This is a genomic window from Levyella massiliensis, assembly GCF_000308275.2.
Classification (GTDB): domain Bacteria; phylum Bacillota; class Clostridia; order Tissierellales; family Peptoniphilaceae; genus Murdochiella; species Murdochiella massiliensis_A.
The window spans coordinates 1-230,686 of the sequence record NZ_HG529490.1 but is presented as its reverse complement, the minus strand read 5'-3'; the positions used below and the strand labels follow the sequence as shown (position 1 = coordinate 230,686).

Here is a 230,686-nt window from a genome sequence, read left to right as displayed (position 1 = left end):
GTTATAGGTCGCATTCGTGGCAGTTGAGCCTTTAGCTACTTTCCCTGAAGTTTTCGTATACTGCTCTACAGCAAGTGTTGTGCCATCCGCTTTAGCCACCGGCGCAGTGGGCATCATCATCGCGAACAGCATGGCGAACGCAGTAAAGAACGCCAAGCCGCGTTTCCATAGCGGATGATTGGTTAACGCTCTTTTCATAGATTTCCTCCTCATTTTGTTTACCCTTGCCCGGCCGTCGGATGACGGTCGGACGAAGGGTTTTCGGTCATACACAGGCCTTGGGATTACAAAATAAACTTCTTGCTTTTTAAATCTTCTCCATTATAGCACATTTAAATGGGAGCTTGCTTCTATACCTTATCGTTTTTTACGGGACCGCGTCTTCTCGCGGGCCGCATAAAGAAACGTCAACGAAAGGGTCGAAACGCCAAGCAGAGCGCTCCAGAACAGAAGACGATTGGAATCGCCCGTCTTTGGCTGTGGTTTCACCGGCCGCGTCGGTGACGGCTTCGGCTGTGGCTTGGGCGTCGGCGTCGGTTCCACCGGTGTCGGCGGGTTCGGTGTCGGCGGGTTGGGTGTCGGCGGGTTCGGCGTCGACGGGTTGGGTGTCGGCGGGTTGGGTGTCGGCGGGTTGGGCGTCGGCGTCGGTTCTACCGGCGTCGGCGGATTGGGCGTTGGCGGGTTGGGTGTCGGCGGGTTGGGCGTCGGCGTCGGTTCCACCGGTGTCGGCGGATTTGGCGTCGGTGGGGTCGGCTTCGGTCGATGGCTGTTGGTGATCGTCGTGCCATCAATCTTTGTCGTGTAGAACGCTACCTTGTCCTCAGTGATGGTATACGTAATGGGCGTACCCTGGTCATACGTCGGGCAATTCGTAAAGGCAAATTCCCACTTGCCGTCTTGCCCCTTGTCCACGGTAAGCTTCTGCACCTCTTTGCCATCGGCCAGGAGACGTACCGTAATGGTCTTCGGGCGAAGACCGTCCACGTTCCCGCGATCGTTCCAGATTTTCTTGCCACTAATGGTGCGCATGGGATTCACCAGCGTATTGGTGATGGTCTGTTTACCGCCGGCAACCTGCCCATACCGGACAGTATAGTCCTTGTTCAAGATCGTGACTTTGTCTCCGTTGGCAAGGGCTTTTCCATTCGCATCCAGCTCTTTTGCGGTGTATTGGTTCTGCTGTGGCTGCGCGACGTCATCGACGGTCTTTAGATTATTGAACGTTGCCGTGAACTGGTTCGCCTTATTTAATGTAGCTTTCATTCCCGTCGCTTGACCGTTCTTATAAAGCTCGACGGTCACGGAAGCTGCATCATAGTAGTTCCGGGCAACGCCGGACCAGGCTTTGGTGACCGTGAGAGAGGTCTTGACGGGATCAATTGGCGGCCACGGTTTGTGCTTCGTATTCGTCACCGTAAAGCCCTGGGTTTTATCACCGGCTACACTTGCTGTATACCAGTCGTTTCCAATCTGAATCAGACCGTTGGCATTCGTTCCCACTTCTTTGACCGTAAAGGTGTAGGACTTTCCGGTAGAATCATTGGGGGAAACGTTCTGGAATGTACCCTTCCAGCTGTCCTTTTTTTCAAGATCCAGCGTCTTTAACTGCTTTTGATCGCCATACAGCGCGACAGTCACCTTTTCCGGCGTCGTGGTAAGATCTTTCCCGTCGTAGTCCTTCCATATTTTGGTCACAGGAATATCGATATCGACGGTTACCTGGTGGTAGGTGGTTTCGCTGTTAATATTTGTCTTCACCCCATCTACTTCGGTAATAGAAGCCGTATTTTCAAATCGGGTAGTTTGCTTTTGTACATCATCCAGCGTTGTTGGGATGGTGAAGGTCAGGCTCTCACCGGGAGCAAGCTCGGGAATCTGGAACTGAAGATCTTGACCCTTCCCCATAAGGCCAATTTTGGCGTCCGTTAGCGATAGTTTTTTATCTGGTTCTGTGCTTTTCACCACGGTAATCTTGTTCCGGTCTACCATCAAGTGCGCAGGAATGGCATCCTTAAGAAGGACATCCTTCACCGTGGCCCAGGCATCTTTGTTCGTTCGATTATTTTTCACTGTCAGTGTGTACTCAACCAACGTATCCTTCTTATTATCGATCTCTGTTGGCGCTTGAGCCGTACCACTTACTGGCAGCGACGATTTGGTCAAGCTAAGATCCGGTTTATGCAGGGTAATCTTCGCGTTCGCGGTGTACTTTTTAGTTTTTAAATTGGCAGATGCCTTCTCCCCGGCAAAGTTTCGTGCATAGGATACCGTTTCATTGACAGCTGTTTTTCCGTCTAACGCAGCGTCATTTGGAGCGGTCATGTGGACATAAACGCTGACGCTTGCCCCTTGATCTAAAATGAAGTCATTGCCCTTATTCGTCTTTGTGCAATCGACCGCGATCGCCTTAATACTCGATTTATCCTTCGGTTGGGAAGTGGACCATACCTTCTCGCCCGTTGTTGTTTTTTCACCAAGGTCATATCCCTTTGGAATCGTAGTGGCGTAGTAAATCACCGGATTTGCGAATTCTCCTGTAAGTCCATAGGCTGGCTTGCTCGAAATAGAAGAAACGTCCACCCAATCAAAAACGCCCTGCCAATCTGATTTCTCCGGTGTCTTGCCGTGTTGCGATCCCTGATCCAAAATATCGAAAAAAACCAAACGATCTGTCCGCGTATTACTTGCGGTTCCGTAGCCAAGGCGATACTGGTAAGGGACGCCAATGGCGGCGTGTGTTTCCTCCTTTTCCACCGCATCATTTTTTGCTTGGACCTTTTTCACAACACCCGATTGTGTCACGGTAACGGGATTGAAACCAATCGTGGCGTCGACAAAGCGCCAATGAGAAAAGTCCGTTCCAACCAGTGATTCCAATGATTTATGATTTTTCAGGTTATTAAAGTTCTTCTCAACTTGATCGGCCGGCTCGAAAACCAAATTGTTGGTGCCGGATGGATCAATTTTAAGAGCACAGGTATTCACCACACTATTGCCGTGGTCTACGATGTTGCTGTAGGAATTTAACATATGGTAGCGCAGCTTTATTTCAAATCCAGGCGATGGGTATTTCAAAACGTCGGCAAATTTCGGCGGCAGCGTATATTCGATTTTCAACATTGTCCGGCCAGAGCCATTCCAGTTTTGAATCTCCTGTACTTGATAATCCGTAGCATAGTCCATTTTTTTTGTATAACTTCTTGCCCCACCGTAAAGTTCAATACTATCCTTCGGAACCTGGACCCCTATCGGTAATAAATCGTAAAGCGTTCCTTTCGGATAGACATAAGACTTCAGATATTCTCGATCCGGGCGCAATGTATACCAAAGGGAAGAGAGTTGATTAAAAGATACCTCAACCACTCGATCTTGGAGGCCGGAAGACGAATCATCTTTCACCTTGCTCACCGCTTTTTTTTCTTGTTGAAACCAAGGGGTAAGATCCGTAAGGGTTACCGAAGATTGCTTTAGAACCTGACCGTAAGTATTCGCTTGTATTGCTTTTGCCTTGGGAGAAGCTGACTCGGTGAATGTAACCGTTGCATCCGTGGATAATGTACTTTTCTTGCCATTGTTTTTATCTCGTTGCAAGATTGCTTTTACGTTCTTGGTTGGATGCATTGTTAGCGTGGTTCGTGCAAAAAACTCAAAACGAAAATACGAGGAATGCACTTCATAGCGAAGACCAGCTATTCCACTCGGAAGCGGAATTGGCGTTTTTTCTGCATTTTTAATGAGGATGCTTCCCTTTTGGGATTGAAAAACCGCCGACCCATTCGAATCAAAGGTAAGTTTCCCATAGAGAGTGTAATTTGTCTCACCGACCTTCCGAGTATATAAATCAATGGAAGAAAAACGACTTTTTGTTTTATCCGGATTCGTTTGTTCTGTCCAAGCGCCCAGCGAAGACTTTATAGCATCATAGCCGTCTAGGGAGAAGATAACACTTTTATAGGTGATATCCGCATCGTCATACGGCTGCATCTTACCTATATATTTATTGTAATAATCCGGCAAGGACAGATTTGTCGTATCGTAAAACTTACCTTCCGTGATCTCCGCTGTATACGGTTTTACTGTATAGGTTCTTTTATTTTTATCAAAAACAGGCTCAGAAAGTGCTCCACTTTCTACGTGCGTAAAAAAAGTCTGATCCTTGGTGCTATAGCTCAGATCTCGGTCTTCGTCATTCAATAAGAACGTCCGAGTGCCTGGTAATATAGTGCCGCCACCTGTTTCATCAATGCGCGCATCATGTTTCCAAATGTGGTTCACACCTGCATAGGGATAAACATGGATCGTCTGTTCCTCTGTGTCACTCTTGTCAGACTGCATCCCATTGTCGCATTTCGTTACCACTTTCACCGTATTGGTGATATTAAAGCCATCTCGAGCGAGATCCGTTCCTTTCTTCTTCGCGTCTTCCAAAAGCGAAATGGGGTACTTTTTTAACATGCTGAATCGCGCATAAATCCAGCCATCCCCTGCTTGAAAGCCGTTAACGGTAACGGAAGTGTCACAGTTATAGTTATTCATAATAGGAAGCAGGCCAATTTGCGTAAGCGTATCTAAAGACGTAGAATCCCCGATGTCCTTGAACGTTGTGTCTGTTGATGTATTAAGAGAATGCATGCTAGGCGTAAAACCAATCGCAGAACCACTATAAAGTGTTTTTTTGACCCCCACCAGTTCGCCGTCACTTTTCTCCTGTATAACCTGATACGTATAAGGAATCGTATTGCCTAAAGGATGCGTTACATCCGCATACCAAATCACATAAAAATACTGATCCGCATCTGATGGGCGTGTTCCCCAGGCGTCCTGCCATTCGAAATAAACCCCTTGTTTTCCAGTGAGATGTTCCTGCTTGAGATCTACCTCCATTGCTTTCGTCATATTCTTTACCTGAACACTCAGGTTACGTGTTTCGGAATATTTCGGCACACTTTTATTCGAATTAATCGTTAACGCAATGGATAAATCTCGAGTTTGAGCACCAGATTTATCGACTTTGACACGATGTGGTCGAAACGGAAACGCCTGATCAAAGCTAAGTTTAGTGCTTCCGGAAATAGGCCTAACGTTCGATACCGTAAATGTTCCGTCATGGTTGTCAATGTAATTAAAATCGCTAACCGTTGAAGATTCAGGCGCTTTCGGAATCTGCCACTTCACTGTTTCGTCGGCATTGTAAATCCATTCTTGATAATTTATCTCATAAGGCTTATCATCCCATGTCTCAAAAAGATAAGCCGGGACATTAATCTTGATGGCACCTTCCGGTAAAACGGTATTAGCGTCCCCATGGATATCCAAATCATAATGCAAAGTAGCCGTTTGTAAAGATCGATTTTGAGGAGTAAAAATCAGCTTTGTACGATCTGGGTTGCCTTCACCATCTTCTTCATAATGATAATCTTTTACATCCGCTGAAATGCCATTGTTCCATTTGACATCAAAATCATAACTAAAGCTTCCAGCGGTTGCCGTAGCCTTTTCCTTGTCGACATTTTTCTCCGTGTTTGGCGCATCTGCCTCTTCTTTTTTCTCTTTTGTCATCGGCTTCGACGCGGTATCCGTTGTTGTAGATTGCTTTTGTGCATCAGGGGCAACAGTAGATTTTATCTCGTCCGTCGCGGGATCGACTTGTGGATAATCTGGCACCATTTCCTCTTTTGTCTCCGGAGTCAATGTGTGCGCCATCGCTTCCTCGTCCCGTTTGGGACCCACATTTCTCTCATCCGCTTTCTTTTCCCCCGTCTCCTCCACTGGCATAGGCGTATCCGTCGTCTCCACGGTATGCGAAGAAGCCTTGTCCTCTGCGAGAACAGGGCGACTATCCGTAATGACGGCGGTGATGAGCATGACGAGTGCGACAACACCGGCCAATACTCTATTGCGTAAGTGTTTCATGCTTTAGTCCTTTCTTTTTTTCTGCACGATATGGATTCCTGCCATGAAAAAAAGAGACTATCCATTGGCCATGAACAGGCGGCCGATGTGATGCCTCTCCGAAAAAATAAAAGTAAAAGAAAGCGAACGAAAACTAAGGATAGACTGTCTGTCTGTCTGTCTGTCTGTCTGTCTGTCTGTCTGTCTGTCTGTCTGTCTGTCTGTCTGTCTGTCTGTCTGTCTGTCTGTCTGTCTAAGAGAGTGTCCATCTTGTCTTCCCCCTTGTCAAGTACAATAATCACCTTTCTACTATTGTAGCCTATTTCCCTTGTATTTCCCATAGGAGAGACTTCTTCTTTTGTAAAATCGGTCCGCTTCGACCCTGGCTGCGAAAACCAACGTTCGCCAACCAGGGTTGAGACGACTCCCCTAACCCTGGCTGCGAAAAATACCAGCGTCAGTTAGGATCGAAACGCATTGTTCAAAGATCCGTTCTTCGAAGGTACTTTCTCGAGCCTGAATAAAGAGCGCAAATCTCCATCGGCCAAGATCTCGTTCCGCAGGGGAGCCAAGCCAAAACAACGTACAAAAAGGGGCCGGCTTATGCCGGCCCCTCGAATGTACATAGATGGCTATATGTCTCTGCCCTCTATGCGTTTATTGCTCTCTTTCCTTCTTTCTCGTCTGCACGCTTCGCAAGGTGGAAAACACGAGTGCCAATGCACAGCATCCCACAACGACAAATTGCATCACAGAGAAAGAATCTCCCGTTTTTGGTGAATGAACACTCTTATTCGGTACCTCCTGTGTCGTCGAATCCGACGGTGTGGGATGGTTTCCAGGCGTTGGCTTCGGATTTGGTGTGGGATTGGGTGTCGGTTCTACCGGTGTCGGCAGATTCGGCGTCGGCGGATTTGGCGTCGGCGGATTCGGCGTTGGCGGGTTGGGCGTCGGCGTCGGTTCCACCGGTGTCGGCGGATTCGGCGTCGGTGGGGTCGGCTTCGGTCGATGGCTGTTGGTGATCGTCGTGCCATCAATCTTTGTCGTGTAGAACGCTACCTTGTCCTCAGTGATGGTATACGTAATGGGCGTACCCTTGTCATACGTCGGACAATTCATAAAGGCAAATTCCCACTTGCCGTCTTGCCCCTTGTCCACGGTAAGCTTCTGCACTTCCTTGCCATCGGCCAGGAGACGCACCGTAATGGTCTTCGGGCGCAGACCGTCCACATTCCCGCGATCGTTCCAGATTTTCTTGCCACTAATGGTGCGCATGGGATTCACCAGCGTATTGGTGATGGTCTGTTTACCGCCGGCAACTTGCCCATACCGGACAGTATAGTCCTTGTTCAAGATCGTGACTTTGTCTCCGTTGGCAAGTGCTTTTCCATTTGCATCCAGCTCTTTTACGGTGTATTGGTTCTGCTGTGGCTGCGCGACGTCATCGACGGTCTTTAGATTATTGAACGTTGCCGTGAACTGGTTCGCCTTATTTAAAGTAGCTTTCATTCCCGTCGCTTGACCGTTCTTATAAAGCTCGACGGTCACGGAAGCTGCATCATAGTAGTTCCGGGCAATGCCGGACCAGGCTTTGGTGACCGTGAGAGAGGTCTTGACGGGATCAATTGGCGTCCACGGTTTGTTATACGTATTCGTAATGGTTGTTCCTTCAATCTCCGTGGTGTATCCCTTAACCGGCACTTCTTTTACGGTGTATACGATTTTGTTTCCGTTTGCATCGTATAGATCAAGACCCTCAAAGGCGTATTTCCAGCTGTTCGTATTTGTCGCCTTCGTTATTTTTCCTGTATCCTTACCATTAGCAAACAATTGAATGGTGACCTCTTCGGGACGAATCCCCGCTTTGTCGTTTTGGTCATTCCATACTTTTTTCCCACTGATCGTGATCTTAGGCATTTTTAGCGTCACTTCTGCATCGGCCTGCAGTGCCCGAATCGTATTGATTGCGGGGGCTTTTGAGCCGGAGAAGGTTCTGGCCATGATCTTGTTCACATGTTTGGTGTTAGGGGCTTCTGAACCGGAGAAGGTTCTCGTCTTGATCATCCCCTCATTGACTGCCTTTTTGCCCTCGAGCTTAGGATCTGTTGGAGCAACAAGATTGACGAGCACCGACAGACTGCCTCCTTTTTCCAGGACGAAGTTTGTATCTTTGTCTCCATTTTTTGCTTTCCTACAGTCGATCGCGATGGCTTTCACCTGCTTCATGTCCTGAGGCTTCGTCGTTGACCAAATGGAATTCGTCACGTCAAACTGATCTTCCGATGGAATACTCGTAGCGTAATAAACGATCGGTACCAGTGTGCCTTTCTCTTTCCCTGCGCTTGGTTTTTCTTCAATGGCGGATACATCGACGGATTGCAATGTTCCTTTCCATTCGGAAGGCTTGTTCTCTGCGCCATTTTCCAGCACATCATAGAAAACCAGCTGATCCGCATTTGTTTGCTTCTCCGTCTGATAGCGTAGTTTATAGGTATAGACACTCTTTCCTTCTACCGTTGTACTTGCCTGATATAAAGGCTGACCAACCGGCTTTACCTTCTTTGTCAATCCGGACTGATTGACCGTGACCTTATCATAAGGAACCGTATCCTGGTTGAACATTATCTTTCCAGCATTTGATTTTCCCAAATTGGTGAAAAAATTCTTGTCGGCAAGCTTATCCGGCGTTTTAACGGCACCTCCCGGATGGAAGGGAATCTTATCATTCCCGTTCACAAACGCAACCGAATGGAGCACATCTGTTCCGCGGTCAACGATGTTTTCATAGGTATTGTAAAGATCATAGGAAAATACAACCTGTGGATCGCCTTGTCCAAAATCCAGAAGATTGTCAGGAATCGTGTACTCCACGATCATCATCGTTCTTCCGGAATGCTCATAATCATCCACGAAAGAAACGGAGTAATTTTCTTTCGGAATGACATTTCCCTCGCCATCAGAGTAAGACCAATTCAACTTCAACTCTGTCGTCTTCGGATCAACATAGGTGTCTTTCGGCAAAAGATCATAGAATGTCCCCTTGTTAAATGCGAAGCGTTTGACGAGCTCTTTGTCACTTTTTCCACCACCCGTAATACCCCAAAAAATAGAGTATGCCCCGTTATAATTCGAGTCAAATACCCGCCTCTTCTGCTTACTTTCCTCTGGATCGTCGGTTAATTTTCCTTCATAACTAAAAACAGAAGAGGATACGGACAGGTCCCGCAGCGTATACGCAGTAACTGCCAAAGGTTGCCCCTTAGTGTTGTCTGTCATCGTTCCTACGGTTCGTTTTGCTACAGCGGTAACCATGCTGTTATTTCCTGCAGCCTTAGAAGCTTTTAAAAGCGCTTGTACCGCAGTGGTTGGTCGAAGCACCACATTTTCATAGGTGGTCATGTCGGTTTGAAAAGTGGTGTCCCCATTCTCGTGTCGATATTCTATTTCGACTACATCGTCCGGAAGGGCCCAAAAACTTCTAAACACTCCCTTTGACGTGGCTAACGGCTGTTCCTTCCAATCTGTCGCGATATAAGCGCCGTCCTTTCCTCGTTTTACCTTGGCATATGGTTCAAAGGTAGACTTACCATTTTTGCGCACCCATACCTCAACAGGCGAATAGGATGCATAATTTTTAATGGGGTTCCCTGTGTCTTCACCAAGAGATGTTTGCGCCGCATCATATTCTGTCCACTTGACCCTAAAATCACGATAGAAATAGTCCGCATCGCTAAGTTGGGTCATTTTCTTTTGATCAAAGAGTTCGTTAAGAGTGGAATTCGTAAGATCGTTTCCTTTCCCTTCAATGTAATAGGGCGAAGACTGGGTGATCTTCATCTCCCATTTCTGATCTTTGGCCGTATTCGGTCGTCTGGTAACCGATGAAGTGTGCCAGCTGTGATCACGGGCATTCCAGTTGCCCGCCAATCGAATGGTTTCCCCATCTAAAAGGTACGTCCTCGCCATGGGTAAGGATGTCTCTGCACTGAATACATTGTATTTTCCAAAAGACCCTTCCCCTAAATAGAAGTAAACTTTTTCCTTCGCCGTGGCATTTATTTGGTCCTTTTGCCCATTGTCGGCAATTTCGTCCACCTGCACGGCATTGGACAGTTCGATTCCCGTTTTTCTCAGCTCTTCATCAGATTTTCCATCAAGTAGAGAAAGGGGATACCGTTTTAAGATCGCCTGCGAGAGACAGGGCTGCATATCTTGGAGAAGCAGATGGTCGCCTAAACTGCGTGGATAGGTGATTCCGGTTAGTCCTACTAACTCGCTACCCTGATATTGACGATACGTCCGACTATCCTTAATCATCGCAAGAGATGGATACGTCGTATTCAGATCATTTTGGAAGGTATTATCGTGGAAAGTATAATACCCCGTGCCAACGACCTCTCCGTCGCTACCGGTATCGGTAACTTTTGCGGAGAACGGTAGAGATGTGCCGGCGCCACGCTGATAATCAGCGAACCAAATGACATAAAAATATTTCTGGCCCTTATCATCCGCAGGTCTCGGCCCCCAGCTATTCTGCCAAGTCAGGTAGGCCCCCTTTGCGTTATCCTTTCTGGCAACACTAAGTTTAACTTTGCCCGGATTCAGCGTATTCTGTAACTGAAGACTGAGTTTTTTTCGTCATCTACTTCATTCCTACCGTCATTATTCGCGTCGATCTTGAGCTGAATGGAGTAATCCTTTTCTAATTTTCCATCCGAATCTACTTTTACATACGCCGGCTTAAAGAAAAAGCTCTGCTCGAAGTCCAAGGTAAATCCGCCATTAAGATCCTTGTAATTCGTTAAAGTATACGTACCATCGTTATTATCCTTATAATTGAAATCCGCAGAAGTGCTTGGATTCGGCGCTTTTGCGATCTGCCAAGACATGTGAGGCAATACTGCGCCATTGTTACTACTGACATTCACTTTTTTTGTGTCGTCGGTCGTTTCCCAGTTCTCCACAATGAAATTGGGCACCGTAATCTTGACAGAGCCTATGGGAAAAATTGTGCCTTGGGCTTGGGGAACGCCCAGATGAACTGCCCAGGTTACGGTTTTTTGTGAATTATCGGAAGGATGAACAGAAATTTTCGTTGGATCCGTCGTGTCAACCGTATAATCCTTTGTCGTTTTCGTTGACCAGTTTGCGCTAAAGGTGTAGTTTACGCCGGTACCATTCGCCAAGGCCAACGCTTTTTCCGGTTTCGCCTGAGCCGCCGGCGCATCCGCAGTTTCCTTCCCCTCTTCCACGGTTTTCGCTTTTGTAATAGCTTCTGTCGTTTCCTCGGGGTGCTCTTTCCTCTCGTCCAGACTCTTTTCGCCCGGATTCTCCAATGGCATGAGCGTATCCGTCGTCTCGGGATCCTCTTTCCTCTCGCCCGGACTCTTTTCCCCCGTCTTCTCCAATGGCATAGCCGTATCCAACGTCTCCACGGCATGCGAAGAAGCCTTGTCCTCTGCGAGAACAGGGCGGCTATCCGTGATGACGGCGGTGGCGAGCATGACGAGTGCGACAACACCGGCCAATACTCTATTGCGTAAGTGTTTCATGCTTTAGTCCTTTCTTTTCTTCTGCACGATATTGATTCCTGCCATGAAAAAAGAGGCTATCCATTGGCCATGAACAGGCGGCCGATGTGATGCCTCTCCGAAAAAATAAAAGTAAAAGAAAGCGAACGAAAACTACTGACAGATTGTCTGTCTGTCTGTCTATCTGTCTGTCTATCTAAGAGAGTGTTCACGTGGTCTTCCCCCTTGTCAAGTGTAATAATCGCCTTTTCTTTATTTTAGACTATTCTCCTTGGTTTTTCTATAAAAAAAAACTTTTTCTATTATAAAATCGATCCGGTCGACCCTGACTACGAGCCATCGTGCGCTTTCGCACAAAAAAAAGCAAGCCCGAGGCTTTCACCCCGAGCTTGCTTTTTTACGCAGCCAAAACTGCGTTTTTGGATTGTATTCTTCGCTTACTCAATAACCTTGGAAACAACACCGGAAGCAACCGTACGGCCACCCTCACGGACAGCGAAACGGAGACCTTCCTCAATCGCGATCGGCGAGATCAGAGAGATCGTGAAGGTAGCGTTATCTCCCGGCATAACCATCTCGGTGCCTTCCGGCAGCTGGATGTCACCGGTTACGTCGGTTGTACGGAAGAAGAACTGCGGACGATAGCCCGAGAAGAACGGGGTATGACGGCCACCTTCGTCTTTCGTCAGAACGTAAACCTGACCTTCGAATTTGGTGTGCGGATGAATCGAGTTCTTAGCAGCCAAAACCTGTCCACGCTCGATTTCATTACGCTGTACACCACGCAGCAGCGCGCCGATGTTATCGCCGGCTTCTGCCTGATCCAATTGCTTGTGGAACATTTCCACACCGGTGACAACCACTTCACGCGGCTTGTCAACAAGACCGACGATCTCAACCGTGTCGTTCAGTTTCAGAACACCACGCTCAACACGGCCGGTAGCAACCGTACCACGTCCGGTGATGGTCAGAACGTCTTCAACCGGCATCAGGAACGGCTCATCCGTCGCACGAACCGGAGTCGGGACATATTCGTCAACAGCATTCATCAATTCGATGATCGGCTCTTCCCATTCGCCGCCTTCTTCCAGGCACTTCAGAGCGGAGCCAACGATAATCGGGGTGTTGTCGCCATCAAAGTCATATTCATTCAACAGATCGCGAACTTCCATCTCGACCAATTCGATCAATTCGTCATCATCTACTTGGTCTTTCTTGTTCAAGAATACAACGATTCTCGGCACACCAACCTGACGAGCCAGCAGGATGTGTTCACGTGTCTGCGGCATCGGGCCGTCAGCAGCGGAAACAACCAAGATAGCACCGTCCATCTGAGCAGCGCCGGTGATCATGTTCTTAACATAGTCGGCGTGTCCCGGGCAGTCCACGTGTGCGTAGTGACGGTTCGGGGTCTCATATTCAACCACCGAAGTGTTGATGGTTATACCACGAGCGCGCTCTTCCGGCGCCTTATCGATATTGGCGTAATCAACGAATTCACCAGTACCGTATTTCTCGTTCATAACCTTAGTGATAGCAGCGGTCAGGGTCGTCTTACCATGGTCGACGTGGCCGATCGTGCCGATGTTTACATGCGGTTTCGTACGCTCAAATTTTTGCTTCGCCATATTTTCCTCCTCAAACAACTATTGGTCGTTATGGATCATTATAGAACAGATGGCCTTAAAATGCCAACGTTCCGCTAAAATACGCAACCTGTCAGATTACGCATTCCGTTCTTTCGTTACTTCCTCAGCAATGCTGTCAGGTACTTTCTCGTAGTGGTCGAATTGCATCGAATACGTTGCACGGCCCTGCGTCTTAGAACGCAAATCCGTTGCGTAGCCGAACATCTCCGACAGCGGGATGAACGCATCAATGACCTGAACGCCTGCGCGGGTGGACATTTGATCAATGCGTCCGCGACGGGACGAGACATCGCCCATAACATCGCCCAGATACTCTTCCGGCGTCAGAATTTCTACTTTCTGTACCGGTTCCAGCAGCGCCGGATTTGCCTTCTTCATGGCATTTTGCATAGCCATGGAACCGGCAATCTTAAACGCTGTCTCCGACGAGTCGACCTCGTGGAATGAACCGTCGTAAATCTCGACGTCCACATCCAACACCGGGAATCCGGCAACAGGACCGCTCTGGCAAGCTTCCTGCACACCCTGGATGGAAGGATTGATAAATTCCTTCGGAATGGATCCGCCGACGGTAACATTGTGTACTACAATACCCGTTCCCGGTTCACCCGGTTTGATGCGGATACGTACATCACCGTATTGACCATGACCACCGGACTGACGAACAAATTTACCTTGTGCCTCAGCCGGAGCGGTGATGGATTCACGGTACGATACCTGCGGATTACCGATATTGGCTTCCACTTTAAATTCACGTTGCAGACGATCCACGATGATTTCCAAGTGCAATTCGCCCATGCCGGCGATAATCGTCTGACCCGTTTCTGTATTGGTATAGGTCTTGAAGGTCGGATCCTCTTCAGCCAACTTGGCCAATGCTACGCCCATTTTTTCCTGGGAAGCGCGGGTCTTCGGCTCGATAGCAACGGAGATAACCGGCTCCGGGAATGTCATTTGTTCCAGAATAATCGGCGCATCCTGATCGCAGAGGGTATCGCCGGTGCCGGTGTCTTTCAGACCGACGGCGGCGGCAATATCACCAGCCTGTACGACTTCGATTTCTTCACGCTTATTCGCATGCATCTGCAAAATACGGCTCAAGCGTTCGCGTTTGCCCTTTGTGGAGTTGTAGACATAGCTGCCGTTCTCCAATTTACCGGAGTAGACGCGGAAAAAGCAGAGCTTTCCGACGTACGGATCGGTCATGACCTTGAAAGCCAAGGCCGAGAACGGTTCATCTACATCCGCTTCACGATGAAGTTCCTCATCACTGTCCGGATCTGTCGATGTACCGATAACCGGCGGAATATCCAACGGGCTCGGCATATAGTCGACGATGGCATCGATCAGGAACTGGACACCGCGGTTTTTATAAGCGGAACCGCAGAGCACCGGGAAAATCTTTTGTTCCAGTGTTCCCTTGCGGATTGCATTGCGCATCATTTCGTCGCTGATGGGCTCATCCTCGAGATATGCCATGGCCAATTCGTCATCAACCTCAGAGAGGTGTTCCAACAAGTTGGCGCGCATCTCTTCTGCCTGATCCTTCAGATCGGCAGGGATGTCTTCATCCGTGATCTCTTTTCCGAGGTCATCGTGGTACACTTCAGCGCGCATATCGATCAAGTCGATGATGCCCACGAATTTATGCTCGGCACCGATCGGCAATTGTACCGGAACGGCATTTGCTTTGAGCTTGTCGCGAATGGTGTCCACCGACATCAGGAAGTCAGCGCCTGTTGCGTCCATTTTGTTGATGAAGCACATGCGCGGAACATGATACTTGTCCGCCTGACGCCATACGGTTTCGGACTGAGGCTCCACACCGCTTTTTGCGTCGAACAAAGCAACCGCACCGTCCAAAACACGCAGGGAACGCTCTACCTCAACGGTAAAGTCCACGTGTCCCGGGGTATCGATGATGTTGATGCGATGGTTGCGACCGTTGCGCGGCCAGAAGCAGGTGGTTGCTGCAGAAGTAATGGTAATACCACGTTCCTGTTCCTGCTCCATCCAGTCCATTTGTGCCGCACCTTCGTGCGTATCGCCCATTTTATGAATCTTTCCGGTATAGAACAGAATACGCTCAGTAACTGTCGTTTTACCGGCATCGATATGGGCCATGATTCCGATATTACGAATATCTTTTAAAGGTGTATGTTCTGGCAATTAGAACCTCCCCGCGATTAATAACGGAAATGCGCGAAGGCCTTATTCGCGTCAGCCATACGGTGCATTTCTTCTTTACGGCGCACGCTGGCACCGGTGTTGTTGAATGCATCGATCAGTTCATTTCCTAAACGCTCTTGCATGGTCTTTTCTCCGCGTGTGCGAGCAAAGCCTACGATCCAGCGCAGGGCGAGCGTCTGACGACGATCCGGGCGAACTTCCATCGGCACCTGGTAAGTGGCACCGCCGATACGGCGCGCTTTAACTTCCAATACCGGCATGACGTTCGCGAGCGCCTTGCGATAAATCTCGAGAGCTTCCTGGCCAATCTTCTTCTCAGCAAACTCGAAGGCTCCGTATACGATTCGCTGAGCAAGTCCTTTTTTGCCGTCCAACATAACCGCATTAATGAGCTTCGATACGGCTACATCGTTAAATTTGGGATCCGGCATAATCTCCCTTTTTGGAATATGTCCTTTTCTTGACACTTCTCTTCCCTCCTTGTTCATCCATTCAGATGATGGTACTCAACCGTCCGCTGACGGCTGCCGTGCACAAGAAAACCAGAAGGTTCGCGTATGCACATATTAGTCTCGTGTTTACTTGCTGGATTTCTTAGCGCCGTATTTCGAACGAGCTTGCTTACGGCCTTCAACGCCGGACGCATCCAAAGCGCCGCGGATGATGTGATAACGCACACCAGGCAAGTCTTTAACACGACCCCCGCGGATCAGCACTACGCTGTGCTCCTGCAGGTTATGACCGATACCGGGAATGTAAGAAAGGACTTCATAGCCGTTGGTTAAACGTACACGTGCCACTTTACGAAGTGCCGAGTTCGGCTTCTTCGGGGTGACCGTACGCACCGACGTGCAAACGCCGCGCTTCTGCGGAGATTCCGCAACCGTCTGGCGGTTCTTCAACGTATTGAAGTTAAAACCGAGCGCAGGTGTATTGGTCTTCTTTCGTTCCGAAAAACGTCCCTTTCGGATCAATTGATTAATTGTCGGCATACCGTTCCTCCTTCTTTTTGTATTTTCCTTACGGAATGTGGGCTATTTGGCGGAATTATTGCCTTCTATCTACACATCTTTTCGTAACACGGCTTTTCGTAGCACAGCTTTTCGCCGCGCAGCATCGTGTCGTGCACGCTTCTGTGCGTACTTCGGTTCGCACTTCGCGCTGTCGCTTCCGATTTGAAGGCAAAATTCGGAAAATAACCTTAAACAGTATAACAGCCGTGGGAAACCCCGTCAAGATGCGCTTTCATCCCCTTCTGCATGCCACCGGCAATGCGCCCCGACACCCTTCCTTGCGCCGCCGGCAATGACACCCCGGCACCCCTTCCTTGCGCCGCTGGCAATGACACCCCGGCACCCCTTCCTTGCGCCGCTGGCTTCTCCTCGGCGAAATAATCGCGAAAGACGAACTTCCGGTTCGTCGAAGATGCGGCGCGCGGAAGGGTGTCGGGGTGCTTGGGTATGCGACAGGCGGGAAAACTGTCGGGGTACTTGGGGTGCGGCAGGCGGGGAAGACTGTCAGGGTGTTTGGGGTGCGACAGGCGGGGAGTGCCAAGGCATAATAGGGAAAGCGAGCGAAGTGTGATGCGGTGAGTGAGGCGGCCGTGACGCAAACGGGCGAAGTGAGTCGCAGTGCGCCAGTCCGGCACAGGAAGTCGGTGGTGCGCCGCTTGGAAATGCTGTTGGCGGCGTCGTTACAGATGGAGCGCCGCTGGAAATGCTGCTGGCGGCGCGGTTACAGATGGAGCGCCGCTGGAAATGCTGCTGGCGGCGCAGTTACAGGAGGAGCGCCGCTGGAAATGCCGTTAGCGGCGCGGTTACAGGAGGAGCGCCGCTGGAAATGCTGTTGGCGGCGTCGTTATAGATGGAGCGCCACTGGAAATGCTATTGGCGGCGCGGTTTTCAAAATCGCCGGCCGCTGGCCGGCTCCTTATGGACATCCGCGGGCAGATTACGGCTACTTTCCGCAGTTTTGCGTTTTACCGCCGTAAATATTCCGCCCACTTTACGGCGGCTTTTCCCATTTTTGCGTTTTACCGCCGTAATTCTGCCACCCACTTTACGGCGGCTTTTCGCACTTTCCTCTTTTGCCGCCGTAATTATTTAGCCCGCTTTACGGCGGCTTTTCGCACTTTTGCATTTTACCGCCGTAAATATCCCGCCCACTTTACGGCGGCTTTTCGCAGTTTTGCGTTTTACCGCCGTAATTCCGCCTCCCACTTTACGGCGGCTTTCCGCACTTTTGCGTTTTGCCGCCGTAATTATTCTGCCCACTTTACGGTGGCTTTCTGCACTTTTGCGTTTTGCCGCCGTAATTCCGCCTCCCACTTTACGGCGGCTTTTCGCATTTTCTTCTTTTGCCGCCGTAATTCCACCGCCCACTTTACGGTGGCTTTTCGCGCTTTGCACTGTCCCCCAAATGGTAGAGTGTATATTCTGCTGAAAACGTAAAAACCACCCTACAACCTCTCTTGCGTCGATAGGAAGAATCCCTTGCTTCGCATCCGCGTAGTGCCATTGCGGCACGGAACACACAGGAGTATGATAAAAACAGTTCAGCAAGTTGGTGATGTGCTTCCACAGACTATTCTCCAAGGAGACACGCACATGGGCTATCGCATCGACAACGATGGGATTTTTGTGGTTCATTCTTATTATGAATCAGGAGGAAATGACGATGAAAACAACACGCAACAACATTCTGTATTATGCATCCACTGCTCTTATCATTGAAACGGCTATCTCACTGGGTTTTGTCCTCTTGGTCTCCCTCTTCGGCGGCATTCTGGCTTCTTGGATTAACCGCGGAAACGATGTAAGCGGCTACTTTTTAGGAGTATTGGGATTTTCTATATTTTTTCTCGCCCTGCTGGCGATTGTGCTCAGTCTTGCCTATTTCTACGCAGGATTCGCCGGACGAAAAAATGCGGACAATCCGCAAGCGGGCAATCGGTTGTTTATTTTCAGCATCATCATGCTCGTCTTGTCCGCCATTTCCATTCTGCATAAATTCACCTTTTTATCCCTGATTCATTTGGTCATCGTCGCCCTATATGCGGTCGGCGCATATGAATTAAAAACCGGCAAGATGGTGTTGTCACAATACTTCGGACAAGCTCAGAAGGTTGATATGAATAAGAATGATATGGATAAGGTTGATATGGATCAGGTTGTTATGGTCAAAGATGATGTGGACAACGATGATATGGATAAGGTTGATATGGATAAGGTTGAAGTGGACAAGGTTGATATGGATGAAGAGCAGTAACGTCCCAAAGCCATTGTCACGCCATGTAGTGCACAACCAAAAATGGATTGTCTCCAGCCATGAAGACAATCCATTTTTTATTTGCCATTCTATCCACAAGGAAAAGACGTCAGCAACCGTCCGGTCCGCAAATCCCTTGGGATGAACCTCTTCTTCCCGATCCGCCTGTACACGGGAAGCATCCGTTCTTTTAATTCAATATAGGCAACTCTTCTTCCCGATCTGCCTGTACACGGGACGCATCCAGCCCGTTGACATCAAAAAGAATCGTCCCGTCGGAAAAAAAGGAAGCACGGAATGCCGATCTTCCCCTCCTCTTTTTACTTGCTGTTTAAGATGATTTATTTGTCCTGACTGCTGCCATCCTGTTGTGACGAAACCTCTTTTGCACGTACACTCTCTTCAACGAAGCGATTCTCATTTGTCGAATTCAAAAGACTTACCATATACGAGTATGCATCTGGTATCGCTTTGTCTTCTGTCGGAAGAAAATCAAAGGTTAAATCAAATTCATATAATTCAGACATTGGAAAGTCTTTATGTGGATTGACAAAAGTCATCTCAAATGGCTTGCCTAATGCCAAATCCAACTTAAAATCCTCATTCTTCGTGGTCAAAGGATATGCCTGATCCTTATCACGTTTTTTGATTTGTGCACTGACCTTCGTCGCATAGATGTTGTTGATCTTGCCATCGGCCATTAACTTCTTCATGTCGGAAAAAGCGTGTATCTCCAGCTTTGCTACCAAAATATTATTTTTTTGCTATAGCGTACTTCAAGCAAATCTACGCCTTCTAAGACCTTGCGCACCGGTAAAGTCGTTTTTTCACCATCTAATTTTTCTTCGGATGTCGATTTCTCGACAATTTTAGATTCCTCCACGCTTTCGGGCTGGTTCTCCGTCACGTTCGGCGATACCCGTCCTCTAAAGTAATAGCCAGCAATAAAGGCACATGCGACAAAGAGAATGCCAATCAAGAGAATATAGCGTTTGGTCTTGCTCATAACCTCCTCCTTCTTACTAATGCCATTCTACATATTAACCAGTTGTAAATCGAGCATACACGCTACGACATGTTCTGTGGCTATCACTTTCAACGTTCACTATTGAGCCATTCGTTGAGTGGTACCTATAATGTAATGAAAAGGACATCTTTTATTTACTTTTTAACACTATTTTCACTCTATGTCAATCGTTTTCCCCCCCCACCTATAAAATCTATCTTGATAACTGCTATAATCAACATTTCCGATGATATCATACGAAAAGGAATCGTTTCTTTACAAGCCCTCAAATCCTAAAATACCAGGTGTTTCGCTGATTCTGACTTTATTTCGCCCGAACTTTGATCTCGATTCACAGAAAAAAAGAGGAGACGTTGTCGTCTCCCCTTTTCCTTTATTTTTCCACGCTTTCCATAAGAACGCTGTTGATTCTCTTATTCCGTTACCGTGTCGGCATCGGTTTCGACCGTTGAGCCAACAACGCCGCATCGTCTTCACGCGCGGCCGTTGCAACGGTTTCCGGCGCATCCGTGTCCTCAACTTCTACCGTATTCTCGTCTTCCTCGTCCATCGCAACATCTTCCGCATTATGTGGTGCGCGTTTTTCGGCTTTCATGCCTTCAATGCGCTCCAAATCGTCCTTCATGCCGTCATAAGTGATGCCGCTCTGGCGATAAGACTTCATGCCCGTACCGGCCGGAATGAGCTGGCCGATGATGATGTTCTCTTTCAGGCCGCGAAGATCGTCCACCTTGCCCTTGATGGAAGCATCGGTGAGAACACGCGTAGTTTCCTGGAAGGAAGCGGCGCTTAAGAAGGATTCTGAAGCAATGGATGCCTTTGTGATACCCAAGATTACATACTCGAAGGATGCCGGCTCTTTGCCTTCCGCTTCCAGTTGTTCGTTTTCAAGAGCTACCAGACGATGGTTCACCATCTGTCCGGGCAAGAAGCTCGAGTCGCCGGACTCGGTGATACGCACGCGTTGCAGCATCTGCTTGATGATAATCTCAATATGACGGTCATCAATATCGACACCTTGGATACGGTAAACCTTCTGGACTTCACGCGTAATATAGTCTTGTACAGCTTTCACGCCCAAGACATCCAAAATATCATGCGGATTCAGAGAACCTTCCGTCAAGCGATCGCCCTTAGCGATGACATCGCCATCATGCACAGCAATGGTCGTTCCGAAGGGAATCGCGTAAGTTTCTTGATGCCCGTCGTCTGAGGTAACCACCACATCCTGGCGTTTCTTATTATCCTGGATGGACACGGTACCGCCGTTCTTGGTGATCGTGGCAAGTCCCTTCGGCTTACGTGCTTCGAACAACTCCTCCACACGCGGAAGACCTTGGGTAATTCCGGTACCGGCAATACCGCCGGAGTGAAAGGTACGCATGGTCAGCTGTGTACCCGGTTCACCGATGGACTGTGCCGCAATAATACCGACGGCTTCGCCGATATCCACGCCCTTACCGGTAGCCAGGTTGCGTCCGTAGCACTTGGCGCAAACGCCGTGCACCGAATTGCACTCCAATACCGAGCGTACCTTGACCTCTTTAATTTCGGCCGCCATGATGGCCTCGGCCATTTTTTCCGTAATAATTTCGTTGCGACGTGCCAACAGTTCTCCCGTGGACGGATGCAACACATCCTCAAAGCTGGTACGGCCAATAATACGATCCTTTAAGGATTCGATCATCTCGTTTCCTTCGCGAATATCGGAAACGGTAATATAGCGATCCGTACCGCAATCGTCTTCGGTCACGATAACGTCTTGCGACACATCAACCAAACGACGCGTCAGATAACCCGAGTCCGCCGTACGAAGCGCCGTATCGGAAAGGCCCTTTCGAGAACCATGCGTTGAAATAAAGAACTCTTGCACGGACAAACCTTCACGGAAGTTGGCGCGAACCGGAATCTCGATGGTCTTACCGGTTGCCGTCTGCATCAAACCGCGCATACCGGCCAACTGACGAATCTGTTTCATGGAACCGCGGGCACCGGAGTTCGCCATGATGGCGATGGAGTTTGTCGGATCCAGATGTTTCACGATCGCCTGCTCCACATCATCGGTAGCCTTCGTCCATGTGTCAATCACGAAGTCATAACGCTCGTTCTCGGAAATTAAACCGCGACGCGCCATACGCTCATAGCCTTCAACGTCCTTGACCGCCTGTGTCAGAATATCTGCCTTCTCATCCGGAATATGGACATCGTTCATGGAAACCGTCAGGGCGCCAATCGTGGAGTAATAGTAACCGGTCGACTTAATGTAGTCCAGCAAGCGTGACGTACGAATGTTACCATGCACACGATAGCAGCGATCCAGAATGTCGGTGAGTTTCTTTTTGTCCACCAGCATATCCACTTCCAAGCCATATGGATCTTTCTGGCGATCCACATAACCCAAATCCTGCGGAATCCCTTCATTGAAAATGAAACGGCCTACCGTAGAAATGACCAGTTTCCCGTGATCCTCTGCATTGAGGTGGCGACGAATGGCCACCAGTGAATGCAACGTCACGAAGTGATTGGCTAAGGCTTTGCGCATCTCATCCAGATCCTGGAAATAGGCCTCTGGTTTTTCACTCTTCGGCTCTGTGGTCAGATAGTAGGAACCGAGCACCATATCCTGCGTCGGGGTCGTAATGGGTTTGCCATCCTTCGGCGCCAGAATATTATTCGTGGACAGCATCAGCAGACGCGCTTCCGTCTGGGCTTCCGAAGACAGCGGCACGTGAATGGCCATCTGGTCACCGTCGAAGTCGGCGTTGTAAGCAGTACATGCCAGCGGATGCAACTTAATGGCCTTGCCTTCCACCAATACCGGTTCAAAGGCCTGAATACCCAGGCGATGCAAAGTCGGGGCGCGGTTTAAGAGCACCGGATGATCTTTAATGACTTTCTCCAGCGGTCCCCAGACGTTTTCGTCTTTACGCTCCACCATCTTCTTCGCATTCTTAATATTGTGTGCCAACTCCTGCGCAACCAATTCGCGCATGACAAAGGGTTTGAAAAGCTCCAGTGCCATATCTTTTGGCACGCCGCATTGATAGAACTTCAGATTCGGGCCGACGACGATAACGGAACGACCGGAATAGTCAACGCGTTTGCCCAAAAGGTTCTGGCGGAAACGGCCGGATTTGCCCTTCAACAGATCGGACAAGCTCTTCAACGGGCGATTGGATGCGCCGGTCACCGCTTTGCCGCGACGGCCGTTATCAATGAGTGCATCCACAGCTTCCTGCAGCATACGCTTCTCGTTACGCACGATAATGCTAGGCGCACCGATGTCTAGGAGTCGTTTCAAACGATTGTTGCGGTTGATTACGCGGCGATACAGGTCATTCAAATCAGAAGTGGCAAAGCGGCCGCCTTCCAGCTGTACCATCGGACGCAGATCCGGCGGCATCACCGGCAATACGGTTAAGCACATCCACTCCGGCTTGTTGCCGGAACGCAGGAAAGCTTCGACTACTTCCAAGCGACGCAAGGAACGTACGCGCTTCTGTCCCGTTGCTTCTTCAAGCTCCTTGGTCAGCATGCGCTGTTCCTGTTCCAGATCCACTTCGCGCAGCAACTGCTGAATGGCTTCTGCGCCCATTTTAGCCACAAAGCCATCGCCATATTTCTCGTAATACTTGTTGTATTCTTCTTCACTGAGAAGTTGTTTCTTGTAAAGATCCCCTTCGGCCTCGCCCGGATCCAACACCACGAAATTGGCAAAATACAACACCAATTCGAGTGCTTTCGGGCTCATGTCCAAGAGCAGACCCATGCGAGAAGGGATGCCCTTGAAATACCAGATATGGGAGACCGGGGTGGCCAGTTCAATATGGCCCATGCGTTCACGACGTACCTTGGATTTGGTTACCTCGACGCCGCACTTCTCGCAGATTACGCCCTTAAAGCGAATCCGCTTATACTTTCCGCAGTTGCACTCCCAGTCTTTGGTCGGTCCGAAAATCTTTTCGCAGAACAGACCGTCTTTCTCCGGCTTCAGCGTACGATAGTTGATCGTCTCCGGTTTTTTAACTTCGCCGTGCGACCAAGAACGGATTTTTTCAGGGGAGGCAATCTGAATCTTAATGGCATCAAATGCATTGGTTTGTTTCATCCTGATCTCCTATCCTATTCATCCTCTTCATCCGCATCATGGATGGAGAACCCGAGTGCATTGAAATCCGCTTCATCGTCCTCGACATCATCCTCGTCCAGCTCGTACTCATCGCTGACTTCCGTGGCTTCGTCGTCCGCATCATCGGCACGATGCAAGAAGGAATGCGGGGTTTCCTCGCTCTGTCGCTCATCCAAATCTTCTATTTGTGAGAAACGGGTCACATCATTTAAGTCATTGACCAGTTCCACTTCTTCATCGTTTTCATCCAGCAAATTGATATCCAAGGCCAGAGACTGCAATTCCTTAATCAATACCTTGAAGCTTTCCGGAATGCCGGGGGTCGGAATGTTCTCGCCCTTGACGATGGCTTCGTAGGTGCGTACACGTCCCGTGACGTCATCGGACTTCACCGTCAGCATTTCCTGCAGAGTGTGCGAAGCACCATAAGCTTCCAACGCCCAAACTTCCATCTCACCGAAACGCTGACCGCCGAACTGCGCTTTACCGCCAAGCGGCTGTTGCGTAACCAGAGAGTACGGACCGGTGGAACGTGCGTGGATCTTTTCCTCGACCATGTGGTGCAATTTTAGGATGTACATGTAGCCCACCGTAACACGATTGTTAAAGGGCTCGCCCGTACGACCGTCGCGCAGCTGAATCTTGCCGTTGATGGGATAGCCCGCTTTCGTCAGAGCTTCCTCGATATCTTTGTCGGAGGCACCGTCGAAAACCGGTGTGGCTACCTTCCAGCCAAGTTTCTTAGCGGCCAGACCCAAGTGCACTTCCAACACCTGTCCCAAGTTCATACGAGACGGAATGCCCAACGGATTCAAGCAGATCTGAATCGGTGTGCCGTCCGGCAGGAACGGCATATCCTCGACCGGCAAAATACGCGAAACAACACCCTTGTTACCGTGGCGACCGCACATCTTATCGCCGACCATGATCTTGCGCTTTGTCGCGATATAAACGCGAACCACTTCGTTAAGGCCCGGTGCCAGGTCGTCGCCATTGGCACGCGAATATTTCTTTACGTCTACGACGATACCGCTCTCACCATGCGGCACTTTCAAGGAAGCATCGCGCACTTCTCTGGCCTTTTCACCAAAGATGGCACGCAGCAGGCGCTCTTCCGGAGAAAGCTCCGTCTCCCCCTTCGGCGTCACCTTACCAACGAGAATATCGCCGGCAACCACCTCAGCGCCCACACGAATAATGCCGTCTTCATCCAAGTTACGGCGCATGTCTTCGCCGATGTTCGGAATATCACGGGTAATATCTTCCGGTCCGAGCTTGGTTTCACGCGCTTCACAGCTGTGTTCTTCAATATGGACCGATGTCAGCGTATCATTGATCACGAGCTCTTCATTGATGAGCATCGCGTCTTCGTAGTTATAACCTTCCCAGGTCATGAAGGCGATCAGGATGTTTTTGCCCAAGGCAATTTCGCCTTCTTCCGTCGACGGGCCGTCAGCGATGATTTCGCCTTTCTCGACGCGGTCGCCTTCATCCACAATTGGACGCTGGTTGAAGCAGGTCCCCTGGTTGGCGCGACGGAACTTAAAGACTTTATAGCTCTTTTCCTGTCCGCTCTCATCCTCACGAACCACAATGTGATCCGAATCCACCTTCGTCACAATGCCGGATGCCTTTGCGGTAATTACTACGCCGGAGTCCAATGCCGCCTTATGTTCAATACCGGTACCGATCATCGGTGCTTCGGTTTTGATCAAAGGCACTGCCTGACGCTGCATGTTCGTTCCCATCAAAGCACGGGTAGCATCGTCGTTTTCGAGGAACGGAATCATTGCAGCACCAACGGAAACAATCTGCTGCGGCGAAACGTCCATGAAGTCCACGATTTCACGCGGGAAAATATCGTTGACAGCATTGATACCACGGCCGGAAACACGAGCATTCACAAAATAGCCGTTCTCATCAATCGGTTCGTTGGCCTGTGCTTTAATGTAATGGTCTTCCTGATCGGCCGTCAGATAGACAATCTCCTCGGTCACATGGCCTGTGCCCTTCTCCACACGGCGATACGGCGTTTCGATGAAGCCATATTCATTGATACGTCCATACGTCGTTAAAGAAGTAATCAAACCGATATTCGGACCTTCAGGCGTCTCGATCGGACAGATACGGCCATAGTGCGAATCATGCACGTCGCGGACTTCCGCGCCCGCACGGTCACGAGAAAGGCCGCCCGGTCCCAACGCCGACAGACGACGTTTATGGGTCAATTCGGACATCGGGTTGGTCTGGTCCATGAATTGGGACAGCTGCGAAGAGCCGAAGAACTCTTTAATTGCTGCCGTGACCGGACGCACATTGAGCAAGCTCTGCGGAGTGGCCAAATCCGGATCACCGGTGGTCATACGCTCTTTCACCACGCGCTCCATACGAGACAATCCGATACGGAACTGGTTCTGCAACAACTCGCCCACGCAGCGCACGCGACGATTGCCCAGATGGTCAATATCATCCACGTCCCCGATACCACGATAGAGATTCAACTGATAGCTAAAGGTTGCCAGAATATCGGCTGTCGTAATGTGACGCGGGCTGATGTCCTGACGATGTTTTTTAAGGTAAGCCGCTTTTTTCTCTGCATTCGGATATTCATCCGGATGGTCTTCAAATTCCCCCAGAATATCCTGCATTGCCGGCCAGTAGAGTTTTTCCGTAAAGCCCAAGGCCGGGAAATCAATGTCCGGCAGTTGTTCTTCAAAAGCGTGATAGGTCACAAAATGGTTGCCTACGACACGGGTGACTTCTGTCAGTTCCGCATTGGAGTAAACGTCCACAATGTTGATACCGGCGTCCTCGATAGCTTCAGCAAGCTTTTCGTCCATGGTGCTTCCGGCGGAAGCAATGATTTCTCCATCTTCGCTCACGGCATCCGCTGCCAGTACGTGGCCGATAATACGGTTCTTGACCGTCAGTTTTTTATTAAAGGTATAGCGTCCCACTTTTGCCAGGTCATAGCGGCGCGGATCGAAGAACAGATTGTGAATCAACGGTTCTGCCGATTCGACCGAAGCCAGATCACCCGGCTTTAACTTGCGGTAAATTTCAATCAAGGCATCCTCGCGTGTACGAGAAACTTCCTTTTCTAAGGTCAAACGCAGGGCTTCACTGTCCCCCAGCACTTCAATCATTTCCTCGTCCGTCTCAAACAGAAGCGCACGAATCAGGGTAGTGGCAGGCAATTTTCGAGTGCGGTCAATACGAATGTTGACCACGCCATGCGCGTCATTATCATATTCCAACCATGCACCTCGGTTCGGAATGACCGTAGAAGAAATCATGGTGTTACCGGACTTATCAAAATCACGAGCATAATACACACCGGGCGAACGAATGAGCTGCGAAACAATAACACGTTCCGCACCATTAATAATGAAAGTACCGGAATCGGTCATCATCGGAATATCGCCCAAGAACACTTCCTGTTCCTTGACATCCATGATCTCGCCTTCATCAATCTTAATAAGGCGTACTTTGACTTTCAGTTTGCGCGCATAGTTCACGTCGCGCTCTTTCGATTCTTCCACCGAATATTCCGGCTCATCTTCGAAATAATAGTCGACAAAATCCAATACAAGATTTCCGGAATAGTCGCGGATAGGCGAAACGTCCTCCAAGACTTCACGCAAACCATCGTTCATAAACCATTCGAAACTGTTTTTCTGAATCGCTAAAAGATTCGGAAAGTCCAGAACCTGCGGAATGCGCGAAAAGCTCTGACGCACCGTGCGACCATACAATTGAGTATGATTATGCATAAACACCCCTTCCAGTACCGCAAAATGACAAAAATTGGGAACGAATTATTACACTATGAGACAGCTTCACATCTTAGCACACAAAAAGATCCCCTGTCAAGGCACGCCAGGGGTAAAAACTCGAAAAATCGAGCAAAAATAAAATTCATGAGTATGATACAAGATTTTCTTTGTCTTGTCAATAGGAAACGCCCGGATGCGTGGTGCTGCAAATCCGGGCGTTTTGTGCTATTCCATAAAAATTCTTTTTTTGCCGTTGGCGTTATCTGCAGAAGGCTCGTGCTCCTTAGCGACTTTGTTTCTCCAATTGCATAGAAACGTCATGGCCATTCAGATCCACCGCTTCCTCATTCAGCGCATCGACGCGAGTAATGGAGACAGCGAGTGTTTCCTTTTGAATCTGTTCTTCTCCCTCTTCAAGCGCTGCCGCTACAGTATCGTCCGCACAGTAGGTGATCGTGATGCGGTCGGACACTTCGTAGCCGTTTTTCTTTCGCGTCTGCTGTACTTTGGAGATGAACTCACGAACATAGCCTTCGCGGATCAATTCGTCGGTCAACTGCGTTTCCAAAACAACGAATACTCCATGATCTGACGTCACATCAAAGCCTTCCTGCGCATCGAAATGGGCCGATACAAACTCCTCCGCAATTTCCACATCATGCCCGTTAAGCGAAACCGTAACCGATCCCTCCTGTATCTCAGCCAAAAAGGCGGAAGGATCCACCGTATTGAGATAGGCGGCAAAGGCCTTCATATCGCCCCCCAATACCTTACCGGCAACCTTAAAGTTCGGCTTCAAAGAAACTTTCATGAACTTTGACAGTTCATCCGAATAGATGACTTCTTTGATATTCAGCTCTTCCGCAATGAGATCGTCCAAATCGTCCACGATGGGCGCCAGGGTCTTATCCACCAGGATCGCTTGCAGAGGCTGACGCACTTTAATGCCGGCATCCTCACGAGCGGCACGACCGAGGTTCACCAGACGGCGTACAAGATCCATCTTCTTCTCAAGCTCCGCATCAATAACAGACTCGTCTGCCTGTATCTGATATTCCAGGTGTACGGAATCCATTTCTTCTCCCTGCGTCAGGGCTTGGTACAGATCATCTGCCAGGAACGGGGTAATCGGTGCAATCAGTTTGGATAAACCGTAGAGCACCTCCCAAGTGGTGCGGAACACTGCCTTATTCTGCGGTGTTTCTTCCGATGACCAGAAACGCGAACGGTTACGACGAATGTACCAGTTGGAAAGATCCTCCACCACGAAATCCGACAAAGCATGCACAACGCGGTTGTATTCAAATTGATCCATATCCGTATGATAGCGACGCACCAACGAATGGAAGCGCGACAGCAACCAACGGTCAATTTCCGGGCGTTCCGCCACGGGCAGATCAAATTTTCTGGGATCCCACTCATTGGTGTTGGCGTAGAGCGCAAACATCGCGTAGACGTTCTTAATGGTACGGAAGAACTTGGATTGCACTTCCTTTAATCCGGCAATGTCAAAGCGCGTCGGCAGCCACGGCGGCGATACATACAACGAGTAGAAGCGCACCGCATCGGCACCGTACTCATCAAAGAGCGCAAAGGGATCCAAGGTATTGCCCTTGGACTTGGACATTTTCTGCCCGTTTTTATCCAAAATCAGGTCGTTGACCAGTACGTTACGATAGGGCGTTTGACCGGTGTACAGCACGGAAATGGCCATGAGGGAGTAGAACCAGCCGCGCGTCTGGTCAATGCCTTCGCAGATGAAATCCGCCGGGAAATAAAGTTTCTCAAAGTCATCCTTATGCTCAAAGGGATAGTGGCGCTGTGCAAAGGGCATGGCGCCGGAGTCAAACCAGACATCGATAACATCCGGCTCGCGACGCATGATGCCACCGCACTCCGGACAGGTCAGCGTAACATTGTCCACATACGGGCGATGCAATTCAATCGATGCATCAATATCCTCTCTGGCTTCCTCGGCCAATTGTACACGGGAACCGATGGAATGCTGATGACCGCAATCTTCGCACACCCAAATGTTCAGCGGCGTGCCCCAATAACGGCTGCGAGAGAGCGCCCAATCGTTCAAATTTTCAAGCCAATTGCCGAAGCGCTTTTCCCCAACGTAATCCGGATACCAATGCACCTTCTTATTCTCTGTCACCATCTGATCGCGGAACTTCGTCACATTGATGTACCAAGACGGCTTCGAATAATAGATCAGCGGGGTGCCGCAACGCCAGCAATGCGGATAATTATGTTTAATTTTTTGTTTCGCATAGAGTTTGCCGTTTTCGCGCAGATACTGGAGTACCTCCGGATCGGCATCCATCACGAAAGTGCCTTCATACGGGCCTTCTGCAAATTTGCCTTGTTCATTGACCGGATTCACATAGGCTAGGTCATAGCGCACGCCTGTTTTATTATCGTCTTCACCAAAGGCCGGTGCGGTATGCACGATGCCGGTACCGTCCGTAGTCGTGACATAGTCCGCCAAGGTGACAAAGAAGGCCTTGCCTTGTACCTTAATAAAGGGCAGAAGCTGTTCGTATTCAAGATATTCCAGGTCGCGTCCTTTCATCGTCTCAAGGACTTCCACCGGACCATAGTCTTTTTTCAGAACAGCGTCCATCAAATCCTTCGCCAAGTAGTAAATTTCATCGCCTTGGCGCACTTTCACATAGTCGACATCCGGATGCACCGTCAAGGCAACGTTGGAAGGCAAGGTCCACGGTGTCGTCGTCCAAGCAAGAAAATACTCATTGCTCGTGCCTTTCACCGGGAATTTCACATACGCTGTTGTCACTTCATCTTCACGATAGCCCTGTGCCACCTCATGGGAGGCTAGTCCCGTGCCGCAGCGCGGGCAGTAGGGTAAAATTTTTGCGCCCTTGTAGACGAGGCCGCGCTCATGGAAATTATGCAACAGATGCCACACCGTTTCGATGTAATCATTGTCCAGCGTAATATAGGGATCTTCCATATCCGCTAAAAACGCCATGCGATCCGACATGTCCATCCAAAGATTGCGATAACGGAACACCGATTCACGGCATTTTTTATTAAAAGCTTCCACGCCGTAGGCTTCAATTTCACTCTTCTGATGAAAACCGAGCTCTTTTTCCACCTCAATTTCAACAGGCAAACCATGGGTATCCCAGCCAGCTTTGCGGCGAACCTGATAGCCTTCCATGGTTTTATAACGATTGGTCATATCTTTTAAAGTACGCGAAATGACGTGATGAATGCCCGGGCGACCGTTGGCCGTCGGCGGTCCATCAAAAAACACGAATTTTTCATGATTAGCGCGTTCGTCTACGGAGCGCTTCAGCAAGTCCATGTCTTTCCATACCTTGCTGCGTGCTAATTCTCCTTCTCGCACATTTTCCGGTAAGCTTTTAAATGCCATGCTTTCTCCTATCTTGCTTCGCACTGTCTGCCAGGAGGCAGGGGTTTGCTGTTTTCTCTCCATTATACACAACGTGGCAAAAAACGGGGCTTTTTCCTGTGACACGATGCCTTTTCTAAAGCCTGATCGTGCGCTTGCGCCTATTCTGCGAGCAATGCACCGGCCGCCGCATAGGCACTGGCCCATGCCCAGTGCAGATTATACCCGCCGCATTCGCCGACGATATCGATGACTTCACCGATAAGATACAGCCCCGGACACGTTAGAGATTGAAGACTTCTCATATCGATTTCGTCCGTGCTAACGCCGCCGCAAGTCACGTGTCCGTGGTCTTTCTTATGCACACCACGCACGATAAAGTGCCAGGCGCAGGCCCGTGTAAGAATACGCTCCAAGTTCTCTTTATCGGGTGCTTCGTTAGCATCAACCTCACATTCTTTGGCTAATTGTCGCACCACAGCTTCCGGCAGCATGCCGGAAAGCACATCCGCTACGCGCCAAGAAGGAAAGCGAGCGTGCAATTGCCATGCATTCGAAATCCACTCCTTCACCGAGTGCTGTGACAACAAATTGACGCATACTGTTGGCGGCTGCTCGGAGGACGTGTTTAAGACGGCTGTGGCTACGGCATCCAATATACGATTGGAAAGGCGTAAAATGCCAATGCCGGAAAGGCCGTATTCCGTAAAAAGCAAATCATCGGTGACCTGCTGCCCTTGCGCAGATAAGGCCGCTGTCATTTTAATGCCGGCTAACGCACTCGTTCGAGCTTTTTCCTCCACTTCCAAGGGCACCATGCCTGCATGCAGCGATGTCAAGTGGTGTCCCAGTGCCTTAGCCAGCGAATAGCCGTTGGACCATTCTTTTTTACCGATACCGTAACTGCCGCCCGTGGCAATGACCACGCGGTCAAAGGATTGTTCCTTTCCGTTTTCAAAGCGCAATACGAAGCGATCGCCCTCTTTATGTATCGCCTGCACACCGCAGGAACAGACGGTGTGCACACCGGCATCCGTAAGCCAGGCACTCAGGCGATTCACCACGGTTTCCGCCCGCAACGTTGCCGGATAAGTCATGCCGCTTTCAAACGTCACCGCAGGCATTCCCAATAAGGCGAAGAGGCGCAGCGCTGCGGCAAAGGGAAAAATTTCAAGCACATGTGCGCTTTGTCTGCCCGACTGGCCCGTATAATGTGCCGGGGAAACGTGAGAATTCGTAAAGTTGCAGCGCCCGTTACCGGTAGCACGCACCTTGCGCAACAAGCTTTCTCCCTTTTCAAACAAGAATACTTCGGGCACTGACGATTCCACGATGTCGGATACTTGCGCTTTGTCCGATTGTAGTGCTTGCCAAAGATCCGGACGGCGTAAAAAACCCGCACAGGTGACGCCGGCAGCGCCTCCGCCAATTATTGCGATTCGCATGTCGTACCTCCATAAAAACGGCAATGATCACGTACATTGCAATTCTCACATTCCGGGCGGCGCGCTTTACATACATAGCGCCCCTGAAAAATCAATAAATGATGTGCTTGTGACCAGTCGGAACGATCCAAAATCTGCTGCAGATCTTTTTCGCACTGCGCCACATCGCTCGAATGCGACAAGCCAATGCGATTGGAAACACGAAACACATGGGTGTCCACGGCAATCGCCGGTATGCCGAACGCATTAGAAGCCACAACATTGGCCGTCTTTCGTCCCACACCGGGTAATGTCATGAGCGTTTTTATGTCTTTTGGCACGCAGCCATCGTATTGCTCCGCTAAAATGCCCGCGGTGCGGATGACATTACGTGCTTTCGTATGAAAAAATCCAATCGAACGAATGTACGTCTCCACGGTCTCCAATGGCGCCTTAGCTAACGCGGCCGCCGTCGGATAGGCGGCAAATAACGCGGGCGTAACACGATTGACCTGCTTATCGGTCGTCTGCGCCGACAGCATCGTGGCTATGAGCAATTCAAAGGGATTCGCCGCCACCAGCTCGCCCTTAGCATTCGGATGTGCCTCCCGCAACTTATCCAGAATCACTCGAGCTTCTTTTTTGGTCATCTTTTTCAAGGCGGACTCCTCTCCAGTCGGCATTCTATGCCGTCAATTATGACAAATGCTATGAAGTCTATTATAATAAAAGTCATTCCGAAACGAAACCGTCGCCCGATCGGCTTGCCGCTTACGACAGCTGCGCCAGCAGGGCCGTTCTCCTTATAGAAAGGATGTTCATGTTTAATCGTAGTAAAAAGGACATGTCACATTTTGATTGGATTCTATTCCTCGTGACGCTGATCCTTTGTGTATTCGGCTTCATCGTCGTCTTTTCCGCCACCGTATCACGCGGCGGACAATGGCATGCGTTAAAATCGCAATTTGCCGCCACAGCGCTCGGTGTAGCCCTGATTGTATTGTTGCAATACATTGATGTGGATTACATGAAAAAGCTGGCGATGCCCATCTACGGCATTGCCGTTTTGCTTTTGATCGCCACGATGCTTTTCGGTGTGGGTGAAGATGCCTGGGGTGCACGCTCCTGGCTCAAACTCGGCCCCGTCACCTTCCAGCCGGCGGAATTTACAAAGATTGCTGTGATGATTGCCTTTGCCATGCTCTTGGAGCGCTATCAGTATCGGCTCAATAAAATAACGACCTTGTTGATTTTAGCCGTTGCCATGGGGATTCCCGTGGTGCTCATTTTACGGCAGCCGGACTTCGGCACGGCGGCGGTGTTTATCTTCTTCCTTGCCCTGATGATTTTCTATGCCGGCCTGCATTGGGGCTACATCGTTGCTGCTTTGGTCTTAGTAGCGGTGGCTACACCGATCGTGTATCAGCATCTGTCACCGATGCAACAAGATCGCATTCTGAACTTTCTTAACCCGATGCGTGACGTAATGAAGAGCGGCTATCAAACCTATCAAGGGCTAATTGCGATCGGTTCCGGCAAGCTCTTCGGTAAGGGCTTTTTGCATGGAACACAAACGCAATACGGCTTTATTCCGGAACGCGACACGGACTATATTTTTGCCGTGTTGGCGGAGGAGTTTGGGCTTGTCGGTGCAGGGGTGCTCATTCTGCTATACGCGGTCATGCTGCTACGCATCTTGCTCATTGCGAAAAGAGCAAAGGATATGTTCTCGCGCACCCTCTGCGTGGGCGTCGCTGCGATGCAATTCATTCATATCTTTGAAAATATCGGCATGACTATCGGCGTCATGCCGTTAACCGGCATCCCACTGCCCTTCCTTTCCAACGGCGGTACCTTCCAGCTGATCAATCTATTGAGTATCGGCATGATTCTCTGCATATCCACGCAGCGCAAGCCACTGGATTTTAATGCGCCGGAGCCTTCTTTTTCCCGATAGAATGTTGGCTTTTCATGCTATTGCTTTTGACCGCTTTCCATGCCAAAAAGAGCGGCATACACCATACACACTCAAAGAGACACGTCATAAGGCGTGCCTCTTTTTGATTCCAGACCAACAGGCGAGGACCCACAGGCAATGGATTTTCGGCATAAAAAATATGACCTTCGACATCGGTGCGATGCCAAGGCACGCCGAATTTTCGTAGACGCGCCAAGGTTTCCGGCGTCGGATGTCCGTAGCGATTGTCTGCGCCACAGCTGATCAATGCTTGCGCGGGGCGTAATCGGCCAAGCAATGTCGCACTGCTGCCTTTTCGTGAACCGTGATGCGCTACTTTTAACAGGGACAGCGGAGCCGGCATGGTATCGTAAGGAAGGGCGTGGTCCTCTTCCTGATCGCCCATCAGCAATATGCCGCCGCCAAAGTCCAAATACATGACCAGACAGTGATTGTTCTTATCCTCCGCATCCCATTGCCCCGGTGTCACGACAGAAACGGTGATAGGACGGCCGCTCGTACCAGGTTGCGTAAAGAGTGTTCGACGCTCTCCTGCCATAGCAATCTGATGGCGTGCCCCGAGATCCGGCGGCAGCTTTTGGAATGAACCATTTAACGATGGCGCCGTAATGACCCGTTTCACGGTCATTGCTTTTAAGAGCCCCTGCAGATTTCCCATATGATCGTAATCGGCATGGGAGAGAAAGATTCCTTCAATTTCCGTAATGCCCTGCAGCTTCAAATAGGCTGCCAGGGCCGCTGCTTGCGTATTTTCTCCTGTTTGATGATTCATTTTGCCTCCGGTATCCCATAAAAACGCGTGTTGCCCCTGTCTTAACATAAGACAATCGCCCTGGCCGATATCCACCGCCTGAAAGATCGGTGGCAGCAGCGGTTCGAGAAAAAACGGCCGCAGTATTGTAAGGAGGGCCCATATAAAAAAGATTAAACTTTGATGAAGCACTTCGCGATGCAACAGCAGATTCGGCAAGCGATGCTGTTGCAGCCGTGCGCAAAATTTTTGTATCGTACCGAGGCGCCATAAGAGTATCCCCGCCAATAGCAACGCATAGAGCGCCAACGTTCCCGACGAAAAGGTAAAATGAACCCCGGGAACAGCCAATGCGGAGAGGCCTTTAAGTAGCGCACGAAAAACTGCATAGGTCAAGCGATAGAGACCGCTCAAAAAAACATGTATGTATCCTAATCCCGGTATAGCGCCGAAAAGAAAGGTCAGCACGCCAAGAGCAAAGAGCGGCGTAAAAGCGGGAATGGCAAAGAGATTAGCCAATAAGGTGGAGGGCGTCTGCGGGATGCCCATATTGACTAAAACGGGCATGGTAAAGGCACTGATCCAAAAAGATTGGCGCAACGATTGTTGAAACATACCACCCTTACCGTGAACGCGTTCCAATTGTTGCACCGCACGCAACGCTGCAGCACAAAGAAAGCTTAATAAGAGTCCCGCATCAAAAAGGCGCGACGGACGCCATGCCAGCACCAAGCACAGTGCCAACAGGAATCGCTTCATGGGCTCCTCTTTACGCTTCGAGGCAATGGCCATTTCATGAAACGCCAAAAAGAGCCAGGCGCGCAGGATGGATGCCGGAAAATCCAGAAGCGCCGCGTAAAAGAGCAGGAGTGCGAGTAATCCCCCGGCTATCGTGCGGCGTGAAAATGGCAAAAAGGCGGCTATAAAAAGCCCCCATTCAAAAAGCAGGTGCACGTGCAATCCGCTGGCTGCCAGCAGATGGGCCACGCCCAAGTCTTTCATATCTTCTTGGATCGAAAATCCACCACCGGCCTGTGCTCCCAACAAGACGCGTTTTAGAAATTGAAAACTTTCCCCCTCCTGCCGATCGCATTGCGCCGCCAAATTTTGTCGCAGTCGCACTAAAAAAGCACTCGGGCACCATGTGTGTCGTAAAAAGTGTGCCTGTCGTATCCGAAAACGCGCCGACATTCCCCGGCTGCCATAGTAGTCTGCCGCATCAAAGCTTCCCGGCAGCGATGCCTTGGCAAACGCCTTTCCCTCACCGGAAACGGCATAAACCCTACCGAGAAAGGCAAGCGGCGACGATAAGCCCCTTTGTTTTGTGGATTGATGTTCCAATATGGCTATATCTTTTTCCACCGGCTGATCCGAGAGTACCCGCAGTGCAAAAAGAGAATTCTTGGGCGTAATGCTGAATACGAAGCGCGCCTTTTCCCCTGCTCCTTCCAGCCCCGTCACTTGGATTTCGCTCTGTTTTGTTGAGGAAAATAAAGCAGACGTCGCCATGGCATCACGGAGCGGATTGCATAGTGAAAACAACACCATTCCGCTCATCAGCGCTAATCCCGTTTTTCGATAACGTCGAAACAAAAGCGGCATCAAAAGAATTGCAACGACGGACAATTCCTGTGCAGAAAGCCACAACCCTGCCAGAAATGCAGCCATCCATACAGACTCCACTTTCCCTCCTCTCTTCTGTGCTAAAATAGGCGCAAAGGAGCGCACTATGGAAACCGTTTTAAGAAACCCCTATCAGATTGAACTGGACACTATCATCACCACACAAAATCCGGACGGCGCCAATGTTCTCGTACGCTTGGCGGATACCATCTTGCCGGATTATCACGCCCTGAAACTGTTTCCCGAAATGGTCTATTGTAACGATGTTCTTCTGCCGACGGAAGCGGTGCGCGATGGAAAAACATTGCTTCTGCCTGATACACCAGAGCAAAAGGTTTTACGACTGCGCGTTTCCTATGCGATGCGTAAACATCTGTTGCAACAAGTGACGACGCGTCTCATCCTGACTGTTCTCTGTCAAAACTACTTTGCCTGTAAACCGATTTTCTTCGCGCATCCGACTTCCGATCGCATTGTTCGTCTGACACTGCCCGCCATGATTGATGACGAGGCTGCATCGGAAACCGCTCGTTTCCTCGCGCATCGCGTCAATGCCTGGAAGGACGCGGGGCTTAATCTGCACACGCGTGCTGAGCGCATGGAGACGACATTCTACGGCATGGCAACACTTCCTTGGATGGGACCGCATCTGTTTCATACCGCAGAGCTTGATGCCATAACGCCGCACCGCAGCCTCTGCACCTCCGTCGGATTACAATTGGAATTCCTTATGGGCTGTGACCGGCCCGTATTCTAAGTGGATCGTAACAGGAGCGAAACGCGCCTCTCCGCTTTGTCCATATTAAGTATAAAAAAAATCGCCGTCCCATGGTGTCCCAAAGTGACGACGATTCGTTCCTAATTTTTCTGTATGGTTTAGTTTTTCTTTCCTTTAACAGTATTACTGCCTTTTTCCTCGGGCGGCGTCAAACTTTCAACCAGTGTTAAAAGCCAAGCAGCTGCTAAGGCAATACATCCCGCTACAAAGAAATACACACCCGCCCATAGCGCTTGCAGTCCGGCGATATGCGCTTTTCTTGCAAAGCCCAGCACAAAGAAGCCGATACCGAGTACGACGCCTACCAAAGCAGGCAGATATTTCATCCATTTCACAGAATGAAATAACATATAGAGCGCCACGGTTACCGCTGTAAATATGACGATCATCAGCGGCAGCATGATAAGTTTGGATTGATATTGTGCAATGATTCCAAATAGACTTGCCATAACCTTCTCCTATCTTGTGTAATCTTACCATACCCCGACTCCCTGCGCTATAATAGAATCAAATAAACTGTATTCCTGTGGATTCGTTTCCACTATTTGCCGGTCGAGACCGGCTCCTTTCCGGAGGAGGTAACCCGTGAAAAAGCGTTACTGCATTGGCTTGTTCATACTTGTCCTATTGGTTCTTGCTCTTGTCCCGTTCTCCTCTAGGGCTGATGTCGGCGGCGGTGTCGACTGGGGCACCAATAATTGGGGTGGCCATGATTGGGGCGGTCATGATTGGGGCGGCAACGATTGGGGCGGCAACGATTGGGGCGGCAATGATTGGGGTGGCGGCTCGGATTTTGGCAACGTCACCGGCGCCTTTAATCCCTTTTTTCTGTTCTACGCCTTCAATAACCCATGGCTGATTTTGATCATTAATGTCATTTTGATCATTCGCTTTCTGATTTGGAGAAAAATGCGCCGTAATAACCAAAATCGCTCACAATCCTACGCTGATCCGTCGTTTTCTACTGCAAGCGACCAAAATCTGCAAACCCTGCTCGATCGCGATCCGCATTTTTCCAAGCAACAATTTTTGCTGCACGTCTCCGACGTCTTTGTCGCCCTGCAGCAGGCCTGGACGGCGAAGGACTGGCGTACCATCCGCACCTTCGAGTCTAACAACCTCTATGACCAACACGCCCGACAGCTGCAACAATACATCGATAAAAAGCAAACCAATGTCGTTGAAGACATCTCCGTTTTGGAAACGCGCATTGAATCTTATGAAGAGGACGAAGAAAATTCGTATTTGAACGCCATCATTCGAGCACGCTACTGCGACTATGTCATAGAAGATGAAAGCGGGCGTGTCATTAAGGGCAAAAAAGGGCATCGCTATATTATGACGTACCGCATGCAGTTCATGCGCAAACTCGACGCTAAAACGGAGAACCAAACACAAACCAAAGCCACGCAGTGTCCAAATTGCGGTGCACCACTTGCCATCAATCAAAACGGCATCTGCGAATATTGCGGCGCCGAAGTCACCACCGGAGCCAATCAATGGGTATTAAGTGCTCTACAGCCCCTGGAACAACGCAGTGCGTAAGCCCTCATTAAGCGCGAGGATCTTCCTTTCCGACTTTTCCCTGCGTAACTTTTCCATGTACGATAGGCCAAAGCACGCTTTCTTCGTCACATGAACAACATATCCTCGTAGTAGAGTGTAACAAAAAGGAGGAGCTATGAAACATTCGATTCTTAAGACAATTTCGGCCTTGACCTTAGCCGTCCTGTTAACAGCTTGCCAAAGCACCGCACCCGCTTCCGAAGAACTCTCGTCGCAGGTCGATTCCGCTGTTGCAAGCACATCGGAAGTCACTTCCTCGGAAAACAAAAGTTCTTCTGCCTCGCTTTCTTCCTCTGATGAAGATACGCTGTCCGCAGAAACCGTTACATCACTTGAGAAATTGGCACACGATGTAGCCGAATTTCCAACCGGTACGGCAGGTGCAAGCATGAAAGCCGTCCAGATCGCCAATAACTTTCTGCCATTTGGCGATGCATTAAAGGCCCATCCGGATGTGTTGATCCGCGCTTTGAAAAAAGAGAATTTAGCGAATGACTTTAACGAACTGCAGCAGCAATGGGAAGTTATTTCGGAAAATATCCAAGGCTTGGTCAAAAAAGATGCCATTACTATTGCAACAGCGAATGATGCCGGTGTGGATGTGAAGACCTCTCTCCTGAAAGCCGATGAGTGGAAAAGCGTATGCGAGACCATCGCCAAAGGGCTGAAATAGGCTTTCTTATAGAACCATAACAAATTAAAATAAATGAGCTGTCTTGCACAGCTCGGCGGATAACTATAGAAGAAGCAGAGGGCGGCCTATGGCCGCCTTCCTTTTTTGTCGCCGTGTGGCGATCCTGTGCGATTTCTGACTAGGTAAAAACCGTATATCGAAATTTACCTAGTCGCCATTTGGCGATCCTGTGCGATTTCCAGCTAGGTAAAAACCGTATATGGAAATATACCTAGTCGCCATTTGGCGATCCTGCGCGTTTTCCAGCTAGGTAAAAATCGTATATGGAAATATACCTAGTTGCCGCACGCCATCGCCATGTGCTTTCTGGCTAGGTAAAAACCGTATATCGAAAAATACCTAGTCGCCACACGCCATCACCGTGCATTTTCCGGCTAGGTAAAAACCGTATTTCGAAATATACCTAGTCGCCATTTGGCGATCCTGCGCGTTTTCCAGCTAGGTAAAAGCCGTATATGGAAATATACCTAGCTGCCGCACAGCGTTGCCGAGCGTTTGCCAGCTAGGTAAAAACCGTATATCGAAATTTCCTAGTCGCCATGTGGCGATCCTGTGCGATTTCCAGCTAGGTAAAAACCGTATATCGAAATATACCTAGCTGCCGCACGCCATCGCCATACATTTTCCAGCTAGGTAAAAACCGCATTTCGAAAAATGCCTAGTCTCCGCACGGCGTTGCATCGCATGGCACAAGGAGCGCCGCGCGGTGCGCTTTGCAGTGGGCGTCTGCAGCGTCCGAAAACAACCGCATGCCGTCGCCCGGAAGCGGCTATCTGCATCGTCCAAAAGCAGCCCCTGCCGTCGCCCCGCAGCAGCTACCCGCGTCGTTCTATAGCAGCCCCCTACGGCGGCGATTGGATCCGAAAGGGCACCGCTCCTCTCTTATCTGGCAACGCTATTCGGTTTGTTTCTGACTTTCTCCGGCACGCGATCGGCCATGCGCAAGAACACAAAGCCTAACAGGAAAAAGATGGCTAAAGCGGCAACAGCAATGTTGATGGTGCCTCCGGCGTATTTGACCATGGCGATGACAAAGGAGCCCAAGAAAGAAGCGCCTTTGGCAAAAATGTCATAGATGCCGAAGTATTCACCAGCATGTTCAGGCGGGATTATGCGAGAATAGTAGGAACGGGAAAGGGCTTGAATGGCGCCTTGGAACATGCCGACGCCGAAAGCCATGATGCCGAACTGCCAAAGTGCCTGCAGGGTGAGTGCATAGAGTGCCACAGCAAGATAGCCTAAGATACAGACCAGGATCAGGTTTACCGTGCGGAATTTGCGCGACAGCCGTCCGAAAAGCAGAGAAAAAGCAAATGCGACAACCTGTGTAAGTAGCAGCACGATGACCTGCCCGACGGTATCCAATCCCAAATCGGTACCGATATTGATGGCATTGTTGATAATCGTGCCCACTCCATCGATATACATGAAAAAGGCAAGCAGGAAAAGAAATACTTTACGCTCATTTTTCACAATATCCACAAAGGTGCGCCGGACGGCGGTAAAGCTTTCAATAAGCGGCGGGGCCTGTTCGCGCACATAATTTTTCTGTTCATATGTCCCAAGCAGAGGCACGGTGACCAAGAACCACCAGACGGCAGTAACCACACAGCCAATCAGACGAGCAATACCCGGGTCCAAGATGTGCAGCATGGAATCAGCAACGTAGGCGAATAAGGCAATCAAAAAGGGAATGCAAGATCCGATGTAACCCCAAGCGTAGCCGTGGGAAGAAATTTCATCCATGCGTTCCGGTGTTGTCACATCGACCAGCATAGAATCATAAAACGTGAGCGATGCAGAATAGGCAATCTTTACGAAAATGAAGAGAATGAGAAATAATAGCCAGCTGGTTGTGACGCCAAAGAGCAGGCATCCGATCACCCCAATGGCTAAAGAGGTGGTGAAAAATAGTTTCTTGGCGCGACGGTGGTCGGCAATACTGCCAAAAATCGGCCCGAGAAGCGCTACGATCACCGTCACCAGAGAAACGCTCAGCGCCCAGTGCCCCGTGGCTTCATCCGACGTCAGGCCTCCCGGTTCGCCTGTAATGGCAAGCACCTTAAACCAAATCGGAATCAGGGTTGTTGCCAGCATTGTAAAGGCAGAGTTGGCTACATCGTACAGCACCCAGGCGAATTCTCCGGGGGTGAAAGAGTTGCGTATCTTTTCCAGCATAGTAATCCTTTCTGCTACGCGCTACGCGTAGTTTGGATCCGGATCCCCGGCATCCGTACGAACGGCTTCAAAGTGACGATCAAAGAACGGATCCAAATCCGCTTTATCTTCCAGGAAAGCGATGAAATTAGGCCATAGCGCAGAAAAGCGCGCTTCCGCATCTTTCAGGAGCTCGTCCAGGCGCACATTCGAGGCATGACAACGCGGATCTTCTTTGTCTTCCATAAAGAGATCTCCAAAATCGCCCGGCATGGCAATGACCCGTGTCGCGGTGCGAATTAGGGCGCGTTTGATGCCGTGCGGCGAATAAAACATACGCAATCCACGCACCTGGCTTTTTAGTACATCATGCATACTTTCCGGATCCAGGCCGAAGAACGGGCCGATTACTCTCGCTGCCTCTTCCGATGGTTGTACCAGACGCGAGCGATCCACCTTCTCCGGGTTTTTGCCTGCACGTCGCAACAGGCAGGCATCATATTCCGCTTCAATTTTATTGTGCGACACGCCGCCTTTCAGAACGTGCCATTCCACAAACGTATGACATGTAGCGTCCAGCACAAAGTGGGTCAAAAAGCCAATTAGATAGGCTTTTTGTTTTTCTTGTACAGCAGGATCGTCCGTGTGTTGAACAATATATTTTGCTCGGGTGAAAAATTCCCTTGCCGGCTGAAAATGCAGGGTGTTCCCTTGAGTGCGAATCGCATTTTTTTGTAGCGGTTTATAGTAAAACAAGGGGTCGGGACCGTGAACGCCGATATCAAAGAGCGCCCGATGCGAGAGAACCGCTTGTTTCAATGCCTCCGGCAATTGTGGATACACGCGGTCTCCAAATTGATAATGCGTATAGGTGGTCGGCATGATCTCTCCTTTCCCTTCCGGTTTTCTTGCCTTTTCATTTTACCAAAGACGTGATTGCGTGGCATCCATACGATACTTCACCATTTAACGGTAATCGGTTGGCGTTTTACTTTATTCTTGCACCGCCCCACTCGACAACCGTAAAGCCTTGCCGTTTCATTGAGAAAAGCTTTTGTTCTCTGATGTCTATAGGTTTGACAGAAGGATACCAGGTCATAAAAACTCGTATCATCGTATCTTCTTTGGGAACAACGGTAAGTTTGGCATCGTTCGTGTACGCACGATCTTGGAAGGTAATGATGTTGTACGGAATATCTTCCATTTGAGGAAGCCAGTACACAATAAATTCATTTATTTCTCTATGATTCAAACCCAGCGTCTCCAATTTCTCTTCAAGAAATTTTTCTGTATCCGATCCCTTAACGCAAAATCCTTCATCCATCTTATACGTTTTATCTTTCACGCCCTCCCAGAACAGCGCATAGTATTCACGGTTATTGCACCGAATGGTACCGTCGGGTTTGGCCGTAACCTGCCATGTTGTGTTCGCAGAAAAGGAAGGATAGACGTGTGTAAACTTTCCGTTATAGTCCAGAGAGACCGATACACGTTGTTCTTGTTCCGGATAAAGATAGATCATCGGTTTGAGTTCTTTCGTATCGTTGATATCTTGCTGATAGGCCGCGAGAACGCCCAGCAATAATAAGATAAGGATTATCAATAGTATCACTATCTTCGGCTTTTTCATGACTATTCCACTCCTTTCTCTCTTCTTCATTCTAACAGGAATAACGCAAAGATTGACATAAGATCGATGTGTTTTCACGACCGGCAGAAACAGAAAAAAAACGGCATAGCCGGTAATTTCTTACCAAGCTATGCCGCTGCTTTTCGGAGATTTGAAATCTCGAATGAGCAACCACAAATAGGGTTTCTTTTTTTATAACGCGTCGCTCGCAGCGATTAACGTTTCGAGAACTGCGGGCTCTTACGTGCCTTCTTGAAGCCGTATTTATAACGTTCCTTCTTACGTGCATCACGCGTCAGGAAGCCGGCTTTCTTCAAGCTTGCACGGAGGTTGGGGTCAAATTCAAGCAAAGCACGGGCAACGCCCAAACGAATGGCGCCCGCCTGACCGGTAAATCCGCCGCCTTTTACCGTAACGGCAACGTTAAAACCTTCGCGCTGTCCCACTAACTCCAACGGCTGTGTGCAGATGTCGCGCAGGGTTTCATAATCAAAATATTCTTCCAAGCTGTAACCATTGACAAGCACCTGTCCGTTTCCCGGAAGGAGTCGAACTCGTGCTACGGCCGATTTGCGACGGCCGGTGCCGCGATATTGCTGATCCATCGTATCCTCCTACTTAAAACGTTAATTCTTCCGGCATCTGGGCGGCATGTTTGTGCTCCGGTCCCACATATACCTTCAGCTTGCGGTACATCTGATGTCCGAGCGTATTGTGAGGAAGCATGCCACGAACGGCTCTTTCCAAAATGCGCTCCGGATGTTTTTCCATCATATCCGCATAGGAGATATCACGACGGCCACCAACAAAGCCGGTGTGATGCTTGTACATCTTTTTGTGTTCTTTGTCATTGGTCATGCGCACTTTCTCGGCATTGATAACAATGACATAGTCACCCGTGTCTACATTCGGGGTGAAAATCGGTTTGTGTTTTCCGCGAAGCACGGCAGCAATATGTGCAGCAAGACGACCGACCACTTGATCCGTCGCATCGACGACATACCACTTGCGCTCCACCTCCAACGGTTTTGCTAAAGTTGTTTTCATCTTATGCTCCTTTTCTTCCTGCTCTGTCCATTTTGACTCCGCCGATCAGAGAAGCGGGTTTTGTTGATTCGACAATTTTTGTTTCGCACATCGACGCTGCGAATGGAATTACCGAAGATCCGGGGCATAAAGATGCCCAAACAGATACCCGAATATTATAGAGGAAACCTGGAGGAAAGTCAAACTAAAACCATCCCGCAAACAGCGGCAGCACATAGGAAGTACAAACCGCCAGAACCAGGGCCGGCAGCATGTTGGCCACCCTGAGCATTTTCCCCCATACCAGGTTAATACCAATGGAAAAGATTAGGATCGAACCCATCAGCGAAAGATCTGCCAGCGCTGTCTCGGTAAGAATCGGTGCAATCCATGTAGCGAATATCGTTAAAACGCCTTGGAATAAGAACAGCGTGATCGCCGAAAAAATAGCGCCGGGTCCCATCGATGCACTCATGGCAAGCACGAGAAGAAAATCCAAAACGGATTTAACCACCAGCGTGGAAATGTCGTGGCTTGCCCCATCCTGAATCGCACCGATGACGGCCATCGCCCCGATGCAGATGGACAGCGATGTTGTGACAAAGGCTTCCACAAACCGTGCATCTTTTTGATTGCCGGAACGACCTTTTAGCCATTCTCCAAAATTAATCAGTTTTTGTTCCAAATCCAAGCCTTCGCCGATTATCGTTCCCACCGCCAGAGTCAAGATGATAAAGAGCGTCCGCCCGGCAATGAGTTCTCCATGCTGTATACGCAACATGCCTTGCATCGCACTGGCAATGGCCATGAACAGCACGCTCACCCCGCAAGTTTTAATGACCGCTTCCTGCTGATTCTGTTTGAATATATGCCCTGTAAGCAACCCCAGAAAACCACCGATAATCACCGCTACGGTATCGATCAATGTCCCCAGTCCGACCATGACTTCTCCTTTGACGTCCTGTCAGCTTCTCGTTACTTGAGCGCGTCAGACGACTCCTCCTCTTCGATGGCCATAATCATTCCGACACGTTTTTCGTGTCTTCCGCCTTCGAAGGAGGCATCCAAAAACGCATCTACGAGCGTTAACGCCAGCTGGTCTCCAAGGGTGCGTCCGCCCAGGGCCAGCATATTGCAGTTATTATGGCGACGCGACATCGCCGCCGAATACGCTTCGCTCACATTCGCACAGCGAATGCCGCGTACTTTATTAGCCGCCAACGAAATACCGATGCCGGTGCCGCACATCACAATACCAAAGTCATACTCGCCACAGGCAACTTTCTTTGCCACAGCTTCCCCGACTTTCGGATAATCCGTGCGTGCGCCATCCACGCTGCCAAAGGCATCCGCTTCAATGCCGCGCTCTTTCAAATGCTCCATCACCGGCGCCAACAGCACATAGCCGCCACGATCACAACCCACTGCAATTTTCATGGAATCCCCCTTTTGCATTGACGGACAAAGCTTTGTCCGAACTTCATCAAGTATTCACGCCGCTTTTTATTATAGGAGATGTCACAAAAAAAACAAAACAACTGCAAAAACTCGCCGCAGCAGGCAAAAAAAAATCGCGGGACCCGAAGGTCCCGCAGGATTTCATTTCCGAAAAGCAAATCCGTAAGCCGTGTTCTGTTTCTGAACATCATCTGTCTCGACGCTCTGTTACCAGGGCGTTCCAGCGATACTGCGAGTCGCAGCGAGCAACTGCATCATGACTCTGATCTTGCACCGAATGGGGTTTACAGGGCCAACCCGTCTCCGGGTTGCCGGTGAGCTCTTACCTCGCCTTTCCATCCTTACCATTTCTGGCGGTTTATTTCTGTTGCACTATCCTTAGAGTTACCTCCACCGGACGTTATCCGGCATTCTGCTCTGTGGTGCACGGACTTTCCTCGAATGTTCGCGATGTTCCGACTTGCTCCTCATCGGCAACTATCTTACACAAAATATTGATCAATTGCAAGAAAAGCGTTAAATGAACGTTAAAAACAAACGACTTTTAAGCATTGCCGTTATGACGTACCGCTTCCGCATCTGCCTGCAGAAAATGCGCAATGCCAGGTGCCATTACACGAGAACGGCGCAAAGCACTTCCCATTGCCGGAAATTCGCCGACATAGTGGCCGAGATCAATAATGCATAATCCGGCGCGCAAGGCGTCCTGCGCTTCATGGTACTTTACATCCCCCGTCAGCATTACGTCACAATCCGCCTTCAGTGCATTCGGCACAAAATCCATGCCGGCGCCCCCCAGACAGGCGACACGGTGAATTTCGGTTGCCGGATTGCCATAATAGACGATCGATTCGGCATCAAATGCCTTCTGCAACGCTGCCGCATAGTCATCAAGGCGCATACGAGAATGCGTACCGTAAACGCCCTTCCCCTTAGACACCGTCCAAAGCGGATCCGACGGATCACGCGACACCAACGCTCGGGTATCGGATAAGCCGGCTCTTTCGCCCAAGGTGTCATTGACGCCGCCGTCTGCCCAATCCCAGGCGGTATGGGAAGCATAGACTGCGATGTTATTCTCCAGTGCCTCTATGATCCAATCCTGCAATGGAATGCGCTCGTCCAGCCCGTGCACGCCGCTGAAAAGTACCGGATGGTGCGTCACGATGAGATTGGCTTTTTCTTGTAACGCTCGCTCTAAAACGCCTTTCGTAAAATCAAGGGCAAAAACGATACCCGTTAACGGCTGCGCAAAACGACCGAATTGGCGACCGGAATGATCCCATTCCTCTTGAAGCGCTAAGGGTACCTCTTCTTCCCATCGCTCTACCCAATCTAGGATCTGCATCTTTCCCTCCTACTTTTCGCCGCAAGAATGTTTCACTTGCTCTTTCAAAATGGAACGTATCGCAGCGCATTGATTTTCTAACTCTTGGCGACGTTTCTTGGCTGTCGGCGAACCTTGCCCCGCAAGTTTCTGTATTAAGCCGCTTAACGTCTTCTGTTCACGATGCAGCTGCTCCATGAGTACCGGATGATGCTGACGCAGAAGCGTTGGCCCGTATTCTGCTTCCGTGTCGCTTAAAGCCTCAGCATAGTCGCTTTGTGGCGAGCGTTGGCATCCCGGAAACACGCGAAACAGCGGATAAAAAACCCCCGCCTCTTCCAAGAGATCCTCTTCCACAGGCATTGCCAGCTGTTGCAAAAAACGACGAAAATCGGCAAGACCGCTCTGTGGTGAAAGCACCCACGTCTTTGCGCGCTTAGCAAAGGGAAGGGAGTCCCGCAATATCCGTTCGATAAGCGGGCCTCCCATACCGGCAATGACAATCGTATCCGCGCTCGACCAAGGTAATTGCTGCAGTCCGTCGGTCACTGTCATGTGAATTTTCTGTTGTATGCCTGCGGCTTCTTGGGGCAGGGCTTTCGTCAACTTGCTGAGCGAATCACCCGAAATATCGGTAGCCAAAACTGCGCCGATATCCGATCGCTTTGCGAGTCCCAAGGATATCAGACCGTGATCGGCGCCGACATCCACGACACGTGCCGAAGGCGGGACGGCGTCCACTAAGGCTTGGATACGTGTCATGCTTTACTCCAGAAAATCGCGCACTTTCTGACTGCGCGTCGGATGCTTCAGCTTACGAATGGCTTTCGCCTCAATCTGGCGAATGCGCTCACGCGTAACGTTGAATTCCTTGCCGACTTCTTCCAACGTGCGCGGCGTACCATCGTTCAGACCGAAACGCAACTCTAACACCTTGCGTTCACGGTCCGAAAGCGTGCTCAAAATGTTTGCCAGCTCTTCGCGCAGCATGATGAAATTTGCTGCTTCATCCGGCGATACCACCGTATCATCTTCGATAAAATCGCCAAGATGCGAATCTTCTTCTTCGCCGATCGGCGTTTCCAGCGATACCGGTTCCTGTGCAATCTTGCGTACCACGCGCACTTTTTCCACATCGATATTCATCTCAGCTGCAATCTCTTCGTTAGTCGGATCACGATTCAATTCCTGTAGCAACTGTCGTTGGGCACGTGAGAGTTTATTGATGGTCTCTACCATATGTACCGGGATACGAATCGTACGAGCCTGATCTGCAATCGCACGCGTAATGGCCTGACGAATCCACCAGGTCGCATAGGTTGAGAACTTAAAGCCGCGATGGTAATCGAATTTCTCGACCGCCTTCATCAGGCCTAAATTGCCCTCTTGAATCAGGTCCAAAAAGCTCATCCCGCGCCCGACGTAGCGTTTCGCAATCGAAACGACCAGGCGCAAGTTCGTCTCCGCCAGACGCTGCTTAGCGGTGGAGCCCACGCGCATCGCGCGTTTTAACTGCTGTTCATTGTCTTCCGATAACGGTAAGCCCATCAGCATGCGACACGCCGGTTCCGTTTTTCTCATCAGGTCTTCCAGCTTTTCGCGAATGGGCGTGAAATCATTTTTAAAATGCGCCAAGCGCTTGTTCAATGCTTCTTCCGCCTCTGCCAGCACCGCATAGTTTTCGGCTTCCATCTCTGTTAAAGCGTCTTTGGGCTGTCGTTTCCGAATGGTACGGTTGAGTTTGTCCACGATGGTATTGCGCTCAAACAGTTCACGGCGCATGTCGCCTTGAATAGCGGACTCTTCCGTAAGCGGTTTAACATGAAATTCCTCGGCCAAATCCAAGAGCGTGTCCGTCGGTTCATCCTCTTCTTGTGCTTTCTTATAAAACAAGCCGACTGCCTTGATAATGCGCTCCTCGTTTTCCAGCGCAATGTCCACACGGCTTTTCTGTTTTACCGTTAAATCGTCGGGGGTTAAAAAGAACGCCACCAAGGCTTCCTGTAACTCGACACACAATGCCAATTCGCAAGCTTCATCACGATTCAGACTCATACGGCTGAGACGGCGACGAATATAGCGCTCAACGTACGCCGCGATTTTTATGGATCGATATTCTTTCGACTCTTCTTCCAGTATATGTTCCTCAGGATGCAGCGTGCATTGCAGCAGCTTTTGGAAGCCTTCATATTGTCTCGACTGTGCCGCCAGAAAACGCTTCTTAGCATCCTTAGCATCCATTAATTCCAAAAGCAAAGCAGCTTGAGAGTGGTTCAGGGATTCCTTTGCCACTTCGATTTCCTCCCGCAAAGAGGCTTTTTCGCCGCGCAGCAGCTTTGCCGCAGATTCAGCCATCTCCATACGACGTGCCAAAAGCACTTCTTCCTCTGCCGTCAATAAGGAAACACGGCCGATCTCTTTTAAATACATTTTCACCGGATCGTCTACGGCAACATTTTGCAGCATTTCCTGATCCGTCAATTCCGGTGTGTCTTCTTCTTTTTCCTCTTCCAAAGAAGCGTCCAAATCCGAGAGGGCATCCAGATCGCTGAGAGAAGCTTCCTCTTCTTCCTCCTCGATCAAGTCCTCTTCTTCCTCTTCATCCGGATCTTCCGTGCGATCCGCTACTATCATGGAAATGCCGTCGTCTGCAAGAATCTGAAGAATATCACGGCGATCCTCTTCCTTGAGGCTTTCGTAGTCTTCCAAATTTTCCCAATCTTCCTGATGAAGACGGTCGTGATGCGCCACTGCAATTTTGCGCAATTCATCAACAATGTCCTGTTTTAACTCTTCGATGTCTACGGCATCCTCTTTTGGCAGATCTCTATGATCCATCATGTAAGCCCTCCCCCCGACGCGCGCAGGCGTTTTTCAATCTCTTGTAATTGCGTCAATAAAGTAGAACGAGACGTTTGCGGCTCGTTTTGTTCCGGGTGATCCAGCGCATCTAAAATGCGTGCCTTCTGTTCCCGTAAACGGAAGCGACGAATCCGCGCAAGAAGTTCCTGTGCCATATCATGGCTGGCCGGTGCGGACACATGGTCCATCCACTCGGCAATATCCCGAGCTTCCTGCGAACACTCCGATTCCTTGATCCAATCCTTTTGCGGAGAAATTCCCGCATTTCTTAAATGACGAATGATGTGGAGCAGTTGTTGCAGTCCCGGATTTTCAATAAAATCCTGCTCCTCTTTCAGAATGTCATCACATTCTGTGTTTTGGCGTATCAGCCGTACCATTTCGCGTTCCAGGCGAAAGCGTTCCACGGCTAAGCCACTTGTTGCATACATACCCAAACTTGCGTCGGGGCTGTCAGCATTTATGTAAGACGACGCCGGATCAAAATCCTCCGGAACATCTTCCTCTTGTTCTGCTTCGAAATAATACGACGTTGGTGGAACATCCTCGGCCTGCTTGCCAGAAGTGCCACTCTTTCCAAACGATGATACGGACTTTTCTTTTTCACGCGAAAGCAACACTTGACGGCGCTCTTTCGCGTCATGTTTTACGCCTTCCACGCTAACCTTAGCCGCTTCGGCAACCTGTTGCGCCATCACATCTCGCATTGTTTCTTGCTCAATCGCGGCTAGAAAATCCAATGCGCGCGTTAAAAAGTCCATCCTCCCGCCGGAGTCGTCCAGGTCAAAGCCCGCCTCCAGCAATTGCAATTCAAAATCCAGCGGATCCATGGCTAAGGAGCAGTAATGACGAAACGCTTCCGCTCCCTCCGTTTTTGCCACATCATCCGGATCCTTGCCTTCCGGAAGCACCACCAGTTTGGGAGAAATATCCGCTTTACCGAAGACATCAATCGCTCGGCGTGCCGCTCGAATGCCGGCAGAATCACCATCATAACAAAGATACACGCGATCCGCATAGCGCTTCACAAGTTTTGCCTGATTTTCCGTCAACGAAGTGCCCAAAGACGCCACCGCATTGGTCACGCCATGATACGAAAGGGAGGCGACATCCATGTAGCCTTCCACTAAGATGATTTCACGATCATGCGATTCTTTTCGCACCTGAAACAGATGATAAAGATGTTCGCCCTTATGAAAGATTTCCGAATCCGGCGAATTCAAATATTTCGGCTTGCGATCCCCGATGGCTCGTCCGCCAAATCCGATCACCTTTTCTTGCACCGAAAGAATCGGAAACATGAGACGATCACGGAATTTATCATAATAGCCGGTCCCGCGATTGGAACGCGCAATAAGCCCCAAGGTCAAAAGATCCTGTGCTTCATAGCCTTTTTCAGTCAAATAACGATACAAGCTATCCCCTCTGCCATCGGCATAGCCGAGAAAAAAATCATTGATGATTTGCGCTTTAAACCCGCGATGTGCCAAGTACTGCAGCGCGCGTTCATTGGTCAACAAATTTTTATAATAAAAACGTGCGGTTTCCGCATTAATTTTATAATACTTTTCGCGTCTGGCCTGTCGAAAGCTTTCCTTGGGATCGCTCTCCACTAACGGGATATGATAGCGCTCTGCCAAATAGCGCACGGCCTCCATAAAGTCCAAATGCTCCATTTTCATCACAAAAGAAATGCCGTCGCCCGATTCACCACAGCCGAAGCACTTATACGTGCCCCATTCCGGTGTCACAAAAAAGGACGGGGTTTTCTCCTGATGAAATGGGCAACACGCTTTCATCTGCTTGCCGGAGGGTTTGAGATCCACGTAACTGCCGACGAGTTCCGCAATATCAATGGCTTCTCGTACTTGTTGAATTGTTTCATCCGATAGACGCATACCCCCTCCTTTCCCATTCCCGCCGTACAAAAAATCAAAATTACAGTATGGACCAGGCGCGCGGAATGAAGAGTTGGCGATACGTGCGAATCAAAAAATCATCCGTCATGCCGGCAATGTAATCAATCGCTTGTTGCTCCACGGAAGTAGGCTCTTGTTCAAAGCGATACAAACGACGATGATCCTCCGGCATAGCATCCGGATGGGCCACCAAATAGGATAAAAGATCCGTTAATATATGTTTTAATTTGACATTCTCGCCCTTCACCAAATCGTTCGTATACACCTCACGAAACATGAAAGCACGCAGCTTACGAGATGCCTCGTACACCGGTTCTTCCATAGCGATGGTATCCTTGCCGTAGCTGGCGCGAATTATGGCTTGGACCATGGTGGTAATACGCTTTGAATGTGTCTCTCCCAGAACAGCAATGCAGTCTTTCGGTAAATCCTCCATAGTGAGCACCCCGGCGCGCATAGAGTCGTCAATGTCATGATTCACATAGGCTATGCGATCGGCAAATTTCAACAGGCGTCCTTCCAGCGTAGCCGACATAGCTTCTCCGCTGTGGTGTTCGATACCGTCCAGCACTTCCCAGGTCAGATTTAAGCCGGGTACATCGCTGTCGCGACGATTTTCCAACAAACGCAGCACTCGAACGGATTGTTTAGCATGATGAAAACCGGGCGATAATTCCTGCAAAATCTTTTCTCCGGCATGCCCGAAGGGCGTATGCCCCACATCATGCCCCATGGCCATGGCTTCAATTAAATCCTCATTCAAGCGCAGTGCTCGCGCCATGGTACGGGCAATCTGTCCGACTTCCAAGGTATGCGTCAGGCGCGTGCGATAATGGTCTCCCTCCGGGGAAATGAATACCTGCGTTTTGTGTTTGAGGCGACGAAAACACTTGGAATGCAAAATGCGATCGCGATCCCGCTGATAGGCGGTGCGAATCGCATCCTCCGATTCCGGCCGTTCTCTGCCCTTTGAATCCCGCACATGAGCGGCAAAAGGCGAAAGTAACTCCATCTCCAAAGCTTCGGTATGTTCTCGAAGTGCAAGTTCCTGCTGCATCATCCCCTCCTCAACTCTCCCGACGTTGCACATCGGTGCCGAGCTGTTTGCGCACGTGACGCAATATCTGCGCTGCCGTTTCCTCTATCGTTTGTCGGGTCACATCAATGACCGGACAAGCAAAGCGTGCAAATACGGTTTCAGCGTAGGCTAACTCCTTTACAATGCGTGTCGTATCGGCGTACATGGACACATTGAGTCCCAGTGTCTGCAAGCGTTGTGAACGAATGGCATTGAGGCGTTCCGGATCGATCACCAGTCCCACCATCCTGCGCGGATCTACCCGATCCAGTGCCTGCGGAAGTCTAACTTCCGGCACTAAGGGAAGATTGGCCACATGATAGCCCTTAATCGCCAGTAACATGGACAGGGGCGTTTTCGATGTCCGCGAAACACCCATTAAAACAATATCGGCCTGCGGTAAACCCGTCTCCGGTTCTTTCCCATCATCAAAGCGTACGGCAAATTCGATACTCGAAATTTTATGCAGATAATCTTCATTCATCTCCCGCGAAAGTCCGGGAAGATAAACCGCCTTCTCCCCCAATGCTTCCTCCATGATGTGTATCGCCGGACTGTAAAGCGGTACCACTGCCAGATGCTTTTCCCGACAATACTGCCACAAAAAGTCGGCGACCGCAGGCATTAAGACAGAATGAAATACCAGTGCCACCTCTTCGGCATCTGTTGGAATGGTATTCAACACCGCCTGCACATCTTCTTGGCTACGGCATTGCGAAAAAAGCGTCAGCGTTACCGAGCAATGCGGAAATTGCGCCGACAGCGCCTGCGCCATAGCCTCCCCCGTTTCGCCGGTGGAGTCGGAAACGATATAGATATGCATCCGCTTTAACGTCTGGTCCATCCTGCCTCCTGCGGGAGGGCAAGTTTGCCCTCCGCTCTACTCACGCACAATATGATGCGGCACCAAAATACTTTGAATCAGCGCATTCACCTGCGCCAGCATGCCCAGGCGCGCGGCCTGTAATTTCTCATCCTTTACCAGAATCATGGTGTTATCCATGTAGGTATTGATCAACGGCATCCAATTTCTTAACAATTGCAGTGCCTGCGGGAAATGATCCTTTTGCATCGCATCGTTGATTTCTTCCGCACGTTCCAGCGATGCAAACATCTCCTGATCTTCCGGCTGCAACGCGCTCTCGTCCACTTCGTCCGAGGTGGCATTTTTTGCCATACTTTCCACGCGATTTAACGCCGTGATCAAAGTATCCTCCGGATCCTCCGCGGTCAAAGCATTCACTGCTTCCGCTTTACGGGAGAGGCGCAGATAATCGTCGTCCTCCGTAGCCAGAACAGCATCGGCTACGTCATAGCGAATGCCCTGTTCCTGCCACTTGGTACGCAGACGGCCGCGGAAAAAGTCGTTCACGCGGAAAATGACATCGTCATAATCGAAGACGAGACCTTGTTGTTCCACATAAAGAAGCAGTGCATCACGCAGTGCCGTCGTCAGATGGAAGTGCAGGGAATGTTTCTGAATGATGTCCAGCAAACCGATGACGGCGCGGCGCAGCCCAAAGGGATCCTGGGACCCCGTCACATTGATATCAATGGCAAAGAGTCCGGCCAAGGTATCCAACTTGTCGGCCACCGACAACAGCATACCCGCCGTCGTCTTCGGCAGCTCACCACCGGATTGACGCGGCATATACTGTTCTTGAATCGCCGTAGCTACGGCAGAGGGTTCGCCGTCTTCCGCCGCATAAATACGGCCCATGGTCCCCTGAAGCTCCGTAAATTCCACGACCATCTTGGTCACCAGATCGGCTTTAGAGAGATGTGCGGCGCGTTCGATATTCTTCTGAATGGATGGGCCACAGAAGAAGAGTTTGGCTAAAGATACGCCCAAAGATTCCAAGCGCTTCGTTTTGTCCAGCATTGTGCCGAGCGCCTCATGGAAGACCACTTCTTCGAGCTTTGGCACATACTCTTCGAGCTTTTGTGCCTGATCCTGGTGATAGAAGAACTTGGCATCCTCAAGGCGCGGAATCAACACCTTACGGTTGCCCTGGATGACATTTTCCAAGCCCTTTTCGTTGCCGTTACGTACGGAGAGGAAGTAGGGCAGCAGATGATTTTGGTCATCCACCACAGGGAAATACCGTTGATGATCCATCATCGGTGTAATAATCACTTCCGGCGGCAGTGCCAAATACTCTTGGGGCACATCGCCAATAAAGACGGTCGGATACTCCACAATGAATACGACTTCGTTCAGCAGTTCTTCATTGTGCATCGGAACGCCGCCCTTTTCGCGCGCCAGACGATTTAAACCGCGCAAAATGATATCGCGTCGTTTGCCCTCATCGATAATGACGTAATTCTTTTCCAATATCGATTCATAGGCTTCAACGTTTGGGATTTCGATGTTTTTGTCACCCAAAAAGCGATGGCCGTTCGTGCGGTTTCCCACGGGAATGCCTTCTAAATCCAACGGTAATACCTTGTCGTCCAACAGCGATACGATCCAACGAATCGGACGCAGGAAGCGCAAATTCTTGCCGCCCCAGCGCATGGAACGGGGGTTGGAAACTTTACGAATGGCATTTTCTACCACACCGGGTAACATGTCGGCGGGAGAAACGGCTTCTTTATGCAGGCGTGCAAAAACGTAATCATCCTTGCCATTGTTTTCAATATAGATGGCATCCTCGGTCAGTCCCTTGGAACGCAGGAAGCCCTGCAAAGCACGGGTCGGATTGCCATCAGCATCAAAAGCTGCTTTCTTCGAAGGACCGCGCACCACTTCTTCCGTGGCTGCATCGGCTGCCTTAATATCGTTTAACCACAATGCAAAACGGCGCGGCGTGGCTTGTACGCGCGTGCTTTCTGCCTGAAGGCCGGCTTCACGCAAGCCGTCAGACACATTTTGCAACAATTGCTCTTTAGTGGAGGCAATAAAGCGGGAAGGAAATTCCTCCACGCCCAATTCCAATAAATAGGTGCTCATGCACGTCCTCCTTCTGCCGGTTTCTCCTCTTTTGTGCCTGCCTCAGGAGCACCCGACTCTTTCAGCAGCGGGAAGCCCAGTTCCTCACGCTTCTCCAGCTCCAATTGCGCTACGGCACGCGCCAAATCGCGCACACGCGCAATATAGTGGCTGCGTTCCGACACGGCAATCGCACCCCGCGCATCCAAGACATTGAAGGTATGCGAGCATTTCAGCGTATAGTCATAGGCAGGATACACCAGTTTTTCTTCCACCTGGCGCAACGCCTCTTTTTCATAGCTGTCAAAAAGGGCATGCAACATCTCGACATCTGCCGTTTCGAACGAATATTTTGAATTTTCGTATTCCTGCTGATGGAAAATATCGCCATAAGTAAGATGCTCGTTCCATTGCAGATCAAAGACGTTATCCACTCCCTGAATATACATGGCAATGCGTTCCAGTCCCATCGTAATCTCCCCCGCTTCCGGGTTTAACGAGATGCCGCCGACTTGCTGAAAATAGGTGAACTGGGTGATCTCCATACCATCCAGCCATACTTCCCAGCCCACGCCCCAAGCGCCGAGCGTCGGAGATTCCCAGTTATCTTCCACGAAGCGAATATCGTGTTCCAGGGGATCAATGCCGATCGTGCGCAAGCTGTCCAAATACAGATCCTGAATATTGTCCGGTGAAGGTTTCAAAATGATCTGCAGCTGATGATGCTGATACAGACGGTTGGGGTTTTCCCCATAGCGTCCGTCCGCCGGTCGGCGTGAGGGTTCCACGTAGACCACTTTCCACGGTTCCGGACCCAGTGCGCGTAAAAAGGTGTTGGGATTCATCGTCCCTGCACCTTTTTCAATATCGTAAGGTTCCAACACTGTACAGCCCTTATCCGACCAATAGGCTGTCAGTGTAGCAATCATATCCTGTAGATTCATTCCTCCTCCTTCACTTCGTCATGCCATTCCCTGCCCGTTGCAGGTAATTTTACAGCAGACAAAGCTCTTCCATCATGTGGAGCGAGCCCAACGTACGGCGCTCCGTATGCGTCACATAATAACGAAAACAGATCCGTGCCAGTCGACGCCCGTCCACGGCATAAAATTCACGCGCGTTCATTATAGCACGAAGCGGCAAACGGATATAATTCCCAATAGCTTCATATTCCAAGCGGCTCAATTTTTCGGAGCGCACATGCGTTGCGTGCGCACTGCACGCAATTCCGCCCGCCTCATAATCCAAATACATATCCTCGGGATCCACCGACTCACCGCCAAAAATACAACGCGACAGCCGGGGACGAAAGCCCGAAAAACTACACAGCTTCAAAAAATACGCTGCCACGCCGTGTGCCAACAGGTTCTCATCTGCTTCTTCCAGCGCTTTCAAATACGCTTGCACCAAATAATATAAATTGGCGTCTTCCCCTTCCGGTAAGACCGCCATCAGCGCTTCACAGCCGAAACGAGCGCTTGTCAGTCTGCCTAACGAGCGGCGCAGCCCGAAATGAGCATCACGGATCGTCCCTTCTTTCAGATAGTTTGTGGAACGCCCGCGCACCAAATGAAAATCCCCTTCGACATAGGGCGCAGAAAGATTCAAAAAACGGCTTTTATTGCGCTTGGCGCCGCGCACCATTGCCGAAAGACGCCCCTCTTCCAGAGTCAAGATATCCACCATACGCGAGGAATCCCGCACATCATACGCCTGCAGAACAATGCCGGTTAAGTTTTTATTTTCTTCCATGGCTTCCTCTGCTAACGATGGGAACCGGGATCAATCAAACCCCAGCCGTTCCACCTTTTTCTTATTGCGGCGCCAGTCCTTATCCACCTTCACCCACAGTTTCAAATTCACGTGACAGTCCAGCAGCCTCTCAATGTCCTTGCGTGCCTCTCGTCCGATACGTCCCAACTTTGTGCCGCCCTTGCCGATCACCATGCCTTTGTGTGACGGCTTTTCGCAATATATCGTGGCATAAATATCATAGAGGGATCCATCCGGACGCAGTTTCATCGTATCAATCCCCACATGGATACCATGCGGAATTTCATCTTGCATATGATACAGACATTTTTCCCGAATGAGCTCAGTAATCAAAAAACGCTCCGAGCGATCCGTCACCATGTCATCCGGAAAATACTGCGGTCCTTCCGGCAGAGCGCGATAAATCCGATCCAGAAGCGGCGTTAAATCCTCTCCTTTTTTGGCCGAAAATGGCAAAACCACATTGAAAATATCCAATTCCTCATAGCGACGCTTTTCCGCCTCCACCATTTCCGGTGAAGCCAGGTCCGTTTTGTTAAGCAGCATCAACAGCGGAATATCATGAATGGTCTTCAAATGATCCAAAATGCGGCGATCCAAGGGACCGATGCGCGAAGAAATATCGGTTAAAAACAGGCACACATCCACGCCCTCCAGTGCCTCGCGCGACAAACGCAGCATGGTTTCTCCCAATTCATTCTTTGGAATCTGCACCCCCGGCGTATCCACAAAAATCGCCTGCATACGTTGATCGGTGTAAATAAATTGCAGTTTATGACGCGTGGTTTGCGGCTTGTTGGAGATAATCGACAGTTTCTCCCCCAGCAGATGATTGATCAGGGTTGACTTTCCGACATTCGGGCGTCCGATCACCGCAACATAGCCGGAGTGAAACGCCGCCGGCTCTTCCTCTCGCGACACGCCCAGAGCGCGCATAATGCGTTCCTCATGAGCGCGCATAACGCGCTTGTCCGCTTCTTCCTCGTGATCATAGCCAAGTAAATGCAACAATGAATGCACTGCAAGATAGAGCATTTCGCGTTCTTCACTGTGTCCGTATTCTTCCGCCTGCGAGCGCACGCGTTCCCGATTGATGACGATATCGCCTAACACGTCCAGTGTCCCCAGCCGTTTCCGTTCTGGGATTTCTTCCGCCTCATACACCGGAAAGCTCAGCACATCCGTTTCGCGATCCATACCGCGGTACGCCGCATTTAAGGTGCGGATCTCTTCGCCCGTCACAAAGGATACGGAGATTTCCGGATCCCCTTCGACGCCTTCCAGCTTCAGTCCCTTCTCCAGCGTTTCCCGTAAACGTGCCTCTTCCGCCTCCGTCCATTCCATGGACGCGTCACGGCAATCTACCCAGAGTTTCATGCTTTCCTCCGTGTTGTGTCGCGAGCATCGCCATGACTTCCGCGGGCATTGCTGCGATTCGCATGCGATGCGCTGCCGTTTTTATCGCTTTCCTGCGTCTTTTCGTATTTTTCAAACGCTTCGATCACACGCTGCACCAACGGATGACGCACGACATCAGTGCGTTGAAATTCGCAAAATGCCACGCCGTCCACATCGCGAAGAATTTTCTGAATGGTTTTCAGGCCGGACGTTTTTCCATTCGGCAGGTCAATTTGGGTCACATCGCCGGTAATGACGGCTTGGGAACCGTAGCCCATACGCGTTAAAAACATCTTCATCTGGGCGCTCGTCGTGTTCTGCGCTTCATCCAAAATTATGAACGAATTATCCAACGTTCGACCGCGCATATAGGCCAAGGGCGCCACTTCAATCTGTCCGCGTTCCTTCAGCTTTAAATAACTGTCTGCCCCCAAAATTTCATACAGCGAATCATACAGCGGACGCAGATAGGGATCGATTTTTTCCTGCAAATCCCCCGGCAAAAAGCCCAAGCTCTCACCGGCTTCAACGGCGGGGCGGGTTAATATGATGCGATTGACTTCATTATTCTTAAACGACTTCACCGCCATGGCCACCGCCAGATATGTTTTTCCGGTACCTGCCGGCCCGATGCCAAAGGTAAAGCCGTTATTGGCAATGGCATCCACATAGCGGCGTTGGCCTAAGGTTTTTGCCCGAATCGGTTTTCCCTGTGCCGTCGTCGTAATAATATCCGTTAATAACTTTTCCACAGGAACGTCTTCGTGGGCATTTTGCATATCAATCAAGTAATCTACCTCCGCCGGTGAAATATAGCCCTGTCGCGCAATAACCGCAAACATCTGGTCCATCACGCTTTCTGCGGCTTCCATATCGTACTCTTCGCCGGACAGCTCCAGTGCGTTTTCCTTGAGCTTCATCTTGACACCAAATTTGTCACCGATGGCTTTTGCATGCCCGTTCAGTTCTCCGAACAAAGCTGCCCAGTCCCTGGAGGAATGCTCATTGTTCGTCCATAGCATTTTCTTCACGATGCGTTACCCTCTCCTCTCCGTGGGTTGCGGCGTGCCACGCCCATGCCTTTGTCTTCCATTCATGGGTTAGATACCCGAACTTCAGCAAATCAGCACGGCACGAAAAAATGGCACCCCAAAGGATGCCATTTCTCAAGTTCTACTTTTTACGATTTTTACGACGAGCCGCTTCTGACTTCTTTTTGCGCTTGATGGACGGCTTTTCGTAATGTTCACGCTTGCGATATTCGGCTAAGGTGCCAGCGCGAGCGATGGAACGTTTAAACCGCTTCAGAGCACTTTCAATGGATTCATTGTCTCCGACGCGAACCTCCGGCATATTTTCACCCCCCTCGGGTTTAATTTCGTAACTTGCATTATAAACGAAACGTTTCGTGAAAACAAGAGGTAAGATCGCGTTTGAAAATCCCCTTCGATAATCCGCCACGCTTCGGTTTTACTTTGCGTCCGGATCAAAGCCCGGGAAGCGAATCTTCTTCCCACCGAGCACATGGAAATGCAGATGTGGAACACTCTGCCCGCCGTTTGTGCCGCAGTTGGTCACCACGCGATAGCCATCTGCCGCAAAGCCTTGCTCTTTGGCTACCTTAGCAATGGCTTCGAAAATATGGCCAACAATGGCGGCATCCTCGCCCTGGGCAAAAGCGTTAGAAGAAGCAATGTGCTTTTTCGGAACAAACAGAATATGAATGGGAGCCATCGGTTCGATATCGTTAAAGGCCGCAACCCATTCATCCTCATACACTAAATCCGTTGGAATTTCACCGTTAGCGATTTTGCAAAATACACAATCCATCTGATTCTCCTTCCTCAACTTACTTAGACCGAAGCGCTTCTTATCGCCATTATTTTACCCTAATCCGGAAAGGCCGTCGATCGAGCCCCATACTTTACGTTATTCTCGGCATACGCAAGCCATGACGCCTTCATTAAAATCTTACATACTTATAACATATTCATCACCCGCATTTTACACTGGGCGCCTCTCTAACGGCTATTTTTCAACGTTTATTGGCTATAATAAAGGATAATAAGATTTGTTTATCCTGCATTTCATCCCCTGTTTTTTCGTTAAGGGAATATAAACCGAAAGGAATCCAAATGAAAAAGAAATCCCGGACTTCTCTGTTACTGCTTTTCGCCATCGTGTTGATTCCCTGTCTCTTCCTCACCGCCTGCGATGAATTGGATAAAGAAAATACAGAAAACGGCAGCAATACTCACTCCTCCAGCGATTTCACCACACAGGCCGGCTCCGGCGACCCTCTTAAAATCGTAGCCGGTTCGGAGATGAAAGTGCTGGAACCGATTTTTGAAACGTATGCAAAAGAAAGCGGCAAGCGCATTGCCATCGACTATCTGGGATCACTGGATATCATGCGCCTGCTGGATAATAAAGACAATCCCTACGACGCTGTCTGGCCGGCTTCTTTATTGTGGCTCAATATGGGTGACAAAAACCATGTGCTCAAGCATATGGAGACCATCGCGGTAACACCGGTGATTTTCGGGATTCGCGCCTCCCTGGCTAAAGAACTGGGCCTCGCGGATCGCAACGATGTGACGATGGCAGAAATTGAAAAATGCATCAGCGACGGCAAATTAAAATTTGCCATGACGTCGGCAACGCAATCTAACTCTGGTGCCAGTGCGTATCTGGCGTTTCTAACGGCATTGTCGGATACCCCGAAAGACGGGATTTCCAAAGAGGATCTGGAGAATCCGAAATTGCAGGAACGCATTACGAAATTTTTGACGGGCGTTAATCGCTCCTCCGGGTCGTCCAACTGGCTCGTGGATTTGTTCTTAAAGGGCGGATTTGATGCGATGGTGAACTATGAACAGCTCATCATTCAAACCAATCAGCAGCTTGTTGCTAAGGGGCAGGAACCGCTTACTGCCATCTATCCTGTAGATGGCATTTCTCTCTCGGATTCGCCGCTGGCCTATGTGGATAAGGGCAATGAGAAGAAAGAGAAGGACTTTCTGGATTTTCAAAACTATTTATTGAGCAATGAAGGCCAGGCGCAAATCGAACGAACCGGTAAGCGCAATGCGTTCGGAAAAGTGAGCGAGCAAAATCAAGGATTGTATAAAAAGGAATGGGGTATTCAGCCGGATCGCCTCTTGGCGCCCATTCGTTTACCGCAAAACGCTGTGATCACGCAAGCGCTCGATCTCTATCAGACGAGCTTTAAAAAGCCTGCGTACACGATTTACGTTTTGGATTATTCGGGCAGCATGAGAGGTGTTGGCTACAACGCCATGATGTATGCGCTGCAGGAAATTCTATTGCCGGAAAACGCCAAGAAAGATTTGCTCTTAGGGACGTCCAAGGATAAGACAGTCCTGGTGCCCTTTGCGTCAGATGTGCATCGGGAAAAAGAGGCGATCGGCAGCGATCAAACAGAACTGTACAACTATGCGAAGGATTTTCAACCTCGCGGCGGTACATCGCTGTATGAAGCCTTAGACTATGCGATGGACTATTACGCAAAGCATGCCGAGCTGCTCCAAAATTACATTCCTGCGATCGTATTGATGACGGACGGGCAGGCCAATGGCAGCATGACATTCGAGGATTTTAACCGCTCTTATGAAGAGAAAAATCTCGGTATTCCAATTTTTCCGATTCTCTTTGGCAGTGCGGATGAAGACGAGATGAAGCGTTTGGCGGAGCTGACCAAAGCAAGAACATTTGACGGGCGGGAAAATCTTATTCAGGCGTTCCGCGCTGTAAAGGGATATAACTGATGGCCGGAAAATTCTTTGATCGTATTAAACTGATCCTGTCGGCGCAAAAGGAAGCGGATGCACGGGCAGAGCTGGATGCCTCGAATGGTGCCACACCGCGTGAAGGCATCGGAAAATCGGTCTTAGCGGGTATCGTCGGTTCTCTGGTGTTCCTGTTTTTACTGCTGGTGCTGCATTGGGCTTTTCCCATAGCTCTATTAATCGGCGCCGGATTAACCGTTGCTCTGCAATTTATGACGCGCTCGGTGGATCGTATCGGTACGACGCCCGTGTATAAGATCCAAAACGGGCAGGAAGCGCTTCGTGTGTTTCGAGAAACCCGCAAAAATTTAGATGAAATGCGCCAATTGCAATATCGCATCACCGATGGCGCTCTCTTCAAAAAAATCGATAGTTTAGTGCGTGTGGGCATGGATATCTTCTTCTATCTGACCGGACATCCGGATAAGATATTGCCTTCCGAGCATTTTCTGGAATACTACCTGTCCACGGCCAATCGCATCCTCAAAAACTATGTGGAAATGCAGAATGCACACATTTCGGACGATACCTTCAGTGCCATTCGCACCAAAACGTTTACGGCGATCGAATATCTGCAAACGCTCTTCACCAATCAGCGCGATGGGTACCACCTGGATGCGATACAGGATTTGGAAGAAGAGTCCGATCTGCTGGAAGAGACGATCGAAATGGGAGGAGGACGCAAATGAACCGAAACAAATGGATCGGCGTCGGAATATTGGGCATTGTGGCCGTAGTGGCCGCCATTTATATCTTTTTTGTTGCGAATCAGCCGAAGGATGTAGCCATTAACGGTCTGCTTGGCGGCGAAAAAATCGGCCTGTTTCAGAGTCAGGAATTTCTGGACACGATGAAGAAGAAAAATCACCTGAACGTGGATTATCGCAAAGCCGGCTCCATCGCTATGGCGGTGGAAACCGCACAGAATCACAATGCAGAAAACTATGACTACCTCTTCCCAGCCAGTAAGATGGCTGCTGAAATCTACAAGGAACAGGGCGGCACCGCCGTCGCCAGCGATATCATCTTCAATACGCCACTGGTGCTTTACTCCCGTAAACCGGTGGTGGACGCTCTGATGAAGCAAAAGGTGGTGACGCAGCGCGAAGGGATTTATTACGTTAATATGAAAAGTCTGGCGGCACTGATTGCCAAAGGCACGAGTTGGGAAAGTATCGGTCTGCCGCAGCTCTACGGCAATGTGCTGGTGGACACCACAGATCCGAATGCCTCGAACTCTGGCAATATGTTCCTCGGCCTATTGGCCAACAGCATCAATAACGGCAAAGTGGTCACCGAAGATACCCTGCCGCAGGTCGAAGAAACCGTGCGCCGCATCTATCAAGAGATCGGCCATATGCAATCCTCTTCGAGCGATATGTTTAACCAATTTTTAAAGCAAGGCGTCGGCGCCTATCCCATCGTGGCCGGCTATGAAAATCAGATTTTGGAACTCACCCGCATGGAACCCGATCTGTTTCAGCAGGTCAAGAGCGATCTGGTCCTGCTTTATCCTACTCCCACCGTCTGGGCGGATCACGTCTATGTGGCGTTAACGGAAAATGGCAAGAAGGGCATGGATGCGCTTCTGACAAAAGAAGTGCAGGCAATGGCTTGGAAAAATCACGGTTTTCGCACGATTGCTGCGGGCACCGCGGACACCTCTCTCTTTCCGGTAAAAGGCGTTCCCAAGGACATTACGGGCGTCATGCCCATGCCCTCCTATGCCGTGATGCAAAAGCTGATGCAAAGCATTCGATGATGCCATTGGCAAGAGAACTACGCACGGTACAGGTCCCGCGAGGGATCATCTATCATGGACGGCAACGTGCCTTTTCTGCGATGTATCGTTTATAATGGGGTCGGTCAGCAAACCGATCCCTTTTTGCTGTCCCTTAAATATTTCACTGCTCTGAAACATAGAATAGAAAGGATTGCTATGGCTTGTACAACTATTTTGGTCGGTAAAAAGGCCAGTTATGACGGTTCCACATTGGTTGCGCGCAACGAAGATTGCGGCAGCGACGGCTTTACAGCAAAGCGCTTTGAGGTTGTTCTGCCGGAAAATCAGCCGAAAGTCTATCGCTCTGTGCTGTCCCATGTGGAGATTCCCCTTCCGGAAAATCCGATGCGCTACACGGCCATGCCGGATGCCGATTTGAAAATCGGTCAATGGGCCGCCGTGGGCGTAAATACTTGCAACGTCTCCATGTCCGCAACCGAAACGCTCACCACCAATGTGCGCGTTCAGGGCGCCGATCCCATGGTCGAATACATTCCTGCCCAGGGCAAAGAAGGCGAAGAAGGCTATGTACCGGAAGTTGCCGGCGGCATTGGCGAAGAAGATATGGTCACTATCGTGTTGCCCTATATCAAAAGCGCCCGTGAAGGCGTGCTGCGCTTAGGCTCCCTTCTTGAGAAATACGGCACCTATGAAAACAACGGCATTGCCTTTCAGGATGTCAATGAAATCTGGTGGCTTGAGAGCATCGGTGGCCATCATTGGATGGCACGGCGTGTCCCGGACGATTGCTATGTCATCATGCCCAATCAGCTGGGCCTCGACCATTTCGATTTCGAAGACGCCTATGGCGCACAAAAAGACTATCTCTGCTCCGAGGACCTCAAGGAGTTCATGGAGAAGCATCATCTGAATCTCTCGTTTGATCAGGACTTCAACCCGCGTGATGCCTTTGGCAGCCACTCGGATGCCGATCACGTCTACAACACCCCGCGTGCCTGGGTTGCGCAGCGATTCCTCAATCCGACGGAAAATCGCTGGGACGGTTTGGATGCCGATTATCGTCCGACCGCCGACGATATTCCCTGGTGCCGTGTTGCCGAGCGCAAGATTACCGTCGAAGACGTCAAGGAAATTCTCTCCAACCATTATCAGGGCACGCCCTACGATCCCTACGGCAGCAAAGGCGATACCTCCCTGCACGGGCTCTTCCGTCCCATTGGCATCAATCGCAATTCCCAGCTTGCTTGCGTACAGATTCGTCCCTACATGCCCGAATCTTGCCGCACGATCGAATGGGTCACCTTTGCCAGCAATGTGTTTAACGCCTTCTGCCCGCTCTATGTCAATGTGAACCGTGCGCCGCACTATTTCACCTATACGCCGGCGCATGTATCCACCGACAGCTTCTACTGGGCAAGCCGCCTGATGGCCGCTCTGTCCGACCCCCACTTTTCGCAAAACATCGCCCATGTCGAACATTATCAGGAAAATGTCGGCTGGCGCAGCTACAAGCTTTTGGAAGAATGGGATAAGTTGGTGCTCGAGAAAGATATGAGCTATGAAGACAGTGCTTCTCTACTTGAAGAAGCCAACGAAGCCATTGCCAAGATGCTGCGTGAAGAAACCGATACGGCTTTGGATAATGTCCTCGAAGTCACCAGCCGTCTGATGAAAAACGCATTCGCGCGCGCAGACCGTTAAGACGTCGGATCATTCCTCAATCATTTTCTTTCCTGATCTCGCAAAAGTAGCGGTGGCATGTCCGACGAGGCGTTCGCCCACGTAGAGATGTGCTTCCGCTACCAGGATGCGTCGGCCGGGTTTAATGATTCTGGCATGGCAGAGAACGGTGTCGCCGGAGTGAACGGCGCCTAAGAAGTGATAGTTCATATCGATGGTGGCAACTTTATCGTTATAGACGACAAGGGCGGTAGCCATGGCAGCGTCGGCCATGGTCATGAGAACGCCGCCTTGCACCACGCCCTGGGGGTTCTGATGCTGTTCGGCATTGGTGACTAAGCGCGTGGTGGCGGTGCCTTCTCCGGCATCGGTAATTTCAATGCCTGAGGTGACCATAAAGCGATTGCTGGTGCGTCGTATATCGACCAAGCGTTCAAATAAGTCTTGTGAGATTTCCATAAGGCGTCCTTTCCGTTTTGAACGTTTTCTTAACTGCCGAGAGGGCAGATTCATATTCATGCATTCTACTTTAGGATACCCCATTTTACGCCATGATGAGAGAATGCAGTTTTTTCCGGGCTTTGGGATGGTCTGAGAAATCGTTGCCCTCCGTTGGCAAGGACGTTAAAATGCGTTACTCTATAGAGGAAAAGAGATCGAGCGCGATACGCGCAGGAAAACAGGAAAAAGGAAGGGAGTCTGTCCGTGAAAGATGTATTTGAACGCTCACTGGAGCTTCATAAAAAGCTAAAAGGAAAAATGAGCACGGAGCTCAAGGCACCGCTGGAAACACAAGATGATCTGTCTTTGATGTATTCGCCGGGTGTCGCACAGCCGTGCCGTGCCATTGCTGAAAATCCCAAATCCATTTATGACTACACCTGGAAAGGCAATACCGTAGCTGTTGTGACAAACGGCACGGCCATCTTAGGACTGGGCAATCTCGGTGCAGAAGCTGCCTTGCCGGTTATGGAAGGCAAATGCGCACTCTTTAAACGCTTCGGCGGCGTCAATGCCGTACCGGTTTTGATTGATTCGGAAGATCCCAAGGAAATTATTAACATCGTGAAAGCCATTTCTCCCACGTATGGCGGCATCAACCTGGAAGACATCAAAGCGCCGGGCTGCATCGAAATCGAACAGACTTTAATCAAAGAATGCAATATTCCTATTTTCCATGACGATCAGCACGGCACCGCCATCATTACAACGGCTGCGGTTATTAATGCGCTGAAATTAGTGCATAAGAAGCCGGAGGAATGCAATGTGGTCATTTCCGGCGTTGGTGCGGCTGGCTCTTCCATCATTCGCATGCTGCAGAAACTGGGCATTGCGAATTTCTACGGCTTTAACAGCAAGGGCATTTTGAATCGCAAGCATGCGGATACCTATACGAATCCGCTGTATCGTGACTTGGCACAGATCACGAATAACGATGGTGAAGATCTGACCATTGAAGAAGCCATGAAGAAGGCGGATATCTTTATCGGTGTCAGCGTACCGAATAAGATCAACAAGGATATGGTGCGCTCCATGCGCCGTGATCCGATCATCTTTGCCATGGCCAATCCGGATCCGGAGATCACCTATGAAGATGCACGCGAAGCCGGCGCACGTGTCGTGGGCACCGGTCGTAGTGACTATCCGAACCAGGTCAACAACGTTCTGGCATTCCCGGGTCTCTTCAAAGGCGCCCTTTCCGTGCACGCTACGGTGATCAACGAGGAAATGAAGATGGCAGCGGCACACGCGCTAGCAAATTTAGTTCCCGAAGACAAGCTGTCGGAAGAATACGTCATTCCTGGCCCCTTCGAAGAAGGGGTTGCCGATGCGGTCGCAGAGCAGGTCGCAAAGATTGCCGTAGAGATGGGCGTGGTTCGCGAAGATTAAAAGAATCGATGATTGTTATAGAGGGATGCGCTTCCTCCGTTAAAAACAAATGGCGGCACTTCAGCGGTAAAGACGTTGAAGTGCCGCCATTTTATTGAATACTTCCTTAACCATTTGAGCGTCTCAGCCCTTCATGCGCTCATCGCCCGGGTCGTAGAAAACGCGATCGGTTAATGCTGTTTCCACCTCGCCAATAGTGACGGTATCGCCCTTTTTCGCCTTAGCTAAATCGACCAATGCATAGCCGATGCCGCCGCCTACACTATAGCCTTCCGTAAAGACGGTCACTTTACCGATATTTTCTCCCTCTTTTTTCACCGGTGTGCCTGCTTCAATAGCCAAGTCCGCCTTCGCCGTCTTGAAGCCCAGTAAGGCGCGTTTGGCGCCTTCCTTTTTTACCTTTTCAAGCGCTGCTTTACCAATGAAATCTTTCTTCCAATTCACGGTCCAGTCAAAGCCGACTTCAAGCGGATTGGTGCCTTCCAAGTCACTCATGAGCACGTAGCCCTTTTCACGCGGCAGGCTGGTCAAAATGGCATCCGTGGTCATACGCGTCACCGATACGCCCACCTTTTTGCCTGCTTCTTCCAAGGCTTTCATTGTCTCTTCCACCGTATTCGGCTGAATATAAAGCTCATAGCCCAGTTCCCCGGTAAAGCCGCTGCGTGCCACTTTGATCTCTTGGTCACCCAGTCGGTTATCCGCCATATAAAAGTGTTTTACATCATCCACTGGTTCTGCCAGCAAACGATTCAGCACCTTGTGCGCATCCGGTCCTTGCACAGCAATCATGGACGTTTCCGGCGTCCGATTGCGATAGGCAACATCCTCCTCTTTTTTGACCGCATCGAAATGGGCGATCATTTTATCAATGTATAACGTCGAAATCCAGTAGCAGGTATTGCTGAGACGGAAAATGATCACATCGTCCTCTATGATGCCTTCTTCATTGAGCATGGTGGTGTATTTCGCTTGTCCTACTTTGGCATTCGAGAAGCCGTTGACAAAGAGTTTATCCAGAAAGACTCCGGCATCTTTGCCCGTTACTTCCAGCAATTGATGCGTAAAATCGTAAATGCCCACTGCCTGTCGTACCGCTTCATGTTCTTTACGTTTTAAGTCCTGTGCCATACGTCCTTCCTTTCTTATTTACTCTGACATGCTCTTGCACATGCCAGCATCAAATGCAGCGCCAAAATATGTGTCGTAATACTGCCAATGCCACCTGGCGTCGGCGTGACTGCCTTCACAATGGGCGCCACTTCTTCCCAATTCACATCGCCACAAATCTTCCCGTTTTTGCGGCTTGTTCCGACATCAATAACAATTTGCCCTTCATGGACATAGGTGGCGTCCACCAGTCCCGCGACACCGCAGGCTGAAATCAGAATATCCGCCTTTTGGGCCATTTCCGGAACATCTTTGGAGTAAACGTTTGCCATCGTGACTGTCGCAAAGCGATCCGCCAGTAGCAATGCCAACGGACGCCCAACCACCAGGCCGCTGCCGATCAGCACAACATTTGCTCCCTTCAGAGGGATCTCGTAATGGTCCAGCAACGCCATCACCGCACTCGGCGCACAATACGAATAGCCTTCCGTATTCCCCGCCAAGACACGTCCCAGATTATCGAACGTCGCCCCATCCACATCTTTCGAAGGAGGTATGGTAGCCTTCACGCGATCCACATCTATGCCCTGCGGTAAGGGTTGCATCAGCAGAATGCCGTGAATCCCTTCATCTTCCGCTAATTTTTCAATCGTCGCCACCAGTTCTTCTTCGCCGGTCTCCTGCGACAAGCCTACCGAGCAAACCGCCATGGATAACGCATCCATCGTCTTGCGAATGCCCTTTTCATAGCTGATATCGCCAGGATTGTTGCCAATGCGCACCACCGCCAGCGTCGGCAGCACGTCCTTCACCGGACACTGCTCACGAATGCCGCGTATCTTTTGTTTTATCTCCGCATTAACTTCTTTGCCCAATAATTTCTGCGTAACCTCCTCCTTTCTGTTACCCCATCGCCTACTGCAGTTGTACCCAGGAAAAAGATTTCATCACAAAACGGATCGCTTTCTTTTTGAAAAAAATTAGAGAGTAACAGGAAAGCGACCCGTCCAATGCATTATTTAGAAGTTGTTTTTGATTCTGCCAGCTTCCGCAGCGTTGGCAGGAAAGCACCACCTACGATATTGCCGGCGGTAATCACAAGAATGGCGATAAAGCCTTGGAGATTCCAAGCATCAGCCATCCAGAAATAGAACATGTCGGCTACGGAGTGCTCAAAGCCGGCCAGAATGAATACGACAACGCCGAAAAAAAGGGCCAGATAACGGCCGATTTCGTAGCGGCTGTGGTTGTAGCCCTCAACGGCAATATAGATGAGCAAATTGCAGAAGCAACCGAGGAGGAAAAGGCTCAGCAAGGAATCCGCCATTTTCATCGAGACCATCTGCTGTGCACGAGCCGTCATTGCCGGAGCCAGTCGCGTCATGCGAAGCAAAAGCGCTATAAAGCCGGTGCCAAGAAAGTTCCCGATCCAGATAAAAGGCAAACGACAGTTGGTAGCCGCATCCGTTTGCAACAGATAGCAGGCCTTTCCGGTAAAAAGGAAAAGGCCAAACTCCACAATGGTAAAGAGACCGACGGTGAAAAAGAGTGCGCCGATAATAGGATTCTTTTGTGCCAGGAAAACAGCGCCGCCAATGGCAATCATAATGCCTGCGGCAAGACTTTTTAACAAGATTTCTTTCCAGTCTTTCATGTCTTCCCCTATTCTTCTACGGCGCTGACTTCGCCAATGACAACCGGTTCGTCGCCGGGCGTAACATGCAAATGATAGAGAATTGCCGATTCGGTAATTTTTAACAGGCAGCCCTTATCAACGGATACCTGCGTGGTTTCTTCTGACTTCTTTTCTTTAGCTTCTACCGAAAACGCGCTGCGAGAATAGAGCAGCAAAGTACCTGCATGATGCGGTGCGTAGTCGGCCGCCTCGCGCAACACCGTGGTGTGTGACACGAGATCGTCACGCGTGATCAAATTGAAGTCCACACAGTCCTCTGTATTGGTGGATTCTGTTGTCCAGGAGCCGGAAAAGTTCTCGATTTCATAGGGTTTCAATTGACGCGCATAGAGAGGTTTCCCCTGATCCGAATGATCGACACTGAGGCTTCCTACCAAAGGAAAAATCATGCGTTGATAACCGGAAAAGTCGCTGAAAGTCGAACCGGTGCTCGTGAAGGTAGCGGACGAAAGGCGGATCGCAAATTGACGCTTTTTAAAGTCGTCGCCCGCGGGATCGATATAAAGCTGGGTCGTGGAACCTCCCGACCAATCAGAAACTTCAAATTGTTCCGGTGTAATGACTACGTAATCCATAGTTCCTCCTATTCCTCTATGTCTTCAACGGTTAAGTCTGCAAAGGGAGCATCGATGAAAGCGGAAAGTGCCTTGGGTTCGATTTCTACTTGAACGCCGATTTGACCGCCACTGACGGCCATCAAAGGCAAGTCCTCGGCAGAGGCATCAATCCAAGTACTATATGCTTTTTTCATACCGATGGGTGAACATCCGCCATGAATATAGCCTGTCAAGGGCTTGAGCTCTTTTTGCTGAATCATTTCAATCTTTTTCTCTCCCGCAGCGCGGGCCGCTTTCTTTAAATCCAGTTGATGATCTGCCGGAACGACAAATACATGAAGCTCGGTGCCGCGCGTGACGAGGGTCTTATAGGAACGCGCCCGTTCTCTCCCCTCTTTGTCGCACAGGCGGGTTCCCTGTGTAATGCCTTCACTCGTATCGTATTCAAAGTCGGCATACGGAATCTTTGCCTGATCCAACCGACGCATAACATTGGTTTTCATCGCTAACCTCCTCTCCGAAGAACATAGCGAATACACGTCCATTTTTAATCAAAAGGGGACCCGCCCATGCGAATCCCCTTCTCCAGCCTTGTTCTATGAAACGGTCGTATCGATGTTTCGGTACCTCCATCGCGTATTGCCGCTTCATGCTCCAACGGTTTACTTCGAATAATCGTAGAAGCCCTTGCCCGTCTTACGACCTAAACGGCCGGCACGCACCATCTTACGCAGCAGCGGATGCGGACGATATTTCGGATCGCCAAATTCACTGTAAAGGACTTCCATAATGGCAAGGACAATATCCAAGCCGACCAAATCGCCCAATTCCAAGGGACCCATCGGGTGGTTGGCGCCCAATTTCATTGCCGTATCAATGCCTTCTGCACTGGCCAGGCCTTCGGCATAAATGCCGATGCCTTCATTAATCATCGGGATCAAGATGCGGTTAACAACAAAGCCCGGGCCTTCCTTTACCGTTACCGGCGTTTTGCCCAATTGCTCGGAAATTTCCACAAATTTTTCCGTCATTTCGTCCGGTGTTTCCAGTCCGGGAATCACTTCAATCAGTTTCATAACCGGTGCGGGATTAAAGAAATGCATACCGATGATGGGACGAGAAAGTCCCTTGCCCACTTCCGTAATGGAAAGAGAAGAGGTGTTGGAAGCAAAGAGCGTCTCCGGCTTGCAAATTTCATCCAAATGCTTGAAGGTTTCCTGCTTAATCTTCATGTTTTCGATTGCAGCTTCTTCAATCAGATCGCAATCCTTCAGGTCATCATTGAGGCAGGGCGTAATGCGGGAGAGCATTTCGTCCGCTTTGGCCTGCTCCATTCTGCCCTTGGCAACTTGGTGATCCAAATTCTTCTGAATTTTCTTTTTTCCACCTTCAGAAAATTCAATCTTAATATCCGACAGCATGACCTCATGGCCGGCCTGTGCAAAAGCTTGAGCAATGCCGCTTCCCATCGTGCCGGCACCGATAACACCAACCTTCATCCGTATCCTCCTTCGTGTTTCGCCTTATTCTCCTGGCGTCATACCGATGTTCGCCATGGCGAGCGTTCGTCAGCAAGACGACTCGACTCTTACGAGAGTTTTATACCCGATTCCGATGGCGATCGTTCTTCGTTGCGAAAAAAAAGCGCATGCCGCAGCATGCGCCTTCTCAGAAAACTATTACTTATTGACCGCTTCTTTAAGATTTTTACCTGCCTTGAAAACAGGAGCAACCGATGCGGGAATATCGATGGTTTCTTCCGGGTTGCGAGGATTGCGACCGGAACGAGCCTTGCGCTGACGTGTCTCAAAAGTACCGAAACCAACCAGCTGAATCTTTTCACCGTCTACTAAAGCTTCTACCACTGTCGATGTGAAGGCATCCAAAGCACGGGTAGCTTCTGCTTTGGTCAATTTACTTTTTTCTGCGATTTGAGCGATCAATTCAGATTTGTTCATAATATCCTCCCTAAAATCATGTCCAGTTCAACACTGTAGTTAGATTATACCAAAACTCCCCGGTGAATCAACCATAAAGCGCTATTTTTTGCCATTTTCGGCAATGCTGCAAGCAAAATCATCGTTTTGTTTGCTGTGGAACGGAATTAACATCACAGCGCAAATCATATTTCTTGGCCAATGCGTTCAAATACTCCAGGTATTGCTGTTCCTGCACCTTATTTTGCACCGCTTGTTTCACATCTTTGTATGCATCTTTACGGCCCTCCAGATACACCACCGCATAAATTTCCCGCGAAGCATCGTAATAAAAGGCCACGCTGCCCAACGGCTGCGTGAAAATATCGGTGTCAACCACGTCAGGATCGTCATAGCCGATATCCGTATAGCGATGAAACGTGGTTTGTTCAAAGAGGTCGTTGTTCACCACACTCTCATATTCAGCAATTTCCTTCGGGCTATTCTTGAGTTTTTGCACTATTTCCTTGGCTTCCGAACGTGTGGGCACAGTGACCTGGCTATAGGTCAAAAGGGCGCTCTCCTTTTTATGTTTCTCAAAGTATGCTTTTACAGCATCTTCTGTCACCGGATGAGCCGTATGAAATGCCGTGCGATGGGCTTTTTGACGAGCGACACTGCGCAACGAATCCGAAAAATACTCTTTGGAGATGTGATAGTTCTGCAATTGCGCGAGCAGCCCCTTTTCACCGCCGAAACGCTGTACTGCTTCACTCCACGCATCTGCAAAAAGTTTATCGCTATTCGTTACAAGCGCCTCATCCTTAGCAATGAGCGCATCCGTCATCATTTGACGCGCGACGTCTTTATAAAAGCGATTCTTGTCTTGATCCGTCTGATCGGCAAGGGTTGCCTTGCCTTCATGTAAGCACAGATCCATGGCTTTCGCCTGTTCGATCAAGCCCTCCGTGGTCAAGATGGTTTTACCGTCAAGACTGGCGACAACGTCAGGGGCACTGCAGGCACTTAGAAATAAAAGCCCCAGCCCGAGGCACATTCCTAATGTTGCTCCACGAAGTCTGCGGTTTACGTACGCCGCTACCATGTTTCACCTGGCTTTTTCAGCGCATCGCCACTGAACTGATAGGTTTTACGGCAGAAGTCGCACACCACTTCGGCGCCGTGATTCTCTTCGGCCAACGTGCGCCGTGAACCGACATCCAGAGAAAGCAAGGCGCGATGCATTTTTTCGCGACTGCAGTGGCAGGCGTAGTGTGGGGTATGCTGTTCGGTCACTGTCGGATGGAAATCAGCAAAATACCGTTGCAACAGCTCTTCCGGTGACAATCCCTCGTCCAGAATTTTTGTGATGGAGGGCATTTGGCCAACGGCCGTTTCCAATCGACCCACCTCTTCATCGGTACAATCCGGCATGAGCTGCAGGAAAATGCCACCTGCTTGCTGTACGGTGGCATCCGGTGCTACCAATACCCCCAACGATACAACGCTTGCGGTTTGCTCCGATTGATAAAAGTATTGGGCAAAATCTTCCGCGATTTCACCGCTGACGAGCGGTGTGATGCCCGAGAAGGGCTCCTTGAGCGCATAGCTGCGGACAAAAGACAGCGTGCCGTCCCTGCCCACCCAACGCCCCACATCAAGTTTACCGTCTGTCGTGCGCGAAGGCAAATCCGCTTCAGGGTTTTGCGCGGTAACGCGAGCTTCCCCGGGTACATCGCTAAGGCCGACCAAATAGCCACCGGGGCCGTCGCTCTTAATATTCACGGTCAGGGCATCGCCATCATTATCCAGGCTTAAAGAAAGCAACGTCATCATGGTTAACAGCCGTCCCATCGCCGCTGTTGCCGTGAAGGAAGCATGATGAATTTTTCGCATCTCTTCCACCATATTGCGGGTGTCGGCCACGAAGAAACGAACATGGCCCGCTTCATCCATGGCACGTAACAGCACATCCAATCTTGTTTTACCCTCTTGATTTCTCATAGGTCCCTTCCGATTTCTGAGACAAAAAAAAGTCGGTGTCTTACGACACCGGCTTTTGTAGCATTTCATCCATCTATAAGAATCGTTGCCGATTATAATTTCTGAACGTTTGCTGCTTGCGGTCCTTTTTCGCCGTCGACGATGTCGAATTGGACGCTCTGACCTTCATCTAATGTGCGGAATTCACCAGTATCCGGGAGGGCGGAGAAGTGAACAAACACATCATTACCATCTTCCGTAGAGATAAATCCATAGCCCTTCGTTGCGCTAAACCATTTAACAGTACCTTTAACCATGTTACAATTTCCTCCAAAGTTTTTTACTTAGATCAATATGACCTAACGAAAATACTAACATGAAAACCATTGTCTGTCAATGATTCTTGTCAGCCATGGCTAGCGTATCCGATAAAGCTTGCTTTAATTCAGGCAGCATGCCTTCATATCCCGCCAATTTTTCGCGTTCTTTTTCGACCACAGCCGCAGGCGCTTTGTCAACAAAGCCCTGATTGGAGAGCTTCTTCTGCAGACGGGCTATCTCCCCTTCCACACGTTCTTTCTCCTTCGTCAGTTTAGCAATCTCTTCATCGTAATCGATGAGACCGGCCAGCGGCACATAAATCTTCATCTGCTCCTGCACCACGGTGGCCGCATCCTCAAGCTGCGGATCCGTATCCAGAATCTGTACCTCGTTTGCCGAAGCCAACGTCATGATACGACTCTTCATCTCCTCCAGCATAGCTCGGGTTTTGGCATCCGCAGCATAAAAGAGTACTTTTCCCTTCTTGGAGGGGGCAATATTGCGCGATTGACGTTCGTTTCGAATGGCCGTAATCGCGCGCAAGACGCGATCGATCGCTGCTTCTTCTTCCGGGAAGCGATACGTGTCGTCTGCGGTCGGATAGGCGGCGTGAATGATCTTGCCTTCCGTGCCCGGCAACGCAGCCCAGATTTCTTCGGTAATAAAGGGCATGATGGGATGCAACAGACGCACCACCGCACGGATGACATGCAACAGCACGCTCATCGCCTGCTTTTTGGCGGCCCGGTCATCGCCATAAAGACGTTCCTTCACCATTTCGATATACCAATCGCAGAAGGAGAACCAGGTGAAGTCGTAAATGGCCTGTGTTGCCATGCCGATTTCAAACTGTGTCAGATTATTATTGACCGTTTCTTCCAACGTATTTAAGGAAGAAAGAATCCAGCGATCTTCCAACGTCAGGTTTGTCGGATCCGGTTCTTCCGTTCCTTCGTCGTCCACATTCATCAGAATGAAACGCGTCGCATTCCAGATCTTATTGGCAAAGTTTCGGCTGGCCTCCACTCGCTTTTCGGAGAAACGCGTATCATTGCCCGGCGTATTACCCGTTACCAGCGTATAGCGCAGGGCGTCTGCGCCGTATTGATCAATCACTTCCAACGGATCAACGCCGTTACCTAGCGATTTGGACATTTTGCGTCCCAATTCATCACGAACCAGGCCGTTGAAATACACGTGTGAGAATGGGGATTTACCCATGAAGTGCTTGGCGCTGAACACCATACGAATCACCCAGAAAAAGATAATATCGTAGCCGGTCACCAAGGTATCCGTCGGGAAGAATTTTTCCAAATCGGCTGTTTTTTCCGGCCAGCCGAGTGTTGAAAACGGCCACAGCGCCGATGAGAACCAGGTGTCCAACGTATCCGGATCCTGCGTAAAGTGTTTGTGTCCGCACTGCGGGCATGCTTCCGGCTCGTGCTCTGCAACGACAATTTCGCCGCACTCGTCGCAGTAATACACCGGAATGCGATGCCCCCACCAAAGCTGCCGGGAAATCGTCCAATCGTGGATATTGTCCACCCAGTTGTTATAGATGCCGCTGAAACGGGGCGGAACCAATTTCAGTTCTCCGTTATCCAGGGCATCTCTAGCCCCTTGAATATATTCTTTCATCGCGACAAACCATTGCTTGGACAGCAACGGTTCAATCACGGTACCGCAACGTTCGCAGTGGCCGACGGCATGCGTCAGATCCTCCACATGATCCAAGAGTCCCTGTTCTTCCAAATCCTCCACCATGCGCTTACGCGCCGTGAAGCGATCCAGTCCTGAGTACGGGGCGTAGCCTTCTGCAATCGTGGCGTCCGTATTGATCACAACGCACTGTCCCAATTGATGCCGATCGCCCACGGCAAAGTCGTTCGGATCATGGCTCGGCGTGATTTTTACGCAGCCTGTGCCGTATTCCATGTCCACGTAATCATCGGCAATGATAGGAATTTCTCGGCCCACCAGCGGTAAAATCACTTTTTTGCCCACGAGATCGCGATAGCGCTCATCCTCCGGATTCACGGCCACCGCAAGGTCGCCCAGCATGGTCTCAGGGCGCGTTGTGGCTACGGTTAAATAGCCGTCGCCATCCTTATAGGGATAGCGAATATGCCATAAGTGTCCGGCATCGTCTACATGATCCACTTCTGCGTCGGAAATGGCCGTGCCACACTTCGGACACCAGTTCACGATGCGATCGCCGCGATAAATATAGCCTTCTTTATAGAGAGCCGCAAAAACTTCATACACCGCATGGGACAAACCCTCGTCCAACGTGAAACGTTCGCGAGACCAGTCGCAGGAAACGCCCAACTTTTTCAATTGTTCCCGAATGCGATTGCCATATTTGTGCGACCAGTCCCAGGCTTCTTCCAAGAACTTCTCGCGACCGATATCTTGCTTTTTCTTGCCCTCATTCTCCAGCTTCTGGACAACCTTGCTCTCAGTTGAAATTGACGCGTGATCCATACCCGGTACCCACAAGGCCTCGTAGCCGGACATACGCTTCCAGCGAATCAGAATGTCCTGCAACGTGTTATTCATGGCATGGCCCATATGCAGTTGTCCCGTCACGTTGGGAGGCGGCATCACGATCGAATAGGACGGCTTTTTACTATGTACGTCGGCGTTAAAATCGCCATCCTCCACCCACGACTTATAAATACGATCTTCAAACGATTTCGGATCGTAGGTTTTCTCTAAATTTTTCATCTTGCCTCCTTGGATGCCAAAGATCTGTTAAAAACCGAACGAGCCCACGCCAACGACTAAAATGCCCAATACCATGGACACGGCCAGAATCAAGGCAAGAACACGGATCCACAGGGCGCGACCCTGGTGTCTGCCTTGCGCATTGTTGTTTTTCTTTTCTCCGGATGCTTTTGATGGTTTCATTTCGTCCTCCTTCGTTCATTTTCTCATTTTACCATACTCAACACGTGGCGTGGAAACCTCTGCGTCGCGCCATAGGAATTCTCACTATCTTTTTCTTGGTCTCCTATCAATGGTTTCTGTCCGTTTGTCTTGGCGTCTCCTTTGCGTATTGTTTATTTTTTGTCGATTTTGTGGTAGGATTTTAGGTGAGCGTAACTTAGATTTTCCTGTTTTCCCGAGTGACTGAAAAGTCGCTCTGTCGTTATTAAAAAGCCATGTACAAAGGTTTTCTTCACGCGGAAAATAGAAAAGTACCGGTCGCGCAGAATATTTGTGGAATGCTGATGACGGAAAGGATCCGCAGGGTATAGATGGAAGGGTGTGTGGCAGAGAGCGTTGTGCACTGCCTCTTCCAATCGGTAAGCCGATTGGCACCGCCCCAATACCGTAGCATCCTGCAACACGGGCTTGACCCGAAGAAAGGAGAACATCTAACGATGGGAAAGAAATTTGTTTATGACTTTAAGGAAGGCAATCGCGACCAGCGCCTTCTTCTCGGTGGAAAAGGTGCGAACCTTGCCGAGATGACCAATTTGGGCATTCGTGTGCCGCAAGGTTTTATCGTCACGACGGAAGCCTGCACTGAATTCCAAAAAGAGCAAAAACTCTGGCCGGAATTGCAGGAAGAGATCCGTGAGCACATGAAGCATCTCGAAGAGACCACCGGAAAGAAATTTGGCGACGAGTCCGATCCCCTGCTCGTTTCTGTCCGCTCCGGTGCCCCTATTTCTATGCCGGGCATGATGGATACCATTCTAAACCTCGGTTTGAATGATGTTTCCGTCAAAGCCGTTGCCGAAAAATCCGGCAATCCGCACTGGGCGTATGACTCCTATCGCCGCTTTATTACCATGTTCTCCGATGTTGCCATCGGTCTGGATCGAAACAAGTTTGAAGCGATTTTGGAAAAAGAAAAAGAAAAAGCAAACGTAGAACAGGACTATCAACTCAGTGCGGAACAGTTAAAGGAAATCGCCGAAGAGTACAAGGTTCTGTATAAGGAACTGACCGGCGAAGAATTCCCGCAGGATCCGCGTAAACAGCTTGAAAAAGCCATTACAGCCGTTTTCGAAAGCTGGAACAATGAACGCGCCATTCTGTACCGCAAGATGAATGAAATTTCCGACGATCTGGGCACCGCCGTTAACGTGCAGCAGATGGTCTTCGGTAATATGTCCGATACCTCCGGTACGGGTGTTGCCTTTACGCGTAACCCGGCTACCGGCGAAAATGCAATCTTCGGCGAATACCTCATCAACGCGCAGGGTGAAGACGTCGTGGCCGGTATCCGTACTCCGTCCACCATCGCTCATCTGGAAGAAGAAATGCCGCAAGTCTATGAAGAATTCGTGAAGACGGCACACCTTCTGGAAGATCACTATGCTGATATGCAGGATATGGAATTCACCATCCAGGATGAACAGCTCTTCCTGCTGCAGACCCGTAACGGCAAGCGCACCGCACAGGCTGCCTTGAAAGTTGCGGTTGACCTGGTTCATGAAGGAAAAATCGACAAGGAAACTGCGATTACGCGCGTCGATCCCAAGTCTCTGGATCAACTGCTGCATCCCACCTTCACAGCAGAGTCTCTGAAAAATGCGACCATGCTGACCAAGGGCCTTGCAGCTTCTCCGGGCGCTGCTTCCGGCAAAATTTCCTTTAATGCGGAGGACGCGGAAAAGCGCACGCAAAACGGTGAATCCGTCCTTCTTGTCCGTAACGAAACTTCACCGGAAGATCTCCGCGGTATGGTTTCGGCACAGGGTATTGTCACCGCTCGTGGCGGCATGACCTCCCATGCAGCCGTTGTTGCTCGCGGTATGGGTAAGTGCTGCGTTTCCGGTGCTCATGATCTTCGCATCGACTATGATGCCCAGACACTCACCATCAACGGCAAGGTCTTCACGACAAAAGATACGTTGTCGCTCGATGGCTCCACCGGTGCCGTTTATGAAGGCGAACTGCCGACTGAAGCGCCGGCACTTACCGGCGATTTCGGTGAATTCATGGGTTGGGTCAACGAGATCAAACGTCTCAAGGTGCGCACCAACGCCGATACGCCGCGCGATGCCAAACAAGCGATTGAGTTCGGTGCGGAAGGCATCGGTCTCTGCCGTACTGAGCATATGTTCTTTGAAGGCGACCGTATCAATGTTGTGCGTGAAATGATCCTCTCCAATGACGACGAAACCCGCCAGAAGGCGCTGGATGAAATTCGTCCGATGCTGGAAGAAGATTTCTATCAGATGTACAAGATCGTCGGCGATCGTCCGATGACGGTGCGTCTGCTCGATCCGCCGCTGCATGAATTCGTGCCGCACACGGATGCCGAACAGCAAGTTGTTGCAGACATGATGAACATCTCTCTGGACGAAGTCAAAGCGCGTGTGAATGCCTTGGCAGAAGCCAACCCGATGCTCGGTCACCGCGGTCTGCGCTTAGCCATCACTTGGCCGTCCATCTACGCCTCTCTCGCTCGCGCCATCATGCAGGCGGCGCTGCGCGCTACGGATGACGGCGTGAAGGGCATCGTTCCCGAAATCATGATTCCGCTTACCGTAGACGATAAAGAGTACCGTTATGTCGAAAAAGTCGTACGCGACGAAGTGGAGAAGGTCTTTGAAGAGCAGGGACGCAAGCTTGACTACCTCGTCGGCACCATGATTGAAACCCCGCGTGCCGCTCTCTTGGCTGGTGAAATTGCCGAAACCGCACAGTTCTTCTCCTTCGGTACCAACGATTTAACGCAGATGAGCTTCGGCTTCTCCCGTGATGACGCTGGTTCCTTCCTGCCGGAATACAGCGAAAAGAAGATCTTCGAGCGTGATCCGTTCGTCTCCTTGGATCAGAAGGGCGTCGGTCAACTCGTCAAGATGGCGGTGAAGAACGGCCGCGCAGCAAACCCGGATCTGCACTTGGGTATCTGCGGCGAACACGGCGGCGATCCGGCAACGGTGAAGTTCTTGGATGGTGTCGGTCTGGATTATGTATCCTGCTCACCGTACCGCGTGCCCATCGCTCGCTTAGCGGCGGCACAGGCGGTTGTGGAAGCAAAGAAAAACTAACGCTACAACACGATAGGAAAGAAAAAAGGAGGTGCCGATAACGGCACCTCCTTTTTATAACTGCGAGAGTTTTATTTCGACAATCTCATTTTTATACCTTCCGATAACGCACGACATGACACGTTATACCGGACAGCCTATGTCTTATCTCGCCTTATCTCTTTTATGTTTCAATGTTCTATTTGGTTTAGCAACATCTGAATATCCGAAATCCATTCCTTAATCTCTTGGCTATACGCGAAAAATTTTTGTTCATCTTTTTCAAACCCCCGCAATAGCTGTAATTGATGTTGCCAATAAGCAAGCAACTTCTCTAAGCGTTGTGGAGAAATATTTTGAAATCCTTCTCCAGTCTCTAGGTCCTTCTGTATTCGATCAAACTCATTCTTGACGGTTTCTGCCGGAACCCCCACATGCTTTTTGAAATCGCGTAACACCCATTGACGCTCAAAAATATTGCGTTCTTTCCAACCATTGTATTGCGTGTCAAATGTGTTCTTTATTTTTTTGAACAATTCGGCGGAGGATACCTCCCTATCTTCTTCTACGCAAGTGGAAGATGGTAACGTTGGGGAAGATTGGAATTCATTTACTGCCTGAATCGACGAAATTTCTTGTCCATGGTATTCACTTGCTTTTAAGACAGATATGGCAAAGCCAACTCCGGCGTCATGCGCCTTTAAAATGTGTTCTTCGTTTTGCCGGTAAAATTCCTCTGTGGTTAACCCCATGGCTTTTGCCACCGTTTCAATGCTGCTTGCGGCGGTTTCCGTTTTGACCAGTCCCGGTGCAATGGTATATGTGTAAACGTGTGTACCTTCCAATTCCATCGATAACGCATTACAAAATTCAACCTGTGCGGTTTTATAGATCTCATAAGCGCCTAAATAAGGCGCTGCACCCGACGAAGAAACAAACACGATACAGCCGCTGTTTCGTTCTTTCATCTTTTTCAAAAACAAGGTCGTGAGGAGAATGGGCGCGCGTAAATTTACCAAATAACTTCGATCCCACTCTTCAACAGGAACCTCTCCGATTTCGCCGGTGATCACTAAAGCGGCATTGTTGAAGAGTATATCCGGACAGCCGTATTTCGAAAAAATGTCTTCACATGCTTTCTTAGTATCGATTTCATTTGCTAGATTGACTGGATAAAAATCCGCTACATGATCGTATTGCCTATTGATCTCCTCCGTCACCTTATTTCCTTTTTCTTGATCCACATCGGCCAGTAGAACTTTTGCCCCCATTTGAGCAAATGCTTTTGCGGTCTCCGCGCCAATGCCACCACCTGCGCCGGTTAATAATACAGTCTTTCCCGCCAACATCGACTGATCTAAGACAATCATGCATTTCCTCCTAACAAGGAAAGAAGATCCTTTTACGCAACTACACTCTGACTGGATGGCTTTCTCTTTCTTTGTGGCCAACGCTAGTTAACGCTATTGCAGCAATCCCACTTTTCGATAGACCTTGGAAAGCGTTCGGCGTGCCGCTCGTTGCGCAGCAAGGGCGCCATCACTACTAATCGCCTCAATCTCTTTCTTATCCGCCATCAGCTTTAAGAAACGCTGGCGAATGGGTTCCATCTTTTCCACGATCAGATCGCCCAGCGCACGCTTAAAGGTGGCATAGTCACTGTCGTGGAAGCGTTCCACCACATTCTTCGGCGCACATTCCGCATAGGCCGCATAGAGGTTGATGAGATTCATCAGTCCCGCCTGCTCCGGTCGATAGCAAAAATGTGCTTCGGAATCGGTAACGGCACGAGCAATTTTTCGCCGAATGGCAGCGGGTTCGTCTTTAATCAAAATATAGGCATTTTCATCCGGATCGGACTTACTCATCTTAGAGGAAGGATCTTTTAAGCTCATAATGCGCGTGGCATTTTCATCGGTGAGCGGCTCCGGCACAGTAAACGTGGGAGAATAACGGGAATTAAATCGTTCCGCCAGATCACGCGTAAACTCCAAATGCTGCTTCTGATCCGCACCGACGGGCACGACATGGCTCTGGTACAGCAAAATATCCGCCGCCATCAATACCGGGTAGGTCAATAGTGCGGCATTCAAATTGTCCGCGTGTTTTTGGGCTTTATCCTTAAATTGCGTCATGCGCTGCAATTGACCGATGGAACTGATGGAATTAAGCACCCAGGCCAGCTCCGCGTGCTCCGGCACCTGCGATTGAATGAAAAGTGTGGCCTTTTCCGGTTTAACGCCGGCAGCCACGATGTAAGCAATGACTTCCAGGGAGCGACGGCGCAAATCAGCAGCTACCTGTGTCACGGTGATAGCGTGCAAATTGGCCACACCAAAAAAGCAGTCGTATTGATCCTGCATTTTCACAAAGCTTTTGATGGCACCCAGATAATTGCCAATGGTCAGGTCCCCGGAGGGCTGAATTAAGCTGAACGCCACTTTCCTTTTCGGCGCTTCTTCCGCGCCTTGCGTTTGCGGCGTTTGGGCCTTTGTTTGATCCATAATATCCTCCTTGCGTGAAAACTATACCCTGTTCAACGTTTCTTGAACACCACCGAATAAAAAGAACGCCCCGCTAACGATGAACCTGAAGCGAGACGTTCTTCTATCGATGAGACTCTCTTTATCAGCCCGTTCGAATCGAGCCTGCAGTCAGTCTCTTAAAAGCGTATGCACAACCGGTATCATCAGTTGATCAGGCGACGCGCGCCAATGAAACGACTCTGATACCAGTTCTGATAAATGTTGGTCATAATAACACCGACGGATGGTGAAGATGCATGGACCATCATGCCATCGCCAATATAAACGCCGACGTGGCTGATGTTGCCGGTGCCGTTGGTGGTAAAGAACAGCAGATCGCCCGGCTGGAGGTTGTTCATGGAAACGGCGTAGCCGTAACCGTATTGGGCAACCGAATAATGCGGCAGACTGATGCCAATGCGTTTGTAAGCGGCCATTACCAAACTGGAGCAGTCGTAAGCGTTCGGACCAACTGAGCCAAAAACATATGCTTTACCAACCTGCGAGCGTACGAATTCGACAACACTGGCGGCACTGCCCTGCGGTGCACTTTCCTGCGTATCTTTCGGAGCGGGCGTTTCGACTTCCTGCTTCTGGTTGGCCAAAAGAGCGGCCGAAATATAAGCCGTCTGGCCATTGTAGTCGAATTTTACCCAACCGTTGGACTCTTGGCCTTCGACGTATTTATTCACGCCAAAGGTCGTCAGAATACCGTAATTGGTGCCCGGTCCCTTACGAACATTCGCCGGTGTCTTCACATAACCCACACGAGCCTTCGGCTTTTTGGCTTCCTCTTCCTGACGCTTTTTCTCTGCGGTCTTCGGTGTATTGGTGTCCGAAATCTCAATTTTGGTATTGCCCACGAGACCTGCGTGCACATAAGCGGTTTTGCCATGGAAATTGAAGCGAACCCAATCTCCTTCGCGTGTTCCCTTAATTTCGTCATTGGCATTCATCGTGCCTACGACAGGGGCGTTCATATTCGGGTTCTGGCGTACATTGATGGAATCGTAATTTATATAGCCGGAAACAGCATTATTCTTTTTCGCTTCAGCGGCTTTTTGCTGCTCTTTCTTTTCGGCAGCCAGTCTTGCCGCTTCTGCTTTCTTCTCCGCTTCTACGCGTTCTGCTGTGGCCTTTTTTTCTGCCGCAACGCGCGCTTCTTCGGCTTTCTTATCCGCTGCTGCTTTTTCTTCGGCTTTCTTCTTGGCCGCCTGCTCTTCCGCTGCTTTCTTTTCTGCCGCTGCCTTTTCTTCTGCAGCTTTCTTTTCCGCCGCGGCTTTCTTCTCAGCCGCTACGCGGTTTGCCTGTTCCTGTGCCTTCGCCTGTTCTTCCGTTACTGCCTGCACAAAATGGCGATTTACATAGCCGACCAGATTTCCGGAATCTTCAACAGCCACCCAGTCCCCATCTGCCGTGCCACGGACAACTTCCGCACGCAACATCACGGTGACCACATCGGCATCCAAAGTCGGATTTTGCCGTACATTTAATACATCCGTAACGACAACACCAACATAAGGTTGGCTAGTTTCGCTTGAAAACTTCGGATCCTGTTTATTTTCTTCTTCCGGAATCGTCGCTGCAATTTCCTTCTCTGTCGGGATGTGCGCTTCTTCAGAGTCTTCCTTTTTAGCGCTTTCCTGCGGGAAAACAGCCTGATCCGTAGCGGCCGGCGTAACCGTTAAAAAGGACAAACGATCGGAGGCTTCTTTCGTAGAAGATTCTTCCTCTGCTACATCTTGCTTATCCGCCTCGGGCAAAGATTGCTGTGCCGACGTTTCACTGTCTTCTGCCTTTTTCTCTGCTGTTTTCTGCGGCGCTGAAATGCGATATTCCACTTTCTGCACCGGATCAAACACTTTGTCGGAGGAAGGCGTCTTCCCCGTTTCGGTTTGGCTCGCCGTCGAAGCATTCGTCTGATCCATTCCCTTCAGCGATTCCTTATACTGCGCTTCAAGGTTCTTGGTCACATAGTCTGCATTCGACGCGTCGATTTGCATAAACTGTGTTGCTGCGATAACACCGGCGACCCCTACGACACCAACTATCGCACCTACTCGTTTCTTGTCCACGACGTTCCTCCTTTATCTATAAACTCTAACCGAGTTTTTATCTATGTAGCTAGTGATATCGTAACTGGATTGCAACCTTTTGTCAATAGATGTTACAAAATTATTACAGATTGTTACGAATGGTTCACGGCGGGTTGCGTGGACCTTTTCTTGTACAGTAATTCGTGTCTTCTGGATGTGTGTGGAGACCAGGCCTTACCATTTACGGGGGTAAACCACGAAAGAGCGAAAAGCCGCCGTAACCGCGCCGTAGGTTTCTCCATGAGGCACAAGATGTCGTCCGTCATCGCCAGTCCTTGAAATAAGAATGGGTAACGCCCCTAAAAAAGTAGATATCCTTGCTTGATTTTTCTTAATTGCCCTAAATTCAAAGCGAATTTCAAATGCGTTGATTTCATTCGTAGGAAAGCTGCTTTCCTCGTTGAGTGAGCGTTTCCATACCCGGAAAGGCTGTCTCACCCAGCCCTATTGATACGCAATCTTCTCCAGCACGAGCCCCTTAGCATCTGCGCAAAAAGCGATGGGCTTCGCATTCGGATCTTCCAATGCGGCGGAAAGAGTGCAAAGGTCAAGCGCCCCGCGTCCGGCTAACAGAATGGCGCCCGTCATAAAACGCACCTGGCGATGTAAAAAGCCGTCGGCCGTAAAGCGAAGGATGAGGCGTGTGGCCTGTCGTTCTATGGTAACGGTATCCACGGTGCGCTGCGAATTACGATAGGGATCCGGTACGGAAAAAGCGGCATACTGATGTGTGCCCTCTAACCGACGGGCTGCTTCGAGAATCAAGGCATCATTCAAAGGAAAGGTATACGAAAAAACGGTGTGACGCTCTGTGGGAAGAACATAGGAGCCATTTTCCACGACATAACGATACGTGGTTTTATGTGGCGCAAAACGAGCGTGAAAGGAAGGGATTGCTACCTGAGCGCTTCGCAAAAGGAGATCGTCCGGAAGGAGGCGACGCAATTGATACAGAAAGGCATCGGCTGGCCAATCCAAATGGGTGAGAAAATTCACCACCTGATCCTCGGCGTGAACCCCGGCATCAGTGCGACCGGCAGCGATGAGGCGGGTGGAGCGACCGGTGAGCGTTTCGACGGCGCCACGCAAAACACCGGCTACCGTGCGGCAGTTCTCCTGCTCTTGGTAGCCGGCAAAGGCGGTCCCATCATAGGCAATGCGAAGCATAATATTTTGCATAGGCCCTCCCGTGACGCATTTAGAAAAAGATACTGATGAGTATAAATATCACCACACAAACGCAAAAAACGATGCCATCGCGACGCGTGAGCTTCAGGGGATTTAAACGCGTCCGCTTATTGCTCCCGGTATAGCAGCGCGCTTCCATTGCTACGCCCAACTCGTCCGCCCGATTGATGGCATTTAGGAATAGCGGCACAAAGAGCGGAATCATCGCTTTCGCGCGTTCCAAAATATTGCCGGATTCAAAATCCGCCCCACGGGCCTTCTGCGCTTTCATGATCTTCGTCGTCTCGTCAAAGAGTGTCGGAATGAAGCGTAGCGCAATCGAGATCATCATAGCAATGACATGGGACGGAAAGCCCGTGAAGTCCAGGGGTTTCAAGAGCCAGGCAATGCCATCCGTGAGTTCGAGCGGGCTCGTGGTTAGGGTCAAAAGGCTGGTGCCCAGCACCAAAAGAATCAGGCGTATGGCAATAAATGCTGCTCGAATGAGGCCTTCATCGCTGACAGAAAAGATCCACCAAGACCAAATGATTTTGCCCGGCGTGAAAGCCACATTGATCAAGAAGGTGAAAACCAAGATGAAAAAGATGGGTTTCAAACCTTTCCAGAGGCGGTCCAAAGGCACTTGCGCCTGCCAGGTCACAAAGAGGAGCAAAAGCATATAAAGTCCATAGCCCTGGAACGTATCTACCAAAAAAGCAGTGAACATAAAGATCAGGACTAGAAGCAGCTTGACACGCGGATCCAGGCGATGGATGGGCGAATCGCCCGGCAGGTATTGTCCGATGGTAATTTGATTGCCCATGTTACGCCTCCTTTCCGTTAAGGTAGGCCGAAAGAGCGGTAACGGCTTCTTCGACGGTGATCGCCGAATCGTCAAGCGCAAGTCCCGCTTCACGCAGGCGCTGCATGAGCTGTGTCACCTGTGGTACGGTAAGGCCGATGGCTTCCAATTCTTTACGTCGTGCAAATATGGCATGCGGCGTACCGTCCATGACCAGACGTCCTTTGTCCACTACGATAATGCGATTCGCCTGTTCAGCGATGTCTTCCATAGAATGCGTCACCAGAATAATGGTCATATCCGGGTTGTCGTCATAGAGCTTGCGCACCGTCTTTAAGATCTCATCGCGACCATGGGGATCCAGCCCCGCCGTGGGCTCGTCCAGAATGAGATACGAAGGACGCAGCGCCAAAACCCCGGCAATGGCCACGCGTCGCTTCTGGCCGCCGGAAATCTCAAACGGTGACTCATCGCGCATCGTGTCATAGTTGAGGCCGACGGCCTCCATCGCCCAACGCACACGCTCGGTAATCTCACTTTCCGGAAGCTTCAGGTTTTTTGGACCAAAAGCGATGTCTTTAAAGATCGTTTCTTCAAAGAGCTGATCCTCCGGATATTGAAAAACAAGGCCGACGCGTTGCCGCAACGTACGCAGGGATGCCTTTGGATCCGATGTCGTGATACCGTCTACGGTAAGCGTGCCTTCCTGCGGAATATTTAAACCGTTCATGTGTTGTACCAGCGTAGATTTTCCGGAACCCGTATGACCGATTAAGCCGACATATTCGTGCTTTTCAATGGTCATCGTAATGGAATCTAACGCCTGTACTTCATCTTTCTGTCCTTTGTTGTAGTAAAAGGACATGTGATCAAAGACCATGCTCATCGTTGCACCTCCTCATGGGCACCTGAAGAGGCAGCGTCTGCGGGCAACAGAGCAGCGGTCAATTCTTCAATCGTAAGGCAGTCTTTCGGTACATCAAAGCCCTGCTGATGGAGCAAATAGCCAACTTCTGTGACTTGCGGCACATCCAATTCCAAGCTGCGCATGGTCTCCACATCTGAAAACACTTCGCGCGGTGTGCCTTCGAGGGAAATGGTTCCATCCGAAAGCACTACAATGCGATCCGCTTCCACGGCTTCTTCCATGTTGTGTGTAATGAGAATGATTGTTTTATGTTGTTCGTGATTGAGTTTTCGTATCGTATGGATGATTTCGCGACGACCGATCGGATCGAGCATGGCCGTCGGCTCATCCAAGATGATGCACTCCGGAAGCATGGCTAAGACACCGGCAATGGCCACGCGTTGTTTTTGACCACCGGAGAGTTTATAGGGCTCGCGGCGTTTAAACGCCGTCATACCGGTGGCTTCCAGCGCACGATCCACGCGCTGTCGAAGTTCAGGATTGGGAATACCCAAATTTTCCGGGCCAAAGGCTACGTCCTCTTCAACGATGGATGCCACCATTTGGTTATCCGGATTTTGAAACACCATGCCGCAATGCGAGCGAATGTCCCAAATTTTTTCATCATCACGCGTGTCCATGCCCAGGATATGAATGCTGCCCTCTTGCGGCAATACCTGCGCATTCAAAAGCCGGGCAAGCGTGGACTTGCCCGACCCGTTATGGCCTAACAAAGCTAAAAATTCACCTTTTTTTATATGAAGCGTCACGTCCTTTAGGGTCGGTTCCGATGCTTCATCTTCGTATTGCGGATAGCGAAAAGTGACATGATCTACAGCAATGATCACATCCTCTTTCGGCTCCCCTTCTACGGCTTTCGCTACGGTCGTCTCTTCGGCATTCGCCTCATCAAGCAACCTTTTCGCTGTCGTCATGGGTTTCACCTGTCCTCGTTCCTAAAATGTTTTATCTGCCGGCGAATCATTGGTCGTGCTCTCATAAATGACCACCGGCGTGCCATTGGCAAAGTTCTCGAAAATTGTCTTGGCAGTCTCTAAATTCAGATTAATGCAGCCGTTCGATCCCGCATAGCGATAGTGTTGCCCCCCAAAAGCGGTAACCCAGGACGCATCATGCAGACCGACACCACCGTAATTGATCGGCATCCAGTATTTGACCGGCGAATCATAAGGCGTACCATCCTTAAACTGTCCTTTCAGATGGCGATCCTTTTCATGGCTCCAGATCATATGCACACCGCGAGGCGTTTCGTTGTAGTGATTGACACGCCCGGTACGCACATAGCTTTTCACGATGAGATCCCCGTCCTTATAGCCCCAAATTTGTTGACGGGAAATGTCTATCTCAATATACGTGTTACCGATATCGTTCTTCTCCCCCCGCGCAATGCCCTTATGGCGATAGACGGGTTCCAAGTTTTCTTGCACACCGCCTTTTTTGAGCAGCTCTTGCACTTGTTCCGTCGTTTTCTTCACATTGATCTGCCAGCCATAGATGCCTGGCGGCACCGTTTGTTCACCGGCGCCAGTGGATTGAAAGGAACGGGACGTGCCGTAGGTATCGGTCTCCTTGGCCATTTTCCGCACAAAACTTTGAATTCCCTCCACCGGCAGACTGTAGGTGCCGTTATCGTCCTTCTTGAGCAAGGGGAAAATTTCCTGCGCACCAAAACGATAGTTTTCGTTCCCTATAGAATATACCAGCGTGGAAGCCAACAATTTTTCAACATTCTTTTTATCTTCCTGCAACGACGGGTCATCTTTGAATACCTTCGGCTTCTCGTAGACATCCTCCAACGAGATTTCTTTCGCCGTGGATTCGATCGTGTGCAGAATCTTTGCTTTCAACCGATCGGCATTCACGCGCTTACCTGGCACCTCCGGTTTGATCCGTACGCCATCCGCTGTGGCTTCGAGCATCGCATCTTGCGGTGCTTCCCCCTCCGAGTCAAACCCCGCTTCGCGCAGCAAATAAGCTAAGCGTTCTTCATCATACGTGATTTCATAGGCCGAAGAATAGTCGTGGGTGCGGAAATATTCAATGGGCCATAACCATGGCGATGGTTGCTTCGGCAAGTCGCCTTTTAAGAGATAACGTAACCCAATATCATTCGCATTTAACTTAATCTGTGCATCACGCCCCGTATATACATGGGTGGTCGAACTCGGATGAATTTCACGAAAGGCCTCTTGCGGTTGCCCTCCCATCGGATGCCCATTCACGAAGGATTTCGGATAGGCATTAAAGGTGAAATGAAATGCGCCGAAGAGATAACCGCCACCGAATACGATAAGAAGAATGACAATGAGCCAAAATTGGCCCCGTCTTTTTTTGGAGACCGAAGGATCCTCTCCCAGAGACTCCGGGGTATGCTTATTTTCCGTTGCTAACGGAATTTCCTGCTTTTCAGTCATGGCGTATCCTTTCTTGCGAGGGTTTCGCTTCTTCCATTAAGCGCATTGTCCGATCGGGATCAATCGTAATATTCACTGTATCACCGGGATACAGTTTTTTCACTTCCTCTTCCAGCTCCTCTTGCAATGCAACCGCATCAATTTGTTTGTCCCATGGAATCAGGACATCAAAAAGAATCCGTCGCTCTTTCGCATTCGTAATCAGCCGAAAATCGTGGACAAGAAAGCGGGCGTCCTTACTGCGCACTAAAAGCGTCACCTGCTCCAACGCTGCCACCACTTCCGCCGTACGCGGTTGCTGCGGATCCATATGAATGGTAATCTGAACGCCATATTCATCGCCAATGGTGCGTTCAATATGATCCACCAAAGCATGACTTTCCATCGCGCTCTTTTTTCCGTCCACTTCGACATGCACCGTCACAAAGCAATTACCGGGGCCGTAGTCATGAACTATCATATCATGAATACCCAATACACCTTGAAAAGAACGCAAGCGATGCGCCAGCGATTGTACCAGCTTCTGATCCGGCGCTTTACCAAGCAGGGCATCGTAATTATCTTTCAGAATAGTAAATCCGTTTTGGCCAATTAGAATGGCGACCGCCACCGTAAACGGGCCGTCCAAGGAAAAGCCGACGAAAGGCGAAAGGACAAGTGCCAGGAGTATGGATCCCGTGGCTAGGATATCCGACTTCGCATCGGCAGCCGTGGCTGCAAAAACATTGGAATGCCATTGGCGACTCATCCGGGTAAAGTAAACAACCATCGCCAGCTTGACACCGATAGAAAGCAGTAACAACAGGAGCTGCAAGCCGTTTAACGTCACTGTCTGCGGTGTCACGATGCGCTTAACACCTTCTATAAGCAAGGTGACCGCCACGTATAAAATCGCAATAGCAATGAAGAAAGAGCCCATATATTCGGCGCGTGCATGACCAAAGGGGTGTTCCCGATCTTCCGGTTTTTCCGCCAAATGAAAAGAAGCGAGAGACACAAGAGAAGCCAACGCATCAAAGAGATTGTTAAAGCCATCGCCCAGAATCGAGAGGGCACCGCTCAACAGACCGATCGTAATCTTGGTTAGGGCAAGCAGGGAATTCGCCAAAATGCCTACCACACTACCCTTGCGACCTGCCGCACTGCGACGTTTCCGCTGCTCCACAGCATCAGCTCCGTGCGAAGAAGGTCTGTGTGCATCGGAAGAAAGATGCGTAAACAAATGTTTGGGCATGGTTTCTCCTTTCTCCGGATTGTTTTCTCAGGATTGTGCGGTTCCTATCGCATCAATATCCAAACGCACTTGCCAAGTGAGCTCACCGCCCGGGGCGATACGCCCCACCTTACCGTTTTGAATCGCACGCTCTAAGCTGTCATAAAAACCGTTTGTCGGTTCCAGGGCAATGCAACGCGATCCCGCGCTGCCGCCGGTATTAATCCAACCGCCCAGATACGGAAAGAGCGATGCATCCCAATGCAAGGAGAGGCGCACGCCCTGCGTAGGATAGGTAATCGAGGCTTCTCCCTTTGGCACGGGATCCTGCAGATAAAATTTGTAGGCCTGATCCTTCGGAACCTGCTTTAATTGCTGCATATCAAAGGCAAAATCTTCATCGCCATGAGCATTAAAAAGGGTGTACGGCTCCGGCCAGGACAGTACGGCGTCCGGCTCGTAATGGCAAAGTCCGTGCAGTGCCCAAAGCCAAGGATGTTCATCAATGGATTCATTGAGCAAGCGGTAATCCAATCGCAGACTGTTGCCTTCCAAGCGCACATGCCGTTCGAAATAGAGCGGAATCGTGGACAGGCGAAAAAACGCTTTAACGGATCGTTCGGAGAGATTTTCTTCAAACACGTTCCAAGGACGGCTCCAGGCATCGCCATGATCGGAAAGGCGCCCCAGTTTTTCCACATGACAAGGGTCAATGGTGGGAATACAATCATCGATACCCGACAGATCATATTGATCAAAAGGCGCACCGGGATACGCACGAGCATAGAGTTTGGCCGGATCATCGGCCTTCTTCATGCCAAGCGGACGTGCCAACACTTCAAAGTCATTTTCATTGTATACAATGGACGCAATCTTACAGCCAATCTCCGGTAGTATAGCCACGCGCAATTTCTCCGATTCCAAATGTACCACATGAAGATTGCCGCGGCTGCGCTGCAGGGTTGGTTTAATCATAGACTCCTCTTCTCTACGAGATGCTGTTACGACACAAATAAACACTTTAATCATAGAAAAGGGCAAGGTAAGTGTCAAGAAGCCCCTTCCGCCGCAGTAGCGGCAAGAAGGGGCTTCTTTAAAACATTTAATCGGTCAATATACGCTCTCAGGCATCAATAGAAGCGGGCAAAATTCGGTTTGGGTTCATAATGCCAAGTCTTGTAAATCACTTCATCAATCGAATCCAACACGGTGCCATGCGCAAGGGTAGCATGAATGACGGAAGGAACATTCTTATACAGTCCGACATAGACCGCAGCGTGATTCACCATGGACTGCGGAGCACGGTGATCACGGAAGAACAGCACATCGCCGGCAGCCATACGACTGAAATCAAACGGAATGGCTTGTCCGCCAAAGTCTTGAATCGTCTTATATTGCAGATTCACCTGATCATAGATATCGTTCGTGCGGGGATTATTGGAGGCGCCATATATCGCAATGCCCAAATTCTTATGCGCGCGATAGGCCAACCCGCTGCAATACGTGCCCTTCTTCAGGTCATCGGCAAAACTGACATATGCCGTTCCATTGGCCTTTAACGCTTCATTGGCAATTTCCTGTCCCTTGAAGAAGCGGGCATCACGGTTTAAGCCAGTGTTGGATAACTCTTCGGCCGTTACACTTGGAAAGTCATAGACGAAATTGTATTTCGTGCCTGTGGTTTGAATTTTGCCGGAGCGCAGGTATCCGTGATCGGGATCAAAGTAATGCACACGGTCCCCCGTGGTTTTGATGCCGCGATACATCGCAAAGTTGTAGGGGGAGAAATAATAATATTTACCGTTAATTCCCTGCCAACCGCGTGTCGTTTTTCCATCGTTCTCGGGAGAATAATAGGTGTAGGAATAAATATTATGCCAGCCCTGTCCCTGGCGACTGCCGTCCTCCCCCATGACGTAGCCGTAGGTGCCAAATGAAAGCAATTGATTGCGATAGGGCATCCCATCAGCGCGGGCGTAATAGGTTTTTCCATCGTATTCGTACCAGCCGGGATGCTTGATCAGCATACCCGTACTGTCATCCAAACGATAGAGGGTTCCGTTTCCGTAGGTGTATCCGTGCTGTTTGCTGCCATCGCTGCCCATGAAATAGGAATACTTTGGCCCGAAGTGGATAAAACGGTTGCGATAGAGTTGGCCTTGCGCATTCGGAAAATACTCTCTTCCGCCATTCGACACCCAGCGATTGTCTTTCCGCAACAGCCCCGTTTCTTCGTCAAGCAAATAGAGAGCATCTCCCACTTGCTGCACGCCATGCATTCTGGTTCCCTCGGATCCCATATAATAGGCAACCTTAGGGCCAAACGTGATGAAACGATTATGATACACTTCACCTTGGGCATTCGGGAAATAATACTTTCCTTCGTACTCCACCCAGCGATTCGCTTTGTTCAATATGCCGGTCTCAGAATCCAAGAGATACAGCTTATCTCCCACCTTCACTAAGCCATGCATGACGCTGCCGTCATCGCCCATATAATAGGCAACCTTCGGTCCGAAGGTAATGAAGCGATTGCAATACAGCTTTCCTTGTGCGTTCGGAAAATAATATTTGCCGCGAAGCGCAACAAATGCGTTATCTTTACGGATTTCGCCGGTATTTGTATCACGCAAAACGAGATTTTTTCCTTGTTTAACCACTTCAAGAGGCAAAGACGTCTGCGTTAAAACCGCTTCGGCCTTATTCTCCGACGTTTCTTTTTCTTCCGTTTTATTCGATTCTTCTTGATCCGATGCTTCCTCTGTATTCTCGGTTGTCGATACAGTGGATGACTCTTCTTCCTCCGGTGGCGTCGTCACCAGTTTCGTATCGTCCTCCCAAAGAACATCTTTCGTGTCGTTTCCAGTGCTTTGCGCGGCGTCATTTTGACTGGCGATGCTGTTGTCTTTCCATCCTTCGTCCGCGTAAACCGGACTCGTACATACAAGAAGACTGGCAGTGAACAGTGTTGCTGCTAAAATCCACGCTTTATGATTGTTATCAGTTCTTCCTAAGGGCTGCATTCTACACTCTCCTTCTATTATAGAAAATGTTATATCATCGAAATAATAGTAGGCCTTAAACTCTTTTATTTCAATAGCGCAAGAGAGGGCTGATACATTGGTAGGGGCCAAGGCAATCATGACATAGTCAAATTCTCTTAAGGTGTTGATTTTCAAGGAATAAACACAAAAAAAGTTCTGTACAAGCATCAGCTTGTACAGAACTTTTAACTCTGAAAGTGAAAATCGCTTAGGCTTCTTCCGTCGAAGCATCTTCTTTCTCAGCTTCTTTGGTATCTGCCTCTTGGCTCTCTTCAACGTCTTCTTCAGCGTTTTCTTTTGTTTCTGCCTCTGCTTTTTCGGATGCAGCAGGAGCCTTCGACTCCTCTTTTTCTTCCTTAGCAGGAGCAGCGGGTTTTTCCGCCTTCTTTTCGGCTACCGCACCGGTAACCAATTCCAGAACGGCCATGTCAGCGCCGTCTCCGCGACGCGGGCCTTTCTTCAGCACGCGGGTATAGCCGCCGTTGCGTCCTTCAAACGAAGGGGCAATCTCTTCGACCAACTTGCGCGCTACTTCCTTCTGATACAGATATGCGGAAATAGCACGATTGCCGGCCAGTGTGCCTTTCTTGGCTTCAGTAATCAGTTTCTCAGCTACTTTCTGAGCTTCTTTGGCGCGGGTAACGGTAGTTGTAATCCGACCGTTGAGGAAGAGCGATGAGACCAAGTTGCGCAGCATGGCTGTGCGATGGTCGGTTCTTCTTCCCAGTTTTCTTAAAGTCGCCAATGTCTCCTCCTTACTCGTTATCTTGTGAATGATTGAGTTGCAAGCCGAAGGATTGAACTTTTTCTTCTACCTCGGCATAGGATTTTTTTCCAAAATTGCGGATTTTGGCCAATACATCGGCAGGAATGCTTACGATATCGCCGAGCGTATGGATATCTGAACGCTTCAGGCAGTTATAGCTGCGCAGGGTCAGATCCAAATCTTCGATCGGCTTCTGCAGCAGAGCATTTTCCTGGGATTGCGGCTCTTGTTCATCCGCTTTCTCTTCCACAACAAAGTCCGGAAGCTCCGTAATGAGGCGCAGGTGATCCATAAGGATCTTTGCTCCCTGCGACGTAGCTTCCTGCGGGGTCACCGTACCATCGGTCCAAACTTCAAGGATCAATTTATCGTAGTCGGTGATCTGTTGGACACGGGTGTTTTGTACCTCGAAATTCACTTTCTTCACCGGAGTAAAAGAAGAATCAATGGCAATCGTGCCGATGGGATCTTCCACATCCTTATTTTGATCGGCCAGAGCATAGCCTGCTCCATCGATCACGGTTAACTCCATGTGAATGGCACCATCCGCATTCAAGGTGCACAGATAGTGATTGCTATTGACAATCTCTACTTCCGTACTTTCCTGAATATCGCGTGCCGTGACAATCTTCGGTCCTTCCACATCCAGACGGAGCGTCACTTCTTCTCCCTGTCCCTGTAAGCGACGTACCGCGAGTCCCTTAATGTTCAGGACAATCTCCGGTACATCCTCCAGGACGCCCGGAATGGTCGTGAACTCATGCGGTACACCCTCGTCAAATTTGATGTTGGACACTGCCGTACCCGGCAGCGAAGACAGTAAAACACGGCGCAGCGAATTGCCGATTGTCGTCCCGTAGCCGCGCTCTAACGGAGACATACTAAAGCGTCCATAGTTCTTGTGTTCATCCAAATCAAGGATTTCAACTTTTGTATTGAGTCGATCTACCACGGATCAGCCTCCCCTTCTGTTCTGTCGAACTCGATTCCAACGTCGCGCTGCGGGGTGGGATTACTTCGAGTACAACTCGACAATCTGTGTCTCTTCAATCGGATAGTCGATGTTATCACGCATCGGCTCGGAGAGGATGCGTCCTTGAAGTTTTTCTTCATCGACAGAAACCCAAGGCATCTGGTTCCAGATGTTCTCTTCGGTGCTCTTGAAGAACGCATTTTTACGGGACTTCTCACGAACGCTGATGACATCGCCCACTTCCAAGGTCATGGAAGGTACAGTCGCCTTGTGACCGTTCAGGTCGAAATGGCCATGAACAATCAGCTGACGAGCCTGCGCACGCGTAGAGGCAAATCCCATACGATACACAACATTATCAAAACGCAGTTCCAGTAATTTCAGCAAATTCCAACCAGCCTGACCGCCCATGCGATTAGCACGTCCATACAGGTTGCGGAATGCTTTTTCAGTAACGCCGTAGATGAATTTTGCTTTTTGCTTTTCACGAAGCTGCATACCGTAATCACTCAGTTTACGGGTGTTGCGCTTCGGATTACGGCGACTCTTCTTATCGATGCCGACCACTTGGGGCTCAATGCCCAAAGCACGGCAACGCTTTAAAATCGGTCCGGTATATCTAGCCATGATTCCCTCCGTTACACTCTTCTTCTCTTAGGCGGTCTGCAACCGTTATGCGGGATCGGGGTGACATCCTTAATCAGGGTGACACTCAAGCCCGAGGTCTCCAACGCGCGAATGGCGGATTCACGACCCGAACCGGGACCTTTAACATAGACCTCGACGGTCTTCAAACCCTGTTCCATCGCTTTCGTAGCCGCTTCTTCTGCACACTGCTGTGCTGCATACGGTGTCGATTTACGCGAACCGCGGAAACCGAGCTGTCCCGATGATGCCCATGAGAGTACGTTGCCGTTTAAATCCGACAGCGTAACAATCGTGTTATTGAAGGTCGAGATGATATGAGCCTGACCGTTCGTAACATTCTTTTTTACACGGCGCTTACCGCCGCGTCTGGTGACTTTCTTTTGAGCTACCATAACATCCCCCCTTATTTCTTATGTCCCTTACGTGTACGAGCATTGTTTTTCGTGTTCTGCCCGCGTACCGGAAGGTTGCGACGATGACGGTTGCCACGATAACTGTTAATTTCACGGAGACGTTTGATATTCATGGAAACGTCACGACGAAGATCGCCTTCGACATGATACTCCGCAATTTGTTCACGGATACGCTGTACCTCAGACTCAGAGAGGTCACGTACGCGTGTGTCCGGATTTACATCCGCATTCTTTAAGATTTCGTTGGAACGAGCACGACCGATACCGTAAATATACGTTAAACCGATCTCTACACGCTTCTCTTTGGGTAAATCAATCCCAGAAATTCGAGCCAAAGTCGCACCTCCTTAGCCTTGACGCTGTTTGTGCTTCGGGTTTTCGCAGATCACCATCACACGACCTTTGCGCTTGATGATCTTGCATTTATCACACATCTTTCTTACCGATGGTCTGACTTTCATTGCTTCCTCCTATTTCTTTCTCCACGTGATGCGCCCCTTGGTGAGATCATAGGGAGATAACTCCACGGTCACACGATCTCCCTCTAAGATACGAATGTAATTCATCCGCAGCTTTCCGGAGATGTGTGCCATCACATCATGGCCGTTTTCCAGCTCGACGATGAAAATCGCGTTAGGGAGTCGCTCTTTGACGACGCCCTCGACTTCAATTACGTCTTTTGATGACATCAGCTTTCCTCCTTAGTGTGGGCCTCTTCGAAAGGGGCCAAACATTTTCGGATCACGGCATCATCAAACGCCGCATCCTCCTTCATCGTCTTAAAATCGGGCATCACCGCCCGGTACGGCTGTAAATGAACCACGCGCTTCTTCTTCGGACGCACCAATGTTCGAGTGCGTCCATCTACCACGAGGACATGTTTTGCATCACAAATTTCGAGCACGAGAAAGATCCTGCCCTTATCGTGTCCCGCCTTGGAACGTACCACTTGGCCGGGTACGAAAGGACACGGTTGATCCATATTCGCTTCAAAGGTCATAGATTTAAAGCCGCTTGAATGGCGTCAAATACGGCATCCACCGATTGATCCCCGTTGATGTGGAAAAGAATGCCTTCCTTTTCATAATACGCAACAAGAGGTTCGGTTTGACGACGATAGACGTCGATTCGATTCTGTACGGTTTCTCTCGTATCGTCCGGGCGTTGCACCAGCTCGCTTCCACAGGTATCGCAGATACCTTCGTGTTTTGGCGGGGCATCCTGAACATGATACGAAGCGCCACATTGAGGACAAGTTCTGCGACCCGCCAGGCGTTCAACCAATACGGCCTCATCCACTTCAATGGAGAGCACCGCATCCAACGGGCAATTGCGTTGCGCTAAGCCTTCCTTTAAGGCGTCAGCCTGTGCAATCGTGCGGGGAAACCCGTCCAGCAAAAAGTTCTTTTCTTTCTCCTGATCCAGGCGATCCCATAACATAGCGATGGTGAGCGCATCGGGAACCAGCTTACCGGCAGAAGTGTACTTCTCGACCTCCTGCCCGAGCTCGGTTTTGTTCTTGATGTTGGCACGGAAAATATCGCCTGTTGAAATATGCGTCAGATTAAATTTCTGTTGCAGTTTTTTCGCCTGTGTTCCTTTTCCGGCTCCCGGAGGGCCGAGTAATACGAGCCTCATTCTTACCTCACTTCCTTATCGTTTTAAGAATCCACGATAATGGCGCATCTGAAGTTGTGCTTCCAAGGTGCGTACCATTTCGAGAACCACGCCCACCACGATAATGATGGAGGTGCCGCCAAAACCGAGACGCACACTAAAGATCTGATTGACCAGACCCGGAATCACGGAAAGAACGGCCAGAACGATTGCGCCGACAAGTGTAATGCGGCCCACAATGCGTTGCAGGTAATCCGTGGTCGGTTTGCCCGGACGAATGCCCGGAATAAAGCCGCCGGATTGCTGCAGGTTACGAGAATACTCATACGCATTGAACTGAATGGAGTTGTAGAAGTACGCGAACAAGATGATTAAAAGCACCTGGAAGGCGTGCTGTACGAAGAAGCCGACCCATCCCTGCGGTGTGAGATACTGCGCTACAAACCGCTGCACACCGCCACCAAAGAGCAATGCCAAGGTTTGCGGAATGGCCAACAACGCTGAAGCGAAGATGATCGGCATAACGCCAGCCATGTTGACCTTGATAGGAATGTGGGTGGCCTGACCTCCATACATTTTACGGCCTACCACACGCTTCGCATACTGTACCGAAACTTTGCGTTCGCCCTCGTTCAACAGTACCACCACGACGGTAATCGCTATGGTAATGAGAATGATGAGCAAAAGCACGAGAACGTTCATCTTTCCCGCCAGTACGGCTTGAATCATGCCGTACAGTCTGCCCGGCATCTGTACTACAATTCCGAGGAAAATGATGAAAGACACACCGTTGCCCACACCATGTTCCGTAATTAAATCACCGATCCATACCACGAAGGAAGCGCCGGCAACCATAACCAAAATAGCAATGACCTTTTCAACAAGGCCGCCATTTCCGAAAGCACCGGAGAAGATTCCCTGTACCAAGGCAAATGCCTGAACAACCGCCAGCGCCACGCCCAGGTACTTAGTGTATTGTTGAATCTTCTTGCGTCCTTCTTCTCCCTCTTTAGAAATTTCTTCCAATTGAGGAATAGCAAACGTCAACAATTGGATGACGATGGACGAAGTGATATAGGGGCCGACACCCAACGCAAAAACACTCAAGTTCGCCAATCCGCCACCGCTGATCATGTTCATGATGCCGAGAAGGCTTCCCTGCACCGAATTATAAATCTGGTTGATAAGCTGCAAGTTTGCAAACGGAATCGGCAAAGCATTGCCAAGACGCAGCACAAACAGCATCAGAATTGTAAAGATGATGCGTTTGCGCGTCTGTTCCGTTGTCCATGCATTCTTGAGTGTGGAAAGCATCAGATCACCTCAGCCTTTCCACCGGCTGCTTCAATTTTTTCTTCGGCAGACTTTGAGAATTTCGTCGCTTGTACTGTAACTTTCTTTTCCAGTTCGCCGTTTCCTAATACCTTTAAACCATCCACCAGTTCACTACGATGAATGATTCCCGCCTCTACGAGCGAGTCAGCATTAATAACAGCGCCGTCTTCAAAGACGTTCAGGTCTGCAAGATTCACAACGGCGTACTGTTTTGAAAACAGGTTGTGGAATCCGCGCTTCGGCAGCGTACGGAACAAAGGCATCTGCCCGCCTTCAAATCCCGGACGTACACCGCCGCCGGAACGGGAATTCTGACCGTCGCGACCGCGTCCGGCGAATTTACCCCATCCGGAGGAATGACCACGGCCGACGCGTTTACGGTCTTTGGTCTCGCCGCCACGTGCAGGCTTTAATTCATGTAATTTCATGATCGACCTCCTATTGTACTTCCTCGACATCCAGCATGAAATCAATCTTATGAATGGCACCGCGCAACGACGGGCTATCCTCATGCTCAACCGTTTGACCGACCTTCGTCAGGCCCAACGCTTTCGCCGTTTTGATCTGTTTGTCCTGGCGGCCGATGAAGCTCTTCGATAAAGTAATTTTCAGTTTGCTCATGCTCGGCCTCCTAGTTCAGAATTTCTTCCACGTTCTTGCCACGCATACGAGCTACCTGCTCTGCCGTTCTCATGCTGAGCAGACCGTTCATGGTTGCGTTGACAATGCTGCGGGCATTCGAAGATCCCAGAGACTTCGCACGGATATCCGTAATGCCGGCCATTTCACAGACCGCACGCACCGGACCGCCGGCGATGATACCGGTACCTTCTTTTGCCGGCATCAGCAGCACGCTGCCTGCTCCGGCACGCCCGACAATGGTGTGGGGAATGGTGGTGCCCACGAGAGGAACATTCACCATGGAACGCTTGGCTTCTTCCGAACCCTTGCGAATCGCATCCGGAACTTCCAGCGATTTGCCGGTACCGATGCCCACGCGTCCCTGTTTGTCACCTACCACAACGATCGCAGCAAATCGACCCGTACGACCACCCTTGGCCGTCTTGGAGACGCGGTTGATGGAGACGACTTTTTCTTCAAGCTCTTGCTTGTTGTCTTCTTTATACATGATTCCTCCTCCCCAATTACAGCTTAAGGCCCGCTTCACGAGCGCCTTCGGCGATCGCTTTTACCTTGCCGTGATAGATGTAGCCGGAGCGGTCAAAGACGACCGTTTCGATGCCCTTGGCCAAGGCTTTTTTCGCTACCGCTTCGCCCACTGCTTTAGCGGATTCCACGGAGGAGCCCTTGGTCTCTACATCTTTATCGAGTGTCGATGCGGAAACCAACGTTACGCCGGCTTCATCATCGATAATCTGCGCATACATGTTCATATTGCTTTTGTAGACGTTCAGGCGCGGACGATCCGCAGTGCCCGAAATCTTTTTGCGAACACGGGCATGACGCGCCATACGATTTGCATTTTTAGTAGATTGTGCCATCTAAGCGCCTCCTTACTTGCCTGTTTTACCTTCTTTACGACGTACCTGTTCGCCGTCGTAAATGATGCCCTTGCCCTTATAAGGCTCCGGCAAACGCCATTTTCGGATGTTAGCGGCATAGTTGCCAACCTGCTGTTTATCCGCACCCTTTACAATAATGGTACGGTCATCCGGCACTTCGGTCGTGATGCCATCCGGATCCGACATTTCGACCGGATGCGAGAAGCCCAAATTCATGACCAGCTTGTTGCCTTGCTTCTGTGCACGATAGCCGCTGCCTTCGATGTGCATCTGCTTTTTGTAACCAGTGGTTACGCCTTCGAGCATGTTAGCAATCAAGGTGCGATATAACCCGTGCAGAGAACGTGTCTTCTTTTCATCATCCGGACGGACGACGTGAAGGACTTTGTCCTCTTGTTCAATTTTAAAGGTAGCCGGAATCTTCTGGCTCAATTCGCCATTCGGTCCTTTTACCTTAACCGTATTGGTGTTGTCGACTGAAACTTCCACTTTTTCGGGGATGTCAATCGGCTTAAATCCAATTCTCGACATAATAACCTCCCCTTACCAAATATAGCAGAGTACTTCGCCGCCGACACCTTCTTCACGTGCCTGCTTATCCGTCAGAACGCCGTGCGAGGTGGAGAGCACTGCGATGCCCAAGCCATCCAAAACGCGAGGCACTTCATTTGCGCGCACATAGACGCGACGGCCCGGTTTCGAAATGCGCTTTAAGCCCGAAATGACACGCTGATCATCCACATATTTCAGATCAATCGTGATCATTCCCTGCTTATTGTCTTCCACGACGTTAAATCCCTTAATGTATCCCTCGTCCAGAAGAATCTGCGCAAGGCTCTTCTTCATGTTAGACGCCGGTACTTCGACGGATTCGTGCTTTTTCATATTGCCATTGCGGATGCGCGTGAGCATATCCGCGATCGGATCTGTCATCATAGTTGTACCTCCTCCTCAAATTACCAGCTGGCTTTTTTCACGCCGGGGATTTCCCCACGATAAGCCAGTTCGCGGAAGCAGACACGGCAAATGCCGTACTTTTTGAGGACTGCGTGCGGACGGCCGCAAATGCTGCAGCGGGTGTAGGCGCGCGTCGAGAACTTCGGCTTTCTCAGCTGTTTAGCAATTAATGATTTCTTTGCCATTTCTCCTCCTCTTACTTAGCGAACGGCATGCCCATGCGAGTCAGGAAGGACTTTGCTTCCTCATCCGTGCGGGCCGAGGTGACAATGATAATGTCCATGCCGTGGATCGTGTCAACATCGTCATAGTTGATCTCCGGGAAAATGAGCTGTTCCTTCACGCCCATCGCGTAGTTACCACGACCGTCAAACGACGTAGCGGATACGCCGCGGAAGTCGCGAACGCGCGGCAGAGCGATGGAAATCAGCTTTTCCAGGAAGTCATACATCTTTTTACGACGCAGGGTTACCTTCGTCGCAATCGGCTGACCTTCACGAAGCTTAAAGTTAGCAACGGAACGTTTTGCCTTGACGATGACCGGTTTCTGACCGGAAATAATCTCCAGTTCGTGCGCTGCCGACTCCAAAACCTTCGGATTCTCTTTGGCTTCGCCCATCGAGCAGTTGATGACGATTTTCTCCAGCTTCGGCACTTGCATAATATTGTCGTAGGAGAATTCTTCCATCAGAGCAGGCACGACCTCATTTTTGTAGTGCTCATATAATGTGTTGGTCATGTTCCTCCCCCTTATTGATCAAAACGGGTATCGCTCTTCGTCGAAACGCGAACTTTCTTCCCGTCCTTGATTTCCGTGTGTGTACGAACACCGCGTTTTGCTGCTTCATCATAAAGCAGAACATTGGATGCATGAATGGCGCCTTCACGATGGATGATTCCACCCGGCTCCTGCATGCTACGCGGTTTCTGATGCTTCACCTGCATGTTAACGTCCTTAACGATGACCCGGTTCTCTTTCGGAAAAACCTGTAATACCTCACCGACTTTTCCTTTATATTTGCCGGAGATCACCTGGACCTTATCACCTTTTTTAATGTGCATAGTCCACTCCTTACAGTACTTCCGGTGCGAGAGAAATGATCTTCATATAGCCATTCTGGCGAAGCTCACGCGTAACCGGTCCGAAGATACGAGTTCCGACGGGGTTCTTGTCATCTTTAACGATGACGGCTGCATTGTCATCAAAGCGGATGACGCTGCCGTCCGGACGGGATACGCCGTCTTTGGAACGAACAACAACCGCCGTAACAACATCGCCCTTTTTGACCGTGCCGCCCGGGGTAGCGTTCTTTACCGCGCAACGTACTTGATCGCCTACGCGAGCGTACTTACGACCCGTGCTGCCGATGACGCGAATGACTAAAAGCTCTTTAGCGCCGGAGTTGTCGGCGACTTTTAAACGACTTTCGGTTTGTAACATTGAAGCCCCCTCTCTTACTTCGCTTCTTCGAGGATTTCAACGAGGCGATATCTCTTTGTCTTAGAAAGCGGACGGGTCTGCATGACCAGTACGCGATCGCCGATATTCGCCTGATTATTCTCGTCATGTGCTTTGATGCGGATCGTACGCTTGATCATCTTGTGATAATCCGGATGCTTGACCAAGGTGGCAATCTCTACAACTATCGTCTTATCCATGCTGTTAGAAACAACAACGCCGACTTTCGACGGACGTTTCGAAGTACGATTCTCCATAGGTTAAGCCTCCTTTCTTGCCGCAATGGCACGCTCTTGCTGAATCGTGCGTACACGCGCGATATCTTTTTTTACCGTTCCGATAGCATTGGGATTCTCCAGCTGGCCGCTGGCGATCTGGAAGCGAAGATTGAACAGCTCCTGCTTCAGATCCTGCAGCTTCTGGCTGAGATCCTGATCGGAGAGATTACGAATTTCCTTTGCTTTCATTATTCTTCACCTTCCTGTCCCGCCTGTTCACGCACGACAAATTTGGTCTTCATCGGCAACTTTGCCGCGGCAAGCCGCATTGCTTCTTTCGCAACATCGTGGGACACGCCGGCCATCTCGAACAGTACGCGACCCGGTTTAATTACCGCAACCCAGTACTCCGGCGCACCTTTACCAGAACCCATACGGACTTCAGCAGGCTTCTTGGAAACCGGCTTGTCCGGGAATACCTTAATCCATACGTTACCGCCACGCTTAATGTAGCGGGTCATCGCGCGTCGAGCCGCTTCAATCTGGTTGGCTGTCATCCAAGCCGGCTCAAGCGCCTGCAAACCGAATTCACCGTAAGTGACGGTGTTGCCGCGCATGGCTTTGCCCTTCATACGACCGCGGTGTACACGACGGCGTTTTACTCTTTTTGGCATTAACATAGTACTACCTCCTCACCCGGTCTTACTGTTCGCGCTGCTGGCGCGTACCGCGGCCTTGGCCTTCACGGCGATTTCCACGACGCTCACGGCGATCTCCGCGATTGTCATCACGATGATCACGGCGTCCACGGCGCGGTTCACGACGCTGCGGCTTCGGCATTTCAGCTTCTTTCATGCCCGGGAGCACTTCGCCGATATAGATCCAAACCTTGATTCCGACCGCGCCGGCAGTGGTACGAGCCACAGCCTGGCCGTAACGGATGTCCGCACGTAGCGTCTGCAGAGGAATGGTGCCTTCCGAGTAATGCTCAGCGCGAGCGATATCGGCGCCGCCCAAACGTCCGGACGCAGAGGTCTTAATACCCTTGGCGCCGGCACGCATGGTGCGCTGAATGGCTTGTTTCATCGCGCGACGGAACGTTACACGGTTTTCCAAATCAGCGGCAATTTTCTCTGCCTGCAACTGTGCGTCTAAATCCGGAATGCGGATTTCTTCAACATTGATCAACACGGTTTTACCGGTGATCTTTTCGAGGCGTTTTTTCAGCTCTTCGACGGCTGTGCCGCCCTTGCCGATAACAACGCCCGGCTTAGCAGTATTGATGGTAACGCGAACACGTCCCATCGTACGCTCGATTTTGATATCCGAAATGCCGGCTTCGAAAAGCTCTTTTTTGACCAATGTACGAATGTCATGATCTTCTTTAATCAATTTCGGAAATTGTGCGCTATTAGCGAACCAATTGGAATCCCAATCTTTGATTACGCCGACGCGCATTCCCTTTGGATGTACCTTCTGACCCATTAGAGCTCTTCCTCCTCTTTTTCACTCACCACAACGCCAATGTGCGACGTTCTCTTGAGAATCGGATATGCGGCGCCTTTCGCCTTCGGATGCCAGCGCTTCATGGTCGGACCGTCATTGGCCCACGCCTGACTGACAACCAGTGTGTCGCGATCCAGGCTCAGATTGTTTTCCGCGTTAGCAATCGCCGAACGGAGAACCTGTTCCAGCACCTCTGCGCCCTTTTTCGGGGTGAAGTGCAGAATGGTCAAAGCTTCATCCACTTGTTTGCCGCGAATCTCTTTGCAGATGTAGTTCACCTTGCGGGGAGAGACGCGAACATATTTTGCTTCTGCTCTTGCTTCCATGTTCTACCTCCTAGCGTACACCGCTCTGCTTATCCGATTTTGCGGCATGTCCTTTAAAAGTACGGGTCGGAACAAACTCACCAAGTTTGTGACCGACCATGTCTTCCGTGACATAGATGGGTACGTGTTTTCTTCCGTCATGGACGGCGATCGTGTGACCGACAAATTGCGGGAAGATCGTCGAGCGGCGGGACCACGTCTTGATCACCATTTTCTTATTCGATTCATTAAGAGCCTCCACCTTTTTCATCAGGTGGTCATCCACAAAAGGCCCTTTCTTCAAAGATCTGCTCATGCCATCCTCCTGTTACTTCGTACGACGACGAACAATCATCTTGTCGGATTGTTTCGCCTTACGGGTCTTCACGCCCCGTGACTTCTTGCCCCACGGTGTCATTGGTGCCGGGCGTCCTACCGGAGCGCGTCCTTCACCACCGCCGTGGGGATGGTCTACCGGGTTCATCGCCGAACCGCGTACATGCGGCTTGCGTCCCAAATAGCGTTTCTTACCGGCTTTGCCCAAGCGAACCAGGCCATGATCCGCATTGCCTACAGCGCCGATCGTGGCTTTGCAGTCCAGCGAGATCAAGCGATATTCGCCGGAGGGCAAACGCAACTGTGCATATTTGCCTTCTTTAGCCATCAGCTGTGCTTCTGCACCGGCGGTGCGAACCAGCTGTGCGCCTTTGCCCGGTTTCATTTCTACGTTATGAACCGTTTGACCGACAGGGATAAAACGTAGCGGCAGAGCATTTCCTACCGTAATATCCACGTTCTCGCCAGATTCGACATGTTGACCGACTTTCAGTCCACGCGGTGCCAAGATGTAGCGTTTTTCGCCATCCGCATACACCAGTAAAGCGATGTTCGCGGAGCGGTTCGGATCGTATTCGATCGATGCTACCTTAGCAGGGATATTGTCCTTATTGCGTTTAAAGTCGATGATGCGGTAACGTCTCTTAGCGCCGCCGCCACGGAAACGGAGCGTGGTGCGACCGTTATTCGTACGGCCGCCGGAGCGCTTAAGGTTTACCGTCAACGACTTCTCCGGTGTAGATTTTGTGATCTCCTCGAAGGTCGATACGCGCATCACGCGGCGACCAGCGGAGGTTGGTTTATATCTTCTGATTCCCATTGCGTCCCTCCTCGATTACATTCCTTCGAAGAACTCGATTTCTTTCGAGTCTTCCGTGAGGGTGACGATGGCCTTCTTCCAATCTGAGCTCTTCGTCTTGCGGTTCCCCACGCGCTTAGTTTTGCCTTTCATGGTGATCGTGTTGACACGCTTTACCTTAACGCCATCAAACGCTTCTTCTACAGCGTGGCGAATCTCCGCCTTGTTGCATTTCGCGTCGACGCGGAAGGTATATTTGTTCTCCGCCATGTCCGCCATGGATTTTTCCGTGACGACCGGAGAAATGATGATATCAAATGGAGATTTCATTATTGAAATACCTCCTCTGCCTTCTTCACGGCATCCTGCGTCATGATCAGAGAATCGTAACGCATCAGGTCATAAACATTGATGCTGTTCACATCCACGGTTTCTACCGTCGGGATATTGCGGAACGAACGAATCACCTGCTCATTTGCTTCACTCAGAACCACATATGCTTTCTTGTTGGCTTTTACTGCCTTCAAGATTTCCGAAGCTTTCTTCGTGCTAAATGCATCGATCGACAGTGCGTCAAGCACAATCAATTCCTGTTCACGCACCTTGGAAGTCAATACCGACTTCAGTGCCAGACGACGAATCTTCTTCGGGGTAGTGTAACGATAGCTGCGGGGCTTTACGGCAAATACCATGCCGCCGCCTCTCCAGTTCGGCTGTGTTCTCGAACCGGCACGAGCACGTCCGGTTCCCTTTTGACGATACGGCTTACGGCCGCCTCCGCGCACCTCAGCGCGCGTTTTTGCCGACTGTGTTCCCTGGCGCTTGTTTGCCAGCAGATTCTTTACCACGGTATAGACGGCATGCTCGTTAACATCAACATCAAACAGTTCCGGAGCCAGCTCCAGATCGCCGACAACTTCACCGGTCTGATTTAATACATTCACTTTTGGCATTTCCGTCCTCCTTACTTCGTACGGGCTTTCTTGGCTTCACGAATCGTGACCAATCCACCCTTCGGGCCCGGCAGTGCGCCCTTGATGAGGATCATGTTGTTTTCCTCATCCACGCGTACGACGGTCAGATTCTGTACCGTTACGCGATCATGTCCCATTTTTCCGGATCCCTTGGTGCCCGGGAAAACACGAGCAGGATACGAACCTGCTGCACGTGCGCCGCCGACGCGATGCGATTTAGAACCGTGTCCCATCGGTCCGCGTCCATAGTTCCAACGACGAATCGCGCCCTGTGTTCCTTTTCCCTTGGAGGTGCCGATCACGTCGATCACATCTCCGGCAGCAAAAAGGGAAACATTGATTTCCTGACCCGGCTCAAACGTCTCACCTTCATCAATGCGAATTTCACGCAAATTCTTCTTGTATGCCACATTCGCTTTGTTGAAATGTCCTTTCAGTGGCTTTGTGAGATGCTTTTCTTTTAACTCACCATAGCCTACCTGAATGGCGTTGTAGCCGTCGGTGTCTTTGGTTTTGACCTGTGTCACAACCATCGGACCCGCCTGGACGACCGTCACCGGAGTGACAATGCCGTTTTCATCGAAGATCTGGGTCATGCCGATCTTCTTGCCTAAAATACTCTTCACGAGTTCCTCCTTTACAGCGGATCGCTTTCGCGATCATTCTAATGGGGTTACAGTTTGATCTCGATATCAACACCGGCCGGCAAATTCAGCTTTTTCAGCGCTTCCAACGTTTTGACATTCGGGTTCATGATGTCAATGAGGCGCTTATGCGTTCTCTGCTCGAATTGCTCACGCGAGTCTTTGTACTTATGCACTGCACGTAATATGGTGATGATTTCCTTGTCCGTAGGCAGCGGAATCGGTCCGGAGACCTCCGCGCCGGAGCGCTTGCACGCCTCGACAATTTTCGCCGCTGATGCGTCGATGACTTCATGATCATAGGCACGAAGTCTGATTCTGATCTTCTGATTCGCCATTTTTCCTCCTTGGTTCTGCGCGCTTTCCCATCCTGCCGCAGCCGTTGTTGCATGTTGCCGAATGTTCCCTATTACTAAGGAAGCTAACAGCCAACCCGCAATCTGCATTGCTATCTCTTGCGTTATCGATTCGACGTTATCGGTTCGATAGACACTGGAGATTCACGCAGAAAAACAGGGGCCGTTGCCCGAAAGCTTGTGCGCCGGTTTGCCGATACACTGAGCCGGGCGTGTCCTAGTCCCGTCTTAAAAAAAGAAATACCGGTAATCCGTCGTTCGAATGCTATCGAACTGCTCCACGAAAATTCCCTCGGCCTACGTCTTTTCCTCTGGTACGCTGATTGCAGCGCCCTTAGAGGTCCTTGGACGTCCGAGCAACCTCTCGCTTCATCGCCCGTATTTCTGGACACTCGATTATTTTATACGCTTTGCCATACAATTGCAAGTTTTTTTCCAAACTTTTTACGCTCATCACGCAAAATCTTTATTTGAGAATGCAAAGAAAAACGTAGCCTACGTCCGGTCGACGTTGATAAATACAGAAGCCGGCCCCGCGGGGCCGGCTTAGTTGTAAATCATTTTTTCATGACCAATGTTGTAGCACTGCCACAACGGTAATGATGAGGATGAGAACAAGAACCGTACTAGTTTTTCGCATTCGAATGAAGGACATAGGCACGCTCCCTCCATAATACAGTCAGATGCCAGTGAAAAGGCAGATATTGGCGATAGCATTGCCATGACATGAGCCACAACGAACTCTATGTCTGCTTAATCCGCTTCTTCGCCAATCCAAACGCTTGTAAGCATCCGCTAACACAACTATATCCGATATGGATTATTTGTCAATGGGATTCGACTATCGTCTTCCGGATATTGCTTGAAGGGGGTGGCATTGCCACCGCTTCTCAAGAATCGTAGCTTCAGCTCATCAGAAGTGGCATGAATAGCTGCGCAAGGCCGAGTAAAAGAAAGAATCCCAGCGTATCCGTTGCTGTGGTGAGGAAAATAGAACTGGCGATCGCGGGGTCAAAGCCAATTTTCTTTAATGCAATCGGAATCGTCAGGCCAAAGATACCGCCGATAATCATGTTTCCAACCATCGCTAAGATGACAATGCCGCCCAAGAAAAGATTGTGGTACACCACGACCACAACGATGGCGGTAAGAAGACCGTTAATGAGTCCGTTAATCACACCGTTTAAGATTTCTTTCACGAGCTGACGACGTGAATCCTCGCGATCAATGCCGTCCTTAGCCAGATAGCGAATGATGATGGACATAGTTTGAGAGCCGGCGTTGCCGCCCATGCCGCTGATGATGGTCATAATGGCCGAGAGGGCAACTACCTGTTCGATCGTGCTCTGGAAAATATTGACAATGGAGGAAGCCAGAAAAGCTGTGAGCAAATTGATCAGAAGCCAAGGCAAGCGCAATTTGACCGATGTGGCAAGCGGTGTGCTTAAATCCTCTTCCACGCTGGCACCGGCCATCTGTGCCATATCCTCTTCATGTTCCTGTTGAATAACATCGATAATATCATCGACGGTAATGATGCCGAGGATGATGCCGTTACTGACGACAGGAATGGAGTTCAAATCGTATTTGGAAACGAGACGAGCGGCTACTTCCTGATCCGCTTCGGGGGCGACGGAAATCACATTGGTCTCAACATACTGGGCAATCAAATCTCCAGCCGAAGCGGACAAAAGATCGCGTAAATCCACGTAACCCATGAGCTTCTTCTTATCATCGACGATGTAGATCGTTTCAATCTGTTCCGTGCGCGGACCGATTTTACGAATGGTGTTAAAGCCTTCTTCCACCGTCATGGTGTTACGCAACGCCAGGTACTGGGTGGTCATAATACCGCCCGCAGACTCCGGCGGATAGTGCAAGAGGTCCGTAATAATGCGGCGATCCTCCGTCTTCATCAGATTCATCAATGATTTTTGGCGTCCGATTTCCATCTCGCCTAAGATATCAACGATATCATCCTTCTCCATGAAGGGAAAAATAAACAGCAAGCGATGATTGCCGAGCAGCTCCACCAGGCGATTGCGTTCCTTAGGTTCGGCATCCTCCAGAATATTGGCTAAATGTTCATCCGACACCAATGAAAGAAAATGCGTAGTTTCATCATCCGTGGCGTCTTCCAGAGCATGCGCAATATCAATCGGTTCCTGTTTTTCAAACAGTTTCTCCATTTCTCGCGCATTGCCATGGGCAATGATTTCTTCAATCGGCATCCTCTCCCCCTTCTTGGTCACTTCCTCCGCTTCTCTTAGTGTATCAGTTTTTTTGCCGTCACGCCTTAAAAAAAGGCGGAAGCAACGCCTCCGCCTTTTTTATTGCCCAAAACCATCTTTTAGTAATCGACCTGCCGGACAAATTCCTTTAAAGCTTCTGTGGAAGGATGCTCAAAGATTTCTTCCGGCGTACCGATGGCCTCCAAATAGCCGTTACGCAAAAACGCCACTCGTGTAGCGATGTCGCGGGCAAAGGCAATGTCGTGCGAAACGACAACCATGGTCATGCCACTTTTCGCCAGCTCTTCCATAATATTCAGGACTTCACCCACATTTTGCGGATCCAGTGCCGAAGTCGGCTCATCAAAGAGCAGCACCTCCGGGTCCATGGACAATGCCCTGGCGATGCCCACACGCTGCTGCTGTCCGCCGGAAAGCTGCTGCGGTCGTGCCTTGGCGTAATCTGCCATGCCGACGCGCTCCAAATTCTTCATCGCCACGGCATTCGCTTCCTTTTTGGTGCGCTTCAGGACTTTTACCTGCCCCAACGTGCAATTTTCCAGCACATTGAGATTGGAAAACAGATTGAATTGCTGAAAGACCATGCCCACTTTGGCGTGATAGCGGCGCCGATCCCAATCCTTTGCCAAAATGGAATGCTCATGAAAACGGATATCGCCGCCGGTGGGCTCCTCTAAAAGGTTCAAGCAGCGCAAGAATGTGGACTTTCCGGCACCGGACGGGCCGATCATTGACACTACCTCGCCATGATGCAATTCCAACGAAATATCTTTGAGCACAACGTGCTTCCCATATGCTTTTTGCACATGTTCCGCCACTAAAATGGTTTCTTGTGTCATATCAGGCCTCCGATGAACTTTTGAGTTGGAAGGGAACATCCGGACTAAACTTTTTACTCAACAGGCGGATCAAAATCGTCGCGATACGAGTCAGAATGAAGTAGATTATCGCAACGATGAAATATGCCTGGAAAATCTGGAACGTAGATCCTGCAACACTCTTCGTGACGAAGAATAACTCCGTCACAGAAATGACGTTTAATACTGACGTGTCCTTAATATTTACGATGAGCTCATTGCCGATGGAAGGCAGAATCGCGCGCATCGCCTGCGGCAAAATCACATGCACCATCATCTGGCCATGCTTTAAGCCGATGGCATTGGCCGCTTCCCACTGCCCGCGATCCACGGAATCAATGCCGCCGCGAATGGTTTCGGCCAGATAGGCGCCCGTATTAATGGAAACAATGAGGCAGGCCGCCAGCAATGGCTGCATATCGACGCCTAAAAATTGTTTACTGCCGTAGAAAATCAGCATGGCTTGGACAATCATCGGCGTTGAGCGAAACACTTCCACATAGGCCGTGCACAGGCCTTGCGCCAAACGAATGCCCCATTGGGAAGGACCGTGGCGTCGCTCTGTCGGGATCGTACGCACCACCTGTACGAAAAAGCCGATGATAAGGCCACATGCCGTACCAACCAGAGAAATCAGCAGCGTCACTCCCGTGCCGCGTAGGAAGAGGCCGGCATAATCTCCCCAGATGGCGGCCACTTGGCCGAAGAAGGAGGTTTGTGTTTCGCCACGATTCTGCAAAGCGACCATCTTGTCCATCGCTTTCTGGCGATCCGTCTCGGGAATATTCGCGAGCGCTTTATTAATCTGTGCTTTCAGTGCATCGCCCTTGCGCACGCCCACCGCCACTGTTGTATTCTCGGGATCTGCTTGGAATCCCTTCCCTTTATCCAACTGAACCATGGTCAGATTCGGATTGGACAGCATCGCCGCCATGGCGCCCGGCCGCTCCGAAACATAACCGTCAATGGAGCCGGCATTGAGCGCCGTAATCATCGTAGAAAAATTGTCCAGCGGCGCCTGCTTTTGGACGCCGGGAATCTGATCAACCATCTTGTAATGGAAGGTGTTGAGCTGTCCGGTGATTTTTGCGCCCCTAAAATCTTCGAGGGATTTGGCACCGGCATACTTGCCGTCTTTTTGCACCACGATAACCAAATCGGACGCATAATATGCATCTGTAAAATCCAATATTTCCTTGCGTTCCGGCGTGGGGCTCATGCCGGCAATAATGGCATCAATTTTTCCTGATGTCAGCGCCGGCGGCAAGCCATCCCACTCCATCTTTTTAATCACCAGTCGGCGGCCCAGCTTTTCTGCCAACTGTCGTGCCATCCAGACATCGTAGCCATTCGCATACTCGCCGGGGCTATTTTCGACCGGCACGGCACCATCCGCTGCGGACGTCTGGGACCAGTTAAAGGGAGCGTAATTCACTTCCATGCCTACCACAAAAGTTTCCTTATCGGTTTCGCCGTCACGTGCCAAAACCGGCTGCGCCGAAATGCTTAAGATACTCAACAGTACAAAGAGCGCTGATAGCAGTACGCGGAGTTGTCTAAGCCGTTTCATATTCTCCTCCATTCTAATCGCTGTCTTGCAGCTTTCCACTTTCGCGCTTTCCGGGGTTTTCCCCTTTTCTTCCCTTACCCATAACGAAACAAAAGGTTCAAAAAAAGAGAAGGGTACGCCTTCTCTCGACTAAACGATTGGATAGCGCAACACCGAATGCGGTGACAGTCCGTCACCTCTTCGATGACGGCCCAACAAGACAGCGTGCCCGCTGCTCATTTCGGCAAGATTGCCTTTTCCTTCCTTCCTCGGCTGCCGCCTCCGGAAAGTACTCATCGCTCTTGCGCCTCTACCTCTTCCTGATTAGGAATTCAATTTGTTACAGTATAGGCAGCCCAGGTCGTTCTGTCAAACGCCTGCCGACGTATTGCCTTTTATCAGAAGCCTCTTACGGCGAAACTACCGTTTTTTATTGCCTGGCATCGTTTCCTGACCATTTCTTCATAACTTTGGTATACTTTCATCAAAGAGACGAAAGATAGCAAGAAAGGAGACTTCTTGTGAAACAGGATATGCTGATGAAAATGTTAGCCAAGCAATTTCCCAATCGCCGTGCGGCAATGGGCGAAATTGTAAGGCTTAAAACCGAAATGCTGTTGCCGAAAGGAACCGAATATTTTTTTAGCGATGTGCACGGTGAGGATCGCGCCTTCATCCATCTGTTACGTTCCGCCTCCGGCAATATTCGTCGTAAAATCCGAGACGTGTACCGAACACGCCTTTCTGAGAGCGATCAGAATGAAATTGCTGAGATTATCTACTATCCCGAGCTCAACCTCCAAAAAAAATCGAGCGACTGGATGATGAGCGATGGGTGCGCAAAATCATTTTGGAACTCATTGAAGTGGCTCGCTTCATCGCTTCCAAGTATCCGCGTGAGCAAATCCGTGCCAAAATGCCGGAAGAATACAAAACGCTCATCGGCGAAATGTTTGAAATTAATGACGGCGAAATTGATCGTCGCAGCTACTATTATTCCCTGATTAATGCCATCATTGAAGAAGAGGATGCCTTTGATTTTATCTGTGCCCTCTCTTATACGATTCAACGCATCTGCGTAAATCACATTCATATCGTTGGTGATATTTTTGATCGCGGACCAGGTCCCGATAAAATCATCGAAGAAATCATTGCTTTTAAAAATGTTGATATCCAATGGGGCAACCATGATGTCGAATGGATGGGCGCCCAGCTCGGCAACGAAACCTGCATGATGGCCGTTCTGCGTAACGCCATCAAATACAACACCTTTGATCTTTTGGAAGATGGCTATGGCATCCACTTGCGTGCCCTGAACGATTTTGCCATGAATGTCTATGGCAATGATCCCTGCACCTACTTCCAGCCCAAAATTTTTGATGAAAATGTCTATAATATCTGGTCCATTGAACGCGCTTCGCAGATGCACAAAGCCGTCGCCATTCTGGAAAATAAGCTCGAAGGGCAACTCCTCGAACGCCACCCGGAATACGGTATGAATGAGCGCATCGTTCTCAAGAAGGTGGATTGGAACACCATGGAATACGTGGATACCGACGGTACGCGCTACCCCATGCGCGACACCAATTTCCCGACGGTGGATCCCGCTGATCCGCTCAAGCTCACGAAGGAGGAAGCGGACCTCGTCTTCAATTTACGAGCCTCTTTCATGCACAGTGAACGTCTCGCCCGCCATATCGCCTTCCTGTTCAATCGCGGTTCCAGCTATCGTTGCTACAACGGCAATCTCCTCTATCACGGCTGCCTGCCGCTGAAAGAGGATGGCACCTTCGACTCCCTGGTCGTCGACGAACATCCCTACGCCGGTAAAGAGCTCATGGACTATGTCGATTACATGATGACTACCGCCTATTACGGTGAACGGGACAATGAGAAGACCAAAAACGCCATTGACTTCATCTGGTACCTCTGGTGCGGTCCGAAGAGCCCGATGTTCGGCAAAAGTAAAATGGCCACCTTTGAAAATTATTTCGTCGGTGACAAAGCACTGAGCAAAGAAGAGATGAATCCCTACTACTCCCTGGTCGAAAAGGAAGATGTTGTGGACTACATTCTGGACGCTTTTGATCTCAAACATCCCCATGCCCACATTATCAATGGTCACGTCCCTGTCAAAAGCAAGGACGGTCAGAGCCCAAAGAAAGCCAACAACAAGCTCTTTGTCATCGATGGCGGCATTGCCAAGTCCTATCATTCTAAGACCGGCATCGCGGGCTACACCCTGATCTTCAACTCCCACCATATCGCCTTGGCCGAGCATCAAGACTTCGATTGGCTTACAAACGGGCTGGAAACCTACTCGCCCCACGTCGAAACCGTCGATCGCTACGAACGCCGTTTCCTCATCGGCGATACCGATACCGGTAAAATGTATCAAAAAACCATTGATTATCTGCACGACCTGATTCGCGCCTATAAGCGCGGCGAAATGAAAGAAAATATTTTAAGACCATAAGAGCGGAAGCAGGTGTAAGCCTGCTTTCGTTCTTTGTTTTTATCCCAATGCAACGTCTAACGCCATCATTACGGCAAAGCCAATGGCAAACGTCACAGGGCCGATATTGGAATGTTCCCCCTCGCTCATTTCCGGAATCAATTCCTCCACAACCACGTACATCATGGCACCGGCCGCAAAGCTCAACAAATAGGGCAAAATCGGAACAATGAGTCCCGTGGCAAAAATGGTCAGCAATGCCCCCACCGGCTCAACAGCGCCGGAAAAGGTGCCGTACCAAAAGGCTTTATTGCGCGTCATACCCATCGCATGAAGGGGCATGGAGATGATGGCGCCTTCCGGGAAGTTCTGTATGGCTATGCCCAGAGATAAAGCCAGCGCGGCTCGAAGATTGATGCCTTCGACACCGGCCAATACGCCGGCAAAGATAACGCCTACAGCCATGCCCTCCGGAATATTGTGCAGGGTCACGGCCAGAAACATCTTATTGGTTTTTGCTAACGCTACATGCGGTCCCTCGGGTTCATCGCTATTTAAATGCTGATGCGGAATCACATGATCCAAAAAGAGCAAGAAAAATACACCGATCAGGAAGCCGACGACGCCAGGAATAAAAGCCAGCCGCCCGAGCGATTCGGATTGTTCCATGGCCGGAATCAAAAGGCTCCAGACGGAAGCGGCGGTCATGATTCCCGCTGCAAAGCCCTGTAAACCGCGCTCCACCTTACGGTTCATTTGTCCATTCATAAAAAATACACATGCGGCACCCAGCGTCGTGCCAATAAAAGGGATTAAGAGTCCCCAAGCTATATTCATTTCCATATTTAAATTACCTTCTTTCAGTGATCGACCTGAGAGAATCAAGCCTTAACGTAGAACTCGTTTCAGAGCTCTGCGACGGAAGTCGGTTCGGGTTTGCGATAGAGAATAAAGAACACAATGCTCAATAATACGGCGCATAAGAGCACAGCATAACGTCCGATAAGCGACAGCAAAAGACTTTCTAAAATGGCTCCGATCACAAAGGAAATGATCAGGCTGCTATAGATGACCATGTGTTCTATGGATTCCGCTGAACGCGTGCGTACGTAGGAATCCATCGCTGCGGTGAAACTGCGCAGATTGCCGATCAGCATCGTCGTGGCTGCGGCGCGTTTTTGCACCTTGCGAAAGCTTTCAACCTGAATACCGCAAGCCAGCGAAAGCATCGCATTGGCAATGGGATCCAACGCATTGCTCATTAGGCTGACCAATATCAATAAAGCCACTTCAACAGCCAAAGAAACCTGACGCCAATGTAGCTTGGACATATGCCCGCTATAGCGAATGCGGTCCGCTACGAGAATACCGGCAATAAACGCCAAAATCGGCCATAAATGACGTAACGCCGACGGAATATCACCCGTAGCAATGTGCACACCAAACAATAAAACATTGCCGGTTTGCGCGTTGGAAAACACCTCGCCGCGAAATAAATACGAGTGCGCATCCATAGCACCACCGGCTATCGCTAATAGAATCCCCGTTAAAATGGATTCCGACATCTGTTTTTCTTCTGTGGTTTGCAACGGCACCCTCCCCCACTAATCTGCTCCCATGATACCCGAATGGAAGAAAATTTTCGCCTTTTTTTCGAATTTTTAAATCCCATTGTAAAAAGCCGACGGTACCGTCGGCTTTCACTAAATCTGATTTTTTCGTCGGCTCTGTTCAAGCCGTTGCGTCATCCATCTTCTGATCTTTATAACCCTCGCGAATGACGTGATATTCTCCCGTCTCCACGTTCAAATCATAAATATCAAAATTGTGGCGCATATCCAAGTTCTCATCACGTGTGGCTAAGTTAATGGAACGTGATCCCTCCGGGCCTGAAACGACACGGTGGAAAACACCAGTCGGCCAAATTAAAATACCGCCGCCTTCCACAACGCGCTTGCCATTGTGTTCGATATAGTCGGGGGTGACTACAAATTTCTCGACTTTGCCATGTTCCGGCGTATAGAGCTCAACATGGCGCACACCGTAGAGCACAAAGAGATTATCCCATTGCGCGGTATGCATGTACCACGGCCGCTCTACCTCTCCCACCGGGCCGGGGCTCACCGCCGGTCCGTTATGAATCACGCGATCCAACCCGTCCACACGGGGAATCAACTTTGTCGGCATCACATCAAATGTTACATTGGGGGTATGGCGAAAATCCTTCAGCGCAATAATCGTATAGAGATTCGGTACTTGTTCGATAATATAATCTTCTGCCTTCATCTTTACTCCTTTCTCTTCTTTGCGACAACACCGCGCAAAGAATGGTACCGAGACGATTCCACAGAGAGGACAAGGTCGTCGCAATGGGAAACGTCCGAAGAGCTTTGTTGTCCTCGGTCTATTACTACCCACATCGCGCGATACGAAGATTATTCTTCCTTTGCCCAGCCCATGGCGCATCGCACCGCGCGGTGCCAGCCGCGCTGTAAGGTATCCCGTTTTTCGACCGACATCAAGGGAGTAAAGCACGCATCATCGGCTTGGAGTGCATACAATGCCTCATAATCCGGCCAGAATCCCACAGCAAGCCCCGCCAAAAAGGCTGCGCCGCGCGCCGTGGTTTCAATGGATGCCGGGCGATACACCGGGCGTTGCATCATGTCGGCTTGGAATTGCATCAGAAAGTTATTGCGAGCAGCTCCGCCATCCACACGCAAAGCGGTAAAGTCCAGTCCCGCATCTTCCTGCATAGCATTCAGTACATCCAACGATTGATAGGCCATGGATTCCAGCGTAGCGCGTACCAGATGATTGCGATTCACGCCGCGTGTCAGCCCAACAATAGTGCCACGGGCATACGGATCCCAAAACGGTGCGCCGAGGCCCGTAAACGCCGGCACCACATAACAGCCGTTGGTATCCGGAACCGCTGTCGCCAGTTCTTCGGACTGTGGGGCTGTATCCAACACCCGCAGTTCATCGCGCAGCCACTGCACCGCCGCGCCTGCCACGAAAATCGAACCTTCCAGCGCATAGGAAATCTTGTCTCCAATTTTCCAAGCCACAGTTGTGACCAGACCATGCTGCGACAGAACCGGCGTATCGCCCGTATTCATCAGCATGAAACAGCCTGTTCCATAGGTGTTTTTGACATCGCCGGCTGAAAAACACGTTTGGCCGAAAAGAGCCGCCTGCTGGTCGCCCGCCACGCCGGCAATGGGAATGGGTACGCCGAAAAAGGCCAGTTCCGTTTCACCGTAGACGCTGCTTGAGGGACATACGGTGGGAAGCATCGCTTTGGGAATATCAAAAAGCTTCAATAAATCGTCGTCCCAAGTCATCGTATGAATATTAAAGAGCATCGTTCGCGAAGCATTGGAGACGTCCGTCACATGGCAATTTCCCTGCGTAAGCTTCCAAATCAGCCAGCAGTCCACCGTGCCAAAGAGAAGATTGCCACGCTCCGCCTTTTCTCGAGCCCCCGGCACGTTTTCCAAGATCCAGTGAATCTTCGAGGCGGAAAAATAGGCATCTAATTCCAGTCCCGTTTTTTTACGAATCATTTCGGTAACGCCCTGCGCCTTCAGGCCATCGCAATATTCAGCCGTACGGCGACATTGCCACACAATGGCGTGCATCACGGGTTCCCCCGTATTTTTGTCCCACACGATGGTTGTTTCACGCTGGTTCGTAATCCCAATGGCCGCAATTTCTTCCGCAGAGACATTGATGCGCTGCATGGCCTCAATGGCCACGCCGATCTGCGTCGCCCAAATTTCTGAGGCATCATGCTCTACCCAACCCGGATGCGGGTAGTACTGTGTGATCTCTCGCTGGGCGACGCTTACGATCTTGCCCATTTTGTCAAAAAGCAGGCATCGCTGGCTTGTCGTACCCGCGTCAAACGCCAAAATATAGTTTTTCATTCGTTCCCCCTTTGCGGCGATTTCTTGCGATTCTCTCCCGCCATCCCACTTTGCCGCAGCAGCAACACTCTGATTTCAAAAAAGGACCCGGCAGAGCCGGATCCTTTTTCGCATTCTTATGCCATAAGGCCGATTACTTCAGGAAACCGGCAATGGCCTTTTCACTTTCTTCGCTGATGGAAGCTTTGCCACCCACAAGAATGGCTTTTTTCAGCGATTTGGTATTCTTCAGGTAGCTCTCCACTTTCGCATCAAAGCCCTTCTTTGCGACCAATAAGATCGGGAATTCTTTCTGCTGAGAAACCGGACCCGAAGTCAGAGCATCCGTAGGTACCAAGCCGTTCGCAATCATAGCCGTCTTCGGCTCTTTGAAGAGTTTGGCCACTTCAGCACTCAACGCAAAGCGATCCGAAGCGCTGATGCGCTTCACTTCTGCTTTGATGACCGTATGCAGATCTTTTTCAACCGTTTTAGCAATGGTATTGGCTCCACCGATGATAGTCACCGTTTTTGCCTTGGTCATGGCTTTGAGGGCTTGCTGTGTAGCTTCCGGAACCTGTGTTTTCTGAACCAGCAACACTGGCGCATTTACCGTTTTTGCATACGGCACAGCCATTAAGGCATCCGCATAAGCAACACCAGAAGTGAGCACCACATTTTCACTGTCTTTCAAGGCTGCTACCGTTTTCGCATTCACCGCATAGCGATCAGCGCCGGCAATGCGTTGTACAGCATCCTTGCCCACTAATTTCTCCACTTCTTTTTCTACGCTGGCATTGACCGACGCAACGCCACCTAAGATGACAACTTTCTCAGGTTTTGCCTTAGCCAGGTAATCGGCTGTCACCTTGGTCAGCTGGTTCGCTTGCGTGTAGAGCACCGGCATCGTTCCCTGTGACAGGTTCGAAGCGCTCAAGGCATCGCCGGAAGCCATGCCGTTGACCAAGATTACTGTCTTTGCCTTGGCAAAGTTTCTCTTAGCCGCTTCCACGGCTACCGCATAGCGATCTGTTCCGCTGTAACGTACCACGGAGTTATCCGCAACGCTTACGTCAAAGACGTAAAGTTGATCGTTCTTCAAAACCGCATGAATCTTCTGTCCGTAGAAAGTCGGTTTCAGCGTCTCAAAGGCTTTCTTCTTAACGGAAACCTGCAGTTTCACGCCGGCCGGTACTTTAACCGGATTGCCATAGGCATCCGTAATGGTCATATCGTGGGTCTTGCCATTAATCGCAATCTTCCAAACCGTATCCGTCACATTTGCAGGAACGGTGAGGTATGCAGCACTTCCCGGTAATACGCGACGCACTCTCTCCGAAGCGGAGGTATAACCGTTCTTTAACAGATCGGCCTTCAGTTCTTTTTGTACGCCAAGGAGCATTTCATGGGCTTTAGTTCCATAAGTTGCACTGATTTCCGTATTGGCTTTCGCACCCTGATCCTTCAGCGAAACTGCCTTCAGAATTTCCTTCTGTAGCGGATTCAACTTTGCGTCTACGATGGGCTGATATTTTGCACGGTTGGTTTCTACCATGTGCAGCACATCCATTGCCGTCCAATAGAGCGATTCATTGGTATACTCGTTGGACGAATTCATGGCTGCTTTCGCACCGCCATTTTGATTCGGATAGTACGGAACAAAGGGCGATACCAGCGTGGAGCCCAGCGCCATGTACTGTACGGCCGGGAATTCATTCGTGGCATTCTTCGGAATCTGGAATACGTGCGCTTCCATGACGTTGCGGTTGCCAATCGGATAGTATCCCTTTTCACCCGTGTCGTTTGTCGGGAGTTTTCCGTCAAAACGATTGCGGGTAAAGCTCAATACCTGTTCCAACGAAATGCTCTTAGCCGCCGCTTCCTGCAGGAACGGGAAAGCCTTATCGTTGATCGAAGCCGAAGCGCTCGGATTTAACACCTTAGTACCGGAAGCGGCACGCGATGCATCACGAATGTCTACTTCACTCTCTGCATAGGACTCACGAGCTTGAATCGTGCCATCGATGGCAAAATTCTGATCATTCGTCTGGCCGCGTGTTCCTTTGAAGGTATCTGCTTTTTCAGCCGTTTCGAAGAGTCCCTTGGAATAGATGTAGTTCTTATCCTTGGAAACATAATAATCCTCTTTTTCCTCACCCTTCTCCAGTTTTACCTGGTTAATCCAGAAGGTGTTCGGGAATACGGAGAACTTATCTTTGGGATAACGCATAGCCAAGAACTGATGGCCCGTATAGATTTCCATGTACCACAGCTCGCTCTTGTTCGCAACAACAAAGCAGTTGCCCTCGGCAGCGCCTTTTTTGGCCACTTCGGAGGCAAGCAGGCGAATGGCTTCTTCCGGCGTTTCACATTGCGACAGCACCACTGTCGGCATGATGGCTTCACTGATGCCGGCGGGTTTGTCCCCTTCACCGTCCAACAGCGGATCCACTTTCAACACTGCTTCATTGGCGTTAGCCGAAACGGTCATATCTACGATGAGCCCCTTTTCGTTGAAGCCGGCTTCATCAAAGATCCCATATTCCGGTGTGGTATCATTCACAGCCGTATAGCGATACGAATCTTTTGTGCAAGTATAGGTGTATCCGTTCTTTTCGCTGTACGAAACGTCACGAATCACATCACCCTTCTTGTATTTTCCTGCTTCATGAATTACATAAGCCTTGTTGTGATTGGTCTCCAAATCCTCGGTACGGCCGAAAATCGTACTTCCGTCCTTCGTCAGATCCGAACCGACGATGACTCCGGTGCAAGCCAATGCCGTTTGCGGCACGGTCAACAGGAGTGCAAAGGCCAAAGCACAAGCCGTAAAAGCCTTTTTCATTCGCATAGTTCCTCCTTATTCGCGGCAATTCTTGTTTTCTACGCCGTTTCGATACGAATCGCCCCCTTGCCGCTCCTGAGAGCGTATCGAACGGACGTAATGAGAAAACGTTATTCACCCATCGCCAAAAACAGCAAAAAAGGTCGTTTTCCCTTTTACTCGCCTCTTAAAGAATAACGAAGAAAAAATGCACTGTCAACCGAGGGAACTGGGGTATATAAGGACAGAAACTGCAAGATAAATTGTACAAAAGGAGAAAGTTTTATGAATCGTATAAATCTTCCCAACGGGCTGGAAAACGTGTCCCGGCTCATCCTGGGCTGCATGCGCATGCCCGATCTTTCCATAGATAAAGCTGCAGAAATGGTTAAGACCTCCATGGATCTTGGCATCAATTTTTTTGACAATGCCACCTGTTATACCGATGGCGTAGCCGAGGAGCGTTTCGGTGAGGCTTGGACGAAGGCCGGCATTGCCCGTGATCGTTTTATTCTGCAGACCAAGTGCGGCCTTTGTTTTGATCGCAATGAATTTGACTGGCGTCGCGAAACCATTCTTTCCAGTGTGGATGACAGCCTGCGTCGCATGAAAACCGACTATTTGGACATCCTGCTCCTGCACCGTCCCGACCTGCTCTACGAGCCCGAAGAAGTTGCCGCGGCGTTCGATGCCCTCGAGAAATCCGGCAAAGTGCGTCATTTCGGCGTCAGCAACGTGCCGCCCATGATGCTCGAAGTGCTGAAGCACACCGTAAAACAGCCACTCATCATCAATCAGCTCCAGCTCTCCCTTGAGCAATCGCAGCTCATCGATGCTGCTTTCTATATGAATAATCTCACCACCGAGCGCAGCATCGACCGCGACAACGGCCTGCTCGATTATTGTCGTCTGCACAACATCACAATTCAAGCCTGGTCGCCCTTGCAATACGGCATGTTCGGTGGTTGCTTCATCGATGATCCGAAATACCCTGAGCTCAATGCTGCTTTGGCCGAACTGGCGGAAAAATACCATGTCACTAAAGCTGCCATCGCTCTGGCCTGGATTCTGCGCCACCCGGCTCAAATGCAAGTGATTGTCGGCACCATGAATCCGCGCCATCTGGAGGAATCCGCCGCAGCAACGCAGGTTTCCCTCACCCATCACGAATGGTATCAGCTCTATCTGGCAGCGGGGAAATTCTTGCCATGAGCCCGACGGCACGGTTTGATAATAAAAGAAAGGCGGCCCAATGGGCCGCCTTCTTCTTATTCAATCGTCGCCCGCTGACGGGCACCTTTTGATATCAAGCGCCGGCCTGAGGCCCGCTCCTTCGAACGCGGCAGGTGCCGCATTCATATGCGGCGGGCGCTCCTACATGCGCACTTCAAAGCTATTGCCGCAGCGCGGACAATGAATTTTCACTTTGCCCGGATGTTTCGGCACGCGCACCGTCTGATGACAGGATGGGCAGGAAAAATAGCGATGCGTTTTGCGATCTTTCCATTGCCGTTTCAATAAATTCCATCGACGGCTCAGCCCCGCAAAAAGGCCCAAGAAGGCTTGATTCTCCTTCTGCCGTGCCGCAACATTTTTGGAAAATACACGAAACAGACCGTAGATTAAGCAGCCCCACGACAGATAGTACAGTATCGGTGTTTTTACGAACCACTGCACGACGAAAAGCACTAACCCCAGAAAATACACCACCTGTGACAGCGCATCAAAGCCGTTGCGTCCCACCGCCCATTGCCGGAGACGCTCATTTGCTTTTTGAAAAAAATCTTTCATGTCCACCTCATTTCCATGGTGTAAGATGTACCCAAATTCGGCAAAGATTAAAACTCCGATGGTTGCTCGTTACGGAGGCCGATGCAGTACTAAATGCCGATTTGGCGAAAAGTACTGTACGATTTTCGGCGTCAGTACAGTGCTAAATGCCGATTTGGAGAAAAGTACTGTACGATTTTTGGCGTTAGTACAGTGCTAAATGCCGATTTGGTGAAAAGTACTGTACGATTTTCGAAAAAAATACAGTACTAAATGCTGATTTGGAGAAAAGTACTGTATTTTTCTCGTTTTTCATACAGTACTTTTCGCGTTTTTAACCAAAAGTACTGTATCCATCCCATTTTTCATACAGTACTTTTCGCATTTTCAACCGAAAGTACTGTATCCATCCCATTTTTCATACAATACTTTTCGTGTTTTCGTCCAAAAGTACTGTATTAGGGGTGAATTTCATACAGTGCAAAAGCCATTTTCCGCAAAAAGCACTGTATCTACCACAATTTAATGCCTAAGAAGGTGCCGCCTTCGGCGAAAAAGAGGATGGCCCAATAAGCCGCCTTCGACGGCGCTCATAAGAAAAGGAAGGCGGCTCCTCGAGCCGCCCTCCTTATAATATGAACCGTCGGCCGACAGGCCGACACCTTCTAAAAGAGACCTCAGATCACTGCCAAACTCCGTTTTCTGGAAGTTCTAGAGTTCCTTCTTCAGATAAATCTGAACTGTCAGAACATAAGAGAGTCCGTAAAAGAACAGTCCCATCGCTATTAAGAGGGAACACAGTACCGGTTGTGAAAGAGACGCAAGAAAATCAAGCGAAAACGAAATGTGTAGCATAGACAGCAACGTTGGTCCCAGAGAGATAGCAAGGATGACGACCATCTGCACATAGCGAGCGGCCAAGACGCCTAATTTGGTAACCAGATACAGATAAAGGGCGATAACGCCGCTGATTACGCAGTAGCTGATTGCAAAGCCCAAGATTGTTAATGGCTCCAAGCCGGGAAGGAATTGCGCGGCAATACCGTAAAGAACCGCAAATCCGATAAATACGCTCAGTGCCAACGCATAGCGTTCTCTTATCTGTTCCTTACGCGAATACCCGAGCGTCGTGATCATGGCAGCGGCTTTCGGATACTTCTCTTCCTCTTGGTACAATGCGGATATTGAAACAAGGACGAGAAGGCTCGCCAGCATGGATAGCAACAGACCCGATGGCAAACTGCGCCCTTCCTGTGAAGACACATAGGAGAGAAAGAGCGGCATTGCTAGCATCAAAGCCAATACCAGCCACCACACCTTTTTAACCAAAACATAATCCTTTTTCATCAAATCAAACATACGGCTTCTCCTCTCCCACATAGGCCAGCATCATCTGTTCAATATTGATACGCTCGATCAGCACATTTGGCATCGCCTCTTTTAATAGCGATGCCTCTGTCGTGACGCCGGAAAAACTGTAGTCATTTTCCTTCAAGGTTAAGAAATGTTGACGCAGTGTATCGGTAAGGCAAGAAGGGTCGCCTTTCACCAAGCGATGCCGTTCCAGCAAAATGTCTTTTTCTTCGGCAAGGAGAATCTTTCCTTTATCGATGAAAATAATCACGTCCGAGAACTGGTCTAAATCCGAAGTAATATGGCTGGAATAGAGCACGCCTTGCCCTTCCTCTTGCATAAATTCTCGCAATAATGCCAGCAATTGCTGACGCACCATGGGATCCAACCCTGAAGTTGGTTCATCCAAGATCAGGAATTTCGCATGATGCGATAAGGCCAGCGCTAATGCTAATTTCATACGCATGCCTTTCGATAAGGTAGCAATTTTCTGCTCTTTCCGCAGGCCAAAGCGCTTTAAAAAGTCCTGAAAGCGCATCTCTTCCCATCGAGGATAGGCACGGGCGACAATATTTTTCATTTCTTGAATGGATAAAGCGTCATACAAATACCCTTCGTCAAAAACCACACCTAATTCTTGCTTAATGGCTTTGGCCTCTTGATCCATATCCTTGCCTAAAATCTGCACCGTTCCCGTATCTTTTACGCATAGTCCAAGAATCGATCGAATGGTTGTTGTCTTTCCCTGTCCATTTAAACCGATAAAACCCGCAACGCATCCCTCTGGTATAGCAAAGGTAACATTTTGCAAGGCGAAGTTCGGATACTGTTTCGTCAAGTTTTTGACAGCTAATACCGAATCCATATCATTCCTCCTCATAGAGCTCTTGAACCATCTGCAGCAAAGCTCCTTTTGGTACACGGAGCAATCGCGCATTGCGAATCACTTCACGCAACTGTTCCTCGACCATTAGGCATTGCGACTGTTGCAGATGTTCCGCATCTCCCGCCCGTACGAAGGTTCCAAGACCCGCTCGGCTTTGTACCAATCCTTCGTCCTCAAGTTCGCTATAAACGCGGCGAATGGTCAAAACACTCACATTCAAATCCCCCGCAAAGCGACGAATGGAAGGCAGCGGATCCCCTTCTTTCAATTCCTGTCGTAGAATCGCATCCTTAATTTGTGCCTCAATTTGGCGATACAAAGGCACTTCAGATTGATTCGATAGAATGACCTTCAAATTTTCCTCCTTGCACCGTGCACTGTGCTGTTTGTATATACACAGTATACACTGTAAAGGTGAACTGTCAAGGGATTTCAAGTAGATCGTGTTAGCAATGACATAACGGTGTGCCTATTCCTTGGTTGGATACAGTGCTAAATGCTGATTTGGCGGAAAGTACTGTACGATTTTCGGCGTCAGTACAGTGCTAAATACCGATTTGGTGAAAAGTACTGTACGATTTTCGAGAAAAATACAGTACTAAATGCTGATTTGGCGAAAAGTACTGTACGATTTTCGGCGTCAGTACAGTGCTAAATGCCGATTTTGCAAAAAGTACTGTATTTTTCGCGTTTTTTATACAGTACTTTTCGCATTTTCAACCGAAAGTACTGTATCCATCCCCTTTTTCATACAGTACTTTTCACGTTTTCGTCCAAAAGCACTGTATTAGGGGCCAATTTCATACAGTGCAAAAGCCATTTTCCGCAAAAAGCACTGTATTGACCACAATTTAATGCCTAATAAGGTGCCGCCTTCGGCGAAAAAGAGGACGGCTCAATAAGCCGCCTTCGACGGTGTTCATAAATAAAAGGAAGGCGGCTCCTCGAGCCGCCCTCCTTATGATATAAACCGTCGGCCGATAGGCCGACACCTTCTGATTTAAGCGTTCTACAACGCAAAGCTCTGTACCCCGTAGCAACGCCGTCGCCGCTACGACATCGGAACAGTGCCCTCCCCTGCATCGGCCGCTCTGCCGGTCATCCTTACCCATTCCGCCAGCCGCTCGGCCAGGGCTGCCGTTGCTGCGCCCGAACGCATCCGCCAGGTCCAATTGCCCTCTGCCGTCCCTGGGGTATTCATGCGCGCTTCCGCGCCGAGCTCCAACACATCCTGCATCGGTAGCACCGCGAGACGAGCCACCGAGGTCATGGCAGTGCGGATACAGCCCCAGGCGTAGCCTTCGTCTTCGGTCAGGTGCATGTAGCGGACGGCAAAATCACGCTCGGCGCAAGGTGCTTTTGCAAGCCAGCCGAGCACGGTATCGTTATCGTGCGTGCCTGTATAGATCACACTGTTTTCCGTGATGTGATGCGGCAAATAAAGGCTGTCCTCTCCCGGGGTAAAGGCAAATTGCAGCACCTTCATACCCGGAAGACCGAGCGCCTCACGCATGGCTAAAACCTCGGTGGTTAAAAAGCCGAGGTCCTCGGCCAGGATCGGTACATCGCCCAGCGATGCCCGCACTGCTGCAAAGAGATCGCACCCGGGTGCTTTTGCCCAAGCGCCTTGGCGCGCCGTTTCGGCATTGGCGGGTATGCGCCAATAGGATTCCAATCCGCGAAAATGGTCGAGACGAATGGCATCAAACAGTGCAAATTGGCGACCAAGGCGATGGATCCACCAAGAAAATCCCGAACGGACGTGGTTTTCCCATTGATAGCAAGGATTGCCCCACCGCTGCCCATCGGCGGTGAAAGCATCCGGCGGACAACCGCCAACATAGGCCGCACGGCGATCGCTGTTCAGCGCAAAAAGTGACGGATGGGACCAGGTATCTGCGGAATCTTCCGCCACATAGATAGGGAGATCGCCGATAATACGGATGCCTTTGGCATGAGCCGCTTCTTTGAGCGCCTGCCATTGCTTCGCAAAAAGATATTGTAAAAAGCGATAAAACGCCACATCGTCCGCATGGGCGACGGCAAAAGTCTCCAGTGCTGCCGGCTCGTGCAAACGCAAAGCCGTCGGCCATTCTTGCCATGGGCGATCAGCTTCAGCATCCTTAATGGCCATGAAAAACGCGTAATCGTCCAACCAAGCGGCATGAGTGTCGCAAAAGGCGCGAAACGCAGCATCCTGCGCATTAAAGCGATAAAACGCTTGACGCAGTAAGCGCAAGCGAGCCGTCTTCTGTAGTGAAAAACACTCCGCAGCGCCGGAAAAAGCCGCACGAAACGCAGAAAGATCCGCATCGCTGAGGAGCCCATCCGTCACAAGGCACTCCGGATCGATGAGAAGCGGATTGCCGGCAAATGTGCTGTAGGACTGGTACGGACTGTTACCATAGCCCGTCGGACCCACCGGCAACACCTGCCAATAGGATTGCTTGGCAGCATAGAGAAAATCCAAGAAGGCATGTGCCTCTCGGCCTAAGGTGCCGATACCATACGGTCCCGGCAGAGATGTGATATGCAGTAAAATGCCGGAAGCGCGGCATGAATCCGTCTTGGAATGCATAGTGTTAACCCGTCTCTCCTTCCCATCGCACTAGCGATTAGTGGGATCGGCCCAATAATTTACGTGCTAATTTTTGCAGGCGGCGCCCTAATTCATAATTGCCGCCCAACACGTCATAGGGAATGTCTTCGTTTAAGACGCCGCGGTCAAGATCATCCGGGAAAAGCCCCAGGTTATCGGCATCATAATCTTCCATCCAATCGGAAGAGGAATAATAGGCATCAAAGGCATCGCTCTCATCGCCATACGCCTCAAACGCATCCAAAGCTGCATTCAGCTTGTCCTGCGCTTCCTGAAGCCCATTCATTTTCTTTTCCATGGCTTTCACACGAGCAATGCGCTCGGGCAAATTCTTTGCCAAGTTTTCCTTCGACGGCTCCTCTTCCTGCACATTTTCCTCAGCGCCGTAGCCCATCAAATTCAAATTTTCATCCCCACGGAACGGGGTACCAACGGTATCGCCCAGCAGCTGATAGGTATTTTCTGCCGAATTGTAGAGCAAAAGATCCATGGATGTCGTATCCGGGGCGTTTTTTTCTCCCAGATACGCCGTATCAATGGAAACATTCTCAATCTTACCAACAACGCGATCATCCTCTTCATCATAGGAAAGCAGGCTGCAATCGAGAGAAATCGGCAGAGCATCGAAGACTGGCGCATCAACAAATTCGCTGGGAATGGGATCCAATCCCGTGCGATCGACCTTATCTGTAACGGTATTGCCGGAGACACAACCCACATAGTCGGCATCCGGCAGATGCATCAGGTCCGCAAAGCCAACAGTGAACGCCTGTGTGCGTAAAATATTGTCCGTCGTCTTGTGGGAACGGCTGATATAGAGAGAAATGGTCTTTTCGTCGCGCAGTGACGCATACGCCACATTCATGGCATTGGCACTTTCATCCTCATTGTACGTACCGATGACCAGCACCGGCATAGGCAATAAATACGGTTTGCTTCCTAAATTTTTTCTCATAAGAACCTCCTTTTTTTCATCGGTGCGGGCTACAGTCTTTTTGACCATAGTGTCACCGTTAAACCGTTCGTGATGAAAAGCGTAACGAAAGGCACGTCAGACTTCCATCAATTTTCTTAAATTCATCGGTATTCACGACCAAAACCGGATAACCCATGCCTTCAATCGCCTCCCGTGTCTTAGGATACCCCGCCGGCACCAATACCGTACCGTTAATCCAAAGACTATTAATCGCATAGGCTTCTTCCGCCGGCACGACATAGCGATCAAAATCTTGAAATGCTTCCATCTTGTCCATCACAGCGCTTACGAGCAAATGATTCTCATCCAGCCATATCACAAAATCCTTCAAATGCAAGCCTTCCGTGACCGGCACGGTCGTCACGGTATAGCCGAACGGCTTAACGATGTCCGCAAACTGTCGTGCCCCTTCCGCATTCGTCCGCTCCGACTGTCCGACGTAAAAATGCTTATCGACCAGCATCACATCGCCACCTTCCATCGTACCCGGCGCCTCAATCGCAAAAATGGCATCGCTCGGATAAAACTGCGCCAACACCTCTCGAATTTCATATTTTTCCCCGTTGCGAGAAGCGCGCGGCGAATTCGTCACAATCGCACACTCCGGCATCACCACTGCCGGGTCTTCCACAAAACAGGAATCCGGATAGTCTTCTAAGGCCTCCAGCACTAGCACCTTTAATCCCAGCTGTTCCAATGCTTTCACGTAGCCGGCATGTTGCTTGAGTGCCGCCTCATAGATGGGTGTTTCCTTACTGAACATCCCCGTGGTAATGCCTGAAAGCATGGCGCGACAAGGTTTCCGTACAATGGCGTGTTGAAAATGCATGGTTCCTCCTTAAGGGGTTAATCGATTGTCGTATTTTCCTATGCCTCTATTGTACTGGATTTAACCGATCGACGTGACAGGAAAAATCCCCCTCAATAAAAAATGGCGAAACCTCAACCATCTAAACGTTGACATTTCGCCATTTTACATTTTTACACAAATCCGCCTTTGAGGCATTCGCTTCTGTTTCATAGCGTGCCAAATGCGTTTTTTCGTCGTCAGACCGATTTGTTGCTTATCCGATCAGATCTGTCATGCTCTTAACGCTGATCGCAATGGTCGAGGTATTATGCAACAGTGCCGAACTACCCGGCATGAGCACGCCGGCCAGACCAAGACCGATCAGCATAGTATTAAAGCCGATGATGAAGCGGAAATTCGAATGAATGCGACGCATTAAGGCATCGCTGATTTCCTTCATCGTCACCAGAGCCTCCAGATCATCGGAGGAAATAATCACATCCGCGATCTCGCGCGCAATGGCTGCACCGCTTTCAATGGCAATGCCGGCATCCGACGCGGATAACGCCGGAGAGTCGTTCACGCCGTCGCCAACCATAATCACTCGACGGCCGGCGTCATGCTCAGCTTTCACAAAAGCGGCTTTATCCTCCGGCAACACCTCGGAATAGTAGGCATCTACGCCCACTTGCTTGGCAATGGATGCCGCTGTTTTCTCGTTATCGCCTGTCATCATGACAATGCGCAGATTCCCTAACTTCTTGAGCGCAGCAATCACCTGCGGTGCCTCGCTACGGAGAGGATCCTCAATACACAGCACAGCCGCTAAGGTACCCGCCACCGCCAAATAGAGGTGCGAATACTCCTCAGGAATGGAAGCAAAGCGTTCTTCTTCGCCTTCCGGCACTCTGCAATGCTCATCCGTAAACACGAAATGATGGCTGCCAATGACGACTTTTTGGCCATCGACACTACTCGAAATGCCATGTGCGACCACATATTCCACACGCGAATGACGTTCCTCGTGCTCGAGTTTGCGAACCTTGGCTTCCTGCACTACGGCGTTTGCGATGGAATGCGGATAATGCTCTTCCAAGCACGCCGCCAGACGCAACATCTCATCCTCCGTATTTCCTCCGAAAGGAATGATTTTTGCCACGCGTGGCGATGCGTGAGTCAGCGTTCCTGTCTTATCCAGCACAATCGTATCCGCCTGCGCAATGGCCTCCAGGTACTTACCGCCCTTCACCGTAATGTTGTAGCGACTGCTTTCGCGCATGGCTGACAGTACAGCCAGCGGCATAGAGAGCTTCAGGGCACAGGAGAAGTCCACCATTAAGATCGAGAGCGCCTTCGTCGCATTGCGAGTCACAAGATACGTCAGGGCCGTTGCTGCCAAGTTGTACGGTACCAACTTGTCCGCCAAGTGGGACGCTTTGCTTTCCGATAGCGATTGCAGTTTTTCTGATTCTTCAATCATGCGCACAATCTTATCGTAGCGTCCGCTGCCCGAAGCCTTCTCAACGACCATTTGACATTCGCCTTCTTCAATCGCCGTACCCGCATAGACATAGCTACCCGGGCGTTTCACAGCCGGCAACGACTCCCCGGTGATAGACGCCTGATTAACAGAAGCTTCTCCCTCGATAATTCGCCCATCGAGCGGTATCATATTGCCCGTGCGCACCACAACGACATCGCCGGCCTTCACGTCACGCAGCGATACCAGTTCTTCCTGATCGCCATTCTTGCGCCATACGTTCTCGACATTGAGCGACATCATCTGCGCCAGATCGTCCACTGACTTTTTATGGGTCCACTCTTCCAGAATATCACCCAGCTTCAGCAGAAACATAACGCTGGAAGCAGTATCGTAATCTTTGCGCAACATCGACACGAAAATTGCAATGCCATCCAGCAACGCCACTTCTATCTTTCGTTTTGCGAGCGATCGCAACGCTGCTTTTATATAGCGCCCGGAGCGCATCCCAGTCAACGCCACCTGTATCGGCGTCGGCAAAAACAGCTTCTCCGCAAAGCGACGCACCACCGTCATCGTGAGCTTATCTTCATATTCGCGGTTCATTACTCGTCCAGTATGCTCCGGTACCAAGTATTCTGCCGCTTGATATGAAAAACAGGCCAGTGCCTGAATCAAATCACTGCGTTCACAGCGATAACTGACAATGGCATCGCCGGTACGATCATAGACGCGCACATCCTGCACGCCCTTTACGGATTTCAGATAGTACTCCAGAATATCCGCCTGATGCAGGCTCATTCTCTTTTTTTCTACATGAAAACGCAGTCGCCCGGCGGATTCATGAAGGATTCTACACTTCATTGCACATCCTCCAAACTAGCCTTACCTGACTACCGCACTATTCTTCGTCAGCGGGCTTCTCCGCTTTTTCTGCAATCGCCTCAACCGGCTCCGTGGCATCCTCAACAACACTTGCTGCCTCTTTTGCCGCCTCTTCCGCTTCACGCTTTGCGTTGATCTCTTTGGCTTCCGCCATCACATCATCCGCATTTTCTTTTACTTTTGTCGCCGTCGTCATAACGCTCTCTTTCACGCGCAATGCCGCTGCTGCCGTCTCCGCATAGACCTTCTTGGCATCCTTGCTGCTCAATGCCTTCAAGCCCGCTGTACCCAAAGCAACACCTGCCGCTAACCAACCAAACTTATTCCAGCAACTCATCGTTTCCTCCTTTAAATTGGTATGTTTTCCCGTACATGAATTCTCTTTTTGATCTTATCTTTCCCAAGATCAACATTAATTATACACCATTTTAACAATAGATTAATATATATTTAATATAAAGAACCATGTTTTTTTGTAAGTTAATACTAACGCAAGGGCGCAAAATTGTCTATCTCTTTGCGTGCGCTTTGGCACTGCTTCTGGTACGCCTTGAAATTTAAGCATTTTTGCAATAACAGAGCCGGAACAATCCCTTTCGTTTTTCGGCCGCCATAAAATTTGCCTGATTCCACTATGCATAAGTTTTGTATAACTAACAGATTAGGACAAGCCGATTCGATTCAGAGCAAACCTATGCGATATAAGAAAACAGTGTGCTGAGAGTGTCCCCGGTAAGTCGAACTAAAGACGGGTGGATTTACGGCGGCTTTGCGCACTTTCGCGATTTACCGCCGTAAATGAGAGCCAAAAATTACGGCGGCTTTTCGCCTTTTCGCGATTTGCCACCGTAAATGAAAAGCGAAAATTACGGCGGCTTTTGGCCTTTTTTCAATTTGCCGCCGTAAATGGAAGCCAAAAATTACGGCGGCTTTTCGTCTTTTCGCGATTTACCGCCGTAAATGGAAAGCGAGAATTACGGCGGCTTTTGGCCTTTTTTCGATTTGCCGCCGTAAAATAAAGAATCTATTATTCCCAATCTTCTTTTCAAATGTCCGATATATCCCAAACCATTCAAAATACTAGATTCTATTTTTTTTAATATCACTAAATCCATCTAATTATAGGACATTTTCAGATTTTTAGTCCCGTCCCAGTCCCAATACCGGAATTAAATTTAATAACATAAATGTACATCTTTAACAGTATCATAATATAACTTCTTTATTGAAAGTTAGGCTCCCTTAGTAATTTTGACGAATTTGATGTAAATGTCAACCGAAAAATTGGCCAAATTGTCCTTTCCCATAGGGGAGAGGCGTTTTATATATAGCTCATAGATTCTTTGACCACTCCATTGTATCTTCCATCCTATAACTTTTTCCCTTGACATATCCATAATATGTGCTCTATGAGCAAGTCTTTCTACTATAGGCCCAATTAGCGTAGGATCTTTAAAAACTTCCTCTATTTTACTTACGGAGTACAATCTAAAACAAGTGGTCTATTTTTCGATTAGAATTAATCGATTATTGAACCACTTTTAGTTTTTCACTTACATACATGCCTTAATTAAGTACTTCTACATTATTTTTGGCTTTTTCATAATTTTATTTTTCTTCCCAAGTTCTATAATTGATTGGTAGACAGTTATTTTACTTATTTAAGCAAAACAAAAAGCCATCCCCAAGGACGGCTTTTTGTCTTTTACTTCTTATAAATGTGGTATCATTTATGTTTTCTGCTCTTGTATAAAGCTATAGCAGAACCCATTAAGGCTAGGACAACATTATCTAAACCTGCTATACCTGTCTTAGGATTGTCACCCAATGTAGATTTAGAAATCTGATTACCATTTTTATCAACAGGCTTAGCGTTATTTTGACTTCCAACAGCTTTCTTCTTGTAGATGTGTTTGGTATTCCCCTTATCATCCGTTTCGGTTCTTACAAACTCATAGCCATCGATGTCTTTATTCGTTTGTTTGCCAGTTTCCTTCGGAGCAATCGGCTTACCATTTTCATCCACGTATTCTGTCACTACAGCTGGTGTAGGAGTAGTTTTCTTCTTGTAGATGTGTTTGGTATTACCCTTATCATCCGTTTCGGTTCTTACAAATTCGTAGCCTTCGATGTCTTTGTTCGGTTGTTTACCATCTTCCTTCGGAGCAATCGGCTTACCATTTTCATCCACGTATTCTGTCACTACTTCTGTTGGAGTAGTTTTTGGAGTAAACTCCCATGTTCCTGTAAACTCAACATCCTTATTATCGACAGTTTCTTGGTCTTTGTCATAACTTACAAAAGTCCAAGTTCCATCTTCAACATTCACTGTTTTTGTAGTAGGTTCTGTTGGTTTTACTACATCACCTTTTACTTTTCCAGTTTGATTTGCCGGTAGAAGATCAAGTACTTCTTGTGGAAGTTCTTTGTTTGGATCTTTACTGACAAATTTGTGGGTTACGTTGAATTTTCCAGGCTCTGGATCTGGTGTAAATTCCCATGTTCCTTTTACGTTTTCGTCTTTGTTAGAGATTGTTACCTCATTCTTATCATATGATTTGAATGTCCAAGTTCCCTTGTTTGTTTCATCTCTAAATGTAGCGTCATCGCCTGTTGGAACTGGGGATGTTACTGTTTCACCTTTGACTTTTCCGGTTACTTCTTTTGGAGCTTTTGCTTTTAATTCAGCTGGTAATTCCTTACCTTCTGTTCCACTTACGTATTCGTAGGTTACTTTGTGTTCGTTTGGTGTGAATTTCCAGCTTCCTTCGAATGTTACATCTGCTCCGTTTACTTTTGCGTCAACATCTTTTGTATCTGGATCTTGGTCTTTATAGCCTTCGAATGTCCATGTTCCATCATTGTCTGTATCTTCTACTGTTGTTTGTGTTGGAGCAGTAGGAGTTACAGTGCTGCCATCTTTCTTACCAGTTTGTTGAGCTGGTGTTAAATCTGTAACAGCTTTTGGAAGGTCTTTGCCTTCTGTTGCGGATACAAATTTATGATTTACATTGTAATCAGCAGGAGTTATTTTTGGAGTAAACTCCCATGTTCCTGTAAACTCAACATCCTTATTATCGACAGTTTCTTGGTCTTTGTCATAACTTACAAAAGTCCAAGTTCCATCTTCAACATTCACTGTTTTTGTAGTAGGTTCTGTTGGTTTTACTACATCACCTTTCACTTTTCCAGTTTGATTTGCCGGTAGAAGATCAAGTACTTCTTTAGGAAGTTCTTTATTTGGATCTTTACTTACAAATTTGTGGGTTACGTTGTATTTTCCAGGCTCTGGATCTGGTGTAAATTCCCATGTTCCTGTGACTTTTTCGTCTTTGTTAGAGATTGTTACGTCATTCTTATCGTATGATTTGAATGTCCAAGTTCCCTTGTTTGTTTCATCTCTAAATGTAGCGTCATCGCCTGTTGGAACTGGGGATGTTACTGTTTCACCTTTGACTTTTCCGGTTACTTCTTTTGGAGCTTTTGCTTTTAATTCAGCTGGTAATTCCTTACCTTCTGTTCCACTTACGTATTCGTAGGTTACTTTGTGTTCGTTTGGTGTGAATTTCCAGCTTCCTTCGAATGTTACATCGGCTCCGTTTACTTTTGCGTCAACATCTTTTGTATCTGGATCTTGGTCTTTGTAGCCTTCGAATGTCCATGTTCCATCATTGTCTGTATCTTCTACTGTTGTTTGTTTTGGGGCAGTAGGAGTAACAACACTTCCATCTTCAGCTGTTTTATCTTTTGGAAGTTGAGCATTGACTGCTGTTTTTACATCAGCTGGCATTTCTTTAACTGGAGAATCATCTGCTACTTTAAACTCATGTTTTACTTTAAATTCATTGTTTTCAAAATGAGCTTTAAAGGTTAGAGGTTCTGTGATTACTGCTTGTTTTAATTGTTCTTCAGTAATTTTTTCTCCAGCAGGAATTTTTGTTCCATCATTTAATGTGATTTCTTTATCAGCTGTCCAGTGGCTAAATTTATATCCATCATTTGCCTTTGTTTCTGTGCCCTTTGGATTTGTTTTAAGTTCGACTTCTTCTTTTGTAATAGCTACAAAGTTTTCGCCTTCCTTAACTTGTCCATTACCATCAGTTGTGTAGTTGATAATAGGAGCCCAGATAGCGTAGATATAATTATTTGTATCTTGGTCTAGTTGGTTGATATTGACCTCTTCACCTGCTTGGAATTCAGCGTTTGTTGCAGCTTTATCTCTGCTCCATCCCTTAAATGAATAACCTTCACGGCTGTATTTTAGATTTTCGTCTTTATCATTGTCTAGGACCTTATGGAAGTCTTCTACAATTATATTTTCAACTGTATATTGCTTTCCAGTACCGCCGTTTGCATCATAGGTTACTTTTGTAGTTGCTAGTTCTGGAAATTCTTTCCATTGAGCGTAAAGAGTTTTATTTTTATCCATTAGGACAGTTTCGCTTGGTAGAATTAGTCCGCTAGAACCATCTTTTGTTTCACTCCAACCTACGAAAACTTTTTTGCCGCCATTTACTTTAACAGCACCTATATCCTGAGCTTGTGCTTTGGCATCTCTGATATAAGAGTTTGAATCTGTTGGAGCCTTTCCTTCAACTGTGTCAGTTTTTGGCAAGTTCAAATCGTATTTTAATTCTAAATAACCATATTTCCACTTAGCATATAAGTGAGTATCGTTATTTTTAATTTGTTTGTGAAGATTTGCTTTTACAAATCTACCATTCTTATTTTTCTCATACCATCCCAAAAATTTTGTTGCGTCTTTTGGTTGAATTGGTTGAGGGAAATTCTCTTTGCTAGCTTTGGCATCTTTATATTTTCCATCATAAAGAGTGTCATCTTCTGGAATTTCTGTTATTTTTTCTATATCATTTTCATAGTCATCTTGGTTGGTGTGGAAAGTCACTTCGTATTGACGAGAATCCCATTTTGCATAGACTGTAATGTCATGATCAGGCATTTTTGCTCCATTTTCATGTTTGTGTTCTACGCTAAATGTTGAGTCTTCATACCAACCCATAAATACTTTATTAGGATATTTTGGATGTGTGGTTACTCCTTTTTCATAACCAAGTCCAAAATCGCTTGTATCACCCTCGTATTTGTATGGATTTGATTTTAATTTTGTACTACCAGAGTAATAATTTATATTATAAGTTTTACGTTCGTAGAATAGGAAACCTACATAAGAACCATCTTCTATATATGGTGTTCCTGTATAGTTTTGATATCCTCCCACATTCTTGCCGGCGGCAAACATATAATCTCTAAAGGCTGGATTGCTTACATTTACTGATTGCAAACCATCAGCTGACATATCTCCAGTTTTAGGTTGGAATCCTTTTATATCATCAACATGGTCAGTTTTATCTACCCAAGAATATGTGACTTGTTGATAATTTCCGTTGTATGGTTCAAAGACTCTATACTTATATCCATTCCAATTCATGTACCACTCAGAGTTTTGGAAGCTTACTCTTTTACCAATTTCTTTCATGGTACCAAGGGCAGATTGCATTGTTGCAAGATTTGATGAGTTTATCTGTGCATTAAATTTACTTGGATCCCATTCAACAAAGCGTAGTTGGTATTTTGTACCCTTAGCATAAACTCTATACATGTAGATGTCTTTATCGCCCATTACTGCTGCTCTAGTATAGAAAGATCCTATGCTTTTGTCCATGTAATAAATATAATCTTTATCTAGCTTGTCAAACCATTGTTCAGAACTTTGTCCGTAACGCAAATCTACATGGATATTTCCATTATTATCTGTGGCATTGACCCAATTAGCTTGATAATAACTAATTGCACTTGCATTTTTATAGACCCATATAGTATGAACATTTCTATCCATATAAACAGGTACAACTGTACTGCCATCAGCTGCTATTGTTTCAAAAGCTTGTTTTGTTTTTTCTTCGTTTAAATGGAAACCTTTATAATCTAGGGTTTGAGGATTAGTATAGGTGTGATCCATTTTTCCATTTTCATCTTTACTATTGTAGTCATTGCTAAAGCGGCCATCTTTTTCTGTTAGATTTTTAATATCTTCTACTATTGGACCAGTTGGAGCTACTTTTGGATCTGGATTTTCACTTCCTTTAAAAGGTAGGCTTGTTTTTTCTCCATTTAGTCCTCTTGCTGATATTATTTCATGGAAAGTGTAGCCATCATCATTTATATTTTGGACCATAACCTTAAATTTATAGTCAACTACAACTGGTTTCCATACAGCATAAACAGTAATGTCTTCGTTTAATTCTAAAGTTTTAAGATCAACAGATTCTCCATCTTCTGTCAAAGACCAATGGCTAAATTCATAACCTGCTCTTGTAGGATCTTCTGGCATTTTGTCAAGGTGGTTATCTTCGCTTGCAAATATTTGATCTTGGAAGCTTGCTCCATCTCCTGTTATAAATGTTACCTTGTATTTTAACTCTGTAATTGCATAAAGTTTAATGTCAGTTTTTCCTGCTTCAATATCTTTTTTCAAAGAATTTTCATCATAAACACCAGATGAACCGTCTTTAGTTGCTGACCAATTTACGAAATATTTATTGGCATCATAAATTGTAGGATCTACTGGTAGTTTATAAGAACTAGCATCAGTGATGGTGTCAGTCATATAAACTCTATCATTTGTACTGCCAGCTATATAGTAGGTTATTACTACTTGGTTTTTGAAAACTGGGTAAACATTAATTATTTTTTTGTCGTCACCTGTGATACTGATTGGAGTATCAAATGTGATTTCGTTTCCTTCTTCATCTTGCCATTCTCCAAAACTTTGCTTTTATCTTTGAAGACATGGCCGGGGTCAGATATTTTTTTTCCATTAAGAATGATTTGTTTTTGTATTTCATTAGCTGAATCTTTGTTTTCAATTGTGTTATCATAGAAATGATACTCATTGATTCCTTGTTTTGGACTTAGTATGTTAGCGTAGATTGGCTTTATACCAGCAAAAACAATAAAAGCGACAACTAATAATACTGAAAACAAAATTTTTCCAATGTGCTTATGTTTCTCTTTCATATTTCCTCCTTTTTTCTTTTTTGAGTCTAACATGGCATAACATGGGTGTTGAAAACATGATCTACCAGTTAGAATCAATAGTTCTCGTAATAATAATTAACATGCAATTAACAATTTAGGGAATAGCAAGTGAGCCCTAATTTTATATTGAGTGAATTTGTAAAAATCAAGTTTTATACAAAAGTGTTCTCCTTTCATATAAAAGCCCCATATTGTCGTTTATCATCATAATATCAAATTTGCTTGTGAATTGAAATGTTTAGGGGATATATATTCATAATGTCATGTACAGATACCATTGATGTGAGACCAAAAAAATATAGAGAAAATTCCTGTACAATGAAAGTGTCAACCAAACAAAGAAAGGATTCTCTCTATGTCAATCCGTAGAGCAAAAACGCAGCGGTATCTAGCACATACTTTGGAAATAAGATTCCCTATCTCCCTGAAGATTCAGAAAGTACTTAGCGATACGACAAAATACTTCCCAAGGCGCACAGATGTATCCGCAGACACTTTGCGTCTGTCATGAAGTATATCCTGAATGCAGGAAACGGGAACGTTAATGTCCTTTGCCAATCTATAAGCTGATAGCTTCATCTTGTGCGCGTGAAACTTATCCCTTTTCTGCACCTCGCGTCTTATGAAGTCCCTGAAGCCGCGCCAACAATTCCTTCGTACAGTCGGCCTTTTTGACCGCAAAACTTTGGTTTGCGCCGACCAGGAGATAAAAATTCGTCTTCGTTTCTATCACTTGATACAGCTTGTCATAGGGCACTTCCGAATTTCCTGCTTCCGTCTTTGCTGTCAAGTGGTCCTCGTAGAAAACATATTGCACCCGGTGATCTTTCGGCCACTGTTGCGAATAATAATTTTTATGTAGTGAATGCGAGTATAGGCTGATCAACAACAGCGGAAAAAGGAATGTGACAGCAAGGTAAAACACCCCCTCCTTCACATCTCCATTATAGAGATAGAAGATGCCGAGCAGCAGCATCAGCGTAGATACGATACCGCTAACGATGAGGAATTTCTTACGCTTGAGCGCCCAACACATCCGCTTGTATTCCGGATAGGTCATCTCCATTGTATTTTGGTAAACGGGGTTCATGGGATCTCCTCTTCCTATTTCTCGAGTGGCTTGAATGTATAGGTGACAATAAAACGAGCGGTCTTTCCCCTGTTTTTACCACCATTTTCCGTTACGAACACATCCATCTTTGTTTTATGCGAATATCATGGCAAAATTGAAGAAATTAGCAAATTGCTTAATGGAAATGAAAAGCCAGAGATAATTATTTTAATCATCTCCAGCTTTAATGCTAAATTTTTAATTGTTACATATTTTCTCTTCTTAGTCTCCATTTATTTTTCTTTTTCTAAAAATATACGCAAGACCAATTATAGATAAAACCAACATCTCATAATGAATAAGTGAAATGTTATCACCTGTACTTGGGTTTTGTGGTTTCTTTGGTTTTTCCGGTGGAGTTTCTGGCGGAGTTGCCGGCGGAGTTTTTGGCGGAGTTTCTGGCTTTTTTGTGTTGGTTAACACAAAACCTTCTTTAACATTTCCACTTACTACCCCTGTATAGCCTTCGACCTTTTCTTCTTTTATGGTATAAAGAATTTCCTTGCTGTCTTCATATTTGTCAAGATCCTTAAATACCACTTTCCAACCATCTTTTCCACTTATTTTTCTTGTTTGGAATAGTTTGCCATTTTTATATAAGTGGACTGTGATTTCCTCTGGTCTCTTGCCGTCTGCATTATTTTCGTCTTTCCAGATTTTTTCTACTCCTACTTCGGTCTTTTCTGGTGGGGTTTCTGGCGGAGTTTCTGGCTTTCTTGTGTTGGTTAACACAAAACCTTCTTTAACATTTCCACTTACTACCCCTGTATAGCCTTCGACCTTTTCTTCTTTTATGGTATAAAGAATTTCCTTGCTGTCTTCATATTTGTCAAGATCCTTAAATACCACTTTCCAACCATCTTTTCCACTTATTTTTCTTGTTTGGAATAGTTTGCCATTTTTATATAAGTGGACTGTGATTTCCTCTGGTCTCTTGCCGTCTGCATTATTTCCGTCTTTCCAGATTTTTTCTACTCCTACTTCGGTCTTTTCTGGTGGGGTTTGTGGTGGAGTATAGCTATTTTTGATAGTATATCCTTTTGTAATATCCCCTTCTATCGTTGAAGTGTAGCCATTAGCGATATTCACTTCTTTGATAGTGTATTTAATTAATTCGCCATTATTATGAGATGGTAAATCATTAAATTCACCTTTCCAATCATTGTCTTTATTTAACTCAATCGTTTTTCCAATTTCTTTACCATTTGCAAGTAGGGCCACAGTAATGCTAGTTGGTCTTAGGCTCGCTTCATCATTGTTATCATCCCAAACTTTATTAACTTTGATGGATGTTTTTAAAGAGTTTTCTAAATGAATAGTATAAATACTTCCTTTACTATCTTTTTCTCTTTTCACTTCAGATAGGATGTATTTACCACTATCTTTTTCTTTAAAGTTTATAGATAAAAGCTTACCGGTTTTGTTGTCGATTAAGGTATCTGGATCTGGAAAATCTTCAATTATTGCAGTCCAGTTACCCTCTTTTGTTAGTTTAATATCTTGTATGTAATGTTCCCCTACATACATTTGCAGAACTATTTCTTCTGGTCTTGTTTTTTCATCATCCCCAGACCAAGACTTTGTAATTTGTATCTTGTATGGTTTATCTTCACCAAATATAAGCTTACCGTTGTTTGTAATAGCCCCACCACTTATACCGGTTCCTTGGGCAAAATTATTTTTAAATATTGTAGTTGCCACTTGTTCTGCTAGGTTTTTTGATTCTTGCGTAGGAACTGACTTGTAAGCAAGTTGAGCTCCTTTTTTCTCTTCTATTACAGTATTGTAAGGAAGCGGTTTGCCAGGATTTTCAGGATTGTACCTTGGTGTTTGTTGATCTTCAGGCCAGTTGTTATGAATACCTTGGAATGAACCATCTTGGTACCATAGTCTATAACCACCACCTAACATTCTTGAAGCGAGCTTTACCGAAGAACTTCCTACAGCTTCTCCAAATTCATATTTTGTGATATTTATAAAGTCATCTCCTGCGCCTTTAGCCGCAGTACTATATTCCAAGTTTGAAGCTATGTTATCAAATAGTGCTAAGCCATTTGTTATATTAATTGTTGTATGTCCAGTAGGGCAGTTCCATACTCCTCCACCTTGGCGAGATATAGGTTTATTGTTAACGCCAACTAATAAACGGCCCTTGCTTTCATTATCTTTTATTAGCGCACGGTTAATAGTCAATTCACATTTTGTATCATTGTAAATGGCTCCGCCACCCCAGAATCCATTTGAATTATTACTTTCAAATTGTCCAGCATTAATTTGTCCTTTACTTGTACCACCTGTTGCTATGGCTCCGCCACTTTTTAGAGAAGAGTTTTCTACAAAATGGCCACCATTTATCGTAAAGTTACAAGTATCTAAAAATAGGCCACCACCATGACCATTTGCTTTATTCTTTGTGAAATTTCCAGCTTCTATTGTGATATCAGAATTTAATCCAAAAATTCCGCCACCAAGACCGGAATATTCACCATTTGAGTTTTCGCTTATAGAGCCACCTGAAATTTTAGCAGTTGATCTACTCAATAAGAGTCCACCACCATATTCAGCGGTATTTTTAGAAATCGTTCCTGCAGTCATTTCAAATTCAGCGTTTTCCATAAAAATAGCGCCGCCCCAAGCATTTGTACTATTATGACTTGCAGCATTTTCTGTAATTTCTCCACCTGAAATTTTTATATTTACTTTGGATTCTTCTGTTCCCCAGGCACCTATGGCTCCACCTCGTAAGAAACCTTTGTTATTAGAAACTTTGCCTCCTGATATATTAAGAGTACCTCCATATAAGGTGATTGGAGCATAATTATAATAATTTCCAGTCTTTCTCAAATTATCAGGTTTTGGTGTTTGACTATCAACTGCTTCATTTCCACTAAACTCACCACCTGACATTGTGAAGTCTCCACCATTTACAAGTATGGTTGGGCCTTCAAGTTTTGTATCTGAAATTTTCCCACTTTTAATATTTAATTTACCTTCAACTATAATTTGAGCATTTGAAATAGATGGTCCATCAATAGTCAAGCTTCCACCTTTTTCAATTTTAATACTATTAAATCCAAAACCCTTTAGACTTCCATTTCCCTTTAAGGCTATGTTTTGTCCATTTTTTATTAAAATTATTTGCTTATCCTTAGCTGGATCCGCATCTATATTTTTATCAATATTTATAGAAGTATCCGCTTGTGAAGAAGCAACTTCTTCTACTAATTCTATCCAAGCAGTTTTTTCACTATCATCATTGTAGGGGCTTACTTCATCGTTTTTCTCATTATTTGCTTGATGCCTTTCTGCATGGTTTTCTGGTGATTCTTCTAATTGAATTTTACCTGTTTCTGGATCTATCATTGTTTCGTTTGAATCAGCTAAAATACTTTTAGGCATAAAAAAAGTAAATAGTAACACTAAAGAAACAAAAATAGTCATCAATTTTTTATTCATTTGTCCATCTCCCTTGTTGTGTACATAAAAATTCAGCTTCATTAAAGTCTAAATCAAGTTTTTATTTTTTGACATAGTTATGATAACACATTTTACAGGTTAAAGAAAACAAGGAGGTGTCTTTATGTCCACATGAAATCACTATGACGAGGATTTCAACGAAATTTCGTGGAGTTTTACCACAACGGTAAAACACAAGCTTCCCTCATAAAAGAATATGGAATATCACAACCAGCACTCACGAAATGGATTAAGCAATATTCAACGCCTATGTTGCTTTGAATACATCAATCGCTACAACTCGAAACGTCCTCACTCTTCACTGGGAGATTACACTCCTGTAGAGTATTATTCTCTCCCACTAACACAGACAAAGTTTGAGGAACTTTCAAGAGATGAAATTCTTAAAAAGAGAATTGAGTATTTGAAAGAAGATAATTAAAGATAAAGCTCTGCCGTTTACATTAGAAGTTGCTAAAACCATCGCTGCAGATTTGTTGGCAGTTTCAATGAAAGCAGCATTAAACTTATAAATGATAAAAAACAAAAAAGCAACTAGGATTTTTCTCTTAGTTGCTTTTTGTATTCCTTGAAAATTATTCTTCAGGTAACCAATTTCTAAAATTTGCAAGCATTTTGTAAGCACAACACTCACAAAACAGCCATTTATAAGGCTTTATAGCCTGTTTTTAACTATTCAAACTCTACAAAGACTAACGCTTTTTGTTTAGGAATTATTCTCTGTAATGTTTCTCGTTCTTTTGATTATTTGATATATCCATATTATCCTGCCTATACGAGCTAATGTTATCATTTTGTTATCGGCATTGATAACACCTACTCGATAACTGTGGATAATAACTATATGTAGCATGTCAAATTATAAGCTATTTTGCTTAGAGATTCAACACAAAACTGAAATTTTACTTTTCCTTATATTCATCTGGTATTGCTATTTGAAATGTTTCACACAACAGCATCACATCATGCACATCATTTTTATCGTGTTCATATCCCAAATGAAGCATTACCTGACTCAATGGTTCAATACAAGAAACAGTTATATCTCCAACTTTTCCAATACCGGAAAAAGTTTTTGATGGAAATATATCTCCCTCATAAACAATTCCGTCATCTGTAAATTCAAAACAATGTAAATCAATGATTCTTTGTTTATCATCTTTCCAGACAGTATGACCATCCGTTGTATAATCAGTATTTACTTCCTCAAATCCATGCTGCTTAATCACATAAATATAATCATGATAATGTTTCAGTTCAACAAACAAATCAATATCATTGTGTATTCTTGATTCTCTTTTAAGAAGTGCATCAACACCCCATCCGCCATCTAAATATACTTTAATTTCGTTTTGCAAAGCATATTTTATAATTTCACATGCATCTTCTGTACGTACCATAATCTATCCTCCAAATTCAAATCTTTGTATGCTTTCCAACTCACTAAAAGCCTGAAATTTGTCAGTCTTTCATCCTTTTTGTTATCAATCACCAATTAGCTGTAATCCATTAGGATTTAGCTGATATATTTTATCGCACACCTCTTCAATATACTTTCTATCGTGAGAAATGCTAATGACAGCCCCCGGAAATTCTCGGAGCATTTTTCTTATTACCGGACCGGACAATGGTGAAAAATTTCTTGTCGGTTCATCCAGAATAAGAACATTTGCACCACTTAAGCTCATCCTCAAGAGAAGCACTTTCGCCTTTTGTCCGCCTGATAACTCCCGAATCGGATGCTCCATTTCATCTGGTGTGTATTTAAGTGAACCAAGGTATGTTCTAATTCTTGTACGCTCTTCTTTATCTCCTGTTTTATCAAGGTAATCAACCGGTGTAACATCCAAATCCAGCAGGTCTTCATAAGTTTGAGGCATATATTCTGCTTTAATGTCATTCCGATTTAGGAGTTCTTCCGCTATCTTTTTTAGAAGAGTCGTTTTTCCTGCCCCGTTGGCTCCTATCATACAGATTTTTTCTGAACCTTTTATTTTTAAATGAATTCCTTCTGCTAAAATTCTTTTGCCATCCGGAGTCACAAGCTTTGAAAGTTCATATTCTATGACCGTTTTTCCTGCGGGAATGTGTGAGTTTTCATCCCCTAATTTGACAAAGATTGCTTCTTCCTGTTCCGGCATCTGAGTCATATTTTCATCTTCTTTTTCAAATCTTCGTTCCATTGCCTTAACCGTATGCATTTTGTCCTTTAAGTTTTTGGCAACAGACGGTGCTTGTCTGGTACAACTTCTTAATGCACCTTGTACACTCTGCATAACTCTTTGATATTTTTCATCGCGAATCTTTTTCTCCCTACGGTCACTCAGTGCCCGCTGTTTTTGGATTTCAAATTTATGAAGCCGTTCTTCCACATAGCGTCTATAGGGAAGCTTTGCCACGGTATATCTCGCCTTTGTTTTTCGTATAATCTGCTCGATATGTATCACCATGTTGGCAGTACGCTCTATCAGCGTTTCATCGTGTGAAATAAAAAGCACAATGTGCTTCCAGTCATTTATGATTTTTTCCAGTAATGTAAGCGTCGCAATGTCGATGTCATTGGAAGGTTCGTCCAACAACAGCACAGAAACATCGCGAATGAAAAGCCTCATAAGTTGTGTCTTGACTTTTTCGCCTCCTGAAAGACTACCCATTGTCTGGTTACTGTAGAAAAAATCATTTTTCATTCCAAATTTTCCCGCAATAACAGACAATTCTTTAGGCGTTTTCTCCCAGAATATTTCCTCTTCAGAAAAATATTCGTATATTGTTTTTTCCTTATCTTCATCGAGCATCTCCTGCGGAAGATAACCAAGACGTTCGTGTCCCATTATCCTTTCCCCATCTGCTTCTATATAGTTTTCTACAAGCGACGGATTGTATATCCACTTCATTAATGTCGATTTCCCATTTCCCTCTTCTCCAATAATAACTGCCTTATCTCCATCATTTAGCACAAGGTTGAAATCATTAAGAATTATTCTCAGGTCTTTTTTATGTGTTAAATTTAATTTTTTTATCTGCAACATTAAAGTTTCTCCTTTTCGAAGTCTGAGCCAATTATTATTTTGAACACACAAAAACGAGTCTTTTTTGCATACGCAAAAATAGACTCGCTAAATAGACCCTTATTTCTTTTCCAAAAGGAAAACAAAGGAAATGCCTCTTGCGATAATCCAACTTAAGCGTACACAAAACAAACCTATTCTCTACAGGCTCAATAACTATATGTGTCTTACTTAAATCAAATTATCTATTAATCATTTCCTCACCTTACACAAAATGTGCCTTTCTTTCTTCTAATGGCAATACTATCATACTGTATTTTTTGTGTCAATACATTTCACCTTATGGAAGTGCAAATTAAAATTTTCACTTCCTAATTATACATCCAACCATTACGAAATTCAATCTTTCACAACCTCTTTACAACCACAACCACAGCACTCCAGCAAACGCAGGAGCACCATACCGTAAAACGCTTATGTGTAAATCAACTCCGTTCCTACAACTTCCCTCACACAAGCCTGAATATTATTCATTCTTCCAATCCATTCGTAGGGATTATCTTTCTTTAATTGTTCCGTCACATCTTGTCTGTCGGCATATTCCTTTACCAGTCGAAGAAACATATCCTCTGCTTGCTTATCGACTTCTGCAAGATAACTATGCAGCTTTCCGCTTGTCAGCAGGTTCATATATAACACTTTATAGTGTTCCTTTAAATGCCTTGCATGTCGTTTCCCCCATAAACCAATCGGCTCTATTTCTTCTTCGGCTGGTACTGTGATGTTCGGCAATAAATAATCACCCACCTGTCTATAAGTTCCGCCCATTTCTTCAAAAATTGTCTTTGTCATTTTCCTTTTCCTCCTGTGATTTTTGTCTATCGTGATCGTGTATTATCACGCTTGCGACCTTTAACTGTTCTTGCCTGCTCCAACAAATCATCTATCTGTTTGCGACCAAAAACCTTACGGAGCAGGCTGTAATCTTTATTTTCTGCTTTTAGGATTTTGTTTTCTTCGGTCAATCTTTCATTGACTTTCTCCAAACGCTGATTGGTGCGGTATAACTGTGCATTCGCTGTATTCAGCCTATGATAGTTGTCCCACCCCTCAAAGCAGCGGGCAAGCACCGTTTTGACAAGTTGCTTCAATTTCCTTACAACCGGCTCTGCCATTTTGGTTTTATATGCCTTTGCAGTCATAAATTTCTCTGGTTCTGGCAACTGATATTTCGGTGCAGTATCAAGCTCTATTTCAAGATTTGACAGCTCGTCTTTTGCCTTATCATAGTTCAATACTCGTTCCGACAACACATCAAATTCAATCTGTTTCTGCTCGATTTTCGCACCTAATGCCGCCACTTCTTTTTCTCTTTCCTGCTTTTTATAATCCAAAACAGAAAGATGTTTTTCGTGTGTGCCTAAATGTTCCCACTCAATCCCATAACGTTCCATCACCGCCGCAAGCTGTTCTTTTTCGGACTGTATCCATTGCGACCACTCCGTATCGCCACGACTGCCGCCCTTAAAACCTTGCGTTGCAAGAGCCTGCTTTAGTGACACTCTTGTATCAAGTCCACGCTTGCTGCCTGTGGTAAAAGGTACAAAATCTATGTGCAGATGTGGTGTAGCTTCATCCATATGCAGATGAGCCGAGAACACCCGAAGCTGTGGATTTCGCTCCTGAAAACCCTGATAGTATTCATCTAAAATCTGCTTTGCCAGTTCTCCGTTTTCCGTATCGGCGTTCATATTTCCCTTACCGCCCACCTGTAAAATGATTTCGTGGAACGGTTTTTCCTGCTTGGAACTTCGGATTTTTTCATAATAATCTTTTATCTTTCGGTCTGACCTTATCTGCTTGGCATTGTATCTTTCCAATGCTTCATCAAACAATTCGTGATAAACTGTCTTTATATTTTCATTGCAGTAGTCGATATTGAGATGAGTACGAGTTCCGTCTACATTTTCTGCTCGGAACTTTCGGCTATTGTGATTGACCGAGCCTTTACCGACCATTGCACTTATCGTTCTCTGCATTTTTTCATCTCCCATCTGTAAATTTCAACATTCTCAGGTTTTGTTACTTTTGTCAAAAGTAACGCAAAAGCACTTTTGACGGGTACACCCATCAAAAATGCGACCTGTAAACAGGTTTTGCGTTCTCCGAAGGCTCTCCGAGGGGTGAGCGTGTGCCGGTGGCACACACGCCTGCGAACCGACCGAGCCAGCAGGCGAGACCAAAGAGCCGCCTTTGAAAAGGCACTCTCTGCACACTCCCCTAAACTTTATCCGGTGTCAAAGTGTGACGATGGTGACAATGTTTTTCACAGCGTGCTGCTCTCAAAAACATTGACACCTTTGACACCGTTTGTCACGCCGTCTGCTCGGTTTCTTTCCAAAGTGAAACCTTTCTTCCGTCGTGTGTGCGGCTGTTCTGATAACGGATACCGTAATCACGAAACAGCCTGCTTGCGTTGATACTGAGCCTTAAAGAAAGTACATTCGGCTTTATATCCACCGCAAGCCTTTCGCAAAGTTCCGAAGCAGTTCCTTCCCATCTGTCACTTTCCGAAAAGAGCGTATCCGCTATCTTCTCAAGCAGAGGTTCGGGCGGTTCTTTCCACATCTCCGTTTCCGATTTTGCAAAGTTCCACACCAATCGCTCGCTGTCCCTTACAAGATGGATTTTCATATCCTGCTGGTCTCTGCCAGCAACATCAAGTGTGGCATTGTTGGAAGTACGCTTGTCCTTACTGAGAACAAATGCACCGTCTGCCGCACCCATCAGACCATTCGTGCCTGAAATCATATCGAATATATCTTCCGATTTTTGTTTGCGTGTATGATGAACAATAAGCATTGAAACCTTGTAACTGTCTGCCAACGCTTTCAGCCTTGCCACAACATCATAATCACTTGCGTAGCTGTAATCTGCTCCGCCTGCTTCACGCACACGCTTTAAGGTGTCTATGATAATCAAGCCTGTGTCTGGGTGTTCCCTCATAAACCCTCTTATCTGTTCTTCCAGTCCGCCATTGACCGTTTTACATTCCGTTGCGAAATACAGATTGCCTGTCTCCTTTGCACCGAACATCTGAAACAATCGCTTCTGCAAACGTGGGTAATCATCTTCAAGGGCAAAATAAAGCACCGTTGCCTTACGCACCTTATACTCCCAAAGCGGTGTGCCTGTGCTGATATGATAGGCAAGCTGTGCCATCATAAAGCTCTTTCCCACTTTCGGGGAACCTACGAAAAGGTAAGTTCCCCTTTGGAGCAGACCGTCGATAAGTGGTGTCTGAACCTCAAACACCGTATCATACAGCGTTGTCATTGATACTGTTTTCAGATAGGAAGGGTCTAACTGTCTGAGTATTTCCCTTTGCATTTCTTCAAAAGATTGCTCGTACCCCTTGAAATCCGTATCCTGATTGACTATACTATTGTCAGTACATTTGGAAAGTGACTGTTCCGCATCTGTTGCCGCAGATACATTTGGAATAGTCATTTCTTTTTTATTCTCCATTCGCATCCTCTCCTTTCAAACCGCCGAGAATAATGGAAATCAGTTCTATTACACTCAGCAGTTCATCATCCACACCTTTTCCTGCTTCAATCCTTTTCAGTTCCGCAAGGACTGTGGCAAATTCCGTTTTCAACGCCTTATACACTCTCGGATTGCCCTGTACCACCACATCCTGATTTAAGCAACGGCGGTAACAATACTCCTGTTTTGGCAATCCTGATAGAGCTACAGCTCTGTTAATGAGTTCGTTTTCTTCGGGCGATACTCGAAACCCTACTGTGATATTCCTCCAACGATTTTTGTTATCTCTGTTCTTAGCTGACATTTTCAAAATCTCCTTTCCCTAAATCATCTAATTTTTCTGCCATCTCAATCTGCTTTGACGGAAAGAGGTGTGCGTACTGATAAGTAATATCAATACTTTCGTGACCAACTCGGTCAGCAATCGCCACCGCAGAAAAGCCCATATCAATCAAGAGTGAAATGTGGCTGTGACGGAGATCGTGAATGCGGATACGCTTCACGCCTGCCGCCTTTGCCCCTCTGTCCATCTCGTGATGAAGATAGCTTTTCGTCACCGTAAAGATACGGTCTTTCTTCTTCAATCCGTAAAGCATACCGAGATATTCTTTCATTTCCTCACACAGAAACTTCGGCATTTTAATCGTGCGGTTGCTCTTTTTCGTTTTCGGAGAAGTAATCACATCCTGCCCTTTCAAACGCTGATAGGATTTATTGATTGTGACTGTTTCCTTATCAAAGTTGAAATCTGCCGGAGTCAAAGCTAACAGCTCGCCCTCTCGGATACCGCACCAGTAAAGCATTTCAAACGCATAAAAGGAAACAGGCTTGTCCATCATCTCAAAAGAGAATTTCTTGTATTCTTCCTTTGTCCAGAACAGCATTTCCTTGTGTTCCTCACGTCCCATATTTCCCACCTTTGCCGCAGGATTGGAACGCAGTTCATAGTAGCGGACAGCGTGATTGAAAATGGCGGACAACTGATTGTGCAGCGTTTTCAGATACGTCTGTGAATAAGGCTTTTTCTTCTCATCACGATAGGCAAGCATTTCATTCTGCCAAGTAATAATCTCCTTTGTGGAAATCTCGCTGATTTTCAGTTTCCCGAAATACGGAAGTATCTTTGTGCGTATGATATGCTCTTTGGTAAGCCACGTGTTTTCCTTCAAACGGTTCTTCACATCATTGATATAAAGCTCCGTAAAGGCTTCAAAACTCATATCAAGGTCTGAAGAAGTCTGCAATTTGAACATTCTTTCCCATTCCTGTGCTTCTCGTTTGGTAGCAAAGCCACGCTTGCATTTCTGCTTGCGTTCCCCTTTCCAGTTCACATACCTTGCCATCACATACCAAGTACCGTTATCTTCATTCTTAAATACCGGCATTTACATTTCCCCCTTTCCTGCTCCGTAGAGCCTTTCGTAAAAATACTGGCGATTTACACGCCCTGCAATCGTAATAAAGCCCTTTGCTTTCAATTCCTCATTTAATTGTCTGATGAGTTTATATGCATAAGGTTTTGATACGTTTAGTTCCTGAGCCACATCTTCGGCTCGGATAAATCTGTTTTCCATATCCTTTTTCTTCCTTTCTTAAAATAATTTTTTGCTTGCCGCTTTCTCCGTGTTAAAGTTCCAACAGGCACTCCTGCTTGTCGGCAGGCGCTGTGCTGTCCCAATGCACCGCAGTACATCAGGCGCTCGCTCGTATAGGGGTTCCCGAAAAGTCGGAGACTTTTGGGGAAGAGGAGGAGCAGTGCAGCGAATGAGCTTTTGTGCTTGCACACAAGCGAACGATACGGAACTTGCTCCGACGAGGTCTTGGCGGTTTGGCTTTTCGGACGGTCATTCAGTTGTCGCATTAAGCATATTTGTTTAATTCGTAATTTATTTTACTAAACATATTTGCTATTGTCAAGTGGTTGCAAAGAAAATATTAAACATTTTTGTTTCGGTTTTTCTTGACTTCCACTAAACATTTCTGCTATACTTATTTCACTAAATATAAAAGGAGCGTATCATTATGGCTATCAGCGAAAGAATACATTTTTTCAGACTAATGCGTGGTATGACACAAAAGTATCTCGGTACAGCAATCGGTTTTCCAGAAAAGAGTGCTGATGTGCGTTTGGCACAGTACGAAACTGGTACACGCAAACCGAAAGCAGACCTTACAAATGCATTGGCACAGGTGCTTGATGTTTCTCCACAGGCTCTTGATGTTCCTGACATAGACAGCTATATCGGTCTTATGCACACTCTGTTTACCCTTGAAGATATTTACGGTCTTACTGTCAGTGAAGCAGACGGAGAGGTATGCTTAAAGGTCAACAAGGACAAAGGCAGAGAAGCATATGAACTCCTCAAAATGCTGTATGCTTGGAAAGAACAGGCAGACAAGCTATCTTCCGAAGAAATCAACAGAGAAGAATACGATAACTGGCGTTACCATTATCCAGAGTTCGACACCACACAGCGTTGGGCAAAAGTTCCATCACAGGAATTAAGTGACGCTCTCGTGGAAGCATTCAAAGACCACTTGAAAGATAAATAAGCACCTACAGGACCTGCCACTGGCAGCTCCCTACAGATGCTTTGGCAACGACAAAAAAGCCCTTAACTATGGTTATTAACCACAGCTAAGGGCTTAGTTTATAATATGGAATTTGTTCAGAGCCAAGCTCCGAACTTTAGTCTGCAAGCCACCTGTTAATTGTTCCGTTACCCATAAACCACTGGATAACAAGAATAATGGCACTTGCTATGACTGTTATCAATTTGTTATCAAAAGACTAATCGAAATCGCTGAAACCCGCATAAACACTGGCTTTTTTAAGCAACTCGATTTATTCCCACTCAATCGTCGCGGGTGGCTTGCCGGTAATGTCGTAGACCACGCGGCTGACACCATCCACTTCGTTCACGATGCGGTTGGAGGCGCGATCGAGAACGTCATAGGGAACGCGTGCCCACTCGGCAGTCATAAAGTCGTTTGTGGTGACGGCACGCAGCCCCAAAACGTAATCGTAGGTGCGATGGTCGCCCATCACGCCGACGGTGGCTAAATTCGTGAGTACGGCAAAGTATTGGCCGATGGAGCGATGCAGGCCGGCATTTTTGATTTCTTCACGCCAGATAGCATCGGCGTCCTGGACGATGCGAATGCGCTCGCTGGTGATTTCGCCGAGAATGCGCACGGCAAGACCGGGCCCCGGGAATGGCTGGCGCCAGACGAGGTCTTCGGCAATGCCCAGTTCGGTGCCGACAGCGCGAACTTCATCCTTAAAGAGGTCTCGTAACGGCTCAACCAGGGAGTCAAAGCGGACGTTCTTCGGTAGGCCGCCCACATTATGATGCGATTTGATCACAGCGCCGCCCACGCCGGATTCGATTACGTCAGGGTAGATGGTGCCCTGGACAAGGACATCCACCGCACCAATTTTTTGCCGCTTCCTCCTCAAAAACGCGAATGAATTGCTCGCCGATGATCTTGCGCTTTTGCTCCGGATCTGTGACACCTTCCAAAAGCTTAAGGAATCGCTCGGAAGCGTCCACGCGAATGAGATTCAAGCCGAATTCATGCTTGAACACGCGTTCAACGGTATCCGCCTCGTCCTTGCGCAACATGCCGTGATCCACGAAAACGCAGGTGAGATTTTGGCCGATAGCCTTATGAACCAGAAGGGCAGCAACGGAAGAATCCACGCCGCCCGAAAAAGCGCAGAGAGCCTTCTTCCCAGCCAGCGTTTCTTTCAAATGCGCCACGGTAGCGTCCACAAAGGCGTTCATCGTCCACTCGCCGCGGACATGACAAATTTCATAGAGGAAATTGTGCAAAAGTTCTCTGCCATATTCGGTATGCTCTACTTCCGGATGAAACTGCATCCCGTAAATCGCACGATCCGCATGGCCAAAAGCGGCCACGGGGCAATGATCGGAATGAGCAATGGAAGCAAAGCCATCGCCAAGGGCCAGAATCTGATCGCCATGAGACATCCAAACGACGGAATCCGCCGGCATGGAATGGAAAAGCGGAGAATCGACGGCAAAATGCGTAACGGTTTTACCGTATTCGGGTACGCCGGCTTTATCGACCGTACCGCCCGTGTGATAGGCAATCCACTGCGCTCCGTAGCAAATCCCGAGAATCGGTAGACCTAACGAAAGAATCCCTTCATCTGCTTGCAAGGCGTCCTCTTCATAGACCGAATCTGGACCGCCCGTTAAAATCAGGCCCGCATATTGCCCGGCCTTAATTGTTTCCAGCGATGTCGTACACGGTTTGATTTCGCAAAAAACATGCTCTTCACGCACACGTCTTCCAATCAATTGTTTATATTGTCCGCCAAAATCCAAAATAAGAATTTTTTCCTGACGGAGATTGTCCATCCGGCTCATAGCACCTCCTGTTAGCCTCTAAAAAGTTCGGGTAGAAGGAATAACATCCGGCAAAGAAATCCTTCTTTGCCTGTCTCTACCATTATATAGAATATTGCATAATAAAGGAAAGCCAGGAGGCAATATGGTCACTTGGAAAAAACATCGCTCTTTTGAAGCGTTTACGGTGGGTGAAGTGTTCCCATTGGAGGATCGCGTGATCACTGCCGCAGAAAGGAGCCTTTTTGCCCAGCGCTATGAAGGAAGACCTCTGCCTGCTTCGGATGAACCTGTCTCCTTCTGGCATATCGTCACTGCGGTTTGGGCGCAATGGGTGTGTACCCAAACAGATGACGGAACAATGGTGGCCGGCATGAGCGTGGATCAGGGGAATTGGTTTCGCCCGGTGGCTATCAATGACGTCCTCGGCGGAACCGTTACGATCTCTCGAAAGCGCGTTTTTTCCGGCGGCGATGCAGGGAGTGTATCGTTCTTGCTGCACGTTTTCAAGAAAACACCTGCTGGCGATCTGCCCGTTTGTACCGTGGAAATCACGGGAAAAATGGGCTTGCGCCACCCGTTGCCGCGGAAAAAGCGACCTGCCCCACCACTCATAACGTTTCCTGAGCGGACCAAGCTTTCCCTCATTCCCGCGCGCCGCAATCAATTGGATGAACCGGTGGGCAGTCTGTGGAAGGCGCCTTCTATCTGTCTTTCCACAGAGGATATCGTAGCTTTTGGCAAAGCCTACGATAATCGCCCCATGCACGTCGATATTGCTGCTGCGAGCGCAGGCCCTTTCGGCGGTCTCTTTTCCTCGGGGCTTCATTCCATGGCTGCGCTGATGGGCGTCGGCTTGCGTCTCTTCGGCGCCGATGCTTTTACCGGTCCCCTTCGCCTTCGGCAGGCACAATGGCTCGCCCCCTGTCGTCCAAACGTAGCCTATCAGCCGTCCGTCGTGTTAATACAAAAAGGAACTGCCGAAATGCCCGACAGTTCCCTCTTAGATTTTCAATTGCAGGCCGATAGCGCCCCGCCGATTTTACGTTGCCTTCTGGAAGTAGGTGAACAGGCGTAAGGGGTTACTGTTCCTGTGGCAGATCGCTTAAGAATTGATAGATGCCTGCTTCGTTATTCGACCCGGTGCGATATTTTGCCGCAGCAATGGCGCCTTCAGATGCCTTGCCCATGGCTACGCCGACACCGGCATACGTGAGCATCGGAATGTCGTTATCTTCATCACCAAATGCGATGATCTCTTCCGGCAAAATATTGTAGCGATCCGCATATTCTTGCAAACCCGTGCCTTTGTTGATGCCGCGCACCATCGCTTCATAATAATTATCCGCGGAGAAAGCGCCGTAAATATGATCTTCATAATCATCCTTGATGGCCGCCTGTGCCTTTAATATCGTGGATCGCTCCCCCAGCACACAGGCTTTCACCGGTTCCTCGGGCAACGGCTTGGTCAAGTCGCGCAGATCCACCTTTAGGCCGGTGATTTTTTCGATACGCTTTAACCCTTTTTCCATGGACATGCCGAGATAGGTCAGATGTTCCTTGGCAGGCAAATCCACATAGATTTTTTCACGACCATAAGCGATCAACGTCAACGGATAGGGCTTCCACAGCGAAAAGTAATGCTGCGCCGATGCAATCGATAGCGTATGGCGCCACAGATCTTTTTCCACGCCCAATTGATAGGCATGTCCACCATTTGCGCCGATCACTACGCCTTCATAGCGATCCATTTCGAGCTCTCTGGCATAAGGAATCATGCCTTGCAGCGGTCGCCCGGAAATCAGCACCAGGCGAATGCCCTGTTTTTGCCAAGCGATCAATAACGCTTTCGTCTGCGCTTCAATCGTTAAATTGGTTTGTAACAGCGTCCCATCCATATCCGACGCGATCAGACGCAAAGGGTGTTGGTTGGGAAGAATAATTTTTTCGCTCATAGATCCTCTTTTCTGGTAACACAGTCAGTATAACAAATTTTAAGACGGTATCGCTCTCTGTCAAAAATATAAAACCAGTCCTTTCTAAAAAATTTTACATAGCTCTTACATGCTGGAAGCAGACTTTGGCATAACACGGCTATAATAAGAGTGAAGTATAATGCATAAAAGGATTCGGGAGGAATCATGGGCGATAAAGAGAAACAAAAGAATACAACGGCAACATCAAAAGGCTATAACGCTAAGTACGATACCGGTTTTACACAAAATCGAGAACTCTCTTGGTTGGAATTTAACCGTCATGTGTTGCAAGAGAGTACAGATCCGCGCGTACCGGTCTACGAGCGCTTTAAATTTATTGCTATCTTTACCAGCAATTTAAGTGAATTTTTCCGTGTCCGTGTGGGTTCTCTGATGAATTTAAAAGGGTGGAAGCCTGACGTCATTGATAATAAGACAGGCTGGACCGTGAATGAACAGCTTTCCCACGTTTTCCAGGAGATACCGCAGCTTTATAAAGAGCGTGACGAAGCCTATCACGCGCTGAGTGAGCAGTTGGAAACGGCCGGCATTCATCACAAAAAGATGGAAACACTGACGAAAAGTGAAGCCAAATTCGTAACCGAATACTACGAATCCAAGGTGATGCCGCTGCTTTCGCCACTCATCATCAACGCACGCCATCCCTTCCCGCACATGATTAACCAAATGCTCTATATAATGTGTGACGTAGAAGATTCGAATGGTACGGATTTTTATGCCCTCATCGGTGTACCGTCCTGGATTCCCTCCGTCATCTTCTTCCCGGGCAATTGCTCCTATATCCTCCTCGAAGAGGTGATCATGGATCAGGTGGCAACGTTGCTCAGCGGCTTCAAAGTCAAGGACACTGCCATCATTTCCCTCACCCGTAATGCCGATATCGACTTGGACGACGGCATTGATGAGCTGGAGGGCAATCTTCTCCAGGCAATGAAAAAAGCCATCAAAAAGCGTAATCGTCTGGCGCCCGTGCGCCTTGAAGTGCAAGGGTCTTTACCCAAGAGTCTCATCAAGTTTTTATGCAAATATCACAACTTAGACAGTTCACAGGTCTACTACAGCGAAGCTCCTCTGCGCATGAAACATGTATTTGCCATTGAGGAGCACCTGACCCCCAAGCAAAAAGATCAGGTCTGCTATCGCTCCTTTGAACCGCAACCCTCCCCCATGTTTCATCCCAACCGTCCCATCATCGATCAAATCTTTGAAGAGGACAAGCTTCTCCACTATCCGTACGAATCCATGGATCCCTTCCTCCAAATGCTCAAGGAAGCGGCCACGGATCCGTCCGTCATCTCCATCTCCATCACCATTTACCGCATGGCCTCCATTTCCAAAGTGGCGGAATATTTAGCAATGGCGGCAGAAAACGGTAAAGATGTCCTGACTTTAATGGAACTACGCGCCCGTTTTGACGAAGAAAATAACATCGACTACTCCGAGCGTTTGGAACAGGCCGGCTGCACCGTCATCTACGGCATCGAGGACTACAAAGTCCACTCAAAGATTTGCCATCTGACACTCTATCGCGACGGCAAGGTACGCACGATCACGCAAATCGGTACGGGCAACTACAACGAAAAAACCGCCAAGCAATACACCGATCTCAGCTACTTCACTGCTGACGAACGTATTGGTGCGGATGCGGCGATGTTCTTCAAAAACATGCTCATCAGCAAATTGGACGGTCGCTACGATAAACTTTGCGTCGCGCCAACCGGCATCAAACCAATGCTTTTAACCCTCTTGGATCGCGAAATTCTCCGCGCTAAGAACGGTGAAGAAGCAAGCGTTCTTCTCAAATGCAATTCCGTCACCGAACGCGACCTCATGGATAAGCTTTCCGAAGCCTCCCAAGCCGGTGTCAAAATCGTCATGATTGTCCGTGGCATTTGCTGCCTTCTCCCCGGCATCCCCGGTAAAACCGAAAACATCCGCGTCATCTCCATCGTCGGTCGTTTCCTGGAACACCATCGCATCTACTGCTTTGGTGTCAATCGTGAGGACATGTATATCTCCTCTGCCGACCTCATGACCCGTAACCTCGTCAATCGTGTGGAAATTGCGGTTCCCATTCAGCAAGAAGCCATTCGTTCTCGTATCAGCCACATCTTGGATGTGTTTCTTATGGACGATCTCAAGGCACGCGAACTCCTTTCCGACGGTTCCTACCGTCGCGTGACGGGTGATAACGGTGTTTCCGCCCAATCCCGTTTCATGGAAGAAGCCGAGGACGTAGCTGGCCGTCAGCGCGAGAAATTGCGCAAAGAAACGAAAGGGCAGGTTCATGAAGAGCCTAATGGCGCAAGAGCATCCGGTTTGGCACTACTACGAGAACGCGAAGCAATCAATTCTAAGAAAATGGAATACCTCCGCCGCCACCCGGAAGTCATGGCGATGGGCGGTTCTTCTTCGTCGCAAGAGGTCGTAAGCCAACCCGCTGCCACTGCCCCTGACGGCAATACGCAGGATGCCCCCGGCGATGGCTTTGCTGTCGGCAATGCGGGTGCTGCCGACGATGCACGTGGTGCCGGGGATGCGGCCGCTGCCGGCGATGCACGCGGTGCCGGGGATGCGGCTGCTGCCGGCGATGCACGCGGTGCCGGGGATGCGGCCGCTGTCGAGCGACGACAGCCTGTCGAAGAAACGAAGCGCCGCAGCCTCTGGCAATGGCTGAAAGATTTTATTGCAGGAAAATAATGAAGAAAGGCATCGACTTGGCGGCCGATGCCTGTTTAAAAGCGGTGCCCGCCTGCGGCGGGCGACCTTAAATAAAAACAGAAGGCGGCCTTTTGGGCCGCCTTCCTTATTTTACCAACCGCCGGCCGTTAGGCCGGCTCCTTATGGCGCCGCAGGCGCCTTATCAAACCGCGCCGCGCGAGCGGCGCTCCTTATGTGGCCCGAAAGCGCTGGCGCTCCATGTTATTTCAAGAATTGCGTTTTAACATGGGGTGATTTTTCGTCGTCGTGGCTTCTGCACCCCATGTTATTTTTAAAATCTCGAAATAACATGGGGTGAATTTTTGTCATGAAGGCGTTTTTACCCCATGTTATTTTGCGATTCGCGTTTTAACATGGGGTACTTTCAGCGATGACAACCCATGTTATTTTTAAAATCGCAATTTAACATGGGGCATTTCGGTAATTTTGAAGATTTTTTACCCCATGTTATTTTAAGATTTGCATTTTAACATGGGGTAAGGCGGCGATTTTGGAGATTTTTTGCCCCATGTCATTTTAAGATTTGCGTTTTAACATGGGGTAATGCGGCGATTTCGGAGATTTTTACCCCATGTAATTTTGAAGTTTGACGTCTCCCACATAAAGTAGAGTCTGATAAAGCAAAAAGATACCATGAAGAAAGGCTTATCGAGGATGACACGGCGCACTTGGATCCCGTGCATATAACACAGATGTTGCGCCGCTCAAATGCCGTTTTTTGCGCAGTTTCAAAATGGAACGCCGCCTTCGGTGGCGATTCTCATCTTCCGGCTCAAGGCCAGTTCCTTCTTACTATGCTGCTAGAGGAGCCGTTTTCCACGTTGCCGGATAGGTCTAGCCCCGCCATTTCAAACCATTTGCGGTCTTTTCGTAACAGCAATTAGGTAGTGAGCCACCAAGAAGAAAAAGAAGTGTACTATCCGGCGGCCGACAATGCGCAAAGTCAGCTTCTGCATCGGATGATTGAATAGTTGATGGAGCGCCTGCCCGAAATTTCAGGATGAAAACGGCAATGTCACACGGAGAGTAGTGCCGGCCGAGGAACTTTTGACGACACGAATGGTGCCATTGTGCAATTTCACAATTTCGCCGGCAAGAGCGAGGCCTAAACCGACGCCTCCCTGCTGACGGCTGCGTGAGGAATCCAGACGGTAAAACGGTTGAAAAATGGTCTCCCAATCCTCTTCGGGAATCCCGAAGCCCGTATCCTTCATGGTCACGACAATGTCATCTGCGCCGGTTACCGAGAGCAAAACACTTCCGCCGGGACGATTGTACTTAATGGCATTTTCCGTAAGATTGAAAAACAGCCGGGAAAGCAAACGGTCGCTGGCAAGAAGGGAAACGTCGTCGCCACCGAAGGACAGCGTGACATGCTTCTGCTCGGCAAGTGGCGTAAGATCCGCCACAATTTCTTCGAGCATCGGCAATAACCAGACGTGGTCCGTGCGAGGAATATGTTGGGCACTGCTCATCTCCAACAGAATCGTTACTGTTTTCGATAAACGCTCGGTCTGCTCCCGAAGTGAAGTGATAAGCTGCGTCAACGCCTCATCTGTATCGGGATGCTCTTCGGTAAAGGCATCCAAGCGCATTTGCAAAAGGGCAAGCGGCGTGCGCAATTCGTGCGCGGCATTGCCGGTAAACTGACGCTGTGCCGCAAAGGCAACTTGCAGGCGGTCAAGCATATCGTTAAACGAATCCGCAATCGAACGAAATTCGATAAGCGTATCCGTGCTGACATGCATGTTCTCAAGATTGGTCAGCTGCACCTTTTCAATTTGGCTAGAAAAGTCTTCCAACGGCCGCAGCGCACGGCCACTCACAAAATAGGCAATGATGCCACTGAGCAGAGTTACGCCGGCCGTCACATACCAATTGGTAAGGGTAAATTGCGCCTGTGCCTCATCGATGACAATCGTTAGATCCTTTTCGTGGCTCAGACCCTGTGGATTAAAGGACGCCTGCGGCGTTTCCTCCGGCGTTAAATGCAGCGACGCATCTGAGGGCACACGCGGCGTCGCAGATGCCGAGTCGCCCGACGTGGCATCTTTGGAATGCTGGCGCAATTCCAACGCTTCAATGTTTTTTCCGATTTCTTCCATCCGACGAAGACCGGACCCGCCCAACAAAACCATCATGGTTATGCAGCTCATGGCAATGAGAAGCGACGTCATCAAAGCGATGCGCCACTGTAAAGAACGACGAATCATGGCGTAGGTTCCTCCAATAAATAGCCTTCTCCAATGCGGTTTCGCACCGGATCATAGCCCAGCGCCGCACGCAACTTCTTGCGTAGGGCGCTGATGTGTACACGAATAGCATTGCTGAAGCTATCTACGCTACCGTCCCAGACATGCTCCATCAGCTCTTCCTGGCTGATCGGGCGACCGGGATGCAGGAGCAAATATTCTAAAATACCGCTCTCTTTTTTCGTGAGAGCGATTACCCGCTCGCCAACCGTTGTCGTGCGCGTGCGCGTATCAAACGCCAGCGTGTCAAAGCGAAGGCTCACTTCCTGCTGAATAAAATCCCGACGCAATAGACTGCGCACGCGGGCTGCCAGTTCGTCCAGATGGAAGGGCTTGGACAGATAATCATTCGCTCCGGCATCCAAGCCGTGTACTTTATCCGCAATTTCGCTACGCGCCGAAAGAATCAATACCGGCGTTTGCAAATCTTCCTTACGAATCGTGCGCAAAACGGTCATGCCATCAACCTTGGGCAGATTCAAATCCAAAAGTACTAAATCGTACGGATCCAGCGTGACGGCCTCGATGGCTGCTTCCCCATCTGCGCAAATATCCACGCTATAGCCTTGCCGACGCAGGCTTTTCGCAATACTGTCGCTCAAAAATGGCTCATCTTCCACAAGTAATAAACGCATACTATCCTCCGTTTCGGATGCAGTATAGCATACGATCTCATCTTAACACCATCTTTCGTGTTCTTCTTAACACCATCTTTATCTGCCTTCTGCTATTCTTCTTCTCGTCAACAAGAAAGGAGTCGCCATGAAGACAAAAAAACGAAGCATTACCCAGATTGCCCTGCTCGTCGCCGCTGTGGGCATGATCGTCGTGGGTGCTATGCGTGGTGAGGTTGAGACCGTCCTCGCCAAAGCCATCCGTCTGTGCATGGAGTGTGTGGGCATTGGCTGATCCGAAGAAAAGCAAATCCCGGTTTATTTCCCGTTTCCGCGGATGGGGGCAGGCAGGCGCGACGCTGCTGACGAACATCCATCTGCCGAATTTTTTTACCGGGTCACTCTATCAGGGAAATGGAAAAATGGTCTGTGTGCCTGGGCTCAACTGTTATTCCTGCCCGGCAGCCTCCGGGGCGTGTCCCATCGGATCGTTTCAGGCCGTCGTCGGGTCCTCGAAATTCCGCTTTTCGTACTACATAACGGGCATTCTCATTCTGCTCGGGGTGCTTCTCGGGCGCTTCATCTGCGGATTCCTTTGCCCCTTCGGTTGGTTCCAGGAATTGCTACATAAAATTCCAACAAAGAAGTTTTCGACCAAGCGTCTTCGCCCTCTGACCTATCTCAAATACATCATCCTGGTGGTCATGGTGTTTCTATTGCCCCTGTTCTTGGTGAACGAAATTGGATTGGGTGATCCCTACTTCTGTAAGTACCTATGTCCGCAGGGCGTGTTGGAAGGCGCTATTCCGCTTTCTTTGGTCAATAGCGGTATCCGATCGGCGCTTGGTGCCCTGTTCACCTGGAAGCTCGGCATTCTGTTGACGGTCGTCGTACTGAGCATCCTGTTCTTTCGTCCCTTCTGTAAATGGCTGTGTCCGCTGGGTGCATTCTATGCCCTTTTTAACCGGATCTCCCTGTTGCAAATTCAGGTGGAAGAGCACCGCTGCGTTTCCTGCGGAAAATGCGCGAAGGCCTGCAAGATGGATGTCGATGTGTTAAAAACACCGGCACACACGGAATGTATCCGCTGCGGTATGTGCATCAACGCCTGTCCCACCGGCGCCCTGCATTTCCGCTACGGACTGGGATGTGGAAAAAGCGAAGAGCGTCGTGTAACTAGATGCGACGCACAAAATGAACAGCAGTAACCGTAAAGGAGAATCACATGAACATGAAAAAAGCATCTTTACTCTTGTTAGCAACCGGCCTCGCCTTCAGTTTGGCCGCCTGCGGCGGAAACAAGCCCGCACAAAGCAGCCAAGCATCGGAAAGCGGCATAAGTGTGCCGGCGGCAGAAGCCGGGAAAAAGGATCCGACTGCGAAAAAAGGCGGCTCGGAAGTCGATGCGCAACTTACGAAATTGCGCGATGAAGAAAACGCCATTTTCAGTAAAGACCAGAAGTTATGGGAAAAACTCTTCATGTCGGCGAATAAGAATTCCGGCATGATCTCGGATGGCTCCAACTACGGCGATTTCCTGTTGCAAACCATTGAGAGCGCAAAGGACAAGTTCACGGAGGCAGAGCTGAAAACCTTGAAAGCCGGCGCGCAGCAAATTCGTGCCATTGAAGAAAAGATTCTTGCGCTGGAAAAAGAAGCGCCGAAGGACAAAAAAGGTAGCGCCGACAACAGTGCATCGAACAAAGGCGGCGCAAAGCAGGGTGCCACAACGCCTTTCCCCGACTTTACCGGCAAGGATTTAGATGGTAACAACGTTGATTCCGGCATCTTCCGCCAGCATTCTGTCACCGTCATCAATTTCTGGTTCAGCACCTGCAAGCCTTGCGTCGGTGAATTGGGCGATTTGGATGCACTGCATAAACAGTTGAAGGATAAGGACGGCATTGTCGTCGGTGTGAACTCTTTCACGCTGGACGGAAACAAAGATGCCATTGCAGAAGCCAAGAGCATTTTGCAAAAGAAAAATGCCACGTATCCGAACCTTACCTTTGCTTCGAACAGTGAGGCAGGCAAGTTTGTGAAAAATATCATGGCCTTCCCCACCACCGTTGTGGTGGATCGCGACGGCAACATCGTCGGTGATCCGATTCTCGGCTCCGTGGCGGAAGGAAACGGCAAAAAAGCCTTGGAAGAACGCATTAATCAGGTATTGAAAAATGATGCAAATAAAGACGCTGCCAACAAGGGGAACGCGAAAAAGTAACGTCACGGCATCGCGCGGCTCGTCTCTCTTACTCGTTCTCTTCTGCCTTCTCTTTCGCCTCCCCTTCATAGCCGAAAAAGCGCAGCATGCGCTTTTTGCTACCGGGCTCGCTATAGGCACGATACGCGCCGGAACGAAAAAAGCGCCAAAACAGCATCGCTGCAAAAAGAATAATAGCAATGGTTGCCGGCAATGAGGCTTCCATGCCGTAGGCACCGCCTGTCCAAAGTCCGTTTTCATGGATGAAAAAGTGCAGGGCGGAGGCCTCAAAGCTCATGCCACTGACGGGCAGGCCGTAGAAGGCACCCATAAAGAAGTTCCAGGCGCAATGGGTGCCGGAGGCCATCCAGAGATCACCGGTAAGGAAGGTCTGGAGGGCAAAGGCAAGGCCCATAAAGGTGGTGGAGAGAATGGGCAACAGGGAGATGTGGGGATTGCCCAAATGCAGCAGGCTGAATAGCACGGAAGGGACGAAAAGGGCAATCCATAGGCCGAAACGCTCCAGGGCGATGCGTTGGACAAAGCCACGCATCATGAGTTCCTCGGCGTAACTTTGAAGCATAAAACCTGCTAAGAACAGAAGCATCAGGAGAGGATGCATCGTTCCGAACCCTTCAAAGCGCATCGTCCCCATGGCAACATTGATACCAACCAGGACAGAAAAGAGCACGAAACCCTGCCCAAAGCCGATCACGTAGTGCGAGACGGGATGACGGGATTGCTGGAAGAAGGAAGTAAAGGGAATTTCGAAAATATAGATGGCAAAGCCACCAATGAGAAATACAGTCACAATCGTGCTAAAGAGCTGTGTCAGTCGCGAAGGCAGGGAATTCTCGCCAAATTGGCCTTCGATACCATGGGAAATGAAATTACTGAGCACAATCAAAAGCATGTATATGGCATAAAGAATGACGAAGCGCTTAAAATTTCTTTTTTTATCATCCATGAGCGTTTTCCTCTCCTTCGGACATTGCTCGTACCAACAGCACCATCTTTCTCAGGAACGGGCCTTCGTTTCCGCGCGACGCGCCCTAAAAAAATCTTGTAGCAATTGCTTGGCTTCCTTCGCAAAAATGCCCTTTGTTATCTTCAGGCGATGCAAATTCTTGGCATGTTGCGGAATGGCAAATTGGGAGCCACAACCGCCGCGTTCGGGGTCGTCGGCGGCGTAGACCAGACGGCCGATGCGGGCATGAAGTAGCGCACCCGTACACATGATGCAGGGTTCAAGCGTCACATAGAGGGTAAAATCTGTGAGGCGTCGCTCATAAGTGCGACTTGCCCATTGTAAGAGTAAGAGTTCCGCATGCGCCAAGCCGTTATGGTCCTCTTCGACGCGATTGGCGGCAGCCTTCACGAGACAGCCGCGGCGCACCAGAAGTGCCGCCACCGGCACCTCTCCCGCCATTGCTGCCGTTCGCGCCAGCTTCAAAGCGCGACGCATGTAAAACGCATCCACGAAGTTACGTGGAAAGCGCACCATGGCAACGGGTCGCTGCCGTCCCTTCGGACCTGTCATCTGTTTTTTCAGGCGCATACGCCAAAATTTATGCTTCATTTTGCTTTGCTTTTTTGTTCTTCGACGCCTTCGTCTTGTCCGAAGTCTTCGCCTTGCCTGACGCCTTCGCCTTGTCCGAATCCAGCGTCATTTTCGTCTGCTCCGACGCCTCCACGCGATCACGCGCCAGAATGCCCTTCAAATACTGGCCCGTATAGGAAGCCTTGACACGGCAGACCTCTTCCGGCGTGCCCTCAGCCACAATCGTACCGCCGCCATCGCCACCTTCCGGCCCCAGATCCACGAGATAATCCGCCACCTTGATGACATCCAGATTGTGCTCAATCACCACAATCGTATTGCCCTGGTCGATGAGGCGCTGAAAGACTTTGATCAGCTTAGCAATGTCGGCCACATGAAGACCGGTAGTGGGTTCATCCAAAATATAAATGGTATTGCCGGTGGAAACTTTGCCCAGTTCCGCTGCCAACTTCACACGCTGTGCTTCCCCGCCGGAGAGCTCCGGGGAAGGCTGTCCGATCTTGAGATAGCCAAGGCCCACGTCCACCAAAGTTTGCAGCTTGCGACGGATGCCGGAATGGTTTTTGAAAAATTCCAGCCCCTCTTCGATCGTCATCTCCAACACATCGGCAATGGTCTTGCCTTTGTAGTGCACTTGCAGCGTTTCATGATTATAGCGATGCCCATGGCACACTTCGCAGGGAACGTAGACATCCGGCAAAAAGTGCATCTCCACCTTGATCGTACCGTCGCCCTTGCAGGCCTCGCAGCGGCCGCCCTTCACATTGAAGGAAAAACGCCCCTTATCGAAGCCACGAATTTTCGCCTCATTGGTCTGCGCAAACACATCGCGGATGAGATCAAACACCTTCGTGTAGGTGGCCGGATTGGAACGCGGTGTGCGCCCAATCGGCGATTGATCAATTTCGATCACTTTGTCGAGTTGTTTATCGCCACGAATGGAGCGATACGCGCCCGGACGCAGGTGCGCCTGATTCAAGCGATTGGCGAGCACTTTATAGAGAATGCCCTCCACAAACGAGCTCTTGCCAGAGCCCGACACGCCCGTAATGCACGTCAACACGCCCAATGGTAATTTGATATCGATATTTTTCAGATTGTTTTCTTGGCAGCCCAAGACTTCCATCCAACCCGTCGGTTCGCGACGCTCGCTCGGCACGGGGATAAACTTCCGATGCGACAGATAATCGCCCGTGATGGAGTTCGGATTGGCACAGATGTCCTCAAAAGTGCCTTCCGCCACCAATTGCCCGCCTTGCACGCCTGCGCCGGGGCCGATGTCCACAATCCAGTCCGCCGCACGCATGGTATCTTCATCATGCTCCACAACGATTAAAGTATTGCCTAGATCTCGTAAATTTTGCAATGCCCCCAACAGGCGATCGTTATCGCGCTGGTGCAACCCGATCGACGGCTCATCCAAGACATAGACCACGCCCACCAGACCGGCCCCGATCTGCGTTGCCAGACGAATGCGCTGACTTTCGCCGCCGGAGAGCGTTGCCGCATAGCGATCCAGTGTCAGATAATCCAGTCCGACATCCACCAGAAAATGCAAACGCGCCTTCACTTCCTTCAAAATCGGCGTCGCAATGATGGATTCCGCTTCCGTAAAGGTCAGCCCTTCGGTCCACTTCAACGCTTCCCGAATCGACATACGGTTAAATTCTGCGATATTTTTATCGCCGATATGAATGGCCAAGGCTTCGGGACGCAACCGATCGCCATGGCAGGTTTCACACGTATTTTCCGCCATATATTCGCGAATGCGTTCCTGCATAAAATCTGAGCCCGTCTGATGGTAGCGTCGCGTCAGATTTGCAATGACGCCTTCCCAGGCATCGTAATAGGTTTTCTGACCCGAAAAATGCGAATCAAAGCGAAAACGCACTTTCTTGCCCTTTGTGCCGTAAAGAATGGCATCCATCACCTCTTTGGGTGCCTCGCCGATCGGGCGATCCGTCGGCCAATGGCAGGCGGCGCAGATGGCATGAATCATTTCGTAATAATACGTGCCCTTTGCCGACGTCGCAAAAGGCGCGATGGCCCCTTCGTCGATGGACAGATCGGGGTTGGGAATGCAGAGCTTGGCATCCACAGCAATGTGATAGCCGATGCCGTTGCAATCAGGGCAAGCGCCCTGCGGACTGTTAAACGATAAAAGACGCGGTTCAATCTCATCGATGACCATATGGCCATGCGGGCAGGCGAGTTTGGACGAATAGCGATGTCTTTCGCCGTCAACCACCTGAATATCGCAAGTGCCGTTCGCATGCTCAAGCGCCGTTTCCACCGACATCGAAAGACGCGAACGGATGCCGTCGCGGTTGACCAGGCGGTCCACCACAATGGAAATAGAGTGCTTGATATTTTTCTCTAACGCCGGCTGGCTGCCCAAATCGTACATTTCGCCATCCACCATCACACGCGTAAAGCCCAATCGCTCCAGGTTTTTAAAGATTTTCTCGTGCTGTCCCTTTTTGTCCTGCACAATCGGCGACAAAACCAGAAAGCGCGTGCGCTCCGGAAATTGCAACACTTCTTCCACGATCTGATCCACGGCCATCGCCCGAATGGGTTCCCCACAAACGGGGCAAATCGCCTTGCCCACTTTGGCATACAACAAACGCAAATAATCGTGAATCTCCGTCACCGTTCCTACCGTTGAGCGCGGGTTGCGGTTGGTCGTTTTCTGATCAATGGAAATCGCCGGCGATAACCCTTCTACTAAATCCACATCCGGCTTATCCATCTGCCCCAGAAACATACGCGCATAGCTGGATAAGCTTTCCACATAGCGACGCTGTCCTTCAGCATAGATGGTATCAAAGGCCAGCGAGCTTTTCCCAGAACCGGAGAGTCCGGTCATAACGATGAATTTGTTGCGCGGCAGCGTTAAATTTAAATTTTTTAAGTTATTGACCCGCGCACCGCGGATCACTATATTTTCCAGGGTCATAGGGATCCTTTCTCATTTCGTCAGGACAGACCGTACTCTTTTTTCATGGCGCGAATGGCATCGCGAATACTGGCTGCCCGCTCGAAATCCAATTCCTCCGCAGCGCGACGCATCTCCACGTCCATATTCACAATCATCTCTTGCAGATCTTCCTTGGAGATCTCTTCCTTCTCGGGAACCGGCGCATCATCGGCATAATCCTTCAGCTCCTCCGCCGCAATTTCCGTCGATATTGCTGCATGGATTTCTTTCTGTATTGTCGTCGGTATAATACCGTGTTCTTCGTTATACGCCTGTTGAATCTTACGGCGACGCTCCGTCTCCTCCATCGCCGCCTTCATGGAATCCGTCTCATGATCCCCGTACAAAATGACGTGACCGTTCGCATTGCGCGCCGCGCGGCCGATCGTCTGTATCAGCGATGTCTCCGATCGCAAAAAGCCTTCCTTATCCGCATCCAAAATAGCAATGAGTGAGACCTCCGGCAAATCCAAACCTTCACGCAACAGGTTAATGCCGATCAGTACATCGTATTTACCCAATCGCAGGTCGCGTAAAATTTCCATGCGCTTTAAGGTTTCCACATCCGAATGCAAATAAATGGCTTTGACCTTGGCTTCTTCTAAATATTTGGTCAAGTCTTCCGCCATTTTTTTCGTCAAGGTCGTAATCAAGGTACGCTCGCCCTTTGCCGTCGTCTTTTGAATCTCGGCCATTAAATCATCGATCTGATGCTTGGTCGGACGCACTTCTACCAGCGGATCCAGCAGGCCCGTCGGACGGATAATCTGGTCCACCGTCTGCGAGGCATGCTCGTTTTCATAGGGACCCGGTGTGGCGGACATAAAGATCGCCTGCGGAATCAGGGCTTCAAATTCATCAAATTTCAGCGGTCGATTGTCCAGCGCCGACGGTAAGCGGAACCCGTAATCCACCAGGTTTTGCTTGCGCGCCCTGTCGCCATTATACATGCCGCGCACCTGCGGAATCGTCTGATGGCTCTCATCCACCATCAATAAGAAGTCTTTCGGAAAATAATCGATCAACGTGTACGGCCGCGATCCGGGCGGACGACCGCTCATAGGCGCCGAATAGTTTTCAATGCCTGAGCAAAAGCCTACTTCCGTGAGCATTTCCAGATCATAGAGCGTACGCTGCTCCAGACGCTGCGCTTCCACTAATTTATTCTGTTCGCGCAATACCTGCAGGCGTTGCTGCAATTCCTCTTCAATGCGCACAATGGCCTTTTTCATTTTGTCCGGCGTTGTGGCATAGTGGCTGGCCGGAAAAATCATGACATAACTGCGGCCTCTTAAAATCTCTCCTGTCAACGAGTCAATTTCCAGAATGCGGTCAATTTCATCGCCGAAAAATTCCACCCGAATGGCCTCTTCATTGGAGGACACTGGAAAAATATCCACCACATCGCCACGCACGCGAAACGTCCCACGCTGGAAAGCTACATCATTGCGCACATATTGAATGGACACCAAACGGCGCAGCAGATCGTCGCGATCCATTTGCATACCGGGGCGTAGCGATATACGCAGTTCCAAGTAGTCTTCCGGATCGCCCAAGCCGTAAATGCACGACACAGAGGCCACGATGATCACATCCCGTCGTTCAAAGAGTGACATCGTGGCCGAGTGGCGTAATTTATCAATTTCGTCATTGATCGACGAATCCTTCGCAATGTAGGTATCCGTTGCGGCAACATACGCTTCCGGCTGGTAATAGTCGTAATAACTGACGAAGTATTCCACCGCATTGTTCGGGAAAAATTCCCGTAATTCCGAGCACAGCTGTGAGGCCAGCGTCTTATTGTGAGCCAGCACCAGCGTCGGACGTTGGATGGCCTGGATGATATTGGCCATCGTAAACGTCTTGCCCGACCCGGTCACGCCGCGCAGCGTCTGGTAATGATCGCCGCGACGGACGCCTTCTACCAATGCCGCAATCGCCTCCGGCTGATCGCCGGTTGGCTGAAACTTCGATTGCAGTTGAAAGTCGCTCATAGCCCCTTCACTTCCTGGAGAGCCCGTTGCAATTGCGGATCCTCCTTCAGGAAATCCGGTCCCATGCCCTTCGCCTGTTCCGGCGCCTTCACCACAATATCCGGCGTAATGCCCTTTCCATGGATTTTCTCTCCATTCGGGGTCAAGTACTCCGCCATGGTCAGTTTGAAACCGCCATCTTTTCCATTCTCGCCCAAAGGATAAATCTGCTGCACGATGCCCTTGCCAAAAGTCTTCTCACCCACGGACTTCGCACGTTTATTATCGCGTAGCGCACCCAGTAAAATTTCCGATGCCGATGCGGATCCGCCATTCGCCAGGACGACCAGCGGCTCTTTGTATTGCGCCTCGTCCGATGTGCTGGCGTCTTTCTTGCCTTTGTTATCCACCGTCGTCACAATTGTTGCTTTGCCCAACAGTGCATCCGCGATCTCTTCGCACGAAGTCAACAGGCCTCCCGGATTGTTACGCAGGTCGATGATAAATTTTTTCGCGCCCTGTTTTTCCAGCGCTTCCCATTCCTTCTTGAAGTCTTGCGCCGTCACTTGTTCAAACGAGCTGATTTGCAAATACCCGATATTGTCCGGCATCAGCTTTCCGATTACCGTATCCACTTCAATCATTTCACGCACGAGTTTCACATGAGACGTTTGCGTTTTGCCATTGATCACACGCTGCACGGTGAGCTCCACCGATGTTTTTGGCTTTCCGCGCATGTGTTCGGTGGCTTCCTGTAATTCCTTACCCGCATACGCCTGTCCGTCCACTTCGACGATCTTATCGCCCGCCTTCAAACCCGCTTTCGCAGCAGGAGTATTCGCAATGGGCGATACCACCGTTATCAGGTTATCCTCCCCTGCGGTAATGACAAGACCAACACCGGCAAACTTACCCGTCGTATCTTCCATCAGACGCTTGTATTCCTCTGCGGTATAGTATTCCGAATACGGATCCTTCAAGCCCCAGAAGAGACCCTTATAGATTCCCGTTTCCAAATCCTCTTTTTTATACGGGAAAAGATAATCGCTCTGAATCGCTTCACGATATAGATTAATATTTTTCAAGATACGGCGATCTGCCGCCTGCTCTTCCGTGCTCGCTCCCGGCACAGCCTGCATATTATTTCCCAAGATAAAGCCGCCGCCGCCGACAGCCACCAAAAGCAGAACTAAAATAAGTGCTTTTCCAAATTTTTTCATTGTTTTCTCCTTTACCAAAGGCTACCGATACATTATAACACGGAACCCGCCTGCGGCGGGAATGGCGCGATGCAAGGCGCACGAGAGGCGTCCTGCCGTCTTAGATTTTAATATGGTATATTGTTCATACGTATGTATCATGAAGAAAAGAGGCAATATGGCAAAACTCTACTTTCGATACGGAGCCATGAACTCCGGAAAATCCACCCTGCTCTTGCAGGTGGCCTATAACTATGAAGAACGCGGCATGCACGTTCTACTCCTGAAACCCGGCATCGATACCAAAGGTGACAACGAAATCGTGAGTCGTCTGGGCGTCCGTCGTGCCGTCGATGCCATGATCGGTATCGACACCGATTGCCGTACGCTCATTGGCAATGCCATCGCTACACGTCACTTCGATTGCATTCTTGTCGACGAAGCGCAATTCCTGTCCACCGCCCAAGTCGACCAGCTCTTTGCTTCCGTCATCGACTACAATATTCCCTGCATTTGCTACGGCCTGCGCACCGACTTCCGCGGCGAAGGCTTTCCCGGCAGCAAGCGCCTTCTCGAGCTCGCCCATTCCCTTGAAGAGCTAAAGACCATTTGCCACTGCGGCCGCAAAGCCGTGATGAACATTCGCCGCGTCAACGGCATCCCCGTCTTCGAAGGCGACCAAGTTGTCATCGACAACAACGCCACCGTTGAATACGAAGCCGTCTGCGGGCAATGCTACTTCAAGGAGCGTCGTAAGCTCGGCGAAAAGCCGCTGGGGAATCTGTAAGAGAACTTGACGGAGCGAGCGCGGCGAGGAAAGGCGGCCCAAAAGGCCGCCTTTCGCTTTTCCTATAGTCGCCCGCCGCAGGCGGGCTCCACTCCATCTGTGCCCGTTTGCTATCGCGCAAGGGGACTTTTATGCGAATGTCTGCATGCCCTTATAGACGACGCCGGAGGAGGCGTCGACGGTGACGGCTTCGCCTTCGTCGATGAGGCGGCAGGCATTAGTGGCTCCGACGATGGTGGGAACGCCAAAGTGGAGACCGACAATGGCCGCATGGGAGGTAAGGCCACCTTCTTCGACAATGACGGCGCCTGCTTTTTCGATGAAGCCGATCATGTCGGGGCCGGTGGTATGGCAAACAAGGATATCGCCATCATGGAAGTGATCCTGCACTTCGGCGGCCGTGGAACCATGAACCGCCTTGCCGACAACAATGCCATCGCCAATACCCGTACCGGAAACGACGATGTCGCCGATGGTATGGACTTTGATGAAGTTGGTGGAAACGCCCTGACCGACGGGAATGCCGGCGGTGAGAACAATCTGATCACCTTCGTGGCAGAAGTCGGTGGAAAGCGCAGCCAAAATGCAACGCTCGATGAGTTCATCGGTTTCTTTGGAAACGGTGGAGAGCACCGGAATCACGCCCCAGACGAGGGCCAATTGATGGTAGGTTTGTTCGCTAGGGGTTACGGCAATGACCGGCGTGACGGGACGATAACGCGAAATCTGACGTGCGGTAAAGCCGCTGGCGGTGGAAGCAACGATAGCAGCAAGTTGCACCTGCTGGGCGATGATGCAGGTGGAGCGAGAAATGGCGCTGGAAACATCCACACTCACCCAGGAATCGCGACTCTCGATGGTGCGTAGAAAATCCGGCGACTTTTCCATCATTTCAGCGATGACACGCATCTGACGCACTGCCTCGACAGGATATTTGCCTGCGGCAGTTTCGCCGGAAAGCATGATGGCATCCGAACCATCCAAGATGGCATTGGCCACATCGTTAACTTCGGCACGGGTCGGACGGGGATTACGCTGCATGGAGTCCAGCATCTGCGTGGCCGTGATGACGGATTTGCCTGCCAGATTGGCTTTACGAATGATGGACTTCTGGACGAGCGGCACGCGTTCCGTGGGAATTTCCACGCCCAGATCGCCACGGGCTACCATGATGCCGTCGGCAACGCTTAAGATTTCATCCAAATTGTTGACGCCCTGCTCCGACTCGATCTTGGCAAAAATCTGCACGCGCTCGCCGCCGTTCTCCTCGCAAAGGGCACGAATGGCCAGAATATCCCCCGCTGAACGAATGAAGGAAGCAAAAATTATATCAATGCCTTCTTCCAGACCAAAGAGAATATCGTTGCGATCCGTCTCCGTCATGGCGGGCAGTTGAATGTTGGTCGCGGGTACATTGACGCCCTTACGGTTCGAAAGCACGCCGTAATTCATGGCCTGGCAATGAATCTCTGTGCCGTTCTCTATCGAAACCACCTGCAGCTCAACCAAGCCGTCATCGATGAGGATGCGCGTACCCGGCGCCACATCCGCAGGCAAGCCTTCATAGGAAACGTGCACCATTTCTTTCGTGCCCACCACGTCGCGCGTGGTCAGGGTAAAGGCATCGCCAATGGCCAATTCGATCGGCGCGTCATTCTCAAACGTGCCCAGACGAATTTCCGGTCCCTTGGTGTCCAGAGCAAGGGCCAGCGGCACCTGCAATTCTTGCCGCAACGCCTTCAACGTCTCAATTTTTTTCTTTTGCTCTTCATGTGTGCCGTGTGAAAAATTCAAACGTGCCACATTCATGCCCTCTGCCACCAGTTGTTTCAGAATCGCGGGGTCTTCAGACGAAGGCCCGATCGTACAAACAATTTTAGTGCGTTTCATCGAAACTCCCTTTCTATGGTTCACCCCGGCGCTCTGCCATGTCACTACGCTACAATGCGATCACACGATAAGAGATGGTCTCCCTGTTACCGCATTGTGCGGGAATACGCCTTAACTTGATAAAACCTGTGCCATTTCATACAGCTCTTGATTAAACGTATGCTTGACCGCAATGGCTTCCAAAATGGGCATCGTAAAGATCTCTTCACCGCGCACACCGATAGCGATGGAGCTCGAGCCGGCCAACAGTTCTTTCACCGCACAGTAGCCCATCATGCAACCAAGCTTCGAGTCCGTGAAGCTCGGGCTACCGCCGCGCTGCACGTGCCCCAGAATTGTGAGCTTGGTCTCCACGCCCGTCACTGTTTCAATTTCCTCGCGCATATTGTACGGCTCCCCCGTACCTTCCGCTAAAACGATGATGTGATGGCGCTTGCCGCGCTTGCGCCCGCGAATAATACGATCCGTAATCTCCTGCATGGAGAAAGCGTGCTCTGGCACGATGATGCTTTCCGCCCCGCCGGCAAGGCCCGCATAAAGAGCGATGTCGCCGCAGTGGCGCCCCATGACTTCAATAATGTTCGCACGACCGTGGGAGTTTGAAGTATCTCGCAATTTCCCGATGGATTCGATCACGGTCTCCACGGCCGTATGGAAACCAATCGTGTATTCCGTGTAGCCCAAGTCGTTATCGATGGTGCCGGGAATGCCGACGGTGCGAATACCGCGGTTATGTAACTGCGCTGCACCCTGGAAGGAACCATCGCCGCCGATGACCACCAATCCATCAATGCCGAATTGCTCGAGAATGCGCACGGCTTTATCCTGCCCTGCACTCGTGGCAAATTCCGACGAACGAGCCGATCCCAAAATCGTACCGCCCTTTTGAATAATATCCGCCACGCTTGATACATTCATTTCATAGATATCACCGGCCATGAGCCCGTCATAGCCGTAGCGAATGCCTTTCACGCGCAGCCCCGCCGCAAACGACGTGCGGGCAATCGCGCGAATGGCCGCATTCATGCCGGGGGCATCGCCACCCGACGTTAATATACCAATGGTCTTCATAATGCCTCCTCCGACCTTATTTCATTACCACATTTTCCTGTCCCAAAAGCTTCTGACATGCGGAAAGAAGTTCAGGAGAACCGTCACAATGATACCCCGGTTGCCCCGAAAATGCTCGCTGTTGATCCGTAAAATAGAATACCACAGACAGTTTTCCCGGATATTGTGTAAAAATAGACTGCAAGGCGGAAAATTTATCTTTCTCATCCGAGCGCATGCGGACATACAGCGTGGATTTCGGTAAATCCTCGGCGGCCAGAATCGTGTCCACTAAAAGATTCACCTCATCGTCACGCACCTGCAAGGTGCCGCTCAACAGCAGCGGCCGCTCCATATGAATGCGTTCGCGATAGGTCGCATAGACACGCGGAAATACCACGCAACGCAGACTGCCTGTACGATCTTCTACCTCCAAAAAGCACATGGCTTCCTGCTTCTTTGTCAGCAAATCGCGCTTCCCGCGCACAAGCCCCGCAAAGCGCACCTTACGATTATCCAGCGCAGCCATATTTTCCGTCTCCAGCAGCTCCTCCGTCGTAAAATTGCGGTACGGTGCAAAATCCGCCTCATAGGGCGCAAAGGGATGCCCGGAAAGATAGATGCCCAGCACTTCCTTCTCATAGGCCAACTTCTGCGGCTGCGGATATTCCGGCAAGCGACGGGAGGTCCAACTGCTCGGCGTTTCCAGATCCGGGAACGTACCAAAAAGCGATTGCTGGCCGCTGAGATTTTGTCGGCGCGCATTTTGAATGCCCGCAAGCGACATCTCCAGATCCGCCATCATCTGCGCACGCGGCACACCAAAGCTATCCAGCGCTCCCGCGTAAATCAGACTTTCCACCGCCTTGCGATTGAGCGCCGTCCGATCCACAACCGACACTCGTCGCAAATATTCTTCGAGCGACGTGTACTCTCCCTCTTCACGTCCTTTAACCGTGGCTTCCACAATGCCTGTCCCAACATGCTTAATCCCAAGCAATCCGAAGCGCATCTTCCCATCCTCGACGGAAAATTTTGCAAAGGAACGATTCACATCCGGTGGCAACAATTCCACGCCGATGCGCTCTGCCTCTTTGATATAGAGCGCCATCTTCGAAAAATCGCCCATCACGCTCGTGAGAAGCGCCGCATAATATTCACAAGGATAGTAGCACTTCAAATATCCCGTTTGCATCGCCAAATAGGAATACGCCACCGAGTGGGATTTATTAAAGGCATATTTTGCAAAAGCGATCATCTGATCGTAGATTTCATTGGCCACATCAGCAGGAATGCCGCGTGCCACACAACCGTCTATTGCGGGAGAATCGGCATCCGCCGGTTTACCCTGCACAAAGGTCCGTCGATTCTCCTCCATCACTGCCATCTTTTTCTTGGACATCGCGCGGCGTAGATTATCTGCCCCCCCGAGGGTATAGCCCGCCAGTTGCTGCACGATTTGCATGACCTGCTCCTGGTACACGATGACGCCGTAGGTATTATGCAAGATCGGCTCCAGCGATGGATCCAAATAATGCACGAGCGTAGGATTATGCCGTGCTTCCACATAGGTCGGAATTTGTTCCATCGGGCCCGGTCGGAAAAGCGCATTAGCTGCCACCAAATCCTCAAAGCGCGTCGGCTTCAATTGCGACAAAAAGCGACGCATCCCCGGTGATTCAAACTGGAACAGTCCTACCGTATCCGCCTTGTGAAAGAGCGCCAGCACCTGCGGATCGTTGAGATCCATTTGATCCAAATCCGGACGGCTCCCCGTCCGCGCCTCCACCATGTCTAATGCATCCTGTATGACAGTTAAGTTGCGAAGCCCCAAAAAATCCATCTTCAAGAGGCCCAATTCCTCGAGCTCCGTCATATTGTACTGCGTGGTTACCTGACCGCTGCTCGTCGACAGCGGCACGAGATTTTCCACCGCCTCCCCGGCAATGAGTACGCCGGCCGCATGGGTTGAGGTATGGCGAGGCATCCCCTCAATGGCATGTGCCAGATCAATTAAGCGGTGAGCGGTTTCATTTTCCTGATAAAGCGCGCGAAACTCCGGACTCTCTTTAAGCGCGCGGTCGAGGGTCATTTTAATGCCGTCCGGTACGGCCTTCGCAATGCGATCCACCGTAGCCAACGGAATATCCAACACACGCCCGACATCGCGGATGGCCATCTTTGCCGCCAGCGTGCCAAACGTGACAATTTGTGCCACTTTTTCGCTCCCATAGCGACGCTTCACGTATTCAATCACTTCTTCACGGCGCACATCATCAAAATCAATATCAATATCCGGCATGGATACGCGCTCCGGATTCAAAAAGCGTTCAAAGAGAAGATCGAAACGCAGCGGATCAATGCCGGTGATGCCCAGCGCATACGCCACGATGGAGCCTGCCGCTGATCCACGCCCCGGCCCGACGGCAATGCCGTTTTTCTTTGCAAAATGCACAAAATCGGAGACGATCAAAAAATAATCCACAAAGCCCATGGAACTGATGACATCCAGCTCATGCTCTGCACGCGCCACGGCATCATCGTTATCGGGATAGCGCTCCGCCAGCCCCTTCGCGACTAAGCGACGCAAAAACGCCTCATGCTCTTCACCGTTTGGAACTTCGAAATTCGGTAAATGCGGTTCATGGAAGCGAATTTCCACTTGGCAACGCTTGGCAATGCGTTCCGTGTTTTCAATGGCTCCGTCGTAGTCGCCGAGAATCTCTTCCATTTCCTCCGGCGATTTCAAATAAAAAGAATCGTTCGGAAAGCGCATGCGCTTTTCCTGTTGCAGCGTAGCGCCCGTCTGGATGCATAAGAGCACATCATGCGCTGTTGCATCCTCTTTTCTTAAGTAATGGCAATCGTTCGTGGCCACAAGACCGATGCCCGTCTCTTCGTGAATACGACGAAACACGCGTGCCACCTGGGCTTCCTCACGCATAGCATGATTCTGCACTTCCAAGAAAAAATTATCCTTACCGAAAAGCGCCTCATAGCGAAGCGCCGTATCCCGTGCGACGGCATAATCGCTATCCAAAGCACGCTGCGCGCACTCCCCTGCCAGACAGGCAGAAAGCGCAATAATGCCCTCATGGTGTGCCCGCAAAACGGCATAATCCACGCGCGGCTTATAATAAAAGCCCTCCACCCAGCCGGTAGAGACGATTTTCATCAGATTGTGATAGCCTTCTTCCGTTTCCGCCAATAACACTAAATGGTAACGACCGCGATCCTGGCGATCCAGATGATCGTCCGCCACATAAATTTCACAGCCCAGAATGGGATGAATGCCCGCTTCCTTGGCCGCTTTATAAAATTGAATAGCGCCAAACATATTGCCATGGTCCGTAATGGCCACGGCATCCATGCCGCCCTCGCGCACCGCGTCCATCAGGCGATCAATGCGGCAAAAGCCATCCAGCAAACTGTATTGAGTATGTAAATGGAGGTGTGTAAAAGCCACGATTCCTCCTCTCTGCTTCATGACCTGTGTTTCTATAGAAGTCCCGCCAACGGGACACATTAAGCCTCCGAGCGTACCAGAGCGGGTAAAATCTCAGCGATATTGCCATGAAGAGCAATATTCGCCTGCCCGTCCGCAGGCGTCGGCTCCTGGTTGATTAAAATAAAATGATGCCCACGATAGTATTGAATGAGTCCCGCCGCCGGATACACCACAAGAGACGTACCGCCTACAATGAGGGTTTCCGCCTGAGAAATCGCCCGCAGTGCCCCCATAAATACATCTTCGGGCAGAGCCTCGCCATATAGCACCACGTCGGGACGCATGGTTTTACCACACTTCGGGCACGCAACGTGCCCTTTCTTTTGCATAAATTCGTCTGTCGGCATTTGATAACCGCAGGCGGGACATAAAATTCGTGCCATGTTGCCGTGCACTTCATAGACACGCCGACTGCCGGCACGCTGATGCAGGGAATCGATATTTTGCGTAATCACGGCCTGCAGCTTGCCCTGTCGCTCCAGTTCTGCTAAGGCCAGGTGCGCTCCGCTCGGCTCCACTTGATAACTATCAATGCACTCGCGTGCAAAATCCGCAAAGCCGTCGGGATCTTCGACGCTAAATTCGTGACTAAAATAATATTCGGGAGAATGCTCGCGCTTCATGGTGTGATACAGGCCGTTTTCCGATCGAAAATCCGGAATGCCGGAAGCGGTAGAAACACCTGCGCCGCCGAAAAATACGATGTTCGAGCTGTTCTGCACCCATTCTCTTGCTTGTTGCATGGCTTCTTGTGCTTCCATTTGCGCTCCCTTCTTATCGAATTTTCTATGGTATGAATGTCACGTTCCCTTTTTCATTGCCGTGCATTTCAATCAATACTTCGCGCGCATGGCCCTGATAAATCTCTAATATTTCCTCCATACAAAGGCTCTTTGGTTCCGTGGCCAAAAAGTCGTCAAAAGGCATCCACTGCAGCGTTCCTTCGTCGCTTTCTACAACGGTGCCGGTAAACTCTTCGCAACGATACAGTAGCCCCACTTGTCGAAATTTTTCTTGTGGATGGAGCCAGTGCACCGCACCGACAAAGGTCATGGCACCGGTACGTAATCCCGTTTCCTCCCACGCCTCACGACGCGCAGAATCCAACAAGCTTTCCTCCGGTTCCACCTTTCCGCCGGGAAAGGTGAGCCCTTCCCAGCCCTCTTTGCGCACTTTATCCAAGACCAACACGTCCCCATTGTCGCGTTGCAATAGGATCATGTTGAGTAACTGTACCTCTTCTTTGCGATGCATGTCTGCCTCATTTTCGCTTCGTCCGGAGGCGCTGCTATTGAGCGTCTTCTTTGGGCATACCTTCCACAATGGCAATGCCGGCACTGGCTCCAATGCGCGTCGCGCCTGCTTTGATCAGAGCTAAAGCCTCCTCGGCCGTATGAATGCCGCCCGACGCCTTCACTTCGGCGCTGTCGCCCACAGCGTCCTTCATGAGACGTACGTCTTCCACCGTCGCGCCGCCCGTCGAAAAGCCCGTCGACGTTTTGACAAAATCGGCGCCCGCCTGAATGGCTAACGCACAACCCAAGCTTTTCTCTTCATCCGTCAACAGACAGGTTTCCAAGATGACTTTCAGTGTCCGATTGCCGCAAGCCTTCTTCACCTGGGCAATATCCTCTCGTACATATTCCGTATCGCCGCGCTTTAAGGCGCCGATATGAATCACCATATCAATTTCATCCGCACCATTGGCTACGGCATCGCGTGCTTCTGCCGCCTTAGCCAGTGTAGACATGGCGCCAAGGGGGAAGCCCACGACACAACAGGTCTTTACATCCGAACCGGCGAGTCTTCCGTGTACCTGCGCCACAAAAGAGCTGTTCACGCAGCAAGACCAGAAGTGATACTGCAACGCTTCCACACACAATTTTTCAATTTCTTCCGGCTGTGCTTCCGGTTTCAGTAACGTGTGATCGATCATCCGATTGATCTGCATAGTTTCCTCTTTCTATCGCATGCTCATTCTCTAGATAGCGAGCGCCAGCTGCATCATTGCATGAAAACTGTTCTGGCGTTCCTCCGCCGTCGTTTCTTCTCCCGATACCATGGAGTCTGAAATCGTCAATATAGCCAACGCTTCCGCTCCCGCAGCCGCGGCTACGGCATAAAGCGCATACGCTTCCATTTCCTGTGCCAAACAACCCATGCCCGCCCATTTTTCAAAATGGTGCTGTTCGCTGTTCAAAGGATTATAAAAGACATCCGTGGAAAAGACATTTCCCACATGCACCGTCTTCCCCTGTTCTTTCGCCATTTCTGCCGCCTTTGCCAGCAAATCCCATGAAGCAATGGCCGAGTAGGTTCCCTTCAAGTCATACTGAAAGGCTACGTTCGAATCCGTGCAAGCGCCTTGGGCCAGCACGATATCGTACAGCTTCAGATCCTTCTGCAACGCCCCCGCCGAACCCACGCGAATCAAACGCTTCACGCCAAACGCATGGATCAGTTCGTAGGCATAGATCGATAGCGATGGTATACCCATGCCCGTTCCCATGACGGAAACCGGCTCACCGCGATAGGTACCGGTATAGCCCAGCATGTTGCGCACACTATTAAATGCAACCGGCGCCTCCAAATAATTCTCAGCAATGAAGCGCGCACGCAAGGGATCACCAGGCAATAGAATTTTTTCTGCAATATCCCCTTTTTCCGCTCCGATGTGTGGGGTTGCCATTGTTCCTCCTTACGCCAGGGTTTCAAATCCCGGCTTTCCTAATAAATGAAACATATTCTTCTTATAATATTCGACACCCGGCTGATTGAACGGATTCACCCCCGCCGCATAGCCCGACACGCCGATCACCACCTCAAAGAAATACAGCAATTCACCGATTTGCTCCGCATCCAAACGCTCGAAGCGCAACAGATGATTGGGCACGCCGCCGTCCACATGCGCTTTTTTCGTAGCCAGCATCGCCTGCTCGTTCACGTAATGCATGGTCTTGCCCGCCAAGTAATTCAAGCCGTCTAAATTCTCCGCATCGCCGGGGATCTTGACATCGTTAGCCGCTTCATCAAACCACAGCACGGTCTCAAAATGAATGCGCGGACCTTCCTGAATCCACTGTCCGAGGGAATGCAGATCCGTTGTGTTGCCCACGGAAGCCGGGAAAAGGCCCTTTCCGTCTTTTCCTTCACTTTCGCCCGCCAGCTGCTTCCACCATTCCTGCATATAGCGCATTTTCGGTTCATAGCAAACCAAAATTTCAATGCTCTTGCCGGCATCCATCTGCGCCAGTCGCGACGCCGCATATTGCAGCGCCGGATTCTTCTCGAAATCGGATTGTAAGGCAATGCTTCGCATACGGCGTGCCCCTTCAAATAAGGCGTCCGTATCAATACCCGCACAGGCGATGGGCAAGAGTCCCACGGCCGTTAACACCGTGAATCGACCGCCGATATCGTCCGGTACAACAAAGGTTTCGTAGCCTTCGGAATCCGCCAATGTCTTTAATGCGCCGCGCGCCCGATCCGTTGTGGCAAAAATGAGCGATTTGGCTTTCTCTTTTCCCACCGTTTCTTCGAGTAGCGCCTTGCAATGGCGAAACGCAATGGCCGGTTCCGTCGTCGTGCCGGACTTGGAAATCACATTGATGGCAAATCTCTTTCCTCGCAGATACGCCAATAATTCGGCCATTTCCTGTGCGCTCAAGTGATTACCGGCAAAGAGAATTTCCGGCCCTTTTCGGTCATACGACGGTGAAAGTGCCTCAATCACGGCACGTGCGCCGAGGTATGACCCGCCGATACCGATAACGACCAGAGCTTCCACCTCTTCACGAATGCGCATGGCTGCGTCCTTAATACGGGCGTATTCATTTTTATCGTATTGTTCCGGCCAATCCACCCAGCCCAGAAAATCATTGCCTGCACCGGTTTTACCAACCAACGTCTCCAGTGCCTTCAACACCACTTCTTTTTTATCGGCCAGCGCTTTCGGTTGGCTTGCTTGTGAGACATCCAGCTTCATGCCTTCCTCCTTTGATTTTCTACATATACTATCGCGATATCGTCCCGGAGTTGCTCTCCCGTATAGTGACGCAGATCGCGCACAATCGTTTGTAAGGTATTCGAACGCCCCTTCAGTAAGAGTCGCTCCAAATTTTCTTCGCCATATTCCGTTCCTGCCGCATTTTTGGCTTCTACCGCGCCATCCGTATAAAAGAGGAAACGGTCGCCTTCTTTCACCGGACGGCTGTGTTCGCTATAGGTATACTCTTTGATCGCAAGAGAGGAAATAAGACGCCCAGAAGCGTTCAAATACTCCAAGTTGCCATCCTGTTCCACCATGGGCAAGCAGTTATGTCCGGCATTGGCATACGTCAAGAGATGATTTTTTGTATCAAACACTGCATAGAACAGAGAAAAATACTGTCCTTCATCCATGTGAATTTCCAAAAAGCGATCGCGCAGCGTGCCGAGCACCTTTGACGGCTCCCGCATCTTTTCCTCTTCCAAAATCGAACGCATGGTTTGACGCACGAACATCGTTAAGATAGAGGCAGATACCCCATGTCCGACGACATCAGAAATATAAAAGCCCAATCTTCCCTGGCCAAGCGGAATGAAATCAAAGAAATCTCCAGAAAGTTCTTCGGTGGGAAGATACGCGTAATCGAACCGCAGTGATCCGAAGCCCGTCATGCGCGGCAACATCTTGGTCTGAATCGTACGCGCGAGCTTAATCTCCTTGTGCAATTTACGATTCACATTCATCAGCTGCACGGTGATGTTGTTCTGAATGGTTGTGTCACGAAATACCTGAATAACGGCGTTTACCTCCCCGTCCTGATACATGGGGGAATTCATCACCGAAAAAACATGCCCTGCCACACAAAATTCCGTCATGGTCATGGTCTTTTCCAAAAACGGACCCGTAGCAGTGGAAAGTGGGAAAATGGGTCTCCCCTTGCTTTCCGATTGATCAAAACGCTTTAAACTTTCATTTTCAAATAGTATTCTTCCACGGCGGTCCACAATGCGGACGTAATCCTCCATGGCATTTAAAATAGCGGTTTCGGTAAGAAAGGATGCTTGCTCGGTTGTCTTGTTTTTCATAGGCTCCCTCCTTGCCTTCTCCGCTTCCTATCTTACCATAACAGCACTTTATCGGAATAATTTCGGGTCCGGACCGACAAACTGATAGTATGTGGTTTCTTCCCCGCCGTTAAACAATTTACGCCGCCGGGTTGCCTTTTTTCCTGCCTTTTGCCAAGCGATGCTCTCAAACTCTTGCATCGCCGTCAGCAAATAGATCGACCAACTGCGCAAGTTTAAAAACCTTGTGGCAAAACTTTCCATCAACTCTCTAACGCCTTCTTCCGGTTCCAAGCGCTTCCCATAGGGCGGATTCGAAATCATCACACCGAAATTCTCCTGCAAGCCCACTTCCCGCATGTCGCGGCATAGGAAATGCACCATATCGGCTACACCCGCTTCCTCCGCGTTGCGCTTCGCAATCCTTACCATCGCCGGATCGATATCAAAACCCAACATCTCCGTCTTTAAATCCATGCGAATTTGGCCCATCGCCTGCCGACGCAACTTCTTATAGCCTTCTGCGTCCGCCCACGGCCAATCCATAAATAAAAAGGAGCGATCCAGCCCCGGTGCAATGCCTCGTGCCTTCCGCGCGGCTTCAATCACAATCGTACCCGAACCGCAAAAGACATCCGCAAACGCTCGGTCCGGCGTCCACACGCTCAAGTCCACCAACGCTGCTGCCAGCGTCTCTTTCAGCGGTGCTCCGCCTTTTTCCCGGCGATAGCCTCGCTTGAACAAGCCCTCACCGGTTGTATCCAAACACACCACGCATTCGTCGTGGCGAATGGTCACATCGATGGGAAATAATGCGCCGTCTTCAGGAAAATGGCCGATCGCATACCGCTTTTGGAGAGACGTCACGATGGCCTTTTTCACAATTTTCTGTACATCCGAAGGCGAGGCCAACTTGGACTTCACCGTCCTGGCGCGTACGGGAAAGCGCGCGTTTTCCGGCAAAATCTCCGCCCAATCCATTGCCGCGACGGCATCAAACAAGCTCTCAAAGCTCTCCGTTGGAAAGCGCCCCACCTCCAGCAGCACCCGATCGGCGCTTGCCAGATACAAATTTGCTTTTTGCATTGTCGTAAGCGATCCCGGAAACAGCACATGTCCTGCTTCCACCTGGCAAGGTCCGAATCCCAGCGCTTCACATTGTCGCCGCACGACCGCCTCCAATCCGAAGGCCGCCGTCGCGTGTATCGTCCATTGTGTCATCTCTTCCCTCCCCTTCTATTTTGCCACAAGGCGCCTTTGCTTGCCCGAGAAAACGCCGACGGCTTGTTAATGTCAGGTAAACTCCACTTGACGGAAACCCCCTCGGCGCTTAAAATCGTAGTTAGATAAAGCTAACTACATACCCTTCGTCGGCAGATGCCGACTATGCAGGTTGCTTTCAGAACGAGAAAGGAAAGCATATGAAACTATTCTTAGGCGAATCCGGCAAGTCCTATCGCATCATTCGTATCGCCGGACGTGAAAAATTACAGAAACAACTCATGAACCTCGGCTTTGTGCCCGATGCGACCATTCAACTGGTGAACGAAGTGGATGGCAACTTCATTGTCGTGGTCAAAGAAACCCGCCTCGGCATCAGTCGCGAGCTTGCACAAAAGATTGATGTGGTTCCCAATGAAATCAGTGATGCACAACCCATCATGCCGACCATTCCCTGCGCCGATAAAGAAAGCTAATCCAAACGAATCAAATTTTGCCACTCGTAATCCTCCAAAAAAAGAGACCGGCGCTCCGGTCTCTTTTGTATTGCCTTTAACTCTCTCATTTCGCAAAACACACGAAACTTTGAAAGCGTACCCATCGCTTACTTTATGCCTCGATGCCCGCATTCTCCAGCGCCGCATCATACGCTGCCTTCGTTCTCTCGTCAATAAGCACCCACAAAATTTCATCCCATGCCCCCGGCCGCTCCTTCGCCAGCCGCTCAACCGTCCGCACTGCCACCATCGCAGCCCTCTCGACCGGATATCCATACACGCCCGTCGATATCGACGGAAAAGCAATGCGCCGCAAGCCATGTTCTGCCGCCACTTGCAAGCTACTCTCATAGCAATTCGCGAGCAACGCCTCTTCCCCTTTCGTTCCTCCACGCCAAATCGGTCCCACCGTATGAATCACATACGGACACGGCAGACGATATCCCTTCGTGATCTTCGCCTGCCCCGTCTCACAGCCATGGAGACCCCGGCACTCCTCCAGCAATTCCGGTCCCGCCGCCCGATGAATCGCTCCATCCACGCCTCCACCGCCCAACAAGGTACGGTTTGCCGCATTAACGATCGCGTCCAAATGGTCAACTGTGGTAATGTCGGAAAGCATGGTGTGGATCCGCATGGTTTTACCTTTCTGTGGTTATAAGATTGTTCTTTTGTGGCTAGGATGGACTCTAAGGACATTGTAAGGGATGCTGAGAGAATTGGGGCGTTTTGTTTTTAGGCTGGCGATATTGGACTTGTTTGCGTGCCTCTGCGTGGTTTCGGGAGTGGAGGGCATGCCAGGACAAAGGGGGCGGGCTGGCGCTGGCAGCGTGGCTATTGGGGGGGCTGAGCCATGGTAGGAAAAAGAGGGGCGGGCTGGCGCTGATACCGTGCCTTTTGGCGTTTTGGGGATTAGGCACGGTAGAAAATGTGATATGGGCCAAAAAATTTACCGTGCCTTTTGCCGTTTTCGCGATTAGGCACGGTAGGAAAATTGATTCGGGCCGAAAAATTTACCGTGCCTTTTGCCGTTTTCGCGATTAGGCACGGTAGAAAATGTGGCGCAGGACGAAAAATTTACCGTGCCTTTTGCCATTTTTGCGATTAGGCACGGTAGAAAATGTGGCGCAGGACGAAAAATTTACCGTGCCTTTTGCCGTTTTCGCGATTAGGCACGGTAGGAAATGTGATGCGGACAGAAAAATTTACCGTGCCTTTTGCCGTTTTTGCGATTAGGCACGGTAGAAAATGTGGCGCAGGCCGAAAAATTTACCGTGCCTTTTGCCATTTTTGCGATTAGGCACGGTAGAAAATGTGATATGGGCCGAAAAATTTACCGTGTCTTTTGGCAATATTGGGGTTAGGCACGGTATAGTGACACCGAGGATTAAAGAAGTTACCAATCCTTTTATAAAAAGGATTTTCGTAAGATGTTCGATTAGACATCCATAATCTTTATACCACGCCCGTGAAGGGCGCGACATCGGACTTGCCGCAACGGTACTTTCGGAGTGTATATCTTCCTGTCCCTATTCTTCTCAAGATGGCATTATCGCCTAACCCAATTAGCCTCTCAAATTCGCAAAAAAGCTAGCGCAGCCGCAGAAATCATTAATAACGTTGTTACCTATAAATGGAATCCCCCCTCACATCTCCCTCGTCATAATCTTTAATATTTCCGCATCTGTCGCCTTCATGCCTTTTGCCGCCATTTGACCGACGGCGGCAATCGTGTCTTCCACGTTGTCTTTCGTGAGGCCTTCGCCGGAAGGGAAGGCAAGACCGTCTAAGCTCATCTCAAGAGCGGTGAGGGAGCATTCCAGGGCACAGGCAATCTTGGATGCACAGGAGGATTTGGCGCCGTCACAAACCATGCCGCTGATGGTACCGAGGCTGTTTGTGATGGTGCGACTGACCACATCATAAAGATCTGGGGAAGCGTTATCTGCGGCTTGACGGGATAAAAGTAGATAGGCCACGCCGCAGGCGGCGCCCGTGGCGGCGCAGGTAACGCCGCAAAAGGCGGATAAGTTGCCGATGAATCGCTTTTGATGAATGGCAATCAGGTTTGAGAGAGCTAGAGCACGAAGCAGCGTTTCACGGGTGGCTCCAAATTGCTTTGCATAAATAATAACCGGTAGCGATACGGTAATGCCTTGATTGCCGGAGCCGGAATTGATGACAACGGGCAAGCTGCAACCGGCCATGCGGGCATCGGAGCCAGCGGCGGCGTATGCGCGAGCCTCCACATTCACAGTGAGGGGAACCTGCCGTTTCAGCAGCGTTTTACCAACGTTGGCGCCCCAGTCGCCGGTGAGACCGGCTTCTGCAATTTTTAGATTATATTCGATCTGTTTATCAAATATGCTGTGCAAATCGCTAAGATCGGCCTCTTGTGCAAAGGCGATGCTGTTTTTGACCGTTAAAAAATCGGGGATTTCTGCCGTTGCTGTGGCAGGTGTGTCTTCTGTCGATGTATCCAGCAGGATTTTGCCATTTTTCACAATTTTTGTAAAATTCGTATGTCGTTTTGAAATTTCCGCTGAGGCCGTTTCCTCGCCCCGCGAAACAGTCACTGAAATAAACAGTGGTTCTTCTTTTGGTGAAATTTTAAAGTCACAGAAATTTTCCTCGAGCAATTGCTTAGCTAAGGCTCGCTGCTTGTCAGTAATCGCCGCTAAAACCTCTAAATTGGCCGACGAATTATTGGAAAGAATGCCGAGTATGGCGGCAATTTTCATGCCATGCATGCCGCCGGAATTGGGAACCACAACGCTTTTGGCATTTTTCACGATATTTCCCGAACAGGATAATACACAATGTTCGGGCATCGTGCCGAGAACTTCTCGCGCTTTTGCAGCGGCGAGCGCAATGGCAATCGGCTCGGTGCAGCCCATCGCAATAAGAAGTTCATCTTTTAAAATCGCTAAATGATTACGATACAGGGATGGTTCCATCGGGTGCTCCTTTTTCTATGTATTCTGTGCCGACACGGCACACAATGACTAAGGTGTTCGGTCAATATGTCGGGCAAAGGTTTTACCAGTAACAGTGTAACCTATTTTTCTTTTTTATCTCCTGTAACGAAGACATTTATCACTTTTTCGATCGTTGCGAGAACGACTGAGTCCCTGACCGAACAAGGTCAGGGACTCAGTCGAAAGGAAAGTTTTATTCTATAACAACGTTTGAATCACCAATAAAGACTCATAAAGTGAATCAACGATGTAATCTGCTGCACTTTGGTCGAAGCCAAAGCGGTCATCTTTTCGCGCTACTACAGTAAGGCCTGCTGCTTTTGCTGCTGCAATGCCATAATACGAATCTTCTATGACCAATGTCTCCTCTGGAAGAGCGCATAGTCTTTCCATGGTTTTGTTGTAGATTTCCGGATGCGGTTTACTTTTCTCAAATTCATATCCGGACACTACAACGCTAAAATAGTACTGAAGGTCACATTGCTGTAAAAACATTTCAATGATATCCGGGCGTGAACTGCTGGCAATAGCCATAGTTAAATGCAAGTCCCTCAGTTTCGTTAGAAGAAATTTTGCGTATGGCATAACAATATCTCGAAATTCCGGAGAATGCTTTTTATCTTCTACGGTAAAACTTTGATACCTTTCCAAAATCTGCTCGCTGGAAAACTCAAAGTTCAGCTTCTCCTTTAAAAATTCGATGTCTTCTTTAAAGCAGCTTCCAACCATGCTGTTTGATTCGTCTCGTGTTAAAGTAATGCCAAAGGATTTCATGAACCTTCGAAGACGGTGATAATACATGGGTTCCGAGTCAATAAGAACACCATCCATATCAAAAATAATATTTTTTATCGTCATCATCTCCTCGTCTCGCTTCTCCAAATCAGTCTTCAAAGGTTAAGGATTTACCCGTCTTCGCATCAAAGATATGGATCTTATTCACATCCAGATTTGCTCCGAGTTTCTCACCCGAGGTAAATAATTCATCCGAAGAAGAACGCGTGATCAGCTTTTCGCCCGTTGGTGCCACTAAATAGTTGTAATTATCCGAGCCAAGCATCTCGACCTGATCCACCGTTACGCGAAAATCTCCTTCCTTGTCGGACGTTAAATTGCAATTTTCCGGACGAAAACCAAAGAAAATTTCTTGTTCCAATATCTGTTTATCAGCGAGACGTTGATTAATGGCATCCGAGAGAGCAATCCTATTACCCATATAACTAATACAGTACGTTTCTCCCTCTTTCATCAGATCAGCCTTTAACATATTCATTCTGGGGCTGCCAATAAAACCTGCGACAAATTGGTTGATCGGATTGTCATAGATTCTCTTTGGTGTGTCCACCTGCTGAATCACGCCATTATTCATAACAACAACACGTTCTCCCATGGTCATAGCTTCAGTTTGATCATGGGTGACATAAATAAATGTCGTATTCAGTTGCTTGTGCAATTTCGTTATCTCTGTGCGCGTCTGCACACGCAGCTTAGCGTCCAGGTTTGAAAGCGGTTCATCCATGAGGAAAACCTTAGGGTTGCGAACAATCGCTCGACCTAACGCTACTCTTTGGCGCTGCCCTCCGGATAAATTCTTTGGTTTTCTGTCTAAGTAGTCAGTCAGTCCGAGAATCTCCGCGGCTTTTTTGATTTTCTCTTCAATTTCTACTTTCGGTACTTTAGAAAGTTTAAGTGAAAATGCCATGTTCTCGTATATGGTCATATGCGGATATAGCGCATATGATTGAAAGACCATAGCGATGTCCCGATCTTTAGCGCTGACATCGTTGACCCTTTTGTCACCAATGTAAATGTCACCATCTGTAATTTCTTCAAGACCGGCTATCATTCTTAATGTCGTCGATTTTCCGCATCCGGATGGACCTACGAAAACAACAAACTCTTCATTACGGATTTTCAGCGAGAAATCTTTTACTGCAACAACATCATCGCCATATATCTTTGTAACGTTGTTCAATGTTACATCTGCCATAGTCTGCACCTCAACTTTCAATATCAAGTTCTATTGAAAACTTTACTGCGTTAGGAAGAAGGAAGAAGTTCGAAAAATGAATAATTCTCTGTTCATCGTCTTCGATCTTTTTCTTCACCGAAACTAGAGGTGAAAGTTCTCCTTGCATCAAAAACGCTGCGCCTTTGGGACTGATTCGTTCATCTGTAAATTCAATACTCTTGTAGACTTTTTTGAAGACTACGCCATAGTCCTGTCGAATTAGGCGATACGTCGATGTATCTTCAAAAATTTTCTCTTGTATGCCCGGATAGAGATACAGAGGGAAATAAGCGTAGTCAACGGACATAGGAGTGCTGTCCTCATAGACGCCTCGGACAAGTTCCAGTAATTTAAAGCGCTCTGCATGTTCAAATATCTGACATTCGACCGGTTTGGCAATGCGTATGCGTTTTTCCAAAATAATTTTGCGCCGTTTTGTATTCTCCTGACTCATATCATCGGTATAGCCGCTAAAATCCAAAATTCGCATATCTTTTACTTTGGGAATGGCCACAAATGTTCCTATCCCATGCTTCACGTTGACAAACCCATGCACTTCCAGTTCTTTGATTGCCCGGCGTACTGTTGGTCTACTGGTATTAAAAAGAATACAGAGCTCATTTTCTGACGGTATTTTTTCACCATCATGCAATTCTCCATTATGAATCTTATTAATAAATAAACGTGCAATCTGCTCATACAAAAATGAGCCTGTATTTCTTTCTAATGTGTAGTCTGCCATTTAGTCTAATAGCGGTTTGGGGTAACCATATCCTCCCTTTATTTTACAGGTCTTTTTTGCACTTAGCGCAGCGGAATATAAGGAATCCTTTATGGTTTTACCATCCATATAGGCAACTAAAAAACCACTGATAAAGCTGTCACCTGCCCCCATAGTATCCACAACGGTTGTTTGCAGCGGCTCTTGATAATAGATGTCACTTCCATGATACAACTCCGCCGGTTTTTCCCCGCGCGTTATACAGACAATCTCTACACCATGATTGAGTAAAGATTCGGCTAACTTTTTTCTTTCCTCTTCTTCGACATTCGAAGCCGAGATGAAAGCAAAATCAATATATGGAGCAACTTTGTCTATTATAGTATCGTCTTCTATGGTTGAAAAGTCATACGAAATTTTCGTCTTTCCGTGAAGTTTCGGCAATTCTTCTTCCAAAAAAGAGTAACAGCTGGTATGCATCAGATCATAGTTGCCAATCGCCTCTAAGTCACTTTGAACGAGACGAAGTTTTGCCATGGTTTGAACCGTATTGGTTTCTCTTCTTACAAATACACGATCGCCTTCCGGCGTTAAGTTAACACCCGGCTGCCCTGACTTACCCAACATGGTTCTTGAGAAAGAATAGGAAATGCCTTCTTGCTCTAAGGAATATTTGATATGGTCCGCTTTCTCATCCGTTCCAAATATTCCTAAGTATGCAGCCTCTTCTGCTCCATTTCTCTTGGCATTGACGGCAACATTAACACAATTTCCTCCGGGATAAAAAGTGTGCTCGTACATATAGCAATCACAGACATTATCCCCAACACAAATGATTTTCATATTATCCTTTCACCGATCCTTCGCTCATTCCTCGTACTAATTGCTTCTGAAACACGATGAGCAACAGGATCATCGGTAAAGAAGCAATCGCCATGCCAGCCAATAAGGTTCCCCAGTCTGTTGCAAGGGCATCTCGAAAATTCATTAAGCCTGCCGGTATTGTTTTCTGCGAATCCGAAGAAACAAAGATAATGCCAAACAGGAATTCATTCCATGCATAATAGGCGGTCAACAAGGTTACCGTTGTGAGCATCGGTTTGCTCATCGGCAGATAAATGTGTGCGTAGATTTGAAACTCATTACAACCGTCAATTAATGCTGACTCATTGATTTCTTTTGGAATCGATAGAAAATAGGAGCGCAGAAACAACGTAATTAAGGGTAGCCGGAAAGCGACATACGGTAAAATAAGCGCTAATTTCGTATCCAAGAGGTTTAAGCTATTGAGCATCTTAAACAACGGTACCAAACAAACTTGTGGATTGATCATGATTCCTGCTGTTACGAGCAAAAATACGACATCGATGAATCTCGATTTGTACTTGGATAATGCATAAGCTCCCAATGACCCGATAAACAGAACCAATACAACTGTTGCTACGGTCACAATCAACGAATTAAGGAAGTAACTTGCAACCCCTTCATTCCAGGCATTCACATAGTTCTTCCAAAGCCAGCCTTCCGGCAGTTGCCAAGTTGCGTTATATATTTCGTCATACGATTTAAACGATGACATAAACATCCAGAACAAAGGATACAAAATGGAGATGGCGAGAAGCACTAATAATAGTACGGTTAACAAGCGCGTAAAACTTAATTTTTGTTTTTTCATACTATTACGCATCCTTTCCTGTTCTAGAAATTACGATCTGAATAATGGATACTACTGCTGTTATGACAAATATGAGAACCGCCAATGCTGAAGCGTAGCCCATATTATTCTTCATAAACCCTTCTTGATACATGTGAACCGCTAAGGTTATTGAAGAAATTCCAGGTCCTCCTCCTTTGGTCAGGATATAGGGTTCATTGAAAACCAACATAGAGCCCGAAATCGTAATCAAAATATTTACGAAAATGGTTTCTCTGACTTGCGGTACCGTAACATGTAAAAACTGCAAAACGCTGCCGGCTCCATCAATTTCCGCTGCTTCATATAATTCGCGTGGAATCTTCTGCATGGCTACAATGAAAAGCATCATAATATAACCGGTGCTCTGCCATTGACTCATCGCAATCGTTGCATAAATGGCTGTCGAAGGATTTCCCAGCCACGTTCTCTTCAGCCCTTCCAAGCCAATCGCCTCTAAGAATCCATTTAAAAGTCCCATTTGCGGATTATAAATAAACCCAAACAAGAGAGCTATAACGGAAATCGATATCATCACAGGCATAAAATAAACGACTCTAAAGAATGGTGCAATTTTTCGGAGAAATTTTTGTTCCAGTATCGCTGCCAGAATCAATCCGAATCCCACTTGGCAAATCACAGAAATGACAGCATAGCGTACATTGTTCATCAATGCCACGGATATACTGCCGTCCTTAAGCATATCTTGATAATTCTTTAATCCCACAAAATTCTTGACCGGAGAAAAGGAAGAAAATTCGTAAAAGCTATTAATAATATTTTGGATCAGCGGTCCGAAAATAAAAAATATCATTAACAGCAAGAGTGGTAAAACAAACCAAATCTGGTGTTTATTTTTAAATATTCTTCTCATTTTAAACTCCTGCCTAAGGCTTTGGGATAAGGAAGGAAAAACCTCCTTTATCCCTTTGCCTGCTCCACCAACGGATTATTTCTTAAGTTTTGCTGCTGCCGCCTGGACATCCTTCATAATTTGTTCAGGCGTCGTTTGATCGATAGCTAAGGATTGTCCGCCTCTCATAAAGACATCACCTACATTGATATCGACAGCATTGTCAAACCATGGCGTAATCGACTTAGCTGACTTAATCACGTTATACGCTTCACAGCTGGCTTTAGAGGCGGTTTTTTCCGTTACGCCGCCTTCGATCGCGGTCAATTCGCCCGTATCTTTCGTGAATTTCCCGGCTGCTTCTGAAGAAGTCAGGAATTGCAAGAATTCGATGGCTTCCTTGGGGGCGTCTTTGGAAAGCATGAAGCCTTCCGGAGCGCCTTCAAGCGTATTCTGCTCTCCCTTTCCATCTTTCACGGCAGGGAAATTGAAATATCCGAAGTTAATCGGTTTATCCACTTGTTCCAGGTAACGGATTTCCGCGAGTTGCAGATAAACAATCGGCGATTTTCCACTCATGAACATATTACGTGAGGTTTCATGATCAATCGATGAGGATACTTCGCCCATATACGTCGTAAGCTTCTTAAAGATGTTAAGCCCTTCTACGTATCCCGGATCGGTAAATTCAGCGGTATCCGTGTTGTAATCCTTTTCTCGAACTTCCTTAGGTACGACACGATCAAAAATCGGTCCCAAGTAGTGCGAAACTACCCAAGGCTCTGTTAAGCCGCATACCAGTGGTTCTTTATAACCGGCATCTTTAAGCTTATCCAAAACACTAATCAGTTCGTCATAGGTTTTCGGAGCTTCCAGACCAAGCTTCTGGAAAATGTCTTTATTATAGAAAAATGCCTTTCCATCAATGGTCAAAGGTACGCCATAGCACTTTCCGTCAAAGGTAAATCCTTTTTTCTGAGATTCCATGATATTACTTGACCACTCGGTATTTTCTTTATAAAGATCATCAAGCTCACGTACTTTCCCCGACTTCACCAAGTTTTTTGCAAAGGAATCGGACCAAGATACGAAGATGTCCGGTATGTCATTGCTGGAAACCAGAACTCCGATTTTTTCCTTGTAAGAGTCATTAATAACTCGTTCAATTCGGATCTTTACATTTGGATGCTTTTCGCTGAATTTTTTTGCCATTTCATCGAAATAGGTCTTTTTCGGCTCATTCGGCCAGCGATGGAAGAAATAGACTTCCACTTCTTTTCCTGTCTTCCCGGCATCCGCTTCTTTAGAATCAGTGTTCGCTTTCTTTCCGCATGCTGCGAATACAAGCGTTAAAAGGAATAGTAACGCAACAAATATCTTTTTCTTGGCTTTCATGGTGCACCTCTCTCAATATTTCATACGCCACATATAACGTCTTACGGACATCGGATGTCCACGATGATCAGCTAAGCGCTCCGCATAATCTCTCAAAATCTTTCCGGCAATAATACCACCGAAATACTCCTGAATATCTTCGTCAACACCTTTATAATCGAATTCATTGGTATCAACCACATATACCATCTCCGAATACTTTTTGACAAAATCCAGTGCACGATCATCAAGATACTTTGTCTTTCCGTTGGAGCGAACCACTAAGAATGGGACGTCATAATCCGTGATTTCAAACGGGCCATGGAAATATTCACCGGAGTGAATATGGTGAGAATGCACCCACTGCATCTCCATCATTAAGCAGCTCGTCCAAGCATACATTTCCGGATAGTATTGGCCGCTTGCCATCGTATAGATGATGCGATCCCTCTTTAACTTCTTTCCAAACTCCTCTGCGCGCTCTTTATAGAGCTCTCTGTTCATTTCTACCAAAGTATCGATATTTTTGATTTGCTCTAACACTCGCTCATATTTTTCCTTAGGCGCGATTGCATTAAGAAGACTAACCATTAAGCGTACACCGACGCTGGTATCGCCTTCATATGGATCAATCTTCTTTTCCTTGCTGTAGTCATAATGAATAATGTACTTTGCTTCTTTGCAAAGATCACTATTCTCATCCATAGAAATTGCTACGCTGATAGCGCTTGACTCTGTCGCCATTTTTGTCGCAGCGATGGTTTCCGGAGTTGTGCCAGAATGAGAGCGTGTAATGACTAAGGAATTTTTGTTCAAGTGTGCCGGCTTACGATGTACAAATTCATTCGAAGAATATACTTTAACAGGAACATCACACTCCGTATCAAAGAAATATTCCATGGGAGCTAACGCGGCCATTGATCCGCCGCATCCGACAAGATAGATGGTTTCTAATTCCGCCTCCTTTACCGCCGTTACAACCGCATTGATTTGTTCCTGATGATTGCTCATTTTTACCCTCCTTATATTCTAAAAACATTACGTCTGCTGACGTCTTTATTTCATTATATACATGTCAAGCGAAAATGCAAACGTTTTTTAGATTTTCTTAAACAGCATGTAAATCTCATCAATTAGCCAATATTTGATAGTAAAACTTTTTCCTATTGAAATCGTAGACTATAAAAAATTCCAGAAAACATCTGAAATGAAATGACAAAAAGCATTTGAATACAAAAAAACGCTATCGCAAAGGGGCGATAGCGATCTAAACTTTATTGTGCGTTTCGTACCTCTCTCATCATCTTCTCCACTTCCTCTCTCTTCCCTAGCGACGGAATTCCCCCATAATTCATGGCCGCGTATGCCCCGCAGGCATTGGCAAAGGTACCCATGTCCTGCAGAGGGAGATTCTCCCATGAGATCTGGGCGAGAGCGCAAGGCTCAGAAAGGGGCGTAATCCCCTTATCCATAGCGATGCGGTCGGTCTCGATTAAGAGGCTATAGAGAATCGCACCCATAAACGCATCGCCACTGCCGGTGGTATCGACAGCTTGCACCGAAAAGGCGGGGATAAATACCGTTTTTCCTCGTACCGCAAGGATAGAACCTTGACAGCCGAAAGAACCGGCTAAGAGTTTGAGGTTGGGGTAGCGATTCAGAATGTCAGTAATGGCCTGCTGTAGCGCTTCGTCGTCGGGTGCTGCGGGCGGTAACTGATAGTCGACCATGCCTTTTTTATTCATCGCTTTGCGCACCAGCTGCGGATGACAAAACGCAAGCAATTCATCGCCACTGATCTTGGCCACATCGACATAGGGGAAAATGAGAGCGGTTACGGCGTGCAGCGCATCAAAAGAAGGCCACAGATTAAGCCGGAAGTTCGGATCAAAAGAGATCATGACACCCGCTTTTTGTGCACACGCCAACGCTTCTAGTGTCGTGGTACGTGACGGATCGTCCGCCATGGAAAGAGTACCGATGTGGAAAATGCGTGAATTTTCGATCTGTTCTTTCATCGCTCGATTCCAGACGAGACGCAGATCTGCGCTCGCTTTGCGATAAAACGTAAATTCCCGATCGCCCTGTTCATCCAGGGAGACAAAGGCCAGCGTAGTGGGCGCTTCCTCATCCCTTTGGACGCAAGAAACATCCATGTTTGCTTTTTCCAGACTTTTCAAAATTTTATTGCCGAACACATCGTTGCCTACGCGTCCGATCATCGCGCCCTTACGGCCCAATCGTGTTAACTGCGCCACACAGTTGGCGGGCGCTCCACCCGGCTTGGGAAGGTAGGCAAGATCGTCATTCCGCGTATTCTCCATGGCAACCGGTGCCATATCCATGAGCAATTCCCCTATTGCTGTAATGTCCCACATAAAAAGTTCCTTTCCCACTGTCCAGCGTTGTTGCTATCAGTATATTGAATGGGTCCGGCGCTGTCCATAGAGAAGGCGCGATGCTCGCGGCATTCGCCGTTTCCTACGGCCCCATGTAGGCCGACTTGCTGCAGACCCGCGGGTAAGCCGATTTGCTGTGGACCCATGTTAAAACGCAAATTGTCGAAATAACATGGGGTAAAAAATCTCTAAAATCGTCGTTCTACCCCATGTAAAAAGCGAATTGTAAAAATAACATGGGGCATCAGCGTCACAAAAAAGCAAATTTACCCCATGTTAAATTCTGATTTGTGAAAATAACATGGGGTTGTCGCCACCTGTCTACCCCATGTTAAATTGTCAATCGCAAAAATAACATGGGGTAAAGACGCCTTGCAAACAAAAATTCACCCCATGTTATTTCGCAATTATTAAAAAGAACATGGGGTATAAGCGCCACAAGGACAAAAAATTACCCCATGTTAAAACGCGAATCGTAAGAATAACATGGGGTAATGCGAAACGGACGGCCCATGCTAAATCGCTATATGAGAAATAACATGGGTATCGCGGCGTCGCGGTGCGGAAAGGAGTCGCTGCGCGACGCCCGAGAAAGTCCGTCTCACGGCGTCGGAAATGGGTCGCCGTGCGGTGCAGAAAAGAGTCAGCCTCATTGTGCCCAGAAGAGGTCACCCCCGTTTGCCGCACAACAGCCGAAACGTTCTCTTAGAGGCGTTCTTGATACAAAAAAAGCCGCCCATGGGGGCGGCTTTTCGTATACGAGATTGGTGATGGTTTACTGTGCTGCGCTCTTTGCGCGGTCTTCTTTGATCTTTTCGGCCAGCTTCGGCACGATCTGGAACAGATCGCCGACGATACCGACATCGGCCACGTTAAAGATCGGGGCATCCGGATCTTTATTGATGGCAATGATGTAGTCGGATTCTTCCATACCGGCCAAGTGCTGGATTGCACCAGAAATGCCGCAGGCAATGTAGAGGGTCGGACGAACGGTTTTACCGGTCTGACCAACCTGAATGTCTTTCGGTGCCCAACCGGCATCTACAGCAGCGCGAGAGCTGGACACTTCACCACCGATGGCGGCTGCCAGTTCTTCGAGCAATTTGAAGTTTTCCGGAGCGCCTAAACCACGGCCGCCGGAAACCAGGATCTTGGCGTCCTGAATGTCCACTTTTTCTTTAACTTCTTTGACGACATCTTCGATCTCGACAAAGCACTTGTTCTTTTCAATCGGCTTGCCGTAAGGAATGATTTCTCCCTTACGAGTCTTGTCGCGCAGCTGCTTAACCATAACGCCCGGACGGACGGTGGCCATCTGCGGACGGAAATTGGAGCAAAGAATGGTAGCCATGAGGTTGCCGCCGAAAGCCGGACGGGTCATGCGCAACTCTTTGTTTTCCGGGTCAATTTCCAATTTGGTGCAGTCAGCGGTCAGACCGGTGTGAATGCGGCCGGCCAGACGCGGACCGAGGTCACGGCCGATAGCGGTTGCGCCAACCAGCATCGCTTCCGGTTTATATTCGTTAATCACGTTAGCGAGCACCTGTGTGTACGGCTCGGTGCGATAGTACTTGAGTTCCGGATCATCCGCAACGATGACGCGATCTGCACCGTATTCCACGAGCGTCTGTGCAAGCTCGGCCATGTTTTCGCCGATCAGGACAGCCGTAACGTTCGTGTTCAAATCCTTCGCCAGCTCTTGGCCTTTACCCAAAAGTTCCAGCGATACGTTGGTCAGTTTACCTTCTACTTGTTCGGCGAAGGTCATGACCCCTTTATAATCCTGTAAATTCATCCCTGACCTCCCTTACAGTACGTACTTCTCATGCAGACGATCCAAAATGAACTGGACCGATTCATCGACACCTTTTTCAATCTTCATGCCCGGCGCCTTAACCGCCTTCGGGAAAGACTGTGCAACGCGCGTCGGAGAGCCGGCTAAGCCGATGTTATCATCTTCTACCGGAACTTCCGAGCGGGTCCAGCGGGTGATTTCATAGTTATCAAAGGAGTCAAAGATGGCACCCGGCGTCATATAGCGCGGGGTAACGGCTTCAGCCAATGCAGTGACGAGGCACGGCATTTTGGCACGAACGATATGGTAACCGTCGTCATAGTGACGTTTGACCACGATGCTGTCGCCATCCACATCCAAGCTGGCAGCGTAGGAAATGTTGGGGATGCCCAGGTGCTCAGCCATTTCCGGGCCAACCTGCGCAGTATCGCCATCGATAGCCTGACGGCCGCAGATGATCAGATCGTAATCGATCTTGGAGACGGCACCGGCAATGGTCGAAGAAGTTGCCCAAGTATCAGCGCCACCGAACGCACGGTCCGTAACCAGGAACGCATCATCGGCGCCCATGGCCAGAGCTTCATGCAGAATGGCTTCCGCTTGCGGGGGTCCCATGGATACGACATCAACGTGCGCATCCGGTGTTTTATCTTTAATGGCTAACGCGAATTCCAACGCCGCTTTGTCATCCGGATTCATGATCGAGGGCACACCGTCACGAATGAGGGTTCCCTTAACCGGATCAATGCGGACTTCGTTAGTATCCGGCACTTGTTTAATGCATACTACGATATTCATGATCCCTCCTATTTCAACAGGTCGCCACCGACCACCATGAGCATAACTTCCGACGTTCCTTCGTAGATCTCTGTGATCTTGGCATCACGCATCATACGTTCGACGTCGTAATCCACCATGTAGCCATAGCCGCCGAGCAGCTGAACGGCGCGGTTCGTTACCCAAGAAGCCACGCGAGCAGCTTTCAGTTTAGCCGTTGCTGCTTCTACGCTGTAGCGTTTCTGCGTATCTTTAGCCATCGCTGCACGATACACGAGCAAGCGAGCAGCTTGTACTTCAATTTCCATCTCCGCCAGCTTGAACTGGGTGTTTTGGAATTTAGCCAAAGGACGACCAAACTGTTTACGTTCTTTGACGTAATCTTTCGCAATATCCAAAGCGCCTTGTGCAATGCCCAGAGCCTGTGCAGCAATACCGATACGGCCGCCGTCCAGTGTGCCCATAGCAATGCCGAAGCCCTTGCCTTCTTTACCGACCAAATTTTCCTTCGGCACGCGTACGTTATTGAAAATCAACTCGCGCGTGGAGGAAGCATGAATGCCCATCTTGTCTTCGGCGATGCCGAAGGAGAACCCTTCCATGCCTTTTTCCAGAATGAAGCAGGAAATGCCGTGGTTACCCTTGCTGCGGTCCGTCATGGCAAAAATGCAGTAGATGTCGGCTTTACCGGCGTTTGTGATAAAGATCTTGGAACCATTGATGATGTATTCATCGCCATCCAATACGGCGGTTGTCTGCTGACCCGCTGCATCCGTACCGGCTTCCGGTTCGGTCAGACCAAAGGCACCCAGCTTTTCTCCCTTTGCCAGCGGTACTAAGTATTTTTCCTTCTGTTCCTTCGAACCGAATTTTTCGATCAGGCTCGCGCAAAGCGACGTATGTGCCGAAACGATAACGCCGGTCGAAGCGCAGACACGCGACAATTCCTCTACGCACATCGCATATGTAAGCGTATCGCAACCCTGTCCACCGAATTCCTTTGCAAAAGGAATGCCCAAAAATCCGTATTTTGCCATTTTCTCGACGGTTTCGTCCGGGAAGCGATGTTCCTTATCGATTTCCTGGGCGAGTGGTTTCACCTCCGCCAGAGCAAAGTCACGAAACAGCTGTTGCGCCATCTTGTGCTTTTCACTCAAAGTAAAATCCATTCTTTCCTCCTTCATTCACATGGTTCCTACTTTCCCACCGGAAAGTCTGCCAATCCTGTTTAACGTGGGCTTCTCCCCCTTACAACAAACCATCCTCAGAGGCAAACGCTTGGACGCATCCTCTCCTACTTGTGCGTCCGCATTTCTCCCGCTCGTTAAATTTTTATCCCATAAGCGCTAAGAGAAGAGACCCGAAACGGGTCTCTTCACCCGAGCTTATTGATTGGTAAATTTTTTCTCTTTTCGCTTTTCCAAAAAGGCGCTCATGCCCTCTTTTTGGTCCTGGGTCGTGAAGCAATGCGAGAACGCTTTTACTTCCTTTTTCAGCCCCTCTTCAAGAGAATCATCTAGCCCTTCCTGCAATACGCGCTTAGAGGCCCGCACCGCAATGGGCGCATTTTTCGCAATGCGTTCGGCGAGTTTCATGGCTTGCGGCAGCAGTTCTTCCGGCGGGAAAACCGCACTGACTAAACCGATGCGCAAGGCCTCATCAGCCTCAATATTTCTCGCACTTAAGATAATCTCGTTGGCTTTAGAGCGCGAACCGATGAGTCTTGCCAATCTCTGCGTACCGCCAAAGCCCGGCGTAATGCCCAGTCCCACTTCCGGTTGCCCGAAAACGGCATTTTCTGAAGCATAACGAATATCACAGCTCATGGCCAGTTCATTACCACCGCCCAGCGCGTAGCCATTGATAGCAGCGATGACCGGGATCGGGAGCGTTTCGATCTTGCGCATCACCTTGTGTCCCAGGGAGGCGTATGCTTGCGCCTCCTCTTCGCCCAGATCTTTCATCTGTGCAATGTCCGCTCCGGCAACAAAAGCTTTTTCGCCGGTACCGGTGATAATCAACGTGCGTACCTGGTCAAGGTCAATCGCATCAAGCGCTTTGTCCAACGCTTCCAGCACATTGCTATTTAAAGCATTTAATGCTTCCGGGCGATGCACTCTGAGAATTTGCACCGCACCTTGTTTTTCACTTTCGATCAATGCCATCTTACTCGGCTTTCTTTACCACGGCAGCGCAGCCCATGCCGCCGCCAATGCACAAGGTAGCTAAGCCTAAGTTTGCATCATCACGGCGCAGCATCTCGTAAATCAAGGTGGTTAAAATACGTGCGCCCGAGCATCCGACCGGATGGCCTAAAGCAATGGCGCCGCCGTTGACATTGACTTTCTCTTCGTCCAATTTCAACTCCTTCACCACAGCAACCGATTGTGCGGCAAAGGCTTCGTTGGATTCAACCAAATCAAAGTCCGTCGGCTTGATATTCAGACGTTTGCAGATCTTCTTCGTGGCTTCGATCGGACCAACACCCATGATGGACGGTTCAACACCCGCCATGGTTCCGCTGACCCACTCGACCTGCGGTTTAATGTTCAATTCTTTCATCTTCTCTTCAGAAATCAACACCATGGCAGAAGCACCAATATTGATGCCCGAGCTGTTACCCGCGGTCACAATACCGTCTTTCTTGAATGCCGGACGCAGTTTTGCCAAAATTTCCGGTGTCTGTCCTGAACGAATGCCTTCATCAGTATCAAAAGTGATGGTATCCTTTTTCACCTTCACTTCGAACGGAACAATTTCGTCTTTGAAACGGCCGCTGTCGCGTGCTTCTTCTGCACGGTTCTGGCTGCGTGCCGAGAATTTATCCAGTTCTTCACGCGTAATGCCGTATTTTTCAGCGACATTCTCTGCCGTAATGCCCATATGATAATCGTTAAAGGCATCCCACAGAGCATCATGCACCATCGTATCCACGACGGTAGCGTCGTTCATGCGGTAACCGAAACGTCCCTTCATCAACGCATACGGTGCCATAGCCATATTCTCTGCCCCGCCGGCTACCACGATGTCGGCTTCACCGGTTTGAATCATGCGTGCCGCAGTGTTGACTGCTTCAAGGCCGGAGCCGCACACAACGTTTAAGGTCACTGCCGGCGTTTCTACCGGAATGCCCGAATTTACGGAAATCTGACGAGCAACGTTTTGGCCCAAACCCGCCTGCAGTACGTTACCCATGTATACGAAATCCACCTGCTCCGGTTTCACACCGGAACGTTTTAATGCCTCGCGAACAGCCACTTCGCCCAACTTAACAGCCGGCGTATCTTTTAATACACCCGACATTGTACCAATGGCCGTACGTACGGCGCCTGTAATAAAAATTTTGCGTGTCATGTTTCCCCCTTCACTCCGAATGGATGCATTGGTCACTTTCCTGACGGCACAAGTGCCACCATGCCACCACTTCATTCTACCGCTTTCCATAAAGTTGTCAAATCATTCACAATGACTCTGCTTCACGTCTTAGCGCTTATTGCTGTTTCTCCAGATGTGCAGCCGTTCCGCTTCTTTGATCAATTCTTCACGTGCATCCGGATGCGCCAGGCTGATTAAAGCTTCTGCACGCTGCCATGTGGACTTGCCCTTCAGGTTCACAATGCCATTTTCCGTAGCCACATAATGGGTCGTTGTACGCGGATCCGTTACAATGGTACCCGGACTCAACGTCGGAACAATACGGCTTTGCATCTTACCCTGTTTATCGATACGCGACGACTGGAACGCCGTTATGGATTTTCCGCCCTTCGACATATAGGCGCCCATCACGAAATCCAACTGTCCGCCCGTACCGGAAATCTGATTGAAGCCGCCCGTTTCGGCATTGACCTGCCCGAATAAGTCGATTTCTACGCAGTTATTGATGGCAATAAAATTATCCATCTTCGAAACGACGTACGGATCATTGACATAATCCACCGGCGCCGTTGCTAACGCCTGGTTATGGTCCATCCAATCATAGAGTTCTTTCGATCCCAGTGAGAACGAGAATACCTGCTTGCCGCGATTCAATTCCTTCTGCATGCCCGTCACGACGCCTGCTTTTGTCATGGCCATCATGGAATCCACGTACATCTCGGAATGGATGCCCAAATCCTTCAAATCCGATTCGGCAATCTTATAGCCAAGTGCGTTCGGCATACCGCCGATGCCCAGCTGCAGCGTTGCACCGTCCACGATCTCTTTGATCAACATGTCCGCAATCTTTTCATCCGTCTCATCCGGTTGAATCGTCGGAATCGTATCGATGGGCTCATCGGATTCCACAACGGCATGCACTTCTTTAATATTGATGTAGTCATCGCTCAAGCCCTGCACCACCGGCATATTTTTATTGGCTTCCACCACCACGTACTTGGCGCGATTAATGACTTCTCTTGTCTGCGCAATGCACGGTCCCAAATTAAAGTTGCCGTTTTCATCCATCGGGCATGTCTGCAAGAACAACACGTCCACCGTTTCCACGTCCTCAGGGCGACGATACATCTCCGGCTGTTCCGCGTAACGCATCGGAATGAAGAACGCACGGCTTTCTCTTGACAGACGGCGATCCTGGCTCTGCATGAACCAGCTGTTCCATACGAACACATCTCTTCCCAGCTTCACATTGGCTTCCAAAATCTGAATCGGGTGATAGATCAGATACCCACGAACAAATACCTCGTTCAATTCCTCTGCCCGTGCAGCCAATGCCTTATCCAGCAAATTTGGCACCGACATCGCATGCGCATAATCCAGCCACATCCCGTCCTTGACGATCTTGACCGCCTCTTCCGGCGTCGTCAGCTTCTCCTGATATTGCTTCTGGTAATCAATCATGAAAACTCCCTCCGCTCCACACTCTCATCCATTGGCCTATTCTGCCTTCGCAATAGTCTTCCTCTGTGGTGACGTTTTCCACCCTGTTGCATGTCGACCCTATATTGACGATATGCCGCCGCAAGGGCGATGCCCCAACTGCTACTCTTTTACCCTACTTTAGTAGGATACTATCCATTTTCTACTCTACACTTTACCATAATGATGTATGGAACTGATGAATAGCCATGTAGCGAGATGAACAATAAGGAAGGCGGCCCGGAGGGCCGCCAACCGCCTATACCAACCGCGACGCGCAAGCGGCGCTCCTTATTTTTTAATCGTCGCTCGCCAGGTCGACTCCGCTTGGCGATGAAGGCTTAGCACCCCATGTTAATATTAAAATAGCAATTTAGCATGGGGTGGATTTGTGCCTGGAAGGCGCCTTTACCCCATGTTATTTTTGAAATAGCGTTTTAACATGGGGTGATATTTCGTTTCAAAAGCGTTTTTACCCCATGTAATTATGGCAATTCGCATTTAACATGGGGTAAAACACGCGGCAACGCCCCATGTTATTTTTAATATCGCGTTTTAGCATGGGATAAATCTGCGTTTTTGCAGCAATCTCGCCCCATGTTATTTTTAAAATAGCGATATAACATGGGGCGGTTCTTCGTTTCGAAGGAGTTTTTACCCCATGTTATTTTTAAGATTCGCATATAACATGGGGAAGACACGCGACAACGCCCATCGCTAACCACACAAAAAAAAGACTGTATCGAGAACCGATACAGTCTTCACTCTAAAATTGAGATTTTCATGTGTCGACATCGCATGGCGCCATCTGGCGTCGGCTTTTTGCCGGCCATCCGATGTCAACTGACAAGTCGCAAGCGAAACTTACTTAACTTCGACTTCTGCGCCAGCTTCTTCCAGCTTCGCTTTGATGGATTCTGCTTCGTCCTTGGAAACTTTCTCTTTGACAGCCTTCGGGGTTTCATCAACCAGAGCCTTAGCTTCCTTCAGGCCTAAACCGGAGATCTCTTTAACGACTTTGATAACGTTGATCTTGGAAGAACCAGCGCTCTTCAGGATAACGTCAAATTCAGTCTGTTCTGCTTCAGCAGCGCCAGCAGCACCACCAGCAGCCGGAGCAGCAACAGCAGCTACCGGAGCAGCAGCGGATACGCCAAATTCTTCTTCCAACGTGGAAACCAGTTCAGACAGTTCCAAAACGGTCAATTCTTTTACTTGATCAACTAATGCAGTAACTTTCTCAGATGCCATGATATTCCTCCTATAAGGTTTTACTAAAATTGCAGTACCGAATAATACAGATGATTACGCGGCTTCGTTTTCCTTCTTCTCTTTGATTGCATTGAAAGCATAAACCGCTTTGCGCAAAATTCCCTGCGATGCATTCGCGAAACCGGAGATCGGTCCCTGGAGTCCGCGCAGCACCATGCTGAGGAGGACATCCTTCGACGGGAGTTTCGAAAGAGCAACCATTTCATCCGACGTCATCGCATGACCATCCATGTAGCCGGCGACGATTTGGAATTGCTCTTTGTGATCCTGCGCAAATTTAGCAGCAATCTTCGGGCCTTCGACCATCTCGCCATTGGAGAAAATGAAGGCGTTCGGTCCGTTCAGGATTTCATCCAAATCGGTCATTCCCAGATCATTGAACGCACGACGTACCATCGTGTTCTTGTAGACTTTGTAAACAACGTCTTGTTCACGGAACTGGTTGCGCAAATCGGTAATATCTTCAACCGTAATGCCGTTGTAGGCAGCGATCGTAACCGACTTTGCATTCTGAATGGCTTCCTTGATTTCATCAACGACCGCCTGCTTCTTTTGCAACGTCTGTTCTTTCATTCCATTCACCTCCTTCGGCTACACATTGAAAAAACTCTCGGGCAGAGAGCGACCGAGAGTTGCAAATTCATCTTCGCACCTCGACAGGAAATTAAGTTTCGCAAAAGCGAAGCACCTGTGGTCTTCGGTAGCCGACTATTAGAATACCACAGGGAGCGTCTCTATGCAAGACGCTCCCTGCGTTTCTTATTATTGTGATTGTAGCGCTTGGCTGATAACAGACTTCGCGCTTGGCTTAGCAGGCTTAGCGCTTGCCCAATTCCATCAGAGATGTTGTCTCCAAGGCAATGCCGGGGCCCATGGTGTTAGCCACCGTAACGGACTTCAGGTACTTGCCCTTCGCGGAAGCCGGTTTCGCCTTAACGATCGCCGCCATCAACGCTTTAAGGTTATCGCTGATCTGGTTGGCATCGAACGAAGCCTTACCTACCAAAACGTGGATGATGTTTTGCTTATCCGTACGGTACTCAACCTTACCGGCTTTGACGTCCTTAACAGCCTGTGCCACGTCCATCGTGACCGTACCGGCCTTCGGGTTCGGCATTAAGCCACGGGGACCGAGGACACGACCAATGCGTCCGACCTGACCCATCATGTCCGGGGTAGCAATGGCCACATCAAAATCCATCCAGTTTTCTTTCTGCACCTTTTCGATCAAATCTTCTCCAGCAAAGTCTGCGCCTGCGGCAAGAGCTTCATCAGCCTTTCCACCCTTTGCAAAAACAGCAACGCGAACCGCTTTACCGGTGCCATGCGGCAGAGCGACGGTGCCGCGCACCTGCTGATCCGCATGACGGGAATCAACGCCCAAGCGAGCATGCAGCTCGATGGTTTCATCAAACTTGGCCGTTGCAGTTTTCTTCAATAATTCAGCTGCCTCCTCAATGGAGTACGACTTCGTCGTATCGATGAGTTTGGCTGCCTCAATATACTTTTTGCCTCTTTTCGGCATAAGATCCTCCTTGTGGTACGAGCGGAAATTCCTCCCACTGCTCTATTATTCTTCGACTGTAATTCCCATCGAACGCGCTGTTCCGGCAACCATGCTCATTGCTGCTTCCAGAGAAGCGGCATTCAGATCCGGCTTCTTCAGCTCTGCGATCTTCTGTAACTGCGCTTTGGTGATCTTGCCGACTTTCTTCTTGTTCGGTTCACCCGAAGCAGACTGTAAGCCCAGTTCCTTTTTGATCAGGACGGCAGCCGGCGGGGTTTTCGTAATGAATGTAAAGGAGCGATCCTGATAGACGGTCATGACTACCGGGATGATCAGGCCCTGTTTATCAGCGGTCTGAGCATTAAAAGCCTTTACAAACTCCATAATGTTGACGCCGTGGGGACCGAGCGCGGTACCAACCGGCGGTGCCGGCGTTGCAGAACCGGCGGGAATTTGCAATTTTACAATTGCGCTTACTTTTTTAGCCATAGTATCCTCCTGGGATTTCTATCGTGGTCAGAGCGGGGACTCTCCCCCTCCCACTTACGACTATTGCGGACGATATTGCTATAGAGTTTCAATATCGTCGTAGGACAATTCTACGGACGTCTCACGCCCAAACATATTGATGAGGGCTTTGATCGTCTGCTTGTCCGATTGAACTTCTTCGACTTCCGCGGAAAAACCCGCAAAAGGTCCAAAAATGATTTCGATCTGGTCGCCCGGGGCAACGTGTATCTCTCGCTGCGTTGTCTGCTCACGTACGCCGAACTGTGCGACTTCTCGTGCGGTGAGTGGAATCGGATCTGATCCGGGACCAACGAAACCGGTGACTCCGTTTGTGTTGCGAATCAGGAACCAGGACTTCGGGGTGACATTCATTTTCACCAGCACATAGCCCGGCAGAATTTTGCGTTCCTTGATTACGCGTTCGTTATTACGAACCTCTGTGTACTTTTCCATCGGGACCCGTACGTCAAAAACATCTTCATCCTGACGGTTCTCGATGATTTTTTCGATCTTATCTTTCACTTTGTTTTCGTATCCGGAATAAGTATGGATGACATACCATTTTCCTTCCAGGGTGTCTTTTTCCTGTTCCGACATGTTTTCCCCCTTTTCTACGAATCAAATAACAAGACCGACAAACCAACCATAAATCAGATCAAGTATCCAACCGAATACCGCGACAGCCGCGGCAATCACCAGAACAATGCATGTATACTGAACGACTTCCGGCACAGTGGGCCACTGGATCTTTCGCATTTCCGCGCGCATACCGTCCATACGGCTTGGCGCCTTCTTCTCTGCCATAGATCCTCCTTACTTCGTTTCGCGATGCAGGGTGTGCTTTTTGCAGAACGGGCAGTACTTGTTCAGCTCAATACGCTCAGAATTTGTTTTCTTGTTTTTGGTGGTATCGTAGTTTCTGTTCTTGCATTCCGTGCAAGCTAATTTAACTTTATCAGCCATTGTTTCCTCCTACTCCCAAAATCGCATCCTTCCTCCGCCTGCCAACGAAAGAATTCTCTGTCGGGAATTTTTGCGCACTCAAAAAACATATCCCGACGGATACGTTTCATTAGTGTATCATGACTTCCGCGCGGACGCAAGCTTTAGCGATGTTTTTGCCGGCTTCAACAGTCGTTGATATGTCGCATCCATGCCGAGGGCGCCGAGCGGCGCCGTAACCAGAATACCCACCACAGCTACTGAGAGCACAATCGGCCCGCAGGATAAGCCCATTGCTAAGGGAACGGAGCCGATAGCAGCCTGCACAGTCGCTTTCGGCAAATACGCAATGATGCTGAAGAGTCGCTCCCGTTGGGAGAGCGATGTGCCCGAAACCGAGAAGACGACGCCAATGGAGCGGAAGAGGAGGCCCAAGACGATCATGAGTATCGCCATGGGGCCGGCTTGCAGCGTGTAGCGAATGTCCACAGCCGCACCGACGAGAACGAAAAGAACGACTTCGGCGGCAATCCAGAGTTTGCCGAATTTCTCGGAGAGGCGGTTGGAGACGCTATCAATGCTTTTGATGCGCAACACGCACGCCATGCTCACCACGGCCAGCAGTCCTGAAACCGCAACCTTCCCCTTCAGCACCTCCTCCATGGCCATTAATAAAAAGGAGACGCCCAGGATGATGATGACTTTAGCGCTGTTGCGGACATAATGTTCACGCGAATAGGCGGTTTCGAAGAAGCGGCTCAAAAGCAGTCCGACCACAGCGCCAATGATGACGCCAAGCGCGATGGAGACGGGAATGGCGGCAAAATCCAGCAGGTGTACCCCGCTTCCCTGTGCCATGCCCAAAAACGTGGAGAAAAGAACGAGGACAAATATATCATCGCAGGAAGCACCTGCCATGATCATCTGGGGAATCCCTTGGTCCGTACCGATTTTTTTCTCCATCAATGCTACCATGCGCGGCACGACAACTGCGGGCGAAACAGCACCCAACACGGCGCCCATAACAGCAGCATCGACACGCGAAATCCCAAAGAAAAACGGCGCAAACAGCACAAAGGCAAGCACCTCACACGTCGCCGGCAAAAACGACAACAAGATCGCCGGACGACCGACTTTTTTGAGATCGCTCAAATTTAAGGATAAGCCCGCCTTCAGCAAAATAATAATGAGGGCCAGTTTGCGCAAATCGGCCGAAATCGCCAGTAAACTGGGCGAGAGCCAGTTCAACACATAGGGGCCGAGCAGTATCCCCGTGACGAGCATGCCGACAATGCGCGGCAACTTAATTTTTTCACACAGGGCGGCCATCGCCATACCGACCAAGAACACCCACGCAAGAGATGGTAACACAATATTCCTCCTTCTTATATTGACTGATTTCGTACAAACCGAATTTGATCACATCGCGCGCAAAAAAGCTGATGCTTCTGCGATCGTACTCACAGAAGTCATCAGCTTAATAAGCGGTTTAGGTTTCCCAAGGGAGAACTTCATTCCCTAGGGCATTATAGCACGATCCATCGTTTCTGCGTAAGTTTCTTGATAGGACATACCGCCTCCTATTTTTCAGTTGGTCCACGTCAACAGTGCACGTACCTCATAACCGGCGTCTTCCAACGCTTTGCGACCGCCAAGTTCGGTTAATTCGGTTAAAAACAGTGTGCCGGCTACAACGCCGCCAGCCGCTTCGACCAATTCACAAGCGGTTTTGGCCGTGCCGCCGGTAGCCAGCAAGTCGTCCATCACCAATACGCGAGCGCCATTCGGAATGGAATCGCGATCCACTTCGATGGAGGCTTCTCCATATTCGAGCGTGTACGATTTTCTGACCAAATTGCCAGGCAATTTGCCCGGCTTGCGGGCCATGATGAAGCCTTTATGTAATTTGGCTGCTACAGGCACGCCCACGATAAATCCACGCGATTCCGTCCCCAGCACATAGTCAAAATCCAGACCATCCGCGGCATCCGCTAATTGCTGCACCATGGCTCGCAAGGCATCCGGATCCGACAAAATCGTCGTAATATCCTTGTAGCTGATCCCCGGTCCCGGGAATCCTTCAATCACACGCATCTTCTTCTTTAAATCCACTGTTTTCTCCATCCTTTTCCCTGCCTTCGCTTTTCTTTGTTTTTAAATCCCTCAGAAAAAATTTGTTAAATTGTCCAATCTGTGGTATGATGCCTTAGTCAGCAATCGACAACGGGGTGTAGCGCAGCTCGGTAGCGCGCCTGCTTCGGGAGCAGGAGGCCGGAGGTTCAAATCCTCTCACTCCGATTAAAGACCGGAAACGCATGTTTCCGGTCTCTTTTTTTGCTCTTTTGCAGGAGACGTACGCTCTGTGAGAAAATGCGCTCAAACTCTCAGCCAATGTGCTTCCTGTCATCAGAGACACCTACAGTTCGTCCGTATCAATCCACAACGTAAAGGGGCCATCGTTTACCGAAGCAACAAGCATATCCGCCCCGAATTGGCCGGTCTGTAAATCCGGCAGATCCTTCTTGACTAAGTCCACCATGGTATCATACAACTTTTTTGCCATCGCCGGGGGCGCTGCCGTCGCAAAACTCGGACGATTGCCTTTTTTTATCGATGCAAAAAGGGTGAATTGTGACACTAAGAGCACATTGCCCTCCACAGCCGCCAAATCCAAATTGGTTTTCCCCGACGCATCCATAAATACCCGTAATTTACGAATCTTGTTCCAAAGTTTAACCACTTCGTCCGTCGTATCTTCCGGCCCAACCCCTAGATAAATCAAATATCCGCGATCAATCGCTCCGACAATTTTTCCATCGATAGTTACCGATGCACTTTTCACAGTTTGTAGTATCGCTCGCATGGTTTCACTCGATCGTAAATCCCAGATCGGCAATATCGCGATTAAAGCCGACCACCGTAGCAACGGATAAGTCTTCCGGCGTTTTTCCATCAATCTTGGCAAGTTTTTGCAACACGCCGTCCGGGCACGTGATGATATCAACGCCCAGTGCCTCTGCCTGGAACACATTCCATACTTCCCGCGTCGATGCCCACAACAAGCGCACGGCCTCATATTTCTTACAAATTTCTGACGCTTCTCGCATCACCGGAATCGGATCCAGTCCATTATCTCCCAAACGCCCTGCAAAAATGGACACATAGGTCAGGGCTTTCGGACTGACCGCTTCCACAATCGCCTTCGTCTGCGCCACCGAATACACCGCTGTCACATTGATATTCACGCCTTCCGCCGATAACTTTTGAATCAGCGGCAACATGCTCTCCCCCTTCGTGTTCACCACAGGAATCTTTACCATCACATTCTTCCCGAGTTTAGCAATGATGCGCGCTTCACGTTCCATCCCTTCCGCATCATCGGCGAACACCTCAAACGACAGCGATCGATCCGGAATGGCTTCCACCATTTTCTTGGCATAGGCCGTGTAATTCTCCACGCCCGCTTTTTTCATCAGAGACGGATTAGTCGTAAAGCCATCCACAAGGCCGCTTTCATACTGTTTTTTCATCGTCTCCGGTACGGCACCATCCGCAAAAATCTGCACTTTCAACTCTTTAAACATAGTTTCTCCTTCCGAATGGATTGCATAATCCGATGGTTACGTTGCGACAATGTGTCGATTATTATTCCTGTTGCTGTCATTATACCCATTCGCCGCCCCGGACATGCCCCGATTGGCCGTCAAAACACGCTTAATCGCTTAATATAGCGACGAATGCTGCAAATAGAGATCGATACGCATTTCGGCCACTTCAAAGGCCAATGAGCAAGTGTCCGATTCAAAGGTAACAATTAAGTTATCGCCAATGCAAATACCATGCGTTTCATAAAATTGAAGCTTCTTTAGCGCATGGTTTGAATAGTCGGGGTCCCCCATCATGCCAAAATGCTCCCAATATATTTCCTTCTCATGCATCGCATCATAAAAAGTAAAGTCCGGATAGTATACCTGATTTTCGATGTATAACGGACATTCATATTTATATACAATTTTTCGATCATAAAATAAATCCGCTAAAATCTTTTCACTTTTTGAACGCACTCTTTCGCCATTCTTCGACCCATAAGACGTCGCGTCCGCGGAAAAATACAACGGTGTAAAGGGCTGTGACAGCCAATCTTCTAACTTTTGCCGCTTCGTTGGAGCAATGGGCGTTACCAGTTCCCTTCTCGACGGCTTCATCGTTTCATAAACGGCATCAATTTCATCATCGCTAAAATCAAGATTCCACTCTTGCAACTGCTGTAATCGCCTTCCTAACAGCCCCGCAATTTTCCGATCATACGATTGTTGCGCCAACTTTTTGGCGCTACTCCATTCCGCTGTTCCTAAATACTTTCGTTGTCGTTGCTTCCCGCCTTTCTCGGTTTTGCAATGATAATATTGTGGCGTATGATGACGATCATCAATTTCCAAGAATCCCGGAACCCGTTCGCGGGAAGGCTTCAATTTTTTTAACAGGCCCTGGTACTTTTTCATCAAATCTAAACATAACGTTTTAATTTCCATCCGACCTTTTTCCAAGCGCTCCCTCCATTCCTGCCCTACAAAGATGGCTCCACATCACCTCTTCTCGACAATTCCATTATTTCAAAAAACAAGGTGCGCCTGTGTCCCATTCTTCAGGGCTTTTGTCTCGCCTCGTCCCATTCGCATTTCAAGTCGATAAAATCGTAGGAACGGTTCATTTTTTGGCGAAGAAGCTTATTGCGCATTAGTGCTTGACACGTGGGGTTAGCAAATACAGGGTTCAGAAAAGGTGAGGGGGGCTCTGCCGACTAGGTATTTTCCCATATAGCGTTTTTACCTTGCTGCAAAACGCGTGGACCAGGGCGCTGGCGACTAGGTATTTTCCCATATAGCGTTTTTACCTAGCCGCAAAACACGCCGACCGGGACGCTGGCGACTAGGTATTTTTTCATATAGCGTTTTTACCTAGTCGCAAATGACGCCGACCGGGGCTTGGGCGACTAGGTATTTTTCCATATAGCGTTTTTACCTAGCCGCAAAACACGCCGACCGGGGCTTGGGCGACTAGGTATTTCCCCATATAGCGTTTTTACCTAGCCGAAAAGGGCGCCTGCCGGGACGCTGGCTACTAGGTATTTTCCCATACAGCGTTTTTACCTAGTCGCAGATGACGCTGACCAGGGCGCTGGCGACTAGGTATTTTTCCATATAGCATTTTTACCTAGCCGCATATGACGCCCACTGGGACTTGGGCGACTAGGTATTTTTCCATTTAGCGTTTTTACCTAGTCGAAAATGACGCCGACCGGGACTCTGGCGACTAGGTATTTTCCCATATAGCAATTTTACCTAGTCGCAAATGGCGCCCGCCGGGGCGCTGGCGACTAGGTATTTTCCCATATATCGTTTTTACCTAGCTCCCTTTAGCAATCCCCTCCTGTGCAGGTGTAAAAAAATGTGATAAAATGATTCTACTTTTCGGGGTGTGGCGCAGTTCGGTAGCGCGCGTGGTTTGGGACCATGAGGTCGCAGGTTCGAATCCTGTCACCCCGATAGAAGAAGCCGTCGGAAGAAAACTTCCGACGGCTTCTTTATTACTATCCAAATCACAGTCTCCGCACAACGACGCTCGCTTTCTCAGCACCGCATCGAAGTGAGGCCCTTCCTCTTGCACCAGCGTCACAGTCTCCTCGCACCAGCACTTTCTTTCGCAGTGCCACGTCGAAGCGAGGCACTACCTCGCGCACCAGCATCCACTTTCGCTACGCCGATTAGCCGATTAACCAATCAGAGAATCCTGCAGGCTGCGTAGGCGATAGACCTGCGTGGTGGTATCTAGGGCAATATCGTCTTCCGTCAAAACCGTGTCCTTAGCAATGGCGCGTTTGGCAACGGCGTTGCCGACGATGAGGCCGATGGGGATGTGACGAGCTTCTTTTTGGGCGGCATGCGTTTCAAGGCAACCGCGGACACAGAAGCCGCCAATGCCATCGATAGCTTCGCCTTCGGCAATGTCCTTCTTGGCGACAGCGACGGTTTCCGAAATGGGGGTATCCAACGGCACGATGGCGGCACGCTTGTGGAGCACCGCGCGCGCGATGGTGAGCGGTGTTTCGAGGCTGCCCAGATGGAACGGACGATACAGAATCTGATGGTCTCGCTTCTTGTTGAGCATATAATTCATTTCACCGATTACTTCGGCGTTCTGGCCCTTGACGATAACAAAAACACCGGGGGCAATGCCGTCCACGTACTCGACAACACCAAATCGATTGAGAATGCCGCCGTTACGGACGAGGTCCAACTGTTCCACCGTTGCATCTAAGTCGCCGGCAATGCCATGCATACCGTCAATGTCGGGGATAAAGCCGGTGGCGTTGGAAAGAAGATTCATCTCTGCCATTGTTTTGGTGCCGTCCTGGAAGGAGGCAAGCATATGCGGGTTCATGCCGCGCTCTTCCGCTTCCTGGCGGGCGGTATCCGGGTTGGCGTAGGGCTTGAGCTTGTTGTTTTTGCCCTTGCCGGCAACAAGCACTTCCATGCCCATGGAACGCGCAAAATTGAAAAGGCTGAATGTTGCTGCAGGCTCATCGCCATCCGAACCTGTGTACATCAGGCCGGCGGCGTCATAGAGCTTCTTCATGAGCACACCAATGGTGATGTCGATCTCGACATTTAATAGCACAAGGTGTTTCTTGGCCAGGAGCGTGGCCATGGAAACGCGTGCACCGATTTCCGTCAGGCCGGTAGCTTCCACCACCACATCTACATCTTTCGCATTGATGACGTCGCGATACTCTTTGCTCGTGACGATATTATGCTGATCTTGAGACGCCTGCAAATAAATGGCTTTCGCTTTTTCGGCGCGTTCCAACTGCATATCGCAAATACCGGTCACGCGCATCCCGGGAATCGTTGCAATCTGGGAAATCATACCGGTTCCCATTTGCCCGGCGCCTATGACGCCCACGCGAATCGGATGTCCTTCCTTTTCACATGCTACGAGCTCTTGGTACAAATTTGCCATCTTATCCTCCCTTGGATCATCGCTTCCGCAATATTTCTCGATTCATGGTCTGCTGTCGCGTCGTATCGGAAAGCATCGCATCCGTCGCTTGGAAGCGACGAATCCAAGACAACGCTTTTCCCGCGCCGCGAACGACACAACTGACGGCCTGCTCCGCATAGCGCACGCGAATGCCATTTTCTTCTTCGATGAGGGGACCCAAGCCGCGCACCAGAGAACCGCCGCCCGTCAGTATTATGCCCTTGTCAAAAAGATCGGCGGACAATTCCGGCGGCGTTTCTGCCAAGAGGCGATGAACGGTATCTGCAATCTTCTGCAGCACCGGCGCAATCGCCTGTGCCAGATCATCACGCGTCAAGTACACGCGGGCAGGTAAACCGTCCGCCATATTGCGTCCCTTCACTTCCACGCGCTCCGGCACTTCCGTATCCAACACAGAGCCCAATCGGATTTTTACCGTCTCTGCGGTCCGCTCGCCAATCATCACATGATGTTTATCCCTGATAAAGCGAGCGATGGCAGCATCCATGGCATCGCCGGCAACGGGAATCGCTTCCGAAACCACAATACCGCCGGCGGAAATAAGCGCTGCATCCGTTGCACCGCCACCGATATCCACCAGTAAAGTACCGCTTGGATCCATGATATCCACGCCAACGCCCATGGCTGCCGCCAAAGGGGCTTCGATGAGGAAGGTCTGATGCGCGCCGGCCGCCGAGGCCGCCTGTACCACCGCACGCTTCTGCACCTGCGTCGCCAAAGTGGGGACGGTGATGATCACGTCCGGATGCAACAGACTTTTATCCATGCTACGTTGCAAAAAAACGCGCAACATTTTTTCCGTGGCTCGATAATTGGAAATCACGCCACCCTGCAACGGTTGCCGTGCCACGATATTGCCCGGCGTACGGCCCAGCATGTCTTTGGCTTCTTCTCCGACGGCAACGATGGAGTCCTTATACAAATCCAGCGCCACCACAGACGGCTCCTGAAACTTCACACCTTCCGTCCTCGTGAAGACACGCACATTGGTGGTGCCCAGGTCCACTGCTAAATTTTTCCGTAACCAGGCCATGCTCTACTCCAAATATTTCTTTAAGGTTTCCACCTGATCCAGTTCTTCCCGAGAATAGCGATCATCGGTACGTCCAAAATGCCCGTATGTCGCTGTATGCGCATAAATGGGACGACGCAAATCCAATTTCTTTATGATAGCGCCCGGACGAAAATCAAAGACTTCCTGAATAATCTGCAGTAAGGCTTCATCCGACAATTTCCCCGTGCCGAACGTATCAATGGCAATGGAAAAAGGCTCCGCACGACCGATGGCATAGGCAACAGCAATCTCTGCCTTGTCAGCAAGGCCTGCCGCTACGATATTCTTGGCCACATAGCGGGCATAGTATGCCCCGGAGCGATCCACCTTGGATGGATCCTTTCCGGAGAATGCGCCACCGCCGTGATGTCCTTCGCCACCATAGGTGTCTACAATAATCTTACGGCCGGTCAGCCCCGTATCCGCATTGGGTCCTCCCATTTCAAAGCGTCCCGTCGGATTCACGTAGAATCTGGTCTGTGAGTCAATCATCAACGGATCCAAGCATTCCTTCACCACGCGATCCCACAATTGCTCTTTAATCTCTTTCTGATCCGCTTGGGCATCGTGCTGCGTCGAAATCAGAATCGCATCAATGCGCTTCGGGCGATTGGCTTCGTCATATTCTATCGATACCTGCGTTTTGCCGTCCGGACGCAGATGGGGCACGATATTCTCCCGACGCACCTTGGCCAGGCGTTTTGCTAAGCGATGAGCCAGCATCAGCGGCATGGGCATGTACTCGGGCGTTTCATTGGTTGCATAACCGAACACGATGCCCTGATCCCCAGCGCCCTCTTCCGACAGCGCTTCTTCTTCGCCTAAGCGTGCCTCTTCCGAACGATCCACGCCACAAGCAATATCCGGTGACTGCTCGCGAATCGTCGTAATCACGGCACAATGTTCGGCATCAATGCCGCTGTCCGCGTCCGTGTACCCGATCTTTTTTAATGTTTGGCGCACAATGGCATTGATATCTACATCCGCCTTCGTGCTCAATTCGCCCATCACAAAAATGATGCCCGTTGACGCCATGACTTCACAAGCGCAGTGCGATGCGGGATCCTGCCTTAGCACTTCGTCCAATATTGAATCCGCAATCTGATCGCAGATTTTATCCGGATGCCCTTCGGTCACGGACTCCGCCGTGCGAATGCGTCCTTTTTTGATTTCTTCCATGTTTCCTCTCCTATGGCTCGAATCACTTGTTCCAAGCAGCTGCGGCTTCAAGCCCGCCACTATTCTTCTGATCGTACTAATAAAACATTTGCCAGGCAGGCGATGCCTTCCTCGCGTCCGACATAGCCCAAATGCTCTGTCGTGGTAGCTTTGATGGAAATCTGTTCCGTTTCGCAAGCCAGCGTCTTAGCGATGGTTTCGCGCATCGCTTGAATGTAGGGTGCCATTTTGGGCTTTTGCGCCATAATGACGCTGTCCACATTGCCAACGACGTAGCCGGCTTCGTGTACCAAGGCCAGCACGTCCTCCATCATCCGCAATGAGCAGATGTCTTTATAGAGGGGATCCGTATCCGGAAAATGCCCGCCGATGTCTCCCATGGCTAAAGCGCCCAGCAGAGCATCGTTTATGGCATGTACAAGACAATCCGCATCGGAATGTCCCTCCAGCCCCTTTTCATAGGGAATGCATACGCCGCCCAACACCAGCTTTCGATTCTCCGCAAAGGCGTGCACATCAAAGCCCATGCCGGTGCGGAAGGGCAACTTATTCATCCAAATCCTCCCGTTCTGTCAAAATACGTTCGCCAAAAAGCAAGTCCATCGGCGTCGTTATTTTAATATTGGCTTCATCTCCCTCAACGGTGGCTACCCTGCCGCCAAATATCTCCACCATCTGCGCATCATCGGTAATGGGAATTTCTTCCCAGATTGCCTTTTCGTACGCCTCCAGCAGCGCTTTCTTCTTAAACATCTGCGGCGTTTGTGCGCCGAACAGATGCTCACGGTTGGGGGTGTTTTCGATAATGCCGGCTTCGTTCACAAATTTAATGGTGTCCTTCATGGGTAACACACAAATGGTGCCGTCCACATCCCCTTTGAGCAAACGCGCTAAACAGCGTTTAACCACAGCAGGGGCAATAAAGGGACGAGCACCGTCATGCACGGCAATATAATCGGTTTCCGGCGGAAGATGCTTCAGGCCTTCTTTTACAGAATCTTGTCGGGTCGCCCCGCCCAGACAAACGCAAACACGTGAAAAATTCTCCCCGAATACTTGGGGGAGAATGTCTTTCTTCACTGTCGGCAGGATGTCTTCTTTCACTACAACCACATAGGCATCAATAACGCCCGAGCGATGCAGTGCACGCAGGGTGCGTTGCAGCACACGACCGCCGTCGATTTCAATAAGCATCTTGTTTTTCATATGTCCCATGCGCGTGCCCAAGCCCGCGCCGGTCACAATGGCTGTAATAAACGGTCTTTGCATCCGTACCCTCCGCATTCCTTCCTCAATCTTAACACACTCAGAGGAACATAAAAAGGTGAGAATGTGAAGGCAGAACGGTTGGACTGTCGAAGAAAATTAGCGCACAGCTGGGACGACTTGGGATCTGCATTCTTTCTTTGACGCTGTCAACCGTCATTCCGTGCGTATTGCTTCGATCGCGGAAATACGGGTGGCACGACGAGCCGGCAAATACCCCGCCAGAAGACCGATGCAGGCGGAGAAAAGAAACGCGGCAAACGGCAGCCAGAATGGGATGATGCTGATGAGAATTTCTTCATCGCCGCCAAGATCCTGCTGCCGCAAAAACTCAGCGAACATATGATTGGCACCCATGGAGAACAAATACGACACAATCACACCGAAGATGCCACCGATGATACCGATCAGCATCGCTTCGATGAGAAACATTTTGCGAATATCGCTGACCTGCGCACCAATGACCTTCATCACACCGATCTCGCGGGTTCGCTCATGGATGGACATAAGCATAGTATTAGCAATGCCGATGGCGGCCACGAGAAGTGAAATTGAGCCGATGCCGGCAAATATCATCTGTACGACGCGGATGCCTTCCTGCTGACTCTTAATGAAATCTTCATTCGAGTATGCGGAGAGCTTCAACTCCGAAATCGCATCAATGACCGACTTGATATTCTGCAGGTCATCCACCGTTACGGTAGCAACATCATAATGGCGATTTTTCGCTTTGCCGGAGGCCGCAGAGGATGAAACGGATTGTCCACCCTTTGAGGCATCATCTGCGACAGAAGCGTTTAAGCGATGGCTTTTTTGATCCAGGCGATCCAAGGTATCAAAGGAAATATAGACGCCGCGCGGCGATAAGAGATCCGACTTTTCGAACGTGCCGGCATACGTGAGCATGTGGCGATTTTGCGCCGGGCCGTTACCGATCGTGATCGCGTTCTCTTGGCCAAAATCCATAATGCTCACGAAGACTCTCGCCTTTGCAAAGTCAAAATCTTTCTCCGGCTTCATAACGCTGATGTTCTTAGAGGCATCATAGCGAAGCACGCGCAGCGACGGACTCACGATGAAAGGGTCCCGATTGGTCGATTGCGGAATGGCCCCGCGTTTCATCTTGATATTGCTTTTGCGCAGTTCGTCAAAATCGATGGCTTGCATATTGCCTGGTGCATGCAAATCCGCATCTTGAAATTCCAGCGTGTAGGGCACGTACTTGCTGGGCAAAACCGCTTTCACATGCGGGATACGACGTATCTTTTCTACCTCTTGCTCGCGCAAATAGCCCCTCTGTCCGCCTTTCGAAGTGCTATCCGAGGCTTTTGTCGGCGTCACCGTAATGGAATTCAGTTGTGCAAAATCCTCCATCTGCTTACGCGTGCTCTCCTGCATCCCATAGCCAAACGATAACATGAGAATAATGGCCACAGCGCCGATTATCACGCTGATCACCGTCAGGATCGTACGCGATTTGCGACGCAATAAATTGCGCCACGCCAGGGGGATAAGGTCAAGATTACGCATCCAAGTCCAGCTCCTTTTCCTGCCGTTTCTTTTTATTATGGCGACGAATGAGCAAGATGGCCACGACCACAGCAATCGCGAAGATTCCTACCGGTAGCCACGGAAAATGTGAAGGTTGCTCAACGTCCTTGGGCTGCAATGTCTTCGGATCATAGTATTGACTGGTTTCCGGGTTCACCAACAATCCGGTTTTTGCATCGTTTTGGAGCTTGTTGCGATCGACTTTTCCTTCGCCGACTTTTCCCGTTGCCGTCTTTTGGAAGGTCTGCTTTTTCTCATGCTTTTGTCCCGTCGAATCCTCATAGGTAATCAAAATCGTGCCATTCATTTGATTATCTTCAGGTACAATCTCTCCTGAAAAATGATCTGAAGCACCAGGATTGAAATTGCCCACATAGTAGCGAGGCGAGCCGCTCACTTTAAAGCCATCTCCCTGAATCGTAACCATGAAATTGGTCAGCGGATCTTTGCCGGTGTTGTAAAGGTCCAGGTCCACGTTAACCGGTGTGCCCACCGACAGATCTTCTTCACCGGAGGACCCTTTGATTTGCACATCGCCAAGGAGAATATCCGCCGTCTGTACGACGGGAATACCAATGGTTTCCGTCGCCGTAAATTCATTGCCGAGCAAATCCTCATATTCAAAAGCCACATTAATGGAATAGTTTTGCGCGGCCAAGGTCGGTGCTGTTTTCAAATGAATGGTCTTTCTTGCCGTGTCTTGCGGACGAATTTTAGCAATGTAAAAGGTGTTGGATGAGCCTACCGGTGTAAAGACCGAGGCACTCCCCGACGGCATCATGGCTGCGGTGTCCTTTCCCATCTGCGATGCTGTGGGAATCGCTCCGCTTTCGCCGCCCCCCAGGCTGATTTTAATATTGCGCACGGATTTTTCCGCATTCGTATTGGTAAAGGTGAGCGACAGTTCAAATTCCTGTCCTGCTTGCGGCATCTCCGGGCTTAAGCGGTAATTGGAAACGATCAGTTTCGGCTTGTTTGCCACCGTAACTCCCATGCCAAGATTGCCATTTCCATTGCCATCATTGCCACCCGTCAGCATCTGCGGCAGATTTGTGCTGTTAATCATTGTCTCTCCCTCCCTGCGAAGCGGCTGCTATGATTTCCCTTACTTCTTGTCTTTCGGCCGCCGAACTGTTCGTTCCTTCGTTCTTTCGTGTATGACGCTCAATTGCGCCATCACGCATATGCAACATATGATCCGCATAGACGGTCATTTCTTCATCATGCGTCACCATAATGACCGTAATATTTTCTTTTCTGGCAATGCGCTTTATCAGATCCATCACTTCAAAGCTTGTCTTGGTGTCCAGGTTGCCGGTCGGTTCATCGGCAAACAAGATCTTCGGTTTACCCACCAACGCACGGGCGATGGAGACGCGTTGCTGTTGCCCGCCGGAAAGCTGATTCGGGCGATGATAGAGTCGATCCCCCAGTCCCACCAGCGATAACACGCGTTTGGCCGCCGCTTCATATTCCTTCTTGGGCACGCCTTTTACCATCAGACTCAACGTTACATTTTCCATCGCATTGAGCGTGGGAATGAGGTTATAGGATTGGAATACAAATCCGACATTCAAGCTACGAAAGAGAGTGACCTGCGCTTCATTCAATTGTTCCAAATGAATGCCGCCAACAATAATCTCGCCCTTGGTTGGCTTTTCCAGTCCTGCCAATGCGTTAAGCAATGTCGATTTTCCGGAGCCCGAGGGACCCAGTAAACAGATGATTTCTCCGCGTGCAATCTCCAAATTGACGTCGCGTAACGCATAGACTTTATCATCGCCCATGCTAAAAACTTTGGTCAAATGGCGCACGCTGATAAACGGATTCTCCAAAGCTGCCTCCTTCCCTTTGTTTTTAGTATAAACGACGCTTGCGCCTTTTCCAGTCACAAATCTTAAAATTTCGTTAAAGTTGCACCTTGTATCCTCGCCGAAGGGCATGTATTCTAGAAGTAGTTTTCTCTAGAAAGGAGCTTCCATGGCCAAACAACGAAAGCATCGACAAACCAAAAAGCAAGCGACATGCTCCTCCTATGTCTTCTTTGTCTTTTTGCTCTTCGCTTTGTTTTGTCTGGTATTGCTTCTCAACGGTAAGAAGAACAGCGATCTTACCCATGTGCGATATTATTCGGAAATACAAAAACAGGCCCAAGCGCATCATCTGGATCCCGCTCTGGTTGCTGCCGTGATGCGCCAAGAAAGCAAATTTGATCCGCAAGCCGTCTCTCACGTGGGTGCAAAAGGGCTCATGCAAATCATGCCCTCGACCGCCCCGGACATTGCGCGCATGGCCAAGCGCAATATTTCTAAAGATAATTTATTCGACCCGGCCACCAATATTCTCTACGGCACCACCTATCTTCGCTATCTCTTGGATCGCTTTCAAAACGAAACCGCTACGGCGCTTGCCGCCTATAATGCCGGTCCCAATGCGGTCTCCGCCTGGCTGAAGGATTCCTCCTACAGTAGCGATGGCAAAACCTTGCACACCATTCCCTATGCCGAAACGCGCAACTATGTAAAAAAAGTCTTGGACTATTATAAAGAGTATCGCTAAAAAACGAACGACAAAGCAAATTGACCGTGCCTCTCTTTGTTTTTAACAAGAGGCACGGTCAATTTCGCCTTATTGGCACTTACGTTTTTACTTTTCGCTTTTTTCCTCTACATCGCTATCCTTTCCGGCAATGCCCGGATGCGTCATGGCATACGGATTAAAGATGCGGTCCAATTTTTCTTCCGTCATCAATTTTTCTTCGAGCACCAAATCGCGCAAGGATTTATTCGTTGCTAAAGCGGTCTTTGCCAGACGCGACGCCGTAATGTAGCCGATATGCGGCGCCAGGGCCGTCACGATGCCGACACTTCGATGCACTTCTTCTTCCAAATTCTTCTTGTTCGCTGTCAAGCCATCGATACAATGCACTCGGAAAGTATAAATAGCTCCCTTCAGACCTCGCAGCGATTCAAAGATTTTATAGAAGCAAACCGGTTCAAAGGCATTCAGCTCCAGCTGTCCACCTTCCACGCACATGGTTACGGTCATATCATTACCGACCACAGCAAACGCCATCTGGTTCACGACTTCCGGAATAACCGGATTTACCTTGCCCGGCATAATTGATGACCCGGCCTGGCGCGCCGGCAACGTGATCTCATGAATCCCCGAGCGAGGCCCGGAGCTCAAGAAGCGCAAGTCGTTCGCAATTTTCGATAAAGACAACGCATAATTTTTCAATACCGACGACGCCACTAAAAAGCCATCCAGGTTTTGCGTCCCGTCAATAAGATCTTCATTCTGCTTCAACTTCAATCCCGTTACTTCGTTCAGCTTCGGCACAATATTCTTCACATAATTGACATCCGCATTCAACCCCGTACCAATGGCCGTACCGCCCAAATTAACGACGGACAATGCATCAATCGCCGCATCAAAACGCTTCACATCTCGTTTCAATAGCGCCGTATACGCTGCAAATTCCTGTCCCAAACGAATCGGCACAGCATCCTGATTCTGCGTGCGCCCCATTTTAATGTAGCTGTCAAACTCGCGGCTCTTCTTGTCAAACGACGCATTCAACTTCGTCGCTTCGTCTTTCAGCTCCATAAAGTACCGAATCATCGCAATCTTACCCGACGTCGGAATAACATCGTTCGTCGATTGTCCCTCATTCACGTGATCATTCGGATGCACCGGATCATAGCTTCCCAGTTTACCCCCTAGCGCTTCCGTTGCCATATTTGCAATGACTTCATTGGTATTCATATTAAAAGACGTACCGGCGCCGCCCTGAATCGGGTCCACTACAAACTGATCCAAATTCTCACCCGCTAAAATACGGTCACAGGCATTAACAATCGCGTGTGCTCGTTCTTCATTCAGCTGATGCACTTGCAGATTCATCAGCGCTGCAGCCTTCTTCACTTCCACCATGGCTCTGATAAACTCCCGATCCACGGGGTTTCCTGTAATCGGAAAATTCTGCACCGCACGCAATGTATTCGCCCCATAATAAGCGCCCGCAGGGACCTTCATCTCGCCGAGCGAATCGTGCTCGACTCTATACACTTCCTCCATGCCACACTCCTTTGAAATAGATAACCTTTTCCTATATGCCCCGGCGCCACACCTAAGGGCCCAAATCTGATGGTTCTACCATAACACAATAATGGGTGTGCGCAAAAAAAATATCCTGCGAGGGCAGGATTCCCACGGCGCTTCGCGCCTCTGGATGCCTCGCTCACCGCTCGACCTACGCGCCTTCGGCGCTTGGCCTTGCGGGAGCTCTGGCAATCCCACGGCGCTTCGCGCCTCTGGATGCCTCGCTCACCGCTCGACCTACGCGCCTTCGGCGCTTGGCCTTGCGGGAGCTCTGGCAATCCCACGGCGCTTCGCGCCTCTGGATGCCTCGCTCGCCGCTCGACCTGCGCGCCTTCGGCGCTTGGTCTTGCGGGAGCTCTGGCAATCTCACCGGGTTCTCATCCTGCCCCCTACTTTTACAAACAAGCAAAAAGGGCAGCACGTTGTGCTGTCCTTTTTGCTTCTTCATTGCGGGGGCAGGATTCGAACCTGCGGTCTCCGGGTTATGAGCCCGACGAGATGCCACTTCTCTACCCCGCGTTATAAAGAAAGGACACGAAACGTGTCCTTTCAATTAATTGGCGACTACCTACTCTCCCAGGCCGTTTCCAGCCAAGTACCATCGGCGATGTAGGGCTTAACTTCTGTGTTCGAGATGGGAACAGGTGTATCCCCTGCGCTATCGTCACCATATTGACTTGTCGTTGGAACAAGTCCTCTCCATAACAATGACTCACCTATTCTATAGGCGGTCGAAACAACTTCCAAGCAATTCGCTTGTTTAGCCATTTCCCAATCGTAATAGGTATTTCTGGTCAAATATTCGAGAGATTAGTATCAGTTAGCTCCACGCATTACTGCGCTTCCACCTCTGACCTATCAACCGTGTTTTCTTCACGGTCTCTAAGAAATCTCATCTCGAGGGGGGCTTCGCGCTTAGATGCCTTCAGCGCTTATCCCTTCCGAACGTAGCTACCCGGCTATGCTCTTGGCAGAACAACCGGTACACCATCGGTTCGTCCATCCCGGTCCTCTCGTACTAGGGACAGCTCCTCTCAAATTTCTTACGCCCACGCTGGATAGGGACCGAACTGTCTCACGACGTTCTGAACCCAGCTCGCGTACCTCTTTAATGGGCGAACAGCCCAACCCTTGGAACCTGCTCCAGCTCCAGGATGAGACGAGCCGACATCGAG

Annotated in this window: 199 protein-coding genes, 3 tRNA genes, 2 rRNA genes, 1 other RNA gene, 5 pseudogenes, 2 riboswitches and 1 other annotated feature (1 of these 213 cut by a window edge); of the genes and pseudogenes, 26 read left to right on the top strand and 184 right to left on the bottom strand. The window is 49.1% G+C overall.

Annotated features, from left to right (window positions below; genetic code table 11):
- The 9 genes from BN98_RS08290 to BN98_RS08285 all read right to left on the bottom strand — a co-directional run.
- Positions 1-198 carry the beginning of a hypothetical protein gene (locus tag BN98_RS08290; protein ID WP_019190176.1) on the bottom strand. It extends 2,940 nt beyond the left edge of the window, so only the first 198 of its 3,138 coding nucleotides appear in the window; its start codon is at positions 196-198; its stop codon lies beyond the left edge, outside the window.
- A 159-nt stretch (positions 199-357) separates the two neighbouring features.
- The gene (locus BN98_RS01050) at positions 358-5,913 is read right to left on the bottom strand and encodes a Cna B-type domain-containing protein (protein ID WP_019190177.1); all 5,556 of its coding nucleotides are present in this window, start codon (positions 5,911-5,913) and stop codon (positions 358-360) included.
- 636 nt (positions 5,914-6,549) lie between these two features.
- The gene (locus BN98_RS07755) at positions 6,550-10,209 is read right to left on the bottom strand and encodes a Cna B-type domain-containing protein (RefSeq protein WP_084765210.1); all 3,660 of its coding nucleotides are present in this window, start codon (positions 10,207-10,209) and stop codon (positions 6,550-6,552) included.
- Positions 10,210-10,493: 284 nt separating this feature from the next.
- Positions 10,494-11,444 carry a hypothetical protein gene (locus BN98_RS01035; RefSeq protein ID WP_019190180.1) on the bottom strand — a complete coding sequence of 317 codons (951 nt, stop codon included), beginning with the start codon at positions 11,442-11,444 and terminating at the stop codon, positions 10,494-10,496.
- A 416-nt stretch (positions 11,445-11,860) separates the two neighbouring features.
- On the bottom strand, positions 11,861-13,051 hold the full coding sequence (gene tuf / locus BN98_RS01030; RefSeq protein WP_019190181.1) for an elongation factor Tu: 1,191 nt from the start codon (positions 13,049-13,051) through the stop codon (positions 11,861-11,863).
- A gap of 96 nt (positions 13,052-13,147) precedes the next feature.
- Complete coding sequence (gene fusA / locus BN98_RS01025; RefSeq protein ID WP_019190182.1) at positions 13,148-15,241, bottom strand: elongation factor G; 2,094 nt, start codon at positions 15,239-15,241, stop codon at positions 13,148-13,150.
- Between the two features lie 17 nt (positions 15,242-15,258).
- Positions 15,259-15,729, bottom strand: a complete 471-nt coding sequence (gene rpsG, locus BN98_RS01020; RefSeq protein ID WP_084765209.1) for a 30S ribosomal protein S7 — start codon at positions 15,727-15,729, stop codon at positions 15,259-15,261.
- 111 nt (positions 15,730-15,840) lie between these two features.
- Entirely contained in the window at positions 15,841-16,254 is a 414-nt protein-coding gene (gene rpsL, locus BN98_RS01015) for a 30S ribosomal protein S12 (RefSeq protein ID WP_019190184.1), read from the bottom strand.
- Positions 16,255-17,364: 1,110 nt separating this feature from the next.
- Complete coding sequence (locus BN98_RS08285; protein WP_154654936.1) at positions 17,365-17,910, bottom strand: hypothetical protein; 546 nt, start codon at positions 17,908-17,910, stop codon at positions 17,365-17,367.
- A 28-nt stretch (positions 17,911-17,938) separates the two neighbouring features.
- Here BN98_RS08285 and BN98_RS01000 point away from each other — a divergent pair, with 28 nt between their 5' ends.
- A complete protein-coding gene (locus BN98_RS01000) occupies positions 17,939-18,529 on the top strand; it encodes a hypothetical protein (protein ID WP_154654935.1) in 591 nt (196 codons plus the stop codon).
- A gap of 341 nt (positions 18,530-18,870) precedes the next feature.
- Here BN98_RS01000 and BN98_RS00995 read toward each other — a convergent pair whose 3' ends face one another.
- From BN98_RS00995 to nth, 7 genes are all read right to left on the bottom strand, one after another.
- Positions 18,871-19,242, bottom strand: coding sequence for a hypothetical protein (locus BN98_RS00995; RefSeq protein ID WP_154654934.1), 372 nt, complete (start codon positions 19,240-19,242; stop codon positions 18,871-18,873).
- 29 nt (positions 19,243-19,271) lie between these two features.
- A complete protein-coding gene (locus tag BN98_RS00990) occupies positions 19,272-19,535 on the bottom strand; it encodes a hypothetical protein (protein WP_019190189.1) in 264 nt (87 codons plus the stop codon).
- Between the two features lie 442 nt (positions 19,536-19,977).
- The gene (rpoC, locus tag BN98_RS00985; protein ID WP_019190190.1) at positions 19,978-23,664 is read right to left on the bottom strand and encodes a DNA-directed RNA polymerase subunit beta'; all 3,687 of its coding nucleotides are present in this window, start codon (positions 23,662-23,664) and stop codon (positions 19,978-19,980) included.
- A gap of 14 nt (positions 23,665-23,678) precedes the next feature.
- Positions 23,679-27,458, bottom strand: a complete 3,780-nt coding sequence (gene rpoB, locus BN98_RS00980) for a DNA-directed RNA polymerase subunit beta (RefSeq protein WP_019190191.1) — start codon at positions 27,456-27,458, stop codon at positions 23,679-23,681.
- Between the two features lie 286 nt (positions 27,459-27,744).
- Complete coding sequence (gene ileS, locus BN98_RS00975) at positions 27,745-30,867, bottom strand: isoleucine--tRNA ligase (protein ID WP_019190192.1); 3,123 nt, start codon at positions 30,865-30,867, stop codon at positions 27,745-27,747.
- A gap of 140 nt (positions 30,868-31,007) precedes the next feature.
- Entirely contained in the window at positions 31,008-32,291 is a 1,284-nt protein-coding gene (locus tag BN98_RS00970) for an aminoacetone oxidase family FAD-binding enzyme (protein WP_019190193.1), read from the bottom strand.
- Positions 32,276-32,920 carry an endonuclease III gene (gene nth, locus BN98_RS08280; RefSeq protein WP_207636719.1) on the bottom strand — a complete coding sequence of 215 codons (645 nt, stop codon included), beginning with the start codon at positions 32,918-32,920 and terminating at the stop codon, positions 32,276-32,278. Before nth ends, BN98_RS00970 begins: the two co-directional genes overlap by 16 nt.
- Positions 32,921-33,090: 170 nt before the next feature.
- On the opposite strand from nth, the gene rodA reads away from it, so the two are divergent.
- Positions 33,091-34,227 (top strand): rod shape-determining protein RodA, encoded by a 1,137-nt coding sequence (gene rodA, locus BN98_RS00960; protein WP_019190195.1) that lies wholly within the window; start codon positions 33,091-33,093, stop codon positions 34,225-34,227.
- On the opposite strand, the gene BN98_RS00955 is transcribed toward rodA, so the two are convergent.
- Complete coding sequence (locus BN98_RS00955) at positions 34,196-36,682, bottom strand: DNA internalization-related competence protein ComEC/Rec2 (RefSeq protein WP_019190196.1); 2,487 nt, start codon at positions 36,680-36,682, stop codon at positions 34,196-34,198. The two genes, rodA and BN98_RS00955, sit on opposite strands and share 32 nt — an antisense overlap.
- A 46-nt stretch (positions 36,683-36,728) precedes the next feature.
- Between BN98_RS00955 and BN98_RS00950 the strand changes: the two genes are divergently transcribed.
- On the top strand, positions 36,729-37,379 hold the full coding sequence (locus BN98_RS00950) for a hypothetical protein (protein ID WP_019190197.1): 651 nt from the start codon (positions 36,729-36,731) through the stop codon (positions 37,377-37,379).
- A 119-nt stretch (positions 37,380-37,498) separates the two neighbouring features.
- Here BN98_RS00950 and BN98_RS00945 read toward each other — a convergent pair whose 3' ends face one another.
- A complete protein-coding gene (locus tag BN98_RS00945; protein WP_019190198.1) occupies positions 37,499-37,849 on the bottom strand; it encodes a hypothetical protein in 351 nt (116 codons plus the stop codon).
- Between the two features lie 136 nt (positions 37,850-37,985).
- Here BN98_RS00945 and BN98_RS07750 point away from each other — a divergent pair, with 136 nt between their 5' ends.
- Both BN98_RS07750 and BN98_RS00935 read left to right on the top strand, forming a co-directional pair.
- On the top strand, positions 37,986-38,945 hold the full coding sequence (locus BN98_RS07750; RefSeq protein WP_019190199.1) for a TIM44-like domain-containing protein: 960 nt from the start codon (positions 37,986-37,988) through the stop codon (positions 38,943-38,945).
- Between the two features lie 136 nt (positions 38,946-39,081).
- On the top strand, positions 39,082-39,639 hold the full coding sequence (locus tag BN98_RS00935; RefSeq protein WP_019190200.1) for a hypothetical protein: 558 nt from the start codon (positions 39,082-39,084) through the stop codon (positions 39,637-39,639).
- 903 nt (positions 39,640-40,542) lie between these two features.
- Here BN98_RS00935 and BN98_RS00930 read toward each other — a convergent pair.
- The 22 genes and pseudogenes from BN98_RS00930 to BN98_RS00835 all read right to left on the bottom strand — a co-directional run bounded on the left by BN98_RS00930 (position 40,543) and on the right by BN98_RS00835 (position 61,050).
- Positions 40,543-41,838: an MFS transporter gene (locus tag BN98_RS00930; RefSeq protein ID WP_019190201.1), complete on the bottom strand. Its 1,296-nt coding sequence runs from the start codon at positions 41,836-41,838 to the stop codon at positions 40,543-40,545.
- A 21-nt stretch (positions 41,839-41,859) separates the two neighbouring features.
- Positions 41,860-42,699 (bottom strand): zinc dependent phospholipase C family protein, encoded by an 840-nt coding sequence (locus BN98_RS00925; protein ID WP_019190202.1) that lies wholly within the window; start codon positions 42,697-42,699, stop codon positions 41,860-41,862.
- 106 nt (positions 42,700-42,805) lie between these two features.
- Positions 42,806-43,447: a hypothetical protein gene (locus BN98_RS08530; protein WP_019190203.1), complete on the bottom strand. Its 642-nt coding sequence runs from the start codon at positions 43,445-43,447 to the stop codon at positions 42,806-42,808.
- A 215-nt stretch (positions 43,448-43,662) separates the two neighbouring features.
- A complete protein-coding gene (gene rpsI, locus BN98_RS00915; RefSeq protein WP_019190204.1) occupies positions 43,663-44,052 on the bottom strand; it encodes a 30S ribosomal protein S9 in 390 nt (129 codons plus the stop codon).
- Between the two features lie 13 nt (positions 44,053-44,065).
- Entirely contained in the window at positions 44,066-44,494 is a 429-nt protein-coding gene (gene rplM, locus BN98_RS00910; RefSeq protein ID WP_019190205.1) for a 50S ribosomal protein L13, read from the bottom strand.
- A gap of 184 nt (positions 44,495-44,678) precedes the next feature.
- Entirely contained in the window at positions 44,679-45,416 is a 738-nt protein-coding gene (locus tag BN98_RS00905; protein ID WP_019190206.1) for a DUF554 domain-containing protein, read from the bottom strand.
- Between the two features lie 32 nt (positions 45,417-45,448).
- A complete protein-coding gene (gene rpiB / locus BN98_RS00900; protein ID WP_040942492.1) occupies positions 45,449-45,910 on the bottom strand; it encodes a ribose 5-phosphate isomerase B in 462 nt (153 codons plus the stop codon).
- 168 nt (positions 45,911-46,078) lie between these two features.
- Positions 46,079-46,398: RNase P RNA component class A (gene rnpB / locus BN98_RS07965), an RNA gene on the bottom strand.
- A gap of 77 nt (positions 46,399-46,475) precedes the next feature.
- Positions 46,476-47,279 (bottom strand): Nif3-like dinuclear metal center hexameric protein, encoded by an 804-nt coding sequence (locus tag BN98_RS00895; RefSeq protein ID WP_019190208.1) that lies wholly within the window; start codon positions 47,277-47,279, stop codon positions 46,476-46,478.
- A gap of 9 nt (positions 47,280-47,288) precedes the next feature.
- The gene (locus BN98_RS00890; RefSeq protein ID WP_019190209.1) at positions 47,289-48,020 is read right to left on the bottom strand and encodes a tRNA (adenine(22)-N(1))-methyltransferase; all 732 of its coding nucleotides are present in this window, start codon (positions 48,018-48,020) and stop codon (positions 47,289-47,291) included.
- A 3-nt stretch (positions 48,021-48,023) separates the two neighbouring features.
- Positions 48,024-49,103: an RNA polymerase sigma factor RpoD gene (gene rpoD, locus BN98_RS08525; protein ID WP_412581842.1), complete on the bottom strand. Its 1,080-nt coding sequence runs from the start codon at positions 49,101-49,103 to the stop codon at positions 48,024-48,026.
- Between the two features lie 522 nt (positions 49,104-49,625).
- A pseudogene (locus BN98_RS08640) lies at positions 49,626-49,688 on the bottom strand (sigma-70 factor domain-containing protein); the annotation flags it as partial.
- A 407-nt stretch (positions 49,689-50,095) separates the two neighbouring features.
- The gene (gene dnaG, locus BN98_RS07740; RefSeq protein WP_019190211.1) at positions 50,096-52,018 is read right to left on the bottom strand and encodes a DNA primase; all 1,923 of its coding nucleotides are present in this window, start codon (positions 52,016-52,018) and stop codon (positions 50,096-50,098) included.
- A 40-nt stretch (positions 52,019-52,058) separates the two neighbouring features.
- On the bottom strand, positions 52,059-53,096 hold the full coding sequence (locus BN98_RS00875; protein ID WP_019190212.1) for a deoxyguanosinetriphosphate triphosphohydrolase: 1,038 nt from the start codon (positions 53,094-53,096) through the stop codon (positions 52,059-52,061).
- 10 nt (positions 53,097-53,106) lie between these two features.
- Entirely contained in the window at positions 53,107-53,961 is an 855-nt protein-coding gene (locus BN98_RS00870; protein WP_019190213.1) for a pyruvate, water dikinase regulatory protein, read from the bottom strand.
- Between the two features lie 36 nt (positions 53,962-53,997).
- Positions 53,998-56,070 carry a glycine--tRNA ligase subunit beta gene (glyS, locus tag BN98_RS00865; protein WP_019190214.1) on the bottom strand — a complete coding sequence of 691 codons (2,073 nt, stop codon included), beginning with the start codon at positions 56,068-56,070 and terminating at the stop codon, positions 53,998-54,000.
- Positions 56,067-56,993, bottom strand: a complete 927-nt coding sequence (gene glyQ / locus BN98_RS00860) for a glycine--tRNA ligase subunit alpha (RefSeq protein ID WP_019190215.1) — start codon at positions 56,991-56,993, stop codon at positions 56,067-56,069. Before glyQ ends, glyS begins: the two co-directional genes overlap by 4 nt.
- Before the next feature lie 49 nt (positions 56,994-57,042).
- Positions 57,043-57,801, bottom strand: a complete 759-nt coding sequence (gene recO, locus BN98_RS00855) for a DNA repair protein RecO (protein WP_019190216.1) — start codon at positions 57,799-57,801, stop codon at positions 57,043-57,045.
- Positions 57,802-57,831: 30 nt separating this feature from the next.
- Entirely contained in the window at positions 57,832-59,199 is a 1,368-nt protein-coding gene (gene era / locus BN98_RS00850; RefSeq protein ID WP_019190217.1) for a GTPase Era, read from the bottom strand.
- Positions 59,196-60,242 (bottom strand): PhoH family protein, encoded by a 1,047-nt coding sequence (locus tag BN98_RS00845; protein WP_019190218.1) that lies wholly within the window; start codon positions 60,240-60,242, stop codon positions 59,196-59,198. Before BN98_RS00845 ends, era begins: the two co-directional genes overlap by 4 nt.
- Positions 60,243-60,393: 151 nt before the next feature.
- A complete protein-coding gene (rpsU, locus tag BN98_RS00840) occupies positions 60,394-60,573 on the bottom strand; it encodes a 30S ribosomal protein S21 (protein WP_019190219.1) in 180 nt (59 codons plus the stop codon).
- Between the two features lie 117 nt (positions 60,574-60,690).
- Complete coding sequence (locus BN98_RS00835; protein ID WP_019190220.1) at positions 60,691-61,050, bottom strand: histidine triad nucleotide-binding protein; 360 nt, start codon at positions 61,048-61,050, stop codon at positions 60,691-60,693.
- Positions 61,051-61,355: 305 nt separating this feature from the next.
- Here BN98_RS00835 and BN98_RS00830 point away from each other — a divergent pair, with 305 nt between their 5' ends.
- The 4 genes from BN98_RS00830 to BN98_RS00815 all read left to right on the top strand — a co-directional run bounded on the left by BN98_RS00830 (position 61,356) and on the right by BN98_RS00815 (position 66,474).
- Complete coding sequence (locus tag BN98_RS00830) at positions 61,356-63,008, top strand: substrate-binding and vWA domain-containing protein (RefSeq protein WP_019190221.1); 1,653 nt, start codon at positions 61,356-61,358, stop codon at positions 63,006-63,008.
- Complete coding sequence (locus BN98_RS00825; RefSeq protein WP_019190222.1) at positions 63,008-63,718, top strand: 5-bromo-4-chloroindolyl phosphate hydrolysis family protein; 711 nt, start codon at positions 63,008-63,010, stop codon at positions 63,716-63,718. Before BN98_RS00830 ends, BN98_RS00825 begins: the two co-directional genes overlap by 1 nt.
- On the top strand, positions 63,715-64,791 hold the full coding sequence (locus BN98_RS00820; protein ID WP_019190223.1) for a type 2 periplasmic-binding domain-containing protein: 1,077 nt from the start codon (positions 63,715-63,717) through the stop codon (positions 64,789-64,791). Before BN98_RS00825 ends, BN98_RS00820 begins: the two co-directional genes overlap by 4 nt.
- A 177-nt stretch (positions 64,792-64,968) precedes the next feature.
- Complete coding sequence (locus BN98_RS00815) at positions 64,969-66,474, top strand: C69 family dipeptidase (RefSeq protein WP_019190224.1); 1,506 nt, start codon at positions 64,969-64,971, stop codon at positions 66,472-66,474.
- A 9-nt stretch (positions 66,475-66,483) separates the two neighbouring features.
- On the opposite strand, the gene BN98_RS07735 is transcribed toward BN98_RS00815, so the two are convergent.
- A complete protein-coding gene (locus BN98_RS07735; protein ID WP_019190225.1) occupies positions 66,484-66,912 on the bottom strand; it encodes a PaaI family thioesterase in 429 nt (142 codons plus the stop codon).
- A gap of 246 nt (positions 66,913-67,158) precedes the next feature.
- Between BN98_RS07735 and BN98_RS00805 the strand changes: the two genes are divergently transcribed.
- Positions 67,159-68,343 carry an NAD(P)-dependent malic enzyme gene (locus tag BN98_RS00805; protein ID WP_019190226.1) on the top strand — a complete coding sequence of 395 codons (1,185 nt, stop codon included), beginning with the start codon at positions 67,159-67,161 and terminating at the stop codon, positions 68,341-68,343.
- A gap of 123 nt (positions 68,344-68,466) precedes the next feature.
- On the opposite strand, the gene BN98_RS00800 is transcribed toward BN98_RS00805, so the two are convergent.
- The 12 genes from BN98_RS00800 to BN98_RS08275 all read right to left on the bottom strand — a co-directional run bounded on the left by BN98_RS00800 (position 68,467) and on the right by BN98_RS08275 (position 78,836).
- On the bottom strand, positions 68,467-69,474 hold the full coding sequence (locus BN98_RS00800) for an aminomethyl transferase family protein (RefSeq protein ID WP_019190227.1): 1,008 nt from the start codon (positions 69,472-69,474) through the stop codon (positions 68,467-68,469).
- Positions 69,475-69,488: 14 nt separating this feature from the next.
- Positions 69,489-70,328, bottom strand: a complete 840-nt coding sequence (locus BN98_RS00795; RefSeq protein ID WP_019190228.1) for a bifunctional 5,10-methylenetetrahydrofolate dehydrogenase/5,10-methenyltetrahydrofolate cyclohydrolase — start codon at positions 70,326-70,328, stop codon at positions 69,489-69,491.
- Positions 70,329-70,468: 140 nt separating this feature from the next.
- On the bottom strand, positions 70,469-71,107 hold the full coding sequence (locus BN98_RS00790) for a formate/nitrite transporter family protein (RefSeq protein ID WP_019190229.1): 639 nt from the start codon (positions 71,105-71,107) through the stop codon (positions 70,469-70,471).
- Positions 71,108-71,115: 8 nt separating this feature from the next.
- Positions 71,116-71,724: a HutD/Ves family protein gene (locus BN98_RS00785; RefSeq protein ID WP_019190230.1), complete on the bottom strand. Its 609-nt coding sequence runs from the start codon at positions 71,722-71,724 to the stop codon at positions 71,116-71,118.
- A gap of 8 nt (positions 71,725-71,732) precedes the next feature.
- Positions 71,733-72,209: a Cys-tRNA(Pro) deacylase gene (gene ybaK, locus BN98_RS00780; protein WP_019190231.1), complete on the bottom strand. Its 477-nt coding sequence runs from the start codon at positions 72,207-72,209 to the stop codon at positions 71,733-71,735.
- A gap of 159 nt (positions 72,210-72,368) precedes the next feature.
- Entirely contained in the window at positions 72,369-73,205 is an 837-nt protein-coding gene (locus BN98_RS00775; RefSeq protein ID WP_019190232.1) for a 3-hydroxybutyryl-CoA dehydrogenase, read from the bottom strand.
- A gap of 180 nt (positions 73,206-73,385) precedes the next feature.
- Entirely contained in the window at positions 73,386-73,664 is a 279-nt protein-coding gene (locus tag BN98_RS00770; RefSeq protein ID WP_019190233.1) for an HU family DNA-binding protein, read from the bottom strand.
- Between the two features lie 118 nt (positions 73,665-73,782).
- Positions 73,783-74,727 (bottom strand): hypothetical protein, encoded by a 945-nt coding sequence (locus tag BN98_RS00765; RefSeq protein ID WP_154654933.1) that lies wholly within the window; start codon positions 74,725-74,727, stop codon positions 73,783-73,785.
- On the bottom strand, positions 74,721-75,626 hold the full coding sequence (hslO, locus tag BN98_RS00760; protein ID WP_019190235.1) for an Hsp33 family molecular chaperone HslO: 906 nt from the start codon (positions 75,624-75,626) through the stop codon (positions 74,721-74,723). The genes BN98_RS00765 and hslO overlap by 7 nt, the downstream gene beginning before the upstream one ends.
- A gap of 92 nt (positions 75,627-75,718) precedes the next feature.
- Positions 75,719-75,922: a cold-shock protein gene (locus BN98_RS00755; RefSeq protein WP_019190236.1), complete on the bottom strand. Its 204-nt coding sequence runs from the start codon at positions 75,920-75,922 to the stop codon at positions 75,719-75,721.
- Between the two features lie 76 nt (positions 75,923-75,998).
- Positions 75,999-78,653: a valine--tRNA ligase gene (locus BN98_RS00750; RefSeq protein WP_019190237.1), complete on the bottom strand. Its 2,655-nt coding sequence runs from the start codon at positions 78,651-78,653 to the stop codon at positions 75,999-76,001.
- A gap of 27 nt (positions 78,654-78,680) precedes the next feature.
- Positions 78,681-78,836, bottom strand: coding sequence for a hypothetical protein (locus tag BN98_RS08275; protein ID WP_019190238.1), 156 nt, complete (start codon positions 78,834-78,836; stop codon positions 78,681-78,683).
- 476 nt (positions 78,837-79,312) lie between these two features.
- On the opposite strand from BN98_RS08275, the gene ppdK reads away from it, so the two are divergent.
- Entirely contained in the window at positions 79,313-81,940 is a 2,628-nt protein-coding gene (ppdK, locus tag BN98_RS00745; protein WP_019190239.1) for a pyruvate, phosphate dikinase, read from the top strand.
- A gap of 170 nt (positions 81,941-82,110) precedes the next feature.
- On the opposite strand, the gene BN98_RS00740 is transcribed toward ppdK, so the two are convergent.
- The 45 genes and pseudogenes from BN98_RS00740 to BN98_RS00510 form a co-directional block, all read right to left on the bottom strand.
- Positions 82,111-83,289 (bottom strand): SDR family NAD(P)-dependent oxidoreductase, encoded by a 1,179-nt coding sequence (locus BN98_RS00740; RefSeq protein ID WP_019190240.1) that lies wholly within the window; start codon positions 83,287-83,289, stop codon positions 82,111-82,113.
- A gap of 93 nt (positions 83,290-83,382) precedes the next feature.
- Complete coding sequence (gene trpS, locus BN98_RS00735; protein ID WP_019190241.1) at positions 83,383-84,423, bottom strand: tryptophan--tRNA ligase; 1,041 nt, start codon at positions 84,421-84,423, stop codon at positions 83,383-83,385.
- 185 nt (positions 84,424-84,608) lie between these two features.
- Positions 84,609-86,519: a C40 family peptidase gene (locus tag BN98_RS07730; protein WP_019190242.1), complete on the bottom strand. Its 1,911-nt coding sequence runs from the start codon at positions 86,517-86,519 to the stop codon at positions 84,609-84,611.
- A gap of 465 nt (positions 86,520-86,984) precedes the next feature.
- On the bottom strand, positions 86,985-87,719 hold the full coding sequence (gene truA, locus BN98_RS00720) for a tRNA pseudouridine(38-40) synthase TruA (protein WP_019190243.1): 735 nt from the start codon (positions 87,717-87,719) through the stop codon (positions 86,985-86,987).
- Positions 87,720-87,738: 19 nt separating this feature from the next.
- Complete coding sequence (locus BN98_RS00715) at positions 87,739-88,530, bottom strand: energy-coupling factor transporter transmembrane component T family protein (RefSeq protein WP_019190244.1); 792 nt, start codon at positions 88,528-88,530, stop codon at positions 87,739-87,741.
- Between the two features lies 1 nt (position 88,531).
- Positions 88,532-89,395, bottom strand: coding sequence for an energy-coupling factor transporter ATPase (locus tag BN98_RS00710; protein WP_019190245.1), 864 nt, complete (start codon positions 89,393-89,395; stop codon positions 88,532-88,534).
- The gene (locus BN98_RS00705; RefSeq protein ID WP_019190246.1) at positions 89,392-90,351 is read right to left on the bottom strand and encodes an energy-coupling factor transporter ATPase; all 960 of its coding nucleotides are present in this window, start codon (positions 90,349-90,351) and stop codon (positions 89,392-89,394) included. Before BN98_RS00705 ends, BN98_RS00710 begins: the two co-directional genes overlap by 4 nt.
- Positions 90,352-90,372: 21 nt before the next feature.
- Positions 90,373-91,851 carry a L,D-transpeptidase family protein gene (locus BN98_RS00700; RefSeq protein ID WP_019190247.1) on the bottom strand — a complete coding sequence of 493 codons (1,479 nt, stop codon included), beginning with the start codon at positions 91,849-91,851 and terminating at the stop codon, positions 90,373-90,375.
- Positions 91,844-93,085 carry a cation diffusion facilitator family transporter gene (locus BN98_RS00695; RefSeq protein ID WP_019190248.1) on the bottom strand — a complete coding sequence of 414 codons (1,242 nt, stop codon included), beginning with the start codon at positions 93,083-93,085 and terminating at the stop codon, positions 91,844-91,846. The genes BN98_RS00700 and BN98_RS00695 overlap by 8 nt, the downstream gene beginning before the upstream one ends.
- Positions 93,086-93,112: 27 nt before the next feature.
- On the bottom strand, positions 93,113-94,039 hold the full coding sequence (locus tag BN98_RS00690; RefSeq protein WP_019190249.1) for an aldose epimerase family protein: 927 nt from the start codon (positions 94,037-94,039) through the stop codon (positions 93,113-93,115).
- A 155-nt stretch (positions 94,040-94,194) separates the two neighbouring features.
- On the bottom strand, positions 94,195-96,087 hold the full coding sequence (locus BN98_RS00685; protein ID WP_019190250.1) for an NlpC/P60 family protein: 1,893 nt from the start codon (positions 96,085-96,087) through the stop codon (positions 94,195-94,197).
- A gap of 427 nt (positions 96,088-96,514) precedes the next feature.
- A pseudogene (gene rplQ, locus BN98_RS08515) lies at positions 96,515-96,853 on the bottom strand (50S ribosomal protein L17); the annotation flags it as partial.
- Positions 96,854-96,863: 10 nt separating this feature from the next.
- Positions 96,864-97,826 carry a DNA-directed RNA polymerase subunit alpha gene (locus BN98_RS00675; protein ID WP_019190252.1) on the bottom strand — a complete coding sequence of 321 codons (963 nt, stop codon included), beginning with the start codon at positions 97,824-97,826 and terminating at the stop codon, positions 96,864-96,866.
- A gap of 60 nt (positions 97,827-97,886) precedes the next feature.
- Positions 97,887-98,474 carry a 30S ribosomal protein S4 gene (gene rpsD / locus BN98_RS00670; protein WP_019190253.1) on the bottom strand — a complete coding sequence of 196 codons (588 nt, stop codon included), beginning with the start codon at positions 98,472-98,474 and terminating at the stop codon, positions 97,887-97,889.
- An 11-nt stretch (positions 98,475-98,485) separates the two neighbouring features.
- The gene (gene rpsK / locus BN98_RS00665) at positions 98,486-98,887 is read right to left on the bottom strand and encodes a 30S ribosomal protein S11 (protein WP_019190254.1); all 402 of its coding nucleotides are present in this window, start codon (positions 98,885-98,887) and stop codon (positions 98,486-98,488) included.
- 11 nt (positions 98,888-98,898) lie between these two features.
- Positions 98,899-99,243: a 30S ribosomal protein S13 gene (gene rpsM / locus BN98_RS00660; protein ID WP_019190255.1), complete on the bottom strand. Its 345-nt coding sequence runs from the start codon at positions 99,241-99,243 to the stop codon at positions 98,899-98,901.
- A gap of 12 nt (positions 99,244-99,255) precedes the next feature.
- Positions 99,256-99,369 carry a 50S ribosomal protein L36 gene (gene rpmJ / locus BN98_RS00655; RefSeq protein ID WP_019190256.1) on the bottom strand — a complete coding sequence of 38 codons (114 nt, stop codon included), beginning with the start codon at positions 99,367-99,369 and terminating at the stop codon, positions 99,256-99,258.
- A 9-nt stretch (positions 99,370-99,378) separates the two neighbouring features.
- The gene (infA, locus tag BN98_RS00650) at positions 99,379-99,597 is read right to left on the bottom strand and encodes a translation initiation factor IF-1 (RefSeq protein ID WP_019190257.1); all 219 of its coding nucleotides are present in this window, start codon (positions 99,595-99,597) and stop codon (positions 99,379-99,381) included.
- Positions 99,597-99,908: a KOW domain-containing RNA-binding protein gene (locus tag BN98_RS00645; protein WP_019190258.1), complete on the bottom strand. Its 312-nt coding sequence runs from the start codon at positions 99,906-99,908 to the stop codon at positions 99,597-99,599. Before BN98_RS00645 ends, infA begins: the two co-directional genes overlap by 1 nt.
- Entirely contained in the window at positions 99,905-100,546 is a 642-nt protein-coding gene (locus tag BN98_RS00640) for an adenylate kinase (protein ID WP_019190259.1), read from the bottom strand. Before BN98_RS00640 ends, BN98_RS00645 begins: the two co-directional genes overlap by 4 nt.
- A gap of 15 nt (positions 100,547-100,561) precedes the next feature.
- Positions 100,562-101,839 carry a preprotein translocase subunit SecY gene (gene secY, locus BN98_RS00635; RefSeq protein WP_019190260.1) on the bottom strand — a complete coding sequence of 426 codons (1,278 nt, stop codon included), beginning with the start codon at positions 101,837-101,839 and terminating at the stop codon, positions 100,562-100,564.
- Positions 101,839-102,288 carry a 50S ribosomal protein L15 gene (rplO, locus tag BN98_RS00630; RefSeq protein WP_019190261.1) on the bottom strand — a complete coding sequence of 150 codons (450 nt, stop codon included), beginning with the start codon at positions 102,286-102,288 and terminating at the stop codon, positions 101,839-101,841. Before rplO ends, secY begins: the two co-directional genes overlap by 1 nt.
- A gap of 10 nt (positions 102,289-102,298) precedes the next feature.
- On the bottom strand, positions 102,299-102,481 hold the full coding sequence (gene rpmD / locus BN98_RS00625) for a 50S ribosomal protein L30 (RefSeq protein ID WP_019190262.1): 183 nt from the start codon (positions 102,479-102,481) through the stop codon (positions 102,299-102,301).
- A gap of 10 nt (positions 102,482-102,491) precedes the next feature.
- The gene (rpsE, locus tag BN98_RS00620; RefSeq protein WP_019190263.1) at positions 102,492-102,989 is read right to left on the bottom strand and encodes a 30S ribosomal protein S5; all 498 of its coding nucleotides are present in this window, start codon (positions 102,987-102,989) and stop codon (positions 102,492-102,494) included.
- 16 nt (positions 102,990-103,005) lie between these two features.
- Positions 103,006-103,362 carry a 50S ribosomal protein L18 gene (rplR, locus tag BN98_RS00615; protein ID WP_019190264.1) on the bottom strand — a complete coding sequence of 119 codons (357 nt, stop codon included), beginning with the start codon at positions 103,360-103,362 and terminating at the stop codon, positions 103,006-103,008.
- Positions 103,363-103,374: 12 nt separating this feature from the next.
- Positions 103,375-103,914: a 50S ribosomal protein L6 gene (gene rplF / locus BN98_RS00610; RefSeq protein WP_019190265.1), complete on the bottom strand. Its 540-nt coding sequence runs from the start codon at positions 103,912-103,914 to the stop codon at positions 103,375-103,377.
- Between the two features lie 12 nt (positions 103,915-103,926).
- Positions 103,927-104,319: a 30S ribosomal protein S8 gene (rpsH, locus tag BN98_RS00605; RefSeq protein WP_019190266.1), complete on the bottom strand. Its 393-nt coding sequence runs from the start codon at positions 104,317-104,319 to the stop codon at positions 103,927-103,929.
- Positions 104,320-104,339: 20 nt separating this feature from the next.
- Entirely contained in the window at positions 104,340-104,525 is a 186-nt protein-coding gene (locus BN98_RS00600; RefSeq protein ID WP_019190267.1) for a type Z 30S ribosomal protein S14, read from the bottom strand.
- A gap of 11 nt (positions 104,526-104,536) precedes the next feature.
- Positions 104,537-105,079 carry a 50S ribosomal protein L5 gene (gene rplE / locus BN98_RS00595; protein ID WP_019190268.1) on the bottom strand — a complete coding sequence of 181 codons (543 nt, stop codon included), beginning with the start codon at positions 105,077-105,079 and terminating at the stop codon, positions 104,537-104,539.
- Between the two features lie 11 nt (positions 105,080-105,090).
- Positions 105,091-105,402 carry a 50S ribosomal protein L24 gene (rplX, locus tag BN98_RS00590; RefSeq protein ID WP_019190269.1) on the bottom strand — a complete coding sequence of 104 codons (312 nt, stop codon included), beginning with the start codon at positions 105,400-105,402 and terminating at the stop codon, positions 105,091-105,093.
- A gap of 10 nt (positions 105,403-105,412) precedes the next feature.
- On the bottom strand, positions 105,413-105,781 hold the full coding sequence (gene rplN / locus BN98_RS00585) for a 50S ribosomal protein L14 (RefSeq protein ID WP_019190270.1): 369 nt from the start codon (positions 105,779-105,781) through the stop codon (positions 105,413-105,415).
- Positions 105,782-105,795: 14 nt separating this feature from the next.
- Positions 105,796-106,056 carry a 30S ribosomal protein S17 gene (rpsQ, locus tag BN98_RS00580; protein ID WP_019190271.1) on the bottom strand — a complete coding sequence of 87 codons (261 nt, stop codon included), beginning with the start codon at positions 106,054-106,056 and terminating at the stop codon, positions 105,796-105,798.
- A gap of 3 nt (positions 106,057-106,059) precedes the next feature.
- The gene (gene rpmC / locus BN98_RS00575) at positions 106,060-106,266 is read right to left on the bottom strand and encodes a 50S ribosomal protein L29 (protein ID WP_019190272.1); all 207 of its coding nucleotides are present in this window, start codon (positions 106,264-106,266) and stop codon (positions 106,060-106,062) included.
- Positions 106,266-106,697, bottom strand: coding sequence for a 50S ribosomal protein L16 (gene rplP, locus BN98_RS00570; RefSeq protein ID WP_019190273.1), 432 nt, complete (start codon positions 106,695-106,697; stop codon positions 106,266-106,268). The genes rpmC and rplP overlap by 1 nt, the downstream gene beginning before the upstream one ends.
- 22 nt (positions 106,698-106,719) lie before the next feature.
- Positions 106,720-107,502, bottom strand: coding sequence for a 30S ribosomal protein S3 (gene rpsC / locus BN98_RS00565; RefSeq protein ID WP_019190274.1), 783 nt, complete (start codon positions 107,500-107,502; stop codon positions 106,720-106,722).
- Entirely contained in the window at positions 107,502-107,849 is a 348-nt protein-coding gene (rplV, locus tag BN98_RS00560; protein WP_019190275.1) for a 50S ribosomal protein L22, read from the bottom strand. Before rplV ends, rpsC begins: the two co-directional genes overlap by 1 nt.
- 10 nt (positions 107,850-107,859) lie before the next feature.
- A complete protein-coding gene (rpsS, locus tag BN98_RS00555; protein WP_019190276.1) occupies positions 107,860-108,144 on the bottom strand; it encodes a 30S ribosomal protein S19 in 285 nt (94 codons plus the stop codon).
- 12 nt (positions 108,145-108,156) lie between these two features.
- The gene (rplB, locus tag BN98_RS00550) at positions 108,157-108,984 is read right to left on the bottom strand and encodes a 50S ribosomal protein L2 (RefSeq protein ID WP_019190277.1); all 828 of its coding nucleotides are present in this window, start codon (positions 108,982-108,984) and stop codon (positions 108,157-108,159) included.
- 15 nt (positions 108,985-108,999) lie between these two features.
- Positions 109,000-109,293 carry a 50S ribosomal protein L23 gene (gene rplW / locus BN98_RS00545; protein ID WP_019190278.1) on the bottom strand — a complete coding sequence of 98 codons (294 nt, stop codon included), beginning with the start codon at positions 109,291-109,293 and terminating at the stop codon, positions 109,000-109,002.
- A complete protein-coding gene (gene rplD / locus BN98_RS00540) occupies positions 109,293-109,916 on the bottom strand; it encodes a 50S ribosomal protein L4 (protein ID WP_019190279.1) in 624 nt (207 codons plus the stop codon). Before rplD ends, rplW begins: the two co-directional genes overlap by 1 nt.
- Positions 109,917-109,927: 11 nt before the next feature.
- Complete coding sequence (gene rplC / locus BN98_RS00535; RefSeq protein ID WP_019190280.1) at positions 109,928-110,563, bottom strand: 50S ribosomal protein L3; 636 nt, start codon at positions 110,561-110,563, stop codon at positions 109,928-109,930.
- A 47-nt stretch (positions 110,564-110,610) separates the two neighbouring features.
- Positions 110,611-110,919: a 30S ribosomal protein S10 gene (gene rpsJ / locus BN98_RS00530; protein WP_019190281.1), complete on the bottom strand. Its 309-nt coding sequence runs from the start codon at positions 110,917-110,919 to the stop codon at positions 110,611-110,613.
- A 923-nt stretch (positions 110,920-111,842) separates the two neighbouring features.
- Positions 111,843-113,168 (bottom strand): magnesium transporter, encoded by a 1,326-nt coding sequence (mgtE, locus tag BN98_RS00520; RefSeq protein ID WP_019190283.1) that lies wholly within the window; start codon positions 113,166-113,168, stop codon positions 111,843-111,845.
- Positions 113,169-113,287: 119 nt separating this feature from the next.
- Positions 113,288-114,028: an amino acid ABC transporter ATP-binding protein gene (locus tag BN98_RS00515; protein ID WP_019190284.1), complete on the bottom strand. Its 741-nt coding sequence runs from the start codon at positions 114,026-114,028 to the stop codon at positions 113,288-113,290.
- Position 114,029: 1 nt separating this feature from the next.
- Positions 114,030-115,616, bottom strand: a complete 1,587-nt coding sequence (locus BN98_RS00510; protein WP_019190285.1) for an ABC transporter permease subunit — start codon at positions 115,614-115,616, stop codon at positions 114,030-114,032.
- 134 nt (positions 115,617-115,750) lie between these two features.
- Positions 115,751-115,916, bottom strand: a riboswitch (Lysine riboswitch).
- Positions 115,917-116,128: 212 nt separating this feature from the next.
- Between BN98_RS00510 and BN98_RS00505 the strand changes: the two are divergent.
- A pseudogene (locus tag BN98_RS00505) lies at positions 116,129-118,071 on the top strand (fructose-1,6-bisphosphatase).
- A 39-nt stretch (positions 118,072-118,110) separates the two neighbouring features.
- Here the strand turns inward: BN98_RS00505 and BN98_RS00500 are convergent.
- The 5 genes from BN98_RS00500 to BN98_RS00480 form a co-directional block, all read right to left on the bottom strand.
- Positions 118,111-118,893, bottom strand: a complete 783-nt coding sequence (locus tag BN98_RS00500) for a ZIP family metal transporter (protein ID WP_019190287.1) — start codon at positions 118,891-118,893, stop codon at positions 118,111-118,113.
- Positions 118,894-118,955: 62 nt separating this feature from the next.
- The gene (locus BN98_RS00495; protein ID WP_420804953.1) at positions 118,956-119,645 is read right to left on the bottom strand and encodes a YoaK family protein; all 690 of its coding nucleotides are present in this window, start codon (positions 119,643-119,645) and stop codon (positions 118,956-118,958) included.
- Positions 119,646-119,781: 136 nt separating this feature from the next.
- Complete coding sequence (locus BN98_RS00490) at positions 119,782-120,336, bottom strand: hypothetical protein (RefSeq protein ID WP_019190289.1); 555 nt, start codon at positions 120,334-120,336, stop codon at positions 119,782-119,784.
- A 149-nt stretch (positions 120,337-120,485) separates the two neighbouring features.
- The gene (glpK, locus tag BN98_RS00485; RefSeq protein WP_019190290.1) at positions 120,486-121,982 is read right to left on the bottom strand and encodes a glycerol kinase GlpK; all 1,497 of its coding nucleotides are present in this window, start codon (positions 121,980-121,982) and stop codon (positions 120,486-120,488) included.
- A 133-nt stretch (positions 121,983-122,115) separates the two neighbouring features.
- Positions 122,116-124,812: a C69 family dipeptidase gene (locus tag BN98_RS00480; RefSeq protein WP_019190291.1), complete on the bottom strand. Its 2,697-nt coding sequence runs from the start codon at positions 124,810-124,812 to the stop codon at positions 122,116-122,118.
- Between the two features lie 258 nt (positions 124,813-125,070).
- On the opposite strand from BN98_RS00480, the gene BN98_RS00475 reads away from it, so the two are divergent.
- On the top strand, positions 125,071-125,997 hold the full coding sequence (locus tag BN98_RS00475) for an aldo/keto reductase (protein WP_019190292.1): 927 nt from the start codon (positions 125,071-125,073) through the stop codon (positions 125,995-125,997).
- Positions 125,998-126,159: 162 nt separating this feature from the next.
- Here the strand turns inward: BN98_RS00475 and BN98_RS00470 are convergent, their stop codons facing one another.
- From BN98_RS00470 to BN98_RS07715, 13 genes are all read right to left on the bottom strand, one after another.
- Positions 126,160-126,576: a hypothetical protein gene (locus tag BN98_RS00470; RefSeq protein ID WP_019190294.1), complete on the bottom strand. Its 417-nt coding sequence runs from the start codon at positions 126,574-126,576 to the stop codon at positions 126,160-126,162.
- Between the two features lie 690 nt (positions 126,577-127,266).
- A complete protein-coding gene (locus tag BN98_RS00465) occupies positions 127,267-127,914 on the bottom strand; it encodes an ABC-2 transporter permease (RefSeq protein ID WP_019190295.1) in 648 nt (215 codons plus the stop codon).
- The gene (locus BN98_RS00460; RefSeq protein WP_019190296.1) at positions 127,907-128,773 is read right to left on the bottom strand and encodes an ABC transporter ATP-binding protein; all 867 of its coding nucleotides are present in this window, start codon (positions 128,771-128,773) and stop codon (positions 127,907-127,909) included. The genes BN98_RS00465 and BN98_RS00460 overlap by 8 nt, the downstream gene beginning before the upstream one ends.
- Position 128,774: 1 nt before the next feature.
- The gene (locus BN98_RS00455; protein WP_019190297.1) at positions 128,775-129,149 is read right to left on the bottom strand and encodes a GntR family transcriptional regulator; all 375 of its coding nucleotides are present in this window, start codon (positions 129,147-129,149) and stop codon (positions 128,775-128,777) included.
- Positions 129,150-129,845: 696 nt separating this feature from the next.
- Positions 129,846-131,372, bottom strand: coding sequence for a 4-alpha-glucanotransferase (malQ, locus tag BN98_RS00450; protein WP_019190298.1), 1,527 nt, complete (start codon positions 131,370-131,372; stop codon positions 129,846-129,848).
- Positions 131,373-131,409: 37 nt separating this feature from the next.
- The gene (locus BN98_RS08370; RefSeq protein ID WP_019190299.1) at positions 131,410-132,348 is read right to left on the bottom strand and encodes a DUF4298 domain-containing protein; all 939 of its coding nucleotides are present in this window, start codon (positions 132,346-132,348) and stop codon (positions 131,410-131,412) included.
- A gap of 58 nt (positions 132,349-132,406) precedes the next feature.
- Entirely contained in the window at positions 132,407-133,198 is a 792-nt protein-coding gene (locus tag BN98_RS00440; RefSeq protein WP_019190300.1) for a dimethylarginine dimethylaminohydrolase family protein, read from the bottom strand.
- 235 nt (positions 133,199-133,433) lie between these two features.
- Complete coding sequence (locus tag BN98_RS00435; protein WP_040942491.1) at positions 133,434-135,503, bottom strand: heavy metal translocating P-type ATPase; 2,070 nt, start codon at positions 135,501-135,503, stop codon at positions 133,434-133,436.
- Positions 135,504-135,540: 37 nt separating this feature from the next.
- The gene (locus tag BN98_RS00430) at positions 135,541-135,861 is read right to left on the bottom strand and encodes a DUF6110 family protein (RefSeq protein ID WP_019190302.1); all 321 of its coding nucleotides are present in this window, start codon (positions 135,859-135,861) and stop codon (positions 135,541-135,543) included.
- Between the two features lie 1,389 nt (positions 135,862-137,250).
- Positions 137,251-142,152 carry an SHIRT domain-containing protein gene (locus BN98_RS07720; protein WP_052332282.1) on the bottom strand — a complete coding sequence of 1,634 codons (4,902 nt, stop codon included), beginning with the start codon at positions 142,150-142,152 and terminating at the stop codon, positions 137,251-137,253.
- 77 nt (positions 142,153-142,229) lie between these two features.
- Entirely contained in the window at positions 142,230-142,562 is a 333-nt protein-coding gene (locus BN98_RS08440; protein WP_019190304.1) for a hypothetical protein, read from the bottom strand.
- Positions 142,563-143,178: 616 nt separating this feature from the next.
- On the bottom strand, positions 143,179-143,673 hold the full coding sequence (locus BN98_RS00415; protein WP_019190305.1) for a YcxB family protein: 495 nt from the start codon (positions 143,671-143,673) through the stop codon (positions 143,179-143,181).
- 243 nt (positions 143,674-143,916) lie between these two features.
- Complete coding sequence (locus BN98_RS07715) at positions 143,917-147,150, bottom strand: Cna B-type domain-containing protein (protein WP_052332281.1); 3,234 nt, start codon at positions 147,148-147,150, stop codon at positions 143,917-143,919.
- A gap of 168 nt (positions 147,151-147,318) precedes the next feature.
- Between BN98_RS07715 and BN98_RS08710 the strand changes: the two are divergent.
- Positions 147,319-147,399 (top strand): annotated as a pseudogene (locus BN98_RS08710) (hypothetical protein); the annotation flags it as partial.
- Complete coding sequence (locus BN98_RS08705; protein ID WP_084765203.1) at positions 147,368-147,592, top strand: integrase core domain-containing protein; 225 nt, start codon at positions 147,368-147,370, stop codon at positions 147,590-147,592. The pseudogene BN98_RS08710 and the gene BN98_RS08705, both read left to right, overlap by 32 nt.
- 481 nt (positions 147,593-148,073) lie before the next feature.
- Here BN98_RS08705 and BN98_RS00405 read toward each other — a convergent pair whose 3' ends face one another.
- From BN98_RS00405 to BN98_RS00370, 8 genes are all read right to left on the bottom strand, one after another.
- A complete protein-coding gene (locus BN98_RS00405; RefSeq protein WP_009247521.1) occupies positions 148,074-148,571 on the bottom strand; it encodes a nucleotidyltransferase domain-containing protein in 498 nt (165 codons plus the stop codon).
- An 84-nt stretch (positions 148,572-148,655) separates the two neighbouring features.
- Complete coding sequence (locus BN98_RS00400) at positions 148,656-150,200, bottom strand: ATP-binding cassette domain-containing protein (protein WP_009247522.1); 1,545 nt, start codon at positions 150,198-150,200, stop codon at positions 148,656-148,658.
- A gap of 453 nt (positions 150,201-150,653) precedes the next feature.
- Positions 150,654-151,031 (bottom strand): TnpV protein, encoded by a 378-nt coding sequence (locus tag BN98_RS00395; protein WP_009247523.1) that lies wholly within the window; start codon positions 151,029-151,031, stop codon positions 150,654-150,656.
- Between the two features lie 26 nt (positions 151,032-151,057).
- On the bottom strand, positions 151,058-152,218 hold the full coding sequence (locus BN98_RS00390; protein WP_009247524.1) for a plasmid recombination protein: 1,161 nt from the start codon (positions 152,216-152,218) through the stop codon (positions 151,058-151,060).
- Positions 152,219-152,552: 334 nt separating this feature from the next.
- A complete protein-coding gene (locus BN98_RS00385; protein ID WP_009247525.1) occupies positions 152,553-153,707 on the bottom strand; it encodes an AAA family ATPase in 1,155 nt (384 codons plus the stop codon).
- Positions 153,697-154,032, bottom strand: a complete 336-nt coding sequence (locus BN98_RS00380; RefSeq protein ID WP_009247526.1) for a plasmid mobilization protein — start codon at positions 154,030-154,032, stop codon at positions 153,697-153,699. Before BN98_RS00380 ends, BN98_RS00385 begins: the two co-directional genes overlap by 11 nt.
- Positions 154,022-155,113: a site-specific integrase gene (locus BN98_RS00375; protein ID WP_009247527.1), complete on the bottom strand. Its 1,092-nt coding sequence runs from the start codon at positions 155,111-155,113 to the stop codon at positions 154,022-154,024. The genes BN98_RS00380 and BN98_RS00375 overlap by 11 nt, the downstream gene beginning before the upstream one ends.
- Positions 155,114-155,302, bottom strand: coding sequence for a helix-turn-helix domain-containing protein (locus tag BN98_RS00370; protein WP_009247528.1), 189 nt, complete (start codon positions 155,300-155,302; stop codon positions 155,114-155,116).
- 448 nt (positions 155,303-155,750) lie between these two features.
- Here BN98_RS00370 and BN98_RS00365 point away from each other — a divergent pair, with 448 nt between their 5' ends.
- Positions 155,751-156,281: a helix-turn-helix domain-containing protein gene (locus BN98_RS00365; protein ID WP_009247529.1), complete on the top strand. Its 531-nt coding sequence runs from the start codon at positions 155,751-155,753 to the stop codon at positions 156,279-156,281.
- Between the two features lie 292 nt (positions 156,282-156,573).
- Here BN98_RS00365 and guaA read toward each other — a convergent pair.
- Positions 156,574-158,125 (bottom strand): annotated as a pseudogene (guaA, locus tag BN98_RS00360) (glutamine-hydrolyzing GMP synthase).
- A 124-nt stretch (positions 158,126-158,249) separates the two neighbouring features.
- On the opposite strand from guaA, the gene BN98_RS07710 reads away from it, so the two are divergent.
- Positions 158,250-159,182: a MaoC/PaaZ C-terminal domain-containing protein gene (locus BN98_RS07710; protein WP_019190309.1), complete on the top strand. Its 933-nt coding sequence runs from the start codon at positions 158,250-158,252 to the stop codon at positions 159,180-159,182.
- A 4-nt stretch (positions 159,183-159,186) separates the two neighbouring features.
- Here BN98_RS07710 and BN98_RS00350 read toward each other — a convergent pair whose 3' ends face one another.
- Positions 159,187-160,059 (bottom strand): Cof-type HAD-IIB family hydrolase, encoded by an 873-nt coding sequence (locus tag BN98_RS00350; protein ID WP_019190310.1) that lies wholly within the window; start codon positions 160,057-160,059, stop codon positions 159,187-159,189.
- A gap of 186 nt (positions 160,060-160,245) precedes the next feature.
- Between BN98_RS00350 and ppk1 the strand changes: the two genes are divergently transcribed.
- Positions 160,246-162,801, top strand: coding sequence for a polyphosphate kinase 1 (gene ppk1 / locus BN98_RS00345; protein ID WP_019190311.1), 2,556 nt, complete (start codon positions 160,246-160,248; stop codon positions 162,799-162,801).
- Between the two features lie 1,016 nt (positions 162,802-163,817).
- On the opposite strand, the gene BN98_RS00340 is transcribed toward ppk1, so the two are convergent.
- Positions 163,818-165,035 (bottom strand): sensor histidine kinase, encoded by a 1,218-nt coding sequence (locus tag BN98_RS00340; protein WP_019190312.1) that lies wholly within the window; start codon positions 165,033-165,035, stop codon positions 163,818-163,820.
- The gene (locus tag BN98_RS00335) at positions 165,032-165,709 is read right to left on the bottom strand and encodes a response regulator transcription factor (RefSeq protein WP_019190313.1); all 678 of its coding nucleotides are present in this window, start codon (positions 165,707-165,709) and stop codon (positions 165,032-165,034) included. The genes BN98_RS00340 and BN98_RS00335 overlap by 4 nt, the downstream gene beginning before the upstream one ends.
- Positions 165,710-165,836: 127 nt before the next feature.
- Between BN98_RS00335 and BN98_RS00330 the strand changes: the two genes are divergently transcribed.
- From BN98_RS00330 to BN98_RS00320, 3 genes are read left to right on the top strand one after another with little or no spacing between them, the layout of a single operon-like run.
- A complete protein-coding gene (locus BN98_RS00330) occupies positions 165,837-165,983 on the top strand; it encodes a CD1871A family CXXC motif-containing protein (RefSeq protein ID WP_019190314.1) in 147 nt (48 codons plus the stop codon).
- Positions 165,976-166,896, top strand: coding sequence for a 4Fe-4S binding protein (locus BN98_RS00325; RefSeq protein WP_019190315.1), 921 nt, complete (start codon positions 165,976-165,978; stop codon positions 166,894-166,896). The genes BN98_RS00330 and BN98_RS00325 overlap by 8 nt, the downstream gene beginning before the upstream one ends.
- Positions 166,897-166,913: 17 nt before the next feature.
- Positions 166,914-167,912, top strand: coding sequence for a TlpA disulfide reductase family protein (locus BN98_RS00320; protein ID WP_019190316.1), 999 nt, complete (start codon positions 166,914-166,916; stop codon positions 167,910-167,912).
- A 28-nt stretch (positions 167,913-167,940) separates the two neighbouring features.
- Here BN98_RS00320 and BN98_RS07705 read toward each other — a convergent pair whose 3' ends face one another.
- Genes BN98_RS07705 through BN98_RS00295 form a run of 5 tightly spaced genes read right to left on the bottom strand, consistent with a single transcriptional unit; the run spans position 167,941 to position 175,625 of the window.
- Positions 167,941-168,858 carry a CPBP family intramembrane glutamic endopeptidase gene (locus BN98_RS07705; RefSeq protein WP_019190317.1) on the bottom strand — a complete coding sequence of 306 codons (918 nt, stop codon included), beginning with the start codon at positions 168,856-168,858 and terminating at the stop codon, positions 167,941-167,943.
- Between the two features lie 51 nt (positions 168,859-168,909).
- Complete coding sequence (locus BN98_RS00310) at positions 168,910-169,470, bottom strand: nucleoside deaminase (protein WP_019190318.1); 561 nt, start codon at positions 169,468-169,470, stop codon at positions 168,910-168,912.
- On the bottom strand, positions 169,460-172,411 hold the full coding sequence (gene uvrA / locus BN98_RS00305; protein ID WP_019190319.1) for an excinuclease ABC subunit UvrA: 2,952 nt from the start codon (positions 172,409-172,411) through the stop codon (positions 169,460-169,462). Before uvrA ends, BN98_RS00310 begins: the two co-directional genes overlap by 11 nt.
- A gap of 20 nt (positions 172,412-172,431) precedes the next feature.
- Complete coding sequence (uvrB, locus tag BN98_RS00300) at positions 172,432-174,426, bottom strand: excinuclease ABC subunit UvrB (RefSeq protein ID WP_019190320.1); 1,995 nt, start codon at positions 174,424-174,426, stop codon at positions 172,432-172,434.
- A complete protein-coding gene (locus tag BN98_RS00295) occupies positions 174,423-175,625 on the bottom strand; it encodes a S41 family peptidase (RefSeq protein WP_019190321.1) in 1,203 nt (400 codons plus the stop codon). The genes uvrB and BN98_RS00295 overlap by 4 nt, the downstream gene beginning before the upstream one ends.
- Positions 175,626-175,782: 157 nt before the next feature.
- On the opposite strand from BN98_RS00295, the gene BN98_RS00290 reads away from it, so the two are divergent.
- Entirely contained in the window at positions 175,783-176,391 is a 609-nt protein-coding gene (locus BN98_RS00290; RefSeq protein ID WP_019190322.1) for a thymidine kinase, read from the top strand.
- A 129-nt stretch (positions 176,392-176,520) separates the two neighbouring features.
- Here BN98_RS00290 and pyk read toward each other — a convergent pair whose 3' ends face one another.
- From pyk to BN98_RS00240, 10 genes are all read right to left on the bottom strand, one after another.
- Positions 176,521-178,281 carry a pyruvate kinase gene (pyk, locus tag BN98_RS00285; RefSeq protein WP_019190323.1) on the bottom strand — a complete coding sequence of 587 codons (1,761 nt, stop codon included), beginning with the start codon at positions 178,279-178,281 and terminating at the stop codon, positions 176,521-176,523.
- A 111-nt stretch (positions 178,282-178,392) separates the two neighbouring features.
- Positions 178,393-179,352, bottom strand: a complete 960-nt coding sequence (pfkA, locus tag BN98_RS00280; protein WP_019190324.1) for a 6-phosphofructokinase — start codon at positions 179,350-179,352, stop codon at positions 178,393-178,395.
- 16 nt (positions 179,353-179,368) lie between these two features.
- Positions 179,369-182,797 carry a DNA polymerase III subunit alpha gene (locus BN98_RS00275; RefSeq protein WP_019190325.1) on the bottom strand — a complete coding sequence of 1,143 codons (3,429 nt, stop codon included), beginning with the start codon at positions 182,795-182,797 and terminating at the stop codon, positions 179,369-179,371.
- Between the two features lie 59 nt (positions 182,798-182,856).
- Complete coding sequence (locus BN98_RS00270) at positions 182,857-183,600, bottom strand: NAD-dependent protein deacylase (RefSeq protein WP_019190326.1); 744 nt, start codon at positions 183,598-183,600, stop codon at positions 182,857-182,859.
- Between the two features lie 25 nt (positions 183,601-183,625).
- Positions 183,626-184,093 (bottom strand): NUDIX domain-containing protein, encoded by a 468-nt coding sequence (locus BN98_RS00265; RefSeq protein WP_019190327.1) that lies wholly within the window; start codon positions 184,091-184,093, stop codon positions 183,626-183,628.
- 34 nt (positions 184,094-184,127) lie between these two features.
- Positions 184,128-184,790 (bottom strand): deoxyribose-phosphate aldolase, encoded by a 663-nt coding sequence (gene deoC, locus BN98_RS00260; protein WP_019190328.1) that lies wholly within the window; start codon positions 184,788-184,790, stop codon positions 184,128-184,130.
- Between the two features lie 30 nt (positions 184,791-184,820).
- The gene (gene deoD / locus BN98_RS00255) at positions 184,821-185,528 is read right to left on the bottom strand and encodes a purine-nucleoside phosphorylase (RefSeq protein WP_019190329.1); all 708 of its coding nucleotides are present in this window, start codon (positions 185,526-185,528) and stop codon (positions 184,821-184,823) included.
- A gap of 9 nt (positions 185,529-185,537) precedes the next feature.
- Complete coding sequence (locus BN98_RS00250; protein ID WP_019190330.1) at positions 185,538-186,824, bottom strand: glucose-6-phosphate isomerase; 1,287 nt, start codon at positions 186,822-186,824, stop codon at positions 185,538-185,540.
- Positions 186,821-187,912 (bottom strand): PP2C family protein-serine/threonine phosphatase, encoded by a 1,092-nt coding sequence (locus tag BN98_RS00245; RefSeq protein ID WP_019190331.1) that lies wholly within the window; start codon positions 187,910-187,912, stop codon positions 186,821-186,823. The genes BN98_RS00250 and BN98_RS00245 overlap by 4 nt, the downstream gene beginning before the upstream one ends.
- Before the next feature lie 48 nt (positions 187,913-187,960).
- Entirely contained in the window at positions 187,961-189,112 is a 1,152-nt protein-coding gene (locus BN98_RS00240; RefSeq protein ID WP_019190332.1) for a THUMP domain-containing class I SAM-dependent RNA methyltransferase, read from the bottom strand.
- Positions 189,113-189,312: 200 nt separating this feature from the next.
- Between BN98_RS00240 and BN98_RS00235 the strand changes: the two genes are divergently transcribed.
- A complete protein-coding gene (locus BN98_RS00235) occupies positions 189,313-189,588 on the top strand; it encodes a FeoA family protein (RefSeq protein ID WP_019190333.1) in 276 nt (91 codons plus the stop codon).
- Between the two features lie 133 nt (positions 189,589-189,721).
- Here BN98_RS00235 and BN98_RS00230 read toward each other — a convergent pair whose 3' ends face one another.
- The 26 genes from BN98_RS00230 to BN98_RS00100 all read right to left on the bottom strand — a co-directional run bounded on the left by BN98_RS00230 (position 189,722) and on the right by BN98_RS00100 (position 215,419).
- Positions 189,722-190,246 (bottom strand): O-acetyl-ADP-ribose deacetylase, encoded by a 525-nt coding sequence (locus BN98_RS00230; protein WP_019190334.1) that lies wholly within the window; start codon positions 190,244-190,246, stop codon positions 189,722-189,724.
- 1,009 nt (positions 190,247-191,255) lie between these two features.
- Entirely contained in the window at positions 191,256-192,566 is a 1,311-nt protein-coding gene (locus tag BN98_RS00220) for an L-cysteine desulfidase family protein (protein WP_019190337.1), read from the bottom strand.
- 219 nt (positions 192,567-192,785) lie between these two features.
- Positions 192,786-193,469, bottom strand: coding sequence for an HAD family hydrolase (locus BN98_RS00215; RefSeq protein WP_154654932.1), 684 nt, complete (start codon positions 193,467-193,469; stop codon positions 192,786-192,788).
- Between the two features lies 1 nt (position 193,470).
- On the bottom strand, positions 193,471-194,577 hold the full coding sequence (locus BN98_RS00210; protein WP_019190339.1) for an ABC transporter ATP-binding protein: 1,107 nt from the start codon (positions 194,575-194,577) through the stop codon (positions 193,471-193,473).
- Positions 194,578-194,587: 10 nt separating this feature from the next.
- Positions 194,588-195,340, bottom strand: a complete 753-nt coding sequence (locus tag BN98_RS07700) for a GntR family transcriptional regulator (RefSeq protein WP_019190340.1) — start codon at positions 195,338-195,340, stop codon at positions 194,588-194,590.
- Positions 195,341-196,162 (bottom strand): PfkB family carbohydrate kinase, encoded by an 822-nt coding sequence (locus BN98_RS00200; RefSeq protein ID WP_019190341.1) that lies wholly within the window; start codon positions 196,160-196,162, stop codon positions 195,341-195,343.
- Between the two features lies 1 nt (position 196,163).
- The gene (locus BN98_RS00195) at positions 196,164-196,994 is read right to left on the bottom strand and encodes a carbohydrate ABC transporter permease (RefSeq protein ID WP_040942489.1); all 831 of its coding nucleotides are present in this window, start codon (positions 196,992-196,994) and stop codon (positions 196,164-196,166) included.
- A gap of 4 nt (positions 196,995-196,998) precedes the next feature.
- Positions 196,999-197,886, bottom strand: a complete 888-nt coding sequence (locus tag BN98_RS00190; RefSeq protein ID WP_019190343.1) for a carbohydrate ABC transporter permease — start codon at positions 197,884-197,886, stop codon at positions 196,999-197,001.
- Between the two features lie 75 nt (positions 197,887-197,961).
- Positions 197,962-199,260: an ABC transporter substrate-binding protein gene (locus BN98_RS00185; RefSeq protein ID WP_019190344.1), complete on the bottom strand. Its 1,299-nt coding sequence runs from the start codon at positions 199,258-199,260 to the stop codon at positions 197,962-197,964.
- 12 nt (positions 199,261-199,272) lie between these two features.
- Entirely contained in the window at positions 199,273-200,250 is a 978-nt protein-coding gene (locus tag BN98_RS00180) for an SIS domain-containing protein (protein ID WP_019190345.1), read from the bottom strand.
- Between the two features lie 263 nt (positions 200,251-200,513).
- Complete coding sequence (locus BN98_RS00175; RefSeq protein ID WP_040942488.1) at positions 200,514-201,617, bottom strand: carbohydrate kinase family protein; 1,104 nt, start codon at positions 201,615-201,617, stop codon at positions 200,514-200,516.
- A gap of 796 nt (positions 201,618-202,413) precedes the next feature.
- Positions 202,414-203,433, bottom strand: coding sequence for an electron transfer flavoprotein subunit alpha/FixB family protein (locus tag BN98_RS00170; RefSeq protein WP_019190347.1), 1,020 nt, complete (start codon positions 203,431-203,433; stop codon positions 202,414-202,416).
- Positions 203,434-203,445: 12 nt separating this feature from the next.
- Positions 203,446-204,231 (bottom strand): electron transfer flavoprotein subunit beta/FixA family protein, encoded by a 786-nt coding sequence (locus tag BN98_RS00165; RefSeq protein ID WP_019190348.1) that lies wholly within the window; start codon positions 204,229-204,231, stop codon positions 203,446-203,448.
- An 8-nt stretch (positions 204,232-204,239) separates the two neighbouring features.
- The gene (locus BN98_RS00160) at positions 204,240-205,379 is read right to left on the bottom strand and encodes an acyl-CoA dehydrogenase (protein ID WP_019190349.1); all 1,140 of its coding nucleotides are present in this window, start codon (positions 205,377-205,379) and stop codon (positions 204,240-204,242) included.
- 216 nt (positions 205,380-205,595) lie between these two features.
- Entirely contained in the window at positions 205,596-206,375 is a 780-nt protein-coding gene (locus BN98_RS00155) for an enoyl-CoA hydratase-related protein (protein WP_019190350.1), read from the bottom strand.
- A 1-nt stretch (position 206,376) separates the two neighbouring features.
- Positions 206,377-207,564, bottom strand: a complete 1,188-nt coding sequence (locus BN98_RS00150) for an acetyl-CoA C-acetyltransferase (protein ID WP_019190351.1) — start codon at positions 207,562-207,564, stop codon at positions 206,377-206,379.
- Positions 207,565-207,693: 129 nt separating this feature from the next.
- Complete coding sequence (locus tag BN98_RS00145) at positions 207,694-209,046, bottom strand: acetyl-CoA hydrolase/transferase C-terminal domain-containing protein (RefSeq protein ID WP_019190352.1); 1,353 nt, start codon at positions 209,044-209,046, stop codon at positions 207,694-207,696.
- An 882-nt stretch (positions 209,047-209,928) separates the two neighbouring features.
- A complete protein-coding gene (gene rplL / locus BN98_RS00140; protein WP_019190353.1) occupies positions 209,929-210,315 on the bottom strand; it encodes a 50S ribosomal protein L7/L12 in 387 nt (128 codons plus the stop codon).
- 54 nt (positions 210,316-210,369) lie between these two features.
- Positions 210,370-210,909, bottom strand: coding sequence for a 50S ribosomal protein L10 (gene rplJ, locus BN98_RS00135; protein ID WP_019190354.1), 540 nt, complete (start codon positions 210,907-210,909; stop codon positions 210,370-210,372).
- Positions 210,910-210,927: 18 nt separating this feature from the next.
- Positions 210,928-211,055, bottom strand: a sequence feature (ribosomal protein L10 leader region).
- A 98-nt stretch (positions 211,056-211,153) separates the two neighbouring features.
- On the bottom strand, positions 211,154-211,861 hold the full coding sequence (gene rplA, locus BN98_RS00130; RefSeq protein WP_019190355.1) for a 50S ribosomal protein L1: 708 nt from the start codon (positions 211,859-211,861) through the stop codon (positions 211,154-211,156).
- Positions 211,862-211,906: 45 nt separating this feature from the next.
- Complete coding sequence (gene rplK, locus BN98_RS00125; RefSeq protein WP_019190356.1) at positions 211,907-212,332, bottom strand: 50S ribosomal protein L11; 426 nt, start codon at positions 212,330-212,332, stop codon at positions 211,907-211,909.
- A gap of 78 nt (positions 212,333-212,410) precedes the next feature.
- Entirely contained in the window at positions 212,411-212,950 is a 540-nt protein-coding gene (nusG, locus tag BN98_RS00120; RefSeq protein ID WP_019190357.1) for a transcription termination/antitermination protein NusG, read from the bottom strand.
- Positions 212,951-212,971: 21 nt separating this feature from the next.
- A complete protein-coding gene (secE, locus tag BN98_RS00115; protein WP_019190358.1) occupies positions 212,972-213,157 on the bottom strand; it encodes a preprotein translocase subunit SecE in 186 nt (61 codons plus the stop codon).
- Between the two features lie 9 nt (positions 213,158-213,166).
- The gene (gene rpmG / locus BN98_RS00110) at positions 213,167-213,316 is read right to left on the bottom strand and encodes a 50S ribosomal protein L33 (protein ID WP_019190359.1); all 150 of its coding nucleotides are present in this window, start codon (positions 213,314-213,316) and stop codon (positions 213,167-213,169) included.
- A 117-nt stretch (positions 213,317-213,433) separates the two neighbouring features.
- Complete coding sequence (locus tag BN98_RS00105) at positions 213,434-214,666, bottom strand: cation:proton antiporter (protein WP_040942487.1); 1,233 nt, start codon at positions 214,664-214,666, stop codon at positions 213,434-213,436.
- Between the two features lie 85 nt (positions 214,667-214,751).
- A riboswitch (Fluoride riboswitch) is annotated at positions 214,752-214,823 on the bottom strand.
- Between the two features lie 59 nt (positions 214,824-214,882).
- Positions 214,883-215,419 (bottom strand): adenine phosphoribosyltransferase, encoded by a 537-nt coding sequence (locus BN98_RS00100; RefSeq protein WP_019190361.1) that lies wholly within the window; start codon positions 215,417-215,419, stop codon positions 214,883-214,885.
- 100 nt (positions 215,420-215,519) lie between these two features.
- On the opposite strand from BN98_RS00100, the gene BN98_RS00095 reads away from it, so the two are divergent.
- Positions 215,520-215,593: transfer RNA gene (locus tag BN98_RS00095), tRNA-Pro, on the top strand.
- 118 nt (positions 215,594-215,711) lie between these two features.
- Here the strand turns inward: BN98_RS00095 and dtd are convergent.
- The 3 genes from dtd to BN98_RS00080 all read right to left on the bottom strand — a co-directional run bounded on the left by dtd (position 215,712) and on the right by BN98_RS00080 (position 217,827).
- Entirely contained in the window at positions 215,712-216,158 is a 447-nt protein-coding gene (gene dtd, locus BN98_RS00090; RefSeq protein ID WP_040942486.1) for a D-aminoacyl-tRNA deacylase, read from the bottom strand.
- A gap of 4 nt (positions 216,159-216,162) precedes the next feature.
- The gene (locus BN98_RS00085) at positions 216,163-216,879 is read right to left on the bottom strand and encodes a transaldolase (RefSeq protein ID WP_019190363.1); all 717 of its coding nucleotides are present in this window, start codon (positions 216,877-216,879) and stop codon (positions 216,163-216,165) included.
- A 138-nt stretch (positions 216,880-217,017) separates the two neighbouring features.
- A complete protein-coding gene (locus BN98_RS00080) occupies positions 217,018-217,827 on the bottom strand; it encodes a hypothetical protein (RefSeq protein ID WP_242826667.1) in 810 nt (269 codons plus the stop codon).
- A gap of 940 nt (positions 217,828-218,767) precedes the next feature.
- Here BN98_RS00080 and BN98_RS00075 point away from each other — a divergent pair.
- Positions 218,768-218,841: transfer RNA gene (locus BN98_RS00075), tRNA-Pro, on the top strand.
- A gap of 226 nt (positions 218,842-219,067) precedes the next feature.
- Here BN98_RS00075 and BN98_RS00070 read toward each other — a convergent pair.
- The 8 genes from BN98_RS00070 to BN98_RS00035 form a co-directional block, all read right to left on the bottom strand.
- Positions 219,068-220,315, bottom strand: coding sequence for an NAD(P)H-dependent oxidoreductase (locus BN98_RS00070; protein WP_019190365.1), 1,248 nt, complete (start codon positions 220,313-220,315; stop codon positions 219,068-219,070).
- Positions 220,316-220,331: 16 nt separating this feature from the next.
- Positions 220,332-221,390, bottom strand: coding sequence for a rod shape-determining protein (mreB, locus tag BN98_RS00065; protein ID WP_019190366.1), 1,059 nt, complete (start codon positions 221,388-221,390; stop codon positions 220,332-220,334).
- 3 nt (positions 221,391-221,393) lie between these two features.
- Positions 221,394-222,590: a methionine adenosyltransferase gene (gene metK, locus BN98_RS00060; protein WP_040942485.1), complete on the bottom strand. Its 1,197-nt coding sequence runs from the start codon at positions 222,588-222,590 to the stop codon at positions 221,394-221,396.
- Between the two features lie 59 nt (positions 222,591-222,649).
- Entirely contained in the window at positions 222,650-223,144 is a 495-nt protein-coding gene (ispF, locus tag BN98_RS00055) for a 2-C-methyl-D-erythritol 2,4-cyclodiphosphate synthase (protein WP_019190368.1), read from the bottom strand.
- Positions 223,137-223,859 (bottom strand): 2-C-methyl-D-erythritol 4-phosphate cytidylyltransferase, encoded by a 723-nt coding sequence (gene ispD, locus BN98_RS00050; RefSeq protein ID WP_019190369.1) that lies wholly within the window; start codon positions 223,857-223,859, stop codon positions 223,137-223,139. Before ispD ends, ispF begins: the two co-directional genes overlap by 8 nt.
- A 153-nt stretch (positions 223,860-224,012) precedes the next feature.
- A complete protein-coding gene (locus BN98_RS07695; protein WP_019190370.1) occupies positions 224,013-225,386 on the bottom strand; it encodes an ABC transporter permease in 1,374 nt (457 codons plus the stop codon).
- Positions 225,379-226,473 carry a COG1361 S-layer family protein gene (locus BN98_RS00040; RefSeq protein WP_019190371.1) on the bottom strand — a complete coding sequence of 365 codons (1,095 nt, stop codon included), beginning with the start codon at positions 226,471-226,473 and terminating at the stop codon, positions 225,379-225,381. Before BN98_RS00040 ends, BN98_RS07695 begins: the two co-directional genes overlap by 8 nt.
- Positions 226,466-227,242: an ABC transporter ATP-binding protein gene (locus tag BN98_RS00035; RefSeq protein WP_019190372.1), complete on the bottom strand. Its 777-nt coding sequence runs from the start codon at positions 227,240-227,242 to the stop codon at positions 226,466-226,468. Before BN98_RS00035 ends, BN98_RS00040 begins: the two co-directional genes overlap by 8 nt.
- Positions 227,243-227,387: 145 nt before the next feature.
- Here BN98_RS00035 and BN98_RS00030 point away from each other — a divergent pair, with 145 nt between their 5' ends.
- Positions 227,388-227,966: a lytic transglycosylase domain-containing protein gene (locus BN98_RS00030; protein ID WP_019190373.1), complete on the top strand. Its 579-nt coding sequence runs from the start codon at positions 227,388-227,390 to the stop codon at positions 227,964-227,966.
- A gap of 87 nt (positions 227,967-228,053) precedes the next feature.
- Here the strand turns inward: BN98_RS00030 and BN98_RS00025 are convergent, their stop codons facing one another.
- From BN98_RS00025 to BN98_RS00005, 4 genes are all read right to left on the bottom strand, one after another.
- Positions 228,054-229,487 (bottom strand): aspartate ammonia-lyase, encoded by a 1,434-nt coding sequence (locus tag BN98_RS00025; protein WP_019190374.1) that lies wholly within the window; start codon positions 229,485-229,487, stop codon positions 228,054-228,056.
- A 471-nt stretch (positions 229,488-229,958) separates the two neighbouring features.
- Positions 229,959-230,030 (bottom strand) — tRNA-Met (locus tag BN98_RS00015).
- A gap of 36 nt (positions 230,031-230,066) precedes the next feature.
- Positions 230,067-230,183: ribosomal RNA gene (rrf, locus tag BN98_RS00010) — 5S ribosomal RNA — on the bottom strand.
- A 118-nt stretch (positions 230,184-230,301) separates the two neighbouring features.
- A 23S ribosomal RNA gene (locus tag BN98_RS00005) occupies positions 230,302-230,686 on the bottom strand; the annotation flags it as partial.

Coding starts and splice junctions, on each gene's coding strand:
- BN98_RS01050 (WP_019190177.1), bottom strand. CDS start 5,913: ATGAAACACTTACGCAATAGAGTATTGGCCGGTGTTGTCGCACTCGTC.
- BN98_RS07755 (WP_084765210.1), bottom strand. CDS start 10,209: ATGATTAAGGATAGTCGGACGTATCGTCAATATCAGGGTAGCGAGTTA.
- BN98_RS01035 (WP_019190180.1), bottom strand. CDS start 11,444: ATGAAACACTTACGCAATAGAGTATTGGCCGGTGTTGTCGCACTCGTC.
- tuf (WP_019190181.1), bottom strand. CDS start 13,051: ATGGCGAAGCAAAAATTTGAGCGTACGAAACCGCATGTAAACATCGGC.
- rpsL (WP_019190184.1), bottom strand. CDS start 16,254: ATGCCGACAATTAATCAATTGATCCGAAAGGGACGTTTTTCGGAACGA.
- BN98_RS08285 (WP_154654936.1), bottom strand. CDS start 17,910: ATGAACCACAAAAATCCCATCGTTGTCGATGCGATAGCCCATGTGCGT.
- BN98_RS01000 (WP_154654935.1), top strand. CDS start 17,939: ATGAAAACAACACGCAACAACATTCTGTATTATGCATCCACTGCTCTT.
- BN98_RS00995 (WP_154654934.1), bottom strand. CDS start 19,242: ATGAAGAAGTTAATGGCCGATGGCAAGATCAACAACATCTATGCGACG.
- BN98_RS00990 (WP_019190189.1), bottom strand. CDS start 19,535: ATGAGCAAGACCAAACGCTATATTCTCTTGATTGGCATTCTCTTTGTC.
- rpoC (WP_019190190.1), bottom strand. CDS start 23,664: ATGAAACAAACCAATGCATTTGATGCCATTAAGATTCAGATTGCCTCC.
- rpoB (WP_019190191.1), bottom strand. CDS start 27,458: ATGCATAATCATACTCAATTGTATGGTCGCACGGTGCGTCAGAGCTTT.
- ileS (WP_019190192.1), bottom strand. CDS start 30,867: ATGGCATTTAAAAGCTTACCGGAAAATGTGCGAGAAGGAGAATTAGCA.
- BN98_RS00970 (WP_019190193.1), bottom strand. CDS start 32,291: ATGCGAATCGCAATAATTGGCGGAGGCGCTGCCGGCGTCACCTGTGCG.
- nth (WP_207636719.1), bottom strand. CDS start 32,920: ATGACCAAAAAAGAAGCTCGAGTGATTCTGGATAAGTTGCGGGAGGCA.
- rodA (WP_019190195.1), top strand. CDS start 33,091: ATGTTTAATCGTAGTAAAAAGGACATGTCACATTTTGATTGGATTCTA.
- BN98_RS00950 (WP_019190197.1), top strand. CDS start 36,729: ATGGAAACCGTTTTAAGAAACCCCTATCAGATTGAACTGGACACTATC.
- BN98_RS00945 (WP_019190198.1), bottom strand. CDS start 37,849: ATGGCAAGTCTATTTGGAATCATTGCACAATATCAATCCAAACTTATC.
- BN98_RS00935 (WP_019190200.1), top strand. CDS start 39,082: ATGAAACATTCGATTCTTAAGACAATTTCGGCCTTGACCTTAGCCGTC.
- BN98_RS00930 (WP_019190201.1), bottom strand. CDS start 41,838: ATGCTGGAAAAGATACGCAACTCTTTCACCCCCGGAGAATTCGCCTGG.
- BN98_RS00925 (WP_019190202.1), bottom strand. CDS start 42,699: ATGCCGACCACCTATACGCATTATCAATTTGGAGACCGCGTGTATCCA.
- BN98_RS08530 (WP_019190203.1), bottom strand. CDS start 43,447: ATGAAAAAGCCGAAGATAGTGATACTATTGATAATCCTTATCTTATTA.
- rpsI (WP_019190204.1), bottom strand. CDS start 44,052: ATGGATCAGCAATATCGCGGCACCGGCCGTCGCAAATCGGCCGTAGCA.
- rplM (WP_019190205.1), bottom strand. CDS start 44,494: ATGAAAACAACTTTAGCAAAACCGTTGGAGGTGGAGCGCAAGTGGTAT.
- BN98_RS00905 (WP_019190206.1), bottom strand. CDS start 45,416: ATGGTCGGACTGGGGACATTGATCGATACCGTAGCGGTGATTATCGGT.
- rpiB (WP_040942492.1), bottom strand. CDS start 45,910: ATGAAAATTGCAGTGGGTTGTGATCGTGGCGGCTATGTGCTGTTGGCG.
- BN98_RS00895 (WP_019190208.1), bottom strand. CDS start 47,279: ATGCAGATCCTAGATTGGGTAGAGCGATGGGAAGAAGAGGTACCCTTA.
- BN98_RS00890 (WP_019190209.1), bottom strand. CDS start 48,020: ATGACACGTATCCAAGCCTTAGTGGACGCCGTCCCGCCTTCGGCACGT.
- dnaG (WP_019190211.1), bottom strand. CDS start 52,018: ATGCGTCTATCGGATGAAACAATTCAACAAGTACGAGAAGCCATTGAT.
- BN98_RS00875 (WP_019190212.1), bottom strand. CDS start 53,096: ATGCAGCAGGAACTTGCACTTCGAGAACATACCGAAGCTTTGGAGATG.
- BN98_RS00870 (WP_019190213.1), bottom strand. CDS start 53,961: ATGGACCAGACGTTAAAGCGGATGCATATCTATATCGTTTCCGACTCC.
- glyS (WP_019190214.1), bottom strand. CDS start 56,070: ATGAGCACCTATTTATTGGAATTGGGCGTGGAGGAATTTCCTTCCCGC.
- glyQ (WP_019190215.1), bottom strand. CDS start 56,993: ATGAATCTACAGGATATGATTGCTACACTGACAGCCTATTGGTCGGAT.
- recO (WP_019190216.1), bottom strand. CDS start 57,801: ATGGAAGAAAATAAAAACTTAACCGGCATTGTTCTGCAGGCGTATGAT.
- era (WP_019190217.1), bottom strand. CDS start 59,199: ATGAAACTCTGGGTAGATTGCCGTGACGCGTCCATGGAATGGACGGAG.
- BN98_RS00845 (WP_019190218.1), bottom strand. CDS start 60,242: ATGCTATGGACGAACAATGAGCATTCCTCCAGGGACTGGGCAGCTTTG.
- rpsU (WP_019190219.1), bottom strand. CDS start 60,573: ATGCCGGAGGTTCGCGTCGGAGACAATGAATCCATTGAAAGTGCTCTG.
- BN98_RS00835 (WP_019190220.1), bottom strand. CDS start 61,050: ATGGATTGTGTATTTTGCAAAATCGCTAACGGTGAAATTCCAACGGAT.
- BN98_RS00830 (WP_019190221.1), top strand. CDS start 61,356: ATGAAAAAGAAATCCCGGACTTCTCTGTTACTGCTTTTCGCCATCGTG.
- BN98_RS00825 (WP_019190222.1), top strand. CDS start 63,008: ATGGCCGGAAAATTCTTTGATCGTATTAAACTGATCCTGTCGGCGCAA.
- BN98_RS00820 (WP_019190223.1), top strand. CDS start 63,715: ATGAACCGAAACAAATGGATCGGCGTCGGAATATTGGGCATTGTGGCC.
- BN98_RS00815 (WP_019190224.1), top strand. CDS start 64,969: ATGGCTTGTACAACTATTTTGGTCGGTAAAAAGGCCAGTTATGACGGT.
- BN98_RS07735 (WP_019190225.1), bottom strand. CDS start 66,912: ATGGAAATCTCACAAGACTTATTTGAACGCTTGGTCGATATACGACGC.
- BN98_RS00800 (WP_019190227.1), bottom strand. CDS start 69,474: ATGGCACAGGACTTAAAACGTAAAGAACATGAAGCGGTACGACAGGCA.
- BN98_RS00790 (WP_019190229.1), bottom strand. CDS start 71,107: ATGAAAGACTGGAAAGAAATCTTGTTAAAAAGTCTTGCCGCAGGCATT.
- BN98_RS00785 (WP_019190230.1), bottom strand. CDS start 71,724: ATGGATTACGTAGTCATTACACCGGAACAATTTGAAGTTTCTGATTGG.
- ybaK (WP_019190231.1), bottom strand. CDS start 72,209: ATGAAAACCAATGTTATGCGTCGGTTGGATCAGGCAAAGATTCCGTAT.
- BN98_RS00775 (WP_019190232.1), bottom strand. CDS start 73,205: ATGAAGGTTGGTGTTATCGGTGCCGGCACGATGGGAAGCGGCATTGCT.
- BN98_RS00770 (WP_019190233.1), bottom strand. CDS start 73,664: ATGAACAAATCTGAATTGATCGCTCAAATCGCAGAAAAAAGTAAATTG.
- BN98_RS00765 (WP_154654933.1), bottom strand. CDS start 74,727: ATGGTAGCGGCGTACGTAAACCGCAGACTTCGTGGAGCAACATTAGGA.
- hslO (WP_019190235.1), bottom strand. CDS start 75,626: ATGAGAAATCAAGAGGGTAAAACAAGATTGGATGTGCTGTTACGTGCC.
- BN98_RS00755 (WP_019190236.1), bottom strand. CDS start 75,922: ATGGTTAAAGGTACTGTTAAATGGTTTAGCGCAACGAAGGGCTATGGA.
- BN98_RS00750 (WP_019190237.1), bottom strand. CDS start 78,653: ATGAAAAATTTAGAGAAAACCTACGATCCGAAATCGTTTGAAGATCGT.
- BN98_RS08275 (WP_019190238.1), bottom strand. CDS start 78,836: ATGAAACCATCAAAAGCATCCGGAGAAAAGAAAAACAACAATGCGCAA.
- ppdK (WP_019190239.1), top strand. CDS start 79,313: ATGGGAAAGAAATTTGTTTATGACTTTAAGGAAGGCAATCGCGACCAG.
- BN98_RS00740 (WP_019190240.1), bottom strand. CDS start 83,289: ATGATTGTCTTAGATCAGTCGATGTTGGCGGGAAAGACTGTATTATTA.
- trpS (WP_019190241.1), bottom strand. CDS start 84,423: ATGGATCAAACAAAGGCCCAAACGCCGCAAACGCAAGGCGCGGAAGAA.
- truA (WP_019190243.1), bottom strand. CDS start 87,719: ATGCAAAATATTATGCTTCGCATTGCCTATGATGGGACCGCCTTTGCC.
- BN98_RS00715 (WP_019190244.1), bottom strand. CDS start 88,530: ATGGGCAATCAAATTACCATCGGACAATACCTGCCGGGCGATTCGCCC.
- BN98_RS00710 (WP_019190245.1), bottom strand. CDS start 89,395: ATGAGCATGGTCTTTGATCACATGTCCTTTTACTACAACAAAGGACAG.
- BN98_RS00705 (WP_019190246.1), bottom strand. CDS start 90,351: ATGACGACAGCGAAAAGGTTGCTTGATGAGGCGAATGCCGAAGAGACG.
- BN98_RS00700 (WP_019190247.1), bottom strand. CDS start 91,851: ATGACTGAAAAGCAGGAAATTCCGTTAGCAACGGAAAATAAGCATACC.
- BN98_RS00695 (WP_019190248.1), bottom strand. CDS start 93,085: ATGCCCAAACATTTGTTTACGCATCTTTCTTCCGATGCACACAGACCT.
- BN98_RS00690 (WP_019190249.1), bottom strand. CDS start 94,039: ATGATTAAACCAACCCTGCAGCGCAGCCGCGGCAATCTTCATGTGGTA.
- BN98_RS00685 (WP_019190250.1), bottom strand. CDS start 96,087: ATGCAGCCCTTAGGAAGAACTGATAACAATCATAAAGCGTGGATTTTA.
- rpsD (WP_019190253.1), bottom strand. CDS start 98,474: ATGGCTAGATATACCGGACCGATTTTAAAGCGTTGCCGTGCTTTGGGC.
- rpsK (WP_019190254.1), bottom strand. CDS start 98,887: ATGGTAGCTCAAAAGAAAGTCACCAGACGCGGCGGTAAGCGCCGTGTA.
- rpmJ (WP_019190256.1), bottom strand. CDS start 99,369: ATGAAAGTCAGACCATCGGTAAGAAAGATGTGTGATAAATGCAAGATC.
- infA (WP_019190257.1), bottom strand. CDS start 99,597: ATGTCATCAAAAGACGTAATTGAAGTCGAGGGCGTCGTCAAAGAGCGA.
- BN98_RS00645 (WP_019190258.1), bottom strand. CDS start 99,908: ATGACCTTTGAAGCGAATATGGATCAACCGTGTCCTTTCGTACCCGGC.
- BN98_RS00640 (WP_019190259.1), bottom strand. CDS start 100,546: ATGAGGCTCGTATTACTCGGCCCTCCGGGAGCCGGAAAAGGAACACAG.
- secY (WP_019190260.1), bottom strand. CDS start 101,839: ATGCTTTCCACACTCAAGAATGCATGGACAACGGAACAGACGCGCAAA.
- rplO (WP_019190261.1), bottom strand. CDS start 102,288: ATGAAATTACATGAATTAAAGCCTGCACGTGGCGGCGAGACCAAAGAC.
- rpmD (WP_019190262.1), bottom strand. CDS start 102,481: ATGAGCAAACTGAAAATTACTTTATCGAAGAGCTTCATCGGCCGCCAG.
- rpsE (WP_019190263.1), bottom strand. CDS start 102,989: ATGTATAAAGAAGACAACAAGCAAGAGCTTGAAGAAAAAGTCGTCTCC.
- rplR (WP_019190264.1), bottom strand. CDS start 103,362: ATGGCACAATCTACTAAAAATGCAAATCGTATGGCGCGTCATGCCCGT.
- rplF (WP_019190265.1), bottom strand. CDS start 103,914: ATGTCGAGAATTGGATTTAAGCCGATTGACATCCCCGAAAAAGTGGAA.
- rpsH (WP_019190266.1), bottom strand. CDS start 104,319: ATGATGACAGATCCGATCGCGGATATGCTCACGCGCATCCGCAATGGC.
- BN98_RS00600 (WP_019190267.1), bottom strand. CDS start 104,525: ATGGCAAAGAAATCATTAATTGCTAAACAGCTGAGAAAGCCGAAGTTC.
- rplE (WP_019190268.1), bottom strand. CDS start 105,079: ATGACCAACACATTATATGAGCACTACAAAAATGAGGTCGTGCCTGCT.
- rplX (WP_019190269.1), bottom strand. CDS start 105,402: ATGCACATTAAAAAAGGTGATAAGGTCCAGGTGATCTCCGGCAAATAT.
- rplN (WP_019190270.1), bottom strand. CDS start 105,781: ATGTTACAAACCGAAAGTCGTTTAAAAGTCGCCGACAACTCCGGCGCT.
- rpsQ (WP_019190271.1), bottom strand. CDS start 106,056: ATGGAGAATCGTACTTCGAAACGTCCGTCGAAAGTCGGCGTTGTTGTT.
- rpmC (WP_019190272.1), bottom strand. CDS start 106,266: ATGAAAGCAAAGGAAATTCGTAATCTCTCCGATCAGGATCTCAGCCAG.
- rplP (WP_019190273.1), bottom strand. CDS start 106,697: ATGTTAATGCCAAAAAGAGTAAAACGCCGTCGTGTACACCGCGGTCGT.
- rpsC (WP_019190274.1), bottom strand. CDS start 107,502: ATGGGTCAGAAGGTACATCCAAAGGGAATGCGCGTCGGCGTAATCAAA.
- rplV (WP_019190275.1), bottom strand. CDS start 107,849: ATGGAAGCAAGAGCAGAAGCAAAATATGTTCGCGTCTCTCCCCGCAAG.
- rpsS (WP_019190276.1), bottom strand. CDS start 108,144: ATGAGCAGATCTTTGAAGAAAGGGCCTTTTGTGGATGACCACCTGATG.
- rplB (WP_019190277.1), bottom strand. CDS start 108,984: ATGGGAATCAGAAGATATAAACCAACCTCCGCTGGTCGCCGCGTGATG.
- rplW (WP_019190278.1), bottom strand. CDS start 109,293: ATGAAATCTCCATTTGATATCATCATTTCTCCGGTCGTCACGGAAAAA.
- rplD (WP_019190279.1), bottom strand. CDS start 109,916: ATGCCAAAAGTGAATGTATTAAATCAGACCGGTGAAGTTGTCGGCGAT.
- rpsJ (WP_019190281.1), bottom strand. CDS start 110,919: ATGGCGAATCAGAAGATCAGAATCAGACTTCGTGCCTATGATCATGAA.
- mgtE (WP_019190283.1), bottom strand. CDS start 113,168: ATGCCGATTGAAGAAATCATTGCCCATGGCAATGCGCGAGAAATGGAG.
- BN98_RS00515 (WP_019190284.1), bottom strand. CDS start 114,028: ATGACACAAGAAACCATTTTAGTGGCGGAACATGTGCAAAAAGCATAT.
- BN98_RS00510 (WP_019190285.1), bottom strand. CDS start 115,616: ATGAAACGGCTTAGACAACTCCGCGTACTGCTATCAGCGCTCTTTGTA.
- BN98_RS00500 (WP_019190287.1), bottom strand. CDS start 118,893: ATGGAAATGAATATAGCTTGGGGACTCTTAATCCCTTTTATTGGCACG.
- BN98_RS00490 (WP_019190289.1), bottom strand. CDS start 120,336: ATGAAGGCAGAAGATTATATTATCGAACAAGTACCGAATCTCTATACG.
- glpK (WP_019190290.1), bottom strand. CDS start 121,982: ATGAAAAACTATATTTTGGCGTTTGACGCGGGTACGACAAGCCAGCGA.
- BN98_RS00480 (WP_019190291.1), bottom strand. CDS start 124,812: ATGCGAATGAAAAAGGCTTTTACGGCTTGTGCTTTGGCCTTTGCACTC.
- BN98_RS00475 (WP_019190292.1), top strand. CDS start 125,071: ATGAATCGTATAAATCTTCCCAACGGGCTGGAAAACGTGTCCCGGCTC.
- BN98_RS00470 (WP_019190294.1), bottom strand. CDS start 126,576: ATGAAAGATTTTTTTCAAAAAGCAAATGAGCGTCTCCGGCAATGGGCG.
- BN98_RS00465 (WP_019190295.1), bottom strand. CDS start 127,914: ATGTTTGATTTGATGAAAAAGGATTATGTTTTGGTTAAAAAGGTGTGG.
- BN98_RS00460 (WP_019190296.1), bottom strand. CDS start 128,773: ATGGATTCGGTATTAGCTGTCAAAAACTTGACGAAACAGTATCCGAAC.
- malQ (WP_019190298.1), bottom strand. CDS start 131,372: ATGCATTCCAAGACGGATTCATGCCGCGCTTCCGGCATTTTACTGCAT.
- BN98_RS08370 (WP_019190299.1), bottom strand. CDS start 132,348: ATGAGAAAAAATTTAGGAAGCAAACCGTATTTATTGCCTATGCCGGTG.
- BN98_RS00440 (WP_019190300.1), bottom strand. CDS start 133,198: ATGCATTTTCAACACGCCATTGTACGGAAACCTTGTCGCGCCATGCTT.
- BN98_RS00435 (WP_040942491.1), bottom strand. CDS start 135,503: ATGAAGTGTAGAATCCTTCATGAATCCGCCGGGCGACTGCGTTTTCAT.
- BN98_RS00430 (WP_019190302.1), bottom strand. CDS start 135,861: ATGAGTTGCTGGAATAAGTTTGGTTGGTTAGCGGCAGGTGTTGCTTTG.
- BN98_RS07720 (WP_052332282.1), bottom strand. CDS start 142,152: ATGACTGACACCATCACTGATGCTAGTTCTTATAAACTACCAGTAGAT.
- BN98_RS08440 (WP_019190304.1), bottom strand. CDS start 142,562: ATGAAAGAGAAACATAAGCACATTGGAAAAATTTTGTTTTCAGTATTA.
- BN98_RS00415 (WP_019190305.1), bottom strand. CDS start 143,673: ATGAACCCCGTTTACCAAAATACAATGGAGATGACCTATCCGGAATAC.
- BN98_RS07715 (WP_052332281.1), bottom strand. CDS start 147,150: ATGAATAAAAAATTGATGACTATTTTTGTTTCTTTAGTGTTACTATTT.
- BN98_RS08705 (WP_084765203.1), top strand. CDS start 147,368: ATGGAATATCACAACCAGCACTCACGAAATGGATTAAGCAATATTCAA.
- BN98_RS00405 (WP_009247521.1), bottom strand. CDS start 148,571: ATGGTACGTACAGAAGATGCATGTGAAATTATAAAATATGCTTTGCAA.
- BN98_RS00400 (WP_009247522.1), bottom strand. CDS start 150,200: ATGTTGCAGATAAAAAAATTAAATTTAACACATAAAAAAGACCTGAGA.
- BN98_RS00395 (WP_009247523.1), bottom strand. CDS start 151,031: ATGACAAAGACAATTTTTGAAGAAATGGGCGGAACTTATAGACAGGTG.
- BN98_RS00390 (WP_009247524.1), bottom strand. CDS start 152,218: ATGCAGAGAACGATAAGTGCAATGGTCGGTAAAGGCTCGGTCAATCAC.
- BN98_RS00385 (WP_009247525.1), bottom strand. CDS start 153,707: ATGGAGAATAAAAAAGAAATGACTATTCCAAATGTATCTGCGGCAACA.
- BN98_RS00380 (WP_009247526.1), bottom strand. CDS start 154,032: ATGTCAGCTAAGAACAGAGATAACAAAAATCGTTGGAGGAATATCACA.
- BN98_RS00375 (WP_009247527.1), bottom strand. CDS start 155,113: ATGCCGGTATTTAAGAATGAAGATAACGGTACTTGGTATGTGATGGCA.
- BN98_RS00370 (WP_009247528.1), bottom strand. CDS start 155,302: ATGGAAAACAGATTTATCCGAGCCGAAGATGTGGCTCAGGAACTAAAC.
- BN98_RS00365 (WP_009247529.1), top strand. CDS start 155,751: ATGGCTATCAGCGAAAGAATACATTTTTTCAGACTAATGCGTGGTATG.
- BN98_RS07710 (WP_019190309.1), top strand. CDS start 158,250: ATGGTCACTTGGAAAAAACATCGCTCTTTTGAAGCGTTTACGGTGGGT.
- BN98_RS00350 (WP_019190310.1), bottom strand. CDS start 160,059: ATGAGCGAAAAAATTATTCTTCCCAACCAACACCCTTTGCGTCTGATC.
- ppk1 (WP_019190311.1), top strand. CDS start 160,246: ATGGGCGATAAAGAGAAACAAAAGAATACAACGGCAACATCAAAAGGC.
- BN98_RS00340 (WP_019190312.1), bottom strand. CDS start 165,035: ATGATTCGTCGTTCTTTACAGTGGCGCATCGCTTTGATGACGTCGCTT.
- BN98_RS00335 (WP_019190313.1), bottom strand. CDS start 165,709: ATGCGTTTATTACTTGTGGAAGATGAGCCATTTTTGAGCGACAGTATT.
- BN98_RS00330 (WP_019190314.1), top strand. CDS start 165,837: ATGAAGACAAAAAAACGAAGCATTACCCAGATTGCCCTGCTCGTCGCC.
- BN98_RS00320 (WP_019190316.1), top strand. CDS start 166,914: ATGAACATGAAAAAAGCATCTTTACTCTTGTTAGCAACCGGCCTCGCC.
- BN98_RS07705 (WP_019190317.1), bottom strand. CDS start 168,858: ATGGATGATAAAAAAAGAAATTTTAAGCGCTTCGTCATTCTTTATGCC.
- BN98_RS00310 (WP_019190318.1), bottom strand. CDS start 169,470: ATGAAGCATAAATTTTGGCGTATGCGCCTGAAAAAACAGATGACAGGT.
- uvrA (WP_019190319.1), bottom strand. CDS start 172,411: ATGACCCTGGAAAATATAGTGATCCGCGGTGCGCGGGTCAATAACTTA.
- uvrB (WP_019190320.1), bottom strand. CDS start 174,426: ATGAGCGACTTTCAACTGCAATCGAAGTTTCAGCCAACCGGCGATCAG.
- BN98_RS00295 (WP_019190321.1), bottom strand. CDS start 175,625: ATGAAAAAATTTGGAAAAGCACTTATTTTAGTTCTGCTTTTGGTGGCT.
- BN98_RS00290 (WP_019190322.1), top strand. CDS start 175,783: ATGGCAAAACTCTACTTTCGATACGGAGCCATGAACTCCGGAAAATCC.
- pyk (WP_019190323.1), bottom strand. CDS start 178,281: ATGAAACGCACTAAAATTGTTTGTACGATCGGGCCTTCGTCTGAAGAC.
- pfkA (WP_019190324.1), bottom strand. CDS start 179,352: ATGAAGACCATTGGTATATTAACGTCGGGTGGCGATGCCCCCGGCATG.
- BN98_RS00270 (WP_019190326.1), bottom strand. CDS start 183,600: ATGGAAGCACAAGAAGCCATGCAACAAGCAAGAGAATGGGTGCAGAAC.
- BN98_RS00265 (WP_019190327.1), bottom strand. CDS start 184,093: ATGCATCGCAAAGAAGAGGTACAGTTACTCAACATGATCCTATTGCAA.
- deoC (WP_019190328.1), bottom strand. CDS start 184,790: ATGCAGATCAATCGGATGATCGATCACACGTTACTGAAACCGGAAGCA.
- deoD (WP_019190329.1), bottom strand. CDS start 185,528: ATGGCAACCCCACACATCGGAGCGGAAAAAGGGGATATTGCAGAAAAA.
- BN98_RS00250 (WP_019190330.1), bottom strand. CDS start 186,824: ATGAAGCTGGATGTCTCACAAGCAAGCCAACCGAAAGCGCTGGCCGAT.
- BN98_RS00245 (WP_019190331.1), bottom strand. CDS start 187,912: ATGAAAAACAAGACAACCGAGCAAGCATCCTTTCTTACCGAAACCGCT.
- BN98_RS00240 (WP_019190332.1), bottom strand. CDS start 189,112: ATGACACAATGGACGATACACGCGACGGCGGCCTTCGGATTGGAGGCG.
- BN98_RS00235 (WP_019190333.1), top strand. CDS start 189,313: ATGAAACTATTCTTAGGCGAATCCGGCAAGTCCTATCGCATCATTCGT.
- BN98_RS00230 (WP_019190334.1), bottom strand. CDS start 190,246: ATGCGGATCCACACCATGCTTTCCGACATTACCACAGTTGACCATTTG.
- BN98_RS00220 (WP_019190337.1), bottom strand. CDS start 192,566: ATGGAACCATCCCTGTATCGTAATCATTTAGCGATTTTAAAAGATGAA.
- BN98_RS00210 (WP_019190339.1), bottom strand. CDS start 194,577: ATGGCAGATGTAACATTGAACAACGTTACAAAGATATATGGCGATGAT.
- BN98_RS07700 (WP_019190340.1), bottom strand. CDS start 195,340: ATGGCAGACTACACATTAGAAAGAAATACAGGCTCATTTTTGTATGAG.
- BN98_RS00200 (WP_019190341.1), bottom strand. CDS start 196,162: ATGAAAATCATTTGTGTTGGGGATAATGTCTGTGATTGCTATATGTAC.
- BN98_RS00195 (WP_040942489.1), bottom strand. CDS start 196,994: ATGAAAAAACAAAAATTAAGTTTTACGCGCTTGTTAACCGTACTATTA.
- BN98_RS00190 (WP_019190343.1), bottom strand. CDS start 197,886: ATGAGAAGAATATTTAAAAATAAACACCAGATTTGGTTTGTTTTACCA.
- BN98_RS00185 (WP_019190344.1), bottom strand. CDS start 199,260: ATGAAAGCCAAGAAAAAGATATTTGTTGCGTTACTATTCCTTTTAACG.
- BN98_RS00180 (WP_019190345.1), bottom strand. CDS start 200,250: ATGAGCAATCATCAGGAACAAATCAATGCGGTTGTAACGGCGGTAAAG.
- BN98_RS00175 (WP_040942488.1), bottom strand. CDS start 201,617: ATGTGGGACATTACAGCAATAGGGGAATTGCTCATGGATATGGCACCG.
- BN98_RS00170 (WP_019190347.1), bottom strand. CDS start 203,433: ATGAATTTACAGGATTATAAAGGGGTCATGACCTTCGCCGAACAAGTA.
- BN98_RS00165 (WP_019190348.1), bottom strand. CDS start 204,231: ATGAATATCGTAGTATGCATTAAACAAGTGCCGGATACTAACGAAGTC.
- BN98_RS00160 (WP_019190349.1), bottom strand. CDS start 205,379: ATGGATTTTACTTTGAGTGAAAAGCACAAGATGGCGCAACAGCTGTTT.
- BN98_RS00155 (WP_019190350.1), bottom strand. CDS start 206,375: ATGGCATTGATCGAAAGTGAAAAACAAGGTGCGGTGCAAATTCTCAGA.
- BN98_RS00150 (WP_019190351.1), bottom strand. CDS start 207,564: ATGACACGCAAAATTTTTATTACAGGCGCCGTACGTACGGCCATTGGT.
- BN98_RS00145 (WP_019190352.1), bottom strand. CDS start 209,046: ATGATTGATTACCAGAAGCAATATCAGGAGAAGCTGACGACGCCGGAA.
- rplL (WP_019190353.1), bottom strand. CDS start 210,315: ATGGCATCTGAGAAAGTTACTGCATTAGTTGATCAAGTAAAAGAATTG.
- rplJ (WP_019190354.1), bottom strand. CDS start 210,909: ATGAAAGAACAGACGTTGCAAAAGAAGCAGGCGGTCGTTGATGAAATC.
- rplA (WP_019190355.1), bottom strand. CDS start 211,861: ATGCCGAAAAGAGGCAAAAAGTATATTGAGGCAGCCAAACTCATCGAT.
- rplK (WP_019190356.1), bottom strand. CDS start 212,332: ATGGCTAAAAAAGTAAGCGCAATTGTAAAATTGCAAATTCCCGCCGGT.
- nusG (WP_019190357.1), bottom strand. CDS start 212,950: ATGTCGGAACAGGAAAAAGACACCCTGGAAGGAAAATGGTATGTCATC.
- secE (WP_019190358.1), bottom strand. CDS start 213,157: ATGGCAGAGAAGAAGGCGCCAAGCCGTATGGACGGTATGCGCGCGGAA.
- rpmG (WP_019190359.1), bottom strand. CDS start 213,316: ATGGCTGATAAAGTTAAATTAGCTTGCACGGAATGCAAGAACAGAAAC.
- BN98_RS00100 (WP_019190361.1), bottom strand. CDS start 215,419: ATGGAGAAAACAGTGGATTTAAAGAAGAAGATGCGTGTGATTGAAGGA.
- dtd (WP_040942486.1), bottom strand. CDS start 216,158: ATGCGAGCGATACTACAAACTGTGAAAAGTGCATCGGTAACTATCGAT.
- BN98_RS00085 (WP_019190363.1), bottom strand. CDS start 216,879: ATGTTTAAAGAGTTGAAAGTGCAGATTTTTGCGGATGGTGCCGTACCG.
- BN98_RS00080 (WP_242826667.1), bottom strand. CDS start 217,827: ATGGAAATTAAAACGTTATGTTTAGATTTGATGAAAAAGTACCAGGGC.
- BN98_RS00070 (WP_019190365.1), bottom strand. CDS start 220,315: ATGGCAAATTTGTACCAAGAGCTCGTAGCATGTGAAAAGGAAGGACAT.
- mreB (WP_019190366.1), bottom strand. CDS start 221,390: ATGGCCTGGTTACGGAAAAATTTAGCAGTGGACCTGGGCACCACCAAT.
- metK (WP_040942485.1), bottom strand. CDS start 222,590: ATGGAAGAAATCAAAAAAGGACGCATTCGCACGGCGGAGTCCGTGACC.
- ispF (WP_019190368.1), bottom strand. CDS start 223,144: ATGAATAAGTTGCCCTTCCGCACCGGCATGGGCTTTGATGTGCACGCC.
- ispD (WP_019190369.1), bottom strand. CDS start 223,859: ATGCAAAGACCGTTTATTACAGCCATTGTGACCGGCGCGGGCTTGGGC.
- BN98_RS07695 (WP_019190370.1), bottom strand. CDS start 225,386: ATGCGTAATCTTGACCTTATCCCCCTGGCGTGGCGCAATTTATTGCGT.
- BN98_RS00040 (WP_019190371.1), bottom strand. CDS start 226,473: ATGATTAACAGCACAAATCTGCCGCAGATGCTGACGGGTGGCAATGAT.
- BN98_RS00030 (WP_019190373.1), top strand. CDS start 227,388: ATGGCCAAACAACGAAAGCATCGACAAACCAAAAAGCAAGCGACATGC.
- BN98_RS00025 (WP_019190374.1), bottom strand. CDS start 229,487: ATGGAGGAAGTGTATAGAGTCGAGCACGATTCGCTCGGCGAGATGAAG.